The sequence below is a fragment of the Catellatospora sichuanensis genome, assembly GCF_007483665.1.
GTDB classification, from domain to species: Bacteria; Actinomycetota; Actinomycetes; order Mycobacteriales; family Micromonosporaceae; genus Catellatospora; species Catellatospora sichuanensis.
In genome coordinates this window covers 1-226921 of record NZ_VIQO01000002.1, presented here as the reverse complement: position 1 = coordinate 226921, position 226921 = coordinate 1, and the positions used below count along the sequence as shown (strand labels likewise).

Annotated in this window: 225 protein-coding genes, 4 tRNA genes, 4 pseudogenes and 2 riboswitches (1 of these 235 cut by a window edge); of the genes and pseudogenes, 76 read left to right on the top strand and 157 right to left on the bottom strand. The window is 71.1% G+C overall.

Features of this window, described 5'->3' with window-relative positions:
- Nucleotides 1-219 carry the 5' portion of a chaperonin GroEL gene (gene groL, locus FLL47_RS18715; RefSeq protein WP_144121815.1) on the bottom strand. The gene continues 1422 nt to the left of window position 1, outside the view, so only the first 219 of its 1641 coding nucleotides appear in the window; it begins with the start codon at nt 217-219; the stop codon falls past the left edge of the window.
- A gap of 68 nt (nt 220-287) precedes the next feature.
- Nucleotides 288-602 (bottom strand): co-chaperone GroES, encoded by a 315-nt coding sequence (gene groES / locus FLL47_RS18710; RefSeq protein ID WP_186315790.1) that lies wholly within the window; start codon nt 600-602, stop codon nt 288-290.
- Nucleotides 603-1049: 447 nt separating this feature from the next.
- Here groES and FLL47_RS18705 point away from each other — a divergent pair, with 447 nt between their 5' ends.
- From FLL47_RS18705 to FLL47_RS18675, 7 genes are all read left to right on the top strand, one after another.
- The gene (locus tag FLL47_RS18705) at nt 1050-2219 is read left to right on the top strand and encodes a class I SAM-dependent methyltransferase (RefSeq protein WP_144121814.1); all 1170 of its coding nucleotides are present in this window, start codon (nt 1050-1052) and stop codon (nt 2217-2219) included.
- Between the two features lie 192 nt (nt 2220-2411).
- Nucleotides 2412-2891, top strand: coding sequence for a Cys-tRNA(Pro) deacylase (ybaK, locus tag FLL47_RS18700; RefSeq protein ID WP_144121813.1), 480 nt, complete (start codon nt 2412-2414; stop codon nt 2889-2891).
- Nucleotides 2892-3500: 609 nt separating this feature from the next.
- Complete coding sequence (locus FLL47_RS18695; RefSeq protein ID WP_144121812.1) at nt 3501-4586, top strand: sugar ABC transporter substrate-binding protein; 1086 nt, start codon at nt 3501-3503, stop codon at nt 4584-4586.
- 98 nt (nt 4587-4684) lie between these two features.
- Entirely contained in the window at nt 4685-5455 is a 771-nt protein-coding gene (locus FLL47_RS18690) for an ATP-binding cassette domain-containing protein (RefSeq protein WP_144121811.1), read from the top strand.
- Complete coding sequence (locus FLL47_RS18685; protein WP_425457722.1) at nt 5452-6714, top strand: sugar ABC transporter permease; 1263 nt, start codon at nt 5452-5454, stop codon at nt 6712-6714. The genes FLL47_RS18690 and FLL47_RS18685 overlap by 4 nt, the downstream gene beginning before the upstream one ends.
- Before the next feature lie 29 nt (nt 6715-6743).
- Nucleotides 6744-7919: an ROK family transcriptional regulator gene (locus tag FLL47_RS18680; RefSeq protein ID WP_144121810.1), complete on the top strand. Its 1176-nt coding sequence runs from the start codon at nt 6744-6746 to the stop codon at nt 7917-7919.
- 42 nt (nt 7920-7961) lie between these two features.
- Nucleotides 7962-8921, top strand: a complete 960-nt coding sequence (locus FLL47_RS18675) for a DNA adenine methylase (RefSeq protein WP_186315789.1) — start codon at nt 7962-7964, stop codon at nt 8919-8921.
- 89 nt (nt 8922-9010) lie between these two features.
- Here the strand turns inward: FLL47_RS18675 and FLL47_RS18670 are convergent, their stop codons facing one another.
- From FLL47_RS18670 to tsaB, 8 genes are all read right to left on the bottom strand, one after another.
- Nucleotides 9011-10750 carry an ABC transporter ATP-binding protein gene (locus tag FLL47_RS18670; protein WP_144121808.1) on the bottom strand — a complete coding sequence of 580 codons (1740 nt, stop codon included), beginning with the start codon at nt 10748-10750 and terminating at the stop codon, nt 9011-9013.
- A 94-nt stretch (nt 10751-10844) separates the two neighbouring features.
- Nucleotides 10845-12611: an ABC transporter ATP-binding protein gene (locus FLL47_RS18665; protein WP_144121807.1), complete on the bottom strand. Its 1767-nt coding sequence runs from the start codon at nt 12609-12611 to the stop codon at nt 10845-10847.
- A gap of 55 nt (nt 12612-12666) precedes the next feature.
- Nucleotides 12667-13356: an HAD family hydrolase gene (locus tag FLL47_RS18660; RefSeq protein WP_186315788.1), complete on the bottom strand. Its 690-nt coding sequence runs from the start codon at nt 13354-13356 to the stop codon at nt 12667-12669.
- Between the two features lie 58 nt (nt 13357-13414).
- Nucleotides 13415-15037, bottom strand: a complete 1623-nt coding sequence (locus tag FLL47_RS18655) for an alkaline phosphatase D family protein (RefSeq protein WP_144121805.1) — start codon at nt 15035-15037, stop codon at nt 13415-13417.
- Between the two features lie 152 nt (nt 15038-15189).
- The gene (locus tag FLL47_RS18650; protein WP_144122043.1) at nt 15190-15444 is read right to left on the bottom strand and encodes a hypothetical protein; all 255 of its coding nucleotides are present in this window, start codon (nt 15442-15444) and stop codon (nt 15190-15192) included.
- 26 nt (nt 15445-15470) lie between these two features.
- Nucleotides 15471-16517, bottom strand: coding sequence for a tRNA (adenosine(37)-N6)-threonylcarbamoyltransferase complex transferase subunit TsaD (gene tsaD / locus FLL47_RS18645; RefSeq protein ID WP_144121804.1), 1047 nt, complete (start codon nt 16515-16517; stop codon nt 15471-15473).
- Between the two features lie 94 nt (nt 16518-16611).
- On the bottom strand, nt 16612-17052 hold the full coding sequence (gene rimI / locus FLL47_RS18640) for a ribosomal protein S18-alanine N-acetyltransferase (protein ID WP_144121803.1): 441 nt from the start codon (nt 17050-17052) through the stop codon (nt 16612-16614).
- Nucleotides 17049-17726 (bottom strand): tRNA (adenosine(37)-N6)-threonylcarbamoyltransferase complex dimerization subunit type 1 TsaB, encoded by a 678-nt coding sequence (tsaB, locus tag FLL47_RS18635; protein WP_144121802.1) that lies wholly within the window; start codon nt 17724-17726, stop codon nt 17049-17051. Before tsaB ends, rimI begins: the two co-directional genes overlap by 4 nt.
- A gap of 222 nt (nt 17727-17948) precedes the next feature.
- Here tsaB and alr point away from each other — a divergent pair, with 222 nt between their 5' ends.
- The 3 genes from alr (at nt 17949) to tsaE (ending at nt 20777) form a co-directional block, all read left to right on the top strand.
- On the top strand, nt 17949-19085 hold the full coding sequence (gene alr, locus FLL47_RS18630; RefSeq protein ID WP_144121801.1) for an alanine racemase: 1137 nt from the start codon (nt 17949-17951) through the stop codon (nt 19083-19085).
- 61 nt (nt 19086-19146) lie between these two features.
- The gene (locus tag FLL47_RS18625) at nt 19147-20289 is read left to right on the top strand and encodes an alpha/beta fold hydrolase (RefSeq protein WP_144121800.1); all 1143 of its coding nucleotides are present in this window, start codon (nt 19147-19149) and stop codon (nt 20287-20289) included.
- On the top strand, nt 20286-20777 hold the full coding sequence (tsaE, locus tag FLL47_RS18620) for a tRNA (adenosine(37)-N6)-threonylcarbamoyltransferase complex ATPase subunit type 1 TsaE (RefSeq protein WP_144121799.1): 492 nt from the start codon (nt 20286-20288) through the stop codon (nt 20775-20777). The genes FLL47_RS18625 and tsaE overlap by 4 nt, the downstream gene beginning before the upstream one ends.
- 149 nt (nt 20778-20926) lie before the next feature.
- On the opposite strand, the gene FLL47_RS18615 is transcribed toward tsaE, so the two are convergent.
- The 3 genes from FLL47_RS18615 to FLL47_RS18605 all read right to left on the bottom strand — a co-directional run bounded on the left by FLL47_RS18615 (nt 20927) and on the right by FLL47_RS18605 (nt 24091).
- Nucleotides 20927-21829 carry an endonuclease domain-containing protein gene (locus FLL47_RS18615; RefSeq protein WP_144121798.1) on the bottom strand — a complete coding sequence of 301 codons (903 nt, stop codon included), beginning with the start codon at nt 21827-21829 and terminating at the stop codon, nt 20927-20929.
- 212 nt (nt 21830-22041) lie between these two features.
- Entirely contained in the window at nt 22042-23517 is a 1476-nt protein-coding gene (locus tag FLL47_RS18610) for an NAD(P)H-hydrate dehydratase (protein ID WP_144121797.1), read from the bottom strand.
- Nucleotides 23518-23716: 199 nt separating this feature from the next.
- Nucleotides 23717-24091: a holo-ACP synthase gene (locus FLL47_RS18605; protein ID WP_144121796.1), complete on the bottom strand. Its 375-nt coding sequence runs from the start codon at nt 24089-24091 to the stop codon at nt 23717-23719.
- Nucleotides 24092-24114: 23 nt separating this feature from the next.
- Between FLL47_RS18605 and FLL47_RS18600 the strand changes: the two genes are divergently transcribed.
- From FLL47_RS18600 to FLL47_RS18590, 3 genes are all read left to right on the top strand, one after another.
- Complete coding sequence (locus tag FLL47_RS18600) at nt 24115-25725, top strand: amidohydrolase (RefSeq protein ID WP_144121795.1); 1611 nt, start codon at nt 24115-24117, stop codon at nt 25723-25725.
- A 135-nt stretch (nt 25726-25860) separates the two neighbouring features.
- Nucleotides 25861-26187: a hypothetical protein gene (locus FLL47_RS18595; protein ID WP_144121794.1), complete on the top strand. Its 327-nt coding sequence runs from the start codon at nt 25861-25863 to the stop codon at nt 26185-26187.
- Nucleotides 26184-27935, top strand: a complete 1752-nt coding sequence (locus FLL47_RS18590) for an alpha/beta hydrolase (protein ID WP_144121793.1) — start codon at nt 26184-26186, stop codon at nt 27933-27935. Before FLL47_RS18595 ends, FLL47_RS18590 begins: the two co-directional genes overlap by 4 nt.
- Before the next feature lie 139 nt (nt 27936-28074).
- Here the strand turns inward: FLL47_RS18590 and glmS are convergent, their stop codons facing one another.
- Entirely contained in the window at nt 28075-29985 is a 1911-nt protein-coding gene (gene glmS, locus FLL47_RS18585) for a glutamine--fructose-6-phosphate transaminase (isomerizing) (protein WP_144121792.1), read from the bottom strand.
- A 239-nt stretch (nt 29986-30224) separates the two neighbouring features.
- On the opposite strand from glmS, the gene FLL47_RS18580 reads away from it, so the two are divergent.
- Entirely contained in the window at nt 30225-30821 is a 597-nt protein-coding gene (locus tag FLL47_RS18580; protein WP_144121791.1) for a hypothetical protein, read from the top strand.
- A 63-nt stretch (nt 30822-30884) separates the two neighbouring features.
- Here FLL47_RS18580 and glmM read toward each other — a convergent pair whose 3' ends face one another.
- The 3 genes from glmM to rplM all read right to left on the bottom strand — a co-directional run bounded on the left by glmM (nt 30885) and on the right by rplM (nt 33316).
- On the bottom strand, nt 30885-32225 hold the full coding sequence (gene glmM, locus FLL47_RS18575) for a phosphoglucosamine mutase (protein WP_144121790.1): 1341 nt from the start codon (nt 32223-32225) through the stop codon (nt 30885-30887).
- A 135-nt stretch (nt 32226-32360) separates the two neighbouring features.
- The gene (rpsI, locus tag FLL47_RS18570; RefSeq protein ID WP_144121789.1) at nt 32361-32852 is read right to left on the bottom strand and encodes a 30S ribosomal protein S9; all 492 of its coding nucleotides are present in this window, start codon (nt 32850-32852) and stop codon (nt 32361-32363) included.
- Nucleotides 32853-32872: 20 nt separating this feature from the next.
- The gene (gene rplM, locus FLL47_RS18565) at nt 32873-33316 is read right to left on the bottom strand and encodes a 50S ribosomal protein L13 (protein ID WP_144121788.1); all 444 of its coding nucleotides are present in this window, start codon (nt 33314-33316) and stop codon (nt 32873-32875) included.
- A gap of 347 nt (nt 33317-33663) precedes the next feature.
- On the opposite strand from rplM, the gene FLL47_RS18560 reads away from it, so the two are divergent.
- The 4 genes from FLL47_RS18560 (at nt 33664) to FLL47_RS18545 (ending at nt 36920) form a co-directional block, all read left to right on the top strand.
- A complete protein-coding gene (locus FLL47_RS18560) occupies nt 33664-35007 on the top strand; it encodes an MFS transporter (RefSeq protein WP_144121787.1) in 1344 nt (447 codons plus the stop codon).
- 272 nt (nt 35008-35279) lie between these two features.
- Complete coding sequence (locus tag FLL47_RS18555; RefSeq protein ID WP_144121786.1) at nt 35280-35573, top strand: hypothetical protein; 294 nt, start codon at nt 35280-35282, stop codon at nt 35571-35573.
- 205 nt (nt 35574-35778) lie between these two features.
- Complete coding sequence (locus FLL47_RS18550; RefSeq protein ID WP_144121785.1) at nt 35779-36372, top strand: malonic semialdehyde reductase; 594 nt, start codon at nt 35779-35781, stop codon at nt 36370-36372.
- A gap of 53 nt (nt 36373-36425) precedes the next feature.
- Nucleotides 36426-36920, top strand: coding sequence for a MarR family winged helix-turn-helix transcriptional regulator (locus FLL47_RS18545; RefSeq protein ID WP_144121784.1), 495 nt, complete (start codon nt 36426-36428; stop codon nt 36918-36920).
- A 94-nt stretch (nt 36921-37014) separates the two neighbouring features.
- Here the strand turns inward: FLL47_RS18545 and FLL47_RS18540 are convergent, their stop codons facing one another.
- The 3 genes from FLL47_RS18540 to FLL47_RS45205 form a co-directional block, all read right to left on the bottom strand.
- On the bottom strand, nt 37015-37359 hold the full coding sequence (locus FLL47_RS18540; RefSeq protein ID WP_186315787.1) for a type II toxin-antitoxin system PemK/MazF family toxin: 345 nt from the start codon (nt 37357-37359) through the stop codon (nt 37015-37017).
- Nucleotides 37298-37558, bottom strand: coding sequence for a DUF6364 family protein (locus FLL47_RS18535; RefSeq protein WP_120317100.1), 261 nt, complete (start codon nt 37556-37558; stop codon nt 37298-37300). The genes FLL47_RS18540 and FLL47_RS18535 overlap by 62 nt, the downstream gene beginning before the upstream one ends.
- A gap of 219 nt (nt 37559-37777) precedes the next feature.
- Nucleotides 37778-37885, bottom strand: coding sequence for a hypothetical protein (locus tag FLL47_RS45205; RefSeq protein WP_222106111.1), 108 nt, complete (start codon nt 37883-37885; stop codon nt 37778-37780).
- On the opposite strand from FLL47_RS45205, the gene FLL47_RS18530 reads away from it, so the two are divergent.
- From FLL47_RS18530 to FLL47_RS18505, 6 genes are all read left to right on the top strand, one after another.
- Nucleotides 37876-40017 (top strand): molybdopterin oxidoreductase family protein, encoded by a 2142-nt coding sequence (locus FLL47_RS18530; protein ID WP_144121782.1) that lies wholly within the window; start codon nt 37876-37878, stop codon nt 40015-40017. The genes FLL47_RS45205 and FLL47_RS18530 overlap by 10 nt on opposite strands.
- A gap of 32 nt (nt 40018-40049) precedes the next feature.
- Nucleotides 40050-41504, top strand: a complete 1455-nt coding sequence (locus FLL47_RS18525; protein WP_144122042.1) for an FAD-dependent oxidoreductase — start codon at nt 40050-40052, stop codon at nt 41502-41504.
- A gap of 70 nt (nt 41505-41574) precedes the next feature.
- Complete coding sequence (gene nirB / locus FLL47_RS18520) at nt 41575-44067, top strand: nitrite reductase large subunit NirB (RefSeq protein WP_144121781.1); 2493 nt, start codon at nt 41575-41577, stop codon at nt 44065-44067.
- A complete protein-coding gene (gene nirD, locus FLL47_RS18515) occupies nt 44064-44414 on the top strand; it encodes a nitrite reductase small subunit NirD (protein WP_144121780.1) in 351 nt (116 codons plus the stop codon). The genes nirB and nirD overlap by 4 nt, the downstream gene beginning before the upstream one ends.
- Nucleotides 44415-44550: 136 nt before the next feature.
- Nucleotides 44551-45639, top strand: a complete 1089-nt coding sequence (locus FLL47_RS18510) for a uroporphyrinogen-III synthase (protein ID WP_144121779.1) — start codon at nt 44551-44553, stop codon at nt 45637-45639.
- Between the two features lie 27 nt (nt 45640-45666).
- A complete protein-coding gene (locus FLL47_RS18505) occupies nt 45667-46542 on the top strand; it encodes a hypothetical protein (RefSeq protein WP_144121778.1) in 876 nt (291 codons plus the stop codon).
- Nucleotides 46543-46658: 116 nt separating this feature from the next.
- Here FLL47_RS18505 and thiC read toward each other — a convergent pair whose 3' ends face one another.
- From thiC to thiE, 7 genes are all read right to left on the bottom strand, one after another.
- Nucleotides 46659-48191: a phosphomethylpyrimidine synthase ThiC gene (thiC, locus tag FLL47_RS18500; RefSeq protein ID WP_144121777.1), complete on the bottom strand. Its 1533-nt coding sequence runs from the start codon at nt 48189-48191 to the stop codon at nt 46659-46661.
- A 14-nt stretch (nt 48192-48205) separates the two neighbouring features.
- Nucleotides 48206-48994: a bifunctional hydroxymethylpyrimidine kinase/phosphomethylpyrimidine kinase gene (thiD, locus tag FLL47_RS18495; RefSeq protein ID WP_144121776.1), complete on the bottom strand. Its 789-nt coding sequence runs from the start codon at nt 48992-48994 to the stop codon at nt 48206-48208.
- 135 nt (nt 48995-49129) lie between these two features.
- Nucleotides 49130-49909: a thiamine phosphate synthase gene (locus FLL47_RS18490; RefSeq protein ID WP_144121775.1), complete on the bottom strand. Its 780-nt coding sequence runs from the start codon at nt 49907-49909 to the stop codon at nt 49130-49132.
- The gene (locus FLL47_RS18485) at nt 49903-50673 is read right to left on the bottom strand and encodes a thiazole synthase (RefSeq protein WP_144121774.1); all 771 of its coding nucleotides are present in this window, start codon (nt 50671-50673) and stop codon (nt 49903-49905) included. Before FLL47_RS18485 ends, FLL47_RS18490 begins: the two co-directional genes overlap by 7 nt.
- Before the next feature lie 5 nt (nt 50674-50678).
- Nucleotides 50679-50879, bottom strand: coding sequence for a sulfur carrier protein ThiS (gene thiS / locus FLL47_RS18480; protein WP_425457730.1), 201 nt, complete (start codon nt 50877-50879; stop codon nt 50679-50681).
- A complete protein-coding gene (gene thiO / locus FLL47_RS18475; protein WP_144121772.1) occupies nt 50879-51925 on the bottom strand; it encodes a glycine oxidase ThiO in 1047 nt (348 codons plus the stop codon). Before thiO ends, thiS begins: the two co-directional genes overlap by 1 nt.
- Nucleotides 51919-52031, bottom strand: a riboswitch (TPP riboswitch). Its footprint overlaps the gene before it by 7 nt.
- A 288-nt stretch (nt 52032-52319) precedes the next feature.
- Complete coding sequence (gene thiE / locus FLL47_RS18470) at nt 52320-52946, bottom strand: thiamine phosphate synthase (RefSeq protein ID WP_246158182.1); 627 nt, start codon at nt 52944-52946, stop codon at nt 52320-52322.
- Nucleotides 52947-53068: 122 nt separating this feature from the next.
- On the opposite strand from thiE, the gene FLL47_RS18465 reads away from it, so the two are divergent.
- On the top strand, nt 53069-54388 hold the full coding sequence (locus FLL47_RS18465; RefSeq protein ID WP_144121770.1) for a glycoside hydrolase family 18 protein: 1320 nt from the start codon (nt 53069-53071) through the stop codon (nt 54386-54388).
- Nucleotides 54389-54672: 284 nt separating this feature from the next.
- On the opposite strand, the gene FLL47_RS18460 is transcribed toward FLL47_RS18465, so the two are convergent.
- Entirely contained in the window at nt 54673-55266 is a 594-nt protein-coding gene (locus tag FLL47_RS18460) for an MBL fold metallo-hydrolase (protein ID WP_144121769.1), read from the bottom strand.
- Between the two features lie 82 nt (nt 55267-55348).
- On the opposite strand from FLL47_RS18460, the gene FLL47_RS18455 reads away from it, so the two are divergent.
- Complete coding sequence (locus FLL47_RS18455; protein WP_144121768.1) at nt 55349-56287, top strand: GlxA family transcriptional regulator; 939 nt, start codon at nt 55349-55351, stop codon at nt 56285-56287.
- Nucleotides 56288-56304: 17 nt separating this feature from the next.
- Here FLL47_RS18455 and FLL47_RS18450 read toward each other — a convergent pair whose 3' ends face one another.
- Both FLL47_RS18450 and FLL47_RS18445 read right to left on the bottom strand, forming a co-directional pair.
- Complete coding sequence (locus tag FLL47_RS18450; protein ID WP_144121767.1) at nt 56305-58011, bottom strand: ABC-F family ATP-binding cassette domain-containing protein; 1707 nt, start codon at nt 58009-58011, stop codon at nt 56305-56307.
- A 17-nt stretch (nt 58012-58028) separates the two neighbouring features.
- Nucleotides 58029-58649 carry a class I SAM-dependent methyltransferase gene (locus tag FLL47_RS18445; RefSeq protein ID WP_144121766.1) on the bottom strand — a complete coding sequence of 207 codons (621 nt, stop codon included), beginning with the start codon at nt 58647-58649 and terminating at the stop codon, nt 58029-58031.
- A 265-nt stretch (nt 58650-58914) separates the two neighbouring features.
- On the opposite strand from FLL47_RS18445, the gene FLL47_RS18440 reads away from it, so the two are divergent.
- Nucleotides 58915-60324, top strand: coding sequence for a hypothetical protein (locus FLL47_RS18440; protein ID WP_144121765.1), 1410 nt, complete (start codon nt 58915-58917; stop codon nt 60322-60324).
- Nucleotides 60325-60422: 98 nt separating this feature from the next.
- Here the strand turns inward: FLL47_RS18440 and truA are convergent, their stop codons facing one another.
- The 42 genes from truA to rplJ all read right to left on the bottom strand — a co-directional run bounded on the left by truA (nt 60423) and on the right by rplJ (nt 93892).
- Nucleotides 60423-61286: a tRNA pseudouridine(38-40) synthase TruA gene (truA, locus tag FLL47_RS18435; protein ID WP_144121764.1), complete on the bottom strand. Its 864-nt coding sequence runs from the start codon at nt 61284-61286 to the stop codon at nt 60423-60425.
- 130 nt (nt 61287-61416) lie between these two features.
- Nucleotides 61417-61905 (bottom strand): 50S ribosomal protein L17, encoded by a 489-nt coding sequence (gene rplQ / locus FLL47_RS18430; protein WP_144121763.1) that lies wholly within the window; start codon nt 61903-61905, stop codon nt 61417-61419.
- Between the two features lie 43 nt (nt 61906-61948).
- Nucleotides 61949-62971 (bottom strand): DNA-directed RNA polymerase subunit alpha, encoded by a 1023-nt coding sequence (locus FLL47_RS18425; RefSeq protein ID WP_120317120.1) that lies wholly within the window; start codon nt 62969-62971, stop codon nt 61949-61951.
- Nucleotides 62972-63061: 90 nt separating this feature from the next.
- The gene (gene rpsD / locus FLL47_RS18420) at nt 63062-63688 is read right to left on the bottom strand and encodes a 30S ribosomal protein S4 (RefSeq protein WP_120317121.1); all 627 of its coding nucleotides are present in this window, start codon (nt 63686-63688) and stop codon (nt 63062-63064) included.
- A 14-nt stretch (nt 63689-63702) separates the two neighbouring features.
- Nucleotides 63703-64110, bottom strand: a complete 408-nt coding sequence (gene rpsK, locus FLL47_RS18415; RefSeq protein ID WP_120317122.1) for a 30S ribosomal protein S11 — start codon at nt 64108-64110, stop codon at nt 63703-63705.
- 44 nt (nt 64111-64154) lie between these two features.
- Nucleotides 64155-64535, bottom strand: coding sequence for a 30S ribosomal protein S13 (gene rpsM / locus FLL47_RS18410; RefSeq protein ID WP_144121762.1), 381 nt, complete (start codon nt 64533-64535; stop codon nt 64155-64157).
- Between the two features lie 185 nt (nt 64536-64720).
- Entirely contained in the window at nt 64721-64834 is a 114-nt protein-coding gene (gene rpmJ, locus FLL47_RS18405) for a 50S ribosomal protein L36 (protein WP_020520458.1), read from the bottom strand.
- An 85-nt stretch (nt 64835-64919) separates the two neighbouring features.
- The gene (gene infA, locus FLL47_RS18400; protein ID WP_007073013.1) at nt 64920-65141 is read right to left on the bottom strand and encodes a translation initiation factor IF-1; all 222 of its coding nucleotides are present in this window, start codon (nt 65139-65141) and stop codon (nt 64920-64922) included.
- 402 nt (nt 65142-65543) lie between these two features.
- On the bottom strand, nt 65544-66380 hold the full coding sequence (gene map / locus FLL47_RS18390) for a type I methionyl aminopeptidase (protein WP_246158179.1): 837 nt from the start codon (nt 66378-66380) through the stop codon (nt 65544-65546).
- A gap of 224 nt (nt 66381-66604) precedes the next feature.
- The gene (locus tag FLL47_RS18385; protein ID WP_120317124.1) at nt 66605-67258 is read right to left on the bottom strand and encodes an adenylate kinase; all 654 of its coding nucleotides are present in this window, start codon (nt 67256-67258) and stop codon (nt 66605-66607) included.
- A gap of 70 nt (nt 67259-67328) precedes the next feature.
- Nucleotides 67329-68657: a preprotein translocase subunit SecY gene (gene secY, locus FLL47_RS18380; RefSeq protein ID WP_144121761.1), complete on the bottom strand. Its 1329-nt coding sequence runs from the start codon at nt 68655-68657 to the stop codon at nt 67329-67331.
- Between the two features lie 313 nt (nt 68658-68970).
- Nucleotides 68971-69414, bottom strand: coding sequence for a 50S ribosomal protein L15 (rplO, locus tag FLL47_RS18375; RefSeq protein ID WP_120317126.1), 444 nt, complete (start codon nt 69412-69414; stop codon nt 68971-68973).
- Entirely contained in the window at nt 69414-69596 is a 183-nt protein-coding gene (gene rpmD / locus FLL47_RS18370; RefSeq protein ID WP_120317127.1) for a 50S ribosomal protein L30, read from the bottom strand. The genes rplO and rpmD overlap by 1 nt, the downstream gene beginning before the upstream one ends.
- Nucleotides 69597-69598: 2 nt before the next feature.
- Nucleotides 69599-70225, bottom strand: coding sequence for a 30S ribosomal protein S5 (rpsE, locus tag FLL47_RS18365; protein ID WP_144121760.1), 627 nt, complete (start codon nt 70223-70225; stop codon nt 69599-69601).
- 17 nt (nt 70226-70242) lie between these two features.
- Nucleotides 70243-70632 (bottom strand): 50S ribosomal protein L18, encoded by a 390-nt coding sequence (gene rplR, locus FLL47_RS18360; RefSeq protein WP_144121759.1) that lies wholly within the window; start codon nt 70630-70632, stop codon nt 70243-70245.
- Nucleotides 70629-71180, bottom strand: coding sequence for a 50S ribosomal protein L6 (gene rplF / locus FLL47_RS18355; RefSeq protein ID WP_144121758.1), 552 nt, complete (start codon nt 71178-71180; stop codon nt 70629-70631). Before rplF ends, rplR begins: the two co-directional genes overlap by 4 nt.
- Nucleotides 71181-71192: 12 nt before the next feature.
- Entirely contained in the window at nt 71193-71600 is a 408-nt protein-coding gene (gene rpsH, locus FLL47_RS18350) for a 30S ribosomal protein S8 (RefSeq protein WP_120317131.1), read from the bottom strand.
- 70 nt (nt 71601-71670) lie between these two features.
- Nucleotides 71671-71856: a type Z 30S ribosomal protein S14 gene (locus FLL47_RS18345; RefSeq protein WP_144121757.1), complete on the bottom strand. Its 186-nt coding sequence runs from the start codon at nt 71854-71856 to the stop codon at nt 71671-71673.
- Between the two features lie 4 nt (nt 71857-71860).
- A complete protein-coding gene (rplE, locus tag FLL47_RS18340) occupies nt 71861-72430 on the bottom strand; it encodes a 50S ribosomal protein L5 (RefSeq protein WP_120317133.1) in 570 nt (189 codons plus the stop codon).
- Complete coding sequence (rplX, locus tag FLL47_RS18335) at nt 72430-72747, bottom strand: 50S ribosomal protein L24 (protein ID WP_144121756.1); 318 nt, start codon at nt 72745-72747, stop codon at nt 72430-72432. Before rplX ends, rplE begins: the two co-directional genes overlap by 1 nt.
- A complete protein-coding gene (gene rplN / locus FLL47_RS18330) occupies nt 72744-73112 on the bottom strand; it encodes a 50S ribosomal protein L14 (protein WP_117226249.1) in 369 nt (122 codons plus the stop codon). The genes rplX and rplN overlap by 4 nt, the downstream gene beginning before the upstream one ends.
- A gap of 170 nt (nt 73113-73282) precedes the next feature.
- Nucleotides 73283-73561 (bottom strand): 30S ribosomal protein S17, encoded by a 279-nt coding sequence (rpsQ, locus tag FLL47_RS18325; protein ID WP_120317135.1) that lies wholly within the window; start codon nt 73559-73561, stop codon nt 73283-73285.
- A 5-nt stretch (nt 73562-73566) separates the two neighbouring features.
- Entirely contained in the window at nt 73567-73797 is a 231-nt protein-coding gene (gene rpmC, locus FLL47_RS18320; protein WP_120321522.1) for a 50S ribosomal protein L29, read from the bottom strand.
- Nucleotides 73797-74222, bottom strand: a complete 426-nt coding sequence (rplP, locus tag FLL47_RS18315) for a 50S ribosomal protein L16 (RefSeq protein WP_120317136.1) — start codon at nt 74220-74222, stop codon at nt 73797-73799. Before rplP ends, rpmC begins: the two co-directional genes overlap by 1 nt.
- A gap of 3 nt (nt 74223-74225) precedes the next feature.
- Nucleotides 74226-75056, bottom strand: a complete 831-nt coding sequence (gene rpsC / locus FLL47_RS18310; protein WP_144121755.1) for a 30S ribosomal protein S3 — start codon at nt 75054-75056, stop codon at nt 74226-74228.
- Nucleotides 75056-75529, bottom strand: a complete 474-nt coding sequence (rplV, locus tag FLL47_RS18305) for a 50S ribosomal protein L22 (protein ID WP_120317138.1) — start codon at nt 75527-75529, stop codon at nt 75056-75058. Before rplV ends, rpsC begins: the two co-directional genes overlap by 1 nt.
- Nucleotides 75530-75563: 34 nt before the next feature.
- Nucleotides 75564-75845, bottom strand: coding sequence for a 30S ribosomal protein S19 (rpsS, locus tag FLL47_RS18300; RefSeq protein ID WP_120317139.1), 282 nt, complete (start codon nt 75843-75845; stop codon nt 75564-75566).
- A 16-nt stretch (nt 75846-75861) separates the two neighbouring features.
- On the bottom strand, nt 75862-76701 hold the full coding sequence (rplB, locus tag FLL47_RS18295) for a 50S ribosomal protein L2 (protein WP_144121754.1): 840 nt from the start codon (nt 76699-76701) through the stop codon (nt 75862-75864).
- Nucleotides 76702-76714: 13 nt separating this feature from the next.
- Complete coding sequence (rplW, locus tag FLL47_RS18290; protein WP_120317141.1) at nt 76715-77017, bottom strand: 50S ribosomal protein L23; 303 nt, start codon at nt 77015-77017, stop codon at nt 76715-76717.
- Complete coding sequence (gene rplD, locus FLL47_RS18285) at nt 77014-77658, bottom strand: 50S ribosomal protein L4 (RefSeq protein WP_144121753.1); 645 nt, start codon at nt 77656-77658, stop codon at nt 77014-77016. Before rplD ends, rplW begins: the two co-directional genes overlap by 4 nt.
- Nucleotides 77655-78317 carry a 50S ribosomal protein L3 gene (gene rplC, locus FLL47_RS18280; protein ID WP_144121752.1) on the bottom strand — a complete coding sequence of 221 codons (663 nt, stop codon included), beginning with the start codon at nt 78315-78317 and terminating at the stop codon, nt 77655-77657. The genes rplD and rplC overlap by 4 nt, the downstream gene beginning before the upstream one ends.
- 11 nt (nt 78318-78328) lie before the next feature.
- Nucleotides 78329-78637: a 30S ribosomal protein S10 gene (gene rpsJ, locus FLL47_RS18275; protein ID WP_007073037.1), complete on the bottom strand. Its 309-nt coding sequence runs from the start codon at nt 78635-78637 to the stop codon at nt 78329-78331.
- A 370-nt stretch (nt 78638-79007) separates the two neighbouring features.
- Nucleotides 79008-80201 (bottom strand): elongation factor Tu, encoded by a 1194-nt coding sequence (gene tuf / locus FLL47_RS18270; protein ID WP_144121751.1) that lies wholly within the window; start codon nt 80199-80201, stop codon nt 79008-79010.
- A gap of 156 nt (nt 80202-80357) precedes the next feature.
- Nucleotides 80358-82454, bottom strand: coding sequence for an elongation factor G (gene fusA, locus FLL47_RS18265; protein WP_144121750.1), 2097 nt, complete (start codon nt 82452-82454; stop codon nt 80358-80360).
- Between the two features lie 86 nt (nt 82455-82540).
- Nucleotides 82541-83011, bottom strand: coding sequence for a 30S ribosomal protein S7 (rpsG, locus tag FLL47_RS18260; RefSeq protein ID WP_120317146.1), 471 nt, complete (start codon nt 83009-83011; stop codon nt 82541-82543).
- Nucleotides 83011-83394: a 30S ribosomal protein S12 gene (gene rpsL, locus FLL47_RS18255; RefSeq protein WP_120317147.1), complete on the bottom strand. Its 384-nt coding sequence runs from the start codon at nt 83392-83394 to the stop codon at nt 83011-83013. The genes rpsG and rpsL overlap by 1 nt, the downstream gene beginning before the upstream one ends.
- A gap of 595 nt (nt 83395-83989) precedes the next feature.
- Nucleotides 83990-84553 (bottom strand): DUF4190 domain-containing protein, encoded by a 564-nt coding sequence (locus tag FLL47_RS18250; protein ID WP_144121749.1) that lies wholly within the window; start codon nt 84551-84553, stop codon nt 83990-83992.
- 77 nt (nt 84554-84630) lie between these two features.
- Complete coding sequence (locus tag FLL47_RS18245) at nt 84631-84984, bottom strand: hypothetical protein (protein WP_144121748.1); 354 nt, start codon at nt 84982-84984, stop codon at nt 84631-84633.
- Between the two features lie 45 nt (nt 84985-85029).
- Nucleotides 85030-88920, bottom strand: a complete 3891-nt coding sequence (locus FLL47_RS18240; RefSeq protein ID WP_144121747.1) for a DNA-directed RNA polymerase subunit beta' — start codon at nt 88918-88920, stop codon at nt 85030-85032.
- 94 nt (nt 88921-89014) lie between these two features.
- Entirely contained in the window at nt 89015-92446 is a 3432-nt protein-coding gene (gene rpoB, locus FLL47_RS18235; protein WP_144121746.1) for a DNA-directed RNA polymerase subunit beta, read from the bottom strand.
- Nucleotides 92447-92891: 445 nt separating this feature from the next.
- The gene (gene rplL, locus FLL47_RS18230) at nt 92892-93275 is read right to left on the bottom strand and encodes a 50S ribosomal protein L7/L12 (RefSeq protein WP_144121745.1); all 384 of its coding nucleotides are present in this window, start codon (nt 93273-93275) and stop codon (nt 92892-92894) included.
- Nucleotides 93276-93355: 80 nt separating this feature from the next.
- On the bottom strand, nt 93356-93892 hold the full coding sequence (rplJ, locus tag FLL47_RS18225) for a 50S ribosomal protein L10 (RefSeq protein WP_120317152.1): 537 nt from the start codon (nt 93890-93892) through the stop codon (nt 93356-93358).
- A gap of 372 nt (nt 93893-94264) precedes the next feature.
- On the opposite strand from rplJ, the gene FLL47_RS44110 reads away from it, so the two are divergent.
- Nucleotides 94265-94999, top strand: coding sequence for a hypothetical protein (locus FLL47_RS44110; protein WP_246158177.1), 735 nt, complete (start codon nt 94265-94267; stop codon nt 94997-94999).
- Complete coding sequence (locus FLL47_RS44105) at nt 94996-95370, top strand: GntR family transcriptional regulator (protein WP_246158173.1); 375 nt, start codon at nt 94996-94998, stop codon at nt 95368-95370. Before FLL47_RS44110 ends, FLL47_RS44105 begins: the two co-directional genes overlap by 4 nt.
- Before the next feature lie 183 nt (nt 95371-95553).
- Here the strand turns inward: FLL47_RS44105 and rplA are convergent, their stop codons facing one another.
- The 11 genes from rplA to FLL47_RS18165 all read right to left on the bottom strand — a co-directional run bounded on the left by rplA (nt 95554) and on the right by FLL47_RS18165 (nt 102682).
- Nucleotides 95554-96264 (bottom strand): 50S ribosomal protein L1, encoded by a 711-nt coding sequence (gene rplA / locus FLL47_RS18215; protein WP_144121743.1) that lies wholly within the window; start codon nt 96262-96264, stop codon nt 95554-95556.
- 87 nt (nt 96265-96351) lie between these two features.
- Entirely contained in the window at nt 96352-96783 is a 432-nt protein-coding gene (rplK, locus tag FLL47_RS18210; RefSeq protein ID WP_120317156.1) for a 50S ribosomal protein L11, read from the bottom strand.
- 241 nt (nt 96784-97024) lie between these two features.
- Nucleotides 97025-97729 carry a transcription termination/antitermination protein NusG gene (nusG, locus tag FLL47_RS18205; RefSeq protein WP_120321524.1) on the bottom strand — a complete coding sequence of 235 codons (705 nt, stop codon included), beginning with the start codon at nt 97727-97729 and terminating at the stop codon, nt 97025-97027.
- 26 nt (nt 97730-97755) lie between these two features.
- On the bottom strand, nt 97756-98142 hold the full coding sequence (secE, locus tag FLL47_RS18200) for a preprotein translocase subunit SecE (protein WP_144121742.1): 387 nt from the start codon (nt 98140-98142) through the stop codon (nt 97756-97758).
- A 225-nt stretch (nt 98143-98367) separates the two neighbouring features.
- Nucleotides 98368-98440 (bottom strand) — tRNA-Trp (locus FLL47_RS18195).
- 150 nt (nt 98441-98590) lie between these two features.
- Complete coding sequence (locus FLL47_RS18190) at nt 98591-98998, bottom strand: MaoC family dehydratase (RefSeq protein WP_144121741.1); 408 nt, start codon at nt 98996-98998, stop codon at nt 98591-98593.
- Between the two features lies 1 nt (nt 98999).
- Nucleotides 99000-99449, bottom strand: coding sequence for a MaoC family dehydratase N-terminal domain-containing protein (locus FLL47_RS18185; protein ID WP_144121740.1), 450 nt, complete (start codon nt 99447-99449; stop codon nt 99000-99002).
- A gap of 75 nt (nt 99450-99524) precedes the next feature.
- Nucleotides 99525-99692, bottom strand: a complete 168-nt coding sequence (gene rpmG / locus FLL47_RS18180) for a 50S ribosomal protein L33 (protein ID WP_018347744.1) — start codon at nt 99690-99692, stop codon at nt 99525-99527.
- Between the two features lie 175 nt (nt 99693-99867).
- Nucleotides 99868-99940: transfer RNA gene (locus tag FLL47_RS18175), tRNA-Met, on the bottom strand.
- A gap of 40 nt (nt 99941-99980) precedes the next feature.
- Nucleotides 99981-100053: transfer RNA gene (locus FLL47_RS18170), tRNA-Thr, on the bottom strand.
- Nucleotides 100054-100159: 106 nt separating this feature from the next.
- Entirely contained in the window at nt 100160-102682 is a 2523-nt protein-coding gene (locus tag FLL47_RS18165; RefSeq protein ID WP_144121739.1) for a putative bifunctional diguanylate cyclase/phosphodiesterase, read from the bottom strand.
- A 507-nt stretch (nt 102683-103189) separates the two neighbouring features.
- On the opposite strand from FLL47_RS18165, the gene FLL47_RS18160 reads away from it, so the two are divergent.
- Entirely contained in the window at nt 103190-103411 is a 222-nt protein-coding gene (locus FLL47_RS18160) for a hypothetical protein (RefSeq protein WP_144121738.1), read from the top strand.
- A gap of 161 nt (nt 103412-103572) precedes the next feature.
- Here FLL47_RS18160 and FLL47_RS18155 read toward each other — a convergent pair whose 3' ends face one another.
- Nucleotides 103573-104178: a TetR/AcrR family transcriptional regulator gene (locus FLL47_RS18155; RefSeq protein ID WP_144121737.1), complete on the bottom strand. Its 606-nt coding sequence runs from the start codon at nt 104176-104178 to the stop codon at nt 103573-103575.
- 74 nt (nt 104179-104252) lie between these two features.
- Here FLL47_RS18155 and FLL47_RS18150 point away from each other — a divergent pair, with 74 nt between their 5' ends.
- The 3 genes from FLL47_RS18150 (at nt 104253) to FLL47_RS18140 (ending at nt 108890) form a co-directional block, all read left to right on the top strand.
- A complete protein-coding gene (locus FLL47_RS18150; RefSeq protein ID WP_144121736.1) occupies nt 104253-104807 on the top strand; it encodes a GNAT family N-acetyltransferase in 555 nt (184 codons plus the stop codon).
- Nucleotides 104808-104817: 10 nt separating this feature from the next.
- On the top strand, nt 104818-105630 hold the full coding sequence (locus tag FLL47_RS18145) for a class I SAM-dependent methyltransferase (RefSeq protein WP_144121735.1): 813 nt from the start codon (nt 104818-104820) through the stop codon (nt 105628-105630).
- 140 nt (nt 105631-105770) lie between these two features.
- Entirely contained in the window at nt 105771-108890 is a 3120-nt protein-coding gene (locus FLL47_RS18140) for an AfsR/SARP family transcriptional regulator (RefSeq protein ID WP_144121734.1), read from the top strand.
- A gap of 30 nt (nt 108891-108920) precedes the next feature.
- Here the strand turns inward: FLL47_RS18140 and FLL47_RS18135 are convergent, their stop codons facing one another.
- The gene (locus FLL47_RS18135) at nt 108921-109805 is read right to left on the bottom strand and encodes a DUF4097 family beta strand repeat-containing protein (protein WP_144121733.1); all 885 of its coding nucleotides are present in this window, start codon (nt 109803-109805) and stop codon (nt 108921-108923) included.
- Between the two features lie 249 nt (nt 109806-110054).
- Between FLL47_RS18135 and FLL47_RS18130 the strand changes: the two genes are divergently transcribed.
- Nucleotides 110055-110564 carry a hypothetical protein gene (locus FLL47_RS18130; protein ID WP_144121732.1) on the top strand — a complete coding sequence of 170 codons (510 nt, stop codon included), beginning with the start codon at nt 110055-110057 and terminating at the stop codon, nt 110562-110564.
- A 224-nt stretch (nt 110565-110788) separates the two neighbouring features.
- Here FLL47_RS18130 and bluB read toward each other — a convergent pair whose 3' ends face one another.
- The gene (bluB, locus tag FLL47_RS18125) at nt 110789-111427 is read right to left on the bottom strand and encodes a 5,6-dimethylbenzimidazole synthase (RefSeq protein ID WP_144121731.1); all 639 of its coding nucleotides are present in this window, start codon (nt 111425-111427) and stop codon (nt 110789-110791) included.
- Between the two features lie 37 nt (nt 111428-111464).
- Nucleotides 111465-111663, bottom strand: a riboswitch (cobalamin riboswitch).
- Nucleotides 111664-111824: 161 nt separating this feature from the next.
- A tRNA-Tyr gene (locus FLL47_RS18120) sits at nt 111825-111908 on the bottom strand.
- Between the two features lie 125 nt (nt 111909-112033).
- Between FLL47_RS18120 and FLL47_RS18115 the strand changes: the two genes are divergently transcribed.
- Nucleotides 112034-112528 carry a YajQ family cyclic di-GMP-binding protein gene (locus FLL47_RS18115; RefSeq protein ID WP_144121730.1) on the top strand — a complete coding sequence of 165 codons (495 nt, stop codon included), beginning with the start codon at nt 112034-112036 and terminating at the stop codon, nt 112526-112528.
- Nucleotides 112529-112966: 438 nt separating this feature from the next.
- Nucleotides 112967-113248, top strand: a complete 282-nt coding sequence (locus FLL47_RS18110) for a hypothetical protein (protein ID WP_144121729.1) — start codon at nt 112967-112969, stop codon at nt 113246-113248.
- A 364-nt stretch (nt 113249-113612) separates the two neighbouring features.
- On the opposite strand, the gene FLL47_RS18105 is transcribed toward FLL47_RS18110, so the two are convergent.
- The 17 genes from FLL47_RS18105 to FLL47_RS18025 form a co-directional block, all read right to left on the bottom strand.
- On the bottom strand, nt 113613-114296 hold the full coding sequence (locus FLL47_RS18105; protein WP_144121728.1) for a hypothetical protein: 684 nt from the start codon (nt 114294-114296) through the stop codon (nt 113613-113615).
- 146 nt (nt 114297-114442) lie between these two features.
- A complete protein-coding gene (locus FLL47_RS18100; RefSeq protein WP_144121727.1) occupies nt 114443-114850 on the bottom strand; it encodes a G5 domain-containing protein in 408 nt (135 codons plus the stop codon).
- Between the two features lie 78 nt (nt 114851-114928).
- A complete protein-coding gene (htpX, locus tag FLL47_RS18095; protein ID WP_144121726.1) occupies nt 114929-115804 on the bottom strand; it encodes a zinc metalloprotease HtpX in 876 nt (291 codons plus the stop codon).
- 209 nt (nt 115805-116013) lie between these two features.
- The gene (locus tag FLL47_RS18090; protein ID WP_144122040.1) at nt 116014-117522 is read right to left on the bottom strand and encodes a proton-conducting transporter transmembrane domain-containing protein; all 1509 of its coding nucleotides are present in this window, start codon (nt 117520-117522) and stop codon (nt 116014-116016) included.
- A gap of 160 nt (nt 117523-117682) precedes the next feature.
- On the bottom strand, nt 117683-119173 hold the full coding sequence (locus tag FLL47_RS18085) for a complex I subunit 4 family protein (protein WP_144121725.1): 1491 nt from the start codon (nt 119171-119173) through the stop codon (nt 117683-117685).
- Nucleotides 119170-120939: an NADH-quinone oxidoreductase subunit 5 family protein gene (locus FLL47_RS18080; RefSeq protein ID WP_144121724.1), complete on the bottom strand. Its 1770-nt coding sequence runs from the start codon at nt 120937-120939 to the stop codon at nt 119170-119172. Before FLL47_RS18080 ends, FLL47_RS18085 begins: the two co-directional genes overlap by 4 nt.
- Nucleotides 120936-121328, bottom strand: a complete 393-nt coding sequence (gene nuoK, locus FLL47_RS18075; protein WP_144122039.1) for an NADH-quinone oxidoreductase subunit NuoK — start codon at nt 121326-121328, stop codon at nt 120936-120938. The genes FLL47_RS18080 and nuoK overlap by 4 nt, the downstream gene beginning before the upstream one ends.
- Entirely contained in the window at nt 121328-121870 is a 543-nt protein-coding gene (locus tag FLL47_RS18070; RefSeq protein WP_144121723.1) for an NADH-quinone oxidoreductase subunit J family protein, read from the bottom strand. The genes nuoK and FLL47_RS18070 overlap by 1 nt, the downstream gene beginning before the upstream one ends.
- On the bottom strand, nt 121867-122376 hold the full coding sequence (locus FLL47_RS18065; RefSeq protein ID WP_120317202.1) for a NuoI/complex I 23 kDa subunit family protein: 510 nt from the start codon (nt 122374-122376) through the stop codon (nt 121867-121869). Before FLL47_RS18065 ends, FLL47_RS18070 begins: the two co-directional genes overlap by 4 nt.
- A 114-nt stretch (nt 122377-122490) precedes the next feature.
- The gene (locus FLL47_RS18060; RefSeq protein WP_144121722.1) at nt 122491-123447 is read right to left on the bottom strand and encodes a complex I subunit 1/NuoH family protein; all 957 of its coding nucleotides are present in this window, start codon (nt 123445-123447) and stop codon (nt 122491-122493) included.
- A 67-nt stretch (nt 123448-123514) separates the two neighbouring features.
- The gene (locus FLL47_RS18055; protein WP_144121721.1) at nt 123515-124072 is read right to left on the bottom strand and encodes an NADH-quinone oxidoreductase subunit C; all 558 of its coding nucleotides are present in this window, start codon (nt 124070-124072) and stop codon (nt 123515-123517) included.
- A 19-nt stretch (nt 124073-124091) separates the two neighbouring features.
- Complete coding sequence (locus FLL47_RS18050; protein ID WP_144121720.1) at nt 124092-124856, bottom strand: hypothetical protein; 765 nt, start codon at nt 124854-124856, stop codon at nt 124092-124094.
- The gene (locus tag FLL47_RS18045) at nt 124849-125352 is read right to left on the bottom strand and encodes a SigE family RNA polymerase sigma factor (RefSeq protein ID WP_144121719.1); all 504 of its coding nucleotides are present in this window, start codon (nt 125350-125352) and stop codon (nt 124849-124851) included. The genes FLL47_RS18050 and FLL47_RS18045 overlap by 8 nt, the downstream gene beginning before the upstream one ends.
- Before the next feature lie 76 nt (nt 125353-125428).
- Nucleotides 125429-126736, bottom strand: a complete 1308-nt coding sequence (locus FLL47_RS18040) for a DUF2252 domain-containing protein (protein WP_144121718.1) — start codon at nt 126734-126736, stop codon at nt 125429-125431.
- Nucleotides 126737-126787: 51 nt separating this feature from the next.
- Nucleotides 126788-127309 carry an NADH-quinone oxidoreductase subunit B gene (locus FLL47_RS18035; RefSeq protein WP_144121717.1) on the bottom strand — a complete coding sequence of 174 codons (522 nt, stop codon included), beginning with the start codon at nt 127307-127309 and terminating at the stop codon, nt 126788-126790.
- 10 nt (nt 127310-127319) lie between these two features.
- Complete coding sequence (locus tag FLL47_RS18030; protein WP_144121716.1) at nt 127320-128345, bottom strand: hypothetical protein; 1026 nt, start codon at nt 128343-128345, stop codon at nt 127320-127322.
- A 44-nt stretch (nt 128346-128389) separates the two neighbouring features.
- Nucleotides 128390-129778 carry an MFS transporter gene (locus FLL47_RS18025; protein ID WP_144121715.1) on the bottom strand — a complete coding sequence of 463 codons (1389 nt, stop codon included), beginning with the start codon at nt 129776-129778 and terminating at the stop codon, nt 128390-128392.
- Nucleotides 129779-129875: 97 nt separating this feature from the next.
- Here FLL47_RS18025 and FLL47_RS18020 point away from each other — a divergent pair, with 97 nt between their 5' ends.
- Complete coding sequence (locus FLL47_RS18020; RefSeq protein ID WP_342780332.1) at nt 129876-131207, top strand: gamma-glutamyltransferase; 1332 nt, start codon at nt 129876-129878, stop codon at nt 131205-131207.
- A gap of 242 nt (nt 131208-131449) precedes the next feature.
- Here FLL47_RS18020 and FLL47_RS18015 read toward each other — a convergent pair whose 3' ends face one another.
- Nucleotides 131450-131743 (bottom strand): MGMT family protein, encoded by a 294-nt coding sequence (locus FLL47_RS18015; RefSeq protein ID WP_144121713.1) that lies wholly within the window; start codon nt 131741-131743, stop codon nt 131450-131452.
- 141 nt (nt 131744-131884) lie between these two features.
- Here FLL47_RS18015 and proB point away from each other — a divergent pair, with 141 nt between their 5' ends.
- Entirely contained in the window at nt 131885-132997 is a 1113-nt protein-coding gene (gene proB / locus FLL47_RS18010) for a glutamate 5-kinase (RefSeq protein WP_144121712.1), read from the top strand.
- 118 nt (nt 132998-133115) lie between these two features.
- On the top strand, nt 133116-134360 hold the full coding sequence (locus tag FLL47_RS18005) for a glutamate-5-semialdehyde dehydrogenase (RefSeq protein ID WP_144121711.1): 1245 nt from the start codon (nt 133116-133118) through the stop codon (nt 134358-134360).
- Between the two features lie 64 nt (nt 134361-134424).
- Here FLL47_RS18005 and FLL47_RS18000 read toward each other — a convergent pair whose 3' ends face one another.
- The 5 genes from FLL47_RS18000 to FLL47_RS17980 all read right to left on the bottom strand — a co-directional run bounded on the left by FLL47_RS18000 (nt 134425) and on the right by FLL47_RS17980 (nt 141181).
- Nucleotides 134425-135306: a prenyltransferase/squalene oxidase repeat-containing protein gene (locus FLL47_RS18000; protein ID WP_246158157.1), complete on the bottom strand. Its 882-nt coding sequence runs from the start codon at nt 135304-135306 to the stop codon at nt 134425-134427.
- 242 nt (nt 135307-135548) lie between these two features.
- A complete protein-coding gene (gene moeZ, locus FLL47_RS17995) occupies nt 135549-136730 on the bottom strand; it encodes an adenylyltransferase/sulfurtransferase MoeZ (protein WP_144121710.1) in 1182 nt (393 codons plus the stop codon).
- A gap of 208 nt (nt 136731-136938) precedes the next feature.
- Nucleotides 136939-137844, bottom strand: a complete 906-nt coding sequence (locus FLL47_RS17990) for a DUF3152 domain-containing protein (protein WP_144121709.1) — start codon at nt 137842-137844, stop codon at nt 136939-136941.
- The gene (locus tag FLL47_RS17985; RefSeq protein ID WP_246158155.1) at nt 137844-138695 is read right to left on the bottom strand and encodes a DUF3152 domain-containing protein; all 852 of its coding nucleotides are present in this window, start codon (nt 138693-138695) and stop codon (nt 137844-137846) included. The genes FLL47_RS17990 and FLL47_RS17985 overlap by 1 nt, the downstream gene beginning before the upstream one ends.
- An 83-nt stretch (nt 138696-138778) precedes the next feature.
- The gene (locus FLL47_RS17980; protein ID WP_144121708.1) at nt 138779-141181 is read right to left on the bottom strand and encodes a hypothetical protein; all 2403 of its coding nucleotides are present in this window, start codon (nt 141179-141181) and stop codon (nt 138779-138781) included.
- 275 nt (nt 141182-141456) lie between these two features.
- On the opposite strand from FLL47_RS17980, the gene FLL47_RS17975 reads away from it, so the two are divergent.
- The 6 genes from FLL47_RS17975 (at nt 141457) to FLL47_RS17950 (ending at nt 147522) form a co-directional block, all read left to right on the top strand.
- The gene (locus FLL47_RS17975) at nt 141457-142110 is read left to right on the top strand and encodes a TetR/AcrR family transcriptional regulator (RefSeq protein ID WP_144121707.1); all 654 of its coding nucleotides are present in this window, start codon (nt 141457-141459) and stop codon (nt 142108-142110) included.
- 162 nt (nt 142111-142272) lie between these two features.
- The gene (locus tag FLL47_RS17970) at nt 142273-142500 is read left to right on the top strand and encodes a DUF3107 domain-containing protein (protein ID WP_144121706.1); all 228 of its coding nucleotides are present in this window, start codon (nt 142273-142275) and stop codon (nt 142498-142500) included.
- 196 nt (nt 142501-142696) lie between these two features.
- Nucleotides 142697-143356, top strand: coding sequence for a ferritin-like fold-containing protein (locus tag FLL47_RS17965; protein WP_246158152.1), 660 nt, complete (start codon nt 142697-142699; stop codon nt 143354-143356).
- Between the two features lie 296 nt (nt 143357-143652).
- Nucleotides 143653-145389, top strand: coding sequence for a DEAD/DEAH box helicase (locus FLL47_RS17960; protein ID WP_144121705.1), 1737 nt, complete (start codon nt 143653-143655; stop codon nt 145387-145389).
- 122 nt (nt 145390-145511) lie between these two features.
- The gene (locus tag FLL47_RS17955) at nt 145512-146450 is read left to right on the top strand and encodes a biliverdin-producing heme oxygenase (RefSeq protein ID WP_144121704.1); all 939 of its coding nucleotides are present in this window, start codon (nt 145512-145514) and stop codon (nt 146448-146450) included.
- A 25-nt stretch (nt 146451-146475) separates the two neighbouring features.
- Complete coding sequence (locus FLL47_RS17950) at nt 146476-147522, top strand: hypothetical protein (protein ID WP_144121703.1); 1047 nt, start codon at nt 146476-146478, stop codon at nt 147520-147522.
- 125 nt (nt 147523-147647) lie between these two features.
- Here FLL47_RS17950 and FLL47_RS17945 read toward each other — a convergent pair whose 3' ends face one another.
- Together FLL47_RS17945 and FLL47_RS17940 are read right to left on the bottom strand one after the other, a co-directional pair.
- Nucleotides 147648-148799 carry a class I SAM-dependent methyltransferase gene (locus tag FLL47_RS17945; RefSeq protein ID WP_144121702.1) on the bottom strand — a complete coding sequence of 384 codons (1152 nt, stop codon included), beginning with the start codon at nt 148797-148799 and terminating at the stop codon, nt 147648-147650.
- Between the two features lie 33 nt (nt 148800-148832).
- Nucleotides 148833-149516 carry a DUF4190 domain-containing protein gene (locus FLL47_RS17940; protein WP_144121701.1) on the bottom strand — a complete coding sequence of 228 codons (684 nt, stop codon included), beginning with the start codon at nt 149514-149516 and terminating at the stop codon, nt 148833-148835.
- An 89-nt stretch (nt 149517-149605) separates the two neighbouring features.
- On the opposite strand from FLL47_RS17940, the gene FLL47_RS17935 reads away from it, so the two are divergent.
- On the top strand, nt 149606-150373 hold the full coding sequence (locus FLL47_RS17935; RefSeq protein WP_144121700.1) for an SDR family NAD(P)-dependent oxidoreductase: 768 nt from the start codon (nt 149606-149608) through the stop codon (nt 150371-150373).
- A gap of 278 nt (nt 150374-150651) precedes the next feature.
- On the opposite strand, the gene FLL47_RS17930 is transcribed toward FLL47_RS17935, so the two are convergent.
- Complete coding sequence (locus tag FLL47_RS17930) at nt 150652-151377, bottom strand: HAD family hydrolase (protein WP_144121699.1); 726 nt, start codon at nt 151375-151377, stop codon at nt 150652-150654.
- A 129-nt stretch (nt 151378-151506) separates the two neighbouring features.
- On the opposite strand from FLL47_RS17930, the gene FLL47_RS17925 reads away from it, so the two are divergent.
- The 5 genes from FLL47_RS17925 (at nt 151507) to FLL47_RS17905 (ending at nt 156273) form a co-directional block, all read left to right on the top strand.
- Complete coding sequence (locus FLL47_RS17925) at nt 151507-152439, top strand: DMT family transporter (RefSeq protein WP_144121698.1); 933 nt, start codon at nt 151507-151509, stop codon at nt 152437-152439.
- Nucleotides 152440-152673: 234 nt separating this feature from the next.
- Nucleotides 152674-153153, top strand: coding sequence for a hypothetical protein (locus FLL47_RS17920; protein WP_246158149.1), 480 nt, complete (start codon nt 152674-152676; stop codon nt 153151-153153).
- 37 nt (nt 153154-153190) lie between these two features.
- Nucleotides 153191-154441, top strand: a complete 1251-nt coding sequence (locus FLL47_RS17915) for a magnesium transporter MgtE N-terminal domain-containing protein (RefSeq protein WP_144121696.1) — start codon at nt 153191-153193, stop codon at nt 154439-154441.
- A 25-nt stretch (nt 154442-154466) separates the two neighbouring features.
- Nucleotides 154467-154997, top strand: a complete 531-nt coding sequence (locus tag FLL47_RS17910) for a DUF1003 domain-containing protein (protein ID WP_144121695.1) — start codon at nt 154467-154469, stop codon at nt 154995-154997.
- Between the two features lie 130 nt (nt 154998-155127).
- Nucleotides 155128-156273 (top strand): Mrp/NBP35 family ATP-binding protein, encoded by a 1146-nt coding sequence (locus tag FLL47_RS17905; protein WP_144121694.1) that lies wholly within the window; start codon nt 155128-155130, stop codon nt 156271-156273.
- Between the two features lie 248 nt (nt 156274-156521).
- Here FLL47_RS17905 and FLL47_RS17900 read toward each other — a convergent pair whose 3' ends face one another.
- Nucleotides 156522-156941: a twin-arginine translocase TatA/TatE family subunit gene (locus FLL47_RS17900; RefSeq protein WP_144121693.1), complete on the bottom strand. Its 420-nt coding sequence runs from the start codon at nt 156939-156941 to the stop codon at nt 156522-156524.
- Between the two features lie 64 nt (nt 156942-157005).
- Nucleotides 157006-158277 carry a S1C family serine protease gene (locus tag FLL47_RS17895; RefSeq protein ID WP_144121692.1) on the bottom strand — a complete coding sequence of 424 codons (1272 nt, stop codon included), beginning with the start codon at nt 158275-158277 and terminating at the stop codon, nt 157006-157008.
- 80 nt (nt 158278-158357) lie between these two features.
- Here FLL47_RS17895 and FLL47_RS17890 point away from each other — a divergent pair, with 80 nt between their 5' ends.
- Nucleotides 158358-158972 (top strand): O-methyltransferase, encoded by a 615-nt coding sequence (locus FLL47_RS17890; protein WP_144121691.1) that lies wholly within the window; start codon nt 158358-158360, stop codon nt 158970-158972.
- Nucleotides 158973-159091: 119 nt separating this feature from the next.
- Here FLL47_RS17890 and FLL47_RS17885 read toward each other — a convergent pair whose 3' ends face one another.
- Complete coding sequence (locus tag FLL47_RS17885; RefSeq protein ID WP_144121690.1) at nt 159092-160546, bottom strand: leucyl aminopeptidase family protein; 1455 nt, start codon at nt 160544-160546, stop codon at nt 159092-159094.
- A gap of 281 nt (nt 160547-160827) precedes the next feature.
- The gene (locus tag FLL47_RS17880) at nt 160828-160995 is read right to left on the bottom strand and encodes a DUF3117 domain-containing protein (protein WP_120317235.1); all 168 of its coding nucleotides are present in this window, start codon (nt 160993-160995) and stop codon (nt 160828-160830) included.
- Nucleotides 160996-161283: 288 nt separating this feature from the next.
- On the opposite strand from FLL47_RS17880, the gene FLL47_RS17875 reads away from it, so the two are divergent.
- Entirely contained in the window at nt 161284-162075 is a 792-nt protein-coding gene (locus tag FLL47_RS17875; RefSeq protein WP_144121689.1) for a PaaX family transcriptional regulator, read from the top strand.
- Nucleotides 162075-162860: an enoyl-CoA hydratase-related protein gene (locus FLL47_RS17870; protein WP_144121688.1), complete on the top strand. Its 786-nt coding sequence runs from the start codon at nt 162075-162077 to the stop codon at nt 162858-162860. Before FLL47_RS17875 ends, FLL47_RS17870 begins: the two co-directional genes overlap by 1 nt.
- On the opposite strand, the pseudogene FLL47_RS17865 reads toward FLL47_RS17870, so the two are convergent.
- Nucleotides 162857-163045 (bottom strand): annotated as a pseudogene (locus tag FLL47_RS17865) (hypothetical protein); the annotation flags it as partial. The gene FLL47_RS17870 and the pseudogene FLL47_RS17865 overlap by 4 nt on opposite strands.
- Before the next feature lie 24 nt (nt 163046-163069).
- Nucleotides 163070-163648 (bottom strand): DNA-3-methyladenine glycosylase I, encoded by a 579-nt coding sequence (locus tag FLL47_RS17860; protein WP_144121687.1) that lies wholly within the window; start codon nt 163646-163648, stop codon nt 163070-163072.
- A 42-nt stretch (nt 163649-163690) separates the two neighbouring features.
- On the opposite strand from FLL47_RS17860, the gene FLL47_RS17855 reads away from it, so the two are divergent.
- Nucleotides 163691-164584, top strand: coding sequence for a sterol desaturase family protein (locus FLL47_RS17855; protein ID WP_144121686.1), 894 nt, complete (start codon nt 163691-163693; stop codon nt 164582-164584).
- A gap of 7 nt (nt 164585-164591) precedes the next feature.
- On the opposite strand, the gene FLL47_RS17850 is transcribed toward FLL47_RS17855, so the two are convergent.
- The 4 genes from FLL47_RS17850 to FLL47_RS17835 all read right to left on the bottom strand — a co-directional run bounded on the left by FLL47_RS17850 (nt 164592) and on the right by FLL47_RS17835 (nt 166687).
- A complete protein-coding gene (locus FLL47_RS17850; RefSeq protein ID WP_186315786.1) occupies nt 164592-165071 on the bottom strand; it encodes a Uma2 family endonuclease in 480 nt (159 codons plus the stop codon).
- Between the two features lie 71 nt (nt 165072-165142).
- A complete protein-coding gene (locus FLL47_RS17845; protein ID WP_144121684.1) occupies nt 165143-165619 on the bottom strand; it encodes an SRPBCC family protein in 477 nt (158 codons plus the stop codon).
- Nucleotides 165616-166176, bottom strand: coding sequence for a DivIVA domain-containing protein (locus FLL47_RS17840; RefSeq protein ID WP_144121683.1), 561 nt, complete (start codon nt 166174-166176; stop codon nt 165616-165618). Before FLL47_RS17840 ends, FLL47_RS17845 begins: the two co-directional genes overlap by 4 nt.
- A 139-nt stretch (nt 166177-166315) precedes the next feature.
- Nucleotides 166316-166687, bottom strand: coding sequence for an NADH-quinone oxidoreductase subunit A (locus FLL47_RS17835; protein ID WP_144121682.1), 372 nt, complete (start codon nt 166685-166687; stop codon nt 166316-166318).
- Nucleotides 166688-167052: 365 nt separating this feature from the next.
- On the opposite strand from FLL47_RS17835, the gene FLL47_RS17830 reads away from it, so the two are divergent.
- Nucleotides 167053-168885, top strand: coding sequence for a 2-oxoacid:acceptor oxidoreductase subunit alpha (locus tag FLL47_RS17830; RefSeq protein ID WP_144122035.1), 1833 nt, complete (start codon nt 167053-167055; stop codon nt 168883-168885).
- Complete coding sequence (locus tag FLL47_RS17825; protein WP_144121681.1) at nt 168878-169909, top strand: 2-oxoacid:ferredoxin oxidoreductase subunit beta; 1032 nt, start codon at nt 168878-168880, stop codon at nt 169907-169909. Before FLL47_RS17830 ends, FLL47_RS17825 begins: the two co-directional genes overlap by 8 nt.
- A 68-nt stretch (nt 169910-169977) precedes the next feature.
- Here FLL47_RS17825 and FLL47_RS17820 read toward each other — a convergent pair whose 3' ends face one another.
- Entirely contained in the window at nt 169978-171366 is a 1389-nt protein-coding gene (locus tag FLL47_RS17820) for a hypothetical protein (protein WP_144121680.1), read from the bottom strand.
- A gap of 162 nt (nt 171367-171528) precedes the next feature.
- Here FLL47_RS17820 and FLL47_RS17815 point away from each other — a divergent pair, with 162 nt between their 5' ends.
- Entirely contained in the window at nt 171529-173172 is a 1644-nt protein-coding gene (locus FLL47_RS17815; protein WP_144121679.1) for a glycoside hydrolase family 10-like protein, read from the top strand.
- Here FLL47_RS17815 and FLL47_RS17810 read toward each other — a convergent pair.
- Entirely contained in the window at nt 173111-174022 is a 912-nt protein-coding gene (locus tag FLL47_RS17810) for a hypothetical protein (RefSeq protein ID WP_144121678.1), read from the bottom strand. The two genes, FLL47_RS17815 and FLL47_RS17810, sit on opposite strands and share 62 nt — an antisense overlap.
- Nucleotides 174019-174519, bottom strand: a complete 501-nt coding sequence (locus tag FLL47_RS17805; protein WP_246158144.1) for a SigE family RNA polymerase sigma factor — start codon at nt 174517-174519, stop codon at nt 174019-174021. Before FLL47_RS17805 ends, FLL47_RS17810 begins: the two co-directional genes overlap by 4 nt.
- 197 nt (nt 174520-174716) lie before the next feature.
- Between FLL47_RS17805 and FLL47_RS17800 the strand changes: the two genes are divergently transcribed.
- Complete coding sequence (locus FLL47_RS17800; protein ID WP_144121676.1) at nt 174717-175250, top strand: phospholipase; 534 nt, start codon at nt 174717-174719, stop codon at nt 175248-175250.
- Between the two features lie 85 nt (nt 175251-175335).
- Here the strand turns inward: FLL47_RS17800 and FLL47_RS17795 are convergent, their stop codons facing one another.
- Complete coding sequence (locus tag FLL47_RS17795; protein ID WP_425457720.1) at nt 175336-178068, bottom strand: ATP-binding protein; 2733 nt, start codon at nt 178066-178068, stop codon at nt 175336-175338.
- A 235-nt stretch (nt 178069-178303) separates the two neighbouring features.
- Here FLL47_RS17795 and FLL47_RS17790 point away from each other — a divergent pair, with 235 nt between their 5' ends.
- The 4 genes from FLL47_RS17790 to FLL47_RS17775 all read left to right on the top strand — a co-directional run bounded on the left by FLL47_RS17790 (nt 178304) and on the right by FLL47_RS17775 (nt 181701).
- A complete protein-coding gene (locus FLL47_RS17790) occupies nt 178304-179371 on the top strand; it encodes a lytic transglycosylase domain-containing protein (protein WP_144121674.1) in 1068 nt (355 codons plus the stop codon).
- Nucleotides 179372-179472: 101 nt separating this feature from the next.
- The gene (locus FLL47_RS17785) at nt 179473-180549 is read left to right on the top strand and encodes a GNAT family N-acetyltransferase (RefSeq protein ID WP_144121673.1); all 1077 of its coding nucleotides are present in this window, start codon (nt 179473-179475) and stop codon (nt 180547-180549) included.
- A gap of 4 nt (nt 180550-180553) precedes the next feature.
- Nucleotides 180554-180766 carry an FmdB family zinc ribbon protein gene (locus FLL47_RS17780; protein ID WP_144121672.1) on the top strand — a complete coding sequence of 71 codons (213 nt, stop codon included), beginning with the start codon at nt 180554-180556 and terminating at the stop codon, nt 180764-180766.
- 443 nt (nt 180767-181209) lie between these two features.
- Nucleotides 181210-181701, top strand: coding sequence for a helix-turn-helix domain-containing protein (locus FLL47_RS17775; protein ID WP_144121671.1), 492 nt, complete (start codon nt 181210-181212; stop codon nt 181699-181701).
- Here FLL47_RS17775 and hemB read toward each other — a convergent pair.
- The 8 genes from hemB to FLL47_RS17735 all read right to left on the bottom strand — a co-directional run bounded on the left by hemB (nt 181695) and on the right by FLL47_RS17735 (nt 190351).
- Nucleotides 181695-182678 (bottom strand): porphobilinogen synthase, encoded by a 984-nt coding sequence (hemB, locus tag FLL47_RS17770; protein WP_144121670.1) that lies wholly within the window; start codon nt 182676-182678, stop codon nt 181695-181697. The two genes, FLL47_RS17775 and hemB, sit on opposite strands and share 7 nt — an antisense overlap.
- 85 nt (nt 182679-182763) lie before the next feature.
- A complete protein-coding gene (locus FLL47_RS17765; RefSeq protein ID WP_144121669.1) occupies nt 182764-184344 on the bottom strand; it encodes a bifunctional uroporphyrinogen-III C-methyltransferase/uroporphyrinogen-III synthase in 1581 nt (526 codons plus the stop codon).
- Nucleotides 184341-185261, bottom strand: coding sequence for a hydroxymethylbilane synthase (gene hemC, locus FLL47_RS17760; RefSeq protein ID WP_144121668.1), 921 nt, complete (start codon nt 185259-185261; stop codon nt 184341-184343). Before hemC ends, FLL47_RS17765 begins: the two co-directional genes overlap by 4 nt.
- Nucleotides 185261-186595, bottom strand: a complete 1335-nt coding sequence (locus FLL47_RS17755) for a glutamyl-tRNA reductase (protein WP_144121667.1) — start codon at nt 186593-186595, stop codon at nt 185261-185263. The genes hemC and FLL47_RS17755 overlap by 1 nt, the downstream gene beginning before the upstream one ends.
- A complete protein-coding gene (locus FLL47_RS17750) occupies nt 186592-187473 on the bottom strand; it encodes a redox-sensing transcriptional repressor Rex (RefSeq protein ID WP_144121666.1) in 882 nt (293 codons plus the stop codon). The genes FLL47_RS17755 and FLL47_RS17750 overlap by 4 nt, the downstream gene beginning before the upstream one ends.
- Nucleotides 187474-187868: 395 nt before the next feature.
- Nucleotides 187869-188525, bottom strand: coding sequence for an HAD family hydrolase (locus FLL47_RS17745; RefSeq protein ID WP_144121665.1), 657 nt, complete (start codon nt 188523-188525; stop codon nt 187869-187871).
- A gap of 51 nt (nt 188526-188576) precedes the next feature.
- Nucleotides 188577-188813 carry a glutaredoxin family protein gene (locus FLL47_RS17740; RefSeq protein WP_144121664.1) on the bottom strand — a complete coding sequence of 79 codons (237 nt, stop codon included), beginning with the start codon at nt 188811-188813 and terminating at the stop codon, nt 188577-188579.
- Nucleotides 188814-188833: 20 nt separating this feature from the next.
- A complete protein-coding gene (locus FLL47_RS17735; protein WP_144121663.1) occupies nt 188834-190351 on the bottom strand; it encodes an AMP-binding protein in 1518 nt (505 codons plus the stop codon).
- Between the two features lie 557 nt (nt 190352-190908).
- On the opposite strand from FLL47_RS17735, the gene FLL47_RS17730 reads away from it, so the two are divergent.
- The 4 genes and pseudogenes from FLL47_RS17730 to FLL47_RS17715 all read left to right on the top strand — a co-directional run bounded on the left by FLL47_RS17730 (nt 190909) and on the right by FLL47_RS17715 (nt 195136).
- Nucleotides 190909-191718: an ECF subfamily RNA polymerase sigma factor, BldN family gene (locus FLL47_RS17730; protein WP_425457729.1), complete on the top strand. Its 810-nt coding sequence runs from the start codon at nt 190909-190911 to the stop codon at nt 191716-191718.
- A 142-nt stretch (nt 191719-191860) separates the two neighbouring features.
- A pseudogene (locus FLL47_RS17725) lies at nt 191861-192700 on the top strand (DUF5667 domain-containing protein); the annotation flags it as partial.
- Nucleotides 192701-193172: 472 nt separating this feature from the next.
- A complete protein-coding gene (locus tag FLL47_RS17720) occupies nt 193173-193988 on the top strand; it encodes an HAD family hydrolase (protein WP_246158252.1) in 816 nt (271 codons plus the stop codon).
- Nucleotides 193985-195136 carry a TolB-like translocation protein gene (locus tag FLL47_RS17715; protein ID WP_144121660.1) on the top strand — a complete coding sequence of 384 codons (1152 nt, stop codon included), beginning with the start codon at nt 193985-193987 and terminating at the stop codon, nt 195134-195136. Before FLL47_RS17720 ends, FLL47_RS17715 begins: the two co-directional genes overlap by 4 nt.
- A 123-nt stretch (nt 195137-195259) precedes the next feature.
- On the opposite strand, the gene FLL47_RS17710 is transcribed toward FLL47_RS17715, so the two are convergent.
- From FLL47_RS17710 to FLL47_RS17680, 7 genes are all read right to left on the bottom strand, one after another.
- Nucleotides 195260-196144: a lysophospholipid acyltransferase family protein gene (locus FLL47_RS17710; RefSeq protein WP_144121659.1), complete on the bottom strand. Its 885-nt coding sequence runs from the start codon at nt 196142-196144 to the stop codon at nt 195260-195262.
- The gene (locus FLL47_RS17705; protein ID WP_144121658.1) at nt 196141-197277 is read right to left on the bottom strand and encodes an NAD-dependent epimerase/dehydratase family protein; all 1137 of its coding nucleotides are present in this window, start codon (nt 197275-197277) and stop codon (nt 196141-196143) included. Before FLL47_RS17705 ends, FLL47_RS17710 begins: the two co-directional genes overlap by 4 nt.
- A 179-nt stretch (nt 197278-197456) precedes the next feature.
- Nucleotides 197457-197558 carry a 30S ribosomal protein bS22 gene (locus FLL47_RS17700; protein WP_007465623.1) on the bottom strand — a complete coding sequence of 34 codons (102 nt, stop codon included), beginning with the start codon at nt 197556-197558 and terminating at the stop codon, nt 197457-197459.
- Nucleotides 197559-197658: 100 nt separating this feature from the next.
- The gene (locus FLL47_RS17695) at nt 197659-197868 is read right to left on the bottom strand and encodes a helix-turn-helix domain-containing protein (protein ID WP_120321539.1); all 210 of its coding nucleotides are present in this window, start codon (nt 197866-197868) and stop codon (nt 197659-197661) included.
- 156 nt (nt 197869-198024) lie between these two features.
- Nucleotides 198025-199947, bottom strand: a complete 1923-nt coding sequence (locus tag FLL47_RS17690; protein WP_144121657.1) for a hypothetical protein — start codon at nt 199945-199947, stop codon at nt 198025-198027.
- 126 nt (nt 199948-200073) lie between these two features.
- The gene (locus FLL47_RS17685; protein WP_144121656.1) at nt 200074-201567 is read right to left on the bottom strand and encodes a hypothetical protein; all 1494 of its coding nucleotides are present in this window, start codon (nt 201565-201567) and stop codon (nt 200074-200076) included.
- A 48-nt stretch (nt 201568-201615) separates the two neighbouring features.
- Nucleotides 201616-202572, bottom strand: a complete 957-nt coding sequence (locus FLL47_RS17680; RefSeq protein ID WP_144121655.1) for a proline dehydrogenase family protein — start codon at nt 202570-202572, stop codon at nt 201616-201618.
- A 120-nt stretch (nt 202573-202692) separates the two neighbouring features.
- Between FLL47_RS17680 and FLL47_RS17675 the strand changes: the two genes are divergently transcribed.
- The 3 genes from FLL47_RS17675 to FLL47_RS17665 are packed head-to-tail and all read left to right on the top strand — an operon-like array spanning nt 202693 to nt 204717.
- On the top strand, nt 202693-202932 hold the full coding sequence (locus FLL47_RS17675; RefSeq protein ID WP_246158138.1) for a hypothetical protein: 240 nt from the start codon (nt 202693-202695) through the stop codon (nt 202930-202932).
- 6 nt (nt 202933-202938) lie between these two features.
- Nucleotides 202939-204105, top strand: coding sequence for a glutathionylspermidine synthase family protein (locus FLL47_RS17670; RefSeq protein ID WP_144121653.1), 1167 nt, complete (start codon nt 202939-202941; stop codon nt 204103-204105).
- Between the two features lie 18 nt (nt 204106-204123).
- On the top strand, nt 204124-204717 hold the full coding sequence (locus FLL47_RS17665; RefSeq protein ID WP_144121652.1) for a CGNR zinc finger domain-containing protein: 594 nt from the start codon (nt 204124-204126) through the stop codon (nt 204715-204717).
- A 129-nt stretch (nt 204718-204846) separates the two neighbouring features.
- Here the strand turns inward: FLL47_RS17665 and FLL47_RS17660 are convergent, their stop codons facing one another.
- Both FLL47_RS17660 and FLL47_RS17655 read right to left on the bottom strand, forming a co-directional pair.
- The gene (locus FLL47_RS17660) at nt 204847-205674 is read right to left on the bottom strand and encodes a sugar phosphate isomerase/epimerase family protein (RefSeq protein WP_144121651.1); all 828 of its coding nucleotides are present in this window, start codon (nt 205672-205674) and stop codon (nt 204847-204849) included.
- Nucleotides 205671-206597 carry a Ppx/GppA phosphatase family protein gene (locus tag FLL47_RS17655; protein WP_144121650.1) on the bottom strand — a complete coding sequence of 309 codons (927 nt, stop codon included), beginning with the start codon at nt 206595-206597 and terminating at the stop codon, nt 205671-205673. Before FLL47_RS17655 ends, FLL47_RS17660 begins: the two co-directional genes overlap by 4 nt.
- A 43-nt stretch (nt 206598-206640) precedes the next feature.
- Between FLL47_RS17655 and FLL47_RS17650 the strand changes: the two genes are divergently transcribed.
- From FLL47_RS17650 to FLL47_RS44095, 3 genes are read left to right on the top strand one after another with little or no spacing between them, the layout of a single operon-like run.
- Nucleotides 206641-207471, top strand: a complete 831-nt coding sequence (locus tag FLL47_RS17650) for a DUF3109 family protein (protein WP_246158134.1) — start codon at nt 206641-206643, stop codon at nt 207469-207471.
- A 60-nt stretch (nt 207472-207531) separates the two neighbouring features.
- Complete coding sequence (locus FLL47_RS44100; protein WP_144121648.1) at nt 207532-207711, top strand: hypothetical protein; 180 nt, start codon at nt 207532-207534, stop codon at nt 207709-207711.
- Nucleotides 207708-208091, top strand: coding sequence for a type II toxin-antitoxin system death-on-curing family toxin (locus FLL47_RS44095; RefSeq protein ID WP_144121647.1), 384 nt, complete (start codon nt 207708-207710; stop codon nt 208089-208091). Before FLL47_RS44100 ends, FLL47_RS44095 begins: the two co-directional genes overlap by 4 nt.
- 98 nt (nt 208092-208189) lie before the next feature.
- Here FLL47_RS44095 and FLL47_RS17635 read toward each other — a convergent pair whose 3' ends face one another.
- The 4 genes and pseudogenes from FLL47_RS17635 to FLL47_RS17620 all read right to left on the bottom strand — a co-directional run.
- Nucleotides 208190-209047 (bottom strand): hypothetical protein, encoded by an 858-nt coding sequence (locus FLL47_RS17635; protein WP_144121646.1) that lies wholly within the window; start codon nt 209045-209047, stop codon nt 208190-208192.
- On the bottom strand, nt 209044-209568 hold the full coding sequence (locus tag FLL47_RS17630; protein ID WP_246158132.1) for a SigE family RNA polymerase sigma factor: 525 nt from the start codon (nt 209566-209568) through the stop codon (nt 209044-209046). Before FLL47_RS17630 ends, FLL47_RS17635 begins: the two co-directional genes overlap by 4 nt.
- Nucleotides 209569-209688: 120 nt before the next feature.
- Nucleotides 209689-210372 carry a response regulator transcription factor gene (locus FLL47_RS17625; RefSeq protein ID WP_120317276.1) on the bottom strand — a complete coding sequence of 228 codons (684 nt, stop codon included), beginning with the start codon at nt 210370-210372 and terminating at the stop codon, nt 209689-209691.
- 184 nt (nt 210373-210556) lie between these two features.
- Nucleotides 210557-211816 (bottom strand): annotated as a pseudogene (locus FLL47_RS17620) (sensor histidine kinase); the annotation flags it as partial.
- A 227-nt stretch (nt 211817-212043) separates the two neighbouring features.
- On the opposite strand from FLL47_RS17620, the gene phoU reads away from it, so the two are divergent.
- Entirely contained in the window at nt 212044-212682 is a 639-nt protein-coding gene (gene phoU / locus FLL47_RS17615) for a phosphate signaling complex protein PhoU (RefSeq protein WP_144121645.1), read from the top strand.
- 186 nt (nt 212683-212868) lie between these two features.
- Here the strand turns inward: phoU and FLL47_RS17610 are convergent, their stop codons facing one another.
- The 8 genes from FLL47_RS17610 to FLL47_RS17575 all read right to left on the bottom strand — a co-directional run bounded on the left by FLL47_RS17610 (nt 212869) and on the right by FLL47_RS17575 (nt 222828).
- Nucleotides 212869-213780, bottom strand: coding sequence for a DUF559 domain-containing protein (locus tag FLL47_RS17610; protein WP_144121644.1), 912 nt, complete (start codon nt 213778-213780; stop codon nt 212869-212871).
- Between the two features lie 226 nt (nt 213781-214006).
- Nucleotides 214007-214936: a carbohydrate ABC transporter permease gene (locus tag FLL47_RS17605; RefSeq protein ID WP_144121643.1), complete on the bottom strand. Its 930-nt coding sequence runs from the start codon at nt 214934-214936 to the stop codon at nt 214007-214009.
- 12 nt (nt 214937-214948) lie between these two features.
- Nucleotides 214949-215938: a carbohydrate ABC transporter permease gene (locus FLL47_RS17600; RefSeq protein WP_144121642.1), complete on the bottom strand. Its 990-nt coding sequence runs from the start codon at nt 215936-215938 to the stop codon at nt 214949-214951.
- A gap of 140 nt (nt 215939-216078) precedes the next feature.
- Nucleotides 216079-217503: an N-acetylglucosamine/diacetylchitobiose ABC transporter substrate-binding protein gene (ngcE, locus tag FLL47_RS17595; RefSeq protein ID WP_186315784.1), complete on the bottom strand. Its 1425-nt coding sequence runs from the start codon at nt 217501-217503 to the stop codon at nt 216079-216081.
- Between the two features lie 236 nt (nt 217504-217739).
- Entirely contained in the window at nt 217740-218642 is a 903-nt protein-coding gene (locus tag FLL47_RS17590; protein WP_144121640.1) for a MurR/RpiR family transcriptional regulator, read from the bottom strand.
- Between the two features lie 220 nt (nt 218643-218862).
- A complete protein-coding gene (locus FLL47_RS17585; protein ID WP_246158130.1) occupies nt 218863-220200 on the bottom strand; it encodes an MFS transporter in 1338 nt (445 codons plus the stop codon).
- Nucleotides 220201-220208: 8 nt separating this feature from the next.
- On the bottom strand, nt 220209-221465 hold the full coding sequence (locus FLL47_RS17580) for an MDR family MFS transporter (protein ID WP_144122031.1): 1257 nt from the start codon (nt 221463-221465) through the stop codon (nt 220209-220211).
- Nucleotides 221466-221538: 73 nt separating this feature from the next.
- Nucleotides 221539-222828, bottom strand: a complete 1290-nt coding sequence (locus tag FLL47_RS17575) for an MDR family MFS transporter (RefSeq protein ID WP_144122030.1) — start codon at nt 222826-222828, stop codon at nt 221539-221541.
- A 143-nt stretch (nt 222829-222971) separates the two neighbouring features.
- On the opposite strand from FLL47_RS17575, the gene FLL47_RS17570 reads away from it, so the two are divergent.
- On the top strand, nt 222972-223718 hold the full coding sequence (locus FLL47_RS17570) for a phosphoglyceromutase (RefSeq protein WP_144121638.1): 747 nt from the start codon (nt 222972-222974) through the stop codon (nt 223716-223718).
- A gap of 377 nt (nt 223719-224095) precedes the next feature.
- Here FLL47_RS17570 and FLL47_RS17565 read toward each other — a convergent pair whose 3' ends face one another.
- Nucleotides 224096-225844, bottom strand: a complete 1749-nt coding sequence (locus FLL47_RS17565) for a helix-turn-helix transcriptional regulator (RefSeq protein ID WP_144121637.1) — start codon at nt 225842-225844, stop codon at nt 224096-224098.
- Nucleotides 225845-226007: 163 nt separating this feature from the next.
- Between FLL47_RS17565 and FLL47_RS17560 the strand changes: the two are divergent.
- Nucleotides 226008-226921 (top strand): annotated as a pseudogene (locus tag FLL47_RS17560) (hypothetical protein); the annotation flags it as partial.

Sequence of the window (226921 nt, the reverse complement as noted above, 5' to 3'; positions counted from 1 at the left end):
GACCAGCTGCGCGCCCAGGTTCTCGTACGGGCTCGACAGCTCGATCTCCTTGGCGATGGTGACGCCGTCGTTGGTGATCGTGGGCGCGCCGAACTTCTTGTCGAGGACCACGTTGCGGCCCTTGGGGCCGAGCGTGACCTTGACGGTGTCGGCGAGTGCGTTGACACCGTGCTCCAGCAGGTGCCGCGCTTCGTCGGAGAAGGCAAGGATCTTAGGCATCAATCGTCTCCCTTAAACGTCACGATGCCCCGGCCCGCCCGCGAGGGCGTGCCGGGGCATCGCACGGATCACTTCTCGACGACCGCGAGGACGTCGCGGGCGGAGAGCAGCAGGTACTCCTCGCCGGCGTACTTGACCTCGGTGCCGCCGTACTTCGAGTAGATGACCTTGTCACCCACCTTGACGTCCACCGGGATGCGGGTGCCCTTGTCGTCGACGCGGCCGGGGCCGACAGCGAGGACGGTGCCCTCCTGCGGCTTCTCCTTGGCGGTGTCGGGGATCACGAGGCCCGACGCGGTGGTGGTCTCAGCCTCGTTCGCCTGGACCAGGATCCGGTCCTCGAGCGGCTTGATCGCAACCTTCGTCGCGGTAGTCACGAGCATACCCTCCTGGGGTATAGCCCCGGGTTCTCGCGGCACGAGACCCGGGTGTTGTCTTCTGGTCAAGTCTTTGCCCGAACGCAGCCGTCGTCGCGGGTGTCGGCGTCGCCGGGCGGGTCATGCGTTAGCACTCTGCATGGCAGGGTGCTAACTCCGAACATTATGCCGCGTCTAGCACTCAGTCAAGGAGAGTGCCAGCCGCCACTAGGTGAATTATCCGATTCACCTGGTGTCCAGCGCTCAGCGGGGGCGTGTCGCGGCCGACTGTGACGTCGTCGATCCGCCCGCCGACGCCGTCCGAGGCGGCCCGGACCGCTGCCGAGAGCCCGCCGAGGTCGCGCAAGGCCACCGCCGAGAGCCGCCGACGCCGAGAGCCGCCGAGGTCGTGCAAGGCCACCGCGGGGAGCCGCCGTCGCCGGGAGCCGCCGGCGTCGCTGCCAGAATGAGGCCGTGGATCTCGAACAGCTGGCGCAGCTGCGTACCCCCGACGGTGTGGCGGCGCTGGACCTGGCCGCGGAGCTGGCCGGGACGGACGAGCTGGCCGCCGCCTCGGCGCTGCGGGCCCGCGGCGTGCCGCCGGGCCTGGCCGCCGCCGCGCTCACCCAGGTCGCGCTGCGCCGCCGGGCGTCGGCCAAGTTCGGCGCCGACGCCGGGCAGGTGTTCCTCACCCGCACCGGGCTGGAACAGGCCACCCGCGAGATCGTCGCGAAACGCCGCGCGGCCCGGCTGCGTGCCGCCGGGACGACGGCGCTCGCCGACCTGGGCTGCGGCCTCGGCGCCGACCTGCGCGCCGTCGCCGCCACCGGCATCCGGGCGTACGGCGTGGACGCCGACCCGCTGACCGCCGCCTGCGCCGCGCTCAATGCCCCCGAAGCGACGGTGACCTGCGGCGACGCGCGCGACTTCGACCTGAGCCAGGTCGACGCGGTGTTCTGCGACCCGGCCCGGCGCAGCGGCGGCCGGCGCGTGTTCCGCCCCGAGGACTACTCACCGCCCTGGGACTGGGTGGTGTCCCTGCCGCAGCGGGTGCCGCGCACCGTGCTCAAACTCGCCCCCGGCATCGACCAGGCGCTGCTGCCCGCGGGCTGCGAGCTGGAACTGGTCTCCGTCGACGGCGACGTGGTCGAGGCCGCCGCCTGGTGCGGCCCGCTGGCGAGCACGCCGCGCCGAGCCACCGTGTTCCGCGACGGCGTCCCGTACGAACTCACCGGGACCGGCGAGCAGGCCGCCCCGGTCGCCCCACCCGGCCGCTACGTCACCGACCCCGACGGCGCGGTGGTCCGCAGCCACCTGGTCGCCGAGTTCGCCGCCGCCCACGACGGCTGGCTCGCCGACCCGAACATCGCGTACGTCTGGTCCGACACCCCGATCGCCTCCCCCTTCGGCCGCTGCTTCGCCGTCGACGACGTCCTCCCGTTCTCCCTGAAACGCCTGCGCGCCACCCTCCGCGACCGCCAGGTCGGCCGCCTCGAGATCCTCAAACGCGGCAGCGCCCTCGACGTCGAACAACTCCGCCGCGACCTCCGCCTCACCGGCCCGAACCCCGCCTCCCTCCTCCTCACCCGCACCTCCACCACCCCCCTCGCCATCCTCGCCACCCCGGTCGCCCCGCCCGGTTGATCATGAACTTACGGACGTGCGGCGACGGCGTACCCCCACCCTGCCGCCGTGATCACCGAGCGCCACGCCGGGGCGGCGCAAGCAGCGGGGCGGCCAGGCCGGTGGGCACACGGGCGGCCCGGCGGCGCAGCGGGGTGGGACGCGCGGGCGGGTGAGCCGAGGCCCGGCGGGAGGCGGCGGTAGCATCGCGGCGTGGCCAGCCAGGGGACGCCCGCGACAGCACTGCTCACGAAGCAGAAGGTGAAGCACACGCTGCATCCGTACGAGATCTCGCCGGACTCCCCCAACTACGGCGCACTGGTCGCCGACGCCATCGGCGCCGACCCGGCACGGGTGTTCAAGACGCTGGTCACCGAGGTGGACGGCGCGCTCACCGTGGCCGTGGTGCCGGTGACCGGCGAGATCGATCTGAAGGCCCTGGCCACGGCGGCCGGCGGCAAGAAGGCGGCGATGGCCGACCGCGACCTGGCCGAGAAGACCACGGGGTACGTCCGCGGTGGCATCAGCCCGCTCGGCCAGCGCAAACGCCTGCCCACGGTGATCGACCAGTCCGCCCTCGACGGCGACCTCATCTACGTCTCGGCCGGCAAGCGCGGTCTCCAACTCCGCCTGGCCCCCACCGACCTGGTCCGCCTCACCTCGGCCACCCTCGCCCCCATCGCGCGCACCTGACCCGCGCCGGGACGCACCGGCGCCCACGCGTGGTCACGGCCCTGGCCCGACCGACACCTCGCCGTTCTCCTTGATGATCCGTTTTTGTGGACGCTGGATGCCCCCATAGGGACAGTCAGCGTCCACAAAAACGGATCATCACCCGCAGGCTCCACGATCATGTCCGCTTTGTGGCAGTCTCGCGGCGCCCGAGGGCGGCCTGCGCGCGGCAGCCGCCGAGCCGAAGGCTCGAGCCGCGACCGGCCGCGCCCACCGCCGCCGCCCGAACCGCCGCCGCCGCCGCCAAGATCATATTTGTCCTGCGCGAAAGGCGTGTCCAATTGCCGGGATTGGGCATCTCGTGACCTGTCATCGCCCAAGATCTGCGGGCCGGGAAAGGGCAGCGAGCGGGCGGGTTACGGGGACGTTGCTGAATTGTTATTGCCAACAACAAACCTTGGGCTTGCGCGTTTGTATTTGTTGCGCATACGTTGTCGCACACAACAAAACCCCGTGTGACCGGCCTCACGCACTGATGAACGCTGTTGGACTCGCCTGGTCCCGGAACCCGGCGGGGCCGCCCGCACCACCTGAATACACACCCCTGAATCCGAGAGGATTTGAGCAACGATGCGCAAAGGGATCCTGGCTGTAACCATGACCGGCCTGATGGCCGTCACCGGTTTGGCCGCCTGTGCGGAAGACGCCCAGCCCGGCGACTCGAAGACGCCCTACATCGGCGTCATCCTGCCGGACAGCAAGTCCTCGGCCCGCTGGGAGACCGCGGACCGCAAGTACCTGGAAGAGGCCTTCAAGGCCGCGAATGTCAAGTACGACATTCAGAACGCCCAGGGTGACAAGACCCAGTTCCAGAGCCTCGCCGACCAGATGATCACCAAGGGCGTCACCGTCCTGGTCATCGTCAACCTCGACTCCGGCACCGGCAAGGCCGTGCTGGACAAGGCCGCGGCGCAGGGCATTCCGACGATCGACTACGACCGGCTCACGCTGGGCGGCAACGCGAAGTACTACGTGTCCTTCGACAACGTCGCGGTCGGCCGCCTGCAGGGTGAGGGCCTGGTCAAGTGCCTCACTGAGAAGAACGTGAAGAACCCGGCCATCGCGCAGCTCAACGGCTCGCCGACGGACAACAACGCGACCCTCTTCAAGGAGGGCGGCGTGTCGGTGCTGAAGCCGAAGTACGACGCCAAGGACTACACCCTCGTCGACGACCAGGCCGTGCCGGACTGGGACAACGCGCAGGGCGGCGTGATCTTCGAGCAGATGCTGACGAAGGCGAACGGCAAGATCGACGGCGTGCTCGCGGCGAACGACGGCCTGGGCAACGCGGCGATCTCCATCCTGAAGAAGAACAAGCTCAACGGCAAGGTCCCGGTCACCGGCCAGGACGCGACCGTGCAGGGCCTGCAGAACATCCTCCTCGGCGACCAGTGCATGACCGTGTACAAGGCCGTCAAGAAGGAGGCCACCGCGACCGCCGAGCTGGCGATCGCCCTGGCCCAGGGTCAGACCAAGTCCGTCTCGCAGACCACCAAGGACTCCGAGACCGGCAAGGACGTGCCCTCGGTCCTGCTGGAGCCGCAGGCGATCTACTTCAACAACGTGAAGGACGTCGTCACCGACGGTTACGTCACCAAGGCAGAGCTGTGCACCGCCGACTTCGCGGCCAAGTGCACCGAGGCCGGCATCAGCTGACCTGCACGCTCAACCAGAATGTGGTCCCTGGGGGTCGCAAGGCACCCCGGGGACCACGTCTGTGGAACAGGCAGTAACCCCTCGAACGGAGCGCCCGGATGGGAACCCCTCTACTCGAACTGCGTGGGATCAACAAGAGCTTCGGCCCGGTGCAGGTGCTGCGGGACGTCGCTTTCACGGTCCACCCAGGCGAGGTAACCGCACTCGTCGGCGACAACGGCGCCGGCAAGTCAACGCTGGTCAAGTGCATCGGCGGGATCTACCCCATCGACTCAGGCGAATACCTGATGGAGGGTAAGCAGGTCCACGTGCACAACCCCCGCGACGCCGCGAGCCACGGCGTCGAGATCGTCTACCAGGATCTCGCTCTCTGCGACAACCTGGACATCGTCCAGAACATGTTCCTGGGCCGCGAACGGCGCAGCGGCATGATCCTCGACGAGCCGACCATGGAGCAGCTCGCCCAGCAGACCCTGGCCAGCCTGTCCGTACGTACCGTGAAGTCGGTGCGGCAGCGGGTGGCCAGCCTCTCCGGCGGCCAGCGGCAGACCGTGGCCATCGCCAAGGCCGTGCTCTGGAACAGCAAGCTGGTCATCCTCGACGAGCCGACGGCCGCCCTCGGCGTGGCGCAGACCCAGCAGGTGCTGGAGCTGGTCCGCCGCCTGGCCGACAACGGTCTGGCCGTTGTACTGATCTCGCACAACATGAACGACGTGTTCGCTGTCTCCGACCGGATCGCGATGCTCTACCTGGGACGAATGGCGGCCCAGGTGAAGACGTCGGACGTCACCCACTCGCAGGTGGTCGAGCTGATCACCTCCGGCCGCAGCGGCGCGCTGGGCCTTGCCGAGGAAGGAGCCGCAGCGTGAGCGCGACCACCACGAATTCGTACGAGGCGGCCAAGGTCGCCACCCCGGCCAAGGACGACGGCGGCCTCTGGGGCTACCTGCGCAACTACGGCCAGCGGGTGCGCGGCGGCGACATGGGCGCGCTGCCGGCGGTGCTCGGCCTGATCGTGCTGTCGGTCATCTTCTCCGTCGCCCAACCGTCCTTCTTCACCGCGTTCAACTTCGCCAACCTGCTGACGCAGGCAGGGCCCATCGTCGTCATCGGCATGGGCCTGGTCTTCGTGCTGCTGCTCGGCGAGATCGACCTCAGCGCGGGCTACGCCTCCGGGGTCTGCGCCGCGGTGCTGGCGATCCTGCTGACCACGCACGGCTTCCCGTGGTACGTCGGCGTGGCCGCGGCGGTCGTCACCGGTGTCGTGATCGGCCTGCTGCTGGGCTTCCTGGTGGCGAAGGTCGGCATCCCCTCCTTCGTGGTCACCCTCGCGGCGTTCCTGGCCTTCCAGGGCACGGTGCTGTGGCTGCTCAAGGAGGGCACCAACATCTCGGTCCGCGACGAGGTCATCATCTCGCTGGAGAACGAGTTCATGCCGCCGATGGTCGGCTGGGCCCTGGGCGCGCTGACCGTGCTCGGCTTCGCCACCACCCAGCTGATCCAGCAGCGCAACCGCCGCCGCCGCGGGCTGCCCGCGCTGCTGTGGCAGGTCGTGGCCTTCCGCGTGATCGGCCTCGCCGTCCTGGTGGGCCTCGTGGTCGCGGTGCTGAACGAGGAGCGCAGCCGCAACGCGCTGTTCTCGCTCAAGGGTGTGCCGATCGTGGTACCCGTCGTCGGCGTGCTCCTGCTGCTGTGGACGTTCGTGCTGCGCCGCACCGCGTTCGGCCGGCACATCTACGCCGTCGGCGGCAACCGCGAGGCGGCCCGCCGGGCCGGTATCGCCGTGGACCGCATCCGCATCTCCGCGTTCGTCATCTGCTCGGCGATGGCAGCGGTCGGCGGCATCCTGGCCGCCAGCATGGCGCGTTCCGTCGACCCGAACACGGGCGGCTCGAACGTGCTGCTGTACGCGGTCGCCGCGGCGGTCATCGGCGGCACCAGCCTCTTCGGCGGCAAGGGCCGGGTGCTCGACGCGGTGCTCGGCGGCCTGGTCATCACGATGATCATCAACGGCATGGGTCTGGTCGGCTGGAGCTCGGCGTACAAGTACATCGCCACCGGCATCGTGCTGCTGCTGGCGGCGAGCGTGGACGCTTTCTCGCGCAGGCGTTCCGCCGCGAGCAGCTGAACCGACGTACGCCAGTAAACGGGAGAATCATGCGAGCGGGACCGAGCCAGGAGGAGATCCGGCGGCAGAACCTCGGCGCGTTGCTGCGGTTCGTGCACGTGCGCGGCTCTATCTCCCGCGCCGAGCTCACCTCCGAACTCGGTCTCAACCGCTCCACCATCGGCGCCCTCACCGCTGACCTGGCCGCTGTCGGCCTGGTCAGCGAGGAGGCGCCGCGGGAGACCGGCCGGGCCGGCCGCCCGTCGCTGGTGGTGCGCCCGTCCTCGGAACTGGTCTACGCCTACGCCGCGAGCGTGGAGGTGGACCGGGTCCGGGTGGCGCGGATCGGGCTGGGCGGCGTCATCCTGGACCAGCGGGAGGCGCCGCGCCCGCGCGGCGAGGCCATCGAGGCGGTACGTCCCGTGGCCGAGTTCGTCGCGCAGATGGCCGAGCAGGTCAAGCCGCAGGCCCGGTGCATCGGAGCCGGCATCGCCGTGTGCGGGCTGGTCCGCCGCGAGGACGGCCTGGTCCGGCTCGGACCGCACCTGGGCTGGCTGGACGAGCCGCTCGGGCACGCGCTGCAGGACCGGCTGCCCGACCTGCTGCCGCAGGTCGCCGTCGGCAACGTGGCGGACCTGTGCGCGCTCGCCGAGCACACCCGCGGCGTCGCCGTGGGCTGCGACAACATCATCTACATGTACGGCGACGTCGGCGTCGGCGCGGGCATCATCGCGGGCGGGCGCCGGGTCACCGGGCACGGCGGATACGGCGGCGAGGTCGGCCACATGGTGGTCAACCCGCACGGCCGCCCCTGCGGCTGCGGCTCCCGCGGCTGCTGGGAGACCGAGATCGGCGAGCATGCGCTGCTGCGCGCCGCCGGCCGGGACACCGCGCTGGGCAGCGAAGCGGTGCTGGCCGTGGTCGAGGCCGCCGCGCGCGGCGACGCCACCGCCCAGGTCGCGGTACGCCAGGTCGGCGACTGGCTCGGCTTCGGCGTGGCCAACCTGGTCAACATCTTCAACCCGGAACTGGTCATCTTCGGCGGCACGCTGCGCGACGTGTACCTGGCCTCGGCGGCGCAGGTGCGCAGCCGGCTCAACAGCATCGGCCTGCCCGCCACCCGCGAGCACGTCCGGCTGCGCACCCCCAAGCTGGGCGGCGACGCGGCCCTGCTCGGCGCCGCAGAGCTCGCCTTCGAGCAGCTGCTCGCCGACCCGCTGGGGTGAATACCGGCCGGTAGCACAAACCATCCAGCACAATGGATGGTTGTGCCGGCCCCTTTCCCGCCCCGCCGCCTGCCCGGCCTCGCCGACGTCCCGCACGCGATCCCCTACCAGGGCAGCAAACGGCAGCTCGCGCACGCGATCGTGCCGCTGCTCCCGCCGGACACCGCCCGGCTGCTGGAGCCGTTCGCCGGGTCGGCCGCGGTCGCCATCGCCGCCCGCCACCTGCGCATAGGTGAGACCGCCGAGATCAGCGACGTGAACGAGCCGCTGATGCGGCTGTGGCAGCGGGTGCTGGCCGAGCCGCTGGCGCTGGCCGCCGACTACGAACGGCTGTGGCACGAGCAACTGAGCGACCCGAAGGCGTACTACGACGCGGTGCGCACCCGCTTCAACGAGACCCACGAGCCGCACTGCCTGCTCTATCTGCTCGCCCGCTGCGTCAAGGCGGCGGTGCGCTACAACCGCGAGGGCGGCTTCAACCAGGGCCCGGACCGTCGGCGGCTGGGCGCGCGCCCGGCCGCGATGCGCAGCCGGCTGGCCGCCACCGCCCGCGTGCTGGCCGGCTGCCGGGCGCACACCGCCGACTACGCCGAGGTGCTGAGCCGGGCGCTACCCGGGGACGTGGTCTATCTCGACCCGCCCTACCAGGGCGTGAGCCAGGCCCGGGACCACCGGTACATGTCCGGGCTGCCGCGCGAGGCCTTCGTGGCGCGACTGCGCGAGGCGGTCGGGCGGGGCACGTCGTTCCTGCTGTCGTACGACGGCCTGTCCCGCGACGGCAGCACCGGCGAACGCAGCTACGGCGACCCGCTACCGGCCGACCTGGGCCTGCTCCACCTGCACCTGGACGCGGGCACCTCCTCGCAGGCCACCCTCAACGGCAGGCACACCCGCACCGTCGAGTCCCTCTACCTCTCCCCCGCCCTGGCCACCCGCCTCGGCGGCCCCGACGCGGTGCACGCGGCCCTGACCGGCACGCCCGCCCCTCCCGTGCCCGCTTGATAGACGTTGGCCTATCTCATCGAGTTTTCGAAGATCGAACTCGACCAGATAGGCCAACGTCTGTTGAAAGCCATGCGCGGACGCCCCGGTCAGGACTGCCAGGAGCGCCAGAGGGCGGCGTAGGAGCCGTCGGCCGCGACGAGTTCGTCGTGCGAGCCCAGCTCGGCGATGCGGCCGTCCTCGACCACGGCGACCCGGTCGGCGTCGTGGGCGGAGAACAGCCGGTGCGCGATCGCGATCACGGTCCGGCCGTCCAGCACCGCGGCCAGCGAGCGCTCCAGGTGCCGGGCCGCACGCGGGTCGATCAGCGAGGTGGCCTCGTCCAGCACCAGCGTGTGCGGGTCGGCCAGCACGAGGCGGGCCAGCGCGAGCTGCTGTGCCTGCGCGGGCGAGACCTCATGCCGCCCGCCGCCGACCTCGGTGTCGAGGCCTTCGGGCAGCTCGTCGACCCAGTCCAGGGCGTCGACGGCGGCCAGCGCCTCGCGCAGCCGCTCCTCGGACGCGTCCGGCCGGGCCAGGGCCAGGTTGTCGCGCAGCGTGCCCACGAAGACGTGGTGCTCCTGGGTGACCAGCGCGACGTGGCCGCGCAGCTCCTCCAGCGGCAGCTGGACCAGCGGCGCGCCGCCGACGGCGACGGTGCCGGTGCGCGGGCCGTCGATGCCGGCCAGCAGCCGCCCCAGGGTCGACTTGCCCGCGCCGGACGGGCCGACCATGGCCAGCCGCTCGCCGGGCGCGATGGACAGGTCGACGCCGTGCAGCACGTCGCGGCCGGCGGTGTACGCGTAGCGCACGTCCGTCGCGGTGAGCCGTTCCGAGTCGGGGCGTACGCCGGTGACCTCGCGGTCGTCGGCGATCTCGGCCACGCCCAGCAGGCGGGCCAGCGACGTCGCGCCGACCTGCAGCTCGTCGGCCCAGCCGAGCAGCCGGTCGATCGGCTCGATCAGCTGCTGCACGTAGAACACCGCCGTGACGACCACGGACAGCGGCACCCAGCCCTTGATGTAGAACCAGCCGCCCAGGAACAGCGTGGCCGCCACCGGCAGCGTGAAGCCAAGGTCCACGATCGGCCAGAAGAAGGTGCGCAGCCGCAGCGTGCCCCGCTCGGCCCGGTACTGCTCGCGCAGGTCGTGGTCGGTGCGGGCGATGCGGCGCGCGCCGGTGCGCAGCGCCTCGGTGGTGCGCGCACCGTCGAAGGTCTCCGTCAGCCCGTCGATGACCTCCGAGGAGGCGGCGTTCTCGCGCAGGTAGGCCTTGGGCGCGCGGCGCAGGTACCAGCGGGCGCCGCCGACGATGATCGGTGCGCCGATCAGGCAGGGCAGCGCCATCAGCGGCGACAGCCAGACCAGGGCGGCCGCCGTCAGCACGAGCGTGATCAGGGCGATCAGCGTCTCCGGTACGCCGCGGCGCATGCTGTGCGACAGCTGCGCGACATCCCGGCTGGTACGCGTGACGAGGTCGCCGGTGCCCGCCCGCTCCACGATGGACAGCGGGATGGCCAGCACCCGGTCGACGAACTCCTCGCGCAGCTCGGCCAGCACCCGCTCGCCCAGCGTCGCCGAGGAGAACGCGGCGAACCGGGTCAGCACCGCCTGCACCAGTACGAACGTCACCAGCGCGAGGGCGATGCCGTCGACGGCGGACAGCGTCATGCCACTGCCGATGCCGCCGATCAGCCGCCCGAGCAGGTAGGGCGTGACCAGGCCCGCCAGCGCGGCGAGCCCGTGCAGCACGACCACCCGGGCGAGCGCGGCGGGATGCCGGCCGAGCAGTTGCCGGGCATACCGGCGCACCGCGGCTGCGTCCGCGACCGGCAGCTGCACCCTGCTCATGCTGTCTCCTGCCCGTTCACGTCGGTGCCTGTCGCCCGCGCGGCGCTCGTGCCTGCTCGCTGCCGCGGCCCATCGTCCCGCCCGATGCGCTCGATCACGCGTCCACGCTCCTCGTCACCACGGCGCGGTAGCGAGGCTCGCTCGTCAGCAGCTCGCGGTGGGTGCCCTCGGCGATGACCTTGCCGTCGTCGACGAAGACGACGTGATCGGCCTGGTCCAGCAGCAACGGGCTGGTGGTGGCGAGCAGCGTGGTGCGACCCCGGCGGGCGGGGCCGATGCGGCGCGCGATCCGGGCCTCGGTGTGCGCGTCGACGGCGCTGGTCGGCTCGACCATGATCAGGATCGGCGCGTCGGCCAGCAGCGCCCGGGCCAGCCGCAACCGCTGCTGCTGGCCGCCGGAGAACTCCCGGCCGCGCTCGGCGACGAACGCGGCCAGCCCGGACGCTGGTGGGGAGTCCTCGGGGGTCCGCCGTCCAGGCGGGCCGCCGGGACGAGCCACTTGCGGAGGCAGCGCGTCGAGGATCTCCTCCGCGCTGGCCGTACGCAGCGCCGACATGATCTGCTCGTCGCCGGCCGCCCCGGTGGGGTCCAGCTCCTCGCGCAGCGGGCCGCTGAACAGCCGGGCGTTGTTGTCGGCGACCAGGATGCGCGCACGCACCTCGTCCCGGGTCGCGGCGGACAGCGGCACCCCGCCCAGGGTCACCTCGCCCTCGGCGTACCAGCCGAGCCGGTCGGCGATCTCGATGGCGTCCTCGGGCCGGTCCGCGGCCAGCACGGTCAGCACGCCAGGCCGCAGGGACAGGCCGGACTTCACGTCCACCAGCGTGCCGTGTTCGGGCAGGGCCCGCGGTGACGCCGGGGCGGTGATCTCCGGTTCGAGCCGCAGCACCCTGAGCACCCGGCCCGCCGAGACGTGGCCGCGCGTCATCTTCTCCAGCATCTCCGCGAGCGTGCGCATCGGCATGACCAGGAACGCGGCATATCCGTAGAAGGCCGCGAGGTCACCCGGTCCGATCTCCCCGGCGACCGCGAGCCGCGCGCCGAGCCAGGTGACCAGGGCCAGGAACAGTCCGGGCATCAGCACCTGGATCGACTCCAGCAGCGAGTCGATGCGCGCCGCCCGAACCCCGGCCTCGCGCAGCTGCTGCGACTGGGTCCGGTAGCGGTCGGCGAAGACCTGCTCGCCGCCGATGCCGCGCAGCACGCGCAGGCCGGCGACGATGTCCACGGCCCGGCCGGTGAGCGCGCCCTGCTGGTCGCGATACGCCTGTTGGCGGCGGTGCAGCGGCTTGATGAGCAGGCTCACCACGGCCATCTGCAGGGGCACGCCGAGCAGCACCACCAGGCCGAGCTTGACCGACGCGGTCAGCAGGATGACGGTGACGGTGATCAGGCTGACGATCGCGGCCGAGCCGCGCGCGGTGATGTCGAGGGCGTTGCCGATGTGGCTGGTGTCGGCGGCGCCGATGGCGACGACCTCGCCGGTGGCCATGCGCTTGGGCAGCGTCGCGCCGAGCCGGTTGGCGTGCCGCACCACGGCCTGCACGGTGCGGAAGTTCGCCGACATCCAGTTGAACACCGCGTTGCGGTGGCGCATGATGCCGCTGCCCGCCTGCACCAGCCCCAGCAGCAGGAACGCCCCGGCCCAGCGGGCCAGGGCGGAGGTGTCCTTGGTGGTGATGCCGGCGTCGATCGCCTTGCCGATGACCATGGGTATCAGCGCACCCACCAGCATCCAGGTGATGCCGAAGAACATGCCGAAGCCGAGGGTCCGGAACTGGTGCGAGGCCAGCCACCACAGATACCGGGAGGCTGACCTGCTGTCGGGGGTGCCGGGATCGGCCAGAGGTAAGGAACGCATAGCGGCGCTGACCTTACTAGGCCCGCCCGGTCGGGCGCCAGCGATTTTCCAGCGTTCAGGCAGCCAGCAGGGCCGGCAGGTCACCCAGACGAGGGATGGTCTCCCCGGTCCAGTGCGGGTCGCTGTCGGCGTGCTCGACGGTGCGCACCACCCGCATGCCCAGCGCCGCGGCGGCCGCCAGCTCGCCGCCATGCCCGTCGCCGACGAAGACGCACTCCTGCGGCGGGACGCCCAGATCGCCGCAGACCTTGAGGAACAGCACCGGATCGGGCTTGGTCACCCCCAGCAGGCAGGAGAAACCCGCGACGTCGAAGCGTGTCGCCAGCGGTTGCTCCCGCCACAGCGTCACGGTCTCCGTCGAGCAGTTGGTGACCAGCCCCAGGGGGTGCCCCGCCGCGCGCAGCCCGTCCAGCACCGACAGCACGGTGGCCGAGGGCCACAGCAGCTCCCGGGTGAACCGCAGCCGGGCCACCTCGGCGAAGCGCACGGCCGTGTCCGTCGGCTCGCCGCCCAGGCGGTAGGCCAGCGTGCGGATGGTCTCGCCCAGCGTGCCGAACTCACCGCGCATCCGGGCGAGCACCGTGCCTCGGAACAGGGTGGCGAACCGGTCCGGATCCACGCCCAGCGCCCCGGCCATCCGTCGGCTGACCTCGTCGCGCTGCGCCGGTGTCCGATCCGGGATCAGGGTCTCGTAGAGGTCGAACAGGATCGCGCCACGCCGACGCGCCCTCCGGATGTCCAGCACGCGCAGAGGCTACCGGAGTGTGGGACGCTCGCGGCACCTCCGCTCGGCCCGTAAATCGTCACGGGCGTTCGGTCTCCGCCCACACCGTCCGGTCCGCCTGCTCCTGTGGTGACAGCGCCTGCGGCCCGGTGAACGGGCGCAGGTAACGCCGCTGCAGGCCGGGCACCCCGTCCGCGATCACGAAACCCGCCTTGCGCTGGGCGGGCGCCCCGGCGCGGTGCACGTACGGCAGGGTCATGAAGTCGGCGGTCAGCTCGGCCGGTGTGACCGTGGCCCGTACGTAGCCACGCTGGCCGTTGTAGAGGCGCAGGTGCTTGTTGTGGGCCAGGAACGGATGCGTCGCCGGGTCCGAGTCGAGCCCGTCGCCGCCCGTGGTCAGCGAGGTGCAGATCAGCTCCGAGCCCACCACCGGCGCGTGCGGGTCGGCGAAGTCCAGCTTCACGTCGGCCGCCCAGTGCGCATGCACGTCCCCGGTGAGCACCACCGCGTTGCGCACCTTCGCGTCGAGCCAGCCCTGCACCACCCGCTGCCGCGCGGCCGAGTACCCGTCCCAGGCGTCCTGGCTCGTGCTCAGCACCGGCCCCGGATCCCGGTCGCGCTGCGAGAAGAAGACCTGCTGGCCCAGGATGTCCCAGGTGGCGCCGCTGCGCCGGAACCCGTCGAGCAGCCACTTCTCCTGCGGCGCGCCGAGGATGGAGCGGGCCGGGTCCCTCGCCGCCGGGCAGTCCCGGTAGCCGTCGCCGCAGCCCTGGTCGTCGCGGTACTGGCGGGTGTCGAGCAGGTGGAAGGTGGCCAGCCGGCCCCAGCGCACCCGGCGGTGCAGCGGCAGCGCCGTACCGCGCGGCTGCCGGGCGTTACGCAGCGGCATGTTCTCCCAGTACGCCCGCATCGCCGCGGTGCGGCGCGTCGCGAAGCGCGGGTTCGGCCGCTCCGGCACCGGGCCCGCCCAGTTGTTGTCCACCTCGTGATCGTCGAACACCACCAGCCACGGCGCGACCGCGTGCGCCGCCTGCAGGTCCGGGTCCAGCTTGTACTGCGCGAAGCGCTGCCGGTAGTTCGCCAGCGTCTGCGTCTCCGGTCCGGCGTGGTCGCGCACGTTGCCGCTCGGGGCGTTGTAGACGCGGGCTGCGTACTCGTAGACGTAGTCGCCCAGATGCACGATCAGCTCCGGTTCGGACTCCGCGATCCGGCGGTAGCCGGTGAAGAAGCCGTGCTCGTACTGCGCGCAGGACAGGAAGGCCAGGTCCAGCGCCGTCGGCAGCGAACTGCGGGTCGGCGCGGTGCGGGTGCGGCCCACCGGGGAGATCCAGCGGTCGACGCCGAAGCGGTAGAAGTACTCCCGGCCGGACGCCAGGCCCGACGGTTCGACGTGCACGCTGTGCGCCCAGGACGGCTCCGCCCAGGTCGTGCCGGACGCGGCCAGCCGGGTGAAGTGCTCGTCGTGGGCGACCTGCCACCAGACCTCGTACGCCCGCTCGGCCATGCCCCCGCGGCCGTCGTCGGACATCGGCGCCACCGCCAGCCGGGTCCAGAGCACGAAGCCGTCCGGGCACGGGTCCCCCGAGGCGACCCCCAGCGTGAACGGATCGCTCGCGGGGCCCTCCGCGCTCGCCGGCCGCCCGAACAACCCGGCGACGACCACGGCGCCACCGCCCAGCAGCACACCCCGACGAGAGATCATGCGCACCCCACCTGGCCAGGGGGTGGCCCTCATCGTCACCGGGGGTGACCACCCCGGCCGCACGCCACGCCGCCGCACTCGGGAAGATCGGCGTTTCGTGTCACCTCCCGCGGTGGGAGCGCAGATCTCGACATCAGACGGCGAACCTGGCCTCAGCGGTCGACGGGGGCGAAGTCCCAGACGTGGGGCGAGCGGGCGGCCAGGCCCTCGGGCGGGTCGGCCAGCGGGCGGGGCTCGCCGCGCCAGCGCGAGATCACCACGACGCGCAGGTCGGTGGAGGAGAACACCTCGCTCGAGATGTGCAGCGGCTCCACCTCCAGCCGGGGCACCGCCTCGTCGCACACCCAGGTCAGCAGATCCGTGAAGGTGCGCGGATACGCGCGCACCTCCCACATACGCACGATCACGTCGTCGCCCTCAGCACCGGGCAAAGCTACACCCCGACAAGCGTCAACGGCATCGCGGAGTCGGCCGCGAAGTCCAGCTTGGACGGTGCGTTTCCGGCGGCGACCAGATGTGCGCCGAGCGCCGCCACCATGGCCCCGTTGTCGGTGCACAGCTTGGGCCGCGGCACCCGCACGGTGATGCCGTACTTGGCCGCGCGCTCGGCCGCCATCGCCTTCAGCCGCGAGTTCGCCGCCACGCCGCCGCCGATGACCAGCGTGTCGATGCCCTGGGTCCGGCAGGCGTCGATGGCCTTGCGGGTCAGCACGTCGCAGACCGCGTCCTGGAAGCTCGCCGCGACGTCGTCGACCGGCACCGGCTCGCCGGAGCGCTCGCGCGCCTCGACCCAGCGCGCCACCGCGGTCTTCAGCCCGGAGAAGGAGAAGTCGAACCGGTGCTCGACCAGGTCTTTGGGCCCGGTCAGGCCGCGCGGGAAGGTGATCGCCAGCGGGTCGCCGTCGCGGGCCGCCCGGTCGATCGGCGGGCCGCCCGGGAACGGCATGCCCAGCAGCCGGGCCACCTTGTCGAAGGCCTCACCGGCCGCGTCGTCGATGGTCGCGCCGAGCGGCGTCACCCCGCGGACCAGGTCGTCGACCCGCAGCAGTGACGAGTGCCCGCCCGACACCAGCAGCGCGATCGCGGGCTCCGGCAGCGGGCCGTGCTCCAGGGTGTCGACCGCGACATGGGCCGCGAGGTGGTTCACGCCGTAGACCGGCTTCTCGGTGGCCAGCGCCAGGCCCTTGGCCCCGGCGACGCCGACCAGCAGCGCCCCGGCCAAACCGGGACCGGCGGTGACGGCGATGGCGTCGATGTCGGCCAGGGTCACCCCGGCCTCGTCCAGCGCCCGGTGCAGCGTCGGCACCAGCGCCTGCAGGTGCGCACGGCTGGCCACCTCCGGCACCACCCCGCCGAAACGGGCGTGCTCGTCCACGCTCGACGCCAGCGCGTCGGCCAGCAGAGTGTGCCCCCGGACGATGCCGACGCCGGTCTCGTCACAGCTGCTCTCGATACCCAGGACCAGGGGTTCGCTGCTCACGCCTTCTCCTCGCTGCGCTCGTCGGCGGCGCAAGCTTGCCCGCACCCCATGGCTCGCTCGCTGCGCTCTGATGTGTCGTCCTTGCCCCACCGGGTCACGGCTCCTCCCGGCGCATCACGAGTGCGTCGGCGTTGCTGGGCTGGTAGTAGCCCTTGCGGATGCCGATCACCTCGAAGCCGTAGGCGGCGTACAGCCGCTGCGCGGGCGCGTTGTCCGCGGCGACTTCCAGCAGCACCTGCTTCACCTGGTGCCGCCGCCCTTCGGCCAGCAGCGCCTCCAGCAGGGCCCGGCCGATGCCGTGCCGCTGCGCGTCGCGGCGCACCGCGATGTTGTTGACCCAGCCCTCGCCCTGGCCGACGGCCAGCCCGGCGTATCCGAGCACAGTGCCGTCGTCCTCGGTGGCGATCAGGTAGTGGTGGCCGTTGGCCAGCTCGTTCCAGAACATCGCCGCGGTCCACGCCTCGGCGCCGAACAGGTCGGCCTCGACCGGCAGCAGATCCTCGATCTGCCACCAGCGCAGCCGCTCGATCTTCATCGCTCGCTCGCGGACAGCGCGGGTTTGCGGGCGGACGGCTCGACCGCGTCGGGCCTGCGCAGGTAGAGCGGCGTCAGCGGCTCACTCGGCGCACCGTCGCGCACCCGCTGCACGGCCAGCTCGACGATCGCCGACGGCTCCGGGTAGAGCGCCGCACCGGCGGGCAGGCCGAGCACGTCGGCGTACTTCGCCGCGCCCTCGCCCACCGCGGCGGTCACCGCGAACTCCGCCAGCCGCGGCGCGACGTCGGCGGGCTTGTCCACGGCGGGGCCGGTCAGCGGGCTGCCGTCGGCGTACACCGCCCAGTAGACCTCGCGCCGCCGCGCGTCGGTCGCCACCAGCGCCCGGCCCGCGGTGCGCAGACCCAGCGCGTCCAGCGTGCAGACGCCGTACGCGGGGATGTTCAGCGCCATGGTCAGCGAGGCCGCGGTGACCAGGCCGACCCGCAGCCCGGTGAACGGGCCCGGCCCGACCCCGGCGACCACCGCGGCGAGGTCGCGGGGTTTGACCCCGGCCTCGGCCAGCAGCTCGTCGATCTGCGGAGCGAGCAGCTCCCCGTGCGCACGGCCGTCCACCGTCGCCCGCTGCGCCAGCACGGCGTGCCCGGACGGGTGGACCTCGGCCAGCGCCGCCGTCACCGCAGGCGTAGCGGTATCCAACACCAGCACCAACACGCCCCCCACCCTACTGTGCCCACCACCCGATCATGATGATCATGAACCTGTGGCCAGAACGTGGCGCGTCCCGGCGCCACGTTCAGAGGTTCGGCGGCGTGTCGTGGGCTCGACTTCCTGATCGACTTCCGCTGCCGCGGAACGCGCCTGCCCCGCGGCACCACGTGGGACCGGGCGCGGCCCTCGGAGATCCACGGCGTACTGCTGGGTAGGCTGGGACTCATGTGGCAGGCCGACGCTCAGTCCCAGGTCGTGGTGGACCTCGACGCGATCCGTGCCAACGTGCGCACACTGCGGTCGAGCACGCCCGCCGAGGTGATGGCCGTGGTCAAGGCCGACGGATACGGGCACGGCATGGTCGCCTCGGCGCGGGCCGCGCTGTCCGGCGGCGCGACCTGGCTCGGCGTCTGCACCCTGGACGAGGCGTTCGGGCTGCGCGACGCGGGCCTGACCACGCCGGTGCTGGCCTGGTTGTGGCTGCCCGGCCAGCCGGTCGGCCGAGCTATAGGGCGTGACGTGGACCTCAGTGTCGCGAGCCTGTCGCAGCTCGTGGCGGTGACCGCCGGCGCGCGCGAGGCCGGCCGGGCCGCCCGGATCCACCTCAAGATCGACACCGGGCTCTCCCGCAGCGGCGCGGCCGCGCCGGAGTGGCCGCAGCTCGTCGAGACCGCGGGCAAGGCCCAGGCCGACGGATACGTCGAGGTCATCGGCGTGTGGAGCCACTTCGCCTGCGCCGACGCACCGGGCCACGAGACCGTCGACCGCCAGCTGGCCGGCTTCACCGACGCCCTCGACGTCGCCAAGCGCCTCGGCGTCGAGCCGCAGCTGCGCCACATGGCCAACTCCGCGGCGACGCTCACCCGGCCCGACACCCACTTCGACCTGGTCCGCCCCGGCATCGCCACGTACGGCCTGTCCCCGCTGGACGACCCCGCCGCGCGCGCCTCGCTGCGCCCGGCGATGACCGCCCACGCCCGGGTGCTGCTGACCAAGCGCGTCCCCGCCGGCCAGGGCGTCTCCTACGGGCACACGTACGTCACGCAGCGGGCGTCGACCGTGGCGCTGGTACCGCTCGGCTACGGCGACGGGGTGCCCCGGCACGCCTCCAACATCGGGCCGGTGCTGCTCAACGGCGCCCGGTACACCATCGCCGGGCGGGTCTGCATGGACCAGTTCGTGGTCGACGTCGGCGACGCCGAGGTCGCCGAGGGCGACGAGGTGGTGCTGTTCGGGCCCGGTGACGACGGCGAACCCACCGCCGACGACTGGGCCGAGGCCGTCGGCACCATCAACTACGAGATCGTGACGCGCTTCGGCAGCACCCGGGTGCCGCGGGTCTACCGCGGTGATGCCGCGTGAGCGAGCGTCATCCACGGCCGCACCCGGCCGGGCACGGCAGGCACATCGGCGGGGTGATCTCATGAGCGACGCGGCGACTGAGGACAAGACCGCAGCCAAGGACAAACCGGCGGCCACCCGCCGCAAGGCCGGGCTGATCGGCGCGGTCATCGGTGTCGCGGCGGCCGGTGTCGCGGCGGGTGTCGCCGTCGAGCGCCTGGTCGTCAAGCGCACCCGCCGCCAGGACACCGACCCGTTCGCCGACGAGCCCTTCGGCCGCCTGCCCTACGACGAAACGCTGACCGTCACCACCGACGACGGCGTACAGCTGCACGTGGAGATCGTCGAACCGGTGGACGGGATCACGGTCGAGTTCGGCAAGCCCGGCCCGCCCGAGCCGACCATCATCTTCGTCCACGGGTTCTGCCTCGACCAGGGCACCTACCACTTCCAGCGCAAGGCCCTCGACGCCCTCGGCGAGCACCGCATGGTCTTCTACGACCAGCCCGGCCACGGCTTGTCCAGCGCGCTGACCGAGGGCGAATACGAGCTGCCCGCGCTCGGCGACGCCCTCTACGACGTCATCAAGGCCACCACCCCGGTCGGCCCGATCGTGCTGGTCGGCCACTCGATGGGCGGCATGGCCATCATGGCCTGCGCCGAGCAGCACCCCGACCTGTTCGCCGACCGGGTCGCCGGCGCCGTGCTCATCGCCACCTCCGGCGGCCAGCTCGACGGCGTCAGCTACGGCAACCTGCCCGACATCCTCAACCGCACCAGCGGCCCGCTGCTCGCCCTGCTCACCGGCGCGGCCCGGTTCACCGGCCCGATGATCGACAAGGCCCGGCAGGCCAGCACCGACCTCGCCTGGCTGCTGACCCGGCGGTACGGCTTCGGCGGCGACACGCCCAGCGCCGCGCTCGTGTCGTACGTGGAGCAGATGAACTCCCGCACCACCACCGAAACCGTCGCCCGCTACCTGCGCACCATCAACAGCCACGCCCGCTACCCGGCCCTGCGCGCCCTCAACCAGGTGCCCGTCATGGTCGTCGTCGGCGACGCCGACCTGATCACCCCGGTGTCCCACTCCGAGGAGATCTGCCGGCTGCTGCCGCACGCGAAGCTGGTGCTGATCCCCGACAGCGGCCACGTGGTGATGCTGGAGCACGCCGACGAGGTCAACCAGGCGCTCATCACCTTCCTGGACGAGCTGGAGCTTCTATGATCCTCAAGACCGTCGACGACACCCGCGACTTCGGCGTACGGCTGGCCGCCGTACTGCGACCCGGTGACCTCGTCGTGCTGTCCGGGCCGCTGGGAGCCGGCAAGACCGCGCTGGCCCAGGGTGTCGGGCGCGGGCTGCGGGTGCTCGGCGACGTCACGTCGCCGACGTTCGTCATCGCCCGGGTGCACCGCCCGGACCGGGCCGCGGGCGGCACGGTGCCGATGGTGCACGTGGACGCGTACCGGCTGGGCAACGTCACCGACCCCCGCGCGCAGGTCGACGACCTGGACCTGGATGCCTCCGTCGAGGACTCGGTGACGCTGGTCGAGTGGGGCGAGGGCATGGTCGAGCAGCTCGCTGACGCCTACCTCGAAGTCCGCATCGACCGCCGCGACGACGAAGCCCGCGTGATCGAGCTGATCGCCCACGCCGGCGACTGGACCGACCGCGTCGCAACCCTGTCGGAAGCCGCCGCCGAACACGCCTGACCCCGCATGACGCCCGCGCTCCGCCGCGGGGCGCTGGGCGTGGGGCGCGGGGCGCTGGGCTCCGGCTGCAGTTTCGGGGAAACTGCACGAATCCAGCGGCTGGTAGCTGCACTTTCCCTGAAAGTGCAAGGACACCCGGGGGTGCCGGGTCAGCGGGCGCGCCAGCCGCGGGTGCGGAGAGCCGCACGGACCTCGGCGGTGAAGCCGTCGAGGTCGTCACGCAGGCGCTGCGCGGTCAGGTGCAGGACGATCCAGTCCTGGCCGACCAGGCGGTTGAGTCGCTGCCGGTCGCGGTGGAACTGCCTCGCTTCCGCATGCCAGACACCGTCGTATTCGACTGCGACGCGGTACTCCGGCCAGGCCAGATCGACGCGTGCGACGAAGCGGCCATGGTCTTCGACTACGTGCTGCGTGACCGGTCGTGGCATTCCTGCCAGCACCAGGGCGACCCGGGTCCGGGACTCCGGTGGCGACTCGGCACCCGGATCGGCGAGGCCGACCGCGCGGACGAAGCGCTTCCCGCCCCGCCGCCCGGTGCGGCCCAGCGCATACCGTTCCAGCTCCGCCTGTTTGACCACGCCCTTGCCGAGCAGCGAGTCGATGAGTGCGACGGCTTCGTCGAGGTCGCACCACTGCGCCAGGTCCCAGCAGGTACGCAACGGCGAAGTGACGCGTAGCCCGCCATGTGTCGCCAGCTCGGCAGAGTCGATCTCGGTCGTGTGCACGTGGAGGCCTCGTACCGGCCCGAATCGGCAGGCGGGTGGCGTGATCACCTCGACCGGGTCGTTCTCATGGAGCATCGGCCCGCCGTAGTACGCAGCTGCGGACCGCCCGGCGACGGCGGCCACCGCGGGCAGGAGCCACCGAGTGGCGGCCTCGCATCGAGCCATGTGGGAAACGGCCATCTGGGCGTCGGCATACACACCGCGGAAGACCGGACGCCACGCGGCGCTGCGCAGCTCGCCGAGCGTGACGACACCCCGCTCAACCGCCTCCTGCGCCGAGAAGATCCTGTTGACGAGCTGGCGCGGCCGCCGCGGAATCCGAGACACCCCGCACACCCTGCCCCAAAACCCCGAACCCCGCTCCACCCCCTGTGGATAACCCACCTCGCGGTCGCAGTTTCGGGGAAACTGCACGAACTCCCGCCTGGATTACTGCAGTTTCCCCGAAACTGCAGTACCGCCCGGCGGGCGCGGTCGGCCGCGGGCAGGGCTGCGGGGCGTGGCGGGCCTGGTCGCGGGTCAGGTGGGGCGGACGGGGGTCAGGTGGGGCGGACGGGGGCGGTGCCGGTGGGGGTGCGGGTGAGGGAGGCGACCGCGGCGCGTAAGGACGCTGCTACGTCGACGGCGGTGACCGGGCCGGATTCGGCGGCGATGCGACCGGCGAGCCCGTGTACGTAGGCCGCCGTGACCGCCGCGCGGATCGCGGGCAGCCCCGCCGCGAGCAGGGAGCCGAGCAGGCCGGACAGCACGTCGCCGGTGCCGCCGGTGGCCAGCGCGGGCGTACCGGTCGGGTTGACCCAGGCCTCGCCGGACGGTCCGGCCACGACGGTGCGGTCGCCCTTGAGCAGCACCACCGAGCGGGTCCACGAGGCCAGCTTCTGGGCGGCGGCGACCCGGTCCTCGCCGGGGTCGGCTCCGGCGAGCCGGGCGTACTCCCGATCGTGCGGGGTCAGCACCGTCGGCGCGTCACGGCTGCGCAGTTCGCCGGCCATCGAGCCGTCGACGAGCAGGGTTATCGCGTCCGCGTCGAGCAGGGCGGGCACCGGCGCGGCCAGCACGCCCCGCACCTCGGCCGCGGCCCGCTCGTCGGTGCCGAGGCCGCTGCCGCAGACCCAGGCCTGCACCCGGCCCGCCTCGGCGACGCGCGGCGCGGCGATGACGCTGGGGTGCGCGGGCACCACGATCTCGTGCGCCGAACCGGCATAACGGACCAGCCCGGCGGGTCCGGCCAGCGCCCCGGACAGGGAGAGCAGGGCGGCACCGGGATAACCCGCCGAACCGGTCGCCACCCCGACGACGCCGCGGGTGTACTTGTCCGAGATCGGGCCGGGGTGCGGCCACCAGCCGGCGATGTCTGCGGTGTCGGCGACGCGCAGCGCCGGGTCGCCGATCAGGTACGGAACCAGCCCGATGTCGACGAGTTCCACCTGCCCGGCCAGCACCGCGGCCGGTCCGACCACGTGCGCGGGCTTGAGGCAGCCGAAGGCGACGGTGACGTCGGCACGGATCGCGGTGCCGGGCACGTCACCGGTGTCCACGGCGACCCCGGACGGCACGTCCACCGCGATCACGGGCGGGCGCGGGGCCAGCTCGGCGAGCTGCTCGGCGAGGGTCAGCGCGGTGCCGCGCAGCGCGCCGGTCGCGCCGATGCCGAGCAGCCCGTCGACGACCAGGTCGAGCTGTTTCGGCCAGCCGGCCAGCACCCGGCCGCCCGCGCCGCGCAGCGCGGCCAGGCCCTCGGCGTGTGCGCGGTCCGGATCGCTCAGCAGCGCGCCGACCTGGACGCCCTGCCGCGCCAGCAGCGCTCCCGCGTGCAGCGCGTCGCCGCCGTTGTCGCCGGGGCCGACCAGGAGCACGACCCGGGAGGCGTACACCCCGCCGAGCCCGCGCAGGGTGACCGCGCAGCGGCGGGCGAGCCCCGCGGCCGCGCGCTGCATCAGCGTGCCCGCGGGCAGCGTCGCCATCAGCGCGGACTCGGCGGCCCGCACCTGCGCCACCCGGTAGACCGACCTCATGCGGGGACTCCGTTCCGCTCGTCTGCGCCTGAGTGTCGCCCGGCGCGCCGTCCGGCCGGGCCCGAACCCGGGACGAACGGCCCGGCGAAGCCGTTCCTGGCGCGGGCCGCCCAGTCGGCCGGCGGCATGCCTGCCGGGACCGCCTCGGCGCGCGTCGACGGGTCGGCCTGCTCGAACATGCCCGGCCTGCCTGCCGCGCTCACAGTCCCGCCTCGGCGATGACCACGGCGGAGGCGATGCCGCCGTCGTGCGACAGGGACAGGTGCCAGCGCTCGACGCCGCGCTCGGCGGCGACCGCGGCCACGGTGCCCGAGACGGTCAGCCAGGGGCGGCCGTCGGCGTCGACGACGATCTCGCAGTCGTGCCACTGCATACCGGCCGGCGCCCCGAGTGCCTTGGCGACGGCCTCCTTGGCCGCGAACCGGGCCGCCAGCGACTCCGGCGAGCGCGGGTTGCCGCTGCGGGTGGTGCGCTCGGCCTCGGTGAACAGGCGCTCGGTCAGATTCGGGGTGCGCCGCAGCGCCTGTGCGAAGCGGTCGACCAGGACGACGTCGTTGCCCACCGAGACAATCACGTGTTGACCTTAAGGTCTCAGGTGTGGATCTGGTACTTCGCTCCGGGAACGTGTACGGGTCGCCGGGCGCGACCGCCGTGGCGGTGGATCGCGGCGTGATCGTCGCCGTCGGCCCCGACGACGCGGTGAAAGAGCTGGTCACGGAGCGTACCGAGGTGGTGGATCTGGCCGGACGGCTGCTGCTGCCGGGCTTCCAGGACGCGCACGTGCACCCGGTCTTCGCCGGGCTGAACCTGCTGCGCTGCAAGCTGACCGAGCAGCACGACGCGGCGGCCTACCTGGGCGAGGTCGCGCGGTACGCCCAGGCCCATCCCGACCGTGCCTGGGTGATGGGTGCGGGCTGGTCGTACGACGCCTTCGGCGGCGGCCAGCCGGACCGGGCCATGCTCGACCGGGTGGTCCCGGACCGCCCGGTCTACCTCGCGGTGAGCGACGCGCACAGCGCCTGGTGCAACTCCCGCGCGCTGGCGCTGGCCGGGATCGACCGGCACACGCCCGACCCGGAGGGCGGCCGGATCGAACGCGACGCCCACGGCGAGCCCACCGGGGTACTGCACGAGAGCGCGATGGAGCTGGTCGGCGAGGTGGCGCCGCGGCCGGACGCGGCCGAGATCCGCCAGGCCCTGCTGCTGGCCCAGTCACGGCTGCACGCGCTGGGGGTGACCGCCTGGCAGGACGCCATCCTGGGCGACTACGGCGGCTGGCCGGACGCGTTCGAGGCCTACCTGGCCGCCGACGCCGAGGGGCTGCTCACCGCACGGGTGCGCGGCGCGCTGTGGTGGGAGCCCTCGCGCGGCCTGGAGCAGCTCGACGAGCTGCGGGCACGCCGGGAGCGGGCACGCAGCGCGGGCGGGCCGAACTTCCGTGCCGAGACCGTGAAGATCATGCAGGACGGGGTGGCGGAGAACTTCACCGCCGCGATGCTCGAGCCGTACCTCGACGGCTGCGGCTGCGCCACCGACCGCCGCGGCTTCTCCCGGGTCGACCCGGCCCACCTGATCGAGGTGGTGCCGGCGCTGGACGCGGCCGGTTTCCAGGTCCACTTCCACGCCATCGGCGACCGCGCCACCCGCGAGGTGCTGGACGCGGTGCGGCCGGTCGCCGGCTCGCCGCTGCGCCACCATGTGGCCCACGTCCAAGTGGTGCACCCCGCCGATGTGCCCCGGTTCGCCGAGCTCGGGTTGACCGTCACCATGCAGGCGCTGTGGGCCGTGCACGAACCCGCGATGGACGAGCTGACCATCCCGTTCCTGGGGGCGGAGCGCACGACCTGGCAGTATCCGTTCGGCGGGGTGCAGCGCGGCGGCGGCCGGCTGGCCGCGGGCAGCGACTGGCCGGTGTCCGACCCCGACCCGATGCGCGCGATCCACGTGGCCGTGAACCGGGTCGGCTACCGGTTCGACGAGCCGCCGCTCGGCCCCGAGCAGGCGATCTCCCTGGACTCGGCGCTGGCGGCGTACACGGCCGGTTCGGCGTACGTGAACCACTTCGACGACTCGGGGCGGATCGCGCCGGGCCTTCGGGCGGACCTGACCGTGCTCGACCGGGATCCGTTCGCCGGGCCGCCGTCGGAGATCGGGGGCGCGCACGCCGAACTGACCTGGGTGGCCGGCCGGCTGGTTCACGGCGGCTGACCCGGCAGTTGTCCACAGGCTCCCTACCAGCGCCGTCACCTGTGGACAAGGGCTGTGGACAACCTGTGGGCAACCGGGCTCCGAGTTATCCACAGGGCTGGCCGCGGTCGCCGCGGGACGGGAAGCATCGCGGGTATGGATGCCGAGAACCCTTCCGGAACAGTGCCCGAGCCGGTGCACGTCGAGCCGGACGAGCTGATCAGACTGGGTGGCGGGCTGGCCCGGCTGGCCGAGGCGGTGGCGGGCGAGGTGCCGCACGCCACCAGCCTCACCAGCGGGCCGTCGGGCTGGGCCGTGAGCGGGGCGCAGGTCGGGCTGGCCCACGAGGTGGGTGCCTACCTGGCCACCTTCTCCGACGACCTGACCGCCTTCGGGGAGCGGCTGTGCGTGGCCGGGTTGAGCTATGCCGATCGCGACTCCGGGCTGGCCCGCAAGATCGCCGCGGCGGGTGCGCGCCGATGACCGTCTCGTACGCGCTGCTACTGGCCGCCGATCCCGCGCGCTGGGTCGACAGCGCCGCCGCCTGGCGGCGGCTGAGCCGGGAACTCGACGACCATCACGACGACCTTGGGCGACAGCTCGCCCGGCAGGAGCAGGCCTGGCACGGCGGCACCGCCGCCGTCGCGGCCCGCGAGTCCGGGGCGGCCCTGGCCCGGCGGATCGCCACCGCTCCCCCGGCGTTGCTCGAGGTCGACCAGTTGCTGTGGCGGCACGCCGAGCGGATCCGGCTGCTGCAGCGGCGGCTGGCCGAGGCGCTGTCCTCGGTGCGCGGCACCGCCGTGCAGGTGTCCGGGGACGGGCAGGTGAGCGTCGTCGTGCCGGACATGCCGCGGGGCGGTCCGCCGGAAACGTCCGGCGGTCGGGGCGCCGCCCCGGAGAGCCCGGGGCAGGTCCCGGGCGGCAGAGGCTACGTTCCGGCGGAGTTCGCCGGGCGTGATGCCGCTTCGCCGCGTGGCGGGGCGAGCCCGGTCCCGACGTCGGGCCGAGCGCCCGGAGCATCCGAGGTGGCGCTGGCGGTGCGGGTCTCCGCCGAGATCGACGCGGTGGTGCGGGAGGCACGGGCGAGCGACGAGGAGACCGCCCGCCGCCTCACCGCGCTGGCCAAGGCGGCCGGGCAGGCGTGGTCCGGCACACCGGTGTCGCTGCCCGCGGGCGGCACGCCGGCGGACGTGTCCCGCTGGTGGGCCGGGCTGACCGAGGCCGAGCGCGCCTGGCTGGTGGCCATGCGGCCCGAGGAGCTGGGCCGGCTCGACGGGGTGCCCGCCGCGGTGCGCGACCGCGCCAACCGGGAGCTGCTCGACCGGGAGCTGGACCGGCTGCGCGACGCCGTCGCGGCCCACCCGCCGGAACCGGGCGCGCAGCATCGGTTGACCGCGCTGACCGGTCTCGCCGAGCGGCTCGACCAGGCTCCGGTCCGGACCTACCTGCTGCGGCTGGACCCGAGCGGGGACGGCCGGGTGGTGGTGGCCTTCGGCGACCCCGACGGCAGCGACAACGTGGCCACGTACGTGCCGGGCGTGGGCACCTCGCTGGACCGGTTCGCCGGTGAGGTGGACCGGGCCGCGGCACTGCAGGCGCGTGCCTCGGCCGTGGCCCCGGACGCCACCACGGCGACCGTGATGTGGCTGGGCTACGACCCGCCGGACGGCATCGACGCGATGAGCGAGCGCGCCGCGCTGGCCGCTCGCGGCGACCTCAGCTCGTTCCAGGCCGGGCTGTCCGCCGCGCACGAGGGCGATCCCGCACGGCTGAGCCTGATCGGCCACTCCTACGGCAGCCTCGCGGTGGGAGTGGCCGAACGGGACGGCACCGTCGTCGCCGACGAGATCGTCGCCCTGGGCAGCCCCGGCATGGGCGTGGAGAGCGCGGCCGACCTCGGGCGCCCCGGGCACGTGTGGGCGTCCACGGCCCGCAACGACATCGTGCTGTACGCGTCCTCGACGGGCGAGCTGGCGCTCGACGCGCTGGGCGGGCCCGCGTTCATCTTCGCGGGTTCGGCCACGGACGCGGTGGTACGCGGCAACGCCGACCTGTGGCACGGCGTCGACCCGTCGTCGGAGCAGTTCGGCGCGCGGGTGTTCGCGTCGAATGCGGGCACCGACCCGTTCGACGCGCACGGCCGCTACTTCGACGAGAACAACCCGGCTCTGCAGAGCCTGGCCCAGGTCGTGACCGGCGAGCACGGCACCGGCACCGGCCCTCTGCCCTGACAGGTGAGCGCCGGACGCCCCTGCGTGCCGCCGTGACGGGTGCACACGGACAGCGGCAGGACTGCCGGGTCAGGCGGACATGGACCGGCCCCGACGGCTGCCGTGACAGGCAGGCCGCCGGGGCCGGGACAGCTCGTGGCTACTCGACCGTGACGGACTTGGCCAGGTTGCGGGGCTGGTCGACGTCGTGTCCGCGGGCGTCGGCGATCGCCGCGGCGAGCACCTGCAACGGCACCGTGGTCACGAACGGGGCCAGCAGCGTGGGCGTGCGCGGCACCCGCACCAGCACGTCGGCGTACGGGATCACCGCGTCGTCGCCCTCCTCGGCGATGACGATGGTGTGGGCGCCACGGGCCCGCACCTCCTGGATGTTGCTGACGATCTTGTCGTGCAGCAGGCCGCGACCGGCCGGCGAGGGCACGATGCAGATCACGGGCGTGCCGTGGCCGACCGGGTTGCCGGACTCGTCGTCGGCGGGCCCGGCGATCAGCGCGATCGGGCCGTGCTTGAGCTCGCCCGCGGCGAAGCCCTCGGCGTGCATGTACGCCAGCTCCTTGAGCTTGAGCGCGCCCTCCAGCGCCACCGGGTAGCCGACGTGACGGCCGATGAACAGCACCGTGGACGCCTTGTTGTCGGCCAGCTCACGGCCCAGCTCGCGGACCGGGTCCATGCCGGCCAGCACCTTCTCGATCTTCGCGGGCATCTCCTGCAGCTGTGCGACGACCGCGGCCACCTCGTCGGCGTACTTCACGCCGCGCACCTGGGCCAGGTGCAGGCCGACCAGGAAGCAGGCGGCGAGCTGGGTCAGGAACGCCTTGGTCGAGGCGACCGCGATCTCCGGGCCGCCGTGGGTGTAGAGCACGGCGTCGGACTCGCGCGGGATGGTGGAGCCGTTGGTGTTGCAGATGGCCAGCACCCGGGCCTTCTGCTCCTTGGCGTGCCGCAGCGCCATCAGGGTGTCCATGGTCTCGCCGGACTGCGAGATGACCACGACCAGCGTGGAGCGGTCGAGCACCGGGTCGCGGTAGCGGAACTCGCTGGCCAGCTCGACCTCGCACGGGATCCGGGTCCAGTGCTCGATCGCGTACTTGGCGACCAGGCCGGCGTGGTAGGAGGTGCCGCAGGAGACGATGAAGACCTTGTCCACGTCGCGCAGGTCCTGGTCGGTGAGCCGGACCTCGTCGAGCATGATCTCGCCGGTCTCGCCGATGCGGCCGCGCAGCGTGTCGGCCACGGCCTGGGGCTGCTCGGCGATCTCCTTGAGCATGAACCAGGCGTGGCCGTCCTTCTCGGCGGCCCGCGCGTCCCAGTCCACGTGGTAGTCGAGGCCCTCGGCGGGGTTGCCCGCGAAGTCGGTGATCTCGATCGTGTCGGCGGTGATCAGCACGACCTGGTCCTGGCCCAGCTCGATCGCTTCCCGGGTGTGCTCGATGAACGCGCTGACGTCGCTGGCCATGAAGTTCTCGCCGTTGCCGCGACCCACCACGAGCGGGGAGTTGCGGCGCGCGCCGACCACGGCGCCGGGCGCCTGCGCGTCGACGGCCAGCAGGGTGAACGCGCCCTCCAGGCGGCCGCAGACCCGGCGCATCGCGTCGGCGAGCGCCTGCGGGCTGCCGGCGATCCCGGCCAGCTCGCTGGCCAGCAGGTGCGCGACGCACTCGGTGTCGGTGTCGCTGGCGAACTCGATGCCTTCGGCCTGCAATTCGGCCCGCAGCTTCGCGAAGTTCTCGATAATGCCGTTGTGGATCACCGCGACGCGGCCGTCGGCCGACAGATGCGGGTGCGCGTTGCGATCGGTGGGACCGCCGTGGGTGGCCCAGCGGGTGTGACCGATGCCCGTGGTCCCCGCGCGCAGGTCCGCCTCGGCGGCCTCGGCCAGCATCTTCTCCAGATTCGACAGCTTGCCGGCCTTCTTGGCCAGCAGCAGCCGGCTGTCCGCCAGCACGGCGACGCCGGCGGAGTCGTAACCCCGGTATTCCAGTCGCCGCAGCCCGTCCAACACCACACCGAGCGCCTGCTGGCCGCCCACGTATCCCACGATCCCGCACATGCCCGTTACCTTAGCGGAGTTTCGCTCACATTGCATGTTCGGAACCCGGTCAATCAAGCACCGGATTTGATTGCAACCTGGACGGACCTCGGCCTGCCCGATAAGTGACGGATTGCAGCCTCACCCTGTGACCGGTGAGCGCCGGGGGCCTACCATCCGCGGGTGAGCAAGCGGAGCGGGTCCCCGGCGGCCCGACGCGCCGCCTCCCCCGCCGACGAGCGCAGCCAGGAGAAGAACCCATGAGCTACCCCCCTCCGTACGACCCCAACCAGGCGCAGCCGCCTGCGTACAACCCGAACCAGCCGCCGCCGCCCCCGTACAACCCGAACCAGCCGCAGCCGCCCTACGGGGCTCCCGCTTACCAGGCCTCGCCGGTGCAGTCGCCGAAGAAGAGCAACACCGGCATGATCGTCGGCATCATCCTCGGCGTCGTGCTGCTGCTGTGCGCGGTCTGCGGCGTCGGCGGCTACTACCTGTTCTACAAGGCCGGCGAGGCGATCGAGGACCTGCCGAACATGATCCCCAGCGTCGGCGTGGCGACCGGCGACGCCACCGGCTCGCACTCGGTGCGTTATGCCGTCGAGGGCACCGGCCAGGCGCTGATCACGTACTCGGAGGGGCCGGGCAATACGCAGAGCGAGACGGTGACCCTGCCGTGGACCAAGAACTTCACGCTGAACAGCGACTCGTTCGGCCTGTCCGTGATCGCCTTCCGCTCGACGGGCAGCGACTCGAACGTGACCGGCTGCTCCATCTCCGTCGACGGCACCGAGCGGCAGAAGCGCGACGGCACGGGTACGTCGGCGACCTGCATCAGCGTGTTCGTGGCCGGCTGACACCGCAGAACTGAATCAGGGCGTCCCCGTTCGGGGACGCCCTGATTCATGCGATGGAGACGGTCACACCGCCGGGCTGGCCGCCCGCACGTCGGCGGCGATGTCCTCGGCGATCTTCCGCGCGATGTCCTCGCCGGACGCCTCGACCATCACCCGGACCAGCTGCTCGGTGCCCGACGGGCGCAGCAGCACCCGGCCGGTCCCGCTGAGCTGGGCCTCGGCCGCGGCGACCGCGGCGAGGATCTCCGGTGCGCGGGCCACGGCCTTGTCGGCCACCCGTACGTTGATCAGCACCTGCGGCAGCCGGTTCACCACGGCGGCCAGCTCGCCCAGGGGCTTGCCGGTCTGCGCCACGCGGGCCAGCAGGCGCAGGCCGGTGAGCACGCCGTCGCCCGTGGTCGCGTGCTCGGTGAACACGACGTGGCCGCTCTGCTCCCCGCCCAGGCTGAACCCGCCGGCCCGCAGCTCCTCCAGCACGTACCGGTCGCCGACCTTCGTCTCGACCAGGGTGATGCCGGCCTCGCGCATGGCGATGCGCAGCCCGAGGTTGCTCATGACGGTCGCGACCAGGGTGTCGTTCACCAGCGTGCCGGCGTCGCGCATGGCCAGCGCGAGGATGGCCATGATCTGGTCGCCGTCCACCTCGGCGCCGGACGCGTCGACCGCCAGGCACCGGTCGGCGTCGCCGTCGACCGCGATGCCCAGGTGCGCGCCGTGCTCGAGCACGGCCGCCTTCAGCGGACCGAGATGGGTCGCGCCGCACTCGTCGTTGATGTTGAGCCCGTCGGGCTCGGCGTTGATGGCGATCACCTCGGCCCCGGCCTCGCGGAACGCTTCAGGCGCCACGTCGCTGGCGGCGCCGTGCGCGCAGTCGACCACGACCTTGATCCCCGCGAGCGGGTGCCCGGTCGCCTCCACCAGGTGCGTGGTGTAGTGCTCGGCGCCGTCGAGCAGGTCGTGCACGCGCCCGACCTGCGCTCCGGTGGGACGCGTCCAGGTCGCGCCGAGCGCGGCCTCGATGGCGTCCTCCTGCTCGTCGGTCAGCTTGTGCCCGCCGGCGGCGAAGAACTTGATGCCGTTGTCCGGCATCGGGTTGTGACTGGCGGAGATCATCACGCCGAAGTCGGCCCGCACCTCGCCGGTCAGGTACGCCACGCCGGGCGTCGGCAGCACGCCGACCCGCACCACGTTCGCGCCGGCGCTGGCCAGGCCCGCGACCACGGCCGCCTCGAGCATCTCCCCGCTGGCCCGGGGGTCGCGGCCGACCACCACCAGCGGCGGCTGCTCACGATCGGGGTCGGGCAGGGTGTGTGCAGCGGCGACAGCCAGCGAGAGTGCGAGTTCGGGGCTGAGGTCCGCGTTGGCCAGACCGCGTACGCCGTCGGTGCCGAAAAGGCGTGCCATTCGGTGGCCCTTTCTGTGGGGTGCGAAAGGAGGGGTTGGGCCGACCCGGCCCCGGATCAGGGGCCAAAGTCGAAAGGCCGGACACGCCATCCCGCCGTGAAGCAGGAGCGTGCCCGGCCGATCAGAAGACAGCGATCAACGCTTGGAGTACTGCGGGGCCTTACGGGCCTTCTTGAGACCGTACTTCTTGCTCTCCGTGACGCGGGCGTCACGAGTGAGGAAGCCGGCCTTCTTCAGCGCCGGGCGGTCGTCGATGTCGAGCTCGCACAGGGCGCGCGCGATGGCCAGACGCAGCGCGCCGGCCTGGCCGCTGATGCCACCGCCACGCAGGTTGGCGATGATGTCGAGGCCCTCGGTCTTCTCCGCGGTCACCAGCGGCTCCCGCACCGACTGCTGCGCGACCTTGCTGGGGAAGTACTTCTCCAGCTCCTGGCCGTTGCAGGTGATCTTGCCGGAGCCGGGGATCAGGCGCACCCGGACGATGGCCTGCTTGCGGCGGCCAACGGTCTGGATCGGTCGGTCGCCCTTGAACTTCGGGGTGGCCGGCTTGACAGCGACGGCGGTGGCGACCGAGGCCTCAGCCTCAGCCTCGACCACGGCCTGGGTCGGCACGGAAGTGTCGGTCATGGTGATTCCTTCGTCCGCGCTCACTGCGCGATCTGCTTGATCTCGAACGGCACCGGCTGCTGAGCCGCGTGCGGGTGCTCCGCGCCAGCGTAGACCTTCAGCTTCGACATGATCTGACGGCCCAGCTTGTTGTGGGGGATCATGCCCTTGACGGCAAGCTCGATCGCCTTCTCGGGGCGCTTGGTGAGCAGCTCGTCATAACCGATCTGCTTCAGACCACCCGGGTAACCGGAGTGCCGGTAAGCGATCTTGGTCGCGCGCTTGTTGCCGGTCAGGGCAACCTTGCCGGCGTTGATGATGACCACAAAGTCGCCGGTGTCGACGTGCGGCGCGAAAGTCGGCTTGTGCTTACCGCGCAGAAGATTGGCGGTGTGGGTGGCGAGCCGGCCCAGCACGACGTCAGAAGCGTCGATAACGTGCCACTGACGCTCGATCTCACCCGGCTTCGGGCTGTACGTACGCACAGGTCTACCTTGTCTCGTCGTAGGTCTGTGTGACCGCGGGCGAAACTGCCCACGATCAACGGATTCTGCGATGCCGGCCGGTCGCAAACGGACCGGCGCGCGAACGACAAGCCTACCTGAGCATCAGGACTACCGGCTCGGCGCCACCTCTCGCACAACAGCCGCTAACGATACCCGGTGCCTCCCGGCGAGGTCAAAACGGCCTGCTTGCCCTGTGGTATGCCGTTCGATGTCCGTTTTCGCGGCCTCCGCTCACAGCGATCGGGGTCGCGCGGTGCGGCAGGGTTCACACCACGGGTACGGGCATCGGAACATCATGGCAATCACATGTTCGTAACTTGCTGGCCATGACCGCCATCGCGCCTGCGCCGCCGGCATCGAAGCCCGCCGCGATCAGCAACTGGGACCCCGAGGACCCGCAGTTCTGGGCCTCCACCGGCCGCCGTGTCGCCCGGCGGAACCTGGTCTTCTCCATCTTCGCCGAGCACCTGGGGTTCTCGGTGTGGACGCTCTGGAGCGTCGTGGTGGTGGCGATGCCGGCCACCGCCTTCCCGTTCACCGTCGACCAGAAGTTCTGGCTGGTCGCGCTGCCGAACCTGATCGGTGCGCTGATGCGCATCCCGTACACCTTCGCGGTGACCCGGTTCGGCGGACGCACCTGGACCATGATCAGCGCGCTGCTGCTGCTGATCCCGATCGCGGGCATGGTGTTCGCGGTCACCGCCAAGCCGCCGTACTGGGCGGTGCTGCTCATCGCCGCGACCGCGGGGTTGGGCGGCGGCAACTTCGCCTCCTCCATGACCAACATCTCCTTCTTCTACCCGGAGCGGGAGAAGGGCGTCGCGCTCGGCCTGAACGCGGCCGGCGGCAACCTCGGCATCAGCGTGATGCAGCTGGTGGTGCCGATCGCGCTGTCGTTCGGGCTGGTGTACGGCGGACTGATGTGGCTGCCCCTGGTGCTGGCCGCCGCGCTCTGCGCCCGCCTGTTCATGAACAACCTCGAGGTGGCGAAGTCGCCGCTGAAGGCGCAGTTCGCCACGGTCAAGCGGGCGCACACCTGGATCATGTCGTTCCTCTACATCGGCACCTTCGGCTCGTTCCTGGGTTACTCCGCCGCCTTCCCGCTCGTGCTCAAGCTGCAGTTCCCGCAGGCGCCCACCGCCCACCTGGGCGCGGCGACGATCACCCTGGCCTTCACCGGCCCGCTGGTCGGCTCGCTGTCCCGTCCGTTCGGCGGCTGGCTGTCGGACAAGGTCGGCGGGGCCCGGGTCACCGCGGCCTGCTTCGTGCTGATGGGCTTCGGCTCCTACGGCGTCATCACGGCGGTCCAGGCCAAGAGCATGGCCGGCTTCCTCGGCGCGTTCCTGCTGCTCTTCACGGCGGCCGGGGCGGGCAACGGGTCGACCTACCGCATGATCCCGGCGATCTTCGCGGCCACCTCGGTCGACCTGGCCACCGCGAAGCGGGAGTCGGCGGCCACCCTGGGCATCGCCGGCGCGGTCGGCGCACTGGGCGGCTTCTACCTGCCCCGGGCCATCAGCGACTCGATCAACGCGACCGGCGGCATCGGCACCGCCTTCGGCTGGTTCGCCGTGATGTACGGCACCTGCCTGGCCGTCACCTGGTGGTGCTACCTGCGTCGGCGCGTCCTCGTGACGCAGGCGCCCAGCCTCGCCCACGCGGGCGTCTGACCCTTTGCCCTTCCCGCCCCGACCCCTGCGCCGCCGGGGTCGGGGCATTTTCCTGCCTGCTTTCGGATGGACTTTCTGCCTGTCAGACTTTCGGAATGAGCGAGGTACAGCACGACCAGGACACCGGCCTCGCTCGTCCCCCGCGACCAGGAGTGGTTCCACTCGCCGCGGTGGCAGGCGCGCGAAGCAGAGGCCGACGCCGATCTCACGGCCGGGCGATACACCCGATACGGCAGTGACGAGGAGTTCCTCGCCGCACTGGACGACGCCTGATGCCGACACACGACCAACTGGACAGCTTCTTCCACGACTACAAGCGGCTGACCGAGGCCGAGAAGGCGCTCTTCCGCCAGGCCGTCGGAAGCTTCGTGGACGACCTGCGAACCGGGGAGTTCCGCAAAGGGCCGCGAGTGAAGAAGATGGCCGGCCACCCCGACATCTGGGAGCTGACCTGGGCACCGGACGGCCGCGCCACCTTCCAGTACGGCGCGGAGCTGCCCGAGCAGCCGGGTCCCCACATCATCTGGCGCCGCATCGGCTCCCACGACATCTTCGGTCGGCCGTGACCGGCACCCCCCATGATCACCCGACTTGCCGGGCAGGCGTGCGTATCTTGAGCGCGGATACGCCCACTCGCCTGGCAAATCCGCTGATCATGGGGCTGAACGGTGTCGGATACGCCACAGCGTCGTTACTTGCGAAATAGTTGAACTTTCACCAAAGTTGGTGACAGGTGGCTGACAGAGCCAGACCGACTTCGGAGGAAACACAATGTCGCTCGTTCTCGACAACCACGCGCAGGAGCTGCTGTTCCGTAGCGCACGCACCGCCAACACCTTCACCGACGAGCCGGTGACCGGCGAGCAGGTGCGGGCGATCTACGACCTGGTCAAGTACGCGCCGACCTCGCTCAACATGCAGCCGCTGCGGGTGGTGCTGGTGCGCTCCGAGCAGGCCCGTGAGCGCCTGGTCGAGCAGATGGCCGACGGCAACAAGGCGAAGACCGGCGCGGCGCCGCTGGTCGCGATCCTCGCCGCCGACACCAATTTCCACGACAAGTTCGACCGCACCTTCCCGCACGCCCCCGGCGTGCGGGACTGGTTCACCGGTGACGACACGGCCCGCGCCCACACGGCGCAGTTCAACGCCGCGCTGCAGGTGGGCTACTTCATCCTGGGCGTACGCGCGGCCGGGCTGGCCGCCGGCCCGATGACCGGCTTCGACGCGACCGGCATCGAGAAGGAGTTCTTCGCCGACGGCGAGCACAAGGTGCTGGCCGTGGTGAACATCGGCAAGCCCGGCGAGGGCGCGTGGTTCGACCGCAACCCGCGGCTCGACTACGACGATGTCGTAACGACTGCCTGACAAGAGACGATGAGAGGTGGGGACGCCTGTCCCCACCCCTCTAGGGTGGGTTCATGGTGACCATCGCGACGCAGACGAAAGAGGTCTCCTGGTTGAACGGCCAGGAGCAGGAGGCGTGGCGCAGTTTCATCCTCACCGCCAAGCTCGTGCTGGCCGAGCTCGAGCGCGGGATGGCACAGCACGACCTCTCGGGGACCGACTACGGGGTGCTGGTGTCCCTGTCCGAGGCGCCCGAGCGGCGCCTGCGCATGTCGGAGCTGGCACAGGCGATGCTGCTGGAGAAGAGCCGGCTGTCACACCAGATCACCCGGATGGAGCGCGCCGGGCTGGTGCGCCGGCAGAGCTGCCCGTCCGACCGGCGGGGGCAGTTCGCCGTGCTCACCGACGAGGGGTGGGAGACGATCCAGCGGGTCGCGCCGCATCACGTCGAGCTGGTGCGCTCGATCTTCATCGACCGGTTGACCCCGCCGCAGCTGGTGCAGCTGACGGAGTTGTTCACCCCGCTGCACACCTCGATGCGGGAGCAGTGCCCGAAGGACGAGGACTGAAATATGCGTCGCCCGCTACGCGGCCTTGATCGGCGTCATCCTCCGCTCCGCTGCGGATGACATCGAGCGGCCGCTCCGACGGGCTCCTGGGGACTCAGAGGTCCTGGATGATGCGCAAGGCCCGGCCGACCTTGCGCATCGTGTCGGTGTCGACGACGTCCACCATGTCGGTGAACCACTTCTTCATGGGTGACGACACCCGGTCGGGCATGATGATCAGCTCGCCCATCGGCACCGCCAGCGGCGAGTCGCGGAGTTCGTCCTCCTCGACGACCTCCGCGACGATGACGATCGGCACATCGGTGCTGTTGTACACATCCGAGCTGATGACCAGGCCGAGCCTTTCCCGGGCCCCGTCGATACGCCAGATCTCGCCTCTACGCAGCACGCCGCCCCCGTCCTGACAGTTCCAGGCGTACCAATTCGACTTCGCGCTCATCGTCCAGCGCGTTCTTCTCCAGCCGGTCGGTGCCCGCCCGGCGCACCACGTCGGCATGCGCGGTGAACAACTCCCTGAGGGCCTTCTCCCGCGCGGCTTGATCCATCCAAGCCGACAGCGACAGCCCGTCGCGCTCGGCGTACCGGCGCGCTTCCTCAATCGTCTCGTCCGTGAAGGACAGCGTCACTTTGGCAGTCATGCCGATTAGATTACGCCCGGTGTGACCACGAGTCATCCTGTTCTTCATGTCAGTTGCGTGAGTGAAAATGGCCCGTTCTGAGCACTTTCACGCACTGTGACGTCATCGTAACCGTAAGCGCCGGGATGGGATAATCGACCATTCGGACGATCATCGCCATCGCTGGACGGCCGAGCCCGTAAAACGCCCAGTCCTTCGCACCCTTCGGTGTGGGCACCGTCACCAACAGCGCTTTCGTGCAGGACGTGCGCCGCTCTTAGCAGGTTGGAAACACAAGGGACGTCGCAGCGAAACTCCCGGCCCGCAGGATTTCGCACATGACGCCATCGGCCCCACCCGCCACTCGAGTCACCGCCCTGCCGGTGCTCGGGTCCGCGCGTGAGGTCGCCACCCACTGCCCCTACTGCGCACTCCAGTGCGGCATGACGCTGCGCGAGACCCCGGAAGGGCGGGTCGAGGTCGCCGCCCGCGACTTCCCCACCAACCGAGGCGGGCTCTGCCAGAAGGGCTGGACCTCGGCCGAGCTGCTGGACCACCCGGAGCGGCTGACCACCCCGCTGATCAAGGGACAGCCCGCGACCTGGGACGAGGCGTACGACTTCATCGTCGACGGCATCCGCCGGGTGCAGGACGCGCACGGGCGCGACGCGGTCGCCGTGTTCGGCGGCGGCGGGCTCACCAACGAGAAGGCGTACACGCTGGGCAAGTTCGCCCGGGTCGCGCTGCGCACCGCCAACATCGACTACAACGGCCGCTTCTGCATGAGCTCGGCGGCGGCCGCCGGCAACCGGTCCTTCGGCATCGACCGCGGGCTGCCGTTCCCGATGGCCGACATCGCCGAGGCCGACACCCTGCTGCTGATCGGCGCGAACGTCGCGGAGACCATGCCGCCCTTCGCGCGCTACCTCACCGAGCAGCGCGAGCACGGTGGCACCCAGATCGTGGTGGACCCGCGGGCCACCCCGACCGCGCGCGCCGCCACCCTGCACCTGCAGCCCACCCCCGGCACCGATCTGGCGCTGGCCCTGGGCCTGCTGCACATCGTGGTCGCCGAGGGCCTGACCGACCCGGCCTACCTGGCCGAGCGCACCACCGGCTGGGACGCGGTCCGCAAGACCGTCGCCGGCTACTGGCCCGCCCGGGTGGAGTTGCTCACCGGAGTGCCCGTCGCCGACCTGGAGGCCACCGCGCGGACGCTGGCCGCCGCCGACCGCGCGATCATCCTGACCGCCCGCGGCGCCGAGCAGCACGCCAAGGGCGTCGACACGGTCACCGCTTTCATCAACCTGGCGCTGGCGCTCGGCCTGCCGGGACGCCCCGGCTCCGGCTACGGCTGCCTCACCGGGCAGGGCAACGGCCAGGGCGGCCGCGAGCACGGGCAGAAGGCCGACCAGCTGCCGGGATACCGGAAGATCGACGACCCGGCCGCGCGGGCGCACGTCGCCGCCGTGTGGGGCGTCGACCCGGACAGCCTGCCCGGTCCCGGCCTGTCCGCGTACGAGCTGCTCGACGCGCTCGGGCAACCCGGCGGACCGAAGGCGATGCTGGTGTTCGGCTCCAACCCGGTGGTCTCCGCGCCCCGCGCGGCCCGCATCACCGAGCGGCTGAAGTCGCTGGACCTGCTGGTCGTCTGCGATTTCGTGCTCAGTGAGACCGCCGCGATCGCCGATGTGGTGCTTCCCGTGGCACAGTGGGCCGAGGAAGACGGAACCATGACCAATCTGGAGGGCCGGGTGCTGCGGCGCCGGGCTCTCCGCAAGCCACCGCCAGGGACAGGGACGGATCTGGCGGTGATGGCCGAGCTGGCCTTCCGGCTCGGCCGAACCGGGGACGGTCGCTCCGTCGCCGGTGGCGAGCGGTCCGGCGGTTTCTCCGCCGATCCGTACGCCGTCTTCGAGGAGCTGCGGCGGGCCACCGCCGGCGGGGTGGCCGATTACGCAGGCGTCACGTGGGAGCGGGTGGACGCCGAGAACGGCGTTTTCTGGCCGTGCCCCGCGGCGGACCGGGCAGGCACGCCGCGGCTCTTCGAAGAAGGCTTCCCGACCCCGGACGGTCGCGCCCGCATGGTCGCGGTGGAGCACCGGCCGGTGGCCGAGGAGATCGACGCCGAGTACCCGCTCTACCTCACCACGGGGCGGGTCCTGGCGCAGTACCAGTCCGGCGCGCAGACCCGCCGCATCGCGGCGCTGCCCGGCGGGCCGTTCGTCGAGCTGCACCCGGATCTGGCCGAGCGGCTCGGCATCGACGACGGCGACACGGTGCGGGTGCTCAGCCGCCGCGGCGAGATGATCGCGCCCGCCCGCGTCGTCACCACGATCCGACCCGACACCCTCTTCGCGCCCTTCCATTACTCCGGCACGGGCCGGGCCAACTCGCTCACCGGTGACGCGTTGGACCCGATCTCACGGATGCCGGAGTTCAAGGTCTGTGCCGTACGAATCGAGCCGGTGACACCATGAACCCTGGCAACACCTCGCGGCATGGCACGGCCATGCCGCCCGCCGACCGACCCCGCACCTCCCCCAACCACGTGATCGTCATCGGGTACGGCATGGCCGGCGCCCGGCTGGCGACGGAACTGTCCGCCGCCTCCGGCGTCGAGGTCACCGTGCTCGGCGCCGAGCCGCACCGCGCCTACAACCGCATCCTGCTGTCCAGCGTGCTGGCCGGCAAGCACGGCGAAGCCGACATCACGCTGACCGAGGCCGCCGGGCACGGGGTGAAGACCCGGACCGGGGTCGCCGTCACCGCCATCGACCGCGCCGCCCGCACCATCACCCTCGACGACGGCGAGGAACTCGGCTACGACCACCTGGTGCTGGCCACCGGGTCGCAGGCGATCGCGCCGCCGATCCCGGGACTGGAGCAGCCGCACCCGCGTGTCGCCACGTTCCGGACGCTGGAGGACTGCCGGCGCATCCTCGACGCCGCCCAGGGCGCGCGCACCGCGCTCGTGCTCGGCGGCGGGCTGCTCGGCCTCGAGGCCGCCCGCGGGCTGGCCGGACGCGGGCTGGCCGTCGAGGTCGTGCACGGCGTGGGCCACCTGATGGAGCGCCAGCTCGACCAGGGTGCCAGCGCGGTGCTGGTGCGCACCCTCGCCGAGCTGGGCGTGGCCGTGCACCTGGCGTCGTCGGCGACCGGGGTGAGCGCCGACGACGACGGTGTGACGCTGCGTCTGAACGACCGCAACCTGCGCGCCGACCTGCTGGTGCTGGCCTGCGGGGTGCGCGCCGAGACCGGCCTGGCCCGCGCGGCGGGGCTGCGCGTGGAGCGCGGCATCGTCGTCGACGAGTGCCTGGCCACCTCCGACCGGCGCATCTCGGCCATCGGCGACTGCGCGCAGTTCGGCGAGGTCGTCGGCGGGCTGGTCGCCCCGGCCTGGGAGCAGGCCAGGGTGCTGGCCGCCCGGCTCACCGGCGCCGACCCCGACGCGGTGTACGTGCCCAGCTCGCCGGTCACCCGGCTCAAGGCCTCCGGCATCGACCTCGCCGCGATGGGCAGCCTGCAACCCGACCCCGCCTGCGAGGACGTCAGCTTCGCCGACCCGGCCCGGGGCACGTACGCCCGCCTGGTCATCCGCGACGACCGGCTGACCGGCGCGGTGATGCTGGGCGACAACCCCAGCGTCGGCCAGGTCATCCAGCTCTTCGACCGCAAGGGCCTGGTGCCGCGCGACCGGCGTGCGCTCCTGCTCGGGCGGTCGCTGGGCGGCGTGGAGGCGCCGGTCGCCACGACCACGCCCGCGCTCATGCCCGACAACGCCACCGTGTGCCAGTGCAACACGGTCACCAAGGGCGCGCTGGTGCGCTGCTGGCGCTCCGGCGCCCGCTCGCTCGACGACGTCGTCGCCCGTACTCGCGCCACCACCGGCTGCGGCAGCTGCAAGGACGCGGTTGACGGCATCGTCGGGTGGCTGTCCACCTCAGACAGTGTGGGGGTGTCCTGATCATGAGCGAACGCAGTGAGCTCATCATGAGGCCGGAAAATGCCGGAGCCGAGCGCAGCGAGGTGAGGGCATGACGAAGAAGCTGGTCGTTGCCGGGTACGGCATGGTGGCGCAGCGCTTCCTGGAGGCGTTCGCGGAGCGGGCCGATCCCGGCTGGTCGGTGACCGTGCTGGCCGAGGAGGACCGCCCGGCGTACGACCGGGTGCGGCTGTCGGCCTGGTTCGACGACTACGACGCCGGTGCGCTGCACCTGGGCGGGGCACCCGACGGGGTCGCGGTGCGACTGAACGAGGCCGTCACCGGGATCGACCGCGACCGCAGGGTCGTGCACAGTGCGTCCGGCGAGACGCCGTACGACGCGCTGGTGCTGGCCACCGGCTCGCGGGCGTTCGTGCCGCCGATCGCGGGCAGCGATCTGCCCGGCGTCTTCGTCTACCGCACCCTCGACGACCTCGCGGCGCTGAAGGAGTGGGCGACCGCCGGCGGGCGCCGGATCGGCGCGGTGCTCGGCGGCGGCCTGCTCGGCCTGGAGGCCGCGAACGCGCTGAAGATGCTCGGCATCACCACGCACGTCGTCGAGTTCGCGCCGCGGCTGATGCCGCTGCAGGTGGACGAGGGCGGCGGCGCGGTGCTGAAGCGGCACATCGAGGCGCTGGGCGTCACCGTGCACACCGGCCGCGGCTGCGCAGGCCTGGAGGGCGACGCGGGCGGCGTGCACCGGATGCTGTTCAACGACGGCGGCTCGCTGGACGTGGACGTGGTCGTGGTCGCCGCGGGCATCCGGCCCCGCGACGAGCTGGCCGAGCCGGCCGGGCTGGTGCGCGGCCCGCGCGGCGGCTTCGTGGTCGACGCCGCGTGCGCGACCGCCGACCCGGCCGTGTGGGCCATCGGCGAGTGCGCGGCGCTGTCCCTCGACGAGACCGACGGGGTCTGCTACGGCCTGGTCGCGCCCGGCTACGCGATGGCCGAGGTGGTCGCCGACCGGCTGACCGGCGGCGAGGCGACGATGGCCCGCCCCGACACCTCCACCAAGCTGAAGCTGCTCGGGGTGGACGTGGCCAGCTTCGGCGCCCCGTTCGCCGACGGGCTCGACGTGGTCGTCACCGACCAGGTCACCGGCGTGTACGCCAAGCTGCTGCTCACCGACGACGCGAAGACGCTGCTCGGCGGCATCCTGGTGGGCGACGCGAGCGCGTACCCGACGCTGCGGGCCTCGCTCGGCGGGCCGCTGCCCGCGCCGCCGCTGGCGCTGCTCGCCCCGGCCGGGGACGGGTCGGCGAAGGCCGAACTGCCCGGCACGGCGCAGGTGTGCTCCTGCCACGCGGTGACCAAGGACCACGTCACGGACGCGATCGCCGGCGGCTGCACCGACGTGCCGGGCCTGAAGACGTGCACCAAGGCGGGCACCGGCTGCGGGTCGTGCATTCCGCTGCTCAAGCAGCTGCTCGCCGCGGGTGGGGTGGTGCAGTCCAAGGCGCTGTGCGAGCACTTCACGTACTCGCGCCAGGAGCTGTTCGACATCATCCGGGTACGCAACATCCGCTCCTTCACCGAGCTGGTCGGCGGGTACGGCACCGGCCGCGGCTGCGACATCTGCAAGCCCGCGATCGCGTCGATCCTGGCCGCCGTCAACAACGGCTACATCCTCGACGGCGAGGAAGCCGCGCTGCAGGACACCAACGACCACTTCCTCGCCAACATCCAGCGCGACGGGACCTACTCGGTGGTGCCGCGCATCCCCGGCGGCGAGATCACCCCGGAGAAGCTGATCGTGATCGGCGAGGTGGCCCGCGACTTCGGGCTCTACACGAAGATCACGGGTGGCCAGCGCATCGACCTGTTCGGCGCGCGGGTCGAGCAGCTGCCGCAGATCTGGCACCGGCTGGTGGACGCGGGCTTCGAGTCCGGACACGCGTACGGCAAGGCGCTGCGCACGGTGAAGAGCTGTGTCGGCGAGACCTGGTGCCGGTACGGCGTGCAGGACTCCGTCGGCCTGGCCATCGAGCTGGAGCTGCGCTACCGGGGCCTGCGCGCCCCGCACAAGCTCAAGTCCGCGGTCAGCGGCTGCGCCCGCGAGTGCGCCGAGGCGCGCAGCAAGGACTTCGGCATCATCGCCACCGAGAAGGGCTGGAACCTGTACGTCGCCGGCAACGGCGGATTCCGGCCCCGGCACGCGGACCTGTTCCTCACCGACGTCAGCACCGAGGAGCTGATCCGCACCATCGACCGGTTCCTCATGTACTACGTCCGCACCGCCGACCGGCTGCAGCGCACCGCCGCCTGGCTGGAGGCGATGGAGGGCGGTCTCGACCACCTGCGCGCCGTCATCGTCGACGACGCGCTGGGACTGTGCGAGGAACTCGACGCGCAGATGGCCCGCCACGTCGGGTCATACGCCGACGAGTGGCAGGCCACCCTGCAGGACCCGCAGCGCCTCGCACGCTTCGTCTCGTTCGTCAACGCGCCGGGCACACCCGACCCCGACATCAGCTTCGAGGTCGAACGCGGGCAGAAGATCCCTGCCCGTGGTCCGGTGCCGGTAACCCTGGGAGGTGCCCGATGACCACGGCGACCATGACCGTCACCTGGACGGCGATCTGCTCGTACGCCCGGCTGGAGGCCGAACGCGGCGTCGCCGCACTCGTCGACGGCGTCCAGATCGCGATCTTCCGTACCTTCTCCGGCGAGCTCTACGCCATCGGCAACCGCGACCCCATCGCGGGCGCGCAGGTGATGTCGCGCGGCATCGTCGGCACCCGCGGGGACGCCCCCACCGTCGCGTCCCCGCTGCACAAGCAGGTGTACGACCTGCGTACCGGCGAGTGCCTGGACGTGAGCGGGGTGGCCGTGCCGACGTACCTCATCCGCTGCAACGGGGACACGGTCGAAGTGGCTGTGGAAAGACCATGACCGCACCCGGCGAGGTCATGAGTGGGCTCAGCCGTGCCGTTCTCGGCACGGCTGAGCGTGGGCGTGCCATGACCGCGCACAGCGAGGTCGTCGAGGAGCCGGGCCACGACCGGCTCGTCCCGGCAGGAAAGGCCCGATCATGACCGAACTCGCGGGTTTCACCGTCGGGGTCACCGCCGACCGGCGGCGCGACGAGCTGGCCGCGCTGCTCGAGCGGCGCGGCGCGCGGGTCGTCATCGCCCCCGCGCTGCGTATCGTGCCGCTCCACGACGACTCCCAGCTGCGCGAGGCCACCCGGCGCTGCCTGGACACGCCACCCGACGTGGTCGTCGCCAACACCGGCATCGGCATGCGCGGCTGGCTGGAGGCCGCCGAGGGCTGGGGCCTGGCCGACCCGCTGCGCGCGGTGCTGGCCGAGGCGTACATCGTGGCCCGCGGCCCGAAGGCACGCGGCGCGGTGCGCGCGGCGGGCCTGCACGACCAGTGGTCACCGGACTCGGAAAGCTGCGACGAGTGCCTGGCCCACCTGCTCAAGCGCGGCGTGGGCGGGCAGACGGTGGCCGTGCAGCTGCACGGCGACCAGCAGCCGGAGTTCTGCGCCTCGCTGCGGGCCGCCGGCGCCGAAGTCATCGAGGTGCCGGTCTACCGCTGGGCGCCGCCGCTGGACTCGGCGCCGCTGCACCGGCTGGTCGACCTCGTGTCCAACCGCCTGGTCGACGCCATCACCTTCACCTCGGCCCCGGCCGTCGGCGCGCTGCTGGCAGCCGCCGGGCCGGGCGGAGACGCGGTCCTGGAGGCGCTGCGGGCCGACGTGGTCGCCGCGTGCGTGGGGCCGGTGACGGCCGCCCCGCTGATCCGGCACGGTATCCCGGTCATCGCCCCGGCGCGGGCCCGGCTGGGCGCGCTGGTCCGCGCGATCGCCGACGAACTGCCCCGGCGGGCGGTCACCCTGCAGGTCGCCGAGCACCAGCTGACCCTGCGCGGCCACGCGGCGATGGTGGACGGCGAGCTGCGCCCGCTGGCCCCGGCCCCGATGGCGGTGCTGCGGGCGCTGGCCGCCATGCCGGGCAAGGTGCGCTCGCGGGCCTCGCTGCTGCCCGCGCTGCCGCGCGGCGCCGACGAGCATGCCGTCGAGATGGCCGTGGCCCGGCTGCGGGCCGGTCTCGGCGATCCCGCGTTCGTCCAGACGGTGGTCAAACGTGGCTACCGACTGCCGGTGGACTGAAACCGCCAACGGACGTATGGTCCCCGCGTGATGCGTTTCTGGGGAAGGCTGCTGGCAGCGGCGTTCGGCATGGCGGCGCTGGTCGGGGCCGCCCAGTTCGGCGTCGTTTATGGACTCGACGTGCTCCGGCTGGACCGCGAGTTCACCGCGGGCACCGACAACGACTGGAACCTGCAGCTCACCTGGGTGGTGTGGTTCACCATCGTGGCCGTGGCCGGCGGGGCGACCTTCGCGGCCGGGCTGGCCCTGCGGGACCGCCGGCGCATCGGCGCGTCCGTGCGGATCGGGACCGCCCTGGCCGCGGCGCTGGGCGCGGCGGCGGCCGCCTTCCCGATGACACTGCAACCGGTGCAGTACGCCCGGCTCAGCGCGACGTTCGACCCGGAGCTGACCGCCGCCATCGCGGTGACCGCCGGAGTCGTCGCGGGCCTGTTCACGGCGCTGCTGGCGGTGGGCCGGATCCCGCTCGCCGCCAACCTGTGGACCTGCACCGGCGCGGTGTGGCTGCTGGCGATCCTGTCCTACCTGGACACCACCGAGTTCGGCCGCAACCGCGACGCGATGGGCGCGTACTACGACCCGATGCGGCTGGGCGTGCTCGACGTCAGCGGCCTGCAGCCGATCCCCCGGGCGTCGTTCTCGATGCCCGTCATCGCCCTGCTGGTGGGGCTGGCCTGCGCCCTGATCGCCCGGCACGCGGGCCGGTCGCGGCTGCTGATCGCGCTGTCGGGGGCGGTCGGGCCGCTGCCGGTCGCGATGGCGTACGTCATCGGCGGCCCCGGCATCTCCCGCGCCCTCACCGACCAGGCCGACGCCTACCTCGGCGCGATGATCGCCGTAGTGGTCGGCCTGATCGCCTCCTCCATCGTCGCCCTGGCCCCCCGCCGCCCCGGCGTCCTCTAACCCCCACCCCGCGGCGCGCCCCCGCGGCCCGCCCCGCTCCTCGCGCAACTTTTAAAGACTCGCGGCCTCACACCACTCGTGAGGCCGCGAGTCTTTAAAAGTTGCGACAAAGGGGGTCAGGCGAGGGGGAGGTAGACCTGGCCGCCGGAGGCGACGAATTCGGCGGACTTGTCGGCCATGCCCTTGGCGGCGTACTCCTTCAGTTCCTGGCTGATGCGCATGGAGCAGAACTTCGGGCCGCACATGGAGCAGAAGTGCGCGGTCTTCGCGGCGGCCGCGGGCAGCGTCTCGTCGTGATAGGAGCGCGCCGTCTCCGGGTCCAGGGACAGGTTGAACTGGTCCTCCCAGCGGAACTCGAAGCGCGCCTTGGACAGCGCGTCGTCCCACGCCTGCGCGCCGGGGTGCCCCTTGGCCAGGTCGGCGGCGTGCGCCGCGATCTTGTACGCGATCACCCCGGCCTTGACGTCGTCGCGGTTCGGCAGCCCCAGGTGCTCCTTGGGCGTGACGTAGCAGAGCATCGCGGTGCCGTACATGCCGATCATCGCGGCGCCGATGGCGCTGGTGATGTGGTCGTAGGCCGGGGCGATGTCGGTGGTCAGCGGGCCGAGCGTGTAGAAGGGCGCCTCGTGGCACACCTCCTGCTGCAGGTCCACGTTCTCCTTGATCTTGTGCATGGGCACGTGTCCCGGACCCTCGACCATCACCTGCACGTCGTGCCGCCAAGCGATCTCGGTGAGCTCGCCGAGCGTACGCAGCTCGCCGAACTGCGCCTCGTCGTTGGCGTCGGCGATCGAGCCGGGGCGCAGCCCGTCGCCGAGGGAGAAGGTGATGTCGTACTTCGCGAAGATCTCGCAGAGCTCTTCGAAGTTCGTGTAGAGGAAGTTCTCCTGGTGCTTGGCCAGGCACCAGGCCGCCATGATGGAGCCGCCACGGGACACGATGCCGGTTACCCGGTCCGCCGCCAGCGGCACGTAGCGCAGCAGCACGCCCGCGTGCACGGTCATGTAGTCCACGCCCTGCTCGGCCTGCTCGACGATGGTCTCGCGGTAGATCTCCCAGGTCAGCTTGAGCGGGTCGCCCTTGACCTTCTCCAGCGCCTGGTAGATCGGCACGGTGCCGATCGGCACCGCCGAGTTGCGCATGATCGATTCTCGGGTCTCGTGGATGCGCGGGCCGGTGGACAGGTCCATCACCGTGTCGGCGCCCCAGCGGGTGGCCCAGGTCAGCTTCTCCACCTCCTCCGCCACGTCGGAGGTGACCGCGGAGGTGCCGATGTTGGCGTTGACCTTCACCAGGAACGCCTTACCGATGATCATCGGCTCGACCTCGGGGTGGTTGACGTTCGCGGGGAGCACGGCCCGGCCGGCCGCGATCTCGTCCCGCACCAGCTCGGGGGCGACGCCCTCGCGCAGGGCCACGAACTCCATCTCCGGCGTGGTGATCCCGGCCCGGGCGCAGCCCAGCTGGGTCACCGGTGCGCCGTGGAGCTTTCGGTCGGCCACCCAGTCCGCTCGCGGCAGGCGGTCGAAGACCCCCGGGCCGGACGTGTCGTAGAGACGGACCGGGGTGCTGCCGTCGGTCAGGTCGACCTCGGCGAACGGCACCTGGATGTCGGGGCGGGACCCCGGCACGTAGACCTTGCGCCTCATGCTGCCTCCTTGTGCTACAGGCGGGGAAAATGGTTCAGCGGACCGGCTCCGCTGCCGAGCCGCCAGTCCAGCGCCGCCAGCAGCGCCGAACGGACATAGCGGTTCGCGTAGGCGATCGAGTCGTCGATCGGGTAGCCGTGCGCCAGCCGGGCTGCGATCGCCGCCGAGAAGGTGCAGCCCGTGCCGTGGTCGTTGGGGGTCTCCACGCGCGGCGAGCGCAGAAAACGCGCCCCGTTGGCGGTCCACACCGCGTCCACGACCTCGGGACCGCCCAGGTCGCCGCCGGTCACCACGACGCACGCCGGGCCGTGCGAGGCGATCTGCGCCGCCGCGCCCGCCATGTCCGCCGGGGTGCTGACCTGCCAGCCGACCAGCGCCGAAGCCTCGTCGATGTTGGGCGTCACCACGGTCGCGTACGGCAGCAGCCGCTCGATCGCGCTGACCACGCCGAGCCGCCGCCCCGTCGACGCGGTCAGCACCGGGTCCAGCACCATCTTCGGCAGCTCGCCGTTGCGCGCCCGGGCCCGGATGGTCGCCGCGATCTCCCCGCTGGCCACCATGCCGACCTTCACGGCCGCCACCGGCATGTCGTCGAGGATCGCGCCGAGCTGCGCGGCGACCACGGTGGGCGGCATCGGGTGCACGTCCGTGATCACTTTGGTGTTCTGCGAGGTAACCGCGGTGATGACGCTCGCGCCGTAGCAGTCGAGCGCCGCGAAGGTCTTCAGATCCGCCTGGATGCCCGCGCCGCCGCTGCTGTCCGACCCGGCGATGGTGAGCGCCAGACGGGGGGTGGTGGTCATGGCGTACCCCCGGGGCACCCGGCGACGGCAGGACGGTGTGGGCACCCGTTTCGTGCGATGTGTTCGCTCATGTCTTCTCCTCGCTGCGCTCGTCGGCGGCATCGCCGAGTCTGCTGATCAGCTCGCGGCGCTCGCTCATGCCAGCACTCTCCCGCCGTCGCGGGATGATCCGTCGCACACGCCGTCCCACGCGGCGCGCAGCCGTGCGTACACCGATGCGGGGTCGGCGGCCCGCATCACCGCGCCCATCACCGCGACGCCGGCGACCCCGGTGGCGCGGCACGCCGCGGCCTGCTCGGGTGTCTCGACCCCGCCCAGCGCCAGCACCGGACGGCCCGCGCGGGCGGCCAGGCGGCGCAGCCCGGAGGGTTCCAGCGGCGGGCCGTAGCCGGGCTTGCTCCGGCTCGGGTACACCGGCGACAGGGTCACGTAGTCCTCGGTGGACAGCCGGTCGAGCTCCGCCCCGTCGTGGCATGAGCGGCCCAGCAGCCGCGGCCGCCCCAGCGGCGCGACCGCGCCCGCGCGCAGATGCAGCGCTTCGCCGTCGAGGGTGTCCTGACCGGCCACGATGAGCAGCCCGCCGACCGGGCGCAGCAGCCCGCGCAGCGCCACCGCCAGCCGCAGTCGCTGCACACGCGGCAGATCCTTCTCCCGCAGCAGCACGATCCGCGCGCCTGCGGTGACGGCCGCGGCGACCACGTCCGACAGCGGCCGGGCCGCCTGGCGGCGATCGGTCACCACGACCACCCCGCCCACCGTCCCGGGACCACCGCCGGTGAGCGTGACGCCGCCCGGCGCGGACTCCCCCGTCACCTCGCCCGGCCGGGCGGCGCCACGGGTCTGTCCACGCCCCGGCGGTGCCACCGGGGCTCCGGGGCGTTCCGGCAGCGCGCCGGAACGTCGCCCGGTCACCATGTCGGGAGCCCTTCGGCAGGCGTGGAGGCGAGCGCGTGGCGGCGCACCGGGATGCGACCGGCCTGCGACGCGAGGCGTCCCGCGATGACCGCGTGCCGCATCGCGGTGGACATCGCCACCGGATCGGCGGCCCGGGTCACCGCGCTGGCCAGCAGCACCGCGTCGCAGCCCAGCTCCATGGCGCGGGCGGCGTCGCTGGCGGTGCCGATCCCGGCGTCGAGGATGACCGGGCAGCGTACGGCCTCCCGGATGAGCTGGATGTGGTGCGGATTCGAGATGCCCAGGCCCGACCCGATCGGCGCGCCCGCGGGCATCACCGCGGCGCAGCCCAGGTCGGCCAGCCGCCGGGCCAGCACCGGATCGTCGGTGGTGTACGGCAGCACGGTGAACCCGTCGTCGACCAGCCGCTCGGCCGCCCGCAGCAGCTCGACGGCGTCGGGCAGCAGCGTGCGCTCGTCCCCGATCACCTCCAGCTTGATCCAGTCGGTGTCGAACGCGTCGCGGGCCAGGTGCGCGGTGCGCACCGCGTCGGCGGCCGTGTAGCAGCCCGCCGTGTTGGGCAGCAGCCGTACGCCGCAGCGCTCCAGCACGTCGAGCAGCCCCGCCGGGGTGTTCGGGTCGACGCGCCGCAGCGCGACGGTGACCAGCTCGGTGCCGCCCGCCAGCAGCGCCTGTTCCAGCGACTGCAGGCTGCTCGCCCCGCCGGTGCCGAGGATGAGCCGGGAGCCGAACTCCACACCCCCGAGGACGAACCTGTCGTCCATGCCGCTCAGCCGCCCTGCGCCGCGGTGAGGACCTCGACCCGGTCTCCGTCGAGCAGCCGGTGCGCGGGCCAGTCGGCGCGGCGTACCACCTCGCCGTTGACCGCGACCGCGACGCCGCGGGACGGCACGTCGAGGACGGCCAGCAGGTCGGCGACGGTCTCGCCGCGCCTGGTGGGACGGGGCGTGTCGTTCACGACCACGGTGATCATCCGATACCTCCGGCGGTCAGGCGGGCAGGGGTGAAGGGCTCCCACAGCGGGGGCAGCGCACCGCCGTCGACCAGGTCGGCGACGGCTGACGCGGTGTACGGGGCGGCCAGCACGCCGTGCCGGTAGTGGCCCGTGGCGACCAGCACACCCGGTGCCAGCTCGCCCACGATCGGTCCGTTGTCGGCGGTGCCGGGGCGCTGCCCGACCGACACCTCGACCAGCGCGTGCTCGGCCAGCTCCGGCACCAGGTCGGTGGCGGCCCGCAGCAGGTCGCGTACGCCGCCCGCGGTGGCGTGGCCGTCGGCCCGTTCCTCGACCGTCGCCCCGACCAGCACCTCGCCGTCGCGGCGGGGCACCAGGTAGACGGCCTTGCCGTCGGCGTACCCGCGGATGACGTGGCGCGGCGCGGCCTGGCCGCGCAGCCGCAGGACCGCGCCCTGCACCGGCCGCACCGGCAGCCCGCCCAGCGCGGCGCTGGCGCAGCCCGCAGCGAGCACGACCACATCGGCATCCAGCTCGGACAGGTGTCGTACGGCCTCCCGGCGCACCGGGACCAGCTCGCGCAGCGCGGCCACCACCCGACGCGGGTCCACCTGGTGGTCGGACTCGACGAGCACACCCCGCGCCCGCGGGTGCAGCAGCGGCTCGCGCTCGCGCAACCGGTCGCCGTCGAGCGCGACCACGTCCGCGCCCAGTGCCCGCTGGTGCGTCCACAGCCGACGCAGCTCGGCGAGATCGTCGGCGGTCAGCCCGACCTGCAGCGTGCCCTCGGTCCGGTGCCCCAGCTCGTGCCCGCTGGCCGCCGCCAGCTCCGCCGCGTACGCGGGCCAGCGCCGGGCGCACTCCAGCAGCAACTCGGTCAGCTCCCGCTCGCCGAAGTACGACTCCCCGACCGGGGCCAGCATGCCCGCGGCGACGTGCGACGCGCCGCGGCCGGGATCGGGGTCGTGCACGGTGACGGTGTGCCCGCGCCGGGCGCACTCCCAGGCGACGCTGAGCCCGATGATGCCGCCACCGACGACTGATACGGAAAGGGGTGCCACCGCGGCCTCCTCCCTGCGCCGGCATTACCCGGATCAGGTTCTACGGTCGGGAGCGAGAATCAGCTCCCCTCTCAGCCCGGTTCACCGGGCTCCCGTGGGGTTCTTGGTTCAATGTGGTTCACGTGTTACGTAGGTGTTGCCGTCCGTGACGACTGCCGGGAGCGTAACCCCGTCCGCACCCCGAGGCAACCCACACCTCGCCCACCGCGACCCTCGCCACACTCCCCGCCGACCCAACCCGCGCCACTGTGGGCTGGTGAGCGCGAAGGCCTGAGGGCATTGCAGTTTCGGGGAAACTGTCGCTTTGAGACACCGCGATTCGGCAGCTTCCCCGAAACTGCGTGCGATCGAGGCCCGGCGGCCCGGTCAGGGGGAGTCCGGGGCGTGGGGTGGGTCAGGAGGCGACGGCGGTGAGCAGGTCGGCGACGGCTTGGGTGGGGTCGGCGGCGTCGGAGACCGCACCGATGACGGCGACGCCGTGGGCTCCGGCGGCCAGCAGCTCGGGCACGCGGGAGGCCGTGATGCCGCCGATCGCGATGATCGGGGTGCCCGCGCACTGTCGTGCCACCGCGCGCAGGCCTTCCGGGCCGATCGACACGGGCAGGCTGTCCTTCGTGGACGTCGCGTAGCAGGGGCCGACACCCAGGTAGTCCGCCCCGTCGCCGACCGCGCGCAAGGCGGTCGCGGGCAGGCGGGAGGTCGCGCCGAGCACCGCGGCCGGGCCGAGCAGCCGCCGGGCCGCCGACACCGGCAGGTCGTCCGCACCCACGTGGCCACCGGCGGCTCCCGTGGCGAGCGCGACATGCAGCCGGTCGTTGACCAGCACCGGAACCCCGACCGGGCGGCACAGCGCGACGATCTGACTGGCAAGTTCGTACGCGAGCCGGTCGGTCCAGTCGTCCGCCGGCCGGAACTGGATGACCAGGTCCGCCGTGGCCACGCGCAACGCGGCCCGCACCAGCGCGACCGGGTCCCGGCCGGGCCTGCCGTCGGTGATCAGATGGAGTCTCCCCAGCGCCATGGGCATACCCTATCGATTCTCATCGGTGAATGCGCTGCGCCCTCCCGTGACAGGCGCCGTCTACATCGCCTCATCCAGAACCCTGATTCTGTGAAAAGTCTTTACAGTTACCTTGACTTGGTATGAGAACCCGCCTCGCCCTCGTCGCCCTCATCCTGGGCAGCACCGCGGCCGTCGCCTCCACTCCAGCTCAGGCCGCACCCGCACCCGCCGAAGGCGCCGCGGCCGCGGCCGCCGGATACGTCAAGGTCGGCTACTTCGTCCAGTGGGGCATCTACCGCCGCAACTTCCTGGTGAAGAACCTGCACACCTCCGGGATGGCCGCGAAACTGACACACATCAACTACGCGTTCGCCAACGTCGGCGCCGACGGCCGCTGCTTCGAGGCGAACGAGGCGGGCGTCGGCGACGCCTGGGCCGACTACCAGAAGCGGTTCAAGTCGGGCGAGTCCGTCGACGGCGTCGGGGACGTGGTGAGCCAGCCGCTGGCCGGCAACTTCCACCAGCTGCGCAAGCTCAAGGCGATGTACCCGCACCTGAAGATCCAGCTGTCGCTGGGCGGCTGGACCTGGTCCAAGTACTTCTCCGACGCCGCGCTCACCCCGGCCTCGCGCCAGGCGATGGTCGCCAGCTGCATCGACATGTTCATCAAGGGCAACCTGCCCTTCATCGGCACCTCGCCGCACGGCGGCGCGGGCAGCGCGGCCGGCGTGTTCGACGGGTTCGACCTGGACTGGGAGTGGCCCGCGTCCGAGGGCAACACCGGCAACGTGGTGCGGCCCGAGGACAAGCACAACTACACGCTGCTGGCCGCCGAGTTCCGCAGCCAGCTCGACGCGTACGGCGCCCAGGTCGGGCGGACCTACTCGCTCAGCGCGTTCCTGCCCGCGGACCCCGCGAAGATCAACGCGGGGATCGAGACGGCACCGCTGTTCTCCTACCTCGACTTCGCCACCGTGCAGGGATACGACCTGGTCGGCGCGTGGGACCCGGTCACCGGGCACCAGGCGAACCTCTACTCCACGCCGTCGTCGCCGTTCAGCGTGGACCTGGCCGTGGACACCTACCGCGCCCAGGGGGCACCGGCGAACAAGATCGTAGTCGGCATCCCGTACTACGGCCGCGGCTGGACCGGCGTCGGCAGCACCGCCAACGGCCTGTATCAGCCGGCGAGCGGCGCCGCTCGGGGCACCTACGAGGACGGCGTCGAAGACTACAAGAAGGTGATCGCCAAACAGGGCACGGTCTTCTACGACCCGGTCGCGGGCGCGTCCTGGAAGTACGGCGGCAGCGCCCTCTGGTCCTACGACACCCCGCAGGTCATCGCCCAGAAGACGGCGTACGTCAAAGCCAACGGGCTCGGCGGGACCATGGCCTGGTCCCTCGATGGCGACACCCCCACCGGCGAGCTCACCACCGCGATCCACAACGGCCTGAGCTGACCCGCGGCAGGGCGCAGCCCGCGCCGCGGCACCGGGCACCGGGCGCCGTGCCCGGTGCCGCGGCCTACCGGTCGCACCCGCCACGTTCCGCCGGCTGCGACATACCCCTCGGTTGACTTTGCTCTGCACCCATTCGCTTGCTCTGCACCCGCCGGCGCAACGGAACGCGCGGCCGTTGCGCCGGTGGGTGCAGAGCAAAGCTTTGGGTGCAGAGCAAAGTCACTCGGCAGGTATGTCCCAGCTGCAGAAACCTGACCCGGGCAAGGAGTTGTGCACAGGGCGGTCTATCGGGGCGTGGTGCCGTTCGGGGTGAACGGCGCGCCGTGGCCGGGGACCACGCGATCGGCCGCGGCCAGGACCCGTTCGCGGCTGGCGCGCAGCTGAGCACGGTCCGGCGCGACCGGGTCGTCGGCCGGCCCGTCCGCCCGCCACCACAGGTCGCCGGCGAGCGCCACGACGCCCTCCGGCGTGCCGACGAGCAGGGTGATGTCCTCATGGCTGTGGCCCGGCGTGCTGATCAGCCGTACCGAGTCCGAGAACGCGTAGCCCTCGGCGTCCCGGTCGGTCCACTCGTGACCCCGGTAGATCGCCTTGTGGTCGTGCATACGCGCCGCGGTGAACAGCCCGGCGTTGAGGACGTTGTCCGGGTGGTGGTGGCTGAGCACGACGTCGGTGACGTCCGACGGCGTCAGCCCGAGTGCGGCGAGCGCGTCGGGGATGACCGAGGCGTGCGCGACCATGCCCGGGTCGAACACGATGCGCAGGTCGCCGTCGATTACCAGGGAGACGGTCGCGGCCACGCCGGGGCCGGTCGAAGTGGTGTATCCGGTGGCCAGGATGTGGAGGGCGGCGGCACGGCCGTGGGGTGCGTCGTTCATATGATCATCGTCGCGGGTGATGCCGATCATGACGAGTGGCACGGATGCCACCGATCGCCGGAAACGTGCCATCATCGCGGGCATGGCATTCCGGTCGGTGGCGGCGTACGCGCCCGAGGGCGTGGCGGCGTTCGCACTCGGCCTCGTCGGCGAGGTCTTCACCGGCCGCTTCGATTTCGCCGTCTGCACCGACCGGCCCGGCCCGGTGCGCACCGACCTCGGACTCGAGGTCCAGGTGGACGCCGGGCTCGCCCGGCTGGCCACCGCTGACCTGGTGCTGGCGCTGCCGGGCGGCCGCTTCCGGGAGCCCCCGCCCGCGGCGGCGTTGACCGCGTTCCAGGCCGCATACGCCCGCGGCACGATCGTCGCGGGCCACTGCGTCGGGGCGTACACGCTGGCCGAGGCGGGCCTGCTCGACGGACGGCGGGCGACCACGCACTGGCGGTTCGCCGCCGACTTCGCCGCCCGGTATCCGGCGGTGCGCCTGGCCTCCGACGTCCTCTACGTGGACGAGGGCCCGGTCGTCACCGGCGCGGGCGCGGCGGCCGGTTTGGACATGTGCCTGCACCTGGTCCGCCGGGAGCACGGTGCGGCGGCCGCGAACGACATCGCCCGGGACCTGGTGATCCCACCGCACCGCGAGGGCGGTCAGGCGCAGTACGTGGCGGCGCCCGTCCCCGACGGCGCGCAGGATCTGCGCCTCGGCGCGGTGCTGGCGTGGGCCCGGGACAACCTGCACCGCCCGATCACCGTCGACGAGCTGGCCGCACGTGCGCTGGCCAGCCGGCGCACCTTCCTGCGCCGGTTCGCCGACGCCACCGGCTCCACGCCCCACGCCTGGCTGCTGGCGCAGCGGCTCAACAGCGCCGAAGAGCTGCTGGAGGCCACCGACCTGCCGGTCGAGGAGGTGGCCCGGCGGGTCGGCTTCAGCTCCGCCGGCATCCTGCGCGAGCACTTCACCCGCCGCCGCGGCGTCCCCCCGCGCACCTACCGCCGCGCCTTCCACCTCGCCCCGCGCTGACCCCCGGGTAAGGGGGATCAGCGCACGTCCCAGACGGGCTCGGGAGTCTCCACCACCTCGTTGTCGGCCTGGAACAGCAGGAAGCGGTCGAAGCTGCGGGCGAACCAGCGGTCGTGGGTGACCGCGACGACGGTGCCCTCGAAGCCGAGCAGGCCCTGTTCCAGGGCTTCGGCACTGGCCAGGTCGAGGTTGTCGGTGGGCTCGTCGAGCAGCAGCAGGGTGATGCCGCTCAGCTCCAGCAGCAGCACCAGGAAGCGGGCCTGCTGGCCGCCGGAGAGCGTGCCGAAGCGCTGCTCGGCCTGTTTGGCCAGCTCGTAGCGATCGAGCACCTTGTACGCGGCCTCGCGGGCCAGCGACGGCCGATGCGTGTCGCCGCGCCACAGGATGTCGAGCAGCTCCCTGCCGGCCAGGTCGGGCCGGTCGTGGGTCTGCGAGAAGTGGCCGGGCACGACCCGGGCGCCGAGGCGTACGACGCCGGTGTGCTTGACCTTCGCGTGGGTCGCACCGTCGGCCGAACGCCCGGAGTCCTCGCCGCCGTGCGCCTGCTGCGCCAGCAGGCGCAGGAAGTGGGACTTGCCGGTGCCGTTCGCGCCGAGCACCGCCAGCCGGTCGCCGTACCAGAGTTCCAGGTCGAACGGGAAGGTCAGGTTCTCCAGCTCCAGCTGCTCGCAGATGACCGCGCGCTTGCCGGTGCGGGAGCCCTTGAGCCGCATCTGGATCTGCTGGTCCTTGGGCGGCAGCGGCGGTGGGCCGGCCTCCTCGAACTTGCGCAGCCGGGTCTGCGCGGCCTGGTATCGCGAGGCCAGGCCGTCGTTGTAGGCCGCTTTCTGCTTGTACATCAGCATCAGCGTGCGCAGCTTCTCGTGCTCCTCGTCCCAGCGGCGGCGGCGCTCCTCCATGCTGTCGTGGCGGGCGACCCGCGCCTCGTGCCACGCCGCGAACGAGCCGACGTGCGTCCAGGCGCTGCCGCCCTCGACCGCGACCACCCGGTCAGCGGTCTGGTTGAGCAGCTCCCGGTCGTGCGAGACGTAGAGGACGGACTTCTTCGACTCACGCAGCCGCTGCTCCAGCCAGCGTTTGGCGGGCACGTCGAGGAAGTTGTCCGGCTCGTCGAGCAGCAGCACCTCGTCGGTGCCGCGCAGCAGCAGCTCCAGCGCGAAGCGTTTCTGCTGCCCGCCGGACAGGGTGCGCACCGGCCGGTCCCGGCACTCGTCCCAGGAAAGGTCCAGGATGAGCGTGGCCACGGTGTCGAAGAGCACCTCGGCCTCGTAGCCGCCGGCCTCGCCGAACGCCGACAGCGCCTCCGCGTAGCGCAGCTGCGCCTGCTGGGCGCTGCTGGTCAGCTTGCCGCGCGAATCCGCCACCCGCATGGCCTGCTCCGCCTTGACCAGGCGCGCACCAGCAGCCTGCAGGCGCGGCTCGACCAGCCCCAGCGCCATCTCGGCCAGCGTCATCTCGGCCCCGCCGGGCACCCCGGTCGCGGCCGAGGAGCCCAGCATGCCGATGAACTGGCGCATCACCCCGAGACCGCCCGAGCGCGCGATGCCGCCCGTGGTCACGGGCAGATCGCCGGAGACCATGCGCAGCAGCGTCGTCTTGCCCGCCCCGTTCGGGCCGACCAGCGCCACCTTGGCCCCTTCGCCGACGCGGAACGACACGTCGGAGAAGAGTTCGCGCCCATCCGGCAGCGTGTACGCCACGCCGGCCACATCCACGTATCCCACGCCGGAATAGTGCCTGATCAGGCAGGCCGAGGGCGAGTCACTTTCAACACCCGGAAACCCGACCCGCTGGCGTGCCGGTCGGCCTGCCAGCCCTGGGCGCCGAGCCACTGCTGCAGCGAGTCCGCACCCTTGTGCTTGGCGACGACCAGCCAGGCCGTGCCGTCCGGGGCGAGCCGCGGCAGCCAGCGCAGCAGCAGCTGGTGCAGCTCCTCCTTGCCCACCCGGATCGGCGGGTTGGACCAGATCTGCGCGAACTCGACCTCCGCCGGCACCCCGTCGGGCTCGGCGACGTGCACCCGGTCGGCCACCTTCAGCCGCTGCGCGTTCTCCTCGGTGAGGTCGCGGGCACGCGAGTTGACGTCGACGGCCCAGATCTCGGCGCGCGGGGCCCTGGTGGCCAGCACCATGGTGATCGGGCCGTACCCGCAGCCGAGGTCCAAGAATTTTCCGGCGGCTTCCGGCGTGGGCAGTTCGCCCTTTTTCAGCAGCACCGTCGTGCCGGGGTCGAGCCGTGTGGCAGAAAACACACCACCCGCTGCTACCAGGTCGTACTCCTGTCCCTCGATGGTGAAAACGACCTCGCGCGGGCGCGCCGACGCGCCCGGCTCCGCAGTGAAGTAATGCTCGCCCACCCGCATATTCTCCCCCGAACGGACGGACTCGACGGCCGCAGGGTTATTGGCGACTGTGTCGTCCATTACGCTGTGCGACATGGCTCACGGCTACGGCGCCGGTTCGGGGGACTGGCCGCCATCTTCCCGTCGTGACCCGCGCGACCGAGAGACGCCCGGTCCCCGCTTACCCGGGGATACGGGCGCCGGTCGGCACGGGTCACTACGCGACAGTGCCCATGACTCTGAGTCACCAAGCCGGACAGGAGCCGCCGGAGGCGGAGCCGCCGGAGTGACCGGCCGCCGCCGCGCACCCGAACCGCCGCAGAACCCCGACCGCTTCGACGGGTTCGTGGAGCGCAAACCCCCACGCGAGCATCCCGGCGCGGTGCCCGGCCGCCCCGGCGGCCGAGCCATGCCGCCGCAGCAGCCCGGTCGCCCCGACGGACCCGGCCACGCGCCGGGTCCCCGGACCCCGGCCGCACCGCAGGGATACCAGCCGCCTCGCCGTGGCGAGCCGCGCATCGGTGAGCCGCCCCGGCGCAACGTGCCCGGCGAGCCTCCCGGCGCCCGCAACGGCGCGCTGGCGCGCCCGCGGGGGGTCGAGGACCCTCCGCCCACCATGCGACGCGGATTCGCGCCAGGCGCTCCTCCAGCCAGCCCGCCAGGGGCCCCGCCCCGCCGTAACGTCACCGAGCCCCGCCAGCGCTCCGCGCCGCCGGCGACCCCGGTCTCCCCAGGCATCGTGCCCGAGCGTCCCGGCATGCCGCCGCGGACCGCGCCGAACCCGGCGATGCCGGTACGGGTGGCGCCGTCACCGCCCACCCGGCCCACCATCGCGCCCCCGCCTCCCCCGCCACCTCCGCCGCGGCGCACCGGGCCACGCCCGGCCGCGGCGGGCGAGCCCGGCGTGGCCGCCGGCTGGCAGCGGCTCGCGGTGAACCCGAACATGTCCGGCCGCTGGAAGAAGGCGCTGAGCGTGCTCGGTGTGCTGGCCGTGCTGACCGTGTGCGGCGTCGGCTCCTTCCTCATGGTGCTGGACGAGAAGAAGGGCACCGGCGCGCAGGCCAACACCTCGCCGCCGCCGACCGCCACGCCGATCGACATCACCTCCCGCAAGGTCGACCCGAAGCCGCTCACCGCGAACGAGGTCTTCCCGGGCAAGCAGATCGTCATCGACCCGAAGAAGCCGACCGAGGTGTACGCGGTCATCAAGCCGCAGGTGCTCACGGACTGCCGGGCGGCCGCCAGCGGCCAGATCAGCAAACTGATCACGGACCTGGGCTGCTCCCAGGTGGTGCGCGGCACGATGCGCTCGCCCAACGGGGCTTACCTGGTCACCGGCGGCATCGTGAACCTGGACACGGTCGCCAACGCGGAGAAGGCGTACGAGGCGATCAAGCCGATCGTCGACGACGGCAAGGGGCGCTTCCTCGGCTACGCGCCCGACCGCCAGGCCAAGAACAGCGTCACCAAGCCGCTGGCGCTGGCCTCGACCCACGCGGGCTGGAACATCCGCGGCCACTACCTGGTCTACTGCGTGATCGCCCGATCCGACGGCGGCGAGATCCCGATCGGCGACCCGTTCGCCAAGCAGATCCTCTTCGACGTGATCGAGTTCTACCTGCGTGGCAAGGTCCTCGAAGACCGCGCCAGCGACCCCATCACCACCGCCGGCACCCCCGCCACCTCCGCCGGCTGAGCGAAGGAAGGGCACCTTCACATCGCTATGCGTTGTAGAAGGTGCCCTTCTTAACGTCAATGGGCCTGTGAGCTGCGCTGTTGCGAGCTGCCGATTCGTCAGGGCGCGTCGTGGGCGGGTTGCCGGGCCGGGTCGGCCGTACGCAGGCCGGCGGGTACCCCGCGCAGGTTGCGGGTCTGCTCGGCGCGGGCCGCGAACTCCGCCTCGTCCGGGTAGCCCACCGCGATCAGGTTCAGCCCGTGCGGCGGGGCGACCAGTACGTCGCTGACGCGCTCGGTGCGGGTCAGCAGGGACGCGGGCCAGTCCGGCTCCCGCCGGCCGTCCCCGACCGTCAGCATCGCCCCGACCAGGCTGCGCACCATCGCCTGGCAGAACGCGTCGGCCTGCACCGTGGCGGCCAGCACTCCGTCCGGCTCGCGCCGCCACGACATCGTGGTGATGTGCCGGATCGTGGTCGCGTGCTCCTTGCGCTTGCAGAAGGCCGCGAAGTCGTGCTCCCCGCACAGCCCTGCCGCGGCGGCGTTGAGCCGATCGAGGTCCAGCCGGCGCAGCCAGAACAGGGTGTCGCGACGGCGCAGCGGGCTCGGGCCCGCCTCGGTGTCGGTCACCCGGTACTCGTAACGGCGCCACAGTGCCGAGAAACGCGCGTCGAAGTCCGCCGGAACCTCGCGGGCCGACCACACCCGCACGTCCCCGGGCAGCAGCCCGGCCAGCCGGCGCACCAGCGTCGGGGCGAGCGCCCGCCAGCGATCCTCGGGCAGGTCGACGTGGCACACCTGGCCGGTCGCGTGCACCCCGGCGTCGGTGCGACCCGCCACCGTCAGGCCGGCCGGGTTGCCGGGCCCGAACACCTTCTCCAGCTCGGCCAGCAAGACCCCGGCGACGGTACGCCGACCCGGTTGCGCCGCCCAGCCGGAGAAGTCCGTGCCGTCGTAACCGACGTCCAGCCGTACCCGCGCCATCTCCCACTCCTCCTCTGCCGCCCGGGATCGGCCCCGTGACGGCGTCCACGCAGGCGGAGGCCTGCGGAAACGGCGAAGCTCCCCTCCCGGCTGCGTGAGCAGCGGGAGAGGAGCTCCGACCGGTGGAACGTCAGGCCTTGTCAGCGGCCTCGTCGGCAGCCTCGTCGGCCTCGCCGGACAGAACGGCGACCTTGTCCTCCTGCGCAGCCTTCTTGGCCTGGGCCTTGGCAGCCTTCGCGGGCGCCGCGGGCGCCGCCACCTCGAGCTCCTCGACCAGCTCGATGATCGCCATCGGAGCGTTGTCACCCTTGCGCGGGCCGACCTTCACGATCCGGGTGTAGCCACCGGGACGGGTCGCGAAGCGCGGCGCGATCTGCTCGAACAGGGCCACGAACGTGTCCCGCTCGCCGATCGTCTTGCGGACGTCGCGGCGAGCCGCGAGGTCGTCCCGCTTGGCCTTGGTGATGAGGCGCTCGGCCAGCGGGCGCAGCCGCTTGGCCTTGGTCTCGGTGGTGGTGATCCGGCCGTGCTTGAACAGCGCCGTGGCCAGGTTGGCCAGGATCAGCTGCTCGTGCGCGGGGCTGCCCCCGAGGCGGGGACCCTTGGTGGGCGTGGGCATTGGTGCTCCTTGATGTCTATCCGAGCTGCCGAGGCAGTCTCAGTTACAGCTGCTCGGTCTCGCGGTAGTCGTCAGTGTCGTAATCGGCGTCGCCGTAGGAGTCCACGACGTGAGCCGGGTCGAAGTTCGGAGCCGAGTCCTTCAGCCCCAGACCCATCCCGGCGAGCTTCATCTTCACCTCGTCGATGGACTTCTGCCCGAAATTCCTTATGTCGAGCAGGTCCGCCTCGGTGCGCCCGATGAGCTCACCGACGGAGTTGATGCCCTCGCGCTTGAGGCAGTTGTAGGAGCGGACGGTCAGGTCCAGCTCCTCGATCGGCAGCGCCAGGTCGGCAGCGAGCTGCGCGTCCTGCGGCGACGGGCCGATGTCGATGCCCTCGGCGGTCTCGTCGAGCTCGCGGCAGAGGCCGAACAGCTCCACCAGGGTGGAACCGGCCGACGCCAGCGCGGTCCGCGGCGAGATGGACGCCTTCGACTCGACGTCGATGATCAGACGGTCGAAGTCGGTGCGCTGCTCGACACGGGTCGCCTCGACGCGGTAGGTCACCTTGAGCACCGGCGAGTAGATCGAGTCGACCGGGATGCGGCCGATCTCGGCGCCGGCGTTCTTGTTCTGCGCCGCCGTGACGTAACCCCGGCCCCGCTCGACGGTCAGCTCCATGTCGAGCCGGCCCTTGCCGTTCAGGGTCGCGAGCTTGAGGTCCGGGTTGTGCACGGAGACACCGGCCGGGGGCTGGATGTCGCCGGCGGTCACGTCGCCAGGGCCCTGCTTGCGCAGGTACATGCTGACCGGCTCGTCGTGCTCCGACGAGACGCACAGGTCCTTGACGTTCATGACCAGCTCGACCACGTCCTCCTTGACACCGGGGATCGTGGTGAACTCGTGCAGCACACCATCGATCTTGATGCTGGTGACGGCCGCGCCCGGGATCGAGCTGAGCAGCGTACGACGCAGCGAGTTGCCGAGGGTGTAGCCGAACCCGGGCTCGAGCGGCTCGATGGTGAACCGGGAGCGGGTCTCGTTGATCGACTCTTCGGTGAGAGTCGGCCGCTGAGAGATAAGCACTGGTGAACTCCTATACGTTGGGCGCCCACTATTTGACGCCACGCGTAACGGCGGCCGGTGCGGCGTGATGCCGCACCGGCCAGAGCACTACTACTTGGAGTAGAGCTCGACGATCAGCTGCTCCTGGACCTGGGTGTCGATCACCTGGCGGGCCGGAAGCGAGTGCACGAGAACCTTGAACTGGCTGGGGATGACCTCCAGCCAGGCCGGAACGCCGCGCGAGCCGGCCTCCGCCTGCGCCACCACGAACGGCGTGAGCTCGCGGGACTTGCCCCGGACCTCGACGATGTCGTGCTCGGTGACGCGGTACGACGGGATGTCGACCTTCTTGCCGTTGACCAGGAAGTGACCGTGCTTCACGACCTGACGGGCGTGGTCACGGGACTTGGCCAGGCCGGCCCGGTAGACCACGTTGTCGAGGCGCGACTCGAGGATCTGCAGCAGAACCTCACCCGTCTTGCCCGACTTGCGGTTGGCCTCTTCGTAGTAGCCGCGGAACTGCTTCTCCAGCACGCCGTAGATACGACGGGCCTTCTGCTTCTCACGAAGCTGCAGCAGGTACTCGGACTCCTTGGTGCGACCGCGGCCGTGCTGGCCGGGCGGGAAGGGGCGCGACTCGAACGGGCACTTGGGCCCATCGCACTTGCTGCCCTTGAGGAACAGCTTGACCTTCTCACGACGGCAACGGCGGCAGTCTGCGCCGGTGTAACGAGCCATTTGTCTATCTCCCCTTAGACCCGGCGACGCTTGGGCGGACGGCATCCGTTGTGCGGCTGCGGCGTGACGTCGGAGATCTGCCCGACCTCGAGACCGGCAGCGGTCAGCGAACGGATGGCGGTCTCACGGCCAGAGCCCGGACCCTTGACGAACACGTCGACCTTGCGCATGCCGTGCTCCATCGCGCGACGCGCAGCGGCCTCGGCGGCCAGCTGGGCGGCGAACGGAGTCGACTTGCGCGAGCCCTTGAAGCCGACCTGGCCGGCGGAGGCCCACGAGATCACAGCACCGGTCGGGTCCGTGATGGACACGATGGTGTTGTTGAACGTGCTCTTGATGTGCGCCTGCCCGTGGGAGACGTTCTTGCGTTCTTTACGCCGGACCTTCTTTACAGCGGCCCCAGCGCGTGCCTTGGGTGGCATATCTTTATGCGCTCCTTCTAGATGCGATTGCTAACGGGACAGGCTTACTTCTTGCCGGCCTTCTTCTTGCCGGCCACGGTGCGCTTCGGGCCCTTGCGGGTACGAGCGTTCGTGCGAGTGCGCTGTCCACGGACAGGCAGGCCCTTGCGGTGCCGGATGCCCTCGTAGCAACCGATCTCCACCTTGCGGCGGATGTCAGCGGCGACCTCGCGGCGCAGGTCACCTTCAACCTTGAAGTTCGCTTCGATGTAGTCACGAAGCTGGACGACCTCTTCGTCGGTGAGGTCCTTCGCCCGCTTGTTCGGGTCGATGCCCGTGGCGGAGCAAAGCTGCGCCGAGCGGGTGCGGCCGATGCCGTAAACGTAGGTAAGCGCGATCTCCAGCCGCTTTTCGCGGGGGAGATCGACGCCGACGAGACGTGCCATGCTGGGCTGCTCCTCGTAGCTTGCGGAGGTCTGCGCCCGATCCATCCCCCACCTGCCCAGGTGGGGCCCCGGCCTCCGACCGGGGGTTGATCCGCAGAGCTGTCCGACAAGTCGGAGCGTTCCCGCGGCTGGAACGAGCTATTGCTGGTGATGCTGCAACGACAGGCGTTGCCGGGGAGCTGAAATCAGCCCTGGCGCTGCTTGTGGCGCGGGTCGTCACAAATGATCATGACCCGGCCGTGCCGGCGGATGACGCGGCACTTGTTGCAGATCTTCTTGACACTCGGCTTGACCTTCACGGCTCGCCTTTGCTGCTACTCCCGGCCCGAACAGCGTCGAGCCAGGAAAGACGGACACGGACTCACCCCGGTGGAGTCAGTTCGATTACTTGTAGCGGTAGACGATCCGCCCGCGGGTGAGGTCGTACGGCGAGAGCTCGACGACGACCCGGTCCTCGGGCAGGATGCGAATGTAGTGCTGACGCATCTTGCCGCTGATGTGGGCCAAGACCTTGTGGCCGTTAGCGAGCTCGACCCGGAACATTGCGTTCGGGAGTGGCTCGATAACTCGGCCCTCGATCTCGATGGCCCCGTCCTTCTTCGGCATATCCTCCGCTACCTGACATAGGGTGAATGGGTCGGCTCACCTGGTCCATCACGACCCGGTCGAACCGGATCGCGCCAGCCGCGGTTCCGCCGGACCCCCGAAGCGCGGGGAGCATGGCGGAGTGGACGCGGTGCGCCGATTGACCAGTCTACGCCCACCTCGGCATCGACACCAAACCACCCCCCGACCCCCGCGGCCGGGAGTGTCGGACCCCACACCCCGCCCTCCCGTCCGGGCCCACCTCCCGGGTCGCAACTCTTGAAGAGTTGCGCCTACAGATGCCCTCGGAGCCCGCGACTCATTAAGAGTTGCGAGCGGAGGGGCGGCCGGAGGCCGCGCGGGCCGGGCGAGGCCGGGCGGGCCGGGCGAGGCCGGGCGGGCCGGGCGGGCCGGGGCGGTGGGTCAGGCGGTGGCGGTGGCGGTGAGCAGGTCGCCGAGGCGGGCGCGGCCGCCGTCGGGGGCGGTGAGGACCCAGACGCCGTCGTCGAACAGGCCGATGGAGTGCTCGACGTGCGCGGCGTGTGAGCCGTCGGTGGTGACGACGGTCCAGCCGTCGTTCAGCTCCACGGTGCGGGCCGAGCCCATCGTGATCATCGGTTCGATGGCCAGGGCCATGCCGGGGACCAGCTTCGGGCCGCGACCGGGTCGGCCGTGGTTGTGGATGTGCGGATCCTGGTGCATGGCGGTGCCGATGCCGTGGCCGCCGTATCCCTTGACGATGCCGTACTTGCGGGGCGCCTTGCGCACCGCCGACTCCACGGCCCACGAGATGTCGGTCAGCCGCCCGTTGCCCGATCGCACGCCACGCGCCGCGGCGGCGATCCCGGCCCACATGGACTCCTCGGCCACCTCGGCCATGCGCAGCAGGTCGGGCCGGGTCTCCCCGACGCCGACCGTGATCGCCGCGTCGCCGTGCCAGCCGTTCAGGATGGCCCCGCAGTCGATCGAGATCAGGTCGCCCTCGGCGAGCACGTGCTTGGGATTCGGGATGGTGTGCACGATCTGCTCGTTCACCGACGAGCAGATGGTGCCCGGAAAGCCGTGGTAGCCCTTGAACGACGGGACCGCCCCGTGCGACCGGATCACGTCCTCGGCCACGGCGTCCAGCTCGGCGGTGCTGACCCCGGGCTTGACCGCCTCGCGGGCCGCCGCCAGCGCGGCCGCCACCACCAGCCCGGCAGCACGCATCAGGTGCAGCTGCTCAGGCGTTTTGATCTCGATGTCCATGTGCTCGGCCATTGCCTTCCCCCACCGGCCCGGTCCTGCCGGGCGTTTCCTGCCCGGGCGGGACCGTCTGGCGCTTTCGTCGCCTCACGTCCGCGGGGTGAGCGCTCCGCCGTCGCACGGACGGCGGCAGCCTGTCGCCTGGGCGCGGGACGAACCGTGAAAGGTCCGACCGCGTCCGGCTAGTGCAATGGCTGACCCTCGCAGGCGCCGGCCCCACCGCCGAGCGCCAGGCAATGCTACGCGCTGAACGAGCGCAGCTCGTTGATGGCCCGCTCGGTGACGTCCTCGACCGGCCCGGTGGCGTCGATCCCGACCAGGCGGCCCTGCGCACCGTAGTGGTCGACCAGGGGCGCGGTGTCGCGGGCGTACACCTTCAGCCGCTCCGCGATCGTCTCGGCCTTGTCGTCGTCGCGCTGGTAGAGCTCGCCGCCGCAGCGGTCGCAGAGGCCCTCGCGGCTCGACGCGTCGAACTCGATGTGCCAGATCTTGCCGCAGCCGTGGCAGGTGCGTCGCCCGGAGAGGCGCCGGATGACCTCGTCGTTGTCGACGATGAGCTCCAGCACCAGGTCCAGGTTCGCACCCGTGTCGGCCAGCATCTTGTCCAGCGCCACGGCCTGGGGCACGGTGCGCGGGAAGCCGTCGAGCAGGAAGCCGTCGGCGGCGTCGGCCTCGGCCAGCCGGCCGCGCACCATGTTGATGGTGACCTCGTCCGGCACCAGGCCGCCCGAGTCCATGTAGCGCTTGGCCTCGAGGCCGAGCGGGGTGCCCTGCGAAACGTTGGCCCGGAAGATGTCACCCGTCGAGATCTTCGGCACGGACAGGTGCGAGGCGATGAACTCCGCCTGCGTACCTTTGCCCGCTCCCGGCGGACCCACCAGCACCAGCCTCATCACGGCACCTCACTGAAACCGGCGAACCGGCGGCGCGAGAACGCGCCGCCGATCCGCTGCGCCCGCTGGCTCATCGAAGGAACCCCTCGTAGCTGCGCTGCATGAGCTGGCTCTCGATCTGCTTGACCGTCTCCAGACCCACACCCACCATGATCAGCACCGCGGTGCCGCCGAAGGGGAAGTTCTGGTAGGCCTGGGAGTCAAGCCAGATGAAGAACATGTTGGGCAGGATCGCGATGATGCCGAGGTAGAGCGCGCCCGGCAGGGTGATCCGGCTCAGGATGAAGTCGAGGTAGTCGGCGGTGGGCTTGCCCGGCCGGATACCCGGCACGAAGCCGCCGTACTTCTTCATGTTGTCCGCGATCTCGGTCGGGTTGAACGTGATCGAGACGTAGAAGTACGTGAAGAAGATGATCATCAGGAAGTAGAGCAGGATGTAGCTCCACTTGCTGGGGTCGGTCAGGTAGTTGCGCAGCCAGAGCTGGACCGTGCCCGGGTCGTTCTGGTCCATGAACTGCAGGGCCAGGGTGGGCAGGTAGAGCAGGGACGACGCGAAGATGACCGGGATGACACCCGCCTGGTTGACCTTCAGCGGGATGTACGTCGAGGTTCCGCCGTACATACGCCGGCCGACCATGCGCTTGGCGTACTGCACCGGGATGCGGCGCTGAGCCTGCTCGATGTACACCACCAGCGCGATGACCACGACGACGAGCGCGAGCACGCCGACGAAGCCCCACCAGCCCTTCGACTCCTTGAGCTGCCAGCCCTCACTGGGGAGGCGGGCGGCGATGGAGGTGAAGATCAGGACGGACATGCCGTTGCCCACGCCGCGGTCGGTGATGAGCTCGCCGAGCCACATCACGACACCGGTGCCGGCGGTCATGGTGACGACCAGCGCGGTCAGCGTGACCCACTGCGGCATCTGGGTGTTCGGCACGATCGGGAAGTCGTCGCACGCGCCCTGGAACAGCTGACCGGAGCGGGCCAGGGCCACGAAGGCCGAGGACTGCAGGACGGCGAGACCCAGGGTCAGGTAGCGGGTGTACTGGGTGATCTTCGCCTGGCCGGACTGGCCCTCCTTGCGGAGCTGCTCGAGCCGCGGGATGACCACGGTGAGCAGCTGCAGGATGATCGACGCCGTGATGTACGGCATGATGCCGAGCGCGAAGACCGACAGGGACAGCAGAGCGCCGCCGGAGAAGAGGTTAAGGAGCGTGAAGACGCCGTTCTCGGTGCCCGACTCCATGGCGGTGATGCACTTCTGCACGTTCCCGTACGAGACACCGGGGCTGGGCAGCGTGGCACCGAGGCGATAGAGCGCGATGATCCCGAGCGTGAACAGAATCTTCTTGCGCAGGTCAGGCGTCTTGAACGCACTGACAAAAGCGGAGAGCAACTTCTTCCTCCTGCGCGCGGCACCGGGGGCCGGTGGCTGTCGTGTAAGGGGCGTGACTGGTGACTTGGTTCGGCTGAGCCGTGACCATTACGGTCGGCCTTCACCGCGCCACGCGCAGTTTACGCGTAGCTGGGATCGGACTCTAACAGTCCCGACCCTCAATGGTCAGGTCTGCGCGGCACATATCTGTGCCAGCCTAGGCCTTGGCAGCGCTCGTGCCCAGTGGCAACGACCTGCGTCTTGCCCGCAGATGCCCGAAGCCGAGCGTGGCGCCCGACCAAGGTCGGTCGGGCGCCACGTCTGCGACTGTCGCTTACAGCTCCGTCACGGAGCCGCCGGCGGCAGCGATCTTCTCCTTGGCGGTGGCGCTGAAACCGTGCGCCGACACCTGGAGCTTCACGCCGCCGAGCTCGCCGGTGCCGAGCACCTTGACCGGGTGGCCCTTGCGGACGGCACCGGCCTCAGCCAGCTCCAGCGGGCCGACCTGGCCGCCGTTGGGGAACAGCTCCGCGAGCCGGTCCAGGTTCACGACCTGGAACACGACCTTGAACTTGTTCCGGAAGCCCTTCATCTTCGGAAGCCGCATGTGGATAGGCATCTGCCCACCCTCAAACGACGGCTTCACCTGGTAGCGGGCCTTCGTACCCTTGGTACCGCGACCGGCGGTCTTGCCCTTGGAGCCCTCACCACGACCCACACGGGTCTTGGCGGTCTTGGCACCGGGCGCCGGGCGGAGGTGGTGGATCTTGATCGTCATTACTCAACCTCCTCGACCTTCACGAGGTGGCTGACCGCGAAGATCATGCCCCGAATCTCGGGACGGTCCTCTTTCACCACCACGTCGTTGATCCGCTTGAGCCCGAGCGAACGCAGCGACTCGCGCTGGTTGCGCTTGCGCCCGATGTCGGACCGCAACTGGGTGACCTTCAAACGTGCCATCGTTACGCACCCGCTCCCGCACGCGCGGCCAGCAGCGCGGCCGGCGCGACGTCCTCGACCGGCAGCCCGCGGCGAGCCGCGATGGCCTCCGGGGACTCCAGCATCTTCAGCGCGGCGACCGTGGCGTGCACGATGTTGATCGGGTTCGAGGAGCCGAGGCTCTTCGACAGCACGTCGTGGATGCCCACGCACTCCAGCACGGCGCGCACCGGGCCGCCGGCGATGACACCGGTACCGGCGCTGGCCGGCTTGAGCAGCACCACACCGGCCGCCGCCTCACCCTGCACGGGGTGCGGGATGGTGGAGCCGATCCGGGGGACCCGGAAGAAGTGCTTCTTGGCCTCCTCGACACCCTTGGCGATAGCCGCGGGCACCTCCTTGGCCTTGCCGTAGCCGACGCCGACGTTGCCGTCGCCGTCACCGACGATCACCAGCGCGGTGAAGCTGAAGCGCCGACCGCCCTTGACGACCTTGGCCACGCGGTTGATCGTGACGACCCGCTCGAGATGCGGAGTCTTCTCGACCGGCGCGTTGCCACGGCCATCGCCGCGGCCACGGCGCTCGCGACCACCGCGGTCGCCGCCCTCACTGCTACCGGAACCCGTGCCCCGGCGTTGTGGTCCTGGCATTATCCCAGCCACCTTTCCTAGAACTCGAGTCCAGCGCCGCGTGCGGCGTCCGCCAGAGCCGCGATGCGGCCCGCGTAGCGGTTGCCACCGCGGTCGAAGACGACCTTGGTGATTCCGGCAGCCTTCGCCCGGTCGGCGAGCAGAGCGCCCACCTTGCCGGCGATGGCGCTCTTGTCGCCCTCGGCGCCCTTGATCGAGGCATCCATGCTCGAGGCGGACACCACGGTGTGACCCTTGGTGTCATCCACGATCTGGACCCAGATGTGGCGGAGCGTGCGGTTGACGACCAGGCGGGGACGCTCGGCAGTGCCGCTGAGGTTCCGGCGGATGCGGAAGTGCCGACGCGCCTTGCCGACGGCCCGCTTGGCGGCGACGCCGTTGCGGCGCTTGAGCAGCGTGGCGGTCACTTCTTACCTGCCTTTCCAGCCTTACCGGCCTTGCGGCGGATGACCTCGCCCTGGTACTTGACGCCCTTGCCCTTGTAGGGCTCCGGCGGGCGGATCTTCCGGATGTTGGCGGCGATCTCACCGACAAGCTGCTTGTCGATGCCGGAGATGTGGAACAGCGTCGGGCGCTCCACCGCGAAGGTGATGCCGGCCGGCGGGGCCACCACGACCGGGTGCGAGAAGCCGAGCGCGAACTCGAGCTCCGAACCCTTGGCGGTGACGCGGTAACCGGTGCCGTTGATCTCCAGGCTCTTCTTGTAGCCCTCGGTGACGCCGACGATCATGTTGGCGACCAGGGTACGGGAGAGACCGTGCAGTTCCTTGGCACGACGCTCGTCGTTCGGGCGGGTGACGAGCAGCTCGCCGCTCTCACCGCGCTCGGCGATGATCGGCTCGCTCAGCGTGTGCTGGAGCTCGCCCTTGGGGCCCTTGACCTTGACGGTCTGGCCATCGATGGTGATCTCGACGCCGGAAGGCACCGTGATCGGCTTACGTCCGATTCGCGACATTGCAGACCTTCCTCACCAGACGTAGGCGAGGACTTCCCCGCCCACCCCGCGCTTACGGGCCTGCCGGTCGGTGAGCAGCCCCTGAGACGTCGAAATAATCGCCACACCCAGACCGCCGAGAACACGCGGCAGCTCCGGGGACTTGGCGTAAACCCGCAGGCCGGGCTTGGAGACACGCCGGATGCCGGCCAGGCTCCGCTCCCGGTTCGGGCCGAACTTCAGTTCGACGATCAGGCTCTTGCCGACGGCGCCCTCTGCGGGCTCCTCGACTGCCCAGGCGGCGATGTAGCCCTCGGCCTTGAGAACCTCGGCCACGTTCGCCTTGATCTTCGAGTAGGGCATCGCCACCCGGTCGTGATACGCCTGGTTGGCGTTGCGCAGACGCGTGAGCATGTCTGCAATCGGGTCGGTCATCGTCATTGTTTATCAGCCTTTCTCGCCGCGGTTCCCGGTGTCACACCGGGCCTACGGCGAAGGGGAAGCCTTGGATTTACCAGGAAGCCTTGGACACGCCGGGCAGCTCACCCTTGTGAGCCATGTCCCGAACACAGATCCGGCAGAGCCCGAACTTGCGGTAGACGGCCTTCGGCCGACCGCACTTCTGGCACCGGGTGTACGCGCGCACCGCGAACTTCGGCTTGGCCGCAGCCTTGATGATCAGCGCCTTCTTGGCCATGTGCTCAGTTCTCCTTGAACGGGAAGCCCAGGAGCTTGAGCAGCGCCCGGCCCTCATCGTCGGTCTTGGCGGTGGTCACCAGCGTGATGTCCATGCCCCGGACCGCATCGATCCGGTCCTGGTCGATCTCGTGGAAAACCGACTGCTCGGTCAGACCGAAGGTGTAGTTGCCGTGCCCGTCGAGCTTGCGCCCGTCCAGACCGCGGAAGTCGCGGATACGCGGCAGTGCGATCGACAGCAGCCGGTCCAGGAACTCCCACATGCGGTCGCCGCGCAGGGTCACCTTCGCGCCGATCGGCATGCCCTCACGCAGCTTGAACTGCGCGATGGACTTGGTGGCCTTGCGGATCTGCGGCTTCTGGCCGGTGATCGCGGTGAGGTCCTTGACCGCGCCGTCGATCTTCTTCGAGTCACGGGCCGCCTCACCGACGCCCATGTTGACCACGATCTTCACCAGGCCCGGCACCTGCATCGGGTTGGCGAAGCCGAACTGCTCGCGCAGCTGGCCCGCAACCTCGGCGCGGTAACGCTCCTTGAGACGCGGCATGGTCTTGGTCTCGGTCGCCGTCGTCATCACAGCTCCTTGCCGGTGCGACGGGAGACGCGCGTCTTCACGCCGTTCTCGTCGATCTTGTAGCCGACCCGGACGGGCTTGCCGTCCTCGACGACCATCACGTTGGAGACGTGGATGGGCGCCTCCTGGGTGACGATGCCGCCGGTCTTGGCGCCACGCTGGGTGGTGCGGATCTTCTCGTGCTTGGTGATCCGGTTAACGCCTTCGACCAGGATCTTCTCGCGTCGGGGGTAGGCCGCGATGACCGTACCCTCCTTGCCCTTGTCCTTGCCGGCGATGACCTTGACCTTGTCGCCCTTCTTGACCTTCATGGTCACAGCACCTCCGGGGCAAGGCTGATGATCTTCATGAAGCGCTTGTCCCGCAGCTCACGGCCAACCGGGCCGAAGATACGGGTACCGCGCGGGTCCCCGCCGTCCTTGATGATGACGGCGGCGTTCTCGTCGAAGCGGATGTACGAGCCGTCCGGACGGCGCCGCTCCTTGACGGTGCGAACGATGACGGCCTTGACGACGTCACCCTTCTTCACACCGGCACCGGGGATGGCGTCCTTGACGGTGGCCACGATGACGTCGCCGATGCTCGCGTAGCGCCGACCCGAACCACCGAGAACGCGGATGCACAGAATCTCCCGGGCACCCGTGTTGTCGGCGACTCGCAGTCGCGACTCCTGCTGGATCACGTCAACTCCTGTATGTCTGCCGGTTCTCCGCCCGCCCGGTTTCGGGGGGACCCGCACTGCGCGGGCGGAGCCTGGCGGAACTCGAACCGCCCGGAACGCCCCACAGGGCGTCCCGGCCGGCTATCTGATCTTCGGCCGCTAGGCGGCCGGCGAACCTGCCGGAGGCAGGATCACTTGGCCTTCTCGAGGATCTCCACGACCCGCCACCGCTTGGTGGCGGACAGCGGACGGGTCTCCATGAGCAGCACCCGGTCACCGATGCCGCACGCGTTCTGCTCGTCGTGCGCCTTCAGCTTGCTGCTACGGCGCAGAACCTTGCCGTACAGCGAGTGCTTGACCCGGTCCTCAACCGCCACGACGACGGTCTTGTCCATCTTGTCGCTGACGACCAGACCCTCGCGTACCTTACGCCGGTTCCGGTCGACTGCGTTCTCGTTGGTCTCGCTCATGTTCCCTACGCCACCTCAGTAGGCGCGGCCGAGAGCCCAAGCTCACGCTCGCGCATGATCGTGTAGATCCGGGCGATCTCCCGACGGACCACGTCCAGCCGACGGTTGTTGTCGAGCTGCCCGGTCGCGCCCTGGACGCGGAGGTTGAACAGCTCCGCCTTGGCCTCCCGCAGCTTCGCGACCAGTTCCTCAGAGGAACTCTCGCGCAGCTCGGCTGCCTTGGTACCGGCTGCCATCACGCCTCACCCACTTCGCGCTTCACGATTCGGCACTTCATCGGGAGCTTGTGGATCGCGCGGCGCATGGCCTCGCGAGCAATCTCCTCGTTCGGGAACGCCATCTCGAAGAGAACGCGTCCCGGCTTGACGTTCGCCACCCACCACTCGGGCGAGCCCTTGCCGGAACCCATGCGGGTCTCGGCGGGCTTCTTGGTCAGGGCCTGGTCCGGGAAGACCGTGATCCAGACCTTGCCACCACGCTTGATGTGACGGGTCATGGCGATACGCGCCGACTCGATCTGCCGGTTGGTGACGTACGCCGGCTCGAGCGCCTGGATGCCGAACTCGCCGAACACCACCCGGTTGCCGCCCTTGCTCCGACCGGAACGGTCGGGGTGGTGCGGCTTGCGGAAGCCATTCGGAGGCTTACGCGGCATCAGCATTGTTCAGCCCTCCTGCTCAACCGCTGCGGCCGGAGCCGCCTCGGCGTTGTCCTTGGTGAGCTCCGCGGCGGCCGCACGGCCGGCCTCGGTGCCTGCACCGGTCGTGCCGGTGGCACCCGAACGGCCACGGCGCGGTCGCTCGGACCGCTCGCCGCCACGGCCTTCACGGCGCTGGCGACCCGGGGCCTCGGCCGGGGTCTCGCGACCCGGCACGGCGTCACCCTTGTAGATCCAAACCTTCACGCCGATGCGGCCGAAGGTGGTACGAGCCTCGAAGAAGCCGTACTCGATGTTGGCGCGCAGCGTGTGCAGCGGCACGCGACCCTCACGGTAGAACTCCGTGCGGCTCATCTCAGCACCGCCGAGGCGGCCCGAGACCTGGACACGGATGCCCTTGACCATCGGGTTCTTCATGGCCGACTGGATCGCCTTGCGCATCGCCCGGCGGAACGCCACGCGGCCCGAGAGCTGCTCGGCGATGCCCTGCGAGACCAGCTGGGCATCCGACTCGGGGTTCTTGACCTCGAGGATGTTCAGCTGGACCTGCTTCTTGGTGAGCTTCTCGAGCTCGCCGCGCAGACGCTCGGCCTCCGCACCCTTCCGGCCGATGACGATGCCCGGCCGGGCGGTGTGGATGTCGATGCGGACCTTGTCGCGGGTGCGCTCGATCTCGACCTTCGAGATACCGGCGCGCTCGAGGCCCTTGGCCATCATGCGGCGGATCGCGACGTCCTCGCCGATGTAGTCCTTGTAGAGCTTGTCGGCGTACCAGCGGGACTTCCAGTCGGTCGAGATGCCGAGCCGGAACCCAATCGGGTGGACTTTCTGACCCATTACTTGGTCTCCTCCTGCTCGGCGGCCTCAACCTCGGGCTTCGCGGCGGCCTTGGTGGCCTTGGCCGGCGTCGCCTTGGCGGCGGCGGTGGCCTTGCGGACCGGCGCCTTCGGCGCGACTGCCTCCACCTCGACGGTGATGTGGCAGGTGCGCTTGCGGATCCGGTACGCCCGGCCCTGCGCCCGCGGCCGGAACCGCTTCAGCGTCGGGCCCTCGTCCACGTAGGCAGCGCTGACCAGCAGCGCGTCCGGGTCGAGACGCTCGTTGTTCTCAGCGTTGGCGATAGCGCTGGCCAGCACCTTGTAGACCGGCTCGCTCGCCGCCTGCGGCGCGAACTGGAGCACCGTCAGTGCCTCCTTCGCGGGCAGACCGCGGACGAGGTTGACCACACGGCGCGCCTTGCTGGCGGACAGGCGCACGTGGCGGGCGACCGCACGGGCGCCCGGCGCGGCCTGCGCGTCATTCGTTGGCATCGTGTTTCCCCTAAATCCTTATTACGGTCCGCCGTCAGCGACGGCGACTCTTCCGGTCGTCCTTCTCGTGACCCTTGAACGTGCGGGTCAGCGCGAACTCGCCGAGCTTGTGCCCGACCATCGCCTCCGACACGAACACCGGGACGTGCTTGCGCCCGTCGTGCACGGCGATCGTGTGGCCCAGCATGTCCGGGATGATCGTCGAACGCCGCGACCAGGTCTTGATGACGTTCTTGGTGCCCTTTTCGTTCTGCACTTCCACCTTCTTGAGCAGGTGGTCGTCGATGAAGGGGCCCTTCTTCAGGCTGCGAGGCATCTGTCAGCTCTCCCTATTACCCGCGCTTGCGGGTGGCGTAGCGGCGGCGGACGATCAGCTTGTCGCTCGCCTGGCCCTTGCGGCGGGTACGACCCTCGGGCTTGCCCTGCGGGTTCACCGGGTGGCGACCACCGGAGGTCTTGCCCTCACCACCACCGTGCGGGTGGTCGACCGGGTTCATGGCGACACCACGGACGGTCGGGCGCTTGCCCTTCCACCGCATACGACCGGCCTTGCCCCAGTTGATGTTCGACTGCTCGGCGTTGCCGATCTCGCCGACCGTCGCGCGGCACCGGACGTCCACCTTGCGGATCTCGCCAGACGGCATACGCAGCGTGGCGTAGTCCTCCTCGCGGCCCAGCAGCTGGATGCCGACGCCGGCCGAGCGGGCCAGCTTGGCGCCGCCACCCGGACGCAGCTCCACGCAGTGCACGGTCGTGCCGACCGGGATGTTGCGCAGCGGCAGGTTGTTGCCCGGCTTGATGTCGGCCCCGGGGCCCGACTCGACCGCGTCGCCCTGCTTCAGGTCCTTCGGCGCGATGATGTAGCGCTTCTCGCCGTCGACGTAGTGCAGCAGCGCGATGCGCGCGGTGCGGTTGGGGTCGTACTCGATGTGCGCGACCTTGGCCGGCACACCGTCCTTGCCCACCCGAGTGAAGTCGATCAGCCGGTACTGACGCTTGTGGCCGCCGCCCTGGTGCCGCGTGGTGATGCGGCCGTGAACGTTACGACCGCCCTTCTTCGGCAGCGGAACGACGAGCGACTTCTCCGGCGTCGACCGGGTGACCTCGGTGAAGTCGGCGACGCTGGAGCCACGGCGACCGGGCGTCGTCGGCTTGTACTTACGGATACCCATTGTCTTATACCCCTCAGCTCACCGGTCCGCCGAAGGCTTCGATGCGGTCGCCTTCGGCGAGCTTCACCATCGCGCGCTTCGTCGCCTTGCGCTGACCCCAGCCGGTGCGGGTGCGCTTGCGCTTGCCCTCGCGGTTGAGCGTGTTCACCGTCAGCACCCGAACATTGAAGATCTGCTGAATAGCGATCTTGATTTCGGTCTTGTTCGCGTCCGGGTGCACCAGGAAGGTGTACCAGTTGCGGTTGAGCTCGCCGTAGCTCTTCTCCGAGACCACCGGAGCGACGATGATGTCGCGCGGGTCGGCAATCGTCGTCACTTGGAACCCTCCTCAGCGGGCACGCCCAGGAACTCCTCGAGCGCCTCGGTGGTGAAGACCACCGCGTCGCTGACGAGCACGTCGTACGTGTTGAGCTGCCCGGCCTCGATCAGGTGCACCTGCTGCAGGTTGCGCAGGCTCACCCAGTTGACCTCGTCGTTGGCGCCGAGCACGACCAGCACGCGCGGAGCGTCGCCCGCGACCTTCTGGATCGTGGCCAGGGCGGCCTTCGTCGACGGCGTCTCGCCGGCCACGAACGCGTCGACCACGTGCAGCAGGCCGTTGCGGGCCCGGTCCGACAGGGCACCGCGCAGGGCGGCGGCCTTCATCTTCTTCGGGGTCCGCTGGCTGTAGTCACGCGGCTGCGGGCCGTGGACGACGCCACCGCCGGCGAACTGCGGCGCGCGGATCGAGCCCTGACGGGCGCGACCGGTGCCCTTCTGCTTGTACGGCTTCTTGCCGCCACCGGCGACCTCGCCGCGACGCTTCGTCTTGTGCGTGCCCTGGCGCGCGGCGGCCAGCTGGGCCACCACGACCTGGTGCATCAGCGAGATGTTCGCCTGCACGTCGAAGATCTCGGCGGGCAGCTCGACCGAGCCGGCCTTGGCGCCCTCAGCACTGATCACGTCAACCGTGGTCACTTCGAGGCACCACCCTTCTTCTTCGTCTTCGCGGCGCTACGAACGAGCACCAGCGCACCCTTGGGGCCCGGGATGGCGCCCTTCACGAGCAGCAGGTTGTTCTCGGCGTCGATGGCGTGCACGGTGAGGCCCGGCGCGGTGTAGCGCACGCCACCCATGCGGCCGGCCATGCGAACGCCCTTGAACACGCGACCCGGCGTGGCGCACGCGCCGATCGAACCGGGCGAACGGTGCTTGCGCTCGACGCCGTGGCTGGCCTTGAGGCCGTGGAAGCCGTGGCGCTTCATGACACCGGCGAAGCCCTTGCCCTTGGTCTTGCCCGTCACGTCGATGGCCTGACCGGCCTCGAACGTGGAGACGGTGACCTCCTGGCCGAGCTCGTACGAGCCGGCGTCGGTGGTGCGCAGCTCGACGATGTGACGACGGGGCGCGACGTTCGCCTTGGCGAAGTGGCCCGCCTTGGGCTGGCTCACCTTGCGCGGGTTGATCGCGCCGAAAGCCAGCTGGACGGCCTCGTAGCCGTCCTTCTCAGTGGTACGAACCTGGGTGACGACGCACGGGCCGGCCTGCACCACGGTCACGGGGACGACTTTGTTGTTGTCCCAGACCTGAGTCATGCCGAGCTTGGCGCCCAGGATGCCCTTAACTTGCCTGTCCATCAGTCCGGTCCCTACAGCTTGATCTCGATGTCGACGCCTGCCGGCAGATCGAGTCGCATGAGCGAGTCGACCGTCTTCGGAGTCGGGTCGATGATGTCGATCAGACGCTTGTGCGTGCGCATCTCGAAGTGCTCGCGCGAGTCCTTGTACTTGTGCGGCGAACGGATCACGCAGAAACGGTTGATCTCCGTGGGCAGTGGCACCGGCCCTGCGACCTGAGCACCCGTACGGGTCACCGTCTCGACGATCTTCCGTGCCGAGGAGTCGACGACCTCGTGGTCGTAGGCCTTGAGCCGGATGCGGATCTTCTGTCCCGCCATGGTGGCTTCTGTTTCCTTCTCTCAAGCCGCTACCTGCGGCGGCAGACGGTGGGGCCTGCCCCCTGTCCGACCCCCGCGGTCGGGCGTGTCGCGCGCTGAACCAGACTGATTCCCTATTAAAAGGTCATTTGCCTTGGCTCAACGGGCATCACGCCCGATCACAGGAGCTTCACGTCAGAGGCCCGAAGACCCCCACGTCACGCGACGCGGCACACCCACTGGACGCGACCGGTCGCAACGCAACCTGTTCATTATGCCGTATCAGGTGCGGCATTGTGAAATCAGGGTGCCGGGGCTCACTAAAACAGGCCCGACCTGCGTACACGTAAAGGTGCGGGCGCCCTGCCCGGGAGCAGGGCGCCCGCGGAGATCACTTGGTGATCTTGGTGACTCGGCCGGCACCGACCGTGCGGCCACCCTCGCGGATCGCGAAACGGAGGGTCTCCTCCATGGCGATCGGCTGGATGAGCTTCACGGACATCTCGACGTTGTCGCCGGGCATGACCATCTCGGTGCCCTCGGGCAGCGTGACGACACCGGTGACGTCGGTGGTGCGGAAGTAGAACTGCGGCCGGTAGTTCTGGAAGAACGGGGTGTGACGGCCACCCTCCTCCTTGGAGAGGATGTAGACCGACGCCTCGAACTCCGTGTGCGGGGTGGTCGTGCCGGGCTTGACCACGACCATGCCGCGCTCGACGTCCTCGCGCTTGATGCCGCGCAGCAGCAGACCGACGTTCTCACCCGCGCGGGCCTCGTCGAGCAGCTTGCGGAACATCTCGATGCCGGTGCAGGTGGTCTTCATCGACTTCTCGCGAATACCGACGATCTCGACCTCCTCGTTCGGCTTGAGGATGCCGCGCTCGGCGCGACCGGTGACGACGGTGCCACGACCGGTGATCGTGAACACGTCCTCGATCGGCATGAGGAACGGCTTGTCGACCTCACGCTCGGGCTGCGGGATCGCGGAGTCGACCGCGTCCATCAGGCCCATGAGCGCCTCGGACCACTTCGGGTCGCCCTCGAGCGCCTTCAGCGCGGAGACCCGGACGACCGGCAGGTCGTCACCCGGGTACTCCTGGTTCGACAGCAGCTCGCGGATCTCGAGCTCGACCAGCTCCAGGAGCTCCTCATCGTCAACCATGTCGCTCTTGTTGAGCGCCACGACGATGTAGGGCACGCCGACCTGACGGGCGAGCAGCACGTGCTCGCGGGTCTGCGGCATCGGGCCGTCGGTAGCGGCGACCACCAGGATCGCGCCGTCCATCTGGGCGGCACCGGTGATCATGTTCTTGATGTAGTCAGCGTGACCCGGGCAGTCAACGTGCGCGTAGTGCCGGCTCTCGGTCTGGTACTCGACGTGCGCGATGGAGATCGTGATACCACGAGCCTTCTCCTCCGGCGCCTTGTCGATCTCATCGAAAGGGGTGTACGGGTTGAGTGCCGGGAACTTGTCGTGCAGGACCTTAGTGATGGCCGCCGTCAGCGTCGTCTTACCGTGGTCGATGTGACCAATGGTGCCGATGTTGACGTGCGGCTTAGTCCGCTCGAACTTCGCCTTCGCCACTGGTGTCCTCCTGTGGACTGTTGGTTCGTTCGCCCGACGGCGCCGACTGGCGCTTAGGACCTTTGCCCGCCGGGGTCGCCGGCGCTTCCTTACTGTGCTGAGACCTGGAGAACTCAGCCGTGGTGAGGCCGGCTCGCGCCGACCTCACCACCGCGGTCACTCTCCGGTGGCCTTAGCGATGATCTCCTTCGCCACGTTCTGCGGAACCTCGGCGTAGGAGTCGAATACCATGCTGTAGCTTGCCCGGCCCTGCGTCTTCGACCGCAGGTCGCCGACGTAGCCGAACATCTCCGACAGCGGCACCAGGGCGCGGACGACGCGGGCGCCGCTACGCTCCTCCATCGCCTGGATGATGCCACGGCGGGAGTTCAGGTCGCCGATGACGTCACCCATGTTGTCCTCGGGGGTGACGACCTCGACTGCCATCATCGGCTCGAGGATCGCCGGGTCGGCCTTGCGGGCCGCTTCCTTCAGCGCCATCGAACCGGCGATCTTGAACGCCATTTCCGACGAGTCGACCTCGTGGTACTTACCGTCGAGCAGCGTCAGCTTGACACCGACCAGCGGGTACCCGGCGAGCACGCCGTACTGCATCGCGTCCTGGGCACCGGCATCGATCGAAGGGATGTACTCCTTCGGGATGCGGCCACCGGTGACGGCGTTGACGAACTCGTACTGCGCCGGGGCGTCCAGCGGCAGCGGCGCGAGGCCGATGAGCACGCTCGCGTACTGGCCCGAACCACCGGTCTGCTTCTTGTGGGTGTACTCGAGCTTGTCCACCGTGCGGCGGATCGTCTCGCGGTACGCCACCTGCGGCTTGCCGACGTTGGCCTCGACGTTGAACTCGCGCTTCATGCGGTCGACGAGGATCTCCAGGTGGAGCTCGCCCATGCCGGAGATGACCGTCTGACCGGTCTCCTCGTCCAGCTTCACGCGGAAGGTCGGGTCCTCCTCGGCGAGCTTCTGGATCGCGACGCCCAGCTTCTCCTGGTCGGCCTTCGTCTTCGGCTCGATCGCCACCGAGATGACCGGGTCCGGGAAGGTCATCGACTCCAGGATCACCGGGTGCGCCGGGTCGGACAGCGTGTCACCGGTGGTGGTCTGCTTGAGACCCTGCACGGCGATGATGTCGCCCGCGAACGCCTGGGGGCGCTCCTCGCGCTTGTTGGCGTGCATCTGGTAGATCTTCCCGACCCGCTCCTTGCGGTCCTTGGTCGAGTTGATCACCGCGGTGCCCGAGTCGAGCGTGCCCGAGTAGACGCGCACGTAGGTCAGCTTGCCCAGGTGCTTGTCAGTCTGGATCTTGAACGCCAGGCCGGAGAACGGCTCGGTCGAGTCGGCGTGCCGGGCGACCGGGGTCTCCCCGTCCATCAGCGTACCGTCGATGGCCGGGACGTCCAGCGGCGACGGCAGGAAGTCGATGACCGCGTCCAGCATCGGCTGCACGCCCTTGTTCTTGAAGGCGGAGCCGCAGACGACCGGGTTCAGCTTGTCGGCGATCGTGGCGCGACGGATCGCGGCCTTGAGCACGTCGACGGTGAACTCGGCACCCTCGAGGTAACCCTCCATGATCGAGTCGTCGGCCTCGGACAGGGTCTCGAGCAGCTTGATGCGCCACTCGTTGGCCTGCTCGACGAGGTTCTCCGGGATCTCCTCGATCGCGTAGTCCTCACCCTTCTGGGTCTCGCCGCGCCAGGTCAGCGCGCGCATGCCCAGCAGGTCCACGACACCGATGTGGTCGCCCTCGAGACCGATCGGAATCTGCAGCACCAGCGGGGTGGCGTTGAGACGGGTGATCATCATGTCGACGCAGCGGAAGAAGTCCGCACCGGTGCGGTCCAGCTTGTTGACGAAGCACATACGCGGCACGTTGTACTTGTCAGCCTGGCGCCACACGTTCTCGGTCTGCGGCTCCACGCCGGCCACACCGTCGTAGACGGCCACGGCACCGTCGAGCACGCGCAGCGAACGCTCCACCTCGACGGTGAAGTCGACGTGGCCGGGCGTGTCGATGATCTGGATCGTGTGGCCCTTCCACTCACACTTGGTAGCAGCGGAGGTGATGGTGATACCACGCTCCTGCTCCTGCTCCATCCAGTCCATGACGGCAGCGCCCTCGTGAACCTCACCGATCTTGTGCGTGATACCGGTGTAGAACAGGATCCGCTCGGTGGTGGTGGTCTTACCGGCGTCGATGTGCGCCATGATGCCGATATTGCGGGTAGTGGCGAGGGCGGCGTCTACGGCGGCCACTTCACGATCCTTTCGGAGTGGGACTCAGTCCCGGAAAGTCAAGGTTGTGGAGCCGGAACCGACGGATCGGCCCGGCTCCACGTGGTTCACCAGCGGTAGTGCGCGAAGGCCTTGTTGGACTCGGCCATCTTGTGCGTGTCCTCGCGACGCTTGACAGCGGCGCCGAGGCCGTTGCTGGCGTCGAGCAGCTCGTTCATGAGCCGCTCGATCATCGTCTTCTCGCGACGGGCGCGGGAGTACGTCACCAGCCAGCGCAGACCCAGCGTGGTCGCGCGGACCGGGCGGACCTCGACCGGCACCTGGTAGGTCGCGCCACCGACACGGCGGCTGCGGACCTCGAGGGTCGGCTTCACGTTGTCCATGGCGCGCTTGAGCGTCACCACGGGGTCGGTGCCGGTCTTCTCGCGGCAGCCCTCGAGCGCGCCGTACACGACACGCTCGGCCAGCTGGCGCTTGCCGGCCAGCAGGATCTTGTTGACCAGCTGGGTGACCAGCGGCGAGTTGTACACCGGGTCAGCGGCCAGCGGCCGACGCGGAGCGGGGCCCTTACGAGGCATTACTTCTTCCCTTCCTTGACCAGCTTCGCGCCGTAGCGGCTACGCGCCTGCTTGCGGTTGCGGACACCCTGGGTGTCGAGCGAACCGCGAATGATCTTGTAGCGCACGCCGGGCAGGTCCTTCACACGGCCGCCGCGAACGAGCACGATCGAGTGCTCCTGCAGGTTGTGGCCGACACCCGGGATGTACGCGGTGACCTCGATCTGGCTGCTCAGCTTGACGCGAGCGACCTTCCGCAGTGCCGAGTTCGGCTTCTTGGGCGTCGTGGTGTACACACGCGTGCACACACCGCGCCGCTGGGGGCTCCCCTTCAGCGCCGGCGTCTTGGTCTTGCTCGTCTTCGCCTGGCGGCCCTTGCGGACCAGCTGCTGGATTGTGGGCACCGGTGTTCTCCGCTCCCTTTTGCTTCCTCTCCGCGGCTTCGCGCCGCGGAAACTTATGTGTGGCCGTGGCCGCGAATGCGGCCCGAACTGCTGCGATCAGCGCTGTCCCGGAAGTGATCCGCGACAAGTGCCGACCCCCGCGGTCGGGCGTGTCGTCCGGCGCACGGGCCCGGCGGCTCGATTTCTCGAGCTGTCGGAGTCTGTCGTTGTCGTGGTGCTACGGGCTGCCCGACCTGTGGTCGGACTCTCCCGCGTCGGCGCACGCACGAGGGGCCCGGGCAAGCCCGGGCACGAGGGGAAAGAGTACCGAACCGATGGCCCACTGGTCAAAACGGGGTGACCCGACCCCCCGTCGATGCGAGGCAACCAGTCGTTTCCGAGCAACCAGCCCGCCGTCAGTGCGAACTCCGACAGCCAGTCTACCTCTTCGATTCCCAGCACCCGAACGGGATACCGCACCGTGAGGTAGCTCGCACCGGCGGGCACCCGGCGAACGGCTGCGCCGCGCAGCGGAGCGGCCGTCGAGCCGGCGATCAGGCTCAATGGCGAACGGCTGCGCAGCGCAGCGGAGCGGCCGCCGAGCCGGCGATCAGGCTCAGCCGGCGCTGAGCGCGATCGCGGTGATCAGCCCCACCGCGGCCAGCACCAGGCCCACCGCGCCGCACACCAGGCCGGCGATCGCGACCCCGCGGCCGGTCATGTTGCCCATGGCGAGCCGGATCTGGCGCATTCCGAGCCAGCCGAGCAGCACGCCCGCCGCACCGAGCAGGATCGACAGCGCTGCGAACGCGCCGGCGACCAGTCCGCCCCAGCCCTGCTGCGCGCCGGCCACGCCGAAGCACCACACCGCCAGCGACACCAGGACCGAGCCGACCCCGGCGGCCAGCGCGCTGGCCGCCACGCCCGAGGCGGTCTTCGGCGCGCCCAGCACCGCAAGCCCGTACGGCGTGCCCGGCACGACCTCCACCCGTACCGGCGGCGGATAGTTCACCGGCCGCGGCCCGGCCACCGGCTGCGGTGCCGCCGGCGGCTGCCGGCCCGACGGCCACTGTGGCGTGGGCGGCTGCTGGTTCGCCGGTGGCACGGCCGGCCACTGCGGCGCGGGCGGCTGTTGGCCCGACGACGGCCACTGCGGCACCGGAGGCTGCTGGTAGGTCACGTCGCCGATCCTGCCACGCCCCGCCCACCCCGTGTCCGCCAAGGCGGCCGCCGCTGCCACGGCCGCCCGCCGGACGCTCAGTCGACGGTGGGCGGGAAGTCCTGGGTGCCGAAGTGCACGCCGCGCAGGAACAGCCACACGGTCAGCGCGACCAGGCTCAGCCCGGCCAGCACCAGGCCGAGCCAGGCCAGCCGCTCCGCCCACAGCACCCGGCCCGCGCCGGTGCGCCAGCCCTCCCCCGCCTGCAGCTCCTCGCGGGCCTGGCGGGCCAGCGCCAGCGCGACCGTGGCCGGCACGATCCCGCCCACGGCCGGGCCGGTCACCGCGGCCAGCAGGCCGAGCCCGAACGCGGCGGTGGCCTTGCTGTCGGCGACCGGTTCCGGGTCAGCCGGATCCCGGTCGGCCCCGGACACGAAAACGGCGTCCCCCATGCCGTGTAAACGACACGGGGGACGCCGTGATCTCACTTCAAGCGATTACCGGTACGACCCGAAGTCGAAGTCGTCCAGCGGCACCGCGACACCCGACGCCGGGCCGAAGCCGTAGTCGGTCTCGCCGTACGAGGTCATCGAGTAGACCTTGGCCTTCGCCTCCTCGGTCGGCTCCACCCGGACGTTGCGGTACTTGCTGATGCCGGTACCCGCCGGGATGAGCTTGCCGATGATGACGTTCTCCTTGAGACCGATGAGCGAGTCACTGCGCGCGTTGATCGCCGCGTCGGTGAGCACCCGGGTCGTCTCCTGGAAGGAGGCGGCCGAGAGCCACGACTCGGTGGCCAGCGACGCCTTGGTGATACCCATCAGCACCGGACGGCCGGCCGCGGGCTCGCCGCCCTCGGAGACCAGGCGGCGGTTCTCGCCCTCGAACTGCGCACGGTCGACCAGCACACCCGGCAGGAACTCGGTCGCGCCGGAGTCGATGATCGTCACGCGCTTGAGCATCTGGCGAATGATGATCTCGATGTGCTTGTCGTGGATCATTACGCCCTGCGAGCGGTAGACCTCCTGGACCTCGTTGGTCAGGTGGACCTGGACCGCGCGCGGACCCATGATGCGCAGCAGCTCGTGCGGGTCGATGGTGCCCTCGGTGAGCTTCTCGCCGACCTCCACGTGCGAGCCGTCGTGCACCCGCAGCTTCACCCGGTTCGAGATCTTGTCGTGGACGATCTCCTCGCTGCCGTCGTCCGGCACGATGATGATCTTCTTCGACCGGTCGCCCGCCTCGATCCGGATGCGTCCCGGAGTGTCCGCGATCGGCGCCTTGCCCTTGGGCACCCGCGCCTCGAAGATCTCCTGGACACGCGGCAGACCCTGGGTGATGTCCTCACCCGAGGCCGCACCACCGGTGTGGAAGGTACGCATCGTCAGCTGCGTGCCGGGCTCACCGATCGACTGGGCCGCGATGATGCCGACGGCCTCGCCGACGTCCACCAGCTTGCCGGTCGGCAGCGAACGGCCGTAGCAGGCCGCACAGACGCCCAGCTTGGACTCGCAGGTGAGCACGGACCGCACCCGCACGCCCTCGATACCGGCCTTGACCAGCGCGTCGACGACGATCGAGTTGAGGTCGGTGCCGCGGGCCGCGACGAGGTTGCCGGACGGGTCCGACATGTCCTCGGCCAGGGTGCGAGCGTGCGCGCCGGTCTCGGCGTGCTCGTGCACCGACAGCACACCGTCGTGGCGCGCCCCGATCTGCATCGGGATCGCGCGGTCGGTGCCGCAGTCGTCCTCACGGATGATCACGTCCTGCGACACGTCCACCAGACGACGGGTCAGGTAACCCGAGTCGGCGGTACGCAGCGCGGTGTCGGCCAGACCCTTGCGGGCGCCGTGCGTGGAGATGAAGTACTCCAGCACGCTCAGGCCCTCGCGGTACGAGGACTTGATCGGCCGCGGGATGATCTCACCCTTCGGGTTCGCCACCAGACCACGGATCGCCGCGATCTGACGCAGCTGCAGCATGTTGCCTCGAGCGCCCGAGTGGATCATGCGCCACAGCGGGTTCTCCAGCGGCAGAGCGGTCTCCAGCTCCTTGGCCACCTCGTTGGTCGCCTTGGTCCACAGCTCGATCAGCTCGCCACGGCGCTCCTCGGCGGTCATCAGACCACGCTGGTACTGCTTGTCGAAGCGCTCGGCCTCCTTCTCGTACCGCTCAAGGATCTGGCCCTTGCGCGGCGGCGAGATGACGTCCTCCATGCCGATGGTGACGCCGGACCAGGTGGCCCAGTGGAAGCCGGCCTCCTTCAGCGCGTCCAGCGTCGCCGCCAGGGCGACCTTCGGGTAGCGCTCGGCCAGGTCGTTCACGATCGCCGACAGCTGGCCCTTGCGGACCTCGTGGTTGACGAAGCGGTAGCCCACCGGGAGGGTCTCGTTGAAGAGCACCCGGCCCAGCGTGGTGTCCAGGATGACCTGCTCGTTCGGCTCCCAGCCCTCGGGCGCCGCCCAGACCGGGCCGGCCGGACCGTTGTCCACCGAGGTGATGCCCTTGAGCCGGATCCGCACCGGCGCCTGCAGGTGCAGCTCGCCGTTGTCGAACGCCATCATGGCCTCGGCCTCGGAGCTGAACACGCGACCCTCGCCCAGCATGCCGGGACGGGTGTGGGTCAGGTGGTACAGCCCGATGATCATGTCCTGGGTGGGCATGGTCACCGGCTTGCCGTCGGCCGGCTTGAGGATGTTGTTGCTGGACAGCATCAGGATGCGCGCCTCGGCCTGGGCCTCGGCGGACAGCGGCACGTGCACGGCCATCTGGTCACCGTCGAAGTCCGCGTTGAAGGCGGTGCAGACGAGCGGGTGGATCTGGATGGCCTTGCCCTCGACCAGCTGCGGCTCGAACGCCTGGATGCCCAGACGGTGCAGGGTGGGTGCACGGTTGAGCAGCACCGGGTGCTCGGTGATGACCTCTTCCAGCACGTCCCACACGACCGGACGCTGACGCTCGACCATGCGCTTGGCCGACTTGATGTTCTGGGCGTGGTTCAGGTCGACCAGCCGCTTCATCACGAACGGCTTGAACAGCTCCAGCGCCATCTGCTTGGGCAGACCGCACTGGTGCAGCTTGAGCCGCGGGCCGACGACGATCACGGAACGGCCCGAGTAGTCCACGCGCTTGCCGAGCAGGTTCTGACGGAACCGGCCCTGCTTGCCCTTGAGCATGTCGGACAGCGACTTGAGCGGGCGGTTGCCCGGACCCGTCACCGGCCGGCCACGGCGGCCGTTGTCGAACAGTGCGTCGACGGCCTCCTGCAGCATCCGCTTCTCGTTGTTCACGATGATCTCGGGCGCGCCGAGGTCGATCAGACGCTTGAGGCGGTTGTTGCGGTTGATGACCCGGCGGTACAGGTCGTTCAGGTCGGACGTGGCGAAACGGCCACCGTCGAGCTGCACCATCGGGCGCAGGTCCGGCGGGATGACCGGCACGCAGTCCAGCACCATGCCCAGCGGGGAGTTGCCGGTGGCCAGGAACGCGGCCACGACCTTGAGCCGCTTGAGCGCGCGCAGCTTGCGCTGGCCCTTGCCCGAGCGGATGGTCTCGCGCAGGAACTCGGCCTCGGCCTCGAGGTCCATGTTCTGTACCAGGGCCTTGATGGCCTCGGCGCCCATGCCGCCGGTGAAGTACTCACCGAAGCGGTCGCGCAGCTCGCGGTAGAGCAGCTCGTCGGTGACCAGCTGCTTGGAGTCGAGCTTGCGGAACGTGTCCAGCACCTCGTCGAGGCGGTCGATCTCGCGCTGCGCCTTGTCGCGGATCTGGCGCATCTCGCGCTCGCCGGCCTCCTTGACCTTGCGGCGCACGTCCGCCTTGGCGCCCTCGGCCTCGAGCTCGGCCAGGTCGGACTCGAGCTTGACCGCGCGCTTCTCGATCTCGGCGTCGCGGGCGTTCTCGGCCTGCCGCTTCTCGGCGAAGATCTCGTTCTCGATGGTGGTCATGTCGCGGTGACGCGCCTCGGCGTCCACGCTCGTGATCACGTACGAGGCGAAGTAAATGATCTTCTCGAGGTCCTTCGGGGCGAGGTCCAGCAGGTAACCCAGCCGGCTCGGCACACCCTTGAAGTACCAGATGTGGGTGACCGCGGCGGCGAGCTCGATGTGGCCCATCCGCTCACGACGCACCTTGGAACGGGTCACCTCGACGCCGCAGCGCTCACAGACGATGCCCTTGAAGCGGACCCGCTTGTACTTGCCGCAGTAGCACTCCCAGTCCCGCTGAGGGCCGAAGATCTTCTCGCAGAAGAGTCCGTCCTTCTCGGGCTTCAGGGTGCGGTAGTTGATCGTCTCGGGCTTCTTGACCTCGCCGTGCGACCAGCGCCGGATGTCTTCAGCACCTGCCAGGCCGATCCGAAGCTCATCGAAGAAGTTAACGTCGAGCACGTTGTATGTCCCTCTTTGCTCGTGTCTTCATCAGTGTCAGTTGATGGCGGAGGCGTCCTCCACACGCCGGAGCGCGCGGAGGACGCCTTTTACATCAGACTTCCTCGACGCTGCTCGGCTCCCGCCGGGACAGATCGATACCGAGCTCCTCCGCCGCCCGGAACACCTCGTCGTCGGTCTCGCGCATCTCCAGGGCAACACCGTCGCTGGACAGCACCTCGACGTTCAGGCACAGCGACTGGAGCTCCTTGAGCAGCACCTTGAACGACTCCGGGATGCCCGGCTCGGGGATGTTCTCGCCCTTGACGATGGCCTCGTAGACCTTCACACGACCCAGCACGTCGTCCGACTTGATGGTGAGCAGCTCCTGCAGCGCGTAAGCCGCGCCGTAGGCCTGCATCGCCCAACACTCCATCTCGCCGAACCGCTGACCACCGAACTGCGCCTTACCACCCAGCGGCTGCTGCGTGATCATCGAGTACGGTCCGGTCGAGCGAGCGTGGATCTTGTCGTCGACCAGGTGGTTCAGCTTCAGGATGTACATGTAGCCGACCGAGATCGGGTCCGGCAGCGGCTCACCCGAGCGGCCGTCGAACAGCTTGGCCTTGCCCGACTCGCCGATCAGCTGGGTGCCGTCGCGGTTGGGCAGGGTGCTGCCGAGCAGGCCGGCGATCTCGTCGTCGTGCGCGCCGTCGAAGACCGGGGTGGCCACGTTGGTGTTGGCCTCGGCCTCGTGCGCGCCGATCGAGCGCAGTGCCTTCTTCCACTCGGCGTCGTCGCCCGAGACCTTCCAGCCGGTCTTCGCGACCCAGCCCAGGTGGACTTCGAGAACCTGGCCGATGTTCATTCGACCGGGCACGCCCAGCGGGTTGAGCACGATGTCGACCGGGGTGCCGTCCTCGAGGAACGGCATGTCCTCGACCGGAAGGATCTTGGAGATGACACCCTTGTTGCCGTGGCGGCCGGCGAGCTTGTCACCGTCCTGGATCTTGCGCTTCTGGGCCACGTACACCCGGACCAGCTCGTTGACGCCCGGGGGCAGCTCGTCGCCGTCCTCGCGGGAGAACGTGCGCACACCGATGACCGTGCCGGTCTCGCCGTGCGGCACCTTCAGCGAGGTGTCACGGACCTCGCGCGCCTTCTCACCGAAGATCGCGCGGAGCAGCCGCTCCTCCGGGGTCAGCTCGGTCTCGCCCTTGGGCGTGACCTTGCCGACCAGGATGTCGCCCGGCACGACCTCGGCGCCGATCCGGATGATGCCCCGCTCGTCCAGGTCCGCCAGCATCTCTTCGCTGACGTTCGGGATGTCGCGGGTGATCTCCTCCGGGCCCAGCTTGGTGTCGCGGGCGTCGACCTCGTGCTCCTCGATGTGAATCGAGGTGAGCACGTCCTCCTGCACCAGACGCTGGGACAGGATGATCGCGTCCTCGTAGTTGTGGCCCTCCCACGGCATGAAGGCGACCAGCAGGTTGCGGCCGAGCGCCATCTCACCGTTGTCGGTACACGGGCCGTCGGCGATGACCTGACCGGCCTCGACGCGGGCACCCTCCGGGATCACCGGCTTCTGGTTCACGCACGAGCCCGAGTTGGACCGGCGGAACTTGTGCAGCAGGTAGGTCCGGCGGAAGCCGTCGTCCTGGTGCACGGTGATGTAGTCCGCGCACAGGTCCTCGACCACGCCGCCGACCTCGGCCACGACCACGTCGCCGGCGTCGGTCGCGGCACGGTACTCCATACCCGTGCCGACCAGCGGGGCCTCGGCCTTGACCAGCGGCACCGCCTGACGCTGCATGTTCGCGCCCATGAGGGCACGGTTGGCGTCGTCGTGCTCGAGGAACGGGATCATCGCGGTCGCGACGGACACCATCTGCCGCGGCGACACGTCCATGTAGTCGACCTGTGCCGGCGGCACGTAGTCGACCTCACCGCCCTTACGGCGGACCAGGACGCGGTCCTCGGCGAAGGAGCCGTCACCCATCAGCACGGCGTTCGCCTGCGCCTTGATGTAACGGTCTTCCTCGTCCGCGGTCAGGTAGTCGATCTGGTCGGTGACCCGGCCCTCGACGACCTTGCGGTACGGCGTCTCGACGAAACCGAACGGGTTGACCCGCGCGAACGTCGACAGCGCGCCGATCAGGCCGATGTTCGGGCCTTCCGGCGTCTCGATCGGGCACATCCGGCCGTAGTGCGACGGGTGCACGTCACGGACCTCGAAGCCGGCGCGGTCACGCGACAGACCACCCGGGCCGAGCGCCGACAGGCGGCGACGGTGGGTCAGACCCGCGAGCGGGTTCGTCTGGTCCATGAACTGCGACAGCTGCGACGTACCGAAGAACTCCTTGATCGCAGCCACCACGGGGCGGATGTTGATCAGGGTCTGCGGCGTGATCGCCTCGACGTCCTGCGTGGTCATGCGCTCACGCACGACGCGCTCCATGCGGGAGAGACCGACCCGAACCTGGTTCTGGATCAGCTCGCCGACGGTGCGCAGACGACGGTTGCCGAAGTGGTCGATGTCGTCGGCCTCGTAGCCCTCCTCGCCCGCGTGCAGGCGGGCCAGGTACTCCACGGTGGCGACGATGTCGTCCTCGGTCAGCGTTCCCGTCGTGATCGGGATCTCGAGCTCGAGCTTCTTGTTGAACTTGTAACGCCCGACCTTGGCTACGTCGTACCGCTTCGGGTTGAAGAAGAGGTTGTCGAGCAGGGTCTGGGCGTTCTCGCGCGTCGGCGGCTCGCCAGGGCGCAGCTTGCGGTAGATGTCGAGAAGGGCCTCGTCCTGACCGGCGATGTGGTCCTTCTCGAGGGTCGTCATCAACAGCTCGGACCACGCGAAGCGCTCGCGGATCTGGTCGTTGGTCCAACCGATCGCCTTCAGCAGGACCGTGACGGCCTGCCGGCGCTTGCGGTCGATACGCACACCGACGGTGTCGCGCTTGTCGATGTCGAACTCCAGCCAGGCACCCCGGCTGGGGATGACCTTGACGCTGGAGAGATCGCGGTCGGAGGTCTTGTCCGGCTCCTTGGAGAAGTACACGCCAGGAGAGCGGACGAGCTGACTCACGACGATGCGCTCCGTGCCGTTGATGATGAAGGTGCCCTTCGGCGTCATCATCGGGAAGTCACCCATGAACACGGTCTGGCTCTTGATCTCGCCAGTCGAGTTGTTGGTGAACTCCGCGGTCACGAACAGCGGCGCGCAGTAGGTGAGGTCCTTCTCCTTGCACTCCTCGATGGAGGCCTTGACCTCGTCGAAGCGCGGGTCGGAGAAGCTGAGCGACATGGTGCCGGAGAAGTCCTCGATCGGGCTGATCTCTTCGAGGATCTCCGCGAGTCCGGAGCGGGCGTCTGCCAGAGCCGACGAACGGGACTGCCAGGACTCATTGCCGACAAGCCAGTCAAAAGACTCGGTTTGGATAGCGAGCAGATTGGGTACTTCGAGGTGTTCGGTGATCCTGCCGAAGGAGATCCGGCGGGGAGCGAACGCGCTCGACGATCGACTGGTCTTCGCAGGGCGGGAGGCTGCCAAGATACGTCCTTCCGAGGACCGGTGGTGCAACGGCCGTTACGCGAGCAACCCGACAACCCCTGGTCCAGAGCCGACGTCAAAAGACAACCGGCATTCCGGGCAGGGGGAAAGTCGAAGGGCAGCGCAAACTAGCACTGTAGCAGAAGCACCGACCGCTGTCGAGTCCCCACGGCAGGCTCCCGCAGAACGTGTCCTGGACCACCTTCAGATCGGTGTCAACCACGCTCTGTACCCCGGCCGCTACGTACTCGGAAGGTCGTACTGAAGAAAGACTGCCTGGCGTCGTCGTTCACGTCAAGACCCGGCGACGGGTTCCAGTGTCGAACACTGCGTCAAGTTCGTATCACTGCGCGTTTGCGCAGCAAGAACAAGGGGCGGGCATCCCGTGGATGCCCGCCCCTCGATGCGGTCACGCTCTTGGCGTAAAGCCCGGCGTGACCTCAGATCACTTGAGGGTGACCTTCGCGCCCTCGGCCTCGAGCTTGGCCTTGGCCTTCTCCGCGGTCTCCTTGTTGGCCTTCTCCAGGATGGCCTTCGGCGCGGCCTCGACCACGTCCTTGGCCTCCTTCAGGCCCAGGCCGGTCAGCTCACGCACGACCTTGATGACCTGGATCTTCTTGCCACCGTCGGACTCGAGGACGACGTCGAACTCGTCCTGCTCCTCGACCTCGACCGGAGCGGCGCCACCGGCGGCGGGGCCGGCGGCCATCATCGGCGCGGCGGCCTTGACGTCGAAGGTGGTCTCGAACTCCTTCACGAACTCGGAGAGCTCGATCAGGGTCATCTCCTTGAAGGCCTCGAGGAGCTCGGTGCTGCTCAGCTTCGCCATGTCAGGCGTCCTTTCGTTACGGGTCTACATGCCGCGGCAGGGAGCCGCGAGCTGGATGGTTCGGAGAACGTCGACGCCGATCAGGCGTCGGCGCCCTCCTTCTCGCGCTTGTCCTGCAGAGCAGCGACCGTGCGAACGGCCTGCGCCAGCGGGGCCTGGAAGAGCGCCGCGGCGTTGCCCATGCTTGCCTTCATCGCGCCGGCCAGCTTGGCCAGCAGCACCTCGCGGGACTCGAGGTCGGCGAGCTTGGCGACCTCGGCCGCCGTGATCGCCTTGCCCTCGAAGACGCCGCCCTTGATGACGAGCAGCGGGTTCGCCTTCGCGAACTCCTTCAGGCCCTTCGCGGCCTCGACGACATCGCCGGAGACGAAGGCGAGCGCGGTAGGACCGGTGAACAGAGCGTCGAGACCGGTCAGACCGGCGTCGGTCGCGGCGCGCTTGGCAAGCGTGTTCTTGGCAACGGTGTACTCGGCACCGCCCAGCGAACGACGCAGCTCGGTGAGCTGCTTCACGGTCAGGCCGCGGTACTCGGTGAGCACCGTGGCGTTCGACTCGCGGAAGCGCTCGGTGAGCTCCGCAACACTGCCGGCCTTGTCGGCACGGATCTTGTCCGCCATGTCCCCTCCTCTCTCGTACTCCAGGCTGGTCTCGCGGGACCCGGCGTTCGACAGAAGCGGACAAACAAAACGCCCCGGCGCAGGGCGCACGGGGCTTCGCACGGCACGAGGCCGTCAGGCTCACCGTTCTTCCCTGCGCGGGCCGCCCGTGGGTCCGCTCGTTGCCGAGCGACGGGGCCTTCGATCGTGCTCCGGAGTGATCCGGATCAGATGACCAGCGGTCTTTGGGTGGAACTGTTGACAGGAACGATACGTGACCTGGTGACCGGCCGCCAAATCGGGGGTGGTGTGACCTGTCTTGTATCAATCGATTGACACAAGACGCATTCGTATCGTTCACTTGTGTCAATCACACGATACAAGGAGGCAGTCATGGACGGAGCCGCGTACCTGCGGGCGGGCGGGGTCGTCACCGGCGGGGCTGTGGCCTACACCGTGGCGCACAGCTCGTACGTGCCGCTGTCGGTGCCGCTGTTCACGATCTTCGTACTGGGCGCGGTCGCGGTCAGCGAGCTGATGTCACCGCGCCCTTCACGCTCGGCCACCGCCACGGCCCGCCTGGCCGCCCGCGACAGCGACACCTACCTTCCGCCGGGGGCCCGGCGCCACCTGTTCTGGCTGAGCCTGGCCGTACTGGTGGGGCTGCCCGTGATCGCGGTGCTGGCCAGCGGCTCCCCGATCGGCATCGTGGGCCGGCAGGATTCGGTCACGAACCTCTGGCTCCTGCTGCCGGCCGTCATCGCGCTCGGCGCATGGGGGCTGCTCGCCCGCCATCTGCTGCGCGTGATCGCCGAGTCCGGCCATGCCGGCCTGGAGCCGCACCAGCTCGCCTCCGACGAGGCGTGGCGGCGGCGCGCCGCGCGGCTGGTGTACGGCACCACCGGAGTCCTGCTCGCCGCTCCCCTGGCCGGCGGCCTACTCGTGCTCGACCAGCACATCTACTTCCTCACCACCGGCGGCTGGGGCTGGATCATGCTCGGCGTCACCGTCGCCGCGATGGTCGTGCTCATCGTGCTCGGGCACCACCTGCACGTGCTGACCCACCCCGGGCCGCCTGGCGAGGTGACCCCGGCCGCCGAGCACGCACCGGCCGAGGCCCTGGCGTGATCCCGACGATCACCGTCCGGCCCGGCCCCGTACCCCCCTATGAACAAATCCGCACCCAGGTCGAGGCGCTGATCAACGGCGGCATGCTGCCGGTGGGCCACCGACTGCCGCCGATCCGTCAGCTCGCCGCCGATCTCGGGCTGGCCACCGGCACGGTGGCGCGCGCCTACCAGGAGCTGGAAGCGGCGGGGCTGGTGACGACCCGGCGCGCGGCCGGCACGGTGGTGGCCGCGCGCACCGCCAAGGCACCGGCGGACCGACGGGGGCCGCTGGCACTGGCGGCGGGCGGCTACGCCACCACCGCGGTCGGGCTCGGCGCGGACCTCGACGAGGCCCTCGACGCCGTGCGCACCGCCTGGCCCCACCCCTGACCTACCCGCCGCGGTGGTCGCCACCGCGCGTGAACGGGCGGGTTCCCGCAGGTCCGGGCGGGGGCAGTGTTAAGAAGGGCACCTTCCTCCACATATAGCGACAAGAAGGTGCCCTTCCTTCGGTAAGCGGAAGGCCCCGCTCGCGGGTGCGGGCGGGGCCTTCGGCGTGGAGTGGGAGGCGGATCAGGCCTCGTTCTCCTGGATGTTGCGGGTCACGTTGGGGTCGACCGGGATGCCCGGGCCCATCGTGGTGGTCACGAAGACCTTCTTCAGGTACTTGCCCTTGGACGCCGACGGCTTGGACCGCAGCACCTCCTCCAGCACCGCGGCGTAGTTGTCGACCAGCTGCTCAGCAGTGAACGACGCCTTACCGATGATCATGTGCAGGTTCGAGTGCTTGTCCACGCGGAAGGTGATCTTTCCGCCCTTGATGTCGGACACCGCCTTGGTGATGTCCATGGTGACCGTGCCGGTCTTCGGGTTCGGCATGAGGCCGCGCGGGCCCAGGATCCGCGCGATCCGACCGATCTTGGCCATCTGGTCCGGCGTCGCGATCGCGGCGTCGAAGTCCAGCCAGCCTTCCTGAATACGGGCCACCAGCTCGTCGGTCCCGACGGCGTCGGCGCCGGCGGCGGTCGCCTCGGCGGCCTTCTCGCCGGAGGCGAAGACGATCACGCGGGCGGTCTTACCGGTGCCGTGCGGCAGGTTGACCACGCCGCGGACCATCTGGTCCGCCTTGCGGGGGTCGACGCCGAGGCGCATCGCGACCTCGACCGTGGCGTCGAATTTGACCTTGGTGGTGTCCTTCGCCAGCTTGATGGCCTCGACGGGGGTGTACAGCTTGTCCCGGTCGACCTTCTCAGCGGCAGTGTTGTAGCTCTTGCCGTGCTTCATTTCTCAGATCTCCTGTGGTTGTGTCGAGCCCTTCCGGGCCCTCCCACGAAACATCGAACCGTCAGGCGGCGGCGCCGCGTGCGGCGTTCAGTCCTTGACGGTGATGCCCATCGACCGGGCGGTGCCGGCGATGATGCGCTCGGCCATGTCCAGGTCGTTGGCGTTCAGGTCGGACATCTTCTTCTCGGCGATCTCGCGCACCTGGGCGCGGGTAACCGAACCGACCTTGGTGGTGTGCGGCACGCCGGAGCCCTTGGCGACACCGGCGGCCTTGATCAGGAGGCGGGCGGCCGGCGGCGTCTTCAGCACGAACGTGAACGAGCGGTCCTCGTACACGCTGATCTGTGCCGGGACGATGTCACCGCGCTGCGACTCGGTCTGGGCGTTGTACGCCTTGCAGAACTCCATGATGTTCACGCCGTGCTGACCCAGCGCGGGGCCCACCGGCGGTGCCGGGGTGGCCTGGCCGGCCTTCAGCTGCAGCGTGAACGTCTTGACGAGTTTCTTCTTCGGAGGCATGTCTACTTCCTGGGACTTGTCGACCCGCCGTCTCGGCGGATCAGGGTGGTTTACACCGGACCGGCCGGTGCGTTCGCGCGCACGGTCAGCGCGCGGCACAGGCCGGACGTTCTAGGTTAGCGCATACTCGCGCGCGCCTATCCGGCGAGGTGGGACCTTCGCACCGGATGTGACCAGCGACGCGGTGAAACGCCGCGCGGCGGGGCCCCGAGGGGCACCCGCCGCGTGATCACGTCTGCAATCAGATCTTGGCGACCTGGTTGAAGTTCAGCTCGACCGGGGTCTCCCGACCGAAGATCGACACCAGCACCTTGAGCTTCTGCTGGTCGGCGTTGATCTCGGAGATCGTGGCCGGCAGCGAGGCGAACGCACCGTCGGTGACGGTGACGGAGTCGCCGACCTCGAAGTCCAGCACGCGGATCTCGGCCTTGGCCTTCTTCTGGCCGGCGCCGGGCGCCTCGACCGCGGGCAGCAGCCACTTCAGCACCTCGTCGAGGCTCAGCGGCGCCGGGCGGTCGGCCCGGTCCGTCGCGCCGACGAAGCCGGTCACCCCGGGGGTGTTGCGCACGCACGAGTACGACTCGGGCGTGAGGTCCATCCGGACCAGCAGGTAACCGGGGAAGACCTTGCTCTGCACCTGGGTGCGCTTGCCGTTCTTGACCTCGACCTCTTCACGGGTCGGCACCTCGACCTGGAAGATGAACTCCTCCATGTCGAGGCTCGTGATCCGGGTCTCGAGGTTCGTCTTGACCTTGTTCTCGTAGCCGGCGTACGAGTGCACGACGTACCAGTCGCCGGGCGCGAACCGCAGCTTCTGGCGCAGCTCGGCGGCCGGGTCGAACTCGTCGTCAGCGGGTGCCGTCTCAAGCGTCGGCTCGTCGGTCACCGCGACCGCGGAGGTCACCTCGGTGTCTTCCGTCTGGGCCGTCTCGTCGTACTCAGGCACGTAGCCGCTCACTTCCGTAGTTTGTGTTACTTCGCGTCGCCGAAGACGAACAGCACACCCCGGGCGTAGGCGAGGTCCAGCAGCGTCACGACGGTCATCATGACGGTCAGGAACACCAGCACGACGGCCGTGTACGTCAGCAGCTCGTTGCGCGTCGGCCAGATGACCTTACGCAGCTCGGCGACGATCTCACGGACAAAACGTCCGATACGGCCGAAGAAGCCGACCTTCTCGGCCTTCTCCGTGCTCTTGACCGAGCCCTTGCCGTCAGTCAGCTTGCGGGACTTGGTCGCGGTGCCACCGCCGGAGACGCCGGACTCGTCGTCCTGGGCGTCGTCGTCGACAGCGTCGTCGAACACGCCGTCAACGTGCTCGTCCGCGGCGTCCTCGCCACGTCGGTTGCTCTCGGCCACTTCGCCCTACTTCCATCTCGCGGGGTGGTGTCGGAATCGTGCAGGGACACGATCCCGTGTGCCCGACGCAGTCGCACGAGGAGCACCTGTCACATCAGGCCCGCCCCCAGCAGTGGGGGCCGATACGGGCCATACGACCATGGTCCACCAGCCGAGGACGTCGCGGAAGACATCCGGTGGGCCGATTCCCATGATCGCCCACCGCGGGCCGGTAGGCCAAAGCCGCAGGGGCGACAGGACTCGAACCTGCAACCTGCGGTTTTGGAGACCGCTGCGCTGCCAATTGCGCCACACCCCTGTGCGGGAAGAGCACCCTGCCGAAGGCCGAAAGCCACCGGCGGAGTTCACTAACCCCACGGCCGACCAGTGTACGGGTAGACAGGCGAGTGGGCCAACTGGCACTCCCTATTTTCTCTCGCCACCGGCCGGCCGCCCAACGGAACAGCCGTCAGATCTGCTTGACCACGACTCTGGCCTGCGCCAACACCTTCTCGCCGGCGCAGGTCGCGGTGAGGTCGAAGGTGACCAGATCGTCCTCGGACACGTTCTTGATCACCGCGGTGAACTCCACCTCGGTGCCCTCGTCCGTGTCCGGCACGGGCACCGGACGGGTGAACCTGACCCCGATGTCGAGCACCGCATCAGCGGAGCCGACCCAGCCGGTCACCGCCCGGCCCGCCAGCGCCATCGTGTACATCCCGTGCGCGATCACGCCCGGCAGGCCCACCCCGACGGCGGTGCGCTCGCTCCAGTGGATCGGGTTGAAGTCGCCCGACGCGCCCGCGTAGCGGACCAGGTCGGCCCGGGTCACCCGGAACGTCTGCAGCGGCAGCTGCTGACCCTTCTCGAACGCCATCTCACTCACCATGCCCTCGGACGACGAGCTTGCACACCACGGTCACCACGGGCTCGCCGGCCGGCGTGGCCAGCTCGGCGCGGGTGGTCAGGAAGTCGTGGCCGCCGCGATGCGTGATGTCGTCGATGCTGCTGACGACCACCAGCTCGTCGCCGGCGACGATCGGACGGCGGTAGGAGAAGCGCTGGTCGCCGTGGACCACGCGGGTGTAGTCCATACCCAGTTCCGGGTCGGTGACGATCTGCTCCATGGCGGCGAAGCTCAGGATGATCGGGAAGGTGGGAGGCGCCACCACGTCGCGGTAGCCGGCCTTCTGCGCGGCCTCCACGTCGTGGTGCAGGGCGTCGGCGGCACCGATGGCGGTGGCGAACTCCCTGATCTTCTCGCGGCCCACCTGGTAGGGCTCGGTCGGCGGATAGGTCCGACCGGTGAATGACTGGTCCAACGGCATACCGCTGAACCTATGCCAGCAGGGGGCGGCCCGATGGGCCGCCCCCTGCTGGGAACGTCTGCTGGACCGGAAAGGTCAGCGGGTCTCGCGGTGCGCGGTGTGCTTGCCGCAGCGCGGGCAGAACTTCTTCAGCTCAATCCGATCCGGGTCGTTACGCCGGTTCTTCTTGGTGATGTAGTTCCGCTCCTTGCAGTCCACGCACGCCATGGTGATCTTTGGACGTACGTCAGTCGCCTTGGCCACGGGAGTGCCTTTCTAGAACAAGCTGCTTTAGTTACCGGCATACCAAGATAGACGAAGTCCATCCAGACATGCAAAAAGGGCCGCCATGGCGATCCTTACACCGCGACCAGGGAATACCCCGCCGGTCTGCGATCTAGCGTTGACTGGCGACACGCACCAGCGATTCAACACAACGTAGCGGTGGCCGGAATTGAACCGGCGACACAGCGATTATGAGCCGCTTGCTCTGCCATCTGAGCTACACCGCCGTGGCGGGCACTCCCGGTGGATGCACCGGGAGTCCGGTCGAGCCCCCTTACGGAATCGAACCGTAGACCTTCTCCTTACCATGGAGACGCTCTGCCGACTGAGCTAAGGGGGCGTGCTCGTCGCCAGGTGGTTTCCCACCTCGCCGCGCGCCTTGGTAAGAGTACACAACAACAAGCCGCACTGGAAATCGGGTTACCCCCGGCGCGCCGGGGTGTGGTTCAGCCCACCGCGCGCAGCCGCCGGACCTCGCCCAGCGGGGTCGGTTCGGCGTCGGTCTGGGCACCCAGCCAGGCTTCCAGCCGCTCGTACGGCAGCGGCCGGCTGAACAGGAAGCCCTGCCCGATGTCGCAGCCGATCTCCTCGAGCAGCTCCAGGGTCAGCTCGCTCTCCACACCCTCGGCCACCACACTCAGGCCGAAGTGCCGCGAGATGTCCACCACGGCCCGCACGATGGCCAGGTCACCCGGGTCGGTCGCCATGCCCTGCACGAACGAGCGGTCCACCTTCACCTCGTGCACCGGCAGCCGCCGCAGATACGACAGCGACGAGTAGCCGGTGCCGAAATCGTCCACGCTCAGGTGCACGCCCAGGTCGTAGAGCCGGCGCAGGGTCGGCAGCAGCCGGTCGACCCCGTCCACCACCCCGTCCTCGGTTATCTCCAGGGTCAGCCGGTCGGGTGACACGCCGTACTCCTGGAGCAGGTCGTCCACCCGGTCCGGGAACGCCGGGTCGACCAGCGTGCGCGGCGAGAGGTTCACCGCGACCGACAGCGGCCGGCCGGCGTCCACCCACTGGCGCGCACGGCGCAGGCCCTCCCGCATCACCACCTCGGTGAGCCGGGACAGCTGCCCGGTGTGCTCGGCCACCGCGACGAAGTCCTCCGGCTGCACCGCGCCGTGCGTCGGGTGCTCCCAGCGGGCCAGGCACTCCACGCCGATCAGGCGGCGGTCCCGCAGGGTGACCTTGGGCTGGAAGTAGACCTCCAGCTCGTTGTTGTCCAGGGCACGGCGCAGGTCCCCGGCCAGGCCGAGCCGGCGCACCGAGCGCGACTCCAGCGCCAGGTCGAACAGCTGCACCCCACCGGCCAGCGACTTCGCCGCGTGGGTGGCCACGTCGGCGCGCTGCAGCAGCGTCGCCGGGTCGGAGCCGTGCTCCGGGTGCAGGCTCACCCCGACCGCGGTGTCCACGTCCAGCGTCAGCGAGCCGAACGTCATCGGGTTCTGCAGCTGGCTGCGCAGCTCCGCGGCCAGCTGCAGCGCCGCCTCGGCATTCGGCAGGCGCAGCGTCACCACGAACTCGTCGCCGCCGACCCGGCCGACCAGCGCCGCGGGCGGCGACAGCGTGCGCAGACGGGTGGCGACCTCGGCCAGCAGCTGGTCGCCTGCGGCATGTCCGAGCGAATCGTTGACGTCACGCAGCCCGTCGACGTCGAACATCAGCACCGCCACGACCTCGCCGGGCGCCCGGACGCGAACCGCCTCCTCGAGTGCCTGGTTGATGCGCCGACGGTTGGGCAATGCGGTGAGCGCGTCGTGGTACGCGTCGAACCGCAGCCGATCGACCAGGCGGTTGTTCTCCACCGCCACCGCGGCATGCGCGGCGATCGCCTCGAGCAGGCGAACGTCACCGGGGCCGAAATACAGGTTGTCACCGAGCCGGCCCGCCACCTCGAGCGTGCCGATGACGGCTGAGCTGGCTCGCAACGGCACGACGATGGCGTCCTTGGTGCCATGCTCCCGCAGCTGCGCCCGCAGGGGTTCGTCACCCAGCTTGGCGCCGGCGGCGACGGTCTGCCCCGCCTCGACCGCCTGTTTGCGCAGCGACTCCGGGGTGCCGGCCACGTCCAGCAGGCCCTTGTCGTCGGCGCGGGCGCTCAGCAGCACCTCCGGGTGACGGCCCTGCGCCGGCAGCCACAGCGTGGCGTACTCGGCCTGGAGCACCCGCCGCACCCGGGCGAGCAGCACGTCAGGCAGGGTGCCGTCGTGCGGCGTGTCGGAGATGGCCCCGGTCAGGTCGTAGATCTCGGTCAGCGTCCGGTGCTGTGTCATCGAGCGCGCATACGAGCGGTAGGCGACGACGAAGAAGACGAGCAGCACCGCCATCAGCGCGAACGCTGCCGGACCCTGTTGCAGGATGAGCAGGATCGCCAGGCCGATGGTGGTGGTGATCACCGCGACGATGAAGCCCGGCACCACCGTCGCCGCGGTCTCCTGCGGCGCGAACCGGCCCTGCACCAGGCTGATCACCCCGGTGACGCCGACGAAGGAGACGACGACGCTGGTCAGCACGGCGACCATCAGGACGACCCAGCTCGTGGGGTCCTTGGGATTCACCGGCGTGATCGGCAGCACGACAAGGTTCGCGCAAGCGGTGGCCGCCGCCATGAGCGAGACGTTGAACGCCGCCTTGACCGGTACGGCTCTTCGGCGCCACTGGACCAGCGCGTACACCGCGACTCTGACGATCAGCAGGGTCACCGGGGGCAGGTAGGCCAACGCCAGCACGAACGGGATGTCCGCCAGGGTGAGCACGAATCCGTGCCGCCGGATCTCGAACTGCAGGACCGTCAGCTCGGAGCCCAGGAAAAGTACGAAGAAGACCAGTGCCAGCAGCCAGTTCCCCAACGGCTCCGGCGATTTGCGCAGTGTCAGGGCGGTCAAGCCCAGAGTGACCAGCACCAGCGGCCCCGTGATGAGCCACGCCAGCTCAGCCGAGCGTTTGACACGCCGATCAATGGCCACTGTCGTCGATGCTCCACTCCGCGCTAGCCGGCTCCGGCCGGCTGTCAGGTCCAGTCGACGGAGAGTGACTCCAAACTATGCTGCTCACCGTCATCCGCCGGACTCGTCGTCCAGTCCACACTCTGCGTGGTCGGCTGGTCGACACGGGTCCAGTCGACACTGTCCGCGGCGGCAGGGCTTGCGGTGCCGAGAGAGACCACGCCCAGTGCCGCGAGGACCGCGCCACGGATCACCAAGCGGCCGAGCCTGCTTGTACGCATCGTCAACTCCACGGGGACAGCTGTAGGTCAGTAGCTGACATGGATCGTGCCACAGCCGCTGGCACCGGAGGAAGCCCGCAGGGCATGCCACGCCGCCGACACGCGGATTTCTAGCCGTTCGGTGGTGATTCGCGTGTACGCCCGAACCAACCCTCCTGACGGCAGGAGCATGAAGCAACACTGTACGTCTCCGGCACACGCCCGGATAGGCTTCTGCGCCCGTTCGAACATGTGTACGATACGCGCCATGATGCGACTGGTAGAGCACCGATGGAACGGCACCACCGCCAGCTACCGGCGCCAGGACGTGTTCCTGCGCGTCAACCCGGCCGGGCCGTGGGAGGTCGAGCACCGCCGACACGGCAGATCCGTGATGCGGGAGTATTCCACCGAACGGGAGGCCCGTCGGGTCGCCGATGGCCTGTGTGCGCAGGGCGAATGGCGCAACCTGGAGCACCTGCACCGCTGACCGCGCATTGTGGACGCCACCGCGAGGCGCCCCTCCGCCGGTCGCCGGGGCGGCGGCCACCCGCCGGTCGTCGACACCGTCCGGGCGAGCCGTCCCCACCCGCCTCGGCACGACCGCGGTGCGCGCCGCCGCGTTCGGCGTCGCGCTGCGGGCACGCAGGATCACCCGGTCGGGTGAGGTCGGCGCGCCAGCAGCGCGATGAAGTCGTCGACGAGCCTGATCTGCCGCTCCGGCGGGAACCGGGCCGGATCGAAGAGGGCCTGCACCACCAGGCCGTGCCCGAAGCCGGCCGCGGTGGCCACCAAGTCGTCGGGGTCGGCGTCGGCGGGCAGCTGTCCCAGCCGGAGCGCCGCGTCGACGTGCGGGCGCAGCATGTCCCGCCACCGTTCATAACGTCGCAGTTCGGTCGCGGCCAGCTCGTCGTCGCTCAGCGCGGCGTCCCAGAAGCTGACCCATACCCTGTTCATCGCGGCGCTCTCCGGCGTCAGCGGCATCACGTCCAGCAGGGCGGCCCGCAGGCCGGGCAGACCTTCGCCCTCGGCCGGGAGGCGGTCGCGCCCCTGCGTGTGCTCCTGCGCGACCTCCAGCGCGTGCCGCACCAGCGCCTTCTTGCTGGGGAAGTAATGCGTGAGCAGCCCGGTCGACGCGCCCATCCGGGCGGCCACGGCGCGCAGGGTCAGCCCACCGAAGCCGTTGGCCGCGAGCACCTCCCAGACCGCCTGCGACACGTCGCGACGCCGGGCGTCGTGGTCACCGCGTGCGGGCACCGCGCTCTCCTTCCGTCGGCTAAGCTGTCGCCAAGATACATAACAAACGTTTGGTACGCGAAACTGGAGCCCCCGTGCTGACCCACCCCCTCACCGACACCGCCGAGATGCGCGCCCTGGAGCCCCACTACGCGGCGCAGTTCGCGGCTTTCATCGAGCAGCACCGCGCCCATCTCGCACCGTGGCTGCCCTGGGCCGTCAGGCTGACCGACGAGTCGCAGACCCGTGCCTGGCTCCAGCGTTACGCCGACGACACCGCCCGCGACGGCGGCCGCATCTACGGGATCTGGCTCGACGGCGAGCTGGTCGGCGGCACGCTGTTCCGCACCTTCGACATCCGCTTCCGCACCGCCGAGATCGGGGTCTGGCTCGCCCCGGACGCCCAGGGACACGGCCTGATCACCCGGGCCGCCGAGCGCATGATCGCCTGGGCGGTGCAGGAGCGCGGCATCCACCGCATCGAGTGGCGCACGGTGCCCGGCAACTCCCGCAGCATCGCCTGCGCGAAGCGGCTGGGCATGACGCTCGACGGGGTGCTGCGCGAAGCCTTCCCCCACCAGGGCGAGAACCACGACGTCCAGGTCTACTCACTGCTCGCCGCCGAGTGGCGGGACCGGAGCCGCCGTTAGGCTGCCGCCCGTGACGACAGCCTTCGACGCCTACGAGCGCCGCCTGTGGCAGGGCCGCGCGTCGGCGTACCAGCTCAGTTTCGCCGCCCTGTGCGGGCGCACCGCTCCCGCGCTGCTCGACGCGGCCGGGGTCGGCGAGCGGACGCGGCTGCTGGACGTCGGCACCGGAACCGGCACCGTCGCGGCGCTCGCGGCGACGCGCGGCGCGGTGGTCACCGCGGTCGACGCCGAGCAGAGCATGGTCGAGGCGGCCCGCCGTGCGGTGCCCGGCGCCGACGTACGCCATGGCGTCCTGCCGGACCTGCCCCTCGACGATCACTGCTTCGACGTCACCGTGGGCAACTTCGTCGTCAACCACGTCGGCGACCCTGCCGCGGCGGCCTCCGAGCTGCGGCGGGTCACCCGCCCGGGCGGGCGGGTCGCGGTGAGCATCTGGCCGGTTCCCGCACCACCGCTGCAGCAGATCTGGGGCTCCGTCGCGGCAGCCTGCGGACTGCGCCGCCCTGATTCCGCGCCGACGGTCGCCGAGGAGCTCAACTTCACCCGCGACGAGGACGGTCTGGCGCACCTGCTGCGTGGTGCGGGGCTGGCGGAGGTCTCGGCGCACACCGTCACCTGGACCCACCGGGCCGACCCCGAGGACTGGTGGGCCGGGCCGGCGAACGGGATCGGCGTGCTCGGCGCCATGCTGGGCGTGCTGAGCGTTGCCGAGGTGGCGAAGGTCAAGGCGGAGTACGACCGGACCGTGGCGGCCCACCTGGATGAGAGCGGCCGCCTCGCGCTGCCCACGGCCGCGGTCATCGCCGTGGGCCGGGTGCCCTGACCGGGACCGCCGGCCGGTGCGGCGAATGTGCCGCCTGGCCAGCGACGACACCCGTCGTGCCGGGGTTTGCCACTCGTCCTTGCGCAACGTCCGAACTGCGGCATGGATGAGCCACCCGCCCATACGGCAAGATTGCCCGGGTGCGAATCGGGATGCTCGGGTCATTCGAAGTCCAGGTCGGCGACGGGGGCACGGTGGACGTGCCCGGCGCCCGGTTGCGTGCGCTGCTGGCGGCGCTCGCGCTGGAGCCCGGACGGATCGTCCCGCGGACGAGGCTGGTCGACTGGATCTGGGGCGAGGAGTCGCCGGCGGACGCGGTGAACGCCCTGCAGGTCCTGGTGTCCAGGCTGCGCAAGGTGTTGCCGGACGGGTTCGTCGAGGCGAGGTCCGGCGGGTACCGGCTGGCCGTCGACCCTGAAGCCGTGGATGTGAGCCGGTTCGAACACCTCGTCGCCCAGGCCCGCACCGCCGACGACCCGGCACGGGTGGACCTGCTGCGCTCGGCGTTGGGCTTGTGGCGCGGGACCGCCATGGAGGGCATCGCGTTGCAGGGCAGCCGGGCGTTCGATGCGGCGGTCGTGGGGCTGGGCGAGCGCTACCTCGCCGTGCTCGGCGACCGGGTGGACGCGGAGGTCCGCCTGGGCCGCGGCGCGGACCTGGTCTCCGAGCTGACCGATCTGGTGGCGCGATATCCGCTGCGGGAGGGCCTCGTCGCGGCGTTGATGCGCGGCCTCGCCGAGGCAGGCCGGGGCGCCGAGGCGTTGACGGTTTATCAGCAGCTGTCCGAGCGGCTGGCCGACGAGTTGGGCGTGGATCCCTCGGCCGAGCTGTCGGCGTTGCACACCGCGTTGCTGCGTGGCGAGATCGGGGGTCGGGCGGAGAACCGCAGGACGAACCTGCGCGCCGAACTGACCACGTTCGTCGGCAAGGAGGACGACGTCGCCGCGGTCGCCGAGCTCGCCACCAGGCACCGGCTGGTCACCTTGACGGGGGCGGGCGGCTCCGGCAAGACGAGACTGGCCACGGAGACCGCGCGGACGATGCTCGGCGACCTGCCGGACGGGGCGTGGCTGGTCGAGCTGGCCCCGCTGGGGGCGGGCGCCGAGCTGGCGCAGGCCACCCTGACCGCGATCGGCCTGCGTGACCAGTCCGGCGGGGCATCGGGTGCGGACGCGGTGGACCGGCTCGTCGCCGCGATCCGCGAACGAGTGATGTTGCTGGTCCTGGACAACTGCGAGCACATGATCGAGGCGGTCTCGGAGTTCGCGGATCGACTCCTCGGCGAGTGTCGCAAGCTGCGCATCGTGGCCACGAGCAGGGAAGCGCTCGGCATCACGGGAGAGGCGCTGTGGCAGGTCGAGCCGCTGGCGCTGCCCGCGGAAGGCGCGGACCCGGCGGAAGCCGGCTCCTCCCCCGCGGTGCGGTTGCTGCGGGACCGGGCCGACGCGGTGCGCCGGAACATCGGCTCCGATGAGCAGACCCTGGCCACGATGGCGCGGGTCTGCCGGGCGCTCGACGGGATGCCGCTGGCGATCGAACTGGCCGCCGCCCGGCTGCGCACGATGTCGGTCGACCAGCTGGCGGATCGGCTCGATGACCGGTTCCTGCTGCTGACCGGCGGCAGCCGTACCGCGCTCGCCCGGCACCGGACGCTGCGCGCGGTGGTGGACTGGAGCTGGGATCTGTTGAGCGAGGCCGAGCGTGACCTGCTGCGGCGGCTGTCGGTGTTCACCGGCGGGGTGAGCCTGGAAGCGGCCGAACGGGTGTGCGCGGACGGGGAGCAGGCACTCGACCTGCTGACCGCGCTGGTGGAGAAGTCGCTGCTGGTCTCCTACGGTGCGGGCGCGCCCCGCTACCGGATGCTCAACACCATCAGGGAGTACGCGGTGCAGCGGCTTGCCGAGGCCGGGGAGACCGAGACGGCGCGCCGGGCGCACCTCGCCTACGTCACCGAGCTGGCCGAGTCCGCCGACCCGCACCTGCGCCGGGCCGAACAGCTGACATGGCTGGCCGCGCTGGAAGCCGAACACGACAACATCAGTGCGGCCCTGCGCGGGGCGATCGCGCAGGGATGGGCCCAGGACGCGATGCGGCTGGTCGCGGCCGCGGGCTGGTACTGGTTCCTCAGTGGGCACCGGGCCGAGGGGACCGAGTGGGGGGTCGCGGCAGCCTCCCTGCAAGGTGAGGTGTCCGACGAGGTGCGGGCGCTGGCGTACACCATGGTGACGCTGTTCCTGACCTCCGGGGCCGGCGGCGACCAGTATCAGGCACAGGAGTGGATCCAGCAGGCGCACCGGTTCGCCCAGCGCAGCGGGCATCGCCACCCCATACTCGGGTTCGTCGGGCCGCTGGAGCGCATGCTGCGGGAGCCGACGGATTTCCTGCCCGCGTTCGAGCCGCTGATCGCCGACGCCGATCCATGGGTACGCGCGCAGGCCAGGCTCTCCCGCGGCCGGTTTCGGCTCGTGCTCGGCAGCGACGAGACCGGCGTGGACACCGACATCGAAACCGCCCTCGCCGAGTTCCGCGCGCTGGGTGACCGGTGGGGGATCTCGTCGGCGCTGGTCTTCCTGGCCGATCGGCTCGCCTCGCGCGGCGAGTTCGCCCGCGCGTGTGAGCACTACGAGGAGGCGGTCACGGCACTGGCCGAGGTGGGCGCCACCGAGGAGGTGGTCGGCGTGCGGGTGCGGCAGGCCCAGCAGTACTGGCTGCTCGGCGACGAGCGATCCAGCACGTCCGCCATGGCACAGGCGCAGCGGTGCGCCGACCGGATCGCCTGGCCCGACACGCTGGCCGAGCTGGCGTTCGCGAAGGCGCAGCTGGCGTACTGGCGCGGCGAACCGGACCAGGCACTCGAGCACCTGACGACGATCCGGACGAGGCTCGGCGGCGAGCGCAGCGGCATCTACATCACGGCCCAGGATCTGCGCGGCTACCTCACCGAGGACCTCCACCAGGCCCGCGCTCACCGGACCGAGGCGTTCCACGCCGCGGTGCAACTGGGACATCGACCGCTGCTCGCGCAGGTGCTGATCGGGATCGCGGATCTCGCGCTGCGCGAGGGACACGACGAGCAGGCCGTGCGGTTGCTGGCGGCGAGCGACGGCGTGCGCGGCACGCCGGACCGTTCGCAGCCCGACGCTGCCCGGATCATCGAGGACACCCGTAAACGCCTCGGCGAAACCGTGTTCGCCGAAGCGCTCCGCGACGGGCAGCGGCGGGACTGGCGCGAACTGGCCGAGGCCACGCTCGCTCCGTGACCGCGCGCGCCCGCACCCGACCGGTTGACGTCAACCCGAGAACCGGGCCTCCCGCTGTTTCGCGTCGTGGTCGGCTCCGGCACGGCGGACGATGATGTCACCGCCATTGCAGCGGGCGCGCACCTTGACCGTTGGACCGGACTGCCCGGGGGCGTCGGGGCCCGCCAGGTGGTTGCGCACCCGGCCGGTCGAGGTGTGCGCGTCCAGCCGGACGGCGGTCCCCTGGGGGACGCCGACCTCCACCCGGCCGATGGCGGTGTACAGGTCGACCGGGCCGCTGCCGAGTTCGCCGACGCGGATGTCGCCGACGCTGGTCCTGGCGTTGACGGCGGCGCGCGCCACGTCGACGGCGATGTCGCCGGTGGCCGAGTTCGCCCGCAGGTCGCCCGCGACCTCACCGACCCAGCTGTCGCCACCGATGTTCTTGACCACCGCGCCGCCCCCGATCCGGCGTATCCGGATGTCCCCGTTCGCGCTGACGTCGGCCTGGCCGGTCACGTGATCCACGATCACCCTGCCGCCGGTGGTCTTCAACCGCACGTCGGCGGCCTGCCCGACCCGGATGTCGCCGATGGCGTTCTTCAACCGGCACGACCCGACCAAGCCCTGCACGACGTACTCGCCGTCCGCGGTGTCACCCCGCACGTCCGACCCGGTCGGCAGCTCCACCAGCACCTTCACCGAGCCGTACTTGGTGGTGAACGCTGTGCGCAGCTTCGAATGCCTGACCAGCAGCTTCCCGTCGGCGAACTTGATGTCCACCTGTTCGGCGGCCTCGACGTCCAGCTTCCGGGACGGGTCGACCGGGTGGACCTCGACCACGGTGTCGGCGCGGTCACCGGCGATGAAGCGGATGTCCCCGAGGATGATGTCGACCGTCGCCGAGATCGGCGCGGGGGTGTCGAATGTCGGCATGGCGGTGCCCTCCTGATGGGTCGTACGGAGTCAATGGGTTGCGGTCGGGGCTGCTTCGTTGCGACCACGATCGCCCGCCGTCCTGTCACCGGACCGTCTCCGTGCTGTCACGGCCTCGGCCGGGCACCTGCGCCTGCCCGGCGATCATTTGGTGATCGGGCTGTGACACGCCTGTTCTAGGCTGCCGAGGTGATCAACTCCGGGCAGCCTGCATACGGGCGCCCATCGTCGAGCCGAAGGAACCCAGTCATGCGCCGCCTCATCGCGACCCTCTCCCTCAGCGTGGCCGTTCTCGGCACCGCCGCCTGCACGGATACGCCCACGACCGAGGCGGGTCCTGGCTCCTCCGCTGCCCCGTCGGCCACGGCCACGGCCACGGCCGCCGCCGCTCCGGCCGGCACCGCCGACAAGAAGACCACCTGCGAGGCGTACGACAAGGCCGAGCTCGCCGCCAAGATGGCCCTGGTGAACACGCTCGGTGAGGCGATGAAGGCCATGGACGACAAGACCAGGCAGCAGCAGCTCGTCACCGACCTGAAGAAGACCATGACCGACTTCGGCGCCGCCCTCGGCACGGCCGCCGCCAACAGCGCCGACGCCGAGGTCAAGGCCGCTCTCGAGGCGAACATCGCGGCTCTGACCGCGGCCGCCACCGCGATCGCGTCCGCGGGCGGCGACATCGACAAGGCCACCAGCGCGATGGACGCCCCCGAGTTCGAGGCGGCCGGCAAGAAGATCAAGTCGCTCTGCGCGGCCTGAGCCCGCCGTGCGGGTGTCGGCGCCCGTCACATGCGTATCGCCACCGGCTTCACACTGGCTTCACCGCCCTGGCCCATGAGCTGAAGGCGTTCCAGGACGCCCTTCAGCCGGGGGATCACCCACCGGCGGCGGGCCGCGCGGGACGATGTCCCGCCGGACTCAGCCGGACCGACACGAAAGAGCCCCTGACCGGGTCAGGTAGCCAGCCTCTACCGGCCGAACCACTACGCGTACGTGGGCGGTGTCCACCGGTCGGCGTGAACGGCTTCGCGCAGCGGCCGGCGGCTGCGCCAGCCGTGCCGCTCGAGGTCGGGCACGGCTTCAAGATGGGTGACTGGGCCCAGGCAGAGCCAGGCGACAGGACGGATCCCGGCCGGGATGCCGAGCAGATCCTGCAAGAACGGCTCACGGTAGAACGACACCCACCCGACGCCGAGCTGCTCTGCGGTGGCTGCCAGCCACAGGTTCTGGATAGCCAGGCACACCGAGTACAGCCCGGCGTCGGCGATGGCGTGGCGTCCCAGCACCACGGGAGCACCCCGGTCCGGGTCGTAGGTCACCACGACCGACAGCGTCGACTCCAGCACCCCGTCGATCTTTATCCGGGCGAACCGTTCGGCGGTCTCGGCGTCCAGTGTGGCGGCGAACACGTCGCGTTCCTGGTGTACATGACGGTGGAACGCCTCCCGCAGCCGCCGGTCGCGCACCACGATGAAGTCCCACGGCTGCGTCAGACCCACGCTGGGCGCGGCGTGCGCCGCGGCCAGAACCCGGTCGAGGACCTCCGCCGAGATCGCGGCTCCGGTGAACTGGCCCCGCACGTCCCGGCGGAGGTGGATGACGTCGTACAACTCGCTGGCCATGGGCAGGCTCCCGCTGCTCTCGGGCCCACGGGCATGCCGGGGCCGTGGGCGCGAGGCCGGTCTTCGGACTCCAGATCGACGCCGTCCGCCCGCCTTCCCAGCCGAACAGGCCAGTGACTGCGCATGATGCGCGTGGGCGGCAGCTCCCTGGTCACCGCGGCGGGCCCGTGCCGGAATCACACCGGCTTCCCGATTCTCCTCGCCAGCGGCGAGGCACCTCGCAACAGTTCGTGCCACCGGACAGGTTACCGCCACCCGTACGGGCTGCGGGCCCGGTCCGTCACGGGCAGCGGTGTTCGACCGGTCGTGGGGCCCGCCCTGCAGAGCCGTCCACCGCTGGACTGGCACGAAAGAGCCCCTGACCGGCTTTCGCCGGGTCAGGGGCTCTTTCTGCTGTTGGTGGCGGGTAGAGGATTCGAACCTCTGAAGCTTTCGCGACGGATTTACAGTCCGCTCCCATTGGCCGCTCGGGCAACCCGCCTGGTACAGCGTCGCCAGCACCGCAGGCGATGTTGGCTCGATAAGGATAGCGGTATGCCGACGGCAATGTGCAACGGGGTTGGACCATGAGCGCGGCGCGCCGCCGGATCTGCTAAAACGGTACGCATGGCAGCTAACCCGTCGTTCGACATCGTCAGCAAGGTTGATCGGCAGGAGGTGGACAACGCTCTGCACCAGGCCGAGAAGGAGCTGGGGACGCGGTTCGACTTCCGTGACACGGGAGCATCCATCGTCTGGGCCGGCGAGGAGGGCGTGACCGTCCAGGCCAACACCGAGGACCGGGCGAAGGCCGCTCTCGACGTCTTCAAGGAGAAGCTGATCAAGCGCAACATCTCCCTGAAGTCGCTGGACGCCGGCGAGCCGAAGTCCTCCGGCAAGGTCTACAAGATCGATTGCAAGATCATCCAGGGCATCGACCAGGAGAAGGCCAAGGCCATCTCCAAGAAGATCCGCGACGAGGGCCCCAAGGGCGTCCAGGCGCAGATCCAGGGCGACCAGCTCCGGGTGACCGGCAAGAAGAAGGACGATCTGCAGGAGGTCATCGCCCTGCTCAAGGGAGGCGACTTCGACGTCGCCCTCCAGTTCACCAACTACAGGTAAGTCCGAGCGGACCGCCCTGGTCAGGTCACAGGACGCACAATCTGAACTGGGCAAACTTTGGTGCCGTCGGTCATCCTTGGTCGGCGCAGGTCGCACCTTGACGGCCTGGAGACGGCCTGGCACCGCATGGCAATCGGACGCGAGTCTGAGGAAAGCACCGTCAATGCGGCCTTGACGGTGCTTCCTCCCGTTCATGCCTCTCTGTCCTCGGCATGGGCGGCGTTCCCAGCGTCTGGCCAAGGGCCAGCGTTCCGCTCGAGACGTTGCACGCAAGATCAGACAGTCGCTTCCGTGGATCGCTGCTGTACGCCTGCCGATAGCCGTGCTGTCAGCCGGCTAGCTTCTCGCAGATAGATACGTGCTGGCACCCTCCCTGGTGAAGGGCTCCGTGTCGATCGGTCCCTCGCCGCCGAGAAGGTGGGCCGCTACCCTCCTCGCATGACCGAGCAGCAACCGAACGATCGCGCTGCTGTGGAGCAGCTTGCACGGAGGTCGCTGCCGTACCGCGTCACCGTCTGGTACCTGAGGTCCACGATGATCGGCTTACCGCTGTCCCTCGTCGACCTCGAACGCCTGTGGCCTGTCTGGCCCGCGCTGATCGTCCTCGGCCTCATCTGCACGTTGCCTGTGCGGTACCTCGCGCACTTCGAGTGGAAACTGCCTCAGACCGATGTCGAGTTCATGCTGTGGCGAGACGTCTTTCGCCCACGCTTCCGTTAGGCACTCAGCTGGCAACCAACATCCGCCGTCCAGGCCGACGCGTCCGTCCCTGTACACGTCACCGGGTTGCGCGGTACTGAACTGCGAAGACTCTGGTCAGTCGCCGCCGTGGCGATGCCGTTGGTCATCATTCGCCGCCCCGTTATGCCCAAGCGACCCCTGACGGCCCCGCCTAGTACCCCGTGAGCTGCGGTTTAGGAATTATCGATCGGCGCTGAACCACGAGGTGTCGGCCTGGCTCAATCCCAGCTAGAGGCAGTCAGGCCGCCCCAGATCGACCTCTCATTGACCCTGGTTGACCGCAGGATCGGGCACGATCGGGCACGGGGAACGGCCACCAGAGCGGCGGTCCGTCACGCGGGTCTCACCCTTCGGTCGCGAGCATGTTCTCGTAGTCTTCCAGGGTGGCACCTCGCCACTGGCCTGTGCTGTCGTCTTCCAGGAGCCAAGGTTGGTAAAGCCGGTTCTCCAGCCATAGGGCGAACCACTCGCTGATCGTCATGCCTTGCGGAAACTCGCAGGACACATCAGCTGGTCCCGGGTTGGGGTCGCTTCCCCAGATCTGGCCATCGGCGAGGTCAATCGTGCTGGTGATACCGCAGCCCCAGTGACACAAGATCATGGGAATGCGGGGGCCGACGTCCGACCGCCTCCGGCCAGCTAGGCTCGCCGTAGCCTCGCCCGCGTGGTGGCCGTTCCTCAGCCCTGCGAGCCCGTAGCCCGGTCCGAAGCCGCCGTTGCCGACTTCGAGATATAGGCGGCGAAGCAGCGGCGGCAGAGTGACCCCGGCCAGTTCCTCAGCCTCTTCCACTGCCGCCGGGGTTGCCACTTCCAGCGGAGGGTAGAACTCGATCCAGCCCGACGCTTTCGCAGCTAGGTACCTGCTGCTGCGTCGCTGGTAGATGCGCCGCCAGCGCGCTCTGTTCACGGCACCCCGGAAGGCTCCACCTCCGTCTAGGTCGACGCCAGGCAGGCCCAACATGTCGTCCAGGTACTCACCGGTTGCCACCAGGTGCGCCAAGGACTCGAAGATCTCATCGTCGTTCACGCGCGGCATTGTGCCGCTCGGCACCGACACACTCCAGCGGAGAAGCGCCATCCAGCAGTTCACCAACTACCGCTGATGCCGACTCCACCAGATCTTGGTCCCGCACGGTCGCCTGGCGACGGTACGGGACCAAGATTCGTTCAGGGTCACTCGCAGCCGATTCCGTCATTATCGTTGCCGTCGAGCCGGTAATGATCATTGCCGATCACGTAAACGGGCCCTTCGACATACGCCGGGCCGTCACCGCTACCACCCGCGCAGTCGACGTCGAAGGCGATCGGCACACAGGCTCCGCTGTAGTTCGGGTCGCACGACGGCTTCTTCGTGCCGACCAGGATGACCTCGGTGACCGGCTGCTTGGTGATCTCTTCGCGGACCAGCACCCGGGAGGTCTCCAGCCCGTCGGTCGCGGTCACCTCGTAGGTGAACTTCTTGGTCCCGTTCACGCCCTGGGTCTTCACCCGGGTCTTGCCCTTGGTCAGGGTGGAGTCGTTGACCCGCTTCACCCCGTGCGCGATCGTCTTGGTCTCCGTCGCGGTGCGCTTCTCGACCACGGGAGTGGGTTCGACAACGGCCTCGGAGGGCGGTGCGCAAAAGGCCCCGCCGGCGTGGCGGGGCCTTCGTCTGGAGCGTCAGCGCATGTACTGGATGGGGCCGGAGCTGGCGGCCATGGCCTCCAGGCGCCGGACCCGCTCCTCCATCGGCGGGTGCGTGGAGAACAGCGACGCGATGCCGCCGCCCTTCAACGGGTTGTCGATCATCAGGTGGGCCGAGCTGGCGAGCTGTCCCTCGGCGGGCAGCGGCATCTGCTGTACCCCCATGTGGATCTTCTTGAGTGCGCTGGCCAGGGCCAACGGGTCGTTCGTCAGCTGGGCACCCGAGGCGTCGGCCTGGAACTCGCGGCTGCGGCTGATGGCGAGCTGGATGATCGTCGCGGCCAGGGGGCCGAGGATCAGCATCATCATCAGCGCGAGCGGGTTGGGGCCGTCGTCGTCATCGCCGCCCATCGGGATGAACCAGGCGAGGTTGGCCAGCATGGTGATGATGCCGGCCAGCGCCCCGGCGACGCTGGAGATGAGGATGTCGCGGTTGTAGACGTGCGACAGCTCGTGACCGATGACGGCGCGCAGTTCGCGGTAGTCGAGGATGCGGGTGATGCCCTCGGTCACGGCGACCGCCGCGTGCTGCGGGTTGCGGCCGGTGGCGAAGGCGTTGGGCTGCATGGTGGGGCTGACGTAAAGGCGGGGCATGGGCTGGCCGGCCTGCTGCGAGAGTTCCCGCACCATCTGGTAGAGCTGGGGGAAATCGGCCTCGCTGACCGGTTGGGCGCGCATCGAGCGCAGCGCGAGCTTGTCCGAGAAGAAGTAGCTCACACCGTTCATGAGCAGCGCCACGATGACGGCGATGAGCAGACCTGCGCTGCCGCCGAACCAGTAGCCGATGCCGAGGATGATCGCTGTCAGCAGGCCCAGCAGGGCCGCCGTCTTCAGGCCGTTGTGGCTGTGCATGCGTTCCCTCCACGAGTGGCGCGGTGGGTGTGCCGCGCATCTGGTGCAACCAGTGCTGCTGGCATCCACGTTCCCGCTACGCGCTGTGAACATGCTGAAAGTTCAGGTTATCCCTTCAGCGCGGCTTGCCCGGTTCGCCACCATCACCGGTGCAGCCGCGCGGCAGGAGGAGTGCTCGGTCGGCAGCTCGGGAGCCCGGAGGGGCGGCGTCACCGCCAGGCGGTGACCGCGCTGTAGACCAGTTGCGGGGCGACCGCCAGCAGCAACCCGGCCGCGGTGGCCAGACCCAGTGCGGCTGCGGGTGCCCATGCCACGCGGGCGGCCACGCCGGATGCGTCGGATGCGTCGGCTGAGCGGTAGAGCGCGGCGATGGGACGCCAGTACACGGCGAGGCCGACGACCGAGACCAGCGCCACGAGCACGGCCAGCCGGTAGGAGTCGACGCGCAGCAGGGCCTGGATCACCGTGATCTTGGCGAACAACCCGGCCAGCATCGGCGGCAGGCCGGCCAGGCCGACCAGGGCGAAGGTCAGCGCGGCGGCGCGCCACGGCGCGGTGCGGCCCAGGCCGCGCAGGTCGGCCAGGGTGCCGCCGTCCGGCTCGTCCGGCCGCAGGGCCACCACCGCACTGAACGCGGCCAGCTCCAGCACCAGGAAGAAGACGGTGTACTCGAGCGCGGCGTCGAGCAGCCCGTCGGCCTGCCCGGCCAGCGCAAGCCCGGTGAGTCCGCCCAGCGGTGCGAGGATGAACCCGGCCTGCGCGATCGAGGACCAGGCGAGCAGGCGTACCGTGCGGCGCTGGCGCAGCGCGACCAGTGTGCCGATCAGCATCGACAGCGCGGCGAGCACGGCCAGCGTGATGCCCGCGGTGACGAACATGCTGCGGTCGTCGCCTGCCGCGCCGGTGGCCAGCACCCCGTCGATGATGATCAGGATCGCCACCACACCGCCCAGCTTGGAGGCGGTGGACAGGAACGCGGCGACGGGCACCGGCGCGCCCTCGTAGGTGGCCGGGGCCCAGGCGTGCAGCGGCGCGGCGGCGACCTTGAAACCGAGGCCGACCAGGATCAGCGCCAGGCCGGTGAGCGCCACAGGGCGCCACTGCCCGGTGGCGAACAGCGGGGCCGAGACCAGCCCGCGCAGCTGTACGGTGCCGGAGGCGAGGTAGAGCAGTGCCGCGCCGAGCAGGGTCACCGCGGTCGCGGCCACGCTGTTGGCGAAGAAGGTCACCGCGGCCGCGGCGGCCTCACCGGCCCGCCGCCGGTGCAGTGCCACCAGGGCGTACAGCGGGATGGTCAGCGTCTCCAGCGCCACGATCAGGGTGATCAGGTCACCGGCCGCGGCCAGCGCGACGCCGCCGGTCATCGCGCACGCGAACAGGAACACCGTCTCGCCTGCGGGAGCGTCCCCGCGGCGCAGGGCCGGGACGTAGAGCAGCAGCGCGCCCACGGTCAGCGCCGCCACCAGCACCGACACCAGGCGGGCCCGGGAGTCGAAGATCAGTGCGCAGTCCACCGGCATGATCGCGTCGCTGCCGGGCGCGGCGAGTCCGGCGCAGAAGGTGCCGATCTGGCGGGGCTCGGTGAGGGCCGCGGTCACCGCGGTCGCCACCGCGCCGAGCAGGCCGACGCCGAGCGGCCAGCGCCAGCGCGGTTGCGTGATCAGGTCCACGACCAGCACCGCGAGCGCGGTCCCGGCGGCGACCAGCAGAGGCAGCATCAGTTGCAGATTCACAGCACCACCCCGACCCGAGCTTCTGCAGTTTCGGGGAAACTGCTCGATTCAACGGCCCGAAGGCTGCAGTTTCCCCGAAACTGCAGGGCGCCGACTCCCGTCGTCGGCGCGGCCCGAAGGGCGGCGGGGGGTTCGTGGGGTGGCGTCACGGTGTCACCGTTCCGGTCAGTGCGGCGACCGCGTCGGCCGACATGCCCAGCACCAGCATCGGCATCACCCCGAGCAGCAGCGCCAGGGCCACCAGCGGCGACCAGGCGACCAGTTCGGGGACCCGGGCCTCGGGCGCGCCCGCCAGCGTCGCGGCCTGCGGGCCGTGGCTGACCCGGCGCAGCAGCCGCAGCAGGTATGCCGCGGTCAGCGCGCCGCCGATCGCGGCCAGCACTGCCAGCACGGTCCACAGCGTGCCGCCGCGCTGCACGGACGCGACCACCGCGAACGCCTCGCCCCAGAACCCGGCGAGGCCGGGCAGGCCGAGGCTGCCCAGCGCGGCGAAGCCGAGCACCCCGGCCAGCCAGGGCTGGCGCTCGCGCAGGCCGCCCAGGTCGGACAGCAGTCCGGTGTGCGCGCGATCCTTGATCGCCCCGGCCAGGAAGAACAGCAGCCCGGTGAGCAGGCCGTGCGCGATGTTGCCGATCAGCGCGGCCTGCAGCCCGATCTCGTTGAGGGTGGCGATGCCGAGCAGCACGAAGCCCATGTGCCCCACCGAGGAGTACGCGATCAGGCGCTTGACCTCGACCTGGGACAGGCAGACCAGCGACCCGATCAGGATCGCGGCGACCGCGAGCACGCCCAGCGCGGGCGCGAACGCCGCGGCGCCCTCCGGCGTCACCCCGACCCCGACCCGGATCAGCCCGTACGTGCCCATCTTCAGCAGCACGCCGGCCAGGATCACGCTGCCCACCGTCGGCGCCTCGGTGTGCGCGTCGGGCAGCCAGGTGTGCAGCGGCCACAGCGGGCTCTTCACCGCGAACGCGACCGCGAACAGCCCAAAGATCCACAGCTGGGCGTCGTGGGACAGCCCGCCCGGATCGGCGGTCAGCACCACGATGTCGGCGGTGCCGGTCTGCACCACGACCGCGATCACGCCGACCAGCAGCAGCACCGACCCGGCCAGGGTGTACAGCGCGAACTTGAGCGCGGCCGCGCGCCGGGCCGGGCCGCCCCAGCCGGCGATGATCGCCGCCATCGGCAGCAGCACCACCTCGAACGCCAGGAAGAACAGCACCAGGTTGAAGGCGAGGAAGGTGCCGAGGATGCCCACCTCGATCACCAGCAGCAGCGCGGCCAGCTGGTTGGCCCGTTCCGGCCGCTGCCACAGCAGGTAGCCGCAGCACAGCAGGGTCAGCAGCGCGGTCAGCACGACCAGGGGGTACGAGATGCCGTCCACGCCCAGATTCAGCCGCAGGCCCAGCGTGGGCACCCAGGGCCAGTCGACCTCGTGCCACAGCCCGCTTCCCCGGCCGACCGGCTTCACCACGCCGCGGGAGAAGAACATCGGGGCCGCCAGCAGCACGGTCAGCGCCGCGGCGACGGTGGCCGTGATCGCACCGGCCCGCCCGCGCAGCAGCAGCGCGGCGATGGCCCCGAGCAGCGGCACCACCAACACGCCCACCAGGAGAAACTCAGAGGTCGTCATGCGAACACCACCGCCGTCACCGTCACCAGCACCGCGCCGACCAGGATTCCGGCCAGTGCCCGCGGCAGCGCGGCACGATGCCACGCGGCCAGTCCCGCGCCCGCGCCGGTGGTCGCCCGGCCGAGGCCGTTCACCGCGCCGTCCACGCCGGACACGTCCACCACGGTGATCACGCGCGACAGTGCCCGCACCGGCCGGACCACCAGCCGGTCCTGCACCGTGTCCAGCCCCAGGCCGCCGGCGAGGAACGGCCCGGCCTTGCCGAGCGCCGCGGCCGGGTCACCGGCGTCGGCGCGGCGCCAGCCCCACCAGGCGGCGGCCACGCCGAGCACGGCCAGCGCCAGCGGCAGCACCAGTTCGAGACCCAGGTGGGCCAGCTCGTAGTCGGCGACCAGCGCGCCGACGCCCAGGCCCGCCGCGGGCACGGCGAGCACCAGCAGCGGGGCCCGCATGGCCCAGCCGGGCTCGTGCCCGTGCACCGTGGCGTCGCGGGCCGGGCCGAAGAAGGTCAGCAGCCACAGGCGGGTGGAGTACCAGGCGGTGATCGCCACGCCGAGCAGCGCGGTCAGCCACAGCGCGGGCTGGGCGTGCAGCGCGCCGACGACGGCCTCCTTGCTGAAGAACCCGGCGAACGGCGGCAGCCCGACCAGCGCGCCGAGGCCGATCGTCATGGTCCAGAAGGTCACCGGCATGTCCTTGCGCAGGCCGCCCATCCGCGACATCAGGTTGCTGCCGACGGCGTGCATCACCGATCCGGCGCACAGGAACAGCAGCGCCTTGAACGCAGCGTGCGCCAGCAGGTGGAACATCGCCGCGTCGACGGCCTTCGCGGACAGCGCGGCCATCATGTAGCCGAGCTGCGAGACGGTCGACCAGGCCAGCACCCGCTTGATGTCGTCGGCCGCGGTCGCGGCGAGCGCGCCGAGCAGCAGGGTCACCCCGGCCATCGCCGCCATCACGGCCAGCGCCGTCGGGGAGGCCGCGAAAACCGGGAAGAGCCGGGCCACCACGTACACACCGGCGGCGACCATGGTGGCGGCGTGGATGAGTGCGGAGATCGGCGTCGGGCCGGCCATCGCGTCGGGCAACCAGGTGTGCAGCGGGAACTGCGCGCTCTTGCCGGCCACCCCGGCCAGCAGCAGCAGCGCCGCCGCGGTCACCGTCGCGCCGGACATCGACGGCACGGCCGCCAGCACCTCGGTGATGCGGAAGCTGCCCGCGGTGATGCCCAGCAGCACGATGCCGAGCAGGAAGCCGACGTCGCCGACCCGGGTGACCAGGAATGCCTTCACCGCCGCGGCGGGCGCCTCGGGCAGCGTGCGGTCGTGCGCGATGAGCAGGTACGAGCAGGCGCCCATCACCTCCCAGCCGATCAGCAGGGAGATCAGGTCGCCGGAGAACACCACGGTCAGCATCGCGCCGGTGAAGATCGAGATCTGGGCGGCGTACGGGCCGTAGCGCCCGTCCCCGGCCAGGTAGCCGACCGAGTAGACCTGCACGCACAGCGCGACCACCGCGACCGCCAGGGACATCAGCAGCGCGCGGGTGTCCACCAGCGCGGTCAGCGTCACGCCGAGGTCGCCGAAACTCGCCCAGGTCGCCGAGAACTCCCCGCGCGTGCCGTCGGCCAGCAGCAACACCGTCAGCACCAGGCTGACCGCCGCACCGGCGATGCCCAGGGCCGCGCCGAGCGGCCGGTTGCGCATCGGCAGCAGCAGGCCGACCAGCCCGCACACCAGCGGGGCCAGCACCAGTGTCGCGATCATGCTTGCTCCCCGTCGAGCGTGGGCGCACCGGCCGCCGCGCCGCTGCGCGCATCGGCGAGCGCGGGCGCGGCGAACGGCGGGCCGGTGCGCGGCTCGTCGTCGAGCGCCACCTGGTCGATGTTGATGTCCTGGCGCAGTCGGAACAGCCGCAGCACCAGGGCCAGGCCCACGCCCACCTCGGCCGCCGCGATCACGATCACGAACAGTGCGAAGACCTGGCCGGTCACCCGCTCGCGCATGGTGTCGCCGGTGACCAGGACCAGGTTCACCGCGTTGAGCATCAGCTCGACCGACATCAGCACCAGCACCGCGTTGCGCCGCCGCAGTACGCCGTACGCGCCCAGCCCGAACAGCAGCGCCGCGGTCACCAGCGGGATCACCGGACGGATCATCGGCTGCTCCCCTGTGCCACGGCGTCGGCGGACGCGTCCTGCGGGGCGGGCGCGGCCGGGCGCGACAGCACGATCGCGCCGACCAGCGCGGCCAGCAGCAGGATCGACAGCACCTCGAACGGCAGCACCCAGGCGCCGAAGACGGAGTCGCCGATCCGCTCGGCGGTGCCGACCGCCGGGGCGGGGACCTGGAACTGCCCGAACACGCCGACGAACAGCGCCGCCAGGCCCAGCCCGGAGGCCGCGCCGACCAGCGTCGCGGGCAGCGCCGGGCGGTCCAGGTCGGAGCTGCGCCCGATCGGCGCGCGGGTCAGCATCACCGCGAACAGCAGCAGCACCACCACCGCGCCGACGTAGATGAGCACCTGCACCCAGGCCGCGAACTCCGCGCCCAGCAGCAGGAACTCCACCGCGACGGCACCGAGCGCGACGACGAGCCAAAGGCCTGCCCGTACCAGCTGCTTGGTGGTCACCACGGCGACGCCGCCCGCGACCGCGACCAGGCCGACCACCGACAGCAGCACGTCCTGCAACGTCACGAGGCGCTCGCGCGCTTGGCCACGGCGGTCTCCTCCTTCGACGGCTCACCGAGCGGATCGTGCGGGGGCGGTGGCGGCACCGTGGCCATCCACTCGCCCAGCCGGTCCTTGTCGTGCATCAGGTCGCGGATGTCGTACTCGGCGTACTCGAACTCCGGCGACCAGTAGAGGGCGTCGAACGGGCACACCTCGATGCAGATGCCGCAGTACATGCACAGCGAGAAGTCGATGTCGAACCGGTCGAGGACGTTGCGCTGCCGCGGGCGCGCCGCGCCCGGCACCACGACCTCCTCCTTGTGCGAGTCGATGTAGATGCACCAGTCCGGGCACTCGCGGGAGCACAGCATGCACACCGTGCAGTTCTCCTCGCGCAGGGCGATCACGCCCCGGGAGCGCGGCGGCAGCTCGGGTGCCACGTCCGGATACTGCTGCGTAGTCGACGGGGTCACCAGGGTCTTCAGCGTGACCGCCAGGCCCTTGCCCAGTCCCGCGCCGGGAATGCTCATGCCTTCTCCTCGCTACGCTCGTCGGCGGCATGAGTGTCGGTGCTCATGATTCGCTCGCGGAGCTCGCTCATGTGTCCCATCCTGCCGTGTGAGGGGTCACCGCGCGAGTAGCGGTCAGCCGAGCGCCACGCGCACGCCGGCGGTCAGCACCAGCTGGGCCAGCGCCAGGGGCACCAGCACCAGCCAGCACAGGCGCTGCAGCTGGTCCTCGCGCAGCCGGGGCCAGGAGACCCGTAGCCAGATCACGACGAACGCCACCGCGCCGGTCTTGAGCAGCATCCACAGCCAGCCCACCGACTCGGCCCACGGGCCGTGCCAGCCGCCGAGGAACAGCGCCGCGGTCAGCGCCGAGATCACCACGATGCCGACGTACTCGGCGAGCAGGAAGAAGGCGAAGCGCAGGCCGGTGTATTCGGTCAGGTAGCCGAACACCAGTTCGGAGTCGGCGATCGGCATGTCGAACGGGGGGCGGCGGATCTCGGCCAGCCCCGAAACGAAGAAGACGATCGTCGCGGGCAGCTGCCACAGCAGCCACCACGGCTGCCAGGCAGCCACGATGCCGGGCAGGCTGAGCGTGCCGGCGGCCATCGCCACGCTCGCCGCGGAGAGCACGAACGGGAGCTCGTACCCGAGCAGCTGCGCCGCCGCGCGCAGGCCGCCGAGCAGCGAGTACTTGTTCGCCGAGGCCCACGCCGCCATCAGCACCGCGATCACGCCCACGCCGACCACGGCCAGCACGAAGAACAGGCCCACGTCGAGCTGCTGCCCGACCAGGTCACCCGGCCCGAGCGGGATGACCAGCAGCACCAGCAGGTACGGCAGCAGCGCCACGGCGGGCGCGAGCCGGAACACGGGACCGTCCGCGGCGCGCGGGGTCACGTCCTCCTTCTGCGCGAACTTCACGCCGTCGGCGATCAGCTGCGCCCAGCCGTGGAACGCGCCCGCGTACATCGGGCCCAGCCGGGCCTGCATGTGCGCCATCACCTTGTGCTCGGTCTGGCCGACGATCAGCGGCAGGGTCAGGAACGCCACCGCCACCAGCGCGACCCTCAAGATCACATCCCAGGTCATGCGGTCGCTCCGCTCCGCTGCGCGCCGGCATGTTCGGAATGTCCCATGATTCGCTTGCTGCGCTCGCTCATGCGCCCGGCCCCCACTCCCCCGGCGCGGGCACGCCCGGCGGGCGGATGGCCTGGCGCTTGGAGCCGGTCTCCGACTCGCCCGGCTCCTTGGCCCCGGGCCACGGCTTGGCGACCCGGCTGGCCAGCACGAAGCTCTTGCGCAGCGGGTGGCCTTCGAACTCGGGCGGCAGCAGCAGCGGTTCGAGCGGGCCCGGGAAGCCGATGCCGAACATCTCGTAGGTCTCCCGCTCGTGCCACGCCGCGCCGGGATACACGTCCACCGCGGACTCCAGCGTTCCGTCGGCCGGCACCCGGGTGCGCAGCAGCACCCCGTGCCGCCGGTCCGTCGACCACAGGTGCGCGACCACGTCGTAGCCCGCGTCCAGCTCGTCCACGGCCGACAGCCAGTCGAAGAAGTCACAGTCCAGCTCGTCGCGCGCGGCGGTCAGCGCGGGCACCCAGGACGGTGCGGGCACGTCGACGACGGCCCGGGCGTACGCCCCGCCGCCGGACAGCCCCGCCTGTGCGCCGGGCACGAGCCCGCTCAGCCGCGCACCGATCTCCTCCGGCGTCATGCTCGGCATCCTATGCCCGTCAGGACCGTGCCATACATCCCGACCGCGTGAACGGCATCCAGGCGACCTTGGTGTTGCCCCGGCCGTAGAGGGCGTACGCGTCGTCGGGGTCAGACGCGTCCTGGCCCTTCGGCCACGGGATGCTTGCTTTGATCGCGGCGCTGCCCTGCACGATGAACCACGCGTCGCACTCGTCGCCGGTGCCGGAGATGACGACGGTGCGGCGCTTGTGCGTCCAGTCGAGCCTGCTGCGCCCCGAATCCAGCAGCACCATCGTGTCGAAGGCGGCGTTGAAGCCGTAGCGCGCCCAGAAGTACGGCACCACGCCGTCGGGGCAGAAGGTCTTCTCGTTCTCCAGGGACACGGTGTACCGCGTGGCGCTCAGCTCCGTGGTGACGATGAAAGCCTTCGGTTGGCAGCGCGGCGACGCCGGGGCCGCAGGCGCGCCGACCTCGGCAGGGCCTGCGCTCACCGAAGCGGAGGGGAGGACGCTGGGGCTGGGGCTGGAGCTGGGGCTGGGGCTGGGCGTGGGCGCGGGGACCGACCCCGACGGCGTGGGGCCGGAGGTCGGCGACAGCGGCGCGGGACTCGGCCGCAGGCTCGACAGCTGCAGGAACAGTGCCAGCGGGAGGAACAGCAGCAGCATGCACAGCGTGGTGTTCCGCACGGCCCGGCGGCGGCGCAGCGTACGCCGGGCGGCCTCGGCACCGGGCGGCCGCACGAACTGGCGGGCGGACCGTTCGGCCTCGGTGAGGGCGCTGCGGAGCGGGTCGAGGTCAGACATTCTCGAGCTCCCCACCGAGTGCCGCATCACCGAGCAGAACCGCGAGTCTCGCTCTGCCCCGGTGCAGCCAGGACTTGACGGTGCCCTCCGCCACGCCCATCAGCTCCGCCGTCTCGGCCACCGGCAGATCCTCGAGGTAGTGCAGGATCACCGCCTGCCGCTGGTTCGGTGGCAGTTCAGCCAGCGCGCGGACGATCGCCACCCGGTCGGGGTCGGGTCCGGCCACGGCGTCGTTCGCCCAGCCGCGGGCCGCCAGCTCCAGGCCGCGCCGCAGCCTGCGCCACCGGCTGGTCGCGAGATTCCAGGCGACCCTGCGCACCCAGGCCGCGGGCTCCTCATACGTGGACACCACCGCCCAGCGGCGCAGAGCCTGGATCATTGCCTCCTGCACCACGTCCTGGGCTTCGCCGAGGTCGCCGGTGTGCATGAACAGCGCACCGGTCAGGTTGGGGAAGGCGGCCGCGTAGAACTCCGCGAAGTCGCGGTTCTCCGGCACGCTGTTCTCCTAGGTCCAGGGGCGGGGGATCGTGGGGCCACGAGGAGCGCGACGATCGAGAAGCATACGAGATCGCTCAGACGCCCGGGATCGCGCCGTTGCGGAACAGGTCCACGAAGAGCTGGTGGTCGCCGCGGGCCTGGGCGCCGTACGCGTGGGCGAACTCGACCAGGCCGCCGACGAAGCCGGCCTCGTCGCGGTCGAGTTCGGCCACGATCGCCTCCTCGGTGGAGAAGTCCACCAGGTCATGGCTGGACTCGTCGTCGGCGACCGAGTGCATGCGCGCCACCGCCCGGCCCAGCTCCCGCACCACGCTGACCAGCTCGTCGGGTTCGTTGACGTCCGACCAGTCCAGGTCGGCCGCGTACGGTGACACCTCCGCGACCAGCTGTCCGACCCCGTCCAGCTCGGTGTAGCCCAGCCAGGCGTCGGCCGCGGCCTGCAGCGCCCGCTGCGACTCGGCGGTGCGGTGGCCCTGGTGCAGGAAGTAGCCGCGCACCCGCGCGTCCTCGATGTGCCGGGCCACCGCCGGGGTCTGCGCCTGCTTCATGTAGACGACCACGTCGTTCTCCAGCGCCTGGGTGTGCCCCTCCAGCAGCAGGCTGTACGAGGGCAGCCCGGCCGAACCGATGCCCACGCCCTTGCGCAGCACCACGTCCTTGATGGTGCGCTCGACACCGGAGTGGCCGCTGTGCGCGTGGTGCGGGTTCAGCGTGCCGAGGTAACCCCGGAAGGCCTCCTCGACGGCGTTACGGGTCGGCGCGTCGATCTGGTACACGCCGTCGCGGTCGGCGAAGCGGCGCTCGTACCGGTCGATCACGGTCATCCCCTGCAGCAGGTCCACCCGGGTGTTCAGGCGGGCCTGCTGGAGCACCCGGTGCAGCGGGCCGGTGGTGGTGGACAGGGTCAGCGAGCCGATGGCGTCGTCGCCGCCGAGCGCGATGGCGCGCAGCTCGGCCAGGTACGACCCGGCGAAGTCCTTGATCAGGTAGCCGATGGTCTCGTCGGACAGCGCCTTGGCGTAGCCGAGCAGGGCGATGCTGGCGCACAGCCGCCGCAGGTCCCACAGGAACGGGCCGACGTACGCCTCGTCGAAGTCGTTGACGTTGAAGACCAGCACGCCTTCGGCGTTCATGTACGTGCCGAAGTTCTCGGCGTGCAGGTCACCGTGGATCCAGACCCGGCTGGTCTGCGCGGTCAGGAACGTGTCGTCGGCGTACTCGCCGTTCATGTCGGCGTAGAACAGGGACGCGCTGCCGCGGTAGAACGCGAACGCGCTGGACGCCATCTTCCGGAACTTGCGCCGGAACGCCGCGGGCTCCGCCGTCATCAGCGGCCCGAACTCGGTGACCAGCACGTCCAGGATCTGCTCGGATCGCGTCATGGGTGGACGCTAACGCGTGATCGCAACCAGGCGCTGCGGAAACAGGACAGGTCAGGCCGGTGGTGACACGATCGGGGCGGTCAGCGCAGCCGGGTCGGGACGGTGCACGCCGCCGAAGCCCGACTGCTCCGCGGCGATCTTCTCCTGCAGCCGCAGGATGCCGTGCAGCAGCGCCTCAGGCCGCGGCGGGCAGCCCGGCACGTACACGTCCACCGGGATGATCTGGTCCACGCCCTTGGTCACCGAGTACGAGTCCCAGTACGGCCCGCCGCAGTTGCTGCACGCGCCGAAGGAGATGACGTACTTGGGCTCGGGCATCTGGTCGTACAGCCGCTTGATGGCCGGGGCCATCTTGTCGGTGACCGTGCCCGACACGACCATCAGGTCCGCCTGGCGGGGGCCGTGTGCGAACGGGATCACGCCGAGGCGCATGAAGTCGTGCCGACCCATGCTGCTGGCGATGAACTCGATCGCACAGCAGGCCAACCCGAAGTTGAACACCCACAGCGAGTAGCGCCGACCCCAGTTCAGCACGAACTTGATCGGATCTCCGAGCACCGAGGGCAGGGCCATACGGCTCAGCCTAGACCGAGGATGTCGGCGGGACGTAGCCCAACCACGCCTCGACCTCTTCCTGGGTCAGGATGCGGTCGACGCGCACCTGCGCGGTGATCGGGAAGCGCCGTCCCGGCCGCCAGTGCCGGCTGTAGCGGGCGTCGTCGAGCACCAGGATGCGCGAGCCGCTGACCACGGCGATGTCGGCCGGCCCGGCCTCGTTGCGCATGGTCGCGCCGGTCGCGTCGGTGAGGTGGAAGCTGTCGTCCACATGCTCCAGCACCGTGCCGTCCGGCCCGTGCTGGAACGCGCTGATCCAGCGCGCGTCGGGCCGCTTGCCCTGCACCAGGCCCGCCCCGATGAGCGCGTCGGCGAGCAGCGTCTGCAGCTGGAAGTTGTCGGCCACGCCGCTGACGAACACCATCGCCCCGCGCCGGGTCGGCCGGTGCAGCACCAGCAGGTGCTCGTCGATGATGCGCAGCGCCAGGATGAGCCGCATGAACGCGGGCGCGGCCGAGTGCAGCGGGTCGACCTGCGCGGTCCAGGGGGCACGGTCGCCGAGCTGGGCCCGTGCTTCGGCGTGGTGCAGGCAGGCCACCGCGGCCAGCGCCCAGTGCGGCGCGTCGCGCCACGCCGCCACCAGCGGCATCGCCCGGTCCGGGCCGAGCTGGGCGGCCAGCAGTCCGGTCGCCACGGTGATGTCCAGCTGGGTGCGCTCGGGCAGCGGCCGACCGCCGCCGTACGCCATCCAGGCGTCGATGAACGAGTGCGTGCCGGTCAGCGCACTGCCGAGGCGCTCCAGCACGATGCGGGTGAGTGGACCGGGCGAGCCGCCCAGCTCGACCAGCGCACCCGCGGCGGTGGCCGCGGTGGCCGCGACGAACGGGATCGGCGCCGCCCCGATGGCCGGGGCCAGGTGGGTGACCGCCGGGGTCAGCTCGTGCGCCGGCGCGAGCCGGGCCGCCTGCACCAGCGGCGCCACCGCGGCCAGCGCGGAGTTCACATCCTGGCCGAGGATGAGCTGGTGGAACCGCTGAACCTGCTGCACGAACATGTGGCGTGCACCCTCCCCTGAGGTCCTGTACGCAAGACGTGGAGCTACCTGGCCGGAGCCGCCTCGGGCAGCGGTTCGCGGATCTCGGTGACGGCCGGGTCGCCGCCGAGGTCGTACCCCCGCAGCAGCACCAGCGCGATGCCCACGATAAGACCCGGCACCACGGTGAACCCGAGCAGTACTCCCGTCTTCGCCAGATCGCTCTGCGCGACCGTCTCACCTGCGGTGGTGGAGATGTAGCCGAACAGCTGGAGCACGACGCCGAAGATGAACGGCCCCAGCGCCAGCCCCAGGGTCTCCCCCGCGGTCCACACGCCGGTGAACACGCCGGCCTGCCGCTTGCCGGTGCGGGCGGTGTCGTACGCGATGCAGTCGGGCAGCATGGACAGGCCGAACAGCTGCTGGCCGGCGTAGCCGAAGCCCATCACCGCGATGATCGAGTAGATCGCCCAGTGCGGCAGCAGCGGCGCCGCGGCCAGCGCGAGCGTCGCCGCGGTGAGCGTGATCGAGGCGACCACGTAGCCCTTGAGCTTGCCGAGGCGCTCGCCGACGCGGCGCCACACCGGCATCACGAACAGCGCGGGGCTGACCACGACCACGAACAGGGCGGTGGTGGTGCCCGCGTCGCCGAGCACGTGCTTGGCGAAGTACTCGACGCCGCCGAGCATGCAGGCCACCCCGGTCGACTGCGCCACGAAGCAGGCCACCAGCACCCGGAACGGCCGGTTCGCGGCGACCACCTTGAGCTGGGCGCGCAGCGACGGCTCGCTGGCGGTGACGGCGCCGGTCGGGGCGGAGCGGGTGCTCACGAACACGATCAGCGTGCCGGCCACCATGATCGTCGCGACGAACAGCGCCATCCAGCGGTAGCCGGGCAGCCCGCCGCCCATCGCGTCGCGGATGATCGGCGCCATCGCGCCGGAGACCAGGATCGAGGTGGCCAGCAGCGCCACCCGCCAGGTCATCAGCCGGGTGCGCTCGGAGTAGGAGCTGGTCATCTCGGCGGGCATGGCCACGTAGGGCACCTGGAAGAACGCGAACGCGGTGGCCGTGAGCAGGAACATCACCGCGACGTACAGGCCCGCCTGGCCGCCGTCGCCGAACGGGGCCGCGAACAGCAGCGCGAACAGCACGGCCATGGCCAGGCCGGCGAAGAGCAGATAGGGGCGGCGGGCGCCCCAGCGCGTCTGGGTGCGGTCCGAGATGCGGCCCACCACGGGGTTGAGCATGACGTCCCAGGCCTTGGGCAGCAGCACCAGCAGGCCAGCCAGACCGGCGGCGACACCCAGGGTGTCGGTCAGGTACGGCAGCAGCAACAAGCCCGGGACGGTGCCGAAAGCACCGGTCACCAGGGAGCCGAGCGAATATCCGACTCGCACACGAGTGGGAAGCGCTTCGTCCGGGGCCTCCATCACCTCCACACTGGATGTCATGAGCGCGGATGGTACGGGAGGCGAGTGAATGCTGGTACCTGCCGGTGTGGCAGCGGGCCATCCGGCCACCGCTGATGTAGGCCTTCGGGTACTGCGGATGGGCGGAACGGCGGCCGACGCGGGGGTCGCCGCGACACTGGCCGCCTGCGTCGCTGAGACGATCTTCACCGGGCTGGGCGGCGGCGGGTTCGCCACGTACTACGAAGCGTCGACCGGGCGGGTCACCTGCCTTGACTTCTTCGTTGCGATGCCCGGTCTGGACGGTGATCGTAAGGCTGAGCCCATGACGCCGATCGCGGTCCGATTCGGCGAGGTGCCGCTGCCCTACGAGATCGGCGGAGCGTCCGTCGCGGTCCCCGGCCTGCCTGCCGGATGTGGCGAGATTCACTCACGTTGGGGGGCCCTGCCGTGGTCCGACGTCGTCGCGCCCGCTGCCGAACTGGCCCGCACCGGCGTCGCCATGCCCTTCGCGCACGCGGTGACCCTGCCCTCGCTGATCGAGGCCATGCTGCCCGGCCAGGGCGGCCCGGCGTACGCCCCCGGCGGCAACCTGCTGCAGGGCGGGGACCGGCTGTTCCACGCCGGGCTGGCCGAAGCGCTGGACATCCTCGCCGCGGACGGCCCCGGCACCTGCTACACCGGCAAGCTCGGCGCCGCCGTGGTGGACTCGGTGCGCACCGACGGCGGGGCGCTCGGGCCGCTCGACCTGTCCGCGTACCAGGTGCTCGAACGGGCCGTGACCACCGCCGAGCTGGCCGGACGTACCGTGCTCGGGCGCGCGGACCTCAACCGCACCGTGCAGACCCTGCGCGGACTGCCGCCGGACCTGGCCGCCCTGCCCCGCCCCGAACGTGCCGTGGTGCTGGCCGGCGCGCTCGACGTACGCGGCCCCGATGACCGGCTCGGCGACACCACCAACGTCACCGCCGTCGACGCCGCCGGCAACGCCTGCGTCATCACCACCACGCTCGGCCTCGGCTCCGGGGTATGGCTGCCCGGGCTGGGCGTGCACCTCAACTCGATGCTCGGCGAGGGCGAGCTCTACTCCGGCGAGCTGGCCGCCGGCGAGCGGCTCGCCTCGATGATGTGCCCGCTCGTGGTGCTCGACCCCGGCGGCGCGCTGCGCCTGGCGATCGGCTCCGCCGGGGCGTCCCGGATCCGCTCCGCGCTGCTGCGCACCCTGGTCGGCGTGCTCGTGGACGGCCTGGACACCCCCGACGCCGTACGCGCCCCCCGCCTGCACCCCGTCGACGACGTCGTCCACGTCGAACCCCACTTCCCGGTCCCGGAAGAGATGGCCCTGGCCGAAGCCGGCTACACCGTCAACCGCTGGCCGCACCGCAGCCACTACTTCGGCGGCGTCTCGGCCATCGGCACCACCGGCGCCTCCGGCGACCCCCGCCGCGGCGGCGCCGCCCGCCTCCTCTGACCCACCCTCCCGCGTTGATCATGAACTTATGGCACGGCTCGACGGCGTGTCGTGCCCACAACTTCATGATCACCCGAGTGCGGGGCACCCAGCGCCGTTGATCGCTCGACTTGCCAGGCAACCGCGGTCAAGCGTGGTCGAGATACGCACAGGTGCCAGGCAAGTCTGGTGATCTTGAGTGGGACGGCCGCCGGGAGGCGCTCGCAGACCGCCTGGTCGAGGTAAAGCGAGGGGGACGGGGGTCAGTTGATCGCGGACGCGGCCACCCGGTCGCCGCGGAAGGGGACGCCTTCGGCGGTCAGGCGACGGCGGGCCTCGTTCTCGTGACCGGGGGGCAGCCGACCACCCGCGCCGACGACCCGGTGCCAGGGCACCCCGCCGCCGTGCCGCGCCATGATCGTGCCGACGCGGCGGGCCGAGTTGCGGCCCGACTCGTCCGCGAGCGCGTCGGCGATCGCGCCGTAGGTCATCACCCGGCCGGGCGGGATCGCCTCGACCATCCGCAACACCGCTTCGGCGTACTCGTCGGGGGTCATAGCCGAAGGCTAATTGATCAGGAAGTTGTGCACACGACACGCCGCCGACCCGTGCCACAAGTTCATGATCAACGCGGGAGGGCGCGCCAGCAGGTGGGATCGGTGCGGGGCGGGGGGAGGTGGGGGCGGCAGAATGGGCGGATGCGTGGAGTAGTCACCCGGGCTCGGCGGGTGGTGGTGAAGGTGGGGTCGTCGTCGCTGACGACGGCTGCCGGGGGGTTGGATCCGGAGCGGCTGGCGGCCTTGGTGGGGGCGCTGTGCAGCGTGGACGGGGAGCGGCGGCGGGAGGTCGTGCTGGTGTCGTCCGGCGCGATCGCGGCGGGGCTGGCTCCGCTGGGGCTGTCGCGGCGACCGCGGGATCTGGCCACGCAGCAGGCGGCGGCCAGCGTGGGCCAGGGGCGGCTGATGCACGCGTACACCGAGGAGTTCGGCCGGCACGGGCGGACCGTCGGGCAGGTGCTGCTGACCGTGGACGACGTGACCCGGCGCGCGCACTACCGCAACGCCCACCGCACGCTGCGCAAACTGCTCGACATGCAGGCCGTGCCGATCATCAACGAGAACGACACGGTCGCCACCGAGGAGATCCGCTTCGGCGACAACGACCGGCTCGCCGCGCTGGTCGCCGCCCTGGTGCAGGCCGACCTGCTGGTGCTGCTGTCGGACGTGGACGCGCTCTACACCGGCCACCCGTCGCAGCCGGGCTCCCGCCGGGTCGACGAGGTCACCGACTTCGCGCAGCTCGCCGAGGTGTCGGTGGGCGGCGTGGGCAGCGCCGGGGTGGGCACCGGCGGCATGGTCACCAAGGTCGAGGCGGCCCGCATCGCGACCGACGCGGGCATCCCGGTGGTGCTGACCGCCGCGCCGCTGGCCGCCGCGGCCCTGTCCGGCGAGGCGGTGGGCACGCTCTTCCACGCCGCGGGGGTACGCGCGACCGCCCGGCTGCACTGGCTCGCCCACGCCACCACCGCGCGCGGCCGCCTGCACCTGGACCCGGGCGCGGTCACCGCGGTCGTCGACCGGCGCGCTTCACTCCTCCCGGCCGGCATCACCCGCGTCGACGGCGCGTTCACCGCCGGCGACCCGGTGGACCTGATCGACGTCACCGGCCACGCCGTGGCCCGCGGCCTGGTCAATTACGACGCCCTGGAACTGCCGGGCCTGCTCGGCCGCTCCACCGTCGAACTCGCCGCCACCCTCGGCCCCGCCTACGAACGCGAAGTCATCCACCGCGACGACCTGGTCCTCCTGTAAGGAAGGGCACCTTCTTAACGCTATGCGTAGAGGAAGGGCACCTTGTTAACGCAGCTCGCAGGCTGAGCTGCACCACTGCGCCGACGAATCCGAGCACCTACGGAAGGCTGGAAACGACATGAGCGTCATCGAGCAGGCGACGCGGGCCCGCGAGGCGGCACAGGTGCTGGCCACGGCCTCGCGCAGGGCCAAGGACGCCGGGCTGGCAGCGATGGCCGACGCGCTCGCCGCGCGTACCCCCGAGATCCTGGAAGCCAACGGCCTGGACGTAGCCGCGGCGCGCGAGCAGGGCACGCCCGAGTCGACCGTGGACCGGCTCGCGCTGACCGAGTCGCGGCTGGCCGGGATGGCCGACGGTCTGCGCCAGATCGCGGGCCTGCCGGACCCGGTCGGCGAGGTGGTCCGCGGCGGCACCCTCCCGAACGGCCTGCAGGTGCGCCAGCTGCGGGTGCCGTTCGGCGTGGTCGGCATCATCTACGAGGCCCGCCCGAACGTCACCGCCGACGCGGCCGGGCTGACCCTGAAGTCGGGCAACACGGTGCTGCTGCGCGGTTCCGGCTCGGCGGCCCGCTCCAACGCGGCGATCGTCGCCGTGCTGCGCGACGCGCTCGTCGAGGCCGGGCTGCCCGCCGACGCGGTGCAGCTGGTCGACTCGACCACCCGGGACAGCGTCAAGGAGCTGATGCGGGCGCGCGGGCTGGTGGACGTGCTGATCCCGCGTGGTGGTGCGTCGCTGATCCGTACCGTGGTCGAGGAGTCCTCGGTCCCGGTGATCGAGACCGGCGTCGGCAACTGCCACATCTACGTCGACGAGTCCGCCGACCTGGACATGGCGCTGACCATCCTGCTCAACGCGAAGGTGCAGCGGCCGTCGGTGTGCAATGCGGCCGAGTCGCTGCTGGTGCACGCGGCGGTCGCGGACGCGTTCCTGCCCGCAGCCCTGGCCGCGCTGCGCGAGCACGGCGTGACGGTGCACGGCTCGCCGGAGGTCGCCGCGTACTCCGGTGACGTCGTGCCCGCCACCGAGGAGGACTGGGGCACCGAATATCTGGCGTTGGAGCTGTCCGCGCGGGTGGTGCCGTCGCTGGACGAGGCGGTCGCGCACATCCGGCGGCACGGCTCCGGCCACTCCGAGGCGATCATCACGTCGTCACTGCCGGCCGCGAACCGGTTCGCGGCGCAGGTCGACGCCGCAGCGGTGCTGGTGAACGCGTCGACCCGCTTCGTCGACGGCGGCGAGCTGGGCTTCGGCGCCGAGATCGGCATCTCCACCCAGAAGCTGCACGCCCGCGGCCCGATGGGCCTTCCGGAACTGACCAGCACCAAGTACGTCATCACCGGCGAAGGCCAGATCCGCGCCTGACCTCCTGCATCCCGACCGGCACGGCCCGGCGGCGACGCAGGTGGGAGGCCGGGGCGCGGGCGGGTCAGAGGAGGGTGCTGCGGCCGGGTGGGGTGATTTCGTAGAGGGCGCGGATGACGTTGAGGGTGAGGTGTACGTCGAACACCTCACCGTCCTCGGACTCCCACCCGCCGTCGGTGCGCTGCGTCTCCGCCAGGCGGCGCTTGGCCGCGATCATGGTCCAGTCGTCGGCGGACACGCCGACCCGGCGCAGGGCGGCGGCCATGGCCGCGGCATCGGCGGGGGCCATCGCCGGCAGGCGCTCGCCCAGCACCGCCTGCATCCGGGCGGCCTCGTAGAACATGTCCTGCCGGTACATCACCGCCGCACCGAGCCAGCCGGTGACGAGGTAGGACGGCCAGGTGCCGTCCGAGTTGAGGCTGCTCTTGATGAACTCCGCACCGCGCAGGGCCGCATCGGCGTACGGAATCGGCGTCGGGTCGCCGTACGGCAGCGACGAGCGCACGTCGAGCCCCATCACGGTGAGCCAGAAGGTGGCGTTCGCGGTCAGGTAGAGCGTCGCCTCGGGGTCGCCGGGCTGCGCCCACTCGGGCGCGTCGGCGGCCAGCTCCTTGGCCTCCTGCCAGCTCCCGTCGGCGGCCTGGCGGCCGGCCAGCCAGTCGAAGGCCCGCTTGACGCCGGGCCGCCCGAGCGCGCCGAGGTCGTCGAGCTGGGCGAGCCGGAAGCAGGTGACGTCGACCGAAGGGATCTTGCCCCGCTGGGTGGCGAACCAGCCGCCGCCGTCTGCCTGTCCGGCCTCGGCCGCGGCGAGGATCTCCTCGGCCGGCGAAGCGCCGGTACGCAGGTACGACAGGCGCGCCCGGTCGACCGGGTCGCCCTTCTTCACCACGAAACCGATAGCCGCGTCGAGATCCACCACGGTCATCGAGGGTACGTGCCCGGTCACCGTCCGGCCTCATCAGGTTGGTCAAGGTCAACAGCACGCGCGGGTGAAATAACGGCCGAACAACGCGAGAAGGCACCAGTTCGGGCCTGGTGACGTGGCTTAGTCGGCAGCGGCGCGGGCAGGTGTCAGATATGGACAGTGTTCGAAGTCACAGCGCCCCGGCCGGAGACGTTGCCGACAGGCCCGCCGGACACGAAGACGCCGGCCGTGACGGGCACGGCCGGCGTCTGTCGCGCACGGACTCAGTAGCTGGGCAGGGACGGGTCGACGGTCTTGACCCAGGCGAGCACGCCGCCCTGGACGTGCACCGCGTCCTTGAAGCCGGCCGCCTTCAGCGCGGCGAGCGCCTCCGCGGACCGTACGCCCGACTTGCAGTGCAGCACGATCTGCTTGTCCTGCGGCAGCTTGGCCAGCGCCTCGCCGGACAGGATGTCGCCCTTGGGGATCAGCACGCTGCCCGGGATGCGCACGATCTCGAACTCGGCCGGCTCGCGCACGTCGACGAGCAGGAAGTCCTTGTCGGCGTCCTGCATCTCCTTGAGCTCGCGGGCGGTGATGGTCGCGTCGACCACCGCCTCCTGCGCCTCGACGGAGACCGCGCCGCAGAAGTCCTCGTAGTCCTCGAGCAACTCGGTCACGGTGGGGTTCTCGCCGCACAGCGCGCAGGACGGGTCCTTGCGGACCCGGATCTTGCGGTACGACATCTCCAGCGCGTCGTACACCATCAGCGACCCGACCAACGGCTCGCCGATGCCGGCCAGCAGCTTGATCGCCTCGGTCACCTGGATCGAGCCGATGCTGGCGCACAGCACGCCCAGCACGCCGCCCTCGGCGCACGACGGGACCATGCCGGGCGGCGGCGGCTCCGGGTAGAGGCAGCGGTAGCAGGGGCCGTGCTCGGCCCAGAACACGCTGGCCTGGCCGTCGAACCGGTAGATCGAGCCCCAGACGTACGGCTTGCCGAGCAGCACCGCGGCGTCGTTGACCAGGTAACGCGTGGCGAAGTTGTCGGTGCCGTCGACGATCAGGTCGTACTGCCCGAAGATCTCGAAGACGTTCTCACGGTCGATCGCGGTGTTGTGGATGACCACGTTCACGTACGGGTTGATCTCCCGGACGCTGTTGGCGGCCGACTCGGCCTTGGGCCGGCCGATGTCCGACTGGCCGTGAATGATCTGGCGCTGCAGGTTCGACTCGTCGACGGTGTCGAACTCGACGATGCCCAGCGTGCCGACGCCGGCCGCGGCCAGGTACATCAGCGCGGGCGAACCGAGCCCTCCGGCGCCGACGCACAGCACCTTGGCGTTCTTGAGCCGCTTCTGCCCCTCGACACCGACGTCGGGGATGATCAGGTGGCGGCTGTAGCGGCGGATCTCGTCCACCGAGAGCGACTCGGCAGGCTCCACAAGCGGCGGCAACGACATAGGCACATTCTCGCTCGCCGCGATAGGGAATGCCATGATCTCCAACCCGCTGGGATGCGAGTTGCATCACGCGCTGATCAGCCTTCATTTGATCATGAACTTATTCCCGCGACACGCCGCCGAACCGTGCCATAAGTACATGATCAAGTATCCGGCGCGCCGTGGCCCGAGCCGCCGCGCGGCCGTGTGGGCGGCTGCGGGCGGCCCGTCAGGGGATGGGGGGACCGCGGTAGAGGGCGGGGTCCGCCGGCGCGGCGGGGTGGGGCCAGAAATTGGGGGTGCAGTCCTTGAGGCCGGTGGACTGCTGCTGCATCACGGGGGCAGGCTTGCCGGGGGCCGGGCAGGCCTCGTGGCCGTAGCCGAGCTGGTGGCCGAGTTCGTGATTGAGCGCGAAGGCCTGGTAGTCGGGCAGCGGCGCGCCGTAGCCGGGAACGGCCTGCGACCAGCGGTCGAGGTTGAGGATGAGCTGGCCGGGCAGGCGGCAGGAGGTGAAGCCCTCGGTGTGCAGCCCGCCCGCGGCGCACATCTTCTGGGTGGTGCCGGCCGTGGCCAGGTAGACCGTGAACTCGTTGGTGGCCTTCTCGGCCACGCGCTGGAAGCGGTGCTTGCCGCCGCCCGTCCAGCCGCGCGGGTCGGCGATGATCCGCTCGACCTCGGCCGCGAACGCCTTGACGTCGGCTTCCGCACCCTTCTCCGCCGCGACGCGGAACTTGCGCACCGTGCCCGCCCCGCCCAGCACCTTGCCGGTGCCGGTGGCGTAGGCGAACGTTCCACTGCCGGCCGGCGCGGGCGCGCTCTCCTCGCGGGGCTGCCCGGACGCGCCTGGCTCCGCCGACGGGCCGCCCGACGCCGCATCGCCTGCCGCAGCTCCCGGCTCCGGCGAACCGGCCGCCGACGTACCGGGTCCGGGCAGGAGCAGGCCGTCGCGGCCGCGGGCGAGGTCGATGCCGACCAGCACCACGATCAGGCCCAGCGCGCCGATCACGAGGAACCGGTTCCGGCGGCGGCGGGCCTGGATCACCGCCCGGCGGCGGGCCCGGAAACCGGGTGCGTCGTCCGCCGAGCGACGCAGGGTCGCCTCCCGCTGCTCGAAGAGTTCCAGCTCGCCGCGCATCAGGCCACCGGAGGCCCGGTGTAGCGCTTGCCGTTCACGTACGGCCACGAATTGGCGGTGCAGCCCTTGAGGCCGTACGTCTGCTGCTGCATGACCGGCGCTGGCTTGCCCTTGCCCGGGCAACCCTCGTGGAAGCGGCCGAGCTCGTGGCCCACCTCGTGGTTGATCACGTACTGCCGGTAGGTGTGCAGGTCGATCTTGCCGGTGACGTAGTCGGGGACCGACAAACGCCAGCGGTTGAGGTTGATGACCACGCGCCCGGACAGGCGGCACGAGGTGTACGACACACCGTCGAGCCGGGTGTCCATGCCGCCCGCCCCGCACAGCTTGCGGGTCGTCTCACCGGTCGCCAGGTAGATCGTGAACTGGTACGACGACCCGGACGGCACCCGCTGCAACCGGTACTGCTTTCCCGCGATCCAGCTGCGCGGGTCGCCCAGCGTCTCGTCCACCATGCTGGTGAACAAGCCCAGCTCCTCGCCGGCCACGTTCTTCTCCACCGCGACCCGGAACCGCCGGATCGCGCCGGCGGTGCCCAGCACCTCGCCCTGGCTCTTCGCGTACGTCCAGGTCCCCGGGCCGGACGAGGGGAACTTGCCGTCCATCTGGTAGACGGTCTCCGGTTGCACGCTCGGCGACGGCTGCGCGGGCGACGGCGACGGCTCGGCCGTCGGCCCGGCGCTCTCGGTCATCGCGGGCGTCGACGCCACCTGCTTGGTGGGCACCGGATCGGCCCCGCCGCGCAGCAGGTCCACGCCCACCAGCAGGGCCGCGCCGAGCAGTAGGAACACGGCCGTCGCGCGGCGGCGGCGCTGCCGGGCACGGGCCCGGACGAGCCTGCCGGACTCCACTCGCGAAGACCGGGCGGGAGCTTCCCGTTCGGTCCTCGGGGGCGGTGCGAGGGCGGTGCGCATCGACACAGCCTGCCACATCCCTACGGCAACAGTGCCGCTAGCCGCCTGTTCACCGCGCTGAGCGTGGCTCGGACGACCGCCCGGCGGGGGTCTCCGGAGACCAGGGCGGAGCCTGCCAACTGCTCCACCCAACCGCCGCAGACCAGCAGCACCACCACGACGGCCACCTCGCAGCTGCCCATCGGGACGATGGTCGCCTGCTCCACGAAACACCGGCCGGACTCACCGGTCGTGGTGCCCTCGCGCAGCAGGTCGTCGATGGCCACCGCGGTCGCGGCGGCGCACAGGCGCAGCACGTACGCGTCGACGGCCGGCCCGCTGGCCACCCCGACGGCCTGCCGGTCGCCGGTGTTGAGGCGCACCTCGACCGTCGCGTCCAGGCCGAAGGTGCTGGTCTGCACGTGCTCGATGATCGCGCGCGGGCCCTGGTCGCGTTCGGTGGGCAGCGGCGGCGGCGAGGCCGTGGCGGGCAGCTCGGGCTCGCTGTTCACCGAGCGCAGCGCGGCCACCCGGTCGCGCAGCTCGCCGGGCGCCCGGCGCGGCACGCTCACCGGATGGCGGCGGCGCGGCTCGCGTGGCGACTGGTCGGACAGCGGATCCGGGTGCAGCCCGGTCAGCCCCGGCGGCGGTGCCGCCCCCGCGCCCGAGCGGGGCGCGGGCAGCGTGGCCGTCGGCGGGGTGGAGTCCGAGGGCGGCGCGGGCTTCGGCACCAGCGGGCCGGCCGGTGCGGCGTCGATGCCCATCTGGTCCTGCAGCATGCGGGCGACCATGCGGCTGATCGCCGCGGGGTCGGCCCCCTCGGCGAGGTCGAGCCGCAGGTGGTGGGCGCCGGTGGCGGTGGTGCGCAGGGCCGCGTCGCGCACCCCGGCGACGCCGCGCACGGCGCGCAGCACCGCGTCGACGTCGAACCCGTCGGGCCGCTCGTCGGTCCCCACGTCGTCACTGCGGCGCAGGTGGGAGGCGATACGGTCGAGCTGAGGCGTCGCCGCGACGACCGGCTCCGCCTCGACGACCGGGTGGATGGCGGGCGGCACGTCGGGCACCGCGGGCACACGCTGCGGCAGGTGCTCGGCGCCGGCCGGATCTGCCTCGGCCTCCCCCGGCTCGGCCCGCCGGGCGTCGGACGCTCCCGGCTGCTGCACCGGGCCGCCCGCGGGTTGTGTGGCCTGCGACAGGTGCGGCTGCGCCGAGCCGCCCGCGGGCTGCGGGATGTGCGGCTGGGGCGAGGGCGGCAGGTAGGGCCGGGGCTGGGAGACGAACGAGGGCTGGCCGGGAAAGCCGACCGCCGGCCCGCCATCGCCCTGGCTGCCGGAACGGCCGGTCCCGTGGCCCTGGTCGCCCGCCGCGTGCACGGCCTCAGGCATACCGGTGGTGTCGTCGCGCCGGGGCGCGGCCCGCCGCGCCGCGGCGTCGTCGTGTCGGGCGGACCCGGGTTCGGCCGCCGCGAGTGAGTTGGCGACACCGTCCGGAACACTGCCGAGCTGCGCGGCGCGGGCCATGCCGCGCTGTGCGGCGGCGTAGCCCTCGCGGGCCGCGTCCAGCCGGGCCGCGGCCGCTGCGGCCGGATCCGGCAGCAGCGGGAACTCGCCCGTCCGGCTCCGTTCGGCACCGTCTCCCGAGCGTGCGGCATCCTGCCCCGGTCCACGCCGATCGGTGTCGGGACCGTGTTCGGCGTCGTCGGAGCGGCCCGCTTCCTGGGACGGCACACCTGGCCGACCGTTGCCGGGACGCGCGGGCAGCGGCGGCTCGGCGAAGGCCATCCCGAAACGCGCGCCCAGCGACAAGCGATCCGGCTCCACCTCGTCGTGTTCCTCGTCCGGCGTGTCGTCGAGGCCGGGTGAGCGGTGCTCCGCGGCGGGCGGCACGGCCCGGGTGGCGGCCTCGGCCATCGCGGCCAGTGGCGCGTCCGCGGGTGGTGCGGAGGGCACCGGGCCGGAAAGTTCCGCGGGCAGCGAGGGCCGCAGGCCCGGCGGCGGCACCGGATAGCCCCCGGTGGGCATGGTCAGCGCGGGATTGGCCCCGGCGGGCAGCGGCGGCATGACCGGGATCGGGATCACCTCCGGTGGCGCGACCGCGGCCAAGGGGCCGGGGTGGTACGGCGTGAACACGGGAATGCGTCCGGTGTCGTCGGGGCCGAGCACCGGCGAGCCGTTGACGGGGGTGGGCTCGTCGAACGCGGCGTGGCGGGCGAACTCGGCCGAGGTCTGCGCGAACTCGTCGGCATAGGGGTCCTCGCCGGGGGAGGAGAGTTCCGGCAGGGGACGTTCGTACGGGCGGTGGTGGCCGTTGCGCGCGGACGGGGCGGTGTCCGGCGCGCGTACCAGCGTGGCGGTCACCGGATCGGCGCCGGTGAGCGCGTCTATCCCCCGACGATCGGCTACCGTGGCGTGCCACGGGGTCAACGGCTCGAATCCGGGCTCCAACGCCGCGCCCGCACTCGACCATGCATCCGTACGGTCGGAATCCGCCCAGCTCGCGGGTTTATGCCCGTTAGCCGTCGGGTGTCCGACTCCGCCGGCTGACCCGTTTGCGGGTTCGTCAGTTCCCGCTGTGTTTCCGGTCTGCCCTGTTACGTCCACCGTGCGCTCCTCCGTCGCCCACGCTGAGGCTACCGTGAACGGCGAATGACGATAAGTTGCAACGACGGGCCAGTTTGCAAGATCCGTCAAAGGATCCGTCTGCAGGGTGAGGAGATTCGATGACCGCGGCCACCAGTGGCGCCAACCCGACCGGCTCGACAGCCACGGGCCGGCCGACCCGGCTGCCCCGGTCGGCACGACGCAAGCAGCTGCTCGCCGCTGCTCAGGACGTCTTCGTCGCCCAGGGCTATCACTCCGCAGCGATGGACGACATCGCCGAACGGGCGGGCGTGTCGAAGCCGGTGCTCTACCAGCACTTCCCCGGCAAGCTCGAGCTCTACCTGGCCCTGCTCGACACGCACTGCGACGCGTTCGCCGAGCGCATCCGCTCCGCCATGGCGGCGACCACGGACAACAAGGAACGCGTCCGCGGCGCGATGCAGGCCTATTTCGACTTCGTCTCGCACGAGAGCGAGGCCTACCGGCTGGTGTTCGAGTCCGACCTGCGCAACGACCCGGCGGTCGCGGAGCGGGTGGACCGGATGGAGCGCCTGTCCGTCGAGGCCATAACCGAGACCATCATGTCCGACACGGGCGTCAGTCGCGCCCGCGCCGAGGTGCTGGCTGCCGGGCTGTGCGGCGCGGCGCAGGTGTCGGCGCGCTGGTGGCTCGCCGGCGGCCGGGTCATCGCCCAGGACGAGGCCGAACAGCTCATCACCACCCTGTCCTGGCGCGGCATCAGCAGCTTCCCCCTCAGCGGCACCGACCACTGACCCGGCCCCGACTTCGGGCGATCTTGCACGGGTGCATCCCCGACACGCGCATGTCAGGCGGGGGCGGGGCCGTTCGCGCAAGATCGTCACGGGTGGTCGGGCGGCACGCCATCGTCCAGCTGGGACACCGGGGTAATCTCGGGGGCGAGCCGAGGAGGTTGTGTGGAGGTCAAGATCGGTGTGCAGTTCGCCCCCCGCGAGTTGGTGGTGGACAGCGCGCAGACGCCCGCTGAGGTCGAGCAGATGGTCACCGACGCGCTCGCGTCGAAGGCCCAGCTGCTGACGCTGGTCGACGAGAAGGGTCGCCGGGTCATCGTCCCGCTGGACAAGCTGGCATACGTGGAGATCGCCGAGGCTTCGTCGCGGAGTGTCGGCTTCACGGCCCGCTGAGGTCGAGCAGTACATAACTGCAGGTGAACGGCACGGTGCGGGTCGCGCCGTGCCGTTCACCGTTGCTGCCGTCAGAGGCGCCGACGCCGCATCCGTCCGGCGCGCCGGGTGCCGTGGCCGACCGCGGCGCGCCGGACGGCGCAGGCCGCCGACGCGGTCGGGCGCCCGGGGTGTGTTCGGCCGGTAGTCTGCGGGCGTGTCAGCTGACGCCGGAGTGATCGATCTACTGGGCATGCTCGCGTACGGCGAGCTGCTGGCCTTCGACCGCATGGCGGCCGATGCCCGGCTCGCCCCGGACCTCGGCCGGCAGGCCCGGCTGGCCGAGATGGCGGCCTGGGAGATGGCCAACTACCGGCGGCTGGCCAACCGGCTCACCGCGCTGGGCGCGGACCCGGAAGAGGCGATGCTGCCGTTCGTCACCGCGCTGCGCACGTATCACGACAACACCGAGCCGGGTGACTGGCTGGAGGCGCTGACCAAGGCATACGTCGGCGAGGGCATCTCCGACGACTTCTTCCGCGAGGTGGCCGAGGTGCTGCCCGCGGCCGTGCTGGCCGAGGGCGACCGGGCCCTGGTGCTCGACGTGCTGCACGACGACGGGTACGCGGACTTCGCGGCCGGGGAGATCCGCGCGGCCATCACGGCCGACCCTAAGGTCGCCAACCGGCTGTCGATGTGGGCCCGCCGGCTCACCGGCGAGGCGCTGTCGCAGGCGCAGCTGGTCGCCCAGGAGCGCTCGCCGCTGACGGCGCTGGTGCTGGCCGGCGTGGGCGACGGCGAGTCCGTCGACGTGCTGTTCCGGCGGCTGACCACCGCGCACACGGCCCGGATGACAGCGGTCGGTCTCAATAACTGACCGTTTTGCGTGGGAAATCCCACTAAGAACCGGGAATTCGACACACACCTGGTGACCAGACGGCCACCGGGTCGTACGATGGCTGAGTTGACATGGGCCCGATGCCCATGTCGTCGCGTGTGCGGCGCCGCGATCCCCAACGATCGCGCCGCGCGATGGGATCCACATCCTTCATCGCCGCGCCCCGCGCTCGAGACTACATATACGCCCTTCGATGAACCGGGCGTACCGACATCCGCTGGGCAGCCCGCAGGGTCCGCCGTACGCGGATCACTGAGAGGGCACCCCAGAACCTGATGACCGAAAACATCGAAAGCACCACCGCAAGCACTCCCAAGATCACCCTCGCGCCCACCTTCGCCGAGCTCGGCGTGCGCCCGGAGACCGTGGCCGCACTCGCCGCGATGGGTATCGAGCGCGCTTTCGCCATCCAGGAGTACGCGCTGCCCATCGCGCTGCGCGGCGGCGACATGATCGGCCAGGCGCCCACCGGCACCGGCAAGACCTTCGGCTTCGGCATCCCGCTGATCGACCACGCGGTCGCCCCGGGTGAGGGCGAGTCCAGCGGCCAGCCGCAGGCACTCGTCGTCGTGCCGACCCGCGAGCTGGGCCTGCAGGTCGCCAAGGACCTCGCGGGCGCCGGCAAGTCCCGCGGCGTGCGGGTGCTCGCGCTGTACGGCGGCGTCGCGTACGAGCCGCAGGTCGAGGCGCTCAAGGCCGGTGTCGAGATCGTGGTCAGCACGCCCGGCCGCCTGCTCGACCTGTGCAAGCAGAAGCACCTCAAGCTCGACCAGGTCAAGGCGCTCGTGCTCGACGAAGCCGACCGCATGCTCGACCTGGGCTTCCTCGACGACGTCGAGAAGATCCTCAAGATGCTGCCGACCGACCGGCAGACCATGCTGTTCTCGGCGACCATGCCGGACCCGATCGTCACCCTGTCGCGCAAGTTCCTGCGCACGCCGGTGACGGTGCACGCCGGGCACACCACCGAGCCGGGCGTCAGCCCGCAGACCAAGCAGGTCGTCTACCGCACGCACCAGCTCAACAAGCTGGAGCTGCTGGCCCGCATCCTGCAGGCGCAGGGCCGCGGCCTCACCATGATCTTCACTCGGACCAAGCGCAACGCCGACCGGGTCAGCGAGGACCTCGACTTCCGCGGGTTCGCCGCGGCCGCGGTCCACGGCGACCTCAACCAGGGCGCCCGGGAGCGGGCCCTGCGCGCGTTCCGGGCCGGCAAGGTCGACGTGCTCGTCGCCACCGACGTGGCCGCCCGCGGCCTCGACGTCTCCGGCGTCACCCACGTCATCAACTACGACTGCCCGGACGACGCGGAGACCTACGTGCACCGCATCGGCCGCACCGGCCGCGCCGGGGCCACCGGTGTCGCGGTGACCTTCGTCGACTGGGAGGACATGCCCCGCTGGCGGATCGTCGACAAGACGCTCGGCCTGGAGCTGACCGGCCCGGACGGTCCGCCGGAGACGTACCACACCTCGCCCTGGGTCTACACCGACCTGGACATCGCCACCGACGTCAGCGGCACGCTGCCCAGCGCCCAGCGCTCCCGGGCCGGACTGTCCGCCGAGGTCGAGGAGGATCTGGGTGGCCGTTCCCGCGGCAGCCGTGACCGCGGCAAGCGCGGCCCCGCGGCCGAGCAGGCCGCCCCGCCGCGCGAGCGCGCGCCGCGCCGACGACGTCGCCTGGCCGGTGACGACGAGGCCGCGCCCGTGGCCGAGGCCGGCGTGCTGGACACGCCCGCCGACACCGACACCGCCGACGGCGAGGCCACCCGTGGCCGCCGCCGCCGCGGCCGGGGTGCCGGCACCGGGACTGCGGTCGCCGCGTCGGTGACGCACGAGGGCGGGCTCGCACCGCTGTTCTCCGGTCCCGTGGACGGCCCGGACGGCCCGGCAGAGGCTGCCGCGGCAGCCGAGGGCGGCGCTTCCCGCTCGCGCTCGCGCCGCCGCCGTCGCCGTTCGGGCGGATCCGGTGGCGCCGCCGAGGGCGCGCTGGAGACCTCGGTCGAGAGCTGACGAACACGTCACGCAGGGACGCCCCCGCGCTGTTTCCACAGCGCGGGGGCGTCCCTTTTCGCAGGCCAGGATCAAACTAAAGTTTGAGGTTAGGGTGACCTTACTCGCGTACGGTGCTGCGCATGAGTGAGCCCTTCTCCGCCCGCCTGCGCGCCGCCACCTGGTCCGACCACAGCTCGGCCGAGCAGACGACGTTCCTGGACGACCTGACCCGTGGGCGGCTTACCATCGCCGCCCACGCCGCGCTGACCGCGCAGCACTACCTCGTCTACCAGGTGCTGGAGGAGGCCGCGGCGCACTGGCGCGGGGACCCGGTAGCGGCCGGCTTCCATGACGGCACGCTCACCCGCCTGCCCGCGCTCGCCGAGGACCTCGCCTTCCTGCTCGGCGCCGACTGGCGCGACGCGCTCACCCCCGTCGCGACCACCGTCGAGTACACCGCCCGCCTGCGCGAGGTCGCCTTCACCTGGCCCGGCGGCTTCGTCGCCCACCACTACAACCGCTACCTGGGCGACCTGTCCGGCGGGCAGTACGTGGCCCGCGCCCTGGCCCGCTCGTACGGGCTCGCCCTCGGCGGCGACGGCCTGCGCTTCTACGCCTTCGACGGCATCGCCGACCTCACCGCCGTCAAGACGGCCTACCGCGCCCGCCTCGACGCCGCGCCCTGGGACGCCGCCGAGCAGGACCGGATCATCGACGAGGTCAAGCTCGCCTACCGGCTCAACACCGACCTGCTGGCCGAGCTGGGCCGGGTCCACCCGAACCCGTTCCCGCCGCAGGTCGTCGCCCAGATCATGCGGCACATGAACGACGACCATCCCGCCGATTCTCTGCTGATCTGCCGCGCCACCCTGCCGGAGCCGGCCCGTCCGGACGCCACCGCGGCGGTGATGTCGGGCATGGACAACCGCGGCATCGAGTTCAAGGCCGTGATCAAGGGCGTCGAGACGCCGATCCGGGTGCCCTTCGCCCAGCAGTTGACCGAGCGCGCCCAGGTGCGCGTCGAGGTCACCCGGCTCTACCGGGAGGCGTGCGCCCTGCTCGGGGTGCCTTCCCGGTGAGCGCGGGCGTGGAACACTGGCCGGTGTGGAGACGGCACACGACGTTCTCATCGCGCTGACCAGGCGATACGCCTTTGCGGAGGTGGCCGCGCTGGTCGCGCCGGACTCCGGCGTGCTGCCGCGCGCCGGCGGTGGCGCGCTGTCCACCGAGTCCGTCGCCCACGTGCAGCAGCTGTGCGCGTTCGGGCAGCGGCTGCTCGACCTCGACGCCGAGGACTTCGGCGAGCTGAACGCCGCCGCCGAGGCCAACACCGAGCACGCCGTCGCCGATCAGGTGCACGGCGACCACGTGCCCGAGCACCTGCGGGAGCGCGCGCTGGCCTGCCGCATGCCGCAGGCGCCCAAGGAGGTGCACCGTGGCGCGCTGGGCACCATGCGTCCGGCGTTCCGGCTGCTGCTGGAGGTCATCGACGCGCGCTTCCGGCGCGGCGAGACCACGGCGGTGGTCGCCGCGGTGCACATCGCCAGCGAGTACGGCCCGCTGCTGGTCTGGGAGCGGGTCCTCGGGCACGCCGCCGACCCGGTGCGCATGCCCGCGGCCGTGGGCGGCGACGGCAGCGCATGGGGTGACTTCGACGACCGGGACTGCCCGCACACCAAGCCCGAGAAGTCGGCCGCGCGGCGCAGCCTGACCGTGGCGCACGAGAACAACGCCGGCTGGCGGACCTACCTGGACCGCCAGCACTCCAACACCTCGCACGCGCTCTGCGTCTGCGCCACCACCTGCCACCGCCCGTGCAGCGTCTACCGCCGGCTCGACACGCGGCAGGCGGAGGTGGTCACCCACGGCTGCCGGCTGGCCGGGTCGCTCAACGAGTCGGCCGTGGTGAAGCTGCGCCACAGCGCGCCGGTCGGCCACGGTTTCGGCGTGCCGTCGCGGCGCGAGCTGCTCGACGCCTGGGACCGCACCCGTGCCTCGCTGGCCAAGCACGACCCGGCGATCGCCGAGGAGGACGGCTACCCGCTGCCCGGGTTCGCCACCTTCGTCGCCGTGCTGGCCGGCGAACCCATGCCCCCGGACACCCTGCTCGCCGAAACGGCCATCGAACTCGCCAAAGCGCTGACCCCCTGACGCCCGGTCAGCCCGGTGCGGCTCGTTGATCGTCGGACTTGCCCGGCACCTGTGCGTATCTTGAGCCCGCATACGCCCACCTGCCTGGCAAGTCGGACGATCTTGGGCCGCGGGGCGCGGGGAGGTCAGGAGGCCGGGGTGCCCGCCAGCAAGGTCGCCAGGTGGGGTTGCACGTGCCATTCGGCCAGCAGCGCATCCAGCTCCGCGACCTCCGCGGGGGACGGCCGCCGGTCGGTACGGTGGGCGCGGATCATCGCGTTGCGCGGGGTGTGCGCCGAGTCGATGAACTCGACCACCTCCACCGCGTATCCCTGCCTGCGCAGCAGCGCCGCGCGCACCGTGTCGGTGAGTACGTCGGCGAAGCGCTCGCGCAGGATGCCGTGCTCGGTGAGCAGCGCCGCCGCACCCTCGGGGGGCCGCCGCCGCAACTGCCGGGAGAGATCCTTGTGACAGCAGGGCGCGGCCAGGATCCAGCGTGCGTCCCAGGACAGCGCGCGGGCCAGTGCGTCGTCGGTGGCCGTGTCACAGGCGTGCAGCGCCAGCACCACGTCGGCCTGCGGCACCGGGGCGTCGGCGATGGTGCCTGCGACGAAGCTGACGTGGTCCGCCCAGCCCAGCTTGCGGGCGATCGCGGTGTTGCGCTCACGCTGGTCGTCGCGCACGTCCACCCCGACCAGGCGCACGTCCAGCCCAAGGCCGGACAGGCGGCGGTACGCGGCGAAGGTCAGGTACGCGTTGCCGCAGCCGAGGTCGACGACGTGCAGCGGGCTCGGCAGCTGCGCCGGGTCGGGCAGGGTGGCGTCCAGCGCCCGCAGGAACGCGTCGACCTGCCGGCGTTTGGCCGCGTCGCCGCCGATGACGGCGTACAGCGGGTCGCCGGGGTCGATGAGGTGTTCCCGCGGCCGGTCGTGCGCGGTGACCGCGGGCACGGCCACCGGGGCCGCCGAGCGGTGCAGCACCGCGCCCTTCTTCGTCGCCTGCAGGCGCACCGTGCCGTGCGCGGTCTCCACGGTCCAGCTGCCGAACGGCTCGGCCAGCAGCTCGTCCACCCGGCCCGCCAGCTCCGCGCCGGGGGCGAGGTTCACCGTCGTGGGGCGCTGCCCGTCCTCGGTCACCAGCTGCACCCGGTCCCCCGCTTTCAGGGTCACCGGGCGCAGCGTGGCCCGTTGCACGGACGGCGTGCCGTCCCGGCGCTGCCCGCCCGCAGTGGCCCGGATCAGGTCCGGCGCCAGCAGGAGTTCGCGTACCTCGGCCAGGGCTTCAGGGAGTGCTGCCATACGTCAAGGATGCGCGATGGGCCGCGCAGTCCGTCAGAAGGCCCCCGGCGGCTCGTAGTGCCCGCCCGGGCTCTCCGCGGAGAAGACGATCAGCGCCACGACCGCCGCGATGATGAGCACTCCCAGCGCCGTGGCGATCCAGCCGACGATGATGCCGGTCAGGGCCATGCCGTCGCCGTCCTCGCCGCTCTCGCGGATCCTGCGCCGGGCGACGTGCCCCAGGATCGCGCCGAGCGGGCCGAGGATGAGGGCGGGCACGCCGTAGAAGCAGAGCATGATCGCGCCGGCCAGCGCGGTGACCATCGCGCCGATGGCCATGCCGTTGGTGCGCCGCTGCAGGTAGACGTAGGGGTACGGGCCGTAGCCGGGCGGCGGGTAGGCACCGTACGGGTACGGCTGGCCCGGCGCGCCCGCGGGCGGGACCGGCTGCCCGGCAACCTGCGGCCAGCCGCCGGTCGGGTGGCCGACAGCCGGGTGATGACCGGCTGCCTGGTACGGGTTCGGCCAGTGGCCCGGTGCCGCCGCCGTGCCCGCCGGGATCGCGGCCGGGCTGCCGGACGCGGTCGCCCCGGCCGCGGCCGCGCTGCCGGAAGCGGTCGCCTGAGCAGCCGGGACAGGGTCGGCCGACGGGAAGGTGAGCGGCGCCGGGGCCGGGAACGGCGGCTGCGGCAGGCCGGGATCCGGGCTCGGGGGTGGCGGCGCGGTCGGGTCGGTCATCGGCCTGGCTCCATCCGGTGAAGGGGTCCCGACAGAGTAAGCGGTGCCTCCTACTGGCGTCAGCTCGGACAAACCGGCAGGATCAAGCCATGAACGAGCGGATGGATCTCTTCCGGCTGGACGGCCGGGTCGCACTCGTCACCGGTGCAGGCAGCCCGCACGGCATCGGCTTCGCCACCGCTCGCCAGCTGGCCGCACTCGGCGCGAAGGTCGCCGTCGTCTCCACCACCCGGCGCATCCACGAGCGCGCCGGCGAACTGGGCGTGCTCGGCTTCGTCGCCGACCTCACCCTGGAGGCGGAGGTCGGCGCGCTGGCCGACGCGGTCACCGAGCAGCTGGGCGACGTCGACATCCTGGTCAACAACGCCGGCTTGACCAGCCGGGCCAGCCCGGAGGTGATCCGGCCGGTGGCGCAGCTCTCCTTCGAGGAGTGGCGTGCCGAGATCGACCGCAACCTGACCACGGCGTTCCTGGCCAGCCGGGCGTTCCTCGGCGGCATGTCCGAGCGCGGCTGGGGCCGCATCGTCAACCTGTCCGCCACCGCCGGACCGGTGAACGCGCTGCCCGCCGAGGCCGGCTACGCCGCCGCGAAGGCGGGTGTGCTGGGCCTGACCCGGGCGCTGGCGATGGAGCTGGTCGCCGACGGCATCACCGTCAACGCGGTCGCCCCCGGCACCATCCACACCTCGGCGTCCACGCTGGCTGAGCTGAAACTGGGCTACGACACCCCGATGGGCCGCCCCGGCACGCCCGACGAGGTCGCCGCGACCATCGCCTTCCTCTGCTCCCCCGCCGCCGGCTACATCACCGGCCAGATGCTCGTCATCGACGGCGGCCAGTCCGTCCGCCAGGGCTGAACCCGAAGGAAGGGCACCTTCGCCGGCTCGCGTCAGCGAGACGAGCGGTAGCTCAGCTCGCTATGCGTGGAGGAAGGTGCCCTTCTCAACGGCTGACCGGTCCGCCTGCGGTGGAGTCGCTTGGCTGGTGCGGTGCGGGTGGCTGGTGCGGTGCGGGTGGCTGGTGCGGTGCGGGTGGCTGGTGCGGTGCGGGTGGCTGGTGCGGTGCGGGTGGCGGGCCTGTCGCGTTGTCGGCGCGGGGAGGTCTGCTCGACCGGGCGCGGAGACGCGGCGCGAGGTCATACCCCCACGGTTTGGGGGGTCAGCGCGAGCGCGGCCGCCTCGAGGAGGGTCACCGCCGACTCGCCGGTGAAACCGTCGTCGGAGGCGAACTGCAGGTGGTCGGCCAGATCCGGCGCGGCCAGCCGGATCGCCCGGATGCCCAGCGCCTGCGCGCCGGTCAGCTCGCGGGAACCGCCGTCGCCGACGAACACACACTGCTCGGGCGGCACGTCCAGCTGTGCGCAGGCGGCGAGGTAGATCCGCGGGTCCGGCTTGCTGCACCCGACCTGCACCGAGAAGACCTTCGCGTCGAGCAGGTGGTGAATCGGCAGCGACCGCATGATCTCGGGCAGCTCCCAGGCGCAGTCGCTGACCACGGCCAGGCGTACCCCCGCGCGGCGCAGCCGCCACAGCGTGGGCACCGCCTCGGCCCGCAGGTGCGTGTCGGCGCGCACCGCCACCAGCCGGGCGGCCTGGGCCGCGCGCAGCCGTGCCGGGGTGACGCGTACACCCAGCTCGGCGGCGACCCAGCGCATGGTGTCCAGGGCGTCGCCGTACGCGCCCCGGCAGCGGGGGTAGAAGGAGGTGTTCAGCACCGCGAAGTACTCGGCGGGCTCGCAACCGAGTAGGCGAGGGGCCAGTTCGTGGGCCGGTCCGCGGGTGCACGCCGAGGTCAGCGTGCCGTAGAAATCGAACAGGATCGCGCGCGGCGTTACGCCGGATAACGAAGGTTCTGAATCCATCCGAGCGACAGTAATCAGCTGCTCACATGAAGTACATAGGATGATCGCTCACAGTGTGCAGATGAACGCATCGCGTAGATGTCGGCGTGCCGACAGGCCGCTCACCTGCGCCTGGCAGGATCGATCCTCATGCGATCCCGGCTCGACCCGCTCACCATCGCCGCGATCACCATCGCGATCATCGCCGTGTCGTCGTCCGGGCCGCTCATCGCATACGCCGCCGCGCCGGCACTGGCCATCGCCTTCTGGCGCAACGCGCTCGCCGTCGGCGTGCTCGCCCCGGTCACCCTCACCCGCCGCCGTGCCGAACTGCGCGGCCTGCGCGAGGACCACGCCTGGCGGTGGAGCGTGCTGGCCGGCCTCGCGCTGGCCGGGCACTTCGCCACCTGGGTGCCCAGCGTCAAGATGACCACCGTCGCCACCGCGACCGCGCTGGTCGCCACCCAGCCGGTCTGGGCCGGCCTGATCGCGCTCTGGCAGGGCCGGCGGCTGGGCCGGTGGACCTGGATCGGCATCGGCAGCGCCGTGGCGGGCGCGGCGATCGCGACCGGCGCCGACTTCACCCGAGGGGGTACGGCCGTCGTCGGCGACCTGCTCGCCGTGGCCGGTGGCCTGCTCGCCGCGATCTACACGTCCTTCGGGGAGAAGGCCCGCAGCCGGACCTCGACCACGACGTACACCACGGTCTGCTACTCCGTGTGCGCCGCGCTGCTGCTGGCCGTGTGCCTGTCCTTCGGCGTGGAGATGACCGGCTTCGACGACCGGACCTGGCTGGCCATCATCGCGCTGACCGCCGGGGCGCAACTGCTCGGGCACTCGATGTTCAACTACGCCCTGCACAAGGTCTCCGCCACCACGATCAGCGTGCTGATCCTGCTGGAGGTGCCCGGGGCCGCCCTGCTCGGCTGGGTGTGGCTGGACCAGGCCCCGCCCGCTGCCGCCTGGCCCGGCATCGCCCTGCTCATGGCGGGCGTCGCCGCCGTCATCCTGGGCGCACGCCGCCCGGCCGCCCTGCCCACCCCCGACCCGGTGGACGTCGACCTCCCCACCCGCGACAGCTGACGCCGTGTCGGTGCCGCGGCTCTGCACTTTCAGGGAAAGTGCAGCCACTCGCGCGCTCGAACGCGCAGTTTCCCCGAAACTGCAGCCCCGCAACGCCGGCCCTGCTGCTCGCGTCGGCGGGTGAAGGTGCGGCGCAGCGGCGCAGGCCAGCTGGGGTGGAGCGTTAGGAAGGTGCCCTTCCGCTACGAATAGCGATGGGAAGGTGCCCTTCCTTCGGGTGGGAGGATGGGCGGCATGACGCATCCGTTGGTGGAGGAGGCCGCGAAGAAGGCGGCCGTCGCGTGGGTGTCGGTGGGGGGCGGGCCCGCGTACGCGGTGTGGTGCCTGCCGCAGGACGGGCGGCTGCACGTGGTGGTCGGGCCGGGTGAGCAGGATCTGCCGGGGCTGGCCGAGGCCGTCGAGGCGACGGTCACGCTGCGCGGGGATCACGGCGGCGCGGTGGTGACCTATCCGGCGCAGGTGCAGCGGATCGAGCCGGGCGGCGAGCAGTGGGCGGCGGTCGCGGTGACGCTGGCTGGCAAGCGGCTCAACTCCCCGGGCACGGCCGAGCTGCTCGCCGAGCGGTGGGCCCGGGAGTGCGCGCTGCTGGCGCTCACCCCGGCGGGCGACCCCCTGCCCGCGGGCGAGGGCTCGGGGCGCGCCGAACCCCGGCCGAGCCCGGCGACCAACGCCACCCGCAAGCCGTTCCGGCTGCACCGGGTACGACGCCGATAACTCCCAATCATGTGAGAAATACGCATACCATGCGAATATGGCCACGCTGACCAGGGTCTTCGTCGCCCGGCTCGCAGGCCTGCCCGTCTACGACCCGAACGGCGACCAGGTGGGCCGGGTCCGTGACGCCGTCGCCCGGCTGCGCGCCGACGGGCCCCCGGCGGTCGTCGGCCTGGTCGCGGAGATGCCGCTGCGGCGGCAGATCTTCCTGCCGATCGCCCGGATCACCTCGATCGACTCCGACAGCGTGGTGCTCGGCTCCGGCACCATCAACCTGCGCCGCTTCCAGAAGGGCCCGGCCGAGCTGATGGTGCTCGCCGACCTGCTGGACCGGCGCATCGGCACCCCGAACGGCGCCCCCGCCACGGTCGTCGACGTCGCCATGGAGTCCGACCGCGCCGGCCAGTGGAACCTCGGCCGCGTCGCCGTACGCGACATCACCAGCCGGCTGAGCCGCCGCGGCCAGTTGCACCAGTTCGAGTGGCACGAGCTCACCGGGCTGGTCGACCCCGGCGCGCTGCAGGGCACCGCGTCCCTGCTCTCGGTGCTGGAGAAGATGCGCCCAGCCGATCTCGCCAACGCCCTGCAGGACCTGCCCGACCAGCGCAAGCATGCGGTGGCCGCGGCGCTGGACGACGAGCGGCTGGCCGACGTGCTGGAGGAGCTGCCCGAGCACGCCCAGGTCGACATCCTGGCCCGGCTGGACCGCGAGCGGGCCGCCGACGTGCTGGAGGAGATGGACGCCGACGACGCCGCCGACCTGCTGGCCGAGCTGCCGCCCACGGAACGGGCGCTGCTGCTGGACCTGATGGAGCCGGAGGAGTCGGCCCCGGTGCGGGCCCTCATGCAGTACCGGCCGAACACCGCGGGCGCGGTGATGACCAGCGAGCCGGTGATCCTCACCCCGGACGCGACCGTCGCCGACGCCCTGGCCCGCATCCGCGAGAAGCACCTGTCCCCGGCGCTGGCCGCGCAGGTGTTCGTGTGCCGCGCCCCCATCGACACGCCGACCGGCCGCTACCTGGGCATGGTGCACTTCCAGCGGCTGCTGCGCGAACCGCCCGGCGACCTGCTGGGCGGGGTGCTGGAGCGCGACATCACGCCGCTGGCGCCGAGCCTGCCGCTGGCCGACATCACCCGGCGTATGGCGACGTACAACCTGGTCGCGATCGCGGTGGTGGACTCCGCCGACCGGCTGGTCGGCGCGGTGACCGTGGACGACGTGCTGGACCACCTGCTGCCACGGGACTGGCGGGAGCAGGAGCGCGCCACGGACAGCACCCCATGACGGCGCCCGGCCCGGAGGAGGCCCGGTGAGCGACCGCCTGGACCAGCCCCGGGAACCGCACGCCATCCGGCTGCCCCGGTGGGATCCCGACGCGTTCGGCAACTTCGCGGAGAAGTTCGCGCGCTTCATGGGCACCGCGAAGTTCCTCGTCTACATGACGGTCTTCGTGATCGTGTGGATCCTGATCAACCTGATCGGCGTCTTCGGGCTGCAGTGGGACCCGTACCCGTTCATCCTGCTCAACCTGTTCTTCAGCACCCAGGCGTCGTACGCCGCGCCGCTGATCCTGCTCGCCCAGAACCGCCAGGCCGACCGGGACCGGCTGACCATCGACGAGGACCGCCGCCGCGCCCAGGCCCAGAAGGCCGACACGGAGTACCTGGCCCGGGAGATCGCCTCGCTGCGGATGGCGCTCAACGAGGTGGCGACCCGCGACTACATCCGCTCCGAGCTGGCCAAACTGGCCGAGGAGCTGGACGACGCGGCCAACCGGCGGCATCAGCAGGAGAAGGCCGACCGCAAGGACAAGAAAAGCCGCGCGTCGCAAGGGGCATGACGCGCGGCAAGCTCTCCTTCGATGGTCCCACGATCGGGCGAAGCCAGGCAACGGGTCGCGAGAATGTTGCGCGTGCCACCCGGTCCCCGCGTCGGCCGGTCATGATCGATGCCGCGGGTAACATGGGCGCATGTCCACCGCTGTGCACGCCGACGACCAGGCTGTCCTGGCCGCACTCGCCTCCGTGAACGACCCGGAGATCAAGCGCCCCATCACCGAACTCGGCATGGTCGAATCGGTGAAGGTCGACGCGGGTGTGGCGTACGTCCGCATCCTGCTCACCGTCGCCGGCTGCCCGCTCAAGGACACCCTGCGCACCGACATCACGGCGGCCGCCACCACCGTCGCAGGCGTCACCTCGGTCGAGATCGACTTCGGTGTGATGAGCCCGGACCAGCGCCAGGACCTGCAGAAGCGGCTGCGCGGCCCGAACGCCGCGGCCGAGCCGGTGATCCCGTTCGCGCAGCCCGGCAGCCGCACCCGCGTGTACGCCGTCGCCTCCGGCAAGGGCGGCGTCGGCAAGTCCAGCGTCACCGTCAACCTGGCCGCGGCACTCGCCGCCCGGGGACTGTCGGTAGGCGTGGTCGATGCCGACATCTACGGCCACTCGGTGCCCCGCATGCTCGGCGTGCAGGGCCGCCCGACCCAGGTCGAAGACATGATCATGCCGCCGCAGGCACACGGCGTGAAGGTCATCTCCATCGGTATGTTCACCAGCGGCAACGCCGCCGTCGTCTGGCGCGGGCCCATGCTGCACCGGGCCCTGCAGCAGTTCCTCGCCGACGTGTACTGGGGCGACCTGGACGTGCTGCTGCTCGACCTGCCCCCGGGCACCGGCGACATCGCGATCTCGCTGGCCCAGCTGCTGCCGACCGCCGAGATCCTGGTCGTCACGACTCCGCAGGCCGCGGCCGCCGAGGTCGCCGAGCGCGCGGGCGCGATCTCGCTGCAGACCCACCAGCGCCTGGTCGGCGTCATCGAGAACATGTCCTGGCTGGAGCTGCCCGACGGCAGCCGGATGGAGGTCTTCGGGGCAGGCGGCGGGCAGACCGTGGCCGACTCGCTGACCCGCCTCACCGGCGCCTCGGTGCCGCTGCTGGGCCAGATCCCCCTGGACACCGGCGTACGCGAAGCCGGCGACGAGGGCACCCCCGCCGTGCTGACCGCCCCGAACTCCCCGGCCGGCGCCGCCCTCAACGCGATCGCCGACCGCCTCGCCCTCCGCCGCGAATCCCTGGTCGGCAAATCCCTCGGCCTCTCCCCCGCCAAACGCTGACCCCACCCGGCCAGCGCCCAGCCCGCCCTCCCCGGGCGAGGCCCCTCCCGCTGTGACAACTCTTAAAGACTTGCGGCCTCAGAGAGCATCTGAGGCCGCAAGTCTTTATCGCGCACGCGGAGAGTTGTGCACGCGGAGAGTCGCGCACGCGGAGAGTCGCGCACGCGGAGAGTTGTGCACGCGGAAGTTGTGCAGGCGGAGAGTTGTGTGCGCGGGGCGCGAGGCTGTGCGCTGCGGAGCGGGGTGGGTCAGGTGGCGTCGTCGAAGCGGGCCGGGGGCGGGGTGGCGGCGGGCGAGGACGAGGCGGCGGCGGGGGTGGCGGAGGCCATGGCGTTGACGTTCGCCTTGGCGTCGGCGGCCAGTTTGCCGGCGTTGTTCAGCTCGCCCCGCAGGTCGTCGTAGATGCCGGTCAGCGGCTTGCGGAGGGCGGCCTCGTCTTCCTCGCTGAGCAGGTGCTTGCGGACGAAGGCCTTCGGGTTGAGATCCTCGAGCTTGATGTCGGTGCCCAGTTCCTTGCTCAGGTCACCGGTGGCGTTGGTGGCCATGGCGCGCAGGCCGCGCAGCATCCGCATGCCGTCGCTGATGACCTTGGGAAGCCGCTCACCGAAGATCAAAAGCGCCAGCAGCAGGAGCGCAATGAACTCCGGAGTGCCCAGGTTCTCAAACACCGATACCTCCCGAGTGTGTCCGCCGACGCAAGGGTACGTGCGCGACGGCCCGGCAGGCCACCCCTCAATCAGCGTCAGCGACGAGTGTCACGGCAGCATCGTGGCTGGTGGAGCCGCGTTTGTACGTCACTTCGACCACCGAACCCGGTGCAGTTTTCCGCACAAGTGCGATGAGGTCCGTCGGCTCGCTGAGCGGGCGGCCGGCGAAACTGGTCACCACGTCACCGGTGCGCATGCCCGCCTCGGCGGCCGGGCCGGTGGCCACGACCTCGCCCAGGCGCACCCCGCCGGCCGAGCCGCGGAACGACTCCTCGACCTCCGCGCCGATCACCGTGCGGTGCGCCCGGCCCGCGGAGATGATCTCCTCGGCGACCCGGCGGGCGTGGTTGATCGGGATGGCGAAGGCCAGGCCGATGTTGCCGGCCGACTCCTCGCTGCCCGCCATCGACTTGATCACGGCGTTGATCCCGACGACCTGGCCCGCGGCGTCGACCAGCGGGCCGCCCGAGTTGCCGTGGTTGACCGCGGCGTCGGTCTGGATCGCGGCGTAGTACCTGGTCGTGCCGTTCTCGGCGTCGGTGGCGATGGGCCGGTCCAGCGCACTGACGATGCCCGCGGTGACGGTGCCGCGCAGTGCCAGCGGCGAGCCGATGGCCACCACCGCGTCGCCCACCGCGACCGCGTCGGAGTCGCCCAGCATCGCCGGGTGCAGTTCGGGGCGCTTGACCTGGAGCACCGCGACGTCCGACTCGGGGTCGGTGCCGATCACCTTCGCCGGGGAACTGGTGCCGTCGTCGAATATGACGCTCACCACTCCGGAGCTGCCGGACACCACGTGATCGTTGGTGATGATGTGGCCGTCGGCGCTGGCCACGAAGCCCGAACCGAGCGAGACGCTGCCGTCCACCGGCACCCGGACAGTGACCACGCTGGGCAGCAGCATGCTGGCCACGGCGGCCAGCGACTCGGGGGCGCGGTGCGGCGGGGAGGCGGTCGAACCGAGGATCGAGCGGGCGGTCTGCCGGTCGTCACTGAACCGCACGCCCATCGCGCCGCCGAGCACTCCCGCCAGCACGCCCGCCAGGACGGCCGCTCCGGCGACTGTCCACAACGTACGACGTCGGGTATGGTCAGGCTCGGCCAACGGCTCCGGCACGGGCGCTTGTGCGCGCTCTGCGGGTGGCACGAGCGCCACCGGCGAGTGCGGATCGCGCCACGGATCGTTGAGCGCATCAGACCACCAAAACGACGCCGGCGGTGCGACGGCCGGTGGCGTGTGCTGCGCTGCCGTCCAGTCGTCGTCATCCGGCCGGCGATAACCCCAGCCGTCGGTCACTGACCAGCCCTCCGTCCCGTTCCCGGTTTCAGGATGGCACGGTTTCAACGTGAAAAATCACTGTTCACGGAAGGTGCCCCATGACGACGCTGCATCGCCAGCCCGGTAGCGCAGGCGACTTCATCGCGTCGTTCGTCCCCGAGGACGTGATCGCGCAGACGGCCCGCGGGCTGGCGGTCGAGGTGGGCCTGCAGCCGGTCGCACCGGCGGTCGGCGCGGCGCTGCGCATGCTGGCCGGGGCCTGCGCCGCGAAGGCGGTCGTGGAGATCGGCACCGGCACCGGGGTCAGCGGACTGTGGCTGCTGCGCGGGATGCGCCCCGACGGCGTGCTCACCACCATCGACCGGGAGTCCGAACACCAGCGCATGGCGCGACGGCTGTTCATGGAGGCCGGCTTCTCCGCCTCGCGGGCCCGGGTCATCACCGGCCGGGCGCTGGAGGTGCTGCCGCGGCTGGCCGACGGCGCCTACGACCTGATCTTCGTCGACGCCGACCCGACCGAGTACGCCGCGTTCATGGACGCCGCGGCACGGCTGCTGCGGGCCGGTGGCGTGGTCGTCCTGCACGGAGTCCTGACCAGCGGCCGCGACGTCTTCACGGTCCGCGAGCTGGCCTACGCCGTCCGCGACAGCGACCTCTGGCAACCCGCCCTACTCCCCCTCGGCGAAGGCCTCCTAGCCGCCGTCAGAGCCTGACCCCAACCCCGCCTTTTATTGACGTTGGCCTATCTCATCGAAAATTCGCGGCTCGGATTCGATGAGATAGGCCAACGTCGATCAAAAAAGGGGTCGGGAGACGGCCGGTCAAAAGTGGGTCAGGAGACGGTGGAGAGCCAGCGGACGAGGGTGCGTACGCCCCAGCCCGTCGCGCCCTTGGTGAGCTCGCCGTCGGGGGCGGCCGACCAGGCCGGGGCGGACATGTCGATGTGCACCCAGCGGTCGCGCAGACTGCCCGCGAACTCGCGCAGGTAGAGCGCGGCGGTGATGGTGCCGGGGTTGCCCGCGGCGTTGTCCAGGTCGGCGATGTCGGAGGTGACGTCTCCGGCGTACTCCTCGGCCAGCGGCAGCCGCCACAGCGGCTCCCCGGACTCCGCACCCGCTGCGGTGAAGCCGTCGATCAGCGCCTCGTTGCCGCTGAACAGCGCGGCGGTCTTCTTGCCGAGCGCGATGCGCGACGCCCCGGTCAGCGTGGCGAGGTCGATGAGCAGGTCGGGCTCGAGGTTCTCGACCGCGTACGCCATCGCGTCGCCGAGCACGACCCGGCCCTCGGCGTCGGTGCTGCGCACCTCGGAGGTGAGGCCGCCGTAGTGGGTGACCACGTCGCCGGAGCGCCAGGCGCTGCCGGAGAGCATGTTCTCGGCCAGCGGGGCGAGTGCGGTGACCCGTACCGGCAGACCCAGGTCCGCCACGGCGAGCAGGGCGCCGACGACGGCGGCTGCGCCGCCCATGTCCTTGCGCATCAGCTGCATGGCGTCGTTGGGCTTGATGTCGATGCCGCCGGTGTCGTACGTGATGCCCTTGCCGACCAGCACCACGTGCTTCGTCGCGCCCTCGGGGGACCAGCCCAGCTCCAGCAGGCGGGGCTCGTGCACGGAGCCGCCGCCGACGGCGAGGATGCCGCCGAAGCCCTCGGCCTCCAGCTGCTCGCGCTCGCGCACGGTGACCGTGACGCCGTCGCCGGCCCGCTCGCGCACCTGGCGCACGAACCACTCCGGCGTCTTGGTCAGCGACGGGGTGTTGGTGAGATCGCGGGCGAAGCGGGTGTGCCCGGCCACGGTGCGGGTGGCCGTGAGCACGGCCTCCCGCTCGGGGCTGCCCGGCACGGCGACGACGACCTCGGCCAGCTTCGCCGCGGCCTCGGGCTTCTCCTCGGCCACGCGGAACCGGTACGACGCCAGCCACAGGCCCTCGGCAAGGCCCCGCAGCGCGACGTCGCTCAGGTCCGCGGGAGCGAGCACGGTCAGCGCGGGCTCCTTGACGGCGGCACGGGCCAGCGCGGCACCGGCCGCCCGCCAGCCCGCCTCGTCACCGGATCCGACCCCGACCAGCAGCACCTTCGACGGCTCGCGCAGCGGTCGCGGCAGCGTCTGCACGGCACCGGCCGAGCCCTTGTGCTCGGTGGCGGCGAGGAACGCCTCCGCCTCGGCGGCGACGTCGGAGGGCAGCACGGCGAGCGGTGTGCCCGCCGCGGAATCGCCCTCGGCGGTGCCCACCGGGCACGCGACGGTTCCGGCGAGGTCCGCCGCGCCGTCCAGTCGAATCGAGATCATCCTTGCCCCTTCACTGGCTGTGCCGCCGACGCCCCACCGGCCGCCGACCGCCTGACCCTATCGCGCTGCCTCCGGCGCCGGCCGCGACGGAGGTGCTGGTCCCGCGCCGCCCGGCAGGGGTCGCCGCTCGCGCGGCATACCGGATTGAGGACGCGTTTCCGCTGGTCAGGAGAAGGTGGTGCAACGGGGTGTGACGGCGCCGCACCGCGCGCGGAGCGCGGCACACGTCGCCGGGAGGGGGTGGGTTGGACGGCCGGGATGGTGCCCGGCCGGTCCCGATGTCAGCCGACGGCCAGTTTGAGGGCCTCGCCGAGAGCGGTGGCCTCGTCTGGTGTCATCTCCACCACAAGCCGCCCGCCGCCTTCCAGCGGCACGCGCATGACGATTCCCCGGCCCTCTTTGGTGACCTCCAGCGGACCGTCGCCCGTCCGCGGCTTCATCGCCGCCATGTGTGTCTCCCCTCAGACTTGCCAGACCTGCACCCGGGTTGAATGCAAGACTTGGCGGGTCTCCCCGCCTGCTCCGCCGACGAAACCTCACGACGGCTGCCGAGGCAGCCTGCTCGCGACGCGCCGTCTTCGTACGCCGTCCGGCACCGGCGTGTGGTTGGGTGGGGTCCACACGAACGGGTGCCGACCAATGATTTTCCCTGATGGACTCCGCTAAGCCCAAACCGGGCCGGTCACGGTGTGACATCATCTCGCCAGCACAGTTCACATCTGTCACAATCACCCCTCATGCAGGCTCGTTCCGCACTCTTCGACCTCTACGGCGATCACCTGCGACAACGTGGCGGCAGAGCCGCCATCGCGGCCCTCATCCGGCTGCTCGCGCCGCTCGGCATCGCCGCACCGGCGGTACGTACCGCGGTGTCCCGCATGGTGCGACAAGGCTGGCTCGCGCCGGTACGGCTGCCCGCCGGACCCGGCTACCAGCTCACCCCGCGGGCGGTACGCCGCCTCGATGAGGCCGCCGCGCGCATCTACCGGACCGGCCGCAGCTCCTGGGACGGACATTTCGACCTATTGGTGATCTCCGCGCCGGAAGCCCGCACCGAGCGCGACCGGCTGGCCGCCGAGCTCACCTTCCTCGGCTACGGGCGGCTGGAGACCGGCGTCTGGATCGCCGCCCGGCCGGCGGGCGAGGTCGACGGGCTGCTCGCCGATGCCGAGGTGCGCTTCGAGCGCTTCTCCGCCGCGCACACCGGCGGGGAAACCGGCGCCCGCGAGCTGATCATGAGAGCGTGGAACGTGCCGGCCGTGGGAGCCTCGTACGCCGGGTTCGTGGCGCAGCTCACGCCGGTGGTCGGCGCGATCACGCGGCTGACCGACGACCGCACCGCGTACGCGGCCCGGTGCGCACTGGTCCACGCCTGGCGCGCGTTCCTGTTCCGCGACCCGCAGCTGCCCGCGTCGCTGCTGCCGCCGGACTGGCCGGGCACCGCCGCGGCCGCCTTCTTCGACCGGCAGGCCGCCCGGCTGCGGCCCGCCGCCGACCGTTTCGTCGACCACTGCCTCAGGGAGAGCTGATGTCCGCACCGCTGACCGTCGATCGCGCCGAGGGCGTCGTCACCGTCACCATGAACCGCCCCGAGTCGCTCAACTCGCTCGACGTCGCGCTCAAGGTGGCGCTGCGGGAGACGTTCGAAGAGCTGGCAAGCGACCCGGCCTGCCGCGCGGTGGTGCTGGCGGGCGCGGGCCGGGCCTTCTGCGTCGGGCAGGACCTGCGCGAGCACATGGCCACGATGGGCGACAAGGCACCGCTGGACACCGTCGAGAAGCACTACAACCCGATGGCGCTGGCACTGGCCGAGCTGCCCAAGCCGGTGATCGCGGCGGTGCGCGGCCCGGCCGCGGGCGCGGGCGCGGGCCTGGCCTTCCTGTGCGACCTGCGCATCGGCGGGCCGTCGACGTCGTACCTGATGGCCTTCGCCCGGGTGGGCCTGGCCGCCGACACCGCCGTGTCCTGGACCCTGCCCCGCATGGTCGGCGCGGCCAAGGCCGCCGAGCTGCTGCTGCTGGCCGAGCCGGTGAAGGCGGACGAGGCACACCGGCTCGGGCTGCTGACCAGGCTGGCCGACGACGACGAGCAGGTGCTGCCGGCGGCGCAGGAGCTGGCGGCACGGCTGGCGGCCGGCCCGACGGTGGCGTACGGCCAGATCAAGCGCGAGCTGCTGCACGGCGCAACCGGCACGCTGGCCGACGCCCTGCTGGTCGAGCTGGCCGCACAGCAGTTGTCCGGCGGAACCGCCGACCACCGCGAGTCCACCGACGCCTTCGTGAACAAGCGCAAGCCGGTGTTCGAGGGCCGCTAATCCTCTTCGGGGTCCAGGGGGGCGACGCCGTCGGTGACGTACGCCGTCATCTGCAGCTCGTCCCCCGACGGCGAGACGTAGGCGGGCAGCTCGTCCGGGCCCAGCTCGGTGACGTAGCGCCAGAACTCCCGGACCGCCTCCTCCGCCGACTCCGCCTCGATCGGCAACGCCACGCTGACCAGCCACTCCCTGCTCACCCGCTCATCCCATCACAGCCGGTTCGCGGCGACGTGGCAGCCTGCCAGGTGGTCGTCGACCATGCCGGTGGCCTGCATGAGCGCGTACGCCGTGGTGGGGCCGACGAAGCGCAGTCCGCGCTTCTTGAGCTCCTTGGCCATCGCGATCGAGGCAGCCGAGGTGGCGGGCACGTCGGTCCGGGCGGCCGGGCGGGGACGGCCGGCCGACGGGGCGTACGACCACAGCAGCGCGCTCAGCCCGCCGGGCAGCTCCAGCGCCGCCCTGGCGTTGTGCAGCGTCGCTTCGATCTTGGACCGGTTGCGCACGATCCCGGCATCGTTCAGCAAGCGCTCGACGTCGTCCGGCCCGAACGCGGCCACGGTCTCGATATGGAACCCGGCGAACGCCGCCCGGAACGCGGGCCGCTTGCGCAGAATGGTGATCCAGGACAGCCCGGACTGGAACGCCTCCAGGCTCACCCGCTCGAACAGCGCGTCGTCGCCGCGTAGCGGCGTGCCCCACTCCTCGTCGTGGTAGGCCCGGTATTCCGGCGCACCGGCCGACCACGCGCAGCGTGCCAGCCCGTCGTCGCCGACGATGAGGTCGCTCACCCTCTTGCCCCCTTACTTGAACGCGAATAGCCTTCGGAACTCATGGAGCTCCCGGACTTCCCCCCGGTGGTGCTGTACTCGGTGCCGCTGTTCATTCTGCTCATGGTCCTCGAACGGGTGTCCTACTGGTTCCACCCGGACGAGGACGAGGTGGGCTACGGCGGCAAGGACACCGCGACGAGCATCGGCATGGGTCTGGGCAGCCTCGGCTGGGACGTGCTCTGGGGCATCGGCACGGCCGCCGCGACCAGCGCCATCTACCTGGCGACCCCGCTGCGGATCGAGTTCCACTGGTGGGCGCTGCCGCTGTTCCTCATCGCGCAGGACCTCTGCTACTACTGGTCGCACCGCGGCCACCACATGATCCGCCTGCTGTGGGCCTCGCACGTGGTGCACCACTCGTCGCAGACGTTCAACCTGTCCACCGCGCTGCGCCAGTCCTGGACCGGCTTCACCGGGTTCCTGTTCTACCTGCCGCTGGCCGCGGTCGGGGTCAACCCCGCGGTGACCGCCTTCTGCGGCGGCATCAACCTGCTCTACCAGTTCTGGATCCACACCGAGCGCATCGACCGGATGTGGCGGCCGTACGAGTTCGTGTTCAACACCCCCTCGCACCACCGGGTGCACCACGCCTCGCAGGGCGGCTACCTGGACCGCAACTTCGGCGGCATCCTGATCATCTGGGACCGTATGTTCGGCTCGTTCGCCCCCGAGATCGAGCGCCCGGTGTACGGCCTCACCACGAACATCACGACGTACAACCCACTGCGGGTGGCCTACCACGAGTACGCCGCGATCTTCCGCGACCTGCGCACCCGCCGCCTGCGCGAGTGGCTGCCGACCCTGCTCCGCGGCCCCGGCTGGTCCCCCACCGCAGGGACCACGCCCAGCACGGTCGCCGCCATGGCTGTTTCGCGTGCCATGCCGGTCGAGTGACGCGGGGTCAGGACGCGGCGGAAGGCCTGCGGGCGCGGGCGGTCCGCCGCACGCCGGCGCGCGCGTAAAGCACCCGCTTGATCTCTGTGTCCCGCAAAGCCGAGGTCGGCGACACGACCTCCACGACCAACTGCACGCCGTCCACGGGAAACGGCGAATCGTCGATGTAGGCGGCGGGCAGCACCACGATGTCCGGGCGGGGCTCGTTGTGGTCATCGATGGTGACGGACTGGTCGGTGGCGACCACGTACTCGCCACCGGGATCGGCATCCTCGATCAGCTGCGCGATCCAGCGCGCGATCATGTTGTGGGCGCTGGTGGCGGAGGGGGACATGACGATGCTCCCGTCGATCAGCTCGTACCGCGGGCCGACTTCCGGGAGGGTGTGCAGATCTGCGACGGTATAACCGCGCACACCTGGGCGCAGCTGCGCGAGCTTGGCGACGGCAGCACTCATCGCGTCCCCTTCAGACGTCGTGGGAGCCACGGTCAAAGGCTACCGTGACGGCTCACGGTAGAAGGTTTCGCTGAAAGAAGGTTTCCCCGCCTGGGGTTCTCTCACGGCAGGCGGCCGGACTCGACCATCTTGGCGAAGCGTTTGAGGGCCTGCTTGAGGCTGACCTTGGAACCGGGCCAGAGCAGCGGCCAGGCCAGCCGGCCCGCGACGCCGCCGGGCAGGTGGAACCACTCGTGCCAGACCACCTGGGTGCGGTCGCCGGCCATCGGGGTGCACCGCATGACACCCGGGCCGCGCAGCACCTTGCCCTGGTGGACGACCCGCACCTCGTAGGGCGGGTCCACTTTGACCACGCGCATCTCGTCGCGCAGCACGGCCGGCCCCGCCACGGTGATGGCCTCGATCACGGTGCCCTCGCCGCCGTCGCCCTCGACGACGCGGACCTTGGTCAGCGGGATCCAGTCGCTCTGCCGCTCCCAGGCCATGAACGCGGCGAACACCCGCTCGGCGGGCGCAGCCACGATGATCGTCGCGGTGACCTCCCCTGCGCCGGGCGCGGTGGGATCGGCTCCCGTCACCGCCGGACCGGCTCGCCGGCCGCCGCCGACTCGTCCACCTCGGCGGGTGCCGGGTCGGTCTCGTGGTCGGCCTCGTCGACCGGCTGCTCGCCGGCCTCGTCGGCGGTCGCGTCCGGCTCGGCCGGGTCGGCTTCCTCGGCAGGGGTCTCGTCGGCGGCTTCCACCGGCGCTCCGACCACGGCACCCGCGGTGACCACGCCCAGCGCGCTCGCCCGGGCGCGGGCGAGGGTGTCGGCGTCCTCGACGCGTCCCTCGCGCAGCGCGGTGACCTCGGCCTCGAGCACCTGGATCAGCTCGCTCTTGTAGCCGATGTCGTACGCCAGCCGGCGCAGCGTCTGGTCGACCTGCGCCATCCGGTATCCGCGCCAGGCCGGGTCGAACGTCACCCGGGACACGTCGCTCTCGACGAGCGGGCGGTCGGCGGGCAACGGAGTGGCTCGCTCGTCCGGCTCGACCGGCGCGAGGCCTGGGTCACCCCCGGTGACCAGCGTCATCACCCCGAACACCACGGCGCCCACGGTGAGCGCGACGACGATCAGCAGCAGCAGGTTGCCCATGCCCACGATCGTGGCACGAGTGGCGCTTCAGCGCGACCCTGCCACCCGAGCTGTCCGGCCCGTGGCACGGGAACCGTCCGGCTCATTACCGAGCGGTAGCCGGGCGTTCCGGGCGCGCACGATCGGCCCCGCGGCGCCGTCACAGCCAGCGCAGCGCGTTCTTGCGCCACGCGTAGAGCAGGCCCAATGCCAGCACCGCGACGAAGACGGCCATCTCCACGACCACCGCGAGGCCCGACCGGGCATAGACGACCGCCCACGGAAAAAGGAAAACGGCCTCGACCGCGAACAGCACATACAGGTACGCGTAGACGTAGTAACGAATCTGCATCTGCGCCCAGCCGCCCTCGACGGGATCGAGGCCGCACTCGTACGTGTCGAGTTTGCCCTCGGCCGCGTTCGGCCGCGACGGGCGCAGCAGCCGGTTCGCCGTGTACGCCCCTCCGATGATCAGCACGCCGACCAGCAGCAGCAACGCCACGGTCGCGTACGCGTCGAGGTAACCGTTCACGACCGCAGCCTAAACGGTCGGCGGTGACAGTGGGGATTCATGCAACCGGGCGGCGGCGAGTACGTGGAGCGCATGTTCGCGTGGAATGGCACATCCTTCGCCGAATGGCCGATGGAATGCCACTCTGTGGGACGGAGCAGTGATATGCGCGACCCGTCCCACAGACGGCTGTCGTGTTTATCACGTTCCGCATGGTTTCGCTGGGGGGGCCGTGTCAACGCCATTCCCTACCGCCGACGTAGGCTGACCTTAATCGAGACGTAACAGCACACCACCCCAGCAGGAGGTCGCGTCCAGTGGCCGAACATCGTGAGGGCGCCGGGCAGGCCGGTCAGCTCAGCGAGCACGGGCATCCCGCCAAGGAGATCCATCAGCTCGACCGGGTGGTGATCCGCTTCGCGGGTGACTCGGGCGACGGCATGCAGCTCACCGGCGACAGGTTCACGTCGGAAACCGCCCAGCTCGGCAACGACATCTCGACGTTGCCGAACTTCCCGGCGGAGATCCGTGCACCTGCCGGCACGCTGCCCGGCGTGTCGAGCTTCCAGGTCGCCTTCGCCGACTACGACATCCTCACGCCCGGCGACGCGCCGAACGTGCTGGTGGCGATGAACCCGGCGGCGCTCAAGGCGAACATCGCCGACCTGCCCAAGGGCGGCACGATCATCGTCAACACCGACGAGTTCACCAAGCGCAACCTGGCCAAGGTCGGCTACGAGACCAACCCGCTCGAGGACGACTCCCTCGCCGGCTGGGACGTGCACAAGGTCGGGCTGACCAGCATGACCGTGGGCGCGCTGGCCGAGCTCCCGGTGAGCAAGAAGGACGCCGAGCGCGCCAAGAACATGTTCGCGCTGGGCCTGCTGAGCTGGCTCTACTCGCGGCCGCACGAGTCCACGATGAAGTTCCTGGAGCGCAAGTTCGCGGCCCGCCCCGAGCTGGTCGCCGCGAACAAGGCCGCCTTCAACGCGGGCTGGAACTTCGGCGAGACCACCGAGGGCTTCGCGGTGCGCTACGAGGTGCCGCCCGCGCAGATGGCGCCGGGCAACTACCGCAACATCACCGGCAACGCCGCGCTCGCCCTGGGCCTGGTCGCCGCCGGGGTGAAGGCGAAGCTGCCGGTGCTGCTGGGCGCGTACCCGATCACCCCGGCGTCGGACATCCTGCACGAGCTGAGCAAGCACAAGAAGCTCGGCGTGACCACGGTGCAGGCCGAGGACGAGATCGCCGCGATCGGCGTGGCGCTGGGCGCGGCATACGGCGGCGCGCTGGGCATCACCACCACCAGCGGCCCCGGCGTCGCGCTCAAGAGCGAGACCATCTCGCTCGCGGTCGCGCTGGAGCTGCCCCTGGTGATCGTGGACGTGCAGCGGGCAGGCCCGTCGACGGGCCTGCCGACCAAGACCGAGCAGGCCGACCTGAACATGGCGCTGTACGGCCGGCACGGCGAGGCGCCCGTCGCGGTGGTGGCCGCGCAGTCCCCGGTGGACTGCTTCCACGCCGCGATCGAGGCGTGCCGGATCGCGCTGAAGTACCGCACCCCGGTCATCCTGCTGTCGGACGGTTACGTGGCCAACGGCTCCGAGCCGTGGCTGCTGCCCGAGGTCAGCGAGCTGCCCGACCTGCAGGTCGAGTACGCGACCGGTCCCAACGGCGACGACGGCAAGTTCTACCCGTACCTGCGCGATCCGGAGACGATGGCGCGGCCGTGGGCCGTGCCGGGCACGCCGGGGCTGGAGCACCGCATCGGCGGCCTGGAGAAGGCCGACAAGACCGGTGACATCTCCTACGACCCGGCCAACCACGACTTCATGGTGCGCACCCGGGCCGCCCGCATCGAGGCGATCGACGTCCCCGACGTCGAGGTCGAGGACCCGTCGGGCGAGGCGAAGGTGCTGGTGCTGGGCTGGGGCTCGACGTACGGCCCGATCGGCGCGGCGTCGCGGGCCCTGCGCCAGCGCGGGGTGAACGTGGCGCAGGCCCACCTGCGGCACCTCAACCCGCTGCCGAAGAACCTGGGTGAGGTGCTGGCGTCGTACGACAAGGTGGTCATCCCCGAGATGAACCTGGGCCAGCTGGCCCACGTGATCCGGGCACGCTTCCTGATCGACGTCGTCGCCTACAACCAGGTGCGCGGACTTCCCTTCACCTCCACCCAGCTGGAGACCATGCTCGAGGAAGTGATCAAGAATGTCTAACGCGGTGCCGGTCCAGCTGTCGGCGAAGGACTTCAAGTCCGACCAGGAGGTGCGCTGGTGCCCGGGTTGCGGTGACTACGCGATCCTGGCCGCGATGCAGACCTTCCTGCCCGAGCTGGGCATCCCACGCGAGCGCACCGTCTTCGTCTCGGGTATCGGCTGCTCCTCGCGCTTCCCGTACTACCTGAACACGTACGGCATGCACTCGATCCACGGCCGCGCCCCGGCGATCGCCACCGGCCTGTCGGTGTCGCGCCCGGACCTGACCGTGTGGGTGGTGACCGGTGACGGCGACGCGCTGTCCATCGGCGGCAACCACCTGATCCACGCGCTGCGCCGCAACGTGAACCTGAAGATCCTGCTGTTCAACAACAAGATCTACGGCCTGACCAAGGGCCAGTACTCGCCCACCAGCGAGATCGGCAAGATCACCAAGTCGACGCCGACCGGCTCCTCGGACGCGCCGTTCAACCCGATCTCGCTGGCGCTGGGCGCGGAGGCCTCGTTCGTCGCGCGCACCATCGACTCCGACCGCAAGCACCTGCAGTCGGTGCTGCGCCAGGCGGCGGAGCACCAGGGCTCGGCGTTCGTGGAGATCTACCAGAACTGCAACATCTTCAACGACGGCGCGTTCGAGGTGCTCAAGGACCCCGAGACGCGCGACGACTACCTGATCCGGCTGGAGCACGGGCAGCCGATCACGTTCGGCAAGGACGGGGCACACGTGGTGACCCACCCGGCGGGCAGCTTCGGGCTGGCCGTGCGGGAGGCCGGCGAAGTCGACGCGGGCGAGGTGCTCACGCACGACGCGCACGCCGAGGACCCGGCGTACGCCTTCGCGCTGTCCCGGCTGGCCGGGCCGGACCTGCGGCACACCCCGGTCGGCGTGTTCCGCTCGGTGCGCCGCCCGTCCTACGACGAGCTGGTGCGCAACCAGCTCGACGCGGCGAAGGCGAAGGCCGGCGAGCCCGAGGCGGACCTGGCCGCGCTGCTCAACTCCGGCGACACCTGGACGATCCTGTAGCCCGTCGCCTGACGCACGAAACGCCGCCCGCGACCGATCGGTCGCGGGCGGCGCTGTCTGTGCCGGGTTCAGGCCTTCGGCTCGGTCCTGGTCTCCAGCTGGCCACGCTCACCGGCGAACTTCGCCTTCACGTCGGCGACCTTCTTGTCGAAGTACATGATCGAACCGACGCTGCCGCCGTCGATCCACACGCAGACCGCCATCGGCGTGTTGTCCGAGATCATCCCGGCGCACTTGGCCAGGCCGCCGAGCGGCCCGGCGGGCACGTCCGCCCACGGCTCGGTCACCTTGGAGTCGCCGGTCACCGCCTTGGTGAACCCGTCCATTTCCTTCGCCGGGTTCGGCACCGGCAGTGCCGCGGCGAACGCCATGACCATGTTCTTGGTCTTCACGTCCCCGTAGAAGGCCGAAACGGTGGCGGTCACCCCGGCCTCGCCGCTGGTCATCTGGGTGCCCAGCTCTTTGGCGGCCTTCACCAGATCGGGCGAGGTGTTCTTCTCCCGCCCGCCGAGCTGCGTCGGCTCCTTCACGGTGATCTTCGCGGCCTCCTCGACCGTCTCCTGCGCATCCTTGGCGTTGGAGATGAAGCCGCGGAGGAAGAAGTACCCGCCGCCGGCGCCACCGCCGCACAGCACCAGCAGCACCACGAGCGTGATCCACAGGCCCTTGCGGGACTTCTTGTACGGCGGGTCCGGGTCGTGGCGGCGCTTGCTGCGGGGCTCGTGGCCGGCGAACGGGTCGTCGTCGACGCTCACGTCGCCCAGGAAACCACCCTGCGGCGGGTAGCCGTCCTGGCCGGCGGGCCGGCCGTATGCGCCGGGCTGACCGTAGGGCTGCTGCGGGTGGCCGCCCTGCTGCGGCTGGCCCTGCGCCGGGTAGCCGCCCTGGGCGCCGTGACCGCCCTGGCCGTATCCGCCTTGGGCGCCGTATCCGCCCTGGCTTCCGTAGCCGCCCGCGGACCCGTAGCCGCCCTGGCCAGCCTGTGTACCGTACGCACCCGGCTGTGGATATCCGCCCTGGCCGTATCCACCCTGCTGTGGGTAACCGTCGCCATGCTGTGGGTAACCATCGTCCTGGCGACCGTAGCCCCCTTGCTGTGGATAACCGCCCTGGGCACCCTGCGCATCCTGCTGCGAATAGCCCCCTGCCTGCGGATATCCATCCTGAGAGGGGTATCCGGCACGCCCCTGCTGGGAGTGTCCGCCGGCGTATCCGCCGGGTGCGGCGTATCCGCCGTCCTGTGGATAACCTCCGGCCGGTGGATAACCCGGCTGCTGTGGATAACCACTGTTCTGCTGGGGATAGCCGTATTGCTGGGGATACGTGCCGTTGGTACCGGAGGTCGGGGCCGATGGCGGCTGCTGGCCGCGGCCGTCATCCTCGCCCGGCCGCCGCCACGGGTCCGTCGGCTGGCCCTCCGGCTCGTCGCGTCGCGAACCGTAGTCGGAGTAGGACATCGGCAGCTCCCCACGTGGTGACCGGCGACACGCTGTCGCCGTCCGCCAGATGGTAGCGGCAGGCGAGAAGTCCTCGGGAACCGTACCTATTGAGACCCTTGCGTTCTTGGCTCGAGGATGAAAGTTTTCTTCGGACTGCACATTGCTACTGGAGGAATTCTCATGCGCATGAGACTGATCGCGGCCGGGGCCGCCACAGCGCTGCTCGGCGCGCTGCTGGTGCCCGGCGGTGCGCAGGCCGACCCGCTGTCCTCCGCGCCGGCTGCCACGCCGAGCGCGACGGAGTGCACGCTCAACCCCGCACAGCCCAAGCGGCAGCTGCGGGCTATGTGGATCGCCAGCGTGGTGAACATCGACTGGCCCAGCGCCCCCGGCAAGGCCGAGGAGGAGCTCAAGGCCGAGTACCGCGGCTGGCTCGACCTCGCCCAGCGGCTGAACCACAACGCCGTCGTGGTGCAGATCCGGCCGACCGCGGACGCGTTCTGGCCCTCACCCTACGAGCCCTGGTCTGAATGGCTGACCGGCAAGCGCGACAACGTCGGGCCGGGCTGGGACCCGCTGGCCTTCCTGGTCGCCGAGTCGCACGCCCGCAACCTGGAGTTCCACGCCTGGTTCAACCCCTACCGCATCTCCATGCCGACCAGCGCCACCGGCATGGGCGCGGGCACCGACGTCAACAACCTCGCGCCCGGCCACCCGGCCCGCGAGCACCCGGAGTGGGCGGTCGCCTACCCGCTCAACGCGGCCGGCAGCCGGCTCTACTACAACCCGGGCATCCCGGAGGTACGCGAGTACGTGCAGGACGCGATGATGCACGCGGTCGAGAACTACGACATCGACGGCGTGCACTTCGACGACTACTTCTACCCGTACCCGGCGGCCGGTCAGGACTTCGGCGACCAGGCCACCTTCGAGCAGTACGGGGCCGGCTTCGCCAGCAAGGCGGACTGGCGGCGCAACAACATCGACCTGCTGGTGCAGGAGATGGCCGGGCGCATCAAGGCCGCCAAGCCGTGGGTGAAGTTCGGGGTCAGCCCGTTCGGCATCTGGCGCAACCAGGCCGCCGACCCGCTGGGCTCGGAGACCAACGGCACCCAGTCCTACGACGCCAACTTCGCCGACACCCGCAAGTGGGTGAAGGAGGGCTGGCTGGACTACATCGTGCCGCAGATCTACTGGAACATCGGGCTGGCCGTGGCCGACTACGCCAAGCTCGTGCCGTGGTGGTCCGACGTGGTCGCCGGCACGAAGACGCAGCTCTACATCGGCCAGGCCGACTACAAGATCGCCACTGCGGGCCAGCCCGCGGCGTGGTTCGACCCGGCCGAGATGAGCAGGCACCTCACCTTCAACCGCGACTACAACGTCGCGGGCAACGTGCACTTCAGCGCGGTGCAGGTGCGGGCCAACCGGATCGGCGCCACCGATCTGTACGCGGCCGACCACTACAGCAAGCCGGCCCTGGTGCCGACCATGACCCACCTGCCCAGCAAGCCGCTGCTGTTCCCGGTCGTCACCAAGGCCGACCGCAGCGACGCCGGGGTGGCGCTGAAGTGGCAGCCGCTGGCCGACGGCGCGGGCCCCTTCGGCACCGCCACGTCGTACGCGGTCTACCGCGTCAACGGGCTGAAGATCCTGCCGAGCGGCTGCGACTTCGCCGACGCGACGAACCTGATCGCGACGACCCGCGGCACGTCGTTCACCGACACCACCGCGGTGGCCGGGCAGCGCTACACCTACTTCGTCACCTCGCTGGACCGGCTCTACAACGAGAGCCTGCCCAGCCCGGCCCGCTTCGTCCCCTGACCCGGGGGTGAGCACGCGCCCCCTCGCGTGCTCCGCTGAGAAGGGCGCCCACCGTGACCCGGTGGGCGCCCTTCTCCGCGCCGAGGGGGCGCGCACGGTCCCGGCCGACGGCCTGCCACAGGTCGGCCAGGAGGAGCGGGTGCTTCTCCGGGTGCCCGACGAAGAAGTCGGTCCCGTCCGGCTTCACCACCTCCACCACCAGCTCGTTCGCCAGCACCGTGATGCCCGGCGAGGCCGGCGGCGCCCCCGTGCCGCCGCCGGGTGCCTTGCCCACCAGCTCGGGCCGCTGGTCCGGCTGCTCGCCCGGCGGGTCGATGACAGGAACCCGGCCGACGTGGATGCGCACCGACGCGGTGACCTCCCCGACGGTGATCTGTCCCAGCCAGTCGAAGTTCTGCTCGCGCAGCTGGTGCAGCGGGGAGTCGGCGGGGCAGGCGGTGTCGAAGGTCGCGGCGTCGTAGGGCACGAGCCGCGCGGGCGGAATCGCGTCCGGCCGACACTGGTGCATCTGCCGCTGCAGCGTCTCCAGCCCGGTCACCCCGGGAGCCTCCCGGGAGATCGCCGCTTTGAGGACCTCCAGCAGCCGCTGGGCCGTCTGGTCCGGCGTCTCCGCGGTCGTGGACGCCGCCGCCGAAGCCACGGCAGGCGGCTGCGGGCCCCCGGCCGTCGCCCCGAGCAGGCTCACCGCGGACAGCGCCGCGACCGCGGACAGTGCCAGCCCGCCCGTGGCTGCGGCGAGCCGGCGGCCCCGCTGTGCGCGCCGCCCGCGCACGACCAGCTCGTCGACGTCGATGGCCGTACGCGGGGCGGTGCCCACGTACTCCTCCATGGTGTTGCGGTAATCGTTCATCGCCGTTCCTCTGCATTCGCCTCGGTCGCCAGGCCACGCAGGGTCTCGAGCCCCCGAGCCGACTGGCTCTTCACGGTTCCCTCGGAGATGCCGAGCAGACCCGCGGTCTGCTCGACCGACAGGTCGCAGTAGAAGCGCAGCACGACCACCGCCCGCTGACGCGGACCCAGCCCGCGCAGCAGCCGGCCGATGGCGGTGCGGTCGCCCGGCTCCACCGGCGCGGCCACGGCCTCGGGCAGGTCCGCCTCCGGCCGTTCCCGCCGCCACGGCCGACGTCGTTCGTCCAGCCAGGCGTTGGTGAGCATGCCGCGCACGTAGGCGTCCACGTTGTCCGCCCGGCGGACCCGCGACCAGGACCGGTACAGCTTCAGCAGCACCGTCGACACCAGATCGTCGGCGGCGTGCCAGTCGTGGCACAGCAGGAACGCGATGCGCCGCAGGCTCTCCAGCCGCGCCGCCACGTACTCCCGGTACTCCGGTTCGTCCTCGCGCTTCACATGGTCCCTTCCCGTCGTCTCCGGGCAGGGGACGTAAGGCGTCTGCAGCGGGGTTGCATGTCCTTGCAGCGCCGGAAAAATCAACACTTCCGAAACATGGCCGCAACGACTACATTCAGCTCCACCGATGCTCCACCCAGGCATCGGCCGACCGGCTCGTTGAACCCCTGACGAACCCTATTCGCCGAGGTGAAGCCATGTCCCGCCTGCGCCTGCTGCTCGCTCCCGCGGCCGCGATGATCGCCGTTCTCGCGATCGCCGCACCCGCTCAGGCGGTGACCCCCGCCGAGAAGCTGTCCGTCATGTCGAGCTGGTCGCAGACCAGTGTCAGCAGCTACAACGCCTGGAACAGCGGCCGGCAGAACCAGGGCGCGTGGGCGGCGTACGCCTTCGACTGGAGCACCGACTACTGCTCCACCAGCCCGGACAACCCGCTCGGCTTCGACTTCAAGCTGTCGTGCTACCGCCACGACTTCAACTACCGCAACTACAAGGCGATGGGCCAGTTCTCCGCGAACAAGTCCCGGCTGGACAGCGCGTTCTACGAGGACCTCAAGCGCAAGTGCGCGACGTACAACGTCGTCGTGCGGCCCGCCTGCACGAGCCTCGCCTGGACCTACTACCAGGCCGTCAAGGCCTTCGGCAGCGTCGGCGCCGTCAGCCAGGCCGACATCGCCAAGGCGCAGAAGCTGAAGGACGACGCGCTGCGCGCCGCCGCCGAGAACAACTGACGCCCGCTCCCGCGGTTCCTGCGCAGGCTTCCCGATCCGTCTCCGGGAAGGCTGCGCAGGACTGCGTCCGGGGTCTGACGCGGGATCAGGAGCCGCTGGGCAGCTCGGCGAAGCGGCTGGAATCCACCGCGAGATCCGGGTGCTCGACAGCCAGCGCCAGCGACGCCGTCTCGCCCAGCGACAGCGCCGCCCCGCGGGCGTACGCCTCGTCGAAGACCGCGTCGCCGAGCGCCGCCCGGGCGGCCTCCTGCTGCGCGGTCCAGAACGAGGCGAAGATGCCGGGCCCGCAGTGCAGCTGGACGGTCGTCGACTCCGCCGCCCCGAACAGCGTCGCCGCGGTCATCGCGTCCCCACCCTGCACGCACCGCGCCGCCATCGCCTTGACGGCCACGCAGGCGCGCCCGTGGAAGCCGTACGCCATCCGCGAGCGCAGCGCCACGGTCAGGTGCTCGTGCGCGGCGACGAGGTCGCCACGGCGCAGCGCCACCATGCCCAGCAGCAGGTCCAAGGTGCGCCGCCCGCGCTCGGCCGGGCGCAGCTGCTCCAGCTGACGTGAGGCGGCCAGCAGCGTGGCGGCCTCGTCCAGCGCGCCGCGCAGCCACAGCAGCTCGGCCAGATTGCACACCGCGAACAGCGCGTCCGGTGCGACCTCGTAGCGGGTCGCCCAGGCGAGCACCTCCCGGCAGGCCTGCTCGGCGTCGTCGGGCTTGCCCGCGTCGCGCAGCGCGCCCGAGCGGCCGGCCAGCACCCGCGCCAGCAGGCCCGGATCGCCGGCCCGGCGGCCCGCGGACTCGGCCCGGCGGCTGAACCGCAGCTCCTCGACGAACTCGCCGTCGACGGCGGCGTGGCCCGAATGCGCGTGATAGGCGCGGGCCAGCTCGGCGTCGGGCACCCGTTCGCCCGTCTCGGACAGGCGCGCGTACAGCCGGAAGAGCCACAGCCGGCCTTCCCGGGCCAGGCCCCGCTCCCGCCACCACTGGTCCAGGCCACAGGAGATCTGCAGCCCCGAGCGGGCGCTGCCGCCCGTGCCGCACCAGCGCAGCGCGGCGCGCAGCTCGGCGGCGAGCGGGTCGATCGAGTACAGCGACAGGGTCACCGGCTGCCCGTCCGGCCCGTGCCCGACCGCCTGCAGCGCGCGCAGCGCCCAGGCCACGTGCCGGTCCCGGGCGGCCGCCTCCTCACCGTGCGCGGCCAGCCGCCGGGCGGCGTACCCCCGGATCGGGTCGAGCATGCGGTAGGTCGTGCCGTGCGCGCCCGGCTCGGCCTGCACCAGCGACTTGTCCACCAGCACGGTGAGCGGGCCGAGCGGGTCGCCGTCCATCAGCCACTCCACCCCGGCCAGGCTGATCGGCCCGGCGAAGACCGACAGCCAGCGCAGCAGCTGCGCCGCATCGTCCGGCAGGGTGCGGTAGGACCAGGTCACCGTGGCCTGCATGGTGGCGTGCCGGGCGTGCGCGCCCGAATGCGGCCCGCCCGCGTCCAGGGCCCGCAGCGGGTCGCTCTCCTCCGCGGTCAGCTCAGCATGCAGCCGGGCCGCCAGCTCGCTTCCGGACAGCACGCGCAGCCTGGCCGCGGCCAGCTCGATGGCCAGCGGCAGCCCGTCCAGGCGGGCCGCCACCCTGGCCAGGTCGGCGAGCTCGGCCGGCTCGACCGGGCGGCCGCCGCGCGCCGCCGCGGTGCGCTCGGCCAGCAGCGTCACCGCGTCGCTGACACCACCGCCCGCGGACGGCGACAGTGACAGCGGCGGGATGCGCCAGACCAGCTCGCCCGCTATGCCGAGCGGTTCCCGGCTGGTTGCCAGCACGGTCACCTCGCGCGCCCCCGCCAGCAACTGGGCCACCAGCGGCGCAACGACGCCCACCTGCGCCTCGCAGGTGTCCAGCAGCAGCATCAGGCGCCGGGTCGAGGCGTGCTCGACCAGCGTCTCGACGACGGGACGGCCCGGCTCCGGGCGCAGCCCCAGCACCGTGGCGACGGTGAAGGCCAGCAGCCCCGGATCGGTGACGCCGGCGATGTCGATGTTCCAGATGCCGTCCGGATAGGACTCGATGAGGTCGTGTGCGACGGCCACGGCCAGCCGCGACTTGCCCGCGCCGCCCGCGCCCACCACGGTCGTCAACCGGTGCGCCGCCAGCAGTTCGGCCAGCTCGGCCCGCTCCGGATGCCGCCCCACGAACGAGGTCAGCGGGCTGGGCAGGTTGTGCGGCGCGGTGCGCTCGGTGCGCGGGCGCGGGAAGTGCTGCTCCAGTTCGGGCGCCACCAGCTGGAACAAGCGCTCGCGGCCGTCGAAGCCGCGCAGCCGGTGCAGCCCGAGGTCCAGCAGCCAGGCCTGGTCCGGCAGCCGCGACGCGGCCTCGGCGGTCGACGCGGAGAGCAGGATCTGCCCACCGTGCGCGGCGGCGGCGACCCGGGCGGCGCGGTGCACCTCGGGGCTGGCGTACTCGCCGCCGTGCGGCTGCGCGATTCCGGTGTGGAGGCCCATCCGCACCTTGGGCTGCGCCTGCGGATCCGGCCACGTGTGCGCTTCCAGTGCGCGCTGCGCGCAGGCGCACGCCTCCACCGCCGTCGAGGCGTCGGCGAAAGCGAAGAAGTAGGAGTCGCCCTCGGTGAACAACTCCACGCCACCGGCCGCCGCCAGCACGGCACGCAGCACCCGCCGGTGCTCGTGGAGCACCGGCCGGTAGCCGTCACCGAGCATCTGGGCCAGTCGGGTCGAGCCCTCGATGTCGGTGAACAAGAACGTCACCTGCCCACGAGGCAGATGTGTACGCTGCTGCACGCGCGGATAACCTCCGCCCCCCTGGAAGTCGCGGTTCATGCTGCCGTACCCCCACCTGCACAGGACATCGTGAGAACGGGTTGATCGAGCCGTCCGAGGTGTCACCACCCGCGAACGATGAAGACGATCAGTGCCGTGTCGAGCTGCCAACCGTCGTAACGACGACACCGCAGGGCGGATGTGGGCCATGAGGTCACAACCGGATCACCCGAGCCGTCGTCGACGGACACCACGTGCGCACGACAACGCGGCGCGGGCGAGGCATACTCGACCCGTGCGGGACGGGGACGACATCACGGAAGCGGCGGCGGCGAAGAAGCCGGCCGCCGACGATGCTGCCGACGCGCGGGTCGCGCAGGACGCGGAAACCGTTGCCGCGACAGCGGCCGACGCCGACGGCGACACAGCGACCACCTCGGGATACGGCGCCCTGCCCAAAACCGCGGTCGCGCCGGGGGACGAAACCGAGGCTGCGATCTCGGTCGGGGCGGCGATGGTGCGGCTGCGCTCCGCGGCGATGGACGCAGGCCGTGTGGTCTGGCGGCAGTCCCGCCGTCCCGTCGGCCGGCTCACCACCACGGGCGTCACGATCGTCATGCTGGTCGCCGCGGCCGGGGCGTCCGGTGCTCTGCTGATCCCGGCGCTGGTCGGCGCGAAGGCCGCGCCCGCCCCCACGCCGTCCGCGTCGAGCCAGGCGACCGCCGGCACGACGCCGAGTCCCAGCTTCGCACCGCCGCCCTCCCCCACCGCCGCGCCCAGCCCGGTGGCCCGGCCGGCCGTGGCGTTCCACCGCTGGGCGGAGGCGACCTCGCCCAAGGTGAGCGTGCCGGTGACGGCCCTGGAGGCGTACGCGTACGCCGAATGGGTGGTGACGCAGACACGACCGTCGTGCAAGCTGCGGTGGACCACCCTCGCCGCGATCGGCAAGATCGAGTCCGATCACGGCCGGACCAAGGGCGCGAAGCTCGGCGAGGACGCGAAGGCGCTGCCGCCGATCGTCGGGATCGCCCTGGACGGCACCAAGAACACCAAGAAGATCAACGACACCGACGCGGGCACGCTCGACTTCGACAAGAAGTGGGACCACGCGGTCGGCCCCATGCAGTTCATCCCGGCGACGTGGGTGACCTACGGGGTGGACGGCGACAACGACCAGCTCGTCGACCCGCACGACCTCGACGACTCGGCGCTGACGGCGGCGTACTACCTGTGCGCGCCGGGCAAGGACCTGACCGTGGTGGCCAACTGGAAATCGGTGGTGCTGTCGTACAACAACGTAGGGGTGTACCTGCAGAAGGTGTATGACACCGCGCAGGCGTACGGTCGTAGCAGTCAGACCTGATCAACCGGACGTCTCGCCCACATCAGCGAAACGGCCCATAACACTACCGTCCGCCACTGCCTTCATCGTTGAGCGCCACTCAGAGTAATGGTTTGCATACGATGACAGGTGGGACCCTTCCGTTTCGGGGGCGCAGTGTGCAAGCTGGACAAGTGAAGGTGCGCGAATGGGATCCCCGTACCGCCGCCGCCACTGAGATCACCTCTCTGGTCGCTCTCCTCAACGAGGTTTCCGCGGTCGACCTACCTGATGATCCGCTGTGGCAAGACGGCAGGATGCGCGACTACCTGGCGGTCACCATGCCCGGTGAACGCAAGATGATGTGGCTGGTCGAGGAGAACGAGGGGGACGCCGCGCGGGGCGTGGCACCGCTGGGCGCCGGGAGCATCATCCTGCTCGGCGACATCGGCGTCGTCGAGATCCTGGTCCACCCCAAGGCGCGCCGGCAGAACATCGGCCGGGCGCTGCTGACCGAGCAGGTGCGGGTGGCCCTGAGCAAGGGCTTCACCACGCTGGGCGTCGAGGTGGCGGGTGACACCACCGCCGTCGACTTCTACCAGGCGTACGGCTTCACCCTGGCGTTCACCGAGGTCCGCAGCGTGCTGCGGCTCGACACGGTCGACTGGTTCTCCCTCGGCGACCTGGCCGCCGGCGTGGGCGCCGGATACCAGATCGAGTTCTACGCCGACGGCCCTCCCGAGCACATGATCGGGCCGTACGCGGCCGCCAAGGCCGAGGTGCGTGACGACTACGACCTGGGCGACCTGGACCTGCGCCCGAGCTCCTACGAGCCGGAGCGGCTGCTGGCGAGCCTGCGCACGCTGGCCGCCCGTGGCCTGCAGCTCTACATCGTGGTCGCCGTCCAGGAGAAGACGGGCGAGGTCGCCGGCCTCACCGAGGTCGTGGTGCCGGCACAGCGCCCCGGTCGCGCGGACCAGTACGACACCGTCGTCGTGCCCCGCCACCGCGGCTACGGCGTCGGCCGTGCGATCAAGGCCCGGATGCTGTTCGAGCTGCGCTCGGCAGAGCCGAACCTGACCGAGGTGCAGACCTGGAACGCCGCGGTCAACGAACCCCTCATCAAGGTCAACCAGGAGCTCGGCTTCGTCGCCGACCGCCAGTGGCTGGAGTACGAGGGCGACGTCGTGGAACTGGCCGCGAACCTCGGCATAAGCTGACCCGATGCCACGCTACGACTTCCGCTGCCGCGCCTGCGGCGACACGTTCGAGGTGAACCGGCCGATGGCGGCCGCGGGCGACCCCGCGCCCTGCCCGGCCGGCCACGACGACACCGTGAAGCTGCTGACCACCGTCGGCCTCGCCGGCCGCGGCGACGCGATCCCCGCGCCGTCGAGTGGCGGTGGCGGCTGCTGCGGCGGCGGCTGCTGCAGCTGACCCAGCCAGGCAGGTCCTCGGCCAAGCTTCGGCTCCGGTGATCGCTGTTCCGTGTCAAGAGTGAGGCCTGACCTCGTCTTCCGACCCGAAACAGTGATCACCGCAGCGGGCGCCCGCCTGCCGCGCTCCTACCGCAGGCGGCTTCGCGTCGCTGATCCCAGCCACCCCGCCCCCCGGCTCCCCCAGGTCAGAAATGCCCTCGACTGACTTTGCTCTGCACCCATTTCCTTGCTCTGCACCCAAATACGCAACGGGGGTGCATCTGTTGCGCGGGTGGGTGCAGAGCAAGGCTTTGGGTGCAGAGCAAATGCACTTCCGGGGTATGCCTGAACTGGGCGGGCCGGGGGGCGAAGGCTCGTGGGTTATCCACAGGCCCAGCGGTTGTCCACAGGTTCGGGGAACGCCGGTTGCCTAGGACCGGCCTGGCGGCGAAGCTGACGGGCATGCCGCGTCCCCGCAAGGAGAGCCTGCCCGGCACGCCGTTCCCTGTGGTGGGGCTGATCCGGGCTGCCCGCCGCCGCGCCGATCTGAGCCAGCGTGAGCTGGCCAAGGGCGCGGGGCTGCACGCGTCGACGGTGGGGCGGATCGAGGCCGGTGAGCTATGGCCTAGCCTCGTCGCCTTCGCCAAACTGATGGGGGCGACGGGGCACTATCTCACCGTGGTCGATGACGACGGCCACGTGCTGATGCCGATGAGCGATCGGCGCGACCTGGAGCTGCGCGACGGCGCGGAGCGCCGCTACCCATCGCACCTGGACCTGGTGCTCGACCCGCGGCCGGGCGAGTGGTGGGCCGACCAGTACGGGCTGGCCCGGCCGCCGGAGACGTTCCTGCGCGACCGGGCACACCGAGACGCGCAACGGCGGCGCAGCCAGTGGGAGGTCCGGGTGAAGAAGTACCGCAACGACCCGGAGCCGCCGGAGGTGTATCAGTAGTCGGCGCGGAGGTGGCGGGCGGCGTCGGTGGCCCAGTAGGTCAGGATCATCTGCGCGCCGGCGCGGCGGATGGAGTGCAGCGTCTCCATCATCACCCGGTCGCGGTCGATCCAGCCGTTCGCGGCGGCCGCCTCGACCATCGCGTACTCGCCGCTGACCTGGTAGGCCGCGACGGGCACGTCGACCATGTCGCGGACCGCGGCGACCACGTCGAGGTAGGGCAGGGCCGGCTTGACCATCACGATGTCGGCGCCCTCGGCGACGTCCAGCGCCACCTCGCGCAGCGACTCCCGCAGGTTCGCCGGGTCCTGCTGGTAGGTGCGCCGGTCGCCGTCCAGCGACGACTCGACGGCGTCACGGAACGGGCCGAAGAAGGCGGAGGCGTACTTGGCCGCATACGCCAGGATCGTGGTGTCGCGGTAGCCGGCCTCGTCGAGGGCCCGGCGAACCACGGCGACCTGGCCGTCCATCATCCCGGAGGGGCCGACCACGTGTACGCCGGCGGCGGCCTGGGCCACCGCCATGCGGGCGTACGCGGCCAGGGTCGCGTCGTTGTCGACGGAGCCGTCGGGGCGGACCAGGCCGCAGTGGCCGTGCGAGGTGAACTCGTCCAGGCACAGGTCGCTCATCACCACGACGCTGTCGCCGACCTCGGCGACCACGTCGCGGATCGCCACGTTGAGGATGCCGGACGGGTCGATGCCGCCGGAGCCGACGGCGTCCTTCTCGGCCGGGATGCCGAACAGCATGACCCCGCCGATGCCGGCCTGGGCCGCCTCGGCGACGGCTTTGCGCAGCGACTCGCGCGAGTGCTGGAGCACGCCGGGCATCGACTTCACGGCGCGGGGCTCGGCGAGGCCCTCCTTCACGAACAGCGGCAGGATCAGCTCGGCCGGGTGCAGCCGGGTCTCGCTGACCATGCGCCGCATCGCCGCAGTGGTGCGCAGCCGTCGCGGCCGCACGTTCGGGAAGGACATCACGTACTCCCTGGGTTGAAGAATCGGCACGTCCTCGCAGATCAACGAGGCACCGGGTCCGCGAGGACGCGCCGGATCATCTGGCCTAGCGGAACCGTAGCGCGGTCGGCCCCTGGACCTTCGAGCCGCGACGCTGCTTGGCGGGCATCGCGGCGAGCCGCTCGCGCAGCTCGACGGCGTACATGGCGAGCGCCTCGACCAGGTCGGGGACGGACGCGTGCTCCGGCTGCACGTCGACGCGCAGGCCGAACTCGAGTGCGGTCTCGGCCGTCTTCGGGCCGATCACCGACACCACGGTGCGCTGGTGCGGCTTGCCGGCGATGCCGACGAGGTTACGCACCGTGGAGCTCGACGTGAACAGGACCGCGTCGAAACCACCCGACTTGATGGCGTTGCGGATCTCCTCCGGCGGCGGCGCCGCGCGCACGGTCCGGTACGCCGTGACGTCGTCGACCTCCCAGCCGCGCTCGGTGAGCCCGGCGGCGAGCGTCTCGGTCGCGATGTCGGCGCGGGGCAGCAGCACCCGGCCCACCGGGTCGAAGATCTCGTCGTACGGCGCGAACTCGGCCAGCAGGCCCTCGCTGGACTGGTCGCCCGCGGGCACCAGCTCGGGCTGGATGCCGAACGCGCGGACTGCTTCGGCGGTCGACTCGCCGATGCAGGCGATCTTCACGCCGCCGAAGTGGCGCGCGTCGAGGCCGTGCTCGGCGAACTTCTCCCACACCGCGCGCACGGCGTTGGCGCTGGTGAAGATGACCCAGGCGTACCGGCCGTCGACCAGGCCCTTGATCGCCCGCTCCATCTGGGCCGGAGTCCGGGGCGGCTCGACCGCGATCGTCGGCACCTCGCACGGGATGGCGCCGTACGCCCGCAGCCGCGCGCTCATCACGCCCGCCTGCTCCTTGGTACGCGGCACCAGTACGCGCCAGCCGTACAGCGGCCGCCGCTCCCACCAGCCGAGCTTGTCCAGGTTCTGGACGCCGCCGCCGACGGTGACCACGACCCGGCCGGAGAAGCCCAGCGCCGCGGCGACGAAGCTGTCCACCGACGAGGTGGTGGTGTACTGCGTGTCCCCGGTGCCGTCCCCGGTGATCGCCACCGGCTGGGTGCCGTCGACGCCCGCGGCCAGCAGGCCGTCGCGCACCGAGGCGAGGTCGCCGGCGTCCACGGCCAGGGCGACCGAGCCGTGCCGCACCGCGGCGGCCAGCCCGTCGAAGTCGAGCGTGGTGACGTCGTCGACGTCGGCGGCGGTGCGCACGCCGGTCAGCGGCACGCCCGCGTAGGTCGCCACACCGGCGGCCTGGGCGACGCCGGGCACGACCGCGAAGCGCACGTTGGTCCGGGCAACCGCCTGGACCTCCTTGACCACCGCGTCGTGGCCGAACGGGTCACCGGTCACCAGGTGCACCGCGTTGCGGCCGGACCGCGCCTCGGACAGCAGCACCTTGGCCACGTCGCCGGGCACACCCTCGGCGGGGCTGTATTCGGTCTGCTCGCCGGTCTCGGCCTTCAGCGTGTCGAGCAGCGCGTCGGGCACGCTGCGGTCGTACACGATGTGGTCGGCTTCGAGCAGCGTGTCGTACGCGCGGCGGGTGAGCAGTCCCGGGTCGCCGGGTCCAGCCCCGACGAACGCGACGTGCCCGGCGGGCTTACGGGTGCGGGTCATTCTGCACTCCCAAGTACATTATCGGCACCGTCTTCGAGCAGGTCGGCGGCCAGGGCCCGCCCGATCTGCTCGGCCTCGGCGAGCGTTCCGGTGCGCGACAGCCGGAGGGCGAATCGCCCGTCCACGCTGATCACCGCACCGCGCAGGTAGATCTCGTCGTCTTCGGTTGTCTCGGCCAGCGCGGCGACGGGTGCACTGCACCCTGCCTCCAGCGCGGCCAGCAGCGCCCGTTCGGCGGTGACCGCCGCACGGGTCGCCCGGTGGTCGAGGGCCGCGAGGGCCTCGACCAGGTCGGCATCTGCGGACCGGCACTCGACGGCCAGCGCGCCCTGGGCGGGCGCGGGCAGCATCAGCATCGGGTCCAGGATCTCGGTGACCTCACCGGCGCGGCCCAGCCGGGCCAGGCCGGCACGGGCCAGCACGACCGCGTCCAGCTCGCCGTCGGCGACCTTGCGCAGCCGGGTGTCCACGTTGCCGCGGATCGGCACGGTGGTCACGGGCAGGCCCAGCGCGTTGATCTGCGCGATGCGGCGCAGCGCGCCGGTGCCGATGACGGCGCCGGCGGGCAGCTCGGCCAGGGTCAGCCCGTCCCGGGCGATCAGGGCGTCGCGCGGGTCGGCCCGCTGGGGCACGGCCGCGATGGACAGACCGTCGGCGGGCGCGGTGGGCAGGTCCTTGTACGAGTGCACCGCGAAGTCGATCTCTTTCGCGGAGAGCGCGTCACGCAGCGCCGACACGAACACGCCCACGCCGAGCTGCTGCACGGGCGCGGACGAGCGGTCGCCCGCCGTCGCGATCTCCACCAACTCGACCCGCAGGCCGGTCGCCGCGGTCACCATGTCCGCCACGGTCTGCGACTGCGCCATCGCGAGGGCGCTGCCTCTCGTACCGAGGCGGAGCACGCCTGTGCTGGTCATCAGGCACCCCCCTTCAAATCTGGCACATCTGCCACCGTGGTGTGGTCCGGTGATCCGGGGATCACCGACAGGTCGAACAGGTCGCGCAGCAGGCTGGCGTACGCCTCTCCGCCGGGCTCGGCGGCCAGTTGGCGCACCCGCACGGTGGGCTGGTGCAGCAGGCGCTGCACGATCCGGTGCACGGTGTGCGCCACGTCGGCGCGCTGGTCGTCGGTCAGGTCGACGCGGCGCTGGGCGAGGCGGCGCAGCTCGGCGCTGACCACTTCCTCGGCCCGGGCCCGCAGCGCGGCGACCGTCGGCGCCACCTCGGCGCCGCGCAGCCAGCTCGCATACGAGTCGACCTCGCCCGCGACGATCTCCTCCACGGCCGCGACCTCGCGGTCCGCGGACGAGCGGGGGCAGACCGGGGCGCCGGACGTGGCCGGGTCGAGCACGGTGCCCAGGCGCGCGACATCGACGAGCCGCACTCCGGGAAGCTCGGCGACGGCCGGCTCGACGTCGCGCGGCATCGCCAGATCGATGATAGTCAGGATCTTGTCGGACCCGGTGCGCGCCGCACCGACGTTCTCGGAAGTGAGCACGTGGCCGGTCGACGCGGTCGCGGTGATCACGACGTCCGCCTCGGCCAGCAGTTCGGGCAGGCGCTCGATCGGGGCGGCGGTGCAGCCGTACGCGTCGGCGAGCCGCTGCGCCCGGTCCTGCCCGCGGTTGACCACGGTGACCGTGCCCGCGCCGCGGCGGGTCAGCTCGGCGACGGCCAGCGCGCCCATCGCCCCGGCGCCCACCACGAGCCAGTCGTGGCAGTCCGCGGCGTTCGCCACGGCGTGGTCCAGCGCGGCGCTGACCATGCTGCGCGGCGCGTGGTCGATGCCGGTCTCGGCGTGCGCCCGCTTGCCGACCCGCAGCGCCTGCTGCAGCAGCTCGTGCAGCACCTTGCCGGCCGCGTCGGCCTCGGTGGCCTGCTGGTACGCCTCGCGGAGCTGGCCGAGGATCTGCGCCTCACCGGCGACCATCGAGTCCAGCCCGGCGGCGACCCGGAAGACGTGGCGGACCGCGTCCTGGCCGTGGTGCACGTAGAGGGTGCTCGCGAGCTGCTCGGCGGGCACGCCGGACAGCTCGGACAGCACCTCGCCGAGGCGGCTCAGCCCGGCGTGGAACGCGGGCACAGCCGCGTAGACCTCGACCCGGTTGCAGGTGGAGACCACGACGGCCTCGGACAGCTCGCCGCCGGACAGCAGCCTGGGCAGCGCCTGCGCGCCTTCGACCAGGGACAGCTTCTCCAGCAGTTCCACCGGCGCGGTCCGATACGACGCGCCGACCACGACGAGGTTCACGCGGCCACCTCTCCTCGCGCGGCGACGGGGCTGCCGTTGACGGCCCCGCCGGCTTCGGCGATGACGTGGGCCACCCGGCCCTGGCCGGCTGCGCGGGCTACCGGCTTGCTCTGCTCGGTTCCGTTGACGGCCGCCTGCGCGGCCCTGGCGGCCGAGTTGGCCTGCTCGGCCTCGCGGGCCGATTTGCGGTGCTCGTGGAACGAGAGGATCTGCAGCTCGACGGCGAGATCCACCTTGCGGACGTCGACCTGCTCCGGGAGGTTGAGCACCACCGGGGCGAAGTTCAGGATGCTGGTGACCCCGGCCGCGACCAGCTGGTCGGCGACGGCCTGGGCGGCACCGGCCGGGGTGGCCAGCACGGCGATGGAGATCGCCTCGGACTTGACCACCTCGGGGATGTCGCCGATGTGCCGCACGGCGATGCCGTTGATCAGTTCGCCGACCCGGGTGAGGTCCGCGTCGAACAGCGCGGCGATGCGGAAGCCGCGGCTCGCGAACCCGGCGTAGCCGGCCAGCGCGTGGCCGAGGTTACCGACACCGACGAGGGCGACCGCGCGGCGCTTGTTCAGGCCGAGGATGTATTCGATCTGGCCGACCAGTGGCTCGATGTCGTAGCCGACGCCGCGGGTGCCGTACGAGCCGAGGTGGGACAGGTCCTTGCGAAGTTTGGCCGAGTTGACCCCGGCGGCGAGCGCCAGGCCCTCGCTGGAGACGGTGTCGTGCCCGGTCTCGGCGAGGTGATGCAGGGCACGCAGATACTCGGGCAGGCGGGCCACCGTCGCCTCGGGCAGGTCCGGGAAATCCGGCACCGCGGAGGGCGTGACCGCGCCGACACGGCCGGTGATCCCGGCTTCGTGACCGGTGCGCTGCTGACTCATGAGACTCCGTGCCGAACAAGGCTTAGACCCCAGATCACATGGCCGAACGGCTCTGTGCTAGCGGGGAACGTCGAGGTAACAGACTAAGCGCTTGTGAACAGGTGCACAAATCGCGATCTTGAAAGCGCGCCCATCCGGGATCGCGAATCGGCCAGAATGCCCCCGCGGCATGTGTGCCCCCACTCTGGCCGAACCCCACTCCACCCGTCACGGAGAGTCGCCGGAAAGGCGGTTCGCGACGGGCGTCCGGATGGGCGCTGCTCCGCGATTATGTCGCAACCATGACAATCGCTCCCAAAACACGCCCACTCGATTGGCCGCATACCCAACCAAAAGCCGCGATTAACTCAAACCGCTCACCAGAGGCGCCGGCCAAGGGCATCCAGAGACGAACGTCACGCCGCGAGCGCGACGGCCTCGAGCAGCGTGTCCGCGACCGGCACGCCGTACGCGCGCAGCTTGGCCGGGTCGGTGAAGCCGCCGGTGTAGAGCACGCAGCGCGCCCCCACGGACGCGGCCGCGTCGGCATCGTCGATGGAGTCGCCGATCAGCACCACGTCGGCGCCCTGCAGGCGCAGCTCGGTCAGGTGCCGCTTCAGGTGGCCGGCCTTGTGCGCCTGCTCACCGGCCAGCCGCTCGCGCAGCCCGTCCACCCGGATGAAGTGCGACGTCAGCTGGTAGCGGGTGACGGTCGGCACCAGCTCCTCGTGGAACCACATGGACAGCAGCGACTGCGTTCCCGTCCAGCCGCGCAGCGCGTCCAGCGCACCCGCGGCCAGCGCCAGCTCGGCCAGTCCGGTGCGGTACGCGTCGTGGAAGACCCGGTCCAGCTCGACGAACTCGGCCTCGGTGATCGGGCGGCCCAGCACGGAGCCGTAGTACTCGCTGATCGGGCGGCGGAAGTCACGGCGGTGCTCGTCGGCGGTCACCTTGATCGACAAGCCCGGCGCGGCCGCGGCGAACGCCACGTTGGTGGAGTTCACGACCAGGTGCAGGTCGTCGACGAGGGTGCCGTTCCAGTCCCAGACAAGGTGCTTCGCGCCGCGCTTCATCCCGCCAGATTACCCACGCCTCCCCTGCTCAGCGTGCTCGGCCCACGGTGGTCAGGAGGACTGCTGCCGGGCGAGGTCGCGGCGCAGCCGCTGCTCCTCGACCCGCCAGTAGCCGTGCTCCCGGCCGTCCAGCATGACCACCGGAATCCGGTCGCCGTACTCGGCCTCCAGCTCCCGGTCACCGGAGATGTCGATCTCCTCGTACGGCTCGCCGATGCGCTTTAGCGCCGCCACCGCGTCCTCGCACAGGTGGCAGCCGGGCCGGGTGTAGAGAGTCAGTCGCGTCACGGTCCCATTCTCTCCAGAGGTCACAGCAGGCCTTTGCGCACCTTGCCGATGACCGAGTACGGCAGCGCGTCGGCGAACTCGATCTCACTCGGGCACTTGAACCGGGCCAGATTCCGGGCGCAGTGCGCGGCCAGTTCCGCCGCGGTGACCTCGCTGCGGGGCGCGGGCACCACCACCGCGCGCACCTGCTGGCCGGTCATCGGGTGCGGCGCGCCCAGCACGGCCGCCTGGGCCACGCCCGGGTGCGCCAGCAGCACCTGCTCCACCTCGGCGGGGTACACGTTGAAGCCGCTGACCAGGATCAGCTCGCCGAGCCGGTCGACCAGGAACAGGTCGCCGTCGCCGTCGGCGTACGCCACGTCGCGGGTGGGCCACCAGCCCTCAGCGTCCGGCCCGCCCCGGCCGTCGGGCCAGTAGCCGGTGAACAGGTTCTCCCCGCGGGCCACGATCTCGCCCGGGTCGGTGCCCGGCGAGTCCGGCATGGCGAGGTCCGGATCGTCTCCGTCGTCCTCGTCGTCCGCGCCGAGCGGCTCCCCGCCCCGCCACACGTCCTCGCCGGCCCGGTTCACCAGGCGCAGCTCGACCCCGGGCAGCGGCCGGCCGATGGAGCCCGGCTTGGCCGACGGGGCGGCGACGGTGGAGGCCAGCACCGGCGCCGTCTCGGTGAGCCCGTAGCCGACCTGCACGGTGTGCCCGGTCAGCGCGGCGAACCGGGCCGCCGCCGCCGGCTCGAGCGCCGCCGCGCCGCACACCGCCAGCCGCACCGAACGCAGCCGCTCGCCGATGTCCGGCACGGCGCTCCAGGCCAGGAACATCGGCGGCACGCCGACCAGCACGCTCACCTGGTGCTCGGCGATCAGCGCGGCCGAGCCAGCGGGGTCGAAGTCGGCGGTCAGCACGCCCGCCGCGCCGTGGAACAGCACCGAGCCGAGGCCGGTGTTGAGCCCGTACGCGTGGAACAGGGGCAGCGCCAGCAGCACCGTGTCGGTGGGGCCGACCAGCGGCGGCTCCACGGCGGCCAGCTGCCGGTGGTTGGCCAGCAGTGCCGCGTGGGGCAGCATCGCGCCCTTGGGCGCGCCCTCGGTGCCGGAGGTGTAGAGCAGCAGCGCCAGCCCGTCACCGGCGTCCTCGGCGGGCACGGCGCCCGCGGCCACCGGTGGCGCGGTCAGCGGGTGCGCCACCGCGTCGGCGACCCCGTCCAGCAGCTCCTGCGGGGCGACCAGCACCTGCGCCCCGCTGTCGGCCAGCACGTGCTGCAGTTCGCGGGGGGTGAACCCGGGGTTGCAGGGCACCGCGACCAGTCCGGCCCGCAACACGGCCAGCAGGGTGACGGGGAAGTCGAGGTCGTTGCGCAGGGCGATCGCGACACGCGCGGGAAAACCGGCCGAGGGGGGCAGTGCCAGCGCGTGCAGGCCGCGCGCCGCGGCGTCGACCCGCGCGTCCCACTCCGCCCAGGTCAGGCTTTCCTCGCCCGCGCGCAGCGCGATGCGGTCCGGTGTCGCGGCGGCATGCTTTCGCAGCAGTGTGGCGAGGTTCACGGAGGCTGAGTTTTCCACAGCCCGGCCCGCGAGCCCACCCCTCGCGTGCACCGTCCTGACACGACGCCGTCACGGCCGCCGCTGTCACGGGGACTACAGGGGCATCACCCGCCCGGGTGAGCCGCCTCGAAACTTTCGGTCAGTACGCGGACCAGCGCACAACGTGTGCGACGACACCTACGGGTGCCGGTGCAACATTTCGGTCCGGCGTGTAACTGACTCCACACCGCTGGGTGAGTTGGGGCCTTTATAGTCCTCAGGGTCGGCTCACCCTTTTTGCCATGAGTCGACACCCCTCAGCCAGAGGAGGCCTTTGTGCCGTTTATCGCACCGAACGAGTACCTCATGGGTGTTCAGCGGCTTATGGTGGAGATTGCCCGGTACGCCGGTGGGCGCGTGCGCCCTCCGCAGTACCGGGACGGATCGGTCTGGGGGCACGCGGAGGTGGCGGGATGAGTTCTGTGTTGTTCGGCGATGAGCTGGTCACCAGCGAAGTGGCGGCGGCTCGCCGGGCCCTGGTCGACGGCCTGACGCTGCTCCGTACTTCGCTCAACGAAATGCTGGCCACGGCGGTACGAGGTGACGGCGGCACCCAGCGGATTCGCACCCGGCAGGGCAACGACGCCACGGCCCGGCACCAGCCCCCGGGCACCAAACCCGTGGGCGGGCGGGTCAACGGGCGCAGCGCCCCGACCCAGGCCAGCGGGTCCGCCACGGAGAGCGGCGAGACCCAGGTCCTGCCGGCCGTCGAAGAAGGGGGCACCGGCGGCACCGGCTATCCGGACCGGCCCGATCCCAGCGATGCCGCGCACGAGGTGTGGACGCTGGTCGAGCGGGCCCAGCAGGGCGACTCGGCGGCGTTCGGGCTCATCTACGACCGGTACGTCGACACGGTGTTCCGGTTCATCTACTTCCGGGTCGGCAACCGGCCGCTGGCCGAGGACCTGACCTCGGACACCTTCCTGCGCGCGCTCAAGCGCATCAGCAGCTTCACCTGGCAGGGCCGCGACCTGGGCGCGTGGCTGGTCACCATCGCCCGCAACCTGGTCGCCGACCACTTCAAGTCCGGCCGGTACCGGCTGGAGGTCACCACGGGCGACGTCCTGGACGCCGACCGCGAGGACCGCGGCCCCGAGGGCAGTCCCGAGACGGCGGTGGTGGACCACATCACGAACGTGGCGCTGCTGACCGCGGTCAAGCAGCTCAACCCCGAGCAGCAGGAGTGCATCGTGCTGCGGTTCCTACAGGGCTTCTCGGTGGCGGAGACCGCCCAGGCGATGGGCAAGAACGAGGGCGCCATCAAGGCCCTCCAGTACCGCGCCGTCCGGGCGCTCGCCCGCCTGCTGCCCGAGGGGTTCGCGCCGTGAATGTGACTCACATCACTATGGGTGACCCGTCACCCCTGGCGGCCGTAACTGATCGTGCCCTGATCCCGTTTGACCGGGTGCGAGCGGCATTCTCTGCGTTCGCCGTAACAATCACCGCGATCAGCGAAGGGGGGTGCCCGCGGTGAACAACATTTCCCTGTTCGATCGTGGGCGTGCCGAGCGCTTCGCCCAGTTGCTCGACGAGGCCAACGGCGGCCGCCGTCACCACACCCGGTCCCGCCTCGACGGCCAGCTCACCGAGCTGGTCAGCGTCGGTCAGCAGCTGCGCACCGTGGCCCTGCCCGGCGTACCCGAGGCGACGTTCAAACGAGACCTGCGCGCTCAGCTGATCGCCACCGCGGAACGCGACGGCATCGGCGTCACCGCCCGGCCCGAGGTCGACGACCAGCGCGCGAGCGCTCCATGGTCGGCCCGCAGGCCGGGACGGGTCCGCGCCCGAGGGGCGATCGTCATCGGCATCGCCGCGGGCACGCTGGCGCTGTCCGGCGTGTCGGTGGCCAGCGGCGAGGCGATCCCCGGCGACGCCCTCTACGGCGTCAAGCGGCAGACCGAAAAGGCCCAGCTCGCGCTGGCCGGCTCGGACCTGTCCCGCGGTCGGCTCTACCTCGAGTTCGCCCGCACCCGCCTGTCGGAGGCGCACGCCGTGCGCACCGACGCCACCGGGTTCGGGGCCGCGCTCACCGACATGGACAGCGACACCACCCAGGGCATCCGGATGCTGATCACGTCGGCCATCGCGCGGCGCGACACCTCCGCCCTGGACGCGGTGGACCGCTTCGTCGCCGACCAGCGGATGCTCGTCGGGCAGCTGCTCGACAGCAGCACCGACCGGGAGAAGGTCACCGGCTCGCTGTCTCTGCTGGACCGGATCGAGAAGCGCTCCGCGGCAGCCCGCACGGCGCTGGCCTGCGGTGCGGGTTCGACCGGCAGCGACCGGTTCGGCTCCGTGCCCGGCGCCTGCGCCAACGCGGTCAGCCAGCCCTCGCGGCCGGCGCAGCAGCCGCAGCCGGCGGAGACCAAGGAGAACGTCAAGCCGGGCAACAACGGCAACCCCGTCGCCCCCCAGGCGTCGGTCGCGCCGAGCACCTCGGCGTCGCCCGCGGCCACCGAGGGCGAGACGGAGCAGACACAGGACGACGGCCTGCTCGACGAGCTGGGCCGGATCCTCGGCGGCCTGCTCGGCTAGCTCGCGGAGACGGATCACAGGGGCGCGGCTGCCGGCAACGGCGTCGCGCCCCTACTGTGTGCGGCGGCCTGCGGCGCATACGCTCTAGCCGTCCGGAACACGGACCGGCCGGCACCCCGGCGCACCGCGTTCCCCGCAGAAGGAGGGCCCGATGGCACGTCGTCGCAGTCCGGCGCAGCCGATCGCCGCCGTCGGCGCGGCCTTGCCGCCGATGCCCCCGGCCGTCATGCCGATGCCCCCGGCCGTCATGCCGATGCCCCTGGCCGAGCCGGCCGCACCGGTCGCCGATCGCACCGGGGCCGCGTTCTTCGACGTCGACAACACGATGATGCAGGGCGCCTCGCTCTACTACTTCGCCCGCGGCCTCGCCTCGCGGCGCTACTTCACCACCATCGACCTGGCCAAGTTCGCCATCAGCCAGGCCCGGTTCCGGCTGCTGGCCGCCGAGCACTCCGGCGACATCGCGCAGGCCCGCGAGGCGGCGCTCGCCTTCATCGAGGGCTGGAAGGTCGACGACGTGCAGCGGCTCAGCGAGGAGATCTTCGACGAGCTGATGGCCGACCGGATCTGGTCCGGCACCCGCGCGCTCGCCGACCAGCACCTCGCCGCGGGCCAGCGGGTCTGGCTGGTCACCGCCGCGCCCGTGGAGCTGGGCCGGGTCATCGCCGCGCGGCTCGGCCTCACCGGCGCGCTGGGCACGGTCGCCGAGATCCGGGACGGGGCGTACACGGGCCGTCTGGTCGGCGAGATGATGCACGGCCCGGCCAAGGCGCACGCCATCGAGGCGCTGGCCGCCGCGGAAGGGCTGGACCTGTCCCGGTGCACCGCGTACAGCGACTCGATCAACGACGTGCCGATGCTGACCAGCGTCGGCCGCGCGGTCGCGGTCAACCCCGACAGCGCGCTGCGCCGGATGGCCCGCGCTCAGGGCTGGGACATCCGCGACTTCCGCTCCGGACGCAAGGCCGCCAAGGTCGCCGTCCCGGTCGCGCTGGGCGCGGGCGTGCTGGCCGGCGCGGTCGCGGGTGGCATGGCGCTGAACCGCCGCCGGAAGAAGACGTGACCCTGCCCGGACGGCGCGGCACCACACTGCCGCCCGGGAGACCGACGCCGCCCGGGCTGCACCGGCATCCGGCCACCCTGCCGATGACCCGCGCGGTGGCTCTGCTGCTGGCGCTGGGCGCGGCGGGTTTCATGCTCGCGCTGAGCCCGCAGCAGCCCGCCCCGCCGCGTTCGGCCGAACCCGCGCTCACCGAGGCGTACCCGGGCGCCACCGTGCAGGACACCCCCGGCGCGCTGGCCGACGGTTCGGTGTACAGCCCGCTCTTCTTCCTCAGCGCGACCGGGTCCGTCGGCACCGCGCTGTCCCCCGGCGGCGACGACGTGCGCCTGCTGCTGCGCGACCGGGGCGGCGAGCGCGAGCTGCGCCGGATGCCCAAGGACCGCGCCGCCGAGTTCGCCGGGTTCACCAGCGACGGCACGATCCTTGCCTGGGTGGAACTGAGCAGCGACGCCGACGGGGCAGGCCGCAGCGGCATCTGGACCGCCCGCCTGGACGGCGGCGCGGCGCGCCTGGTCACCACCGACACCGGTGCCGTGATGCTCTTCGACAAGCAGGGCGACCTGGCCCTGCACGACGGGCAGCTGAGCTGGATGGCCGACGCCGGCAAGCCCGGCTTCTCGGCGATCCACACGGTTCCGCTGGCCGGCGGCAAGCCCGTCGTACGCGAACTCGAGGGCGGGTACGCCATCAGCACCTGGCCCTGGCTGGTCAGCGAGGCGGTGGCCGACGCCGGCTCGATCGAGCTGAACAACCCGCAGACCGCCGAGCGCGTCCTGGTCGGCGTGCAGACCGGCGAGCTGATGAGCTGCTCGGCCACCTGGTGCCGGTCGCTGGTCATCGGCAGCACCGAGGCGTCCACCGTCATCGAGCTGATGCGCCCGGACGGCTCCGAGCGACTGCGCACGGTGACCGGCGCGGTCTCGTCGGCCATCGCGGACGTCGCGGTGCTGGACCGGTTCGAGGTGTACACCCGGAGCACGCAGGGCCTGACCACCACCCGCGTCATGCTCTACGACCTGAAGACCCGCAGCCTCGCCCTGGTCACCGCGAACGCGGGCCGGGTCGCCTGCCGCGGCGGCGTGCTCTGGTGGTCCACCGGCGACAACGAGACCCTCACCTGGCACGCCCTGGACCTGCGCACGCTGTAATGCCGGCGCCCGCCTCCGCGGGCGCGGCGGTCGGCCTGGGAGGCCTCCCTTACCCGCCGGTCGCTCGTCGCTGCGCGACTTCCGCTCCTGGCGGGTGCGGTCGGCGGCCGACCGCGGTGGGCCCTACGCGGAGAAGGCGTCGGGGCGCAGTTCGAGGGTTTCGTGGAGCATGGTTTGGATGGTCTCGCGGACCTGGTCGGCGAGGTTGAAGACGACCGCGGGGTCGTCGGCGCCGTCGGCGTACGGGGTGGTGTCGATGGGCTCGCCGAAACGGATCATCCACTTGCTCGGCAGCGGCACCAGGCCCAGTGGGCCCAGCCACGGGAACGTCGGGGTGACCGGGAAGTACGGCACGCCGATCAGCCGGGCCAGCGGCTTGATGTTGCCGAGCAGCGGATAGATCTCCTCAGCCCCGACGATGGCCACCGGCACGATGGGCTTGGCGGTGCGCAACGCCGCCGACACGAAGCCTCCGCGGCCGAAGCGCTGCAGCTTGTATCGGTCGACGAAGCGCTTGCCGACGCCCTTGAACCCCTCCGGGAAGACGCCGACCAGTTCCTCGGCGTGCAGCAGCCGCTCCACGTCCGGGTTGCAGGCGAGCGTGGCGCCCGATTTGCGGGCCAGCTCCGAGACGAACGGCATGCGGAACACGAAGTCGGCGCCGAGCAGCCGCAGGTGCCGACGGGCCGGGTGCTCGTCGTGGCAGGCGACCGAGAGCATCAGCGCGTCCAGCGCGACCGTGCCGGAATGGTTGCCGACGACCAGCGCGCCGCCCTCGGCGGGCAGGTTCTTGACGTCGATCACTTCGGTGCGGAACCAGTGGCGGTAAAGCTGGCGCAGCACCGGCTGGAAGACCTGGTCGGTCAGCTCGGGGTCGAAGCCGAATTCGTCGACCTGATACTGCCCGGACAGCCGTCGGCGCAGGAACGCCAGGCCCGCGGCGACCCGCTCGTCGAACTCGTCGTCGAGCTCGGCGGGTGCCCCGGTGGCGTCATGTGAACTGGTCACCTGCCCGACCTTCCCTGGTCCGCGCGTGGATCGCCGGAGGCCCGGACGGCGGGCCGCCCGGTCCGCTTCTCCCGCACCGACCTGATCATGTCGAGCAGCCGCTGCTCGGTCGCGGCCACCAGCGCGGGGGTGATGACCGCGCCCGGCTTCTGAGCCTGAACGAAGTCGTCGAAGGCGTCGGCCGTCGAGCGGGGCGTGAAGCCATACTGCCGGACCAGCTTCGCGGTGTCGACCACGCGGCCGTGCACGAACAGGTCGACCTGGTCCAGGCTCAGCCCGGCCACCCCGCGGCCGACCGAGGCGGCAGCGTGCATGGCGGGCTCCAGCACCGGCAGCGCGATGCGCCCGGACCGGCGCACCGCCTGGGACAGGGTCAGCGTGCCCGGCCCGGCCACGTTGAAGGTGCCCTGGTGGTCCTCCAGCACCGAGCGGCGCAGGATCTCCAGCGCGTCGTCGACGTGGATGAACTGCAGCCGCGGGTCGCGCCCCAGCACCGTCGGCACCGCCGGGCGGGCCAGGAACTTCAGCAGCGCCGTGTCGGCCTGCGGGCCGACGAACGGGGCGAAGCGCAGCACCGTGGTGGTGACGGCGGGCCGCCGGCGACGGAAGCCGCGCACGTACGACTCGATGTCGAGGATGTCGCGCCCGTAGCCGCCGCGCGGGGCGTCCCGGGGTTCGGTGTCCTCGGTGAACACGGCCGGGTCGCGGAACGAGACGCCGTACGCGGCCGTCGACGAGCGCACCACGAGCCGGCGCAGCGACGGCATCTGCTGGCAGGCGGCCAGCAGCTGGAGCGTGCCGATGACGTTCTGGTCCTTCATCGCGGCCCGCCCGCCGGCGTCCGGATCGGGCGAGGAGACCACGGCGAGGTGCACGAGGGCCTCGGCGCCCAGTTTGACCAGGGACGAAGCGCCCTCGGTCAGGTCGGCGCGGCGCACCGCGACGTCGCGCAGCAACGGCGCGAGCTCGTCGGGCGGATCGACGCGGTCCACCCCGACCACCTTGCTGACCCGGGGGTCCGCGGCGATCCGGGCGGCGATGGTCGCGCCGAGGAACCGGCTGACGCCGGTGACGATGACGACCCGGGGTGCGCGTGCGCGATCGACGGCGGAGCCGTTGGCGACCGCGGTCATGACGCGCCTCCCCGGGGCGGCGAAGAATGAAGAGGAGCACCGCGAACCCCGCGAGCCGTACGGCCCGCAGCGGGGTGACGCGGGATCACGCCCGAGCCGGAGACGTCACCGCTGATCCGCGACAGGTGCGCAACGAGGCGCGGCGGATCGGCCAGGTAGCTCAGCTACGGGCGTGTGCCTCACTTGCCGAGACGGCGACGCTGGACGCGGGTCTTGCGCAGCAGCTTGCGGTGCTTCTTCTTCGCCATACGCTTGCGGCGCTTCTTGACCACGGAGCCCATATGGCATCCCCTCGAAGTTGACGGTGGTGGAACCCGTTCAGGGTAGCCGAGCAGCCGCGAGCTCACTGCCAGGGGTCACCGTCAGGGTGAGCCGGGATACCTATTGCTCCGAGAACGCGCCCCGCAGGTACTCCTGAACCGCCTGCTCAGGGACCCGGAAGGAGCGGCCTACCCGGACGGCGGACAACTCCCCCGAGTGGACCAGGCGGTAGACGGTCATCTTCGACACCCGCATCAGGGTCGCCACCTCGGCGACGGTGAGGAATCTGACCTCCGCCAGCCGTGCGTCCTGTCGTGTCGATCCGATCATGAGCAGGCCCACCTCCTCCGGTACAGGCCGCGCCGCGGGGACGCGCCGCGATCGCGGTAGGTGTCGCGAGCACGGATTCCTGTGTAATGAGTACGGTACCGGGACGGTTGTGACCGATGCGAGCCTTTCGCCAAGATCGGGCCGATCACGGCATGATCAGGCGACGCTGTGCCGGATGAAGTCGGCGCACTCGCGCTCCAGCACGGCCCACTCCACGCCCAGCGTCTCCCTGGCGGCCACCGGCACCGTCACGCCGTCGTGGACCACCCGGTGGAAGAACTCGACCAGCCGGTCCTCGCCGAAACGGTCCGCCAGGTGCCGCACGGCCAGCGCGCTCATGCCGTACCGGGCGGAGACGATCCAGCCCTTGGTGCCCTTGGGCGGGTCGGTGAATTCCACGTCGCCGTTCCAGCCGTCCTCGACCAGCTGCCGGATGGCGGGCATCCGCAGGTAGTCGCGCACCCGGGCGCCGTCCATCAGCGCGTACTCGGCCAGGCCCTCGTGCAGCCACCACATCGAGTCGCTGTCCTTGAACGGCCCGGCCAGCGACGACGCATGGGTCAGCTCGTGTCGCAGCACCCCGCCCAGTACCTCCGGCGTGATGTTGTCGTCGTAGAGCATCAGCTCCCAGCGCTCCACGCTCACCCGCAGCGCGACGCCGGAGACCGTGTCCCCGGGATTCCAGGTGAACCAGCGCCGCCACTCGTCCGAACCGGCGTAGTAGACGACGTACCGCGCCGGGACCGCGCCCGCGCGGGCGAACCGGTCGGCGACCCTGGCCGCCTTCTCCGCCTCGGCCAGCAGGGTCGGCAGCTCGCCCGCGTAGTCGGGCGTGGTCGCGACGACGGTGCGCTCACCGGCGTCGGCGACCAGTTCCGCGACCTGCCACGGATGCGGCGACGGCTGGGCCGCGACCGGCCGCCATTCGATGAGCCACGCGCGCCCGTCGCGGATGCGCCACCTGGTCTGCGCCCGCGCGCCGGCCTTCGCGCAGGTCGGCGTCACGAAGCAGGGGGTGCCGCGCAGCTCGGTCGACCACTGCTCGCCGCCCTCGGCGGCCACCGGGGTCGGGTTGCTCGGCTCGTCCGACCACTGCGCCACCCGCATCGCGCGCAGCGACCGGAACTGCGTCCGCATCCCGTCCAGCACCTGCGGCGCGGCCGTGTCGACCACGGACAGGTAGGCCGCCTCGTCCCCGGCCAGCAGCGCCCGGTGCTGTTCGGTCAGGGCCGCGCCGATCCGGTCCTTGATCCACGCTTGCCGAGCGGCGAACGGTGCGTTCGGACCAGGGCTCGGCGCGCCGGTCGGTGCCGCGCCGTCGAGGCGGTTCTTCAGCCACGGGAATGCCAGCACGGCGAGCCCGCCCGCGACCAGGCAGAACACCAGGACCACGACGGCAACGATCGCGAGCAGCCGCCCCCAGCGCCGCCGGGGCCGCGGCGGCGGTCCGCCCTGCGGCCAGCCCGCCGGATGGCCGCCCGGCACGCCCGACGCGGGAAACGGCGGATACCCGCCGGGTATCCCGGACACCGGGTAGCCGGGCATCCCGGACACCGGCCGGGCCTGGTGCCCGCCACCGGGCATCCCGGACACCGGGTATCCGCCGGGCGTCGCGGAGACCGGGTATCCGCCGGGCGTCGCGGAGACCGGGTATCCGCCGGGCGTCGCGGAGACCGGGTATCCGCCGGGCGTCGCGGAGACCGGGTATCCGCCCGGAGCCGAGGAACCAGGCGGCGGGTAACCGCCCGGTACCGAGGAGACCGGTGGCATCGGCGTGGCCGGCTGCACGAAGGTGACCTCCGCCGGTGGCGCATAAGCGGCCAGCGGAAGTGTGGGCGGCTCGACCTGGGGCGGCGCGTATCCGGCCAGCGGCGCGGTGGGCTGCTCGTCGTCCGGTGGCGCCGCGGAGTGGGCGGCCGCGATCACCGCGGCCGGGGTGGGGTCCTCCTCGTCGAGCGGCAGGAGTTCCGGGGCGCTGCGCGCCCAGGGATCCACGGCCCCCGTGCCGGTCTCGTCGGGCGAGCGTCGATCGGCGGGCGGGGGCCAACCGGCGGAATGGGTCTCGTCCTCGGGGGGCACGGACGTGGAGGCTACCAACGGGTTGCGGCCACGGGTAGGGCTGACGGCCGTCGAATCCGGTATGAGCGGCATGGGCGATCCAGACGATGCACCCGATTCGCCCGGCTCAAGTACCCGGCCCGCCGGTCAGCGGGCGGTACGCCGCACGTAGTCGACCAGGTCCTTCTGCACCACGGCCCAGCTCAGGCCGAGCGACTCCGGCGCGGCCAGCGCCGCCTCCCGGCGCTGGTGCAGCACGTTCTTGAAGAACGCCATCGCCTTGGCGAACCCGAACCGGGCGATCAGCCGGTGCACCGCGAGGTACGCGACGCCGTAGCGCGCGGCCACCTCCCCGGCCGGGGTGTCGTCGCCCGGCGCGATGAGCGCGAGGTCGCGTTCCCACTTCTTCACGAACTTGCGCACCTCGCCCAGCGCCCCGTGGCTGGTCGGCTTCGCCCCGTTCATCGCGGCCTCCTCGGCCAGGCCCTCGACCAGCCACCAGGCGCCGTAGCCACCCGACGAGCCGGCCAGCGACGAGGCATGCGTCAGCTCGTGCCGCATCATGTCGCCCATCCCGGCCTGCAGGAGGTAGTCCCCGTTGAGGACGAGTTCGTAGCGGTCCGCGGTCACCGAGAAGGCGTAGCCGCCGGCCCAGTCCGGCAGCTTGCCGCCGTACCAGCGCTCCCACTCGCGGCTGTCGGCGTAGTACACCGGGTAGCGGACGGGGGCGGTGCCGACGGCATAGCGGTCGGCGACCTTCGCGGCGCTCTCCGCCTCCCGGAGCAGAGTGGGCAGCTGCCGGGCGTAGACGGGGGTTGTCGCGACCACCGTGCGGGCACCGGCGAGCGCTACCAGCTCGTCGGTCTGCCAGGGTGCGCCACCGTCCTTCTCGCCCGGCTCCCAGTGGACCAGCACAGCCCGGCCGTCCTCGATGCGCCAGCGCATGACCGAGGGCGCCCGCGCCTCGGCGCACGTCGGGACGACGAAGCACGGGGTGCTGCTCAGCCGCACCGTCCACTCGTCGCCGGTGGGGCTCGGCTGGTATCCGCGGTCGCTCCACGCCGCGACCTGCATCGCGCGCAGCGAGCGGAACTGGACCCGCAGCCCGTCCAGGGCACTGGTCGCGGTCGGCTCGACCACCGACAGGTAGCTGCGCTCGTCCCCGCCGAGCAGGGCCTTGTGCTGCACGGCCAGCGCCGCGTCGATGCGCTCCTTGGCCCAGGCCTGGCGCACGCTCACCGGGTCACCGGGCCGCGGGCTGGGGGCGGTGCCGGGCGTCGTGCCGTCGCCGGCGGCGGCGAGCTGGTCCAGCACCGGCGGGACCAGCACGACCGCGAGTCCGCCCGCGGCGGCGCAGGCCAGCGTCAGGCCGGTGGCGACCAGCGCGATCACCCGTCCCCAGCGGCGGCGCGGCCGGTGCAGCAGCGCCGGGTCCGGCCACAGCGTGGGGTACGGGTACGGCACGCCCGGAACGGGCTGCTGAGCACCGGAGCCGGGGTACGGCTGCGGTACGCCCGAAACCGGCAGCGCACCGGAGTCGGGGTACGGCTGCGGCGCATCCGGGACGGGCGGGGGTTCCGGGGCGGGAGCGGGCGGGAGCGAGGACCCGTCAGCAGAGGGGGCGGCGTCCTCGGCGTTCACGGACGAGGACGCTACCCATCGGCGCGGCCGAGATGATCAGCCGGACGGTCACTTCTTCGAGATCAGTGCCCGGCCGAAGAAGGCGAGGTTGGCGGGGCGCTCGGCGAGACGGCGCATCAGGTAGCCGTACCACTCGGTGCCGTAGGGCACGTAGACGCGCACCGTGTGCCCGGCCCTGGCCAGGCGGGTCTGCTCCTCGGGGCGGATGCCGTAGAGCATCTGGAACTCGAACTCGTCCGGCGCGCGGTCGAACCAGCGGGCCCGGTCCTGGGCGATGGCGATCAGGCGCGGGTCGTGGGTGGCCAGCATCGGGTAGCCCTCGCCCGCCATCAGGATGTTCATGCACCGCACGTACGACTTGTCCACCTCGAGCGGGGCCTGGTAGGCCACGTGCTCGGGCTCCTTGTAGGCGCCCTTGCACAGCCGCACCCGGGACCCGGCGGTGGCCAGCTCCCGGCAGTCGCCCTCGGTCCGGCGCAGGTACGCCTGCAGCACCGCGCCCGTGCCCGGGTGGTCGCGGCGCAGCCGGGACAGGATGTCCAAGGTCGAGTCGGTGGTGGTGTGATCCTCCATGTCCAGGGTGACCGTGGTGCCCAGCGCCGCGGCGGCCTCGCAGATCTCGCGGGCGTTCTTCTCCGCGAGCTGCTCGTCGAAGGCCTGGCCGAGCGCGGACAGCTTGAGGCTGACCTCGGCGGTCGCCACCGTCACGGCATCGCCGCCGCCGATCTTGGGCGTGGTGAGCCCGGCCCGGCCCAGCCCGGCCAGCAGCTCCAGGTACGCCTCCTTGGTGGCGTTGGCCTGGTCCGCGGTGAGGGTATCCTCGCCCAGGTTGTCCAGGGTGATGCAGAGTCCGGCGTCCGCGAGCTGCCTGGTGGTGGCGAGCGCCTCGCCGGTTCCGGAGCCGGCGACGAAACGCTTGACGACGTCACGGCTGATCGGGGCGGTCTCTACGAGCCGTTCCACCTTCTGGGATCGGGCGGCGGCGAGGATCACGGAGCGAAGCATGAGGGCAGCGTAACGCCTGTGTGCCGGGGGACTCAGGGGACTCCTGCCCGCTGTATACAAGAACACGCCTCGATATCTCGGTGAATGGGGGGTTGTATGCGTCGGCTACAAACTTCAGCTGTGAACTCCAACCCGCTCCGATCCCCCGCCGTGATCATCGGTGGGGTCGTACTGCTCGTCGCCGGCCTGGCCTGTGCCCTGGACGACGATGACGACGACTGCTCGGGACAGCCCCAACCGCAGCAGACCGTCTTCGCCGCCGGAAGCTCCGGCATCCGGCTCTCCGAACCCCCGGCCCCGACCGTGGCCCTGCCCGACTCGGGCGGCTTCGGCACCCACCTCGCCTCCTGCGGCGGCTGATCGCACGTGCAGCGGCACCAGGTCGAACCCCGCCCGGACTGGCGTGAGACGGTCCGGGCGCAGGGCATGCTCTACGCCGACACCAAGCTCGACGACGGCGCGACCACCCCGTACTGGGACGAGTCGGCCTGCTACTCGTTCACCCTGGACGAGGTGCTGCGCCTGGAGGAGGCGACCGAGGAGCTGCACCGGATGTCGATCGCGGCCGCCCGGCACGTGGTCGAGCAGGACCGGTGGGCCGAATTCGGCATCCCGGCCTGGGCCGTGCCCGAGGTGCGCCGGGTGTGGCGGGAGCAGCCGCCGACCCTGTACGGCCGGTTCGACCTCTGGTACGACGGCAGCGGCCCGCCGAAGATGCTGGAGTACAACGCGGACACGCCGACCTCGCTGCTGGAGGCGTCGATCATCCAGTGGTTCTGGCTCACCGACACCCGGCCGGACCTGGACCAGTGGAACAGCCTGCACGAACGCCTCATCGCCGCCTGGCGCAAACTCGGCCCGCAGTTCGCCGCGGGCCCGGTGCACTTCGCGTGGTCGAACCTCGAGGAGACGTTCGAGGACCTGATGACCGTCGGCTACCTGGCCGACACCGCGCACCAGGCCGGGCTGGACGTGCGGGTCACCCCGATGCTCGACATCGCCTGGGACGGCCGGCGCTTCCGGGACAGCGGCGGCGACCCGATCAGCACGATCTTCAAGCTGTACCCCTGGGAGTGGATGGTCGCCGAGCCGTACGGGCGGCTCGCGCTGGACCCGGGCACCCCGACCACCTGGATCGAGCCGGCCTGGAAGCTGCTGCTGTCGAACAAGGCGCTGCTGGCCGTGCTCTGGGAGCTCCACCCCGGTCACGAGCTGCTGCTGCCGGCATACCTGGACGGGCCACGGGACATGGCCGAGTACGTGGCCAAGCCGCTGCTCGGCCGCGAGGGGGCCAATGTGCGGATCGTCACTGCGGCAGGTGAGCAGGTCACCGACGGTATCTACGACACCGGCGGCCACTGCTTCCAGGAGTTCCGCGCGTTGCCGTCGTTCCAGGGCAACCACGTGGTGCTGGGTTCGTGGATCGTCGATGGCGAGTCGGCCGGCCTGGGACTACGCGAAAGCACCAGCCTGATCACCGACGGTCACGCCCGCTTCATACCCCACTATGTTGACACCCCACGCACGCCTTAGGTGCACTACCTTTGTCGGGTGAACTTCGATGCGTACGCCCGAACGGCTGTTGATCTTGTCAACGCGCCGCTGGACGACCTGAGCCAGCTCCGCGCTGTCCTGCCGGGGCCGGACTGGATGTGCGAGGACGCCACCGAACGTGACCTGCAGGTGTTCCGCAAGGCACAGCGGCGCCTGCGCGAGGTGTTCGAGCACGGTGCCCACGGCCGCGAACACGAGGCCGTCGAAGAGCTCAACTCGATGCTCGAAGCCCATCCGGTGCATCCCCGCATCTCCGGTCATGAGTCCGGGAACTGGCACATCCACGTCACCAGCCGCGGCTCCGCAGTCAGCGCGGAATACCTCGCCGGCGCCGTCTGGGGCCTGTCCGTGTGGCTCTGCGAGTACGGCAGCGCCCGCTTCGGTGTCTGCGCCGACGACCGCTGCGGCAACGTCTACCTCGACACCTCGTCCAACAACTGCCGCCGCTTCTGCTCCGAACGCTGCGCCACCCGCTCGCACGTGGCGGCCCACCGCGCCCGCAAGAAGGCCGCGGTCACCGAGCTGGCCCACACCAAGGCCCAGCTCAAGCCGGCCGTCCCCCAGCAGGCCAGCCTGACCTCCGTCGGCTGACGCCCCTCCAACCACCGCGGGCCGCTCCCCCACGGGGAGCGGCCCGCGCCACGTCAGACCGAAGGAAGGGCACCTTCTTATCGGTTTTCGTAGAGGAAGGGCACCTTCCAAACCGCCGGAGGCGGTTGGCTACGAGCGGGTGGGAGCCACGCCCGCGGCGAGGTGGGTACGCGCGAACGCCAGCGCCTCGGCCAGGTCGGCCTCCCGGGCGGCGCGGCTGCCGGCCTTGCGGGTGGCCACCTCCATCGCCACCGACCCGGTGAAGCCTCGCTGCTCCAGCCCCGCCAGCAGGCGCGCGCACGGCTGCGTGCCGCGGCCGGGCACCAGATGCTCGTCCCGGCCCTCGCCGGTGCCGTCGCCCAGGTGGACATGGGCCAGCCCGGCACCCATCGTGTCGGCCATCTCCAGGGCGTCGGAACGCGATGCCGCGCAGTGCGACAGATCCAGGGTGTAGGAGTCGTAGCCGGCCTCCGTCGGGTCCCAGCCCGGGTGGTACGGCACGACCTGGCGGCGGCCCATGCGGACCGGGTACATGTTCTCCACCGCGATGCGCACCCCGGTGTGCCGGTGCGCCAGCTTCGACACCGTGTCGGCGAACCCGCGGGCGTAGTCGCGCTGCCAGCTGAACGGCGGGTGCACCACGACCGTGGGCGCGCTCAGGGTGTCGGCCAGGATCACCGCGCGACGCAGCCGCTCCTTCGGGTCGCTGCTCCAGACCCGCTGGGTGACCAGCAGGCAGGGCGCGTGGATCGACAGCACCGGCACGCCGTAGTGCTGGGACAGCCCACGCAGCGCACCGGCGTCCTGGCTCACCGCGTCGGTCCACACCATGACCTCGACCCCGTCGTAACCCAGTGAGGCCGCCAGCTCGAACGCTGCGGCGGTGGGTTCGGGAAAAACGGACGAGCTGGACAGGAGCACGGGAACGGACACGTTGTCCAGAATAGCCCTGGTCATCCCGCCGAGAGCTGATCCAGGCGCGTCAGGATGACGCCCTCGCGCAGTGCCCAGGGGCAGATGCGCAGCTCATCGACGCCCAGACGGCGCATTGCGGCCTCCGCCACAACGGCACCGGCGAGCAGTTGGTGGGCGCGGCTCGCACTCACTCCGTCCAGTTCGGCCAGACCCGCCGACGGAATCCGCTGGATGAAGCCGCGCACCTGGTGCAGGCCCTGCAGGGTGAGCACGCGCGGTGCCCACAGCCCGTCGCCGCTGGGCGCGGCGCCGGCCAGCCGGGCCAGCGAGCGGAACGTCTTCGAGGTCGCCGCGGCGATCTCCCAGCCCTTCAGCCCGTCCAGCTCCCGGTGCATCAGCTGCTCGTCCACGTAGGACTGGAGCGCGGCCAGCTCGGCCGCGCCCGGCGGGTCGGCCTTCAGCCAGCGCCGGGTCAGCCGGCCCGCGCCCAGCGGCAGGGACACCGCCACCGTGGGCTCCTCGTCGATGCCGGCCGCGATCTCCAGCGAGCCGCCGCCGATGTCGAGCACCAGCAGCCGGCCCGCCGACCAGCCGAACCACCGGCGCACCGCGAGGAAGGTCATCCGGGCCTCGTCCTCGCCGGAGAGCACCCGCAGCTCGACCCCGGTCTCCTCGTAAACCCGGCGCAGCACCTGGGCCGAGTTGGTGGCGTCGCGGACCGCGGAGGTCGCGAACGCCATCAGCTCCTCCGCGCCCTGCTGCTGGGCCGCGGTCTTGGCCTGCTCGCATGCCTTCACCAGCGCGTCCGCCCCGGCGATGGTCAGCTCGCCGGCCTCGCCGAGCTGCTCGGCCAACCGCAACCGCTCCTTCTGGGAGTGCGTCGGCCACGGATGCGCACCCCGGTGCGCATTGACCACCAGGAGATGAACTGTATTAGATCCGACATCGAGGACACCAAGCCGCATGCGCCTACGTTATCGGTGCCCGACACCGCCGTAGGCTGGGATCGTGGAGCATGAGGGCGAGACTTCGCTGGACTTCCCGCGGGAGTGGATCGAGTTCGCCGACCCGGCGGATCCGGCCCACCTGATCCGCGCCGACCTGACCTGGCTGCTGTCGCGCTGGACCTGCGTGTTCGGCAGCGCCTGCCGGGGCATCATCGCCGGCCGGGAGGAGGAGGGCTGCTGCTCGCACGGCGCCTTCTTCACCGACGCCGACGACGTCAGACGGGTCAAGGCCGCGGTCAAGCGCCTGGACAAGACGACCTGGCAGCATCACGTACGCGGCTTCGAGAAGTGGACCGAGCTGGACGAGCTGCACGATGAGAAACCCGCCCGGCGCACCGCGATCCAGCACGGCCCCGACGGCGAGGAGGGCCCCTGCGTCTTCCTCAACGACGCGGACTTCCCGGGTGGGGGCGGCTGCGCGCTGCACGCCCAGGCGCTGCGCGACGGGGTGCACCCGCTGACCTACAAGCCCGACGTGTGCTGGCAGCTGCCGATCCGCCGGGACCAGCAGTGGGTCAAACGCCCCGACGACACCAAGATTTTGGTATCGGTCATCGGCGAGTTCGACCGGCGCGGCTGGGGTGCGGGCGGGCACGAGCTGCACTGGTGGTGCACCTCGTCGCCGGACGCGCACGTCGGCGCCGAACCGATGTACGTCAGCTACGGCCCCGAGCTCACGGCGCTGGTCGGCGAGCAGGCTTATGCCCGGCTGGCCGAGATGTGCGCCGAGCGCGACAAGCGCGGGCTGGTCGCCGAGCACCCCGCCACGGTCGAGGCGCGCCGGCGCACGCCGCTCAAACTCATTGCCCGCCCAGCTAACCTCGATTCATAGCGACGGGACGCGAAGCACGAGCATCCGCGATGCCGCCGACGAGCGATGCGAGGAGCAGGCATGAGCGAGGATCAGGTCCGCGGGCGGCAGGCCCCCGCCCAGCCCGCGGTCGACGACGAGGAGCGCCTCGCCGCGCTCGACGACCTCGACGAGATCGAGCCCGGCCCGGAGGGCTTCGCCGCCGCCGTGGACGAGATCATCGGCGCGCACACCGACCTGCTCGCCCGGCTCGCCCAGTGAGCGAGGTCTACGTCCCGACGTACGCCGACGTGCTGGCGATCGCCGACCGGCTTGGGGTGGCGGTGCGCGACCCGGGGCTGGTCGAGTCGGCGGTGGCCCGCCCGCGTAGCACCGCGTTCGGCGCGGACGCCTACCCGGATCTGTGGACCAAGGCGGCGGCCCTGCTCCAGTCGCTGACCCGGAACCATGCGTTCGTGGACGGCAACAAGCGCATCGGCTGGATCACGGCTACTGCCTTCCTGACCGTGAACGGCGCGGTGAGCCGTCGCCGGCTCGCGGCCCTGGACCAGAACTCCGCATACGACCTGGTCATCGCCGTGTGCACGGGCGAGCTGCGGGACATCGAGGAGATCGCGCAGGCGCTGCGCGCGCTCTACTGACCCCCCACGCCCCCGCCACCCGCGTTAGTCCGTGCAGTTTCGGGGAAACTGGCGTCATCGGTCGCCCGATTGCTGCAGTCTCCCCGAAACTGCAGCACCTACATCGGGCCGTCGACCGGGGGCAGCTTCCGCTGTGTGTAGCCGTTCGGGACCTCGGCCTGCAGCGGGGCCAGCGACTCGGCGGTGCGGGGCAGCCACTCGAAGTCCATCCGGTTGCGCGCGTCGCCTTCGGGCGTGCGCTTGACCGTCTCCCGGCGGACGGCGCGGTAGGTCTCCGCGTCCACCCACAGTTCGTCGGTGCCGTCCTCGAACTCGAAGCGCAGGTGCAGCACGGCCCGGCCGTCCAGCTCGACGGGTCCGACCAGGGTGTAGCCGTCGCCGCGCTTCAGCGCCGCCCGCAGCTCGTCGGGGGTGGCGCCCGCCGGGCCCGTCGGCTGGACGCCGTTCAGCGGCCGTTCGAGGCGCAGGAAGCTCCGGTCGTCGTGGAACACCTGGGTCATGGCGAGCTTGCCGTCGCGTACCACCTGCCAGAGGTCCTGCTTCACGGCCCCGCCGGGTGCCGCCAGGTGGATGATGCGCGAGTCGCCGGTCTGCTGGTCGAACCACCACTCGCCGTGCTCCACGGTGCCCCGGAAGGTGACGGACGAGGTGATGTGCTGCACGTCGTCGACGTCCAGCGCCGCGACGGCCCGCTCCGACACCTGCGCCACGGTCAGCAACTGCGGCGCAGGCTGCGCACCGGTGTCCACGGGCGGCGCGGCGGGTGTGCCGCCCAGCGCCGTCAGCGCCACCGCCACCACCGCCGCCAGGCCGAACACGCCGGTGCCGACCGCCCGGCCCGCGGTGCGCCGACGGTTGCGGCGGGCCGCCCGGTCCAGTAGGTCCGCACTCGGCCGCAGGTCGGCGGTGTGCTCCCGCATCCCCGCCGCCAGCTCGTCTTCGAGTCCGATGTTCATGATGATGCTCCGATCCGCAGTGGGGATTCGTCGAGAGCCCAGACGGCCGTGATCTCACGCAGCCGGGCCAGGCCGCGCGAGGTGCTGGATTTCACGGTGCCCACCGAGCAGCCGAGCACCGCTGCGGCCTCGGCTTCGCTCAGCTGCTCCCAGTAGCGCAGCACCAGCACGGCCCGCTGCCGGGGCGGCAGTTGGGCCAGCGCCTGCACCAGCGCGTGGCGCAGCGCGAGCCGGTCCGTGCCGTCCGGGTGCGCGGGCGGCTCGACCGTCGCGACCACCTCCCGCCGCCGCAGCCGCAGCCGCCAGCTGTCCACGGCCAGGTGGTACATGGTCCGGCGCAGGTAACCCTCGGGGTCGCCGTCGATGCGGCGCCAGGCCCGCATCATCCGCTCCAGGGCTGCCTGGAGCAGGTCCTCGCCGGCGGTGCGCCCGCCGCTGAGCAGTGTCGCCGTGGCCAGCAGGGCCGGGCCGCGTTTCGCGACCAGGTCCGCCAGCCCGGCGTACGCGTCTCGTGACCGCACAGGCTCTCCTCTCGTCGCCCACCAAGGACGACCCGGTACGCCTGAAGGTTGACTCCCCCGCACAGAAAGAAGCTCCGCCCGTGGCACCGGGCGGAGCTGCTCAGGTCGGCGGTCGCCGGTCTACGGCTCGAACTTGTAGCCCAGGCCGCGGACGGTGACCAGGTAACGCGGCGTGGAGGGCTCCGGCTCGATCTTCGAGCGCAGCCGCTTCACGTGCACGTCCAGGGTCTTGGTGTCGCCGACGTAGTCGGCGCCCCACACCCGGTCGATGAGCTGGCCGCGGGTCAGCACCCGGCCCGCGTTGCGCAGCAGCAGCTCGAGCAGCTCGAACTCCTTCAGCGGCAGCTGCACCGGGGCGCCGTCGACCGTGACCACGTGCCGTTCCACGTCCATGCGCACCGGGCCGGCGGCCAGCGTGCCGCCCGCCACCTCGACCACGTCGGTGGTCTGCCGGCGCAGCACCGCCCGGATGCGGGCGACCAGCTCACGCGGGGAGTACGGCTTGGTCACGTAATCGTCGGCCCCGATCTCCAGGCCGACCACCTTGTCGATCTCGCTGTCCCGCGCGGTGACCATGATGATCGGCACGTGTGAGCGCTGACGCAGCTGGCGGCAGACCTCGGTGCCGGACATCTCCGGCAGCATGAGGTCCAGCAGCACGATGTCCGCGCCGGTGCGGTCGAACTCGGTGAGCGCGGCGGTGCCGGTGGCCGCGACGGACACCTCGAAACCTTCCTTGCGCAGCATGTACGACAGCGCGTCCGAGAACGACTCCTCGTCCTCGACGACCAGTACGCGGGACATCACGCCCACCTTTCGCAGTTGCCGGTCAGCCGGTCTGTGCCGGTCGTACGGGGTTCGCAGCCGCCGCGGGGGTCGCGTCCTCGGCTGCGAGGTTCACGGCGTCGGCCGCGTGGTTCAAGTCTGCCGGGGCGGAGCCGTCGGCCGGGGTCGGGCGCTGGGGCGCAGGGGTCTCGACGCCGGGCACCGGCGACGTTTCGATCTCAAAGGAGGCAGGTAGCGGAAGCATCGCCTCCGGAGGGCGGGCAGGTAACCGGAGGGTGAACGTCGAGCCTCCACCCAGGCGGCTGCGCACGTCGACCCGGCCCCCGTGGTTGGTCGCGATGTGCTTGACGATGGCCAGGCCCAGCCCGGTGCCGCCGGTCGCGCGCGAACGCGCCTGGTCGGCCCGGTAGAAGCGCTCGAACACCCGGTCCAGATCACCCGGCCCGATGCCGATGCCCTGGTCCGACACGCTGATGTCGACCCGGTCGCCCTCGGCCAGCGCGCTGACCACGACCGCCGAGTGCTCGTGCGAGTACGCCACCGCGTTCTCGACCAGGTTGCCCAGCGCCGTGGCGAACTGGTTGTCGTTGCCGTACACGGTCAGTCCACGGGTGCCGACGACGACCAGCTCGATGTGCTTGGCGGCGGCGTTGGTGCGGGCGCGGTCCAGCGCCTCGGCCACCACCCCGTCGACCATGACCGGCTCGGGGTCGGGCAGCCGCTCCGCGCCCTGCAGCCGGGAAAGCTCCAGCAGCTCCGACACCAGCCGGCCGAGCCGCGTGCTCTCCCGCTGGATCCGCTCGGCGAAACGCCGGCTCGCCGCCACGTCCTCGGCCGCCTGGGCCGCCGCGGCCTCCGGGTCGGCCGGTTGCTCGACCGGCGGCTCGGTGGCGTCCAGCAGCGCCTCGGCCAGCAGCTGCAGCGCACCGATCGGGGTCTTCAGCTCGTGGCTCACGTTCGCCACGAAGTCACGGCGCACCCGCTCCACCCGGTGCGCGTCGGTGACGTCGGCCGCCTCCACGCACACCAGGCCGCCACCCACCGCCACCGCGCGCAGGTGCACACCGAGCGGCTGCGACTCGCCCAGCTCCCGGCCGCGCGGCAGGTCCAGTTCCACCTCCCGCGGCACGCCGGTGTGGCGCACCTGCCCGGCGAGCGTACGCAGGATCGGGTGGGCGGCGATCGTGCCCGGCACGGCGCTGGCCCGCAGCATGCCCATGGCCCGGGCCGCCCGGTTGGCCAGGACCACCTGGTCGGTGCCGTCGAGCAGCACCACCCCCACCCGCAGCGCGTCCAGGCTCTTGCGGCCCAGGCCCGCCAGCGGATCGCCGGCCGGGGGCGCGCCCAGCCCGGAGGGGCCCAGCGTGTTCACGGCGGTCGCCGTGCGCCGGTGCGCCAGGTAGCGGGCCAGCAGCAGACCCGCCGTGAGACCCAGCACGATGCCGACGGCGATCGCCAGCATGAGCGTGCCGCCGTCCAGGGGCGCTGCCAGTACCTTCACGTTGCGATCGTAGGTCAGATCATTCGAACAACGTTTCAGTACAAATCAGCTGTAAGCTGGCTATATACGGCATTGGTTGCACAGTGTTCACCGTGGCGCCCGCTCCCGTTCACCGGCGTTCATCTTCCGGCCGCGCACGCCACCTACCGTGAGCGGGACCCGACCCCCATCGTTACTGGAAGTGATCAATGCGCGAGGAGTTCCGTGCCGACCTGCTCGAGGTCGGCCGCCTGCTGGTCTCCATGGCCGAGGCGGTCCGCACCGCGATGAGCGCGGCAACCACCGCCCTGCTCAGCGCCGACAAGGAGGGCGCCGAGCGCGTCGTCGCCCGTGACGAGGAGATCAACGCCCTGTTCCGCGCGGTCGAGGAGAAGGTGCTCCGGCTGCTCGCGCAGCAGGCTCCCGTCGCCTCCGACCTGCGCATGGTGATCACGTCACTGCACATCGGCACCGACCTGGAGCGCATGGGCGACCTCGCCGAACACGTCGCCAAGTCGGCGCTGCGCCGCCACCCGGCGGTCTGCGTGCCCGCCGAGCTCACCGGGGTCTTCGGCCAGATGGCCAACATCGCGGACCGCATCGCCGGCAAGATCACGCTGGTGCTCGCGTCCCGCGACATCGAGCGCGCCGCCGAGCTGGAGCGCGACGACGACGCCATGGACGAGCTGGAGAAGGCGCTGTTCGAGAAGCTGCTCAACACCGAGTGGACGCACGGCGTCGAAGCCGCCGTCGACGCCGCCCTGCTGGCCCGCTTCTACGAGCGTTACGCCGACCACGCCGTCAACGCCGGCCGCCACGTCATCTACCTGGTGACCGGCGAGTCCTGACCCAAAACCGTCCCTCGGGCGTCCCCCGCCCCGAACCCGCCTTACGTAGACGTTGGCCTATCTCATCGAATTTGATCGCCGAATTTTCGATGAGATAGGCCAACGTTTATGTAAATCACGACACGCCGACGTTCCACAGATCCGCTGGACGTCCAGACGGGCGGTGAGGTCGCCGACGGCGGCTGGTCAGGCGCGTCGCGAGCGGTGGGACATCATCTGAGCCACCTCCGCGCGCACGGCGTCGGGCTCGCGCAGCAGCCGCGCGCCGGTGAACCGCACGACGGTGAAGCCCAGCGCGGTGAGTGCCGCATCCCGCCGGAGATCACGCTCCCGGTCCCGGGGCGAGGAGTGGTACGCCGCTCCGTCCAGTTCGATGTCGAGTCCCGTCTCCTCGTCGAGGATGTCCAGGAAGACGGCGCGTTCGCCCACCATGATCTTCACTTGTCGACGCAGGCGCGCGAATGCCCGCCCTCGGAACACCCGGTCGTAGCCCCACAGCTCGAGTGGACTGTGGCAGCCTGCCGCCAGCCGTTCCAGCAGCTGCACCAGGTGGCGGCGGCCGGCCAGGCGCGGCGCCCGTTCCATCTCCTCGAGGAGCCTGCCCGGCGTGGTCAACCGGTTCGAGACGGCCGTGATCGCCGGTGCGCGCTTGGCGTCGCCGTCGAGCAGCGGCCAGCTGTCCACGACCGCCGCCTCCAGCCGGGTGACCGGAATCCCGGCCCGCATGACGGCCTGCGGCGGCTCAGGAGTGAAGTCCTCCCGGCGGTGAACCCGGACACCGGGTGCACCACGCAGGTGACGGGAGTCCCCGGTGAGCAGATGAATCCATGAGTCGTCCGGCACCGGCAGTCCCCACACACGCAAGGCGGACAGGTGGCTCACCGCCACCGGCGGGCCCGCGTACGACAGCGCGGCCCGCAACACGGTGTCCCAGTCGCCCAAAACCTCCGGCAGCAGGAACGTCCGCGGCAACGGCCGGGCCACAAGGCCGGCCTGGACCGCGTACGCGAGCACGTGCTCGGCGACGGCACTCGTCACGGCGGCCCGGTCGGCCAGGCCGTCCCGAGCCAGCATCACTTCACGCAGAGCCGGTTGCATTCCGGCAGAGTCGACGATCGTCGGACCCGGGTCCACCGGCCCTCGGCCACCTGTGGACGACACGCGCGTTATCCACAGCGCCCCGCCCCGTCCTCCATACACGTTGGCCTATCTCATCGAAAATTCGGCGATCAAATTCGATGAGATAGGCCAACGTCTACGTAAAAGCGGGGCGGGAGGCCGGGCGGGGGCGAGCGCGCGCGGCGCGACGGGGGGCGAGCTGGTGTTACTTGAGCGTCGCGCCGGTCAGGCCGGACTGGACCTGGCGGTGGAAGCCCAGGTACACGGCGAGGATCGGCAGCATGGCGATGGTCATGCCGGCGAACAGCCGCGCGAAGTCGGTCTCGTAGCGGGCGTTCGTCGCCAGCTCCAGCAGGCCCTGGGTGAGCATCTTCTTGTCGGAGTCCTTCATCAGCACGGTCGGCAGGAGGAACTGGTTCCACTGGCCGATCACGTTGAAGATGCCGATGCTGATCAGGCCGGGCTTCGCCATCGGCATCATGACCTGGAAGAACAGCCGCACATGCCCGGCTCCGTCGACCGACGCCGCCTCCGCGATGGTGGTGGGCAGCGTGCGGAAGAAGGCGTGCAGGAAGAAGACGGTGAACGGCATCGAGTACGCCACGTACACCAGGATCAGGCCCAGGTGGGTGTTCAGGCCGATGACCTCTTCCAGGCCCAGCCACTTCGACATGTCCTGGACCAGCAGGAACAGCGGCAGGATGCCGAGGTAGATGGGCAGGGTCAGGCCCGCGACGAAGGTCCAGTAGATGGCCCGGTTGCCCCGGAAGGGGTAGCGGGCCAGCACGTAGGCCGCCATCGCACCGAACAGCATGGTCAGCGTCACGCTGCCCAGCAGCACGATCATCGTGTTCAGGAAGAACTCGCCGATGTTGCCCTTGGTCCAGGCCCGGCCGAAGGCGCCGAAGAGCCACTGCTCGGGCAGGCCGAGCGGGTCGTGGATGATCTCGTCGTCGGTCTTGAACGACTGGATCACCGCCCACAGCAGCGGAATGGTCACCAGCAGGCCCCATACCGCGAGGAAGATGTGGGCGGAGGCGTTGGCGAGGTACCCCTCACGCTGCTTGACGGGCGCGGGCGCGGGGCCGCTGGGCGCGGCCGCGACGGGGGCGTCTGCGGTGGCGGTGCTAGCCATCTCGTATACCTCTCAGAACTCGAGCTTGTCGCGGCTGCGGGTGAGCCGGAACTGCGCACCGGCCAGCAGCATCGTCAGCAGGGCGATGGACATGCCCATCGCGCAGGCGAACGCGAAGCCGTCGTAGCGGCTGCTGCGGAATGCGCTGGTGAGCATCCACGAGCTCATGACCTCGCTGGCGTTGTTCGGGCCGCCACCGCCGGCTCCCGGGGTGAGGCCGATGACCAGCGCGTAGAAGTCGAGTGCGGCGATGCCGAGGTAGATCCAGGCGACGGAGACGTGCTCGCGCAGCAGCGGCAGCGTCACGCGGAAGAAGGTCTGCACGCGGCTGGCGCCGTCGAGCGTGGCGGCCTCGTAGATGTCCTTCGGGATCGACTGCATCGCCGCCGAGAAGAGCACCAGGTAGAAGCCCACCCCGCCCCAGATCGCCACGCCGATCAGGCAGATCAGCACGACGGGCGCGTCGAGGGTGAAGTCGCCGAGGTGGATCGCGGGGATCACCGAGTCGGACTCGGCGAGGAACAGCAGCGGCTTGTCCTCCTCGACCAGACCCAGCGCCATCAGCGCAGAGTTGATCATGCCGCCGTCGTTGCTCTGGAACACGCGGCGCCAGATGACCGCGACGATGGCGATCGACAGCACCTGCGGGAAGAAGAAGATGAACTTGTACACCGACGAGCCGCGCACGCCGCGGATGCCCGCCTTGTCGCCCCGGCCGCCGACGTTGAGCATGAAGGCGAAGAAGAGCGCCAGCAGGATCGTGACGATGGGGTACACCGTCAGCACGACCACGTTGTGGCCGATGGCGCGCAGGTAGACCTCGTCCTTGAGGAGTTCCAGGTAGTTGCCGAGGCCGACGAACCCGTACTCCGGACTGAATCCGTTGAAGTCGGTCACCGAGAAGTACGCCGTACGCGCGTATGGGATGAGGACGTACACCACGTAGAGCAGGATCGGGGCGAAGAGGAATCCTGCAATGAAGGGCGCTCTGCCGTTCCGCATGATCAAGTTCCTTTGCTGACAGCAACGAGGGGAACGGGCGGGTTGCCGGGGCAGCCACAGACCGGGTGTGCCGCGTTCCGCAGGGGTGGGGCCGGCTGGGCCGGCCCCACCCGTGACCGGGAGACCCGATCGTCGGACGATCAGGCGGTGCGCTTCTGCTTGACGATCTTCTCGTCCTTGGCCACCTCGTCGGCGACCTTCTGCGCGGCCGCCATGAAGGCCGCCGGCGTGGACTTTCCGGCCAGCAGGTCCGTGGCAGCGGCGCCCACGGCCGTCACCATCGGGGCGTACCAGCCCTCGTAGCGCCAGCTGATGACCTCGGGCGCGGCCGCGGCCACCTTCGAGGCGGAGGTGAGGGCGTTGGAGATGGTCAGGCCGTCCGCGGCGCCCTTGACGACCGGCAGCGACTTGGTGAGCTCGGCGAACTTGCGCGACTGCTCCTTGCCCAGCATCATGCGCAGGAACTCGAGGCCGCCGGCGGGGTTCTTGCCCTTGCTCGGCACGATGAAGCCCTCGCCCGGGAACGCGTGCACGGCGCCGTACTTGCTCTTGTCCGAAGCGGAGATGTTCCACGGCGGAGCCACGGCCAGCTTGACCCCGGCGGGCAGGGTCTTGGCCATCTCGCCCTCGAGCCACGAGCCGCACCAGATGAACAGGGCCTTGCCGTCGAGCACGGCCTGCTGCGTGGTGGTGTGGTCGAGACCGGCGGCGCCGGCCTGGACCCAGCCCTTGGCGGCCATCTCGGCGAGGCGCTCGGCGGTCACCTTGACCGCGTCCTGCTTCCACGCGTTCGGCTCGAGGTTGTCGATCTTCATCATGGCGTCGAGGCCGCCGGCCATCCAGATGAACTCGTTCACCACGTTGAACAGGTACCAGGGGTGGATGCCCTGGAACGTGAAGGCCGCGATCTTGTCCTGCTTGGCCTTCTCCGCCAGCGCCGTGAACTCGTCCCAGTTCTTCGGCACGGTGTAGCCCTTGGTGGCGAACAGCGCCTCGTCGTACCACATGCCGTAGATCGAGTAGGCGTAGTTCAGCGTGTACATCTTGCCGCTGAACAGGCCCGACTCGACCGTACCGGCGACCAGGGTGTCCTTGACCTTGACCTTGGGGTCGTCGTAGCTGGGCGCGTCGAGCAGCTCGGTGAGGTCGCGCAGCTGGCCGCCCTGGATGACCGGGCCGACCGGGATGGTCTCCGGGGACGAGTTGTTGAGCAGGTCCGGCGGGTTGCCGCCGTAGAAGCGCGGCTGGTAGTCGGTGAGGATCAGCTTCGAGAACTTCAGTTCGACCTTGCTGCCCGGCCACTTGGCCTCGTAGGCGGCGGCGTCGGCCTTGGCGTAGTCCTCGCCGAAGCCGCCGTTGAAGAACGCGACCTCCAGCGGCTGCTTGTCACCGACGCCGAACGGGTTGGCCTCGGTCTTCTCGCCGGTGGTGCTGCCTTCGCCGTCCTCGCTGGAGCACGCGGCCAGAGCGCTGATGGCGGGGGCGGCGAGCAGACCAGCGGCAGCGGCCCGGCGCAACACGGTGCGGCGGTTCAGCTCCGACGGGCTGTCGGGGGTTACGGTCATGACAATCTCCTCGTACGAGATATCGCGGCGCGTCGGGCCCATCCGGCGCGTCGCTGCACTTCGATCTGGTGTTGCGCTTCCCCGGGGGCTCCGGGAAACGTCACGCCGCGGGGCGTGACCAGATGCCGCAGCGGTGCGTCGCTTGACGTCGCCGCGTCTACCGGCGCAGATGCGCCGGAGTCGGTGGCACGGCCGGAAGCCGTGCGGGTGGATACCGCGGTGCGGATGCACATCGCTCACACCACCTCCCGGAGGCGGTGTCCGGCGACCGCCTGGGCGGTGCGCTGGAACGCCGCGTGCGCACGCTCGTGGGTGCGCTGCGCGACGGCGATGTACAGCAGGTCGAGCACGACCAGCTGCGGGTGGCGGGCCGAGAGCGAGTCCGGCCGGAACGTGGTGGCCTGCGTCGCCGTGGTCAGCACGACGTCGGCGACGTCGGCCAGCGGCGAGCGCGGGAAACTGGTGAGCGCGACCGTGGTCGCGCCGCGGCTGCCGGCCTCGGCGACCATCTCGATGGTCTCCCGGGTCTGGCCGGAGTGCGAGATGCCCAGCGCGACGTCGCCCGCGCTGAGCAGCGCGGCGCTGGCCAGTCCGTTGTGCACGTCGGGCCAGGACCAGGCGGCGATGCCGATGCGGTGCAGGGAGAACTGCATCTCCGCGCCGACCAGGGCGGAACCGGAGGCGCCGTAGATGTCGACGCGCTCGGCCGCGGCGATGGCGTCGGCGGCGCGCTCGACCTCGACCAGGTCGGTCATCGCGGCGGTGTCCTGCATGGCCCGGGTGTCGGCCGCCATGATCTGGCCGAGTACGCGCTCCAGCGGGTCGCCCGGCTCGATCTCGCGGCCGATGTCGACGAGCCAGCCCGCGGAGCGGGCGGCGCGGCCGGTCTCACCCGCGATGGCCAGCCGGAGGTCGGCGTATCCCTCGAAGCCGACCGCGCGGCAGAACCGCGTGATGGTGGCGGGCGAGGTGTGCGAACGCTCGGCGAGCTCCACGATGGTCGCCCGCGCGGCGCCGGCCGGGTCGGTCAGCACCTGCTCGGCGACGCGCCGGAGCGCGCCGGTGAACTCCGGGAGCTTGGCGCGCAAACGGGCGAGCACGCTGTCCGTGCCTGCCGTCGAGTACGCGCCTCGTTCCACGTTCGTCAACCTCTTTTAGGAAGGAGTGTTAACTGTATGTGGAAAGAATTCTTACTTAATTTGGCGCTGTGTCAACAGTCACGTCGGCCGTTTTCAAACCGTTACTTTGCGACATCCTTCGATGGGATGAGGGCCTGATCGGCTATTCGGTGGAGTCGATGTCACCCGATTATCACGACACTGCGGCTCACGCCGACGGTGCGGCGCGATCCCTTGCCGATCAGGCGAAAGCGGGCTCGACCGTCGCTTGTGGGGCGATCTCCACCGCGCGGATCTGCGCGGCCCGAGCCTCGCGCCGACGGGCCGTCCACAGGTGACCCGCCGCGCCCAGTAGGCCCAGTGCGCCGCACGCGAGCCAGTGCCACGGGCCGATCTGCTGCAGGCTCCAGCCGCCCAGCGACGGCGCGACGAAGCCCGCCGCCGGGAACACGAGGAAGAAGACGCCCTGGTAGCGACCGCGCAGAGCGGTCGGGGCCAGCTCGGCGATGATCGAGGCGTTCGGCGGCGCGGCCAGCATCTGGCCCACCGTCCACACCGCCGCCGCGGCCACGTACACCCACAGCCGGTCGGCCAGGAACACCGTGCTGTAGCCGAGCGCGAGCAGCACGAACGCCGCCGCCAGCACGACCCCGTGGCGGCGCGCGCCGATCAGCCGCGGCACGAACAGCTGCCCCACCACGATCATCGCCCCGCCCAGCGAGACGACCAGCCCGTACGCGGACGGGCGCAGCCCGTCACCCTCCATCGCCAGCTGCAGGATCGACTGCCCCTGCACGGTCAGCAGCGCCAGCACGAACGTCAGCCCGACGAAGGTGAGGAACACCCGGTCCCGCAGCACCACGCCCAGCCCGCCCCGCTCACCGGAGCGGTCTGCGGCAGGCGTCCGGCCGAGCGGGAACCGCCGCATCCCGCCGCCCGCCGACGCCGCGATCGCCGGGCCGTCCGCGCCGGGCACCGGCTTCGCGATCACGGGCCGTCGGCGCTGCAACGTCTCCGGCACCAGGCGCCAGACCAGCAGCGCGGTCAGCGCGGTCATGCCGGCGTCGATGAGGAACAGGGCGAGGAAGCTGAACTCGGCGATCACACCGGCCAGCGCCGCGGCGATCGCGCTGCCCATGTTGAACGCCCAGAACTGCAGGTTGAAGGCGCGCGAGCGGTCGGCCTCGGGCAGCACGTCGACGATGGCGGCGACCGTGGCCGGGCCGGGCAGCGAGTGCGCCAGGCCCACCGCGGCGGCCAGCGCGGCGATCAGCCAGATCGGACGGGCCAGGCCCAGCCCGACCATCAGCATCGCCGCGGTGCCGGTGCCCGCGAGGTATGTCGCCTTACGCCCCCAGCGGTCGGCCAGCACCCCGCCGAGCAGGGTGCCGCCCGCGCCACCGGCCCCGTACGCGCCGACCACGAGCCCGGCCACCGCGACCGACGCGCCGCGCGCCGTGGTCAGGTAGATCGGCAGCAGCAGCATGCCGAACGCGCCCACGCGGTTGACGAGCATCGCCGAGAAGAGCATCCAGAAGGTACGCGGCAGCCCGGCCACCGACTCCCGAACGAACCGCATACCCACCCTCACACAGCCTGCAGCGCCTGTGCCCGCCGCTCGCGGGCCGGACCCGCCCAGAGCTGGCCGGCCGCCGCGACGATAGCGATCACACCGCAGCCCAGCCACAGTGCCTCGTCGCCGAGGTGCTGCTGCACGTACCCGCCCAGCACGGGTGCGGCGAATCCGGCCACCGACCAGGACAACGACATCACCCCCTGGTAACGACCCCGCATGGCGGCCGGCGACAGCGCCGCGGTCAGCGTGGAACTCGACGGCGAGTTCAGCATCTCGCCCACCGTCCAGATCAGCACGGTCATCGCGTAGAACGCGGCCGAATCGGCGAACGCGGTCAGCGCGAAGCCGAGCCCGATGATCAGTGCCGCGACGGCGAGCACGTGCGAGCGCTCGTACGAGCGGATCAGCTTGGGGATGAACAGCTGCCCGGCCACGATGAGCACCCCGTTGAGCGCGATGACCAGGCCGTACTGTTGCGCCGAAATGCCGTCGCCGGTCATCGCGATGGGCAGCGTGGACAAATGCTGCATGAAGACGAACGAGATCAGCACGTTCAGCGCGACGAAGCCGAGGAAGACGCGGTCGCGCAGCACCACGCCGATGCCGACCCGCGCGACCGGCCCGTGCGGCGCGACGGCGGGCCGCTCCCGCTGCGGCTCGCGCACCTTGAGCAGGATGAACAGGAACGGCGCGAGCGCCGTGCCCGCGTTCACCAGGAAGATCAGCTTCGGGTCGGCGGCTGCGGCCAGCCCCGCCAGCGTCGCGGCGACCGCGAAGCCCACGTTGACGGCCCAGTAGTTGAGCGTGAACGCGCGCAGCCGGTCCTTCGCCGGCACCACGTCCACCATCATCGCCTGGAAGGCCGGCCGTGCTGCCTCGCCGACCAGGCCGAACAGGAAGGTCAGCGGCGCGATCATCCAGAAGCCCTGGGCGAAGGCCAGCGACACCAGCAGCAGCACGCCGCCGAGGTGCGCGACGAGCAGGGTGATCCGCCGCCCCACCCGGTCCGCGGCCACGCCGCCGGCCAGGGTGCCGATCGCGCCGCCCGCCGCCCACAGGCCGAGCACCAGCCCGGACCGGGTCGGCGAGAAGCCCTGCACGGTGGTCAGGTAGATCGTCAGGTAGACGATGACGAAGCCGCCCGCGCGGTTGATCAGCGACCCGGTCCACAGGTACCAGTACGTCGCGGGCAGCCCGCCGGTCGTCTCCGCGAACCAGCGCCGTACGCCGCTCCGGTCACCCGGCCCGGGTCCGGCCGGGCCGGGCAGGCCCGCTTCAGGCCCGGCCGAGCCGGTCGCGACCAGGACTGATTCGGCCGAGCCGGGGGCCGGGCGGGGAGTCTCAAGCCGCGACGGGGGCAAGGTCCGCTCCTTCCACGACCGGCTTGGGCGCGGTCAGGGCGCGGGCTCGGCGCTCGCGGACCGGCCCGCTGAGCAGCTGACCGACCGCGACGACGATGCCGAGCAGGGCCAGCACCAGCCACAGCGTGGCGGGCGGGGCGTACTGGAGCAGCGCGCCGCCGGCCACCGGGGCGACGAAGTTGGCGGCGGTGAAGCCCATCGAGGCGACACCCTGGTAGCGCCCTCGCATCGCGGGCTGGGACAGGTCGGCGATCAGCGTGCCGTTGACCGGTGCGTTCAGCATCTCGCCCGCGGTCCACACCACGACGGTCAGCATCAGCATGGGCACCGTGCCGGCGATCGCGGTCGCGCCCATGCCGAAGCCGACGAGCAGCGCCGACAGCGCCAGCACCCGGCTGCGGTTGCGTCCCGCCAGCAGCTTGGGCACGAACAGCTGGAAGGCAACGATCATGATGCCGTTGACGGCGATGACCGTGCCGTAGTCGGCCGCGTCCATGCCCCGCTGGTGCATCGCGATCGGGATCAGCTTGCAGGACTCGATGATGATCCACAAACCGAGGTTGAGCAGCACGAACGTCATGAAGACCCGGTCGCGCAGCACCACGGCGATGCTGCCCTCGACCGGCACGCGCACGGCCGCGGACCGCGCCGGAGCGGCGGAGCCTCCCGTGCCGGGCAGGACGTCCCTGACCGGCTGGGTCTCCGGCACCCGCCAGAACACGATCGCCGCCATGACCAGCTGTGCTGCCGCGTTGAGCAGGAACACGGTCAGGTGCGGGGTGCGCGCCAGCACACCGGCCAGCACCGCGGCGCACGAGAAGCCCAGGTTGATGGCCCAGTAGTTGAGGTTCATGCCGCGCATGCGCATGCTCGGGCCGAGCACGTCGACCATGGTCGCGGAGAAGGCGGGGCGGCCCAGTCCGTTCCAGAAGCCGTACACCGCGGCCAGCAGCGCGACCGCGACCGGCTCGAACACGAAACCGAGCACCACGGCCGTCGCCGCGAGCGCGACGTTGGACAGCAGCAGCGAGGAGCGGCGGCCCCAGCGATCGGCCAGCACCCCGCCGGCCAGCGAGCCCAGCGCCATGCCGCCGCCGAACAACCCGAGGACCAGACCGGCGAAGGTCGGCGAGAAGCCGTACTCGACCACCATGTGGATCTCGAGATACAGCATCACGAACGCACCGGTACGGTTGATCAAGGTGCCGGTCCACAGATACCAGAAGATCTTCGGCAGTCCGCCCGCCGTCTGCGCCAACCAGCCCCGCACACGCACCCCTGTAATGCTCGTAACCCATCTGGTGCCTTACAACCTAGGCCGCCGGTACGACGAAAGTCACCTCGGATTTCACGTGGTGGTCGTCACGTGGGGCTGGTCACAGGGCCTTGACGTCCATCAGAGAGGATGTCGGCATGGTTGGAACACTGGTGCTGCTGCGGCACGGCTACAGCGAATGGAACGCCAAGAACCTCTTCACCGGCTGGGTCGACGTCGACCTGAACGCCCAGGGCGAGGCGGAGGCGCGCCGCGGCGGCGAGCTGCTCAAGGAACACGGACTGCTGCCCGACGTGGTGCACACCAGCGTGCTGCGGCGCGCCATCCGTACCTCCGAGATCGCGCTCGACACGGCGGACCGGTCCTGGATCCCGGTGTCGCGCAGCTGGCGGCTCAACGAGCGCCACTACGGCGCACTGCAGGGCAAGGACAAGAAGCAGACCCTCGACACGTACGGCGAGGAGCAGTTCATGCTCTGGCGCCGCTCGTACGACACCCCGCCGCCGCCGATCGCCGACGACGACGAGTTCTCGCAGGTGGGCGACGCTCGCTACGCACTGCTGCCGGACGAGTTGAAGCCGCGCACGGAGTGCCTGAAGGACGTCGTGGGCCGGATGCTGCCGTACTGGTACGACGCGATCATCCCGGACCTGCGCACGGGCCGCACGGTGCTCGTGGTCGCCCACGGCAACTCGCTGCGTGCCCTGGTCAAGCACCTGGACGGCATCTCCGACGAGGCGATCGCCGCCCTGAACATCCCGACCGGCATCCCGCTGCGCTACGACCTCGACGAAAACCTGCGCCCCGTCACCAAGGGCGGCACCTACCTCGACCCCGCCGCGGCCGCCGAAGCCGCCGCCGCCGTCGCCAACCAGGGCCGCTGACCCTGCTTGATCGTCGAACTTGCCTGGCACCTGGGCGTATCCGAGTTCAAGATACGCACAGGTGCCAGGCAAGTCGGGCGATCTTGGGCGGCCCGGTGCCGGGCGCGACAGGCTGGACATGCCGGTGGCCGGCGGCGACGCTCACCCCCGTTAGCGTCGCCGGCCGGCCGACCGGTCTCAGGTGGCGGCCGTCCCCCAACGGCGTGGTGCCACCCATCCCCCGGCGCATCCACTCGGCGCCACAACCGATAAATGATCGGCTGGGCCATCCCCCGGGTTTCATCGAGCGATGCGCTTGAGAGAGACGCTACGCCGCTGGTCAAGTGGCCGTCCAGTCATTTGCGAATCTCATTCGTAACACTTGGTAACCGGAACCTCTACGGTGAGCTACCGTCTCCCAGCTTCTTGATCAACTCGATCCGGGTGCGCACCCCGAGCTTGCGATAGATGCTGGCCAGGTGGGTCTCCACGGTCCGCTCGCCGAGCACCAGCCCGCTCGCGATCTCCTTGGCGGGCGCTCCGCGCAGGGCCCAGACCAGCACCTCACGCTCCCGCGAGGTCAGCCCGCCCGGCCCCGCATCCAGGCCCGACCAGCCCCGCAGCGCCCGATCGGCCACCTCGGCCGCGGCCGGGTCGACGAGCTGCCCGGCGGCCAGCGCCCGGTCGGCCGCCGCCGGATCCGGTCGGCCGCGCAGGGCGGCCAGTTCGGCCGCAGCCCGCAGCGCGTACCAGCGCACCAGTGCCGTGGGACGGCCCTCACCGAGCGCCGCCGCCCGGGCCAGCAGCGCCGCGGCGCGGACCCGGTCACCGTGCCGGAGCGCGTCGGCCGCCGCCAGGTCGTACGCCCTGGCCTGCAGCTCGGCGTCGTTCAGCGCGGCGGCCTCGCGCACCACCTCATCAAGGCGGCCGCCCACGGCCAGCAGCGCCTCCGCCACCGCCCGCGGATCTCCGGCGGCGCGGGCCAGATCCAGCGCCCGCTCGGCCAGCTCGGCCTGCCCCAGCTCGCCGGCGAGGCGTGCCATGAGCCGCGCCGCCGCCGAATGCTGCTCCGGCGGCAGGCCCACGGCCGGCAGCGCCGCGCAGGCGTCCCGCAGCGCGGCCACCCGCACCGGATCCGGCGGCACCACGGCCGCACCCTGCCGGACCTCGGCGCCCTCGGACGAACCCGCCCCCGATCCCACCGGCGCAGCCCCGGAAGACACACCCGCGCTCGCGGACGAGCCCGTCACCGCCGTCGCCCCAGCCAGCGCACCGGCGCTCGAACGCGGACCCAGCCCCAGCGCGGCCGCGGCGATCAGACCCAGATCGCCCGCACGCAGCCCCAGCCGCAGCGCGCCGGTCAGCGACGCCCGGCCCGCCTCCCGCGCTGCCGCGCTTCCTGCCCCGCGTAGCCGGGCCGTGCCGGAGGCCGCCAACAGCCGACCGGCCTGCGGCGGCGTCCATCCCGCCCGACCGGCGAACAGCGCGGCCTGCGCGAAGTAACCGGCGGCCAGGTCGTAGGCACCCTCCTCGTCGGCGGCGGCGGCAGCGGTGGCCGACGCGGCGACGGCGGCGTCCAGCCGGGCGGGTCCGCCCAGCGCCGCCGCTTCGGCGGTGTGGTGCGCCAGCTCCGGCAGGGTCGCCGCCCGCGTCCCGCCGAGCGCGCCCAGCCGGGTCAGCACCCCGGCGACCCGCTCGTGCAGCGCCGCACGGGAGCGCGCGCCGAGCGTGTCGTAGCAGACCTCGCGGTCCAGCGCCCGCACGAAGCCGTACACCTGCGGGCCCTGCTCGCGGACCAGCCCGGCCGCGGCGGCGTCGTCCAACCCGCTCAGGACGTCCTGCCCGGGGCAGACGCCCTCCAGGATGGCCAGGTCGAACTCGCGTCCGATCACGGCCGCCGCGGTCACCGTCTCGCGCGCACCCGGCTCCAGCGAGCGCAGCGCCGCACGCACCGGCTCGGCCAGCTCCTCGGGCCAACGCAGCGGCAGCCGGTGGAGCCCGTCGCCGTCGCCGTCGACCTGGTCGGCGATCGCCGCCAACACTGTCGGGTCCGCGTCTGTACGCCGCAGCAACTGCTCCAGCAGGCGGGGCGCGACGGATCGGCCCGTACGCTCCCGCAGCAGCTCAGCGGCCTGTCGACGATCCACGACGCCTCCCCTCTCCGGGTCGGTACGCAGCACCCCCGGTGCAGAAGTTACGTACTCGCCGCGATGTGCGCAGTCCCCTAGCGGACCTAGCGTGAACTCACCTCGCAACACCCCCCGCACCAACGCCCCCGCACGAAGCCCTCCCATCGAAAGGGAGCCTCCGATGTCCCAGTTCCGCGATCTCATCGCCAGGATGGCGGTGGACCCGGAGTTCGCCCGGCACGCACGGGCCAATCCGGACGCCGTCGCCGCCCAGTACGGTCTCACCCCCGACGAGACCGACCAGTTGCGCGGCCTCGCCGACGCCTCGGCCGGTGCCGGACCCACCGCCCTGGGCGTACGCCTGTCCAAGTCCGGCATCGGCACCGGCGGCCTCGGCAGCCTGCTCACCCCCGCCGATCTGACCCCCGTCCTGCCGGAGCTGCCGGACGCGCCGGACGACGAGCCGACCGCTCCGCTGCCGCCCACCGAGCTCACTCCGGCCGACCTGGCGCCGATCCAGCTCACTCCCATTGATCTCACGCCGGACGCCGAGGAGGACCCGACGCCTCCGCCGCCACTCCCGCTGCCGGACGCCCTCCACCTGCCACCGGACCTCGAACTCATCCCGCTGGATCCGGACCCCGAGCCCGACCCGATCATCCCGCCGATCATCCAGCTCCCGCCGGACTTCAACTTCCCGGAGCTCGACCCCGACCCCGAGCCGGACCCGATCGTCCCGCCGATCATCCAGCTGCCGCCGGACTTCGGGCTGCCCCCGCTGACGCCCGAACCGGACCCGGGCCCGCCGATCCCGCCGCTCCATCTGCCGCCGGACCTCGACCTTTCGGATTTCCCGGAGCTCGAGCCCCTCCCGGACCCGCCGGGCCCGTGGATCCCCCCGATCCACCTGCCCCCGGACCTCGACCTGCACCCGGCCGAGCCCGCCGAACCGGCCGAGCCCGCCGAGCCCGCGGAGCCCGCAGAGCCCGCCGAACCGGCCGAGCCCGCGGAGCCCGCACCCGCGCCCGAGCCGGCCCCTGAGCCCGCTCCCGCGCCGCCGCCCGCACCGGCTCCCGCGCCGCCCGCACCGGCCCC

Bases quoted from the DNA above. Each gene is read 5' to 3' on its own strand.
- groES (WP_186315790.1), bottom strand. From the start codon at position 602: ATGCTCGTGACTACCGCGACGAAGGTTGCGATCAAGCCGCTCGAGGAC.
- FLL47_RS18695 (WP_144121812.1), top strand. From the start codon at position 3,501: ATGCGCAAAGGGATCCTGGCTGTAACCATGACCGGCCTGATGGCCGTC.
- FLL47_RS18690 (WP_144121811.1), top strand. From the start codon at position 4,685: ATGGGAACCCCTCTACTCGAACTGCGTGGGATCAACAAGAGCTTCGGC.
- FLL47_RS18680 (WP_144121810.1), top strand. From the start codon at position 6,744: ATGCGAGCGGGACCGAGCCAGGAGGAGATCCGGCGGCAGAACCTCGGC.
- FLL47_RS18670 (WP_144121808.1), bottom strand. From the start codon at position 10,750: ATGAGCAGGGTGCAGCTGCCGGTCGCGGACGCAGCCGCGGTGCGCCGG.
- FLL47_RS18665 (WP_144121807.1), bottom strand. From the start codon at position 12,611: ATGCGTTCCTTACCTCTGGCCGATCCCGGCACCCCCGACAGCAGGTCA.
- FLL47_RS18655 (WP_144121805.1), bottom strand. From the start codon at position 15,037: ATGATCTCTCGTCGGGGTGTGCTGCTGGGCGGTGGCGCCGTGGTCGTC.
- rimI (WP_144121803.1), bottom strand. From the start codon at position 17,052: ATGAAGATCGAGCGGCTGCGCTGGTGGCAGATCGAGGATCTGCTGCCG.
- alr (WP_144121801.1), top strand. From the start codon at position 17,949: ATGTGGCAGGCCGACGCTCAGTCCCAGGTCGTGGTGGACCTCGACGCG.
- FLL47_RS18625 (WP_144121800.1), top strand. From the start codon at position 19,147: ATGAGCGACGCGGCGACTGAGGACAAGACCGCAGCCAAGGACAAACCG.
- tsaE (WP_144121799.1), top strand. From the start codon at position 20,286: ATGATCCTCAAGACCGTCGACGACACCCGCGACTTCGGCGTACGGCTG.
- FLL47_RS18610 (WP_144121797.1), bottom strand. From the start codon at position 23,517: ATGAGGTCGGTCTACCGGGTGGCGCAGGTGCGGGCCGCCGAGTCCGCG.
- FLL47_RS18595 (WP_144121794.1), top strand. From the start codon at position 25,861: ATGGATGCCGAGAACCCTTCCGGAACAGTGCCCGAGCCGGTGCACGTC.
- FLL47_RS18590 (WP_144121793.1), top strand. From the start codon at position 26,184: ATGACCGTCTCGTACGCGCTGCTACTGGCCGCCGATCCCGCGCGCTGG.
- glmS (WP_144121792.1), bottom strand. From the start codon at position 29,985: ATGTGCGGGATCGTGGGATACGTGGGCGGCCAGCAGGCGCTCGGTGTG.
- FLL47_RS18580 (WP_144121791.1), top strand. From the start codon at position 30,225: ATGAGCTACCCCCCTCCGTACGACCCCAACCAGGCGCAGCCGCCTGCG.
- glmM (WP_144121790.1), bottom strand. From the start codon at position 32,225: ATGGCACGCCTTTTCGGCACCGACGGCGTACGCGGTCTGGCCAACGCG.
- rpsI (WP_144121789.1), bottom strand. From the start codon at position 32,852: ATGACCGACACTTCCGTGCCGACCCAGGCCGTGGTCGAGGCTGAGGCT.
- FLL47_RS18560 (WP_144121787.1), top strand. From the start codon at position 33,664: ATGACCGCCATCGCGCCTGCGCCGCCGGCATCGAAGCCCGCCGCGATC.
- FLL47_RS18555 (WP_144121786.1), top strand. From the start codon at position 35,280: ATGCCGACACACGACCAACTGGACAGCTTCTTCCACGACTACAAGCGG.
- FLL47_RS18550 (WP_144121785.1), top strand. From the start codon at position 35,779: ATGTCGCTCGTTCTCGACAACCACGCGCAGGAGCTGCTGTTCCGTAGC.
- FLL47_RS18545 (WP_144121784.1), top strand. From the start codon at position 36,426: ATGGTGACCATCGCGACGCAGACGAAAGAGGTCTCCTGGTTGAACGGC.
- FLL47_RS18540 (WP_186315787.1), bottom strand. From the start codon at position 37,359: ATGAGCGCGAAGTCGAATTGGTACGCCTGGAACTGTCAGGACGGGGGC.
- FLL47_RS18535 (WP_120317100.1), bottom strand. From the start codon at position 37,558: ATGACTGCCAAAGTGACGCTGTCCTTCACGGACGAGACGATTGAGGAA.
- FLL47_RS18530 (WP_144121782.1), top strand. From the start codon at position 37,876: ATGACGCCATCGGCCCCACCCGCCACTCGAGTCACCGCCCTGCCGGTG.
- FLL47_RS45205 (WP_222106111.1), bottom strand. From the start codon at position 37,885: ATGGCGTCATGTGCGAAATCCTGCGGGCCGGGAGTTTCGCTGCGACGT.
- FLL47_RS18525 (WP_144122042.1), top strand. From the start codon at position 40,050: ATGCCGCCCGCCGACCGACCCCGCACCTCCCCCAACCACGTGATCGTC.
- nirB (WP_144121781.1), top strand. From the start codon at position 41,575: ATGACGAAGAAGCTGGTCGTTGCCGGGTACGGCATGGTGGCGCAGCGC.
- nirD (WP_144121780.1), top strand. From the start codon at position 44,064: ATGACCACGGCGACCATGACCGTCACCTGGACGGCGATCTGCTCGTAC.
- thiC (WP_144121777.1), bottom strand. From the start codon at position 48,191: ATGAGGCGCAAGGTCTACGTGCCGGGGTCCCGCCCCGACATCCAGGTG.
- thiD (WP_144121776.1), bottom strand. From the start codon at position 48,994: ATGACCACCACCCCCCGTCTGGCGCTCACCATCGCCGGGTCGGACAGC.
- FLL47_RS18490 (WP_144121775.1), bottom strand. From the start codon at position 49,909: ATGGTGACCGGGCGACGTTCCGGCGCGCTGCCGGAACGCCCCGGAGCC.
- FLL47_RS18485 (WP_144121774.1), bottom strand. From the start codon at position 50,673: ATGGACGACAGGTTCGTCCTCGGGGGTGTGGAGTTCGGCTCCCGGCTC.
- thiE (WP_246158182.1), bottom strand. From the start codon at position 52,946: ATGGCGCTGGGGAGACTCCATCTGATCACCGACGGCAGGCCCGGCCGG.
- FLL47_RS18465 (WP_144121770.1), top strand. From the start codon at position 53,069: ATGAGAACCCGCCTCGCCCTCGTCGCCCTCATCCTGGGCAGCACCGCG.
- FLL47_RS18460 (WP_144121769.1), bottom strand. From the start codon at position 55,266: ATGAACGACGCACCCCACGGCCGTGCCGCCGCCCTCCACATCCTGGCC.
- FLL47_RS18455 (WP_144121768.1), top strand. From the start codon at position 55,349: ATGGCATTCCGGTCGGTGGCGGCGTACGCGCCCGAGGGCGTGGCGGCG.
- FLL47_RS18445 (WP_144121766.1), bottom strand. From the start codon at position 58,649: ATGCGGGTGGGCGAGCATTACTTCACTGCGGAGCCGGGCGCGTCGGCG.
- truA (WP_144121764.1), bottom strand. From the start codon at position 61,286: ATGGCGCGGGTACGGCTGGACGTCGGTTACGACGGCACGGACTTCTCC.
- rplQ (WP_144121763.1), bottom strand. From the start codon at position 61,905: ATGCCCACGCCCACCAAGGGTCCCCGCCTCGGGGGCAGCCCCGCGCAC.
- rpsD (WP_120317121.1), bottom strand. From the start codon at position 63,688: ATGGCTCGTTACACCGGCGCAGACTGCCGCCGTTGCCGTCGTGAGAAG.
- rpsK (WP_120317122.1), bottom strand. From the start codon at position 64,110: ATGCCACCCAAGGCACGCGCTGGGGCCGCTGTAAAGAAGGTCCGGCGT.
- rpsM (WP_144121762.1), bottom strand. From the start codon at position 64,535: ATGGCACGTCTCGTCGGCGTCGATCTCCCCCGCGAAAAGCGGCTGGAG.
- infA (WP_007073013.1), bottom strand. From the start codon at position 65,141: ATGCCGAAGAAGGACGGGGCCATCGAGATCGAGGGCCGAGTTATCGAG.
- map (WP_246158179.1), bottom strand. From the start codon at position 66,380: ATGGCCGAGCACATGGACATCGAGATCAAAACGCCTGAGCAGCTGCAC.
- FLL47_RS18385 (WP_120317124.1), bottom strand. From the start codon at position 67,258: ATGAGGCTGGTGCTGGTGGGTCCGCCGGGAGCGGGCAAAGGTACGCAG.
- rplO (WP_120317126.1), bottom strand. From the start codon at position 69,414: ATGACGATCAAGATCCACCACCTCCGCCCGGCGCCCGGTGCCAAGACC.
- rpmD (WP_120317127.1), bottom strand. From the start codon at position 69,596: ATGGCACGTTTGAAGGTCACCCAGTTGCGGTCCGACATCGGGCGCAAG.
- rpsE (WP_144121760.1), bottom strand. From the start codon at position 70,225: ATGCCAGGACCACAACGCCGGGGCACGGGTTCCGGTAGCAGTGAGGGC.
- rplF (WP_144121758.1), bottom strand. From the start codon at position 71,180: ATGTCGCGAATCGGACGTAAGCCGATCACGGTGCCTTCCGGCGTCGAG.
- rpsH (WP_120317131.1), bottom strand. From the start codon at position 71,600: ATGACGATGACCGACCCGATTGCAGACATGCTCACGCGTCTGCGCAAC.
- FLL47_RS18345 (WP_144121757.1), bottom strand. From the start codon at position 71,856: ATGGCCAAGAAGGCGCTGATCATCAAGGCTGCGGCCAAGCCGAAGTTC.
- rplE (WP_120317133.1), bottom strand. From the start codon at position 72,430: ATGACGACGGCGACCGAGACCAAGACCATGCCGCGTCTCAAGGAGCGT.
- rpsQ (WP_120317135.1), bottom strand. From the start codon at position 73,561: ATGAGCGAGACCAACGAGAACGCAGTCGACCGGAACCGGCGTAAGGTA.
- rpmC (WP_120321522.1), bottom strand. From the start codon at position 73,797: ATGGCAGCCGGTACCAAGGCAGCCGAGCTGCGCGAGAGTTCCTCTGAG.
- rplP (WP_120317136.1), bottom strand. From the start codon at position 74,222: ATGCTGATGCCGCGTAAGCCTCCGAATGGCTTCCGCAAGCCGCACCAC.
- rpsC (WP_144121755.1), bottom strand. From the start codon at position 75,056: ATGGGTCAGAAAGTCCACCCGATTGGGTTCCGGCTCGGCATCTCGACC.
- rplV (WP_120317138.1), bottom strand. From the start codon at position 75,529: ATGCCAACGAATGACGCGCAGGCCGCGCCGGGCGCCCGTGCGGTCGCC.
- rpsS (WP_120317139.1), bottom strand. From the start codon at position 75,845: ATGCCTCGCAGCCTGAAGAAGGGCCCCTTCATCGACGACCACCTGCTC.
- rplB (WP_144121754.1), bottom strand. From the start codon at position 76,701: ATGGGTATCCGTAAGTACAAGCCGACGACGCCCGGTCGCCGTGGCTCC.
- rplC (WP_144121752.1), bottom strand. From the start codon at position 78,317: ATGGACAGGCAAGTTAAGGGCATCCTGGGCGCCAAGCTCGGCATGACT.
- rpsJ (WP_007073037.1), bottom strand. From the start codon at position 78,637: ATGGCGGGACAGAAGATCCGCATCCGGCTCAAGGCCTACGACCACGAG.
- rpsG (WP_120317146.1), bottom strand. From the start codon at position 83,011: ATGCCTCGTAAGGGCCCCGCTCCGCGTCGGCCGCTGGCCGCTGACCCG.
- FLL47_RS18245 (WP_144121748.1), bottom strand. From the start codon at position 84,984: ATGGGGGACGCCGTTTTCGTGTCCGGGGCCGACCGGGATCCGGCTGAC.
- rplL (WP_144121745.1), bottom strand. From the start codon at position 93,275: ATGGCGAAGCTGAGCAGCACCGAGCTCCTCGAGGCCTTCAAGGAGATG.
- rplJ (WP_120317152.1), bottom strand. From the start codon at position 93,892: ATGGCGGACAAGATCCGTGCCGACAAGGCCGGCAGTGTTGCGGAGCTC.
- FLL47_RS44110 (WP_246158177.1), top strand. From the start codon at position 94,265: ATGGACGGAGCCGCGTACCTGCGGGCGGGCGGGGTCGTCACCGGCGGG.
- rplA (WP_144121743.1), bottom strand. From the start codon at position 96,264: ATGAAGCACGGCAAGAGCTACAACACTGCCGCTGAGAAGGTCGACCGG.
- rplK (WP_120317156.1), bottom strand. From the start codon at position 96,783: ATGCCTCCGAAGAAGAAACTCGTCAAGACGTTCACGCTGCAGCTGAAG.
- FLL47_RS18190 (WP_144121741.1), bottom strand. From the start codon at position 98,998: ATGGCGTTCGAGAAGGGTCAGCAGCTGCCGCTGCAGACGTTCCGGGTG.
- FLL47_RS18185 (WP_144121740.1), bottom strand. From the start codon at position 99,449: ATGCCGTTGGACCAGTCATTCACCGGTCGGACCTATCCGCCGACCGAG.
- FLL47_RS18160 (WP_144121738.1), top strand. From the start codon at position 103,190: ATGATGCGACTGGTAGAGCACCGATGGAACGGCACCACCGCCAGCTAC.
- FLL47_RS18135 (WP_144121733.1), bottom strand. From the start codon at position 109,805: ATGCCGACATTCGACACCCCCGCGCCGATCTCGGCGACGGTCGACATC.
- FLL47_RS18130 (WP_144121732.1), top strand. From the start codon at position 110,055: ATGCGCCGCCTCATCGCGACCCTCTCCCTCAGCGTGGCCGTTCTCGGC.
- bluB (WP_144121731.1), bottom strand. From the start codon at position 111,427: ATGGCCAGCGAGTTGTACGACGTCATCCACCTCCGCCGGGACGTGCGG.
- FLL47_RS18115 (WP_144121730.1), top strand. From the start codon at position 112,034: ATGGCAGCTAACCCGTCGTTCGACATCGTCAGCAAGGTTGATCGGCAG.
- FLL47_RS18110 (WP_144121729.1), top strand. From the start codon at position 112,967: ATGACCGAGCAGCAACCGAACGATCGCGCTGCTGTGGAGCAGCTTGCA.
- htpX (WP_144121726.1), bottom strand. From the start codon at position 115,804: ATGCACAGCCACAACGGCCTGAAGACGGCGGCCCTGCTGGGCCTGCTG.
- FLL47_RS18090 (WP_144122040.1), bottom strand. From the start codon at position 117,522: ATGCTGCCTCTGCTGGTCGCCGCCGGGACCGCGCTCGCGGTGCTGGTC.
- FLL47_RS18085 (WP_144121725.1), bottom strand. From the start codon at position 119,173: ATGACGACCTCTGAGTTTCTCCTGGTGGGCGTGTTGGTGGTGCCGCTG.
- FLL47_RS18080 (WP_144121724.1), bottom strand. From the start codon at position 120,939: ATGATCGCGACACTGGTGCTGGCCCCGCTGGTGTGCGGGCTGGTCGGC.
- FLL47_RS18065 (WP_120317202.1), bottom strand. From the start codon at position 122,376: ATGAGCATTCCCGGCGCGGGACTGGGCAAGGGCCTGGCGGTCACGCTG.
- FLL47_RS18060 (WP_144121722.1), bottom strand. From the start codon at position 123,447: ATGACCTGGGATGTGATCTTGAGGGTCGCGCTGGTGGCGGTGGCGTTC.
- FLL47_RS18055 (WP_144121721.1), bottom strand. From the start codon at position 124,072: ATGACGCCGGAGGAGATCGGTGCGCGGCTGAGCGGGCTCGTGCCCGGC.
- FLL47_RS18050 (WP_144121720.1), bottom strand. From the start codon at position 124,856: ATGTCTGACCTCGACCCGCTCCGCAGCGCCCTCACCGAGGCCGAACGG.
- FLL47_RS18040 (WP_144121718.1), bottom strand. From the start codon at position 126,736: ATGACGCGATCCGAGCAGATCCTGGACGTGCTGGTCACCGAGTTCGGG.
- FLL47_RS18035 (WP_144121717.1), bottom strand. From the start codon at position 127,309: ATGGCCCTGCCCTCGGTGCTCGGAGATCCGATCAAGTTCGTGCTGAAC.
- FLL47_RS18030 (WP_144121716.1), bottom strand. From the start codon at position 128,345: ATGTTCGTGCAGCAGGTTCAGCGGTTCCACCAGCTCATCCTCGGCCAG.
- FLL47_RS18025 (WP_144121715.1), bottom strand. From the start codon at position 129,778: ATGACATCCAGTGTGGAGGTGATGGAGGCCCCGGACGAAGCGCTTCCC.
- FLL47_RS18020 (WP_342780332.1), top strand. From the start codon at position 129,876: ATGGGCGGAACGGCGGCCGACGCGGGGGTCGCCGCGACACTGGCCGCC.
- FLL47_RS18015 (WP_144121713.1), bottom strand. From the start codon at position 131,743: ATGACCCCCGACGAGTACGCCGAAGCGGTGTTGCGGATGGTCGAGGCG.
- proB (WP_144121712.1), top strand. From the start codon at position 131,885: ATGCGTGGAGTAGTCACCCGGGCTCGGCGGGTGGTGGTGAAGGTGGGG.
- FLL47_RS18005 (WP_144121711.1), top strand. From the start codon at position 133,116: ATGAGCGTCATCGAGCAGGCGACGCGGGCCCGCGAGGCGGCACAGGTG.
- moeZ (WP_144121710.1), bottom strand. From the start codon at position 136,730: ATGTCGTTGCCGCCGCTTGTGGAGCCTGCCGAGTCGCTCTCGGTGGAC.
- FLL47_RS17990 (WP_144121709.1), bottom strand. From the start codon at position 137,844: ATGCGCGGCGAGCTGGAACTCTTCGAGCAGCGGGAGGCGACCCTGCGT.
- FLL47_RS17975 (WP_144121707.1), top strand. From the start codon at position 141,457: ATGACCGCGGCCACCAGTGGCGCCAACCCGACCGGCTCGACAGCCACG.
- FLL47_RS17960 (WP_144121705.1), top strand. From the start codon at position 143,653: ATGACCGAAAACATCGAAAGCACCACCGCAAGCACTCCCAAGATCACC.
- FLL47_RS17955 (WP_144121704.1), top strand. From the start codon at position 145,512: ATGAGTGAGCCCTTCTCCGCCCGCCTGCGCGCCGCCACCTGGTCCGAC.
- FLL47_RS17945 (WP_144121702.1), bottom strand. From the start codon at position 148,799: ATGGCAGCACTCCCTGAAGCCCTGGCCGAGGTACGCGAACTCCTGCTG.
- FLL47_RS17940 (WP_144121701.1), bottom strand. From the start codon at position 149,516: ATGACCGACCCGACCGCGCCGCCACCCCCGAGCCCGGATCCCGGCCTG.
- FLL47_RS17935 (WP_144121700.1), top strand. From the start codon at position 149,606: ATGAACGAGCGGATGGATCTCTTCCGGCTGGACGGCCGGGTCGCACTC.
- FLL47_RS17930 (WP_144121699.1), bottom strand. From the start codon at position 151,377: ATGGATTCAGAACCTTCGTTATCCGGCGTAACGCCGCGCGCGATCCTG.
- FLL47_RS17925 (WP_144121698.1), top strand. From the start codon at position 151,507: ATGCGATCCCGGCTCGACCCGCTCACCATCGCCGCGATCACCATCGCG.
- FLL47_RS17920 (WP_246158149.1), top strand. From the start codon at position 152,674: ATGACGCATCCGTTGGTGGAGGAGGCCGCGAAGAAGGCGGCCGTCGCG.
- FLL47_RS17915 (WP_144121696.1), top strand. From the start codon at position 153,191: ATGGCCACGCTGACCAGGGTCTTCGTCGCCCGGCTCGCAGGCCTGCCC.
- FLL47_RS17905 (WP_144121694.1), top strand. From the start codon at position 155,128: ATGTCCACCGCTGTGCACGCCGACGACCAGGCTGTCCTGGCCGCACTC.
- FLL47_RS17890 (WP_144121691.1), top strand. From the start codon at position 158,358: ATGACGACGCTGCATCGCCAGCCCGGTAGCGCAGGCGACTTCATCGCG.
- FLL47_RS17885 (WP_144121690.1), bottom strand. From the start codon at position 160,546: ATGATCTCGATTCGACTGGACGGCGCGGCGGACCTCGCCGGAACCGTC.
- FLL47_RS17880 (WP_120317235.1), bottom strand. From the start codon at position 160,995: ATGGCGGCGATGAAGCCGCGGACGGGCGACGGTCCGCTGGAGGTCACC.
- FLL47_RS17875 (WP_144121689.1), top strand. From the start codon at position 161,284: ATGCAGGCTCGTTCCGCACTCTTCGACCTCTACGGCGATCACCTGCGA.
- FLL47_RS17870 (WP_144121688.1), top strand. From the start codon at position 162,075: ATGTCCGCACCGCTGACCGTCGATCGCGCCGAGGGCGTCGTCACCGTC.
- FLL47_RS17855 (WP_144121686.1), top strand. From the start codon at position 163,691: ATGGAGCTCCCGGACTTCCCCCCGGTGGTGCTGTACTCGGTGCCGCTG.
- FLL47_RS17840 (WP_144121683.1), bottom strand. From the start codon at position 166,176: ATGGGCAACCTGCTGCTGCTGATCGTCGTCGCGCTCACCGTGGGCGCC.
- FLL47_RS17825 (WP_144121681.1), top strand. From the start codon at position 168,878: ATGTCTAACGCGGTGCCGGTCCAGCTGTCGGCGAAGGACTTCAAGTCC.
- FLL47_RS17820 (WP_144121680.1), bottom strand. From the start codon at position 171,366: ATGTCCTACTCCGACTACGGTTCGCGACGCGACGAGCCGGAGGGCCAG.
- FLL47_RS17815 (WP_144121679.1), top strand. From the start codon at position 171,529: ATGCGCATGAGACTGATCGCGGCCGGGGCCGCCACAGCGCTGCTCGGC.
- FLL47_RS17810 (WP_144121678.1), bottom strand. From the start codon at position 174,022: ATGAACGATTACCGCAACACCATGGAGGAGTACGTGGGCACCGCCCCG.
- FLL47_RS17800 (WP_144121676.1), top strand. From the start codon at position 174,717: ATGTCCCGCCTGCGCCTGCTGCTCGCTCCCGCGGCCGCGATGATCGCC.
- FLL47_RS17795 (WP_425457720.1), bottom strand. From the start codon at position 178,068: ATGAACCGCGACTTCCAGGGGGGCGGAGGTTATCCGCGCGTGCAGCAG.
- FLL47_RS17785 (WP_144121673.1), top strand. From the start codon at position 179,473: ATGACAGGTGGGACCCTTCCGTTTCGGGGGCGCAGTGTGCAAGCTGGA.
- FLL47_RS17780 (WP_144121672.1), top strand. From the start codon at position 180,554: ATGCCACGCTACGACTTCCGCTGCCGCGCCTGCGGCGACACGTTCGAG.
- FLL47_RS17775 (WP_144121671.1), top strand. From the start codon at position 181,210: ATGCCGCGTCCCCGCAAGGAGAGCCTGCCCGGCACGCCGTTCCCTGTG.
- hemB (WP_144121670.1), bottom strand. From the start codon at position 182,678: ATGTCCTTCCCGAACGTGCGGCCGCGACGGCTGCGCACCACTGCGGCG.
- FLL47_RS17765 (WP_144121669.1), bottom strand. From the start codon at position 184,344: ATGACCCGCACCCGTAAGCCCGCCGGGCACGTCGCGTTCGTCGGGGCT.
- hemC (WP_144121668.1), bottom strand. From the start codon at position 185,261: ATGACCAGCACAGGCGTGCTCCGCCTCGGTACGAGAGGCAGCGCCCTC.
- FLL47_RS17750 (WP_144121666.1), bottom strand. From the start codon at position 187,473: ATGAGTCAGCAGCGCACCGGTCACGAAGCCGGGATCACCGGCCGTGTC.
- FLL47_RS17745 (WP_144121665.1), bottom strand. From the start codon at position 188,525: ATGAAGCGCGGCGCGAAGCACCTTGTCTGGGACTGGAACGGCACCCTC.
- FLL47_RS17730 (WP_425457729.1), top strand. From the start codon at position 190,909: ATGCTGGCCACGGCGGTACGAGGTGACGGCGGCACCCAGCGGATTCGC.
- FLL47_RS17720 (WP_246158252.1), top strand. From the start codon at position 193,173: ATGCCGATGCCCCTGGCCGAGCCGGCCGCACCGGTCGCCGATCGCACC.
- FLL47_RS17705 (WP_144121658.1), bottom strand. From the start codon at position 197,277: ATGACCGCGGTCGCCAACGGCTCCGCCGTCGATCGCGCACGCGCACCC.
- FLL47_RS17700 (WP_007465623.1), bottom strand. From the start codon at position 197,558: ATGGGCTCCGTGGTCAAGAAGCGCCGCAAGCGTATGGCGAAGAAGAAG.
- FLL47_RS17695 (WP_120321539.1), bottom strand. From the start codon at position 197,868: ATGATCGGATCGACACGACAGGACGCACGGCTGGCGGAGGTCAGATTC.
- FLL47_RS17680 (WP_144121655.1), bottom strand. From the start codon at position 202,572: ATGCTTCGCTCCGTGATCCTCGCCGCCGCCCGATCCCAGAAGGTGGAA.
- FLL47_RS17660 (WP_144121651.1), bottom strand. From the start codon at position 205,674: ATGACCAGGGCTATTCTGGACAACGTGTCCGTTCCCGTGCTCCTGTCC.
- FLL47_RS17655 (WP_144121650.1), bottom strand. From the start codon at position 206,597: ATGCGGCTTGGTGTCCTCGATGTCGGATCTAATACAGTTCATCTCCTG.
- FLL47_RS44100 (WP_144121648.1), top strand. From the start codon at position 207,532: ATGAGCGAGGATCAGGTCCGCGGGCGGCAGGCCCCCGCCCAGCCCGCG.
- FLL47_RS17635 (WP_144121646.1), bottom strand. From the start codon at position 209,047: ATGAACATCGGACTCGAAGACGAGCTGGCGGCGGGGATGCGGGAGCAC.
- FLL47_RS17625 (WP_120317276.1), bottom strand. From the start codon at position 210,372: ATGTCCCGCGTACTGGTCGTCGAGGACGAGGAGTCGTTCTCGGACGCG.
- phoU (WP_144121645.1), top strand. From the start codon at position 212,044: ATGCGCGAGGAGTTCCGTGCCGACCTGCTCGAGGTCGGCCGCCTGCTG.
- FLL47_RS17610 (WP_144121644.1), bottom strand. From the start codon at position 213,780: ATGCAACCGGCTCTGCGTGAAGTGATGCTGGCTCGGGACGGCCTGGCC.
- FLL47_RS17605 (WP_144121643.1), bottom strand. From the start codon at position 214,936: ATGGCTAGCACCGCCACCGCAGACGCCCCCGTCGCGGCCGCGCCCAGC.
- FLL47_RS17600 (WP_144121642.1), bottom strand. From the start codon at position 215,938: ATGCGGAACGGCAGAGCGCCCTTCATTGCAGGATTCCTCTTCGCCCCG.
- ngcE (WP_186315784.1), bottom strand. From the start codon at position 217,503: ATGACCGTAACCCCCGACAGCCCGTCGGAGCTGAACCGCCGCACCGTG.
- FLL47_RS17585 (WP_246158130.1), bottom strand. From the start codon at position 220,200: ATGCGGTTCGTTCGGGAGTCGGTGGCCGGGCTGCCGCGTACCTTCTGG.
- FLL47_RS17570 (WP_144121638.1), top strand. From the start codon at position 222,972: ATGGTTGGAACACTGGTGCTGCTGCGGCACGGCTACAGCGAATGGAAC.